The organism is Escherichia sp. TC-EC600-tetX4, from assembly GCF_019356055.1.
In the GTDB taxonomy this organism is placed as follows: domain Bacteria; phylum Pseudomonadota; class Gammaproteobacteria; order Enterobacterales; family Enterobacteriaceae.
Window position 1 is genome coordinate 4142919 of sequence record NZ_CP079924.1, and the last position, 230686, is coordinate 4373604.

Consider the following 230686-nt stretch of genomic DNA (forward strand, 5'->3'; position numbering starts at 1 on the left):
GAAAATCTGTTCCGCACCGACATGGGCATCGAACGAACTTCCCTCGGTTCTTTGCTTGACCATACTGGCGCATTTGGCGAAAGCGAAAAATATGCCGCACGCGTATTTGGTGCCGATCGCTCCTGGTCGGTAGTCGTCGGTACTTCCGGCTCTAACCGCACCATCATGCAGGCTTGCATGACCGATAACGATGTCGTGGTCGTTGACCGTAACTGCCATAAATCCATCGAACAAGGTTTGATGCTGACAGGCGCGAAACCGGTCTATATGGTGCCAAGCCGCAACCGCTACGGCATTATCGGGCCAATCTATCCGCAGGAAATGCAACCTGAAACCTTGCAGAAGAAAATCAGTGAAAGCCCGCTGACCAAAGACAAAGCCGGGCAAAAACCGTCTTACTGCGTGGTGACCAACTGCACCTATGACGGCGTGTGTTATAACGCTAAAGAAGCGCAGGATCTGCTGGAAAAAACCTCCGATCGTCTGCACTTTGACGAAGCCTGGTACGGCTATGCACGTTTCAACCCGATCTATGCCGATCACTATGCCATGCGCGGCGAACCTGGCGATCACAACGGTCCTACCGTTTTCGCCACCCACTCCACCCACAAACTGCTGAATGCGCTGTCACAGGCTTCTTATATTCATGTACGTGAAGGTCGTGGGGCGATTAACTTCTCCCGCTTCAACCAGGCCTACATGATGCATGCCACCACCTCCCCGCTGTATGCCATCTGCGCATCCAACGACGTGGCGGTGTCGATGATGGACGGCAACAGCGGCCTGTCACTGACACAGGAAGTGATTGACGAAGCGGTTGATTTCCGTCAGGCGATGGCGCGGCTATATAAAGAGTTCACCGCTGACGGTAGCTGGTTCTTCAAACCGTGGAACAAAGAAGTCGTCACCGACCCACAAACCGGCAAAACCTATGACTTTGCTGACGCACCAACCAAACTGCTGACCACCGTTCAGGACTGCTGGGTAATGCATCCGGGCGAAAGCTGGCACGGCTTCAAAGATATTCCGGATAACTGGAGTATGCTCGACCCGATTAAAGTCAGCATCCTTGCTCCGGGAATGGGTGAAGATGGTGAACTGGAAGAAACCGGTGTTCCGGCGGCGCTGGTCACTGCCTGGCTTGGTCGCCACGGCATTGTACCTACCCGCACCACTGACTTCCAAATTATGTTCCTGTTCTCTATGGGCGTAACCCGTGGGAAATGGGGAACTCTGGTTAACACCCTTTGCTCCTTCAAACGCCACTATGACGCCAACACACCGCTGGCGCAGGTGATGCCGGAACTTGTTGAACAATATCCTGACACTTACGCGAACATGGGGATTCACGATCTGGGTGACACCATGTTTGCCTGGCTGAAAGAAAACAACCCTGGCGCACGGTTGAACGAAGCCTATTCCGGCCTGCCGGTGGCGGAAGTCACCCCGCGTGAAGCGTACAACGCGATTGTCGACAACAATGTCGAACTGGTATCCATTGAAAATCTGCCAGGACGCATCGCGGCAAACTCAGTTATCCCGTATCCGCCAGGAATCCCGATGCTGCTGTCTGGTGAAAACTTCGGCGATAAAAACAGTCCGCAAGTAAGTTATTTACGCTCGCTGCAATCCTGGGACCACCATTTCCCTGGATTTGAACACGAAACTGAAGGGACTGAAATTATTGACGGTATTTACCACGTTATGTGCGTGAAAGCGTAACCACTATTCCGCTGAAGGCGTAATTGTTTAAATAACATTACGCCGCCTGGCCTTAGGCCTTTTGAGTATGGCAACGTTTTCATAAAAATTGCTGCAAACAAAAATGTCATACTTTTTGCGCGGCCCCACCCCGCGCTTTTTTTTGCCTGTTATTTATCCTGTAAAAAAATATGTACATGAGAAATTACTATAAAAATTTGTACTATTAGTAAAACTCGTTATTTTTATGCATGTTTATATTCATCATACAATTATATAACCATTTCCCGGTATCGCTTTGCTTTAGCGAGAACTGGTCTTTTATTCGCACTCAGGAGTACATGTATGAGGATTTGCAGCGACCAACCTTGTATTGTTTTATTGACTGAAAAAGATGTCTGGATAAGGGTGAATGGGAAAGAACCTATTAGCCTTAAAGCTAACCATATGGCGTTATTAAATTGTGAAAATAATATTATCGACGTCTCCTCTCTTAACAACACTTTGGTTGCTCATATTAGTCACGACATCATCAAAGATTACCTCCGGTTTCTGAATAAAGATCTCTCGCAAATACCAGTATGGCAACGTAGCGCTACGCCCATACTCACCCTGCCATGCCTGACGCCAGACGTCTTTCGCGTTGCCGCGCAACACAGCATGATGCCCGCAGAAACTGAGTCAGAAAAGGAACGAACACGCGCATTATTATTCACGGTGCTATCCCGTTTTCTCGACAGTAAAAAATTCGTTTCATTAATGATGTATATGTTACGTAATTGTGTAAGTGACAGCGTTTATCAAATTATTGAAAGCGATATTCACAAAGACTGGAATCTTAGTATGGTAGCCAGTTGTTTATGTCTTAGCCCAAGTCTGTTAAAGAAAAAGTTGAAAAGCGAAAACACCAGTTATAGCCAAATAATCACCACCTGCCGCATGCGTTATGCCGTAAATGAATTAATGATGGACGGTAAAAATATCTCTCAGGTATCACAGTCCTGCGGCTACAACAGTACGTCGTACTTTATTTCTGTCTTTAAAGACTTCTACGGTATGACGCCGCTGCATTATGTTAGTCAGCACAGAGAACGCACTGTCGCCTGATTTTTAACCTTAACGAAGAGCTATATTAATAACGGCATCAGCGATAACCCGGTCGATAATAATTCAACTATCGAATGCAGGCGTATGATATGACGTAATTTATTGTCACGAAGCTCGCCTTCGCAGGAGTTTAATTATGTCTTCGGATGCTGATGCTCACAAAGTGGGCTTAATCCCCGTCACCCTGATGGTGTCGGGGAATATTATGGGGTCAGGTGTTTTTCTGTTACCTGCAAACCTGGCCTCTACTGGCGGGATTGCCATTTATGGATGGTTGGTGACGATTATCGGTGCACTGGGGCTCTCGATGGTATACGCCAAAATGTCGTTCCTCGACCCAAGTCCTGGTGGTTCTTACGCTTACGCCCGCCGCTGCTTTGGCCCGTTTCTCGGTTATCAAACCAACGTCCTCTACTGGCTGGCCTGCTGGATCGGCAATATCGCCATGGTGGTCATTGGCGTAGGATATTTAAGTTACTTCTTCCCGATTCTGAAAGATCCATTGGTATTAACCATCACCTGCGTCGTGGTGCTGTGGATCTTCGTCCTGCTGAACATTGTCGGTCCGAAAATGATCACCCGTGTGCAGGCAGTTGCCACCGTGCTGGCGCTGATCCCCATCGTCGGGATTGCCGTATTTGGCTGGTTCTGGTTCCGTGGTGAAACCTATATGGCGGCATGGAACGTCAGCGGCCTGGGCACCTTCGGTGCAATTCAAAGTACCCTTAACGTTACGCTGTGGTCGTTCATCGGTGTGGAAAGTGCCTCCGTTGCCGCAGGTGTGGTGAAAAACCCGAAACGCAATGTCCCTATCGCCACCATTGGTGGGGTATTGATTGCCGCCGTTTGCTATGTACTTTCTACCACCGCGATTATGGGGATGATCCCTAATGCCGCACTGCGCGTTTCTGCTTCGCCATTCGGTGATGCCGCACGGATGGCGTTGGGTGACACCGCCGGGGCCATTGTTTCCTTCTGCGCAGCTGCGGGTTGCTTAGGTTCACTGGGCGGCTGGACGTTGCTGGCGGGTCAAACGGCGAAAGCCGCTGCCGATGACGGACTGTTCCCACCGATTTTTGCCCGTGTAAATAAAGCGGGTACGCCAGTGGCGGGGCTGATTATCGTCGGTATTTTGATGACCATCTTCCAGCTCAGCAGCATTTCACCAAACGCGACCAAAGAGTTCGGTCTGGTTTCTTCCGTCTCGGTCATCTTTACACTGGTGCCATATCTTTACACCTGTGCGGCGTTACTGCTGCTCGGACACGGTCACTTTGGTAAAGCACGCCCGGCATATCTGGCAGTTACTACCATTGCCTTCCTCTACTGCATCTGGGCCGTGGTGGGGTCCGGAGCGAAAGAGGTTATGTGGTCATTTGTCACCCTGATGGTCATCACCGCCATGTATGCGCTGAATTACAACCGGCTACATAAAAACCCGTATCCCTTAGATGCACCAATAAGCAAAGATTAATTCCCCTTAATCCAGCAAACATAAAAGCCAACCTTAAGAACTTAAGGTTGGCTTAATTTTGCTTTGCGAGCATATGCGCACTTTGTTCGATGGAAACACCGTGATGTTGAAGCGCCTACTAAAAAGACCCTCTTTGAATTTACTCGCCTGGCTATTGTTGGCCGCTTTTTATATCTCTATCTGCCTGAATATTGCCTTTTTTAAACAGGTGTTGCAGGCGCTGCCGCTGGATTCGCTGCATAACGTACTGGTTTTCTTGTCGATGCCGGTCGTCGCTTTCAGCGTGATTAATATTGTCCTGACACTAAGCTCTTTCTTATGGCTTAATCGACCACTGGCCTGCCTGTTTATTCTGGTTGGCGCGGCTGCACAATATTTCATAATGACTTACGGCATCGTCATCGACCGCTCGATGATTGCCAATATTATTGATACCACTCCGGCAGAAAGTTATGCGCTGATGACACCGCAAATGTTATTAACGCTGGGATTCAGCGGCGTGCTTGCTGCGCTGATTGCCTGCTGGATAAAAATCAAACCTGCCACCTCGCGTCTGCGCAGTGTTCTTTTCCGTGGAGCCAATATTCTGGTTTCTGTACTACTGATTTTGCTGGTCGCCGCACTGTTTTATAAAGACTACGCCTCGTTGTTCCGCAATAACAAAGAGCTGGTGAAATCCTTAAGCCCCTCTAACAGCATTGTTGCCAGCTGGTCATGGTACTCCCATCAGCGACTGGCAAATCTGCCGCTGGTGCGAATTGGTGAAGACGCGCACCGCAACCCGTTAATGCAGAACGAAAAACGTAAAAATTTGACCATCCTGATTGTCGGCGAAACCTCGCGGGCGGAGAACTTCTCCCTCAACGGCTACCCGCGTGAAACTAACCCGCGGCTGGCGAAAGATAACGTGGTCTATTTCCCTAATACCGCATCTTGCGGCACGGCAACGGCAGTTTCAGTACCGTGCATGTTCTCGGATATGCCGCGTGAGCACTACAAAGAAGAGCTGGCACAGCACCAGGAAGGCGTGCTGGATATCATTCAGCGAGCGGGCATCAACGTGCTGTGGAATGACAACGATGGCGGCTGTAAAGGTGCCTGCGACCGCGTGCCTCACCAGAACGTCACCGCGCTGAATCTACCTGATCAGTGCATCAACGGCGAATGCTATGACGAAGTGCTGTTCCACGGGCTTGAAGAGTACATCAATAACCTGCAAGGTGATGGCGTGATTGTCTTACACACCATCGGCAGCCACGGTCCGACCTATTACAACCGCTATCCGCCTCAGTTCAGGAAATTTACCCCAACCTGCGACACCAATGAGATCCAGACCTGTACCAAAGAGCAACTGGTGAACACTTACGACAACACGCTGGTTTACGTCGACTATATTGTTGATAAAGCGATTAATCTGCTGAAAGAACATCAGGATAAATTTACCACCAGCCTGGTTTATCTTTCTGACCACGGTGAATCGTTAGGTGAAAATGGCATCTATCTGCACGGTCTGCCTTATGCCATCGCCCCGGATAGCCAAAAACAGGTGCCGATGCTGCTGTGGCTGTCGGAGGATTATCAAAAACGGTATCAGGTTGACCAGAACTGCCTGCAAAAACAGGCGCAAACGCAACACTATTCACAAGACAATTTATTCTCCACGCTATTGGGATTAACTGGCGTTGAGACGAAGTATTACCAGGCTGCGGATGATATTCTGCAAACTTGCAGGAGAGTGAGTGAATGAAAATTCTGATTGTTGAAGACGATACGCTGTTATTGCAGGGACTGATTCTGGCGGCGCAAACCGAAGGCTACGCGTGCGATAGCGTGACAACCGCGCGGATGGCGGAACAAAGCCTTGAGGCAGGTCATTACAGCCTGGTGGTACTGGATTTAGGGTTACCCGACGAAGATGGACTGCATTTTCTCGCCCGTATCCGGCAGAAAAAATATACCCTGCCGGTACTGATCCTCACCGCTCGCGATACGCTGACCGACAAAATCGCCGGGCTGGATGTCGGTGCCGACGACTATCTGGTGAAGCCTTTTGCGCTGGAAGAGTTACATGCCCGTATCCGCGCCCTGCTACGACGCCATAATAATCAGGGCGAAAGTGAGCTGATTGTTGGCAATCTGACGCTGAACATGGGTCGCCGTCAGGTATGGATGGGCGGTGAAGAGTTGATTCTGACGCCCAAAGAATATGCTCTGCTGTCACGGTTAATGCTCAAAGCAGGCAGTCCGGTGCATCGGGAAATTCTCTACAACGACATCTATAACTGGGACAATGAACCCTCGACCAACACCCTGGAAGTGCATATCCACAATCTGCGCGACAAAGTGGGCAAAGCCCGTATCCGCACCGTGCGCGGCTTTGGCTATATGCTGGTCGCGAATGAGGAAAACTAATTGAATCTGATGCATTTTCTGCGCCGACCAATATCGCTGCGCCAACGGCTGATATTGACCATCGGGGCCATTTTGTTGGTGTTTGAGCTGATCAGCGTCTTCTGGCTATGGCATGAAAGTACCGAGCAGATTCAGCTGTTTGAGCAGGCGCTACGCGACAATCGCAACAACGATCGCCACATCATGCGTGAGATCCGCGAGGCGGTCGCCAGCCTGATTGTCCCCGGCGTCTTTATGGTCAGCCTGACGCTATTTATCTGCTATCAGGCGGTACGCCGCATCACCCGCCCGCTGGCGGAGCTGCAAAAAGAGCTGGAAGCGCGCACCGCCGACAACTTAACGCCCATTGCCATTCACAGCGCCACCCTCGAAATCGAAGCGGTGGTTTCGGCGTTAAACGATCTGGTCAGTCGCCTGACCAGCACGCTGGATAACGAAAGGTTGTTTACCGCTGACGTCGCGCACGAACTGCGAACGCCACTGGCGGGGGTGCGTTTGCATCTGGAACTGCTGGCGAAAACGCATCACATTGATGTAGCACCGTTAGTGGCACGGCTTGATCAGATGATGGAGAGCGTCTCCCAGCTGCTGCAACTGGCGCGTGCCGGACAGTCATTTTCTTCCGGTAATTATCAACATGTAAAACTGCTGGAAGATGTCATTCTCCCCTCGTATGACGAACTCAGTACCATGCTCGACCAGCGACAGCAAACCCTGCTATTGCCAGAGAGCGCCGCCGACATCACCGTTCAGGGTGATGCAACCCTGCTGCGGATGTTATTGCGAAACCTGGTAGAAAACGCCCATCGTTACAGCCCGCAAGGCAGCAACATTATGATTAAGCTGCAAGAAGATGACGGAGCGGTCATGGCAGTTGAAGATGAAGGACCAGGTATTGATGAGAGTAAATGCGGGGAGTTGAGTAAAGCGTTTGTACGTATGGACAGCCGTTATGGCGGGATTGGTCTGGGGTTAAGTATTGTCAGCCGCATTACACAGTTGCATCACGGGCAGTTTTTCCTGCAAAACCGGCAAGAGACTTCCGGCACGCGGGCCTGGGTACGGCTGAAGAAAGATCAGTACGTGGCAAACCAGATATAAAGAAAGCTGCTGACCACCAGCACGCTGAACACGGTAGTTAAACTTTCATAAACACGGTTTTTCATTGCACTCTCCTCCGTTAACCTGGAGGAGAGTATGCGCGTCAGAGATTAAGTGAACCTTAAGAGTTCAATTGGCCTGATAAGACAGCGTCACATCAGGCCATCCGTTTCAGCTTATTCATCAATTCGCGGATGTTGCTGCACCAGGCGGGTACGTTTCGCCTGCAAATCGGCAATCTCGTGGTCAATATCATCGATTTTCTGCTCGATATTATCGTAATGCTCGACAAGAATTTCCTTCGCTTCCTGTATATCTGACGCCGCCGGTGTCGCACCTTTCAACGGACGATTTGCCGTCTCTTTCATGGTTACGCCGGTGATTAAACCAACCACCGCCACTACCATCAGGTAATAGGCAGGCATCATCAGATTCTGCGAGCTTTCGACCAGCCAGGCCGCCAGCGTTGGCGTCAGACCGGCAACCAGCACCGAAATATTAAATGCCGCCGCCAGCGCGCTGTAACGGATATGCGTCGGGAACATCGCTGGCAAGGTAGAAGCCATAACGCCCGTAAAGCAGTTAAGGATCACCGCCAGCATCAGTAACCCGGCAAAAATCAGGCCGATGACGTTACTGTTAATCAGAATAAACGCCGGGATCGCCAACACAAACAGGGCAACACTACCAAGTAGCACAAACGGACGACGGCCAAAACGGTCACTCAGCAAGCCCATCACCGGCTGGACAAACAGCATACCGATCATAATGGCGATAATAATCAGCACCCCGTGGTCTTCGGAGTAATGCAGGTTATGCGACAAATAACTCGGCATATAGGTCAGCAACATGTAGTAAGTCACGTTGGTGGCAATTACCAGACCAATACATGTCAACAGGCTGCGCCAGTATTTAGTGGCAATCTCTTTAAACGAGACTTTCGGGCCATCCTGCAAACCTTCACGGTCGCCCTGTTCCAGTTTATCGACATGCTGCTGGAACGCCGGAGTCTCTTCCAGCGCATGGCGCAGGTAAAGCCCGATAATCCCTAACGGCAGAGCGATAAAGAACGGAATACGCCAGCCCCAATCGAGGAAGTTCGCTTCGCCGACAATGGTCGAAATTAACACCACCACGCCCGCACCCAGCACAAACCCGGCAATAGAACCGAAGTCCAGCCAGCTGCCCATAAAGCCACGTTTACGGTCAGGGGAGTATTCCGCAACAAATATCGACGCCCCGGTATATTCACCGCCGACCGAGAAACCTTGTGCCATCTTACAGATCAACAGCAGAATCGGTGCCCAAATACCAATCGTGTCGTAGGACGGTATTAAGCCAATACAGAACGTACTGATCGACATAATCACAATAGTGATAGCGAGGATCTTCTGGCGACCATATTTATCGCCCAACATACCAAAGAAGAGTCCGCCAAGCGGTCGAATCAGAAAGGGAACGGAGAAAGTGGCAAGTGCAGCAACCATCTGCACGCTGGGGTCAGCCCCCGGGAAAAAAACTTTACCTAATGCGTAAGCAACAAAACCATAAACACCAAAATCGAACCATTCCATTGCATTACCCAGTGATGCTGCGGTAATGGCTTTACGCAGTTTACCGTCATCAATAATGGTGACATCACGAAGGGTAATCGGTTTTACTTTTTTCCTTTTCAGCATAGCTTTCCTCGCAGAGTTGGCCCATTTCCGCAAACGCCAGAAAAATCAGCGCGACGGCCGCAAAAGGGGAGCGGGAATTGCAGGATGCAATCTCTGTAACAAGCGTAGCGGGTTTGCTTACACCCTCCGGTTAAGGAATGTACAATCAAACCAGTTGACGCCTGAATTGGGCAGTTAATGACCTTTTTACCCTACCAGTGTTTAAATTTGTGATCAACTTCACACATGGATTTCGTTTAGGACTCATTGATGTAACTGATTATTTACGCCAAATTTACAGAGAAGATTTCCTCGAGCATTGCCCCCGCCAGACGCTGCGCTGAACAGAGTCGTGGCATCCCCAGCGCGACAGTTTGCCAGCGTTGGGTCACTGACCAGCAAACGGGTTGTTTATCTGCCGTGGTCCACTTTCCCAGCCAACTTAAAAAATCAGCATGCTCCCCGCCCGTCGGAACGGTCGAAGAGGCAAACCACTGATGGTAATAGTGACGCGTGGTCGGTGCCGCATTGATACTCTCTGCCAGATGTTGTGTCGCTTTCTCGAGCAAATCACCCAGCAACAACGCCACCGCTTGCGGGCTTCCCAGACGGCAGGCATCGCCAAATGCCCCCCAGCGCAACTCCTCCAGAACGATAAAACAGCGCCCAGGCAACGACCAGGCGTTATACGCCCCAGCACGCCAGCGGGTAAAAATTTGCTCGCTCTGATCACCTGCCTGCACCAGTAGGCCTCGTTGCGTTAACGCCTTTTCCTTCCAGCGACAACGGGCTGAAAACCACTCATACAAGGCGGCAATTTGCTGGGGGAGCTCCGGGAAAGCAGAGTGCTGGCGGTGATCCATTTTTTGCAGCAGCGCCAGATGCTGCGCGATCTGCGTCAGTGCCAGATGACCGGGATCCAGCATCGACGCCAGTTTTTCCACCAATGTCAGACGCAGGCTAAGCGGCGCATTTAACATGCCGCCGTTCGTCCATGTCTGAAGCTGCACACGCGAAAGAAGTTCCTGCATCAGTCGTTCACGAAACTGCTGCTGATGGGCTTGTGGAAGGCGGGCATCATCACCCTGCGCCAGATCCACTAAAAAGCGGGGATAAACCGACTCCAGCACGCGACCGGGGCCGTCAAGTAACGTCTTGGTCAATATCGTTCTGCCGTGAAAAGTGTTTGAATATCATCGCGTAACAGCTGGGCGTCGGTGTAAATCCAGCCGTGAGTCATCACAGTCTGCTGCAATTGCTGCTGCATCAGCCTGACCACCGATTCATTTTGTTGACGCAGAGCCAGACTTTCGCGTAAACGCGTCTGTAATTCCGTCAAACATGAAGCGAACTCAGCGAAAAAAGTATTCATGCCTGCCGTAACAGATTCATCGACCTGCTCTGCCAGAACTTTAGCCATTTGTTGGCAATAGAGATCGACTTCTGCGCTTAATGCTCGTTGCAACACACTGTAATCAACCGTTTCTGTCGGTGATTTCTCATTTCCCCGTCCCCAGTCGGGCTGATTCAACCAGCGCGAAAAAGTCTCACGCACAACGCCTAAACGCGTGCTCTGCTCGTCCGTTGCTTCCTGGCGCGAAATGACTTCACTGAACAGCTGGCGAGTGTTGAAGTGGGGAACTACGCCGTGAAAAACAGGAAAATGAAACCCAGGACGAAACCCTGACTCGCTCAATTCCATTTTGACTTGTTGCTCAATGGGGCGAATAACATCGGTTAACACCCGGCAAAGGGTGGATTCAAGCTCGGCAAAACGCAGCGTAAAGTCGCGACTGATGGTGTTCTGCGCCGTCTGTAACAGTGTCTCACAGCGGGTACGAATCTCGCTTAACGGCTCCGAATCATCCTGAAACAAGGCGGCTAACTGCACCTTCAGCGCGTCTTGCTGTTGACGCAGAAAGTGGTTGGCGGAGGTCAGGGCCAGCTCGATTTCATGTTTAATCTCGCCGCTCACCTGCGCCTGATTGAGTTGCAATAGCTGCAAACTTTCTTCGATCTGGTGGATATTTTGCCGCAATTGTTCACAAGCGACGTTTAACCCGTGCGCACGAAAATCCAGGTATTCCCGCGCCTGCTGCGCGTAATTCAACAGTTTATGCGCGGCAGATCGCAGAGCATACAACGAGGCGTTAGCGTAAGCGGCATGAAGCAACGCCTGAATTGGCTGGGCGAACAGCGAATCTTCCCACAACTGATCGGCAGCATGACGAATATGTTCGAGGTCCGCCAGATCGGCATGACGCCAGCGCCTGCCAAGCGCGGCATGGGCAAAATCTTCCACCCAGCGTTGTTGCTCTGGCGGTGGTAACTTACCGTTGTTGGCTAACTCATAGCGCGCCCGATTCGCCAGGTAGCCCCACATCGACGACACCGGAAATATCTGCTGTGGCGTAATACAGCCTTTCATCAGCGTCCCGGAAATCAGTGCCCGCACCTGGTCGGCGTCGTCACTGTTACGATCCTGTTGATCGAACTTATTGACCAGCACGTACAGCGGCACCGATTGCCCCACCGCCAAAATCGCCTCACGGACCTCTTCATCGGAGATCGATTTCAGTTGCGTATAATCCAGCACCGCCAGTACCGCCGAGGCGCGTGCCAGCTGCTGGTTAAGCATTTTTTGCAGATGCGGTTGCCCGGCTTCATTTGGCCCGGGGGTATCCAGTAACGTCAACTGACCGGGATAACTCTCCAGCCCCGCTAGATGGACAAACTCCACTTCAATCACGGGAATATGCTCAATGGCGGCGTAAGCAGAAAAAGGAAAATCGACGTCCAGCGCCTTCGCCAGTCGCACTAAATCATTCAAACTTTTCAGACAATGAAAAATAGGCTGGGCACCCAGATAATATTTTTCGAAAGCGACGCCATTTTCGATCCGCTGCATAAGCGCACGCATATCTTTATCTATTTCCAGCACATCGGTCAGATGCTTAATATCGCAATCACGCAGGCGCTGTTGTAATTGTTGAATTAAACAATCGATTGGCGCGACATGTGAAAAATGCAGTACCGGTTCCTTTTGCCCGGGCGTATGGCGAATAAGCGTCGGCAGCGCAGTCATTGGGCGATTACGATTAGGCAGAACCTCCGTACCAACAATGGCATTAATGGTGGTTGATTTCCCTGCTTTCATGGTACCGACAATTGCAAGCACCATTTCCAGTCGGGAAATTTTACGCAACTCATTATTCAGCATCGCGTGACGTTCGGCGATATTAGGCTGACTCCAGGGTAAAGCCAGTTGTGGCGCGTCGTCTCCGGGTACAGAGAGAGGCATTTTTTCCAGTAACTGCAACTGTTGGCGAGAAAGCTGTAACAGGCGTTCAGCCTCCTGACTTAACTCATACAGGGTCTGTGTGTACATAGAAAATTCTTCCTTAAAGCAAATTTTGTTATTTTATTTAGCCAGATTGTTTTTGAGTTCTGTTTTCGGCTTTTATAATTACTGCAAGAAATAATTTTATATTTAGTGTGTTGTTTTTTATCAGAATAAATAACGTCTTCTGATACGTTTAAAACGTCAGAAAGATAAAAATATCATGTGAATTAAAAAAAGAACAAGTAGAGCATTAACATTATCTTAAATAATAAATAGAGGCAAAAAGATTATTTTCTTTTTGCGTTTCCTTTCAAATGAAAACGATCGTCGTCTAAAATCAGCAGTACCCCCGACAAACTCAGGGATTTTGTGTATAATTGCGGCCTTTTTCGGCAATCTGCCGTTTTTTGGCGCTTTTGCCCTGCTGACTTTTGAGGAAATCCACATGTCATTACCACACTGCCCAAAATGCAACTCCGAATACACCTACGAAGATAACGGCATGTACATCTGCCCGGAATGTGCCTACGAATGGAACGACGCAGAACCTGCACAGGAAAGCGACGAGCTGATCGTTAAAGATGCTAACGGCAATCTGCTGGCTGACGGCGACAGCGTTACCATCATTAAAGATCTGAAGGTGAAAGGTAGCTCTTCGATGCTGAAAATTGGCACCAAAGTGAAAAACATCCGCCTGGTTGAAGGCGACCATAACATCGATTGCAAAATCGACGGTTTTGGTCCGATGAAACTGAAATCTGAGTTTGTGAAAAAGAACTGATTGTATTGTGATCGGTAAGCCGGATAAGGCGCTCGCGCCGCATCCGGCAACGGTGCCAGATGCCTGATGCGACGCTTGCGCGTCTTATCAGGCCTACAAATTCCCGCACCCTCCGTAGGCCGGATAAGGCGTTTACGCCGCATCCGGCAACGGTGCCGACTGCCTGATGCGACGCTTGCGCGTCTTATCAGGCCTACAAATTCCCGCACCCTCCGTAGGCCGGATAAGGCGTTTACGCCGCATCCGGCAATGGTGCCGACTGCCTGATGCGACGCTTGCGCGTCTTATCAGGCCTACAAATTCCCGCACCCTCCGTAGGCCGGATAAGGCGTTTACGCCGCATCCGGCAACAGTGCCGACTGCCTGATGCGACGCTCGCGCGTCTTATCAGGCCGCCTCTCATCTGTATAAATTTCGAACTACACTTAACTGGCTTCTCTTAACTGAGGTCACCATCATGCCGTTAAGTCCCTACCTCTCTTTTGCCGGTAACTGTTCCGACGCGATTGCCTATTATCAACGTACGTTGGGCGCGGAACTGCTCTATAAAATCAACTTCGGCGAAATGCCAAAATCAGCGCAGGACAGCGCCGAGAACTGCCCTTCCGGAATGCAATTTCCCGATACCGCCATCGCCCACGCCAATGTGCGCATTGCCGGAAGCGACATCATGATGAGCGATGCCATGCCGTCAGGAAAAGCCAGCTACTCCGGCTTTACGCTGGTGCTCGATTCGCAACAGGTCGAAGAAGGAAAACGCTGGTTTGACAATCTTGCCGCTAACGGAAAAATCGAAATGGCCTGGCAGGAAACTTTCTGGGCGCATGGCTTTGGCAAAGTCACCGATAAATTTGGCGTACCGTGGATGATTAATGTCGTCAAACAACAACCAACGCAATAACCCGCCGGGAGGCCCGCCCTCCCGCACTGTCATCGAATTCCCGTTAACTCTTCATCTGTTAGTCACTTTTAATTAACCAAATCGTCACAATAATCCGCCACGATGGAGCCACTTTTTTAGGGAGGCTGCATCATGCAAACGATTATCCGTGTCGAGAAGCTCGCCAAAACCTTCAATCAGCATCAGGCGCTGCATGCGGTTGATCTGAACATTCATCACGGTGAAATGGTGGCTCTGCTTGGGCCGTCGGGTTCCGGAAAATCCACCCTTTTACGTCACTTAAGCGGTTTGATTACCGGCGATAAATCTGTCGGTAGCCATATCGAGCTGCTGGGCCGCACAGTCCAGCGCGAAGGCCGCCTGGCCCGCGATATCCGCAAAAGCCGCGCCCATACCGGCTACATATTCCAACAATTCAACCTGGTGAACCGCCTGAGCGTACTGGAGAACGTGCTGATTGGCGCGCTCGGCAGCACGCCGTTCTGGCGCACCTGTTTTAGCTGGTTCACCGGCGAGCAGAAACAGCGCGCGTTACAGGCGCTGACCCGCGTTGGCATGGTGCATTTTGCCCATCAGCGCGTTTCCACCCTCTCCGGCGGCCAGCAGCAACGTGTGGCGATTGCCCGTGCGCTGATGCAGCAGGCGAAAGTGATTCTGGCCGATGAACCCATCGCCTCGCTGGACCCAGAATCAGCGCGCATCGTGATGGACACCCTGCGCGACATCAACCAGAACGACGGCATCACCGTGGTCGTCACGCTGCATCAGGTGGATTACGCCCTGCGCTACTGCGAACGCATCGTCGCCCTGCGCCAGGGGCACGTCTTCTACGACGGCAGCAGCCAACAGTTTGATAACGAACGTTTTGACCATCTCTACCGCAGCATTAACCGCGTCGAAGAGAACGCGAAAGCTGCCTGACATCCCCATCATTGAGGAAAACGAATGAACGCTAAGATAATTGCCTCGCTGGCCTTCACCAGCATGTTCAGCCTCAGCACCCTGTTAAGCCCGGCGCACGCCGAAGAGCAGGAAAAGGCGTTGAATTTCGGCATTATTTCAACGGAATCACAGCAAAACCTGAAACCGCAATGGACGCCGTTCTTGCAGGATATGGAGAAGAAGCTGGGCGTGAAGGTCAACGCCTTCTTTGCCCCGGACTACGCGGGCATTATCCAGGGGATGCGCTTCAATAAAGTGGATATCGCCTGGTACGGCAATCTGTCGGCGATGGAAGCGGTGGATCGCGCCAATGGCCAGGTCTTCGCCCAGACGGTCGCGGCGGATGGATCGCCGGGTTACTGGAGCGTGTTGATCGTCAACAAAGACAGTCCGATCAACAACCTGAACGATCTGCTGGCGAAGCGGAAAGATCTCACCTTTGGCAATGGCGATCCTAACTCCACCTCTGGCTTCCTCGTCCCCGGCTACTACGTCTTCGCCAAAAACAATATCTCCGCCAGCGACTTCAAGCGCACCGTCAACGCCGGGCATGAAACCAACGCGCTGGCCGTCGCCAACAAGCAGGTGGATGTTGCCACCAACAACACCGAAAACCTCGACAAGCTGAAAACCTCCGCGCCAGAGAAGCTGAAAGAACTGAAGGTGATCTGGAAGTCGCCGCTGATCCCAGGCGATCCGATCGTCTGGCGCAAGAATCTTTCCGAAACCACCAAAGACAAGATCTACGACTTCTTTATGAACTACGGCAAAACGCCGGAAGAAAAAGCGGTGCTGGAACGCCTGGGCTGGGCGCCATTCCGCGCTTCCAGCGACCTGCAACTGGTGCCGATTCGCCAGCTCGCGCTGTTTAAAGAGATGCAGGGCGTGAAAAGCAATAAAGGACTGAATGAGCAGGACAAGCTGGCAAAAACCACCGAGATTCAGGCGCAGCTGGATGACCTGGACCGCCTGAACAACGCGCTAAGCGCGATGAGTTCGGTGAGTAAAGCGGTGCAGTAAATCGTAGGTCGGATAAGACGCCCCGGCGTCGCATCCGACAATGTGCAGGCGTTGATGCCGGATGCGGTGCAAGCACCTTATCCGGCCTACAGACCGGAGCCAAACATGCAAACCATCACCATCGCCCCACCCAAGCGCAGCTGGTTCTCGCTTCTGAGCTGGGCCGTTGTACTCGCCGTGTTGGTCGTCTCGTGGCAGGGCGCGGAAATGGCCCCGCTTACGCTGATCAAAGACGGCGGCAACATGGCGACGTTCGCCGCCGACTTCTTCCCGCCCGATTTCAGCCAGTGGCAGGATTACCTCACCGAAATGGCCGTCACGCTGCAAATCGCCGTCTGGGGCACCGCGCTGGCGGTGGTTCTCTCCATCCCCTTTGGCCTGATGAGCGCCGAAAACCTGGTGCCGTGGTGGGTTTACCAGCCCGTTCGCCGCCTGATGGACGCCTGCCGCGCCATTAACGAAATGGTCTTCGCCATGCTGTTCGTGGTCGCCGTCGGCCTCGGCCCGTTCGCTGGCGTGCTGGCGTGCTGGCGCTGTTTATCCACACCATCGGCGTGCTCTCCAAGCTGCTTTCCGAAGCGGTGGAAGCGATTGAGCCCGGCCCGGTGGAAGGCATTCGCGCCACCGGTGCCAACAAGCTCGAAGAGATCCTCTACGGCGTGCTGCCACAGGTGATGCCACTGCTGATCTCCTACTCCCTCTATCGCTTCGAATCCAACGTCCGCTCGGCGACCGTCGTCGGCATGGTCGGCGCAGGCGGGATCGGCGTCACCCTGTGGGAAGCGATTCGCGGTTTCCAGTTCCAACAAACCTGCGCCCTGATGGTGCTTATCATCGTCACGGTCAGCCTGCTGGATTTCCTCTCTCAACGGTTGCGTAAGCACTTTATCTGATAAGCGAGGCATTGATATCTATGCACTTGTCTACACATCCGACCAGCTACCCAACACGCTATCAAGAGATAGCCGCAAAACTTGAGCAGGAGCTTCGTCAACACTACCGCTGCGGCGACTATCTTCCCGCCGAGCAGCAACTGGCAGCGCGCTTTGAGGTGAATCGCCACACCCTGCGCCGCGCCATCGACCAACTGGTGGAAAAAGGCTGGGTACAGCGCCGTCAGGGCGTCGGCGTGCTGGTGCTGATGCGCCCGTTCGATTACCCGCTCAACGCCCAGGCGCGTTTTAGCCAGAATCTGCTGGATCAGGGCAGCCATCCCACCAGCGAAAAACTGCTTTCGGTATTGCGCCCCGCGTCCGGCCACGTCGCTGACGCACTGGGGATTACCGAGGGGGAGAACGTCATCCACCTGCGCACCCTGCGTCGTGTCAACGGCGTCGCGCTCTGTTTAATCGACCACTACTTCGCGGACCTCACCCTCTGGCCGACGCTGCAACGCTTCGACAGCGGCTCGCTGCACGATTTTCTGCGCGAGCAAACCGGAATTGCGCTGCGCCGCAGCCAGACGCGGATCAGCGCCCGCCGCGCCCAGGCCAAAGAGTGCCAGCGTCTTGAAATCCCGAATATGTCGCCGCTGCTGTGCGTGCGCACCCTTAACCACCGTGACGGTGAAAGCAGCCCGGCGGAGTACTCCGTCAGCCTGACGCGCGCCGACATGATTGAATTCACTATGGAGCACTGAATGCACGCAGATACCGCGACCCGCCAGCACTGGATGTCCGTGCTGGCGCACAGCCAACCGGCTGAACTGGCAGCACGCCTGAACGCGCTAAACGTCACCGCCGACTATGAGGTGATCCGCGCCGCTGAAACTGGCCTGGTACAGATTCAGGCGCGGATGGGCGGCACCGGCGAACGTTTTTTTGCCGGCGACGCCACGCTGACCCGCGTCGCCGTGCGCCTGACTGACGGCACGCTCGGCTACAGCTGGGTGCAGGGGCGTGATAAACAGCACGCCGAACGCTGCGCGCTGATTGACGCGCTGATGCAGCAATCTCGCCACTTTCAAAACTTATCAGAAACCCTTATTGCCCCGCTGGACGCTGACCGTATGGCACGCATTGCCGCACGCCAGGCCGAAGTGAACGCCAGCCGGGTCGACTTCTTTACGATGGTTCGCGGAGACAACGCATGACCCTGGAAACCGCTTTTATGCTTCCCGTGCAGGATGCCCAGCACAGTTTTCGTCGCCTGTTAAAGGCCATGAGCGAGCCGGGCGTGATTGTCGCCCTGCATCAGCTCAAACGCGGCTGGCAACCGCTGAATATCGCCACCACCAGCGTGCTGCTGACGCTGGCCGATAACGACACGCCGGTGTGGCTTTCTACCCCATTAAATAACGATATCGTCAACCAGAGCCTGCGTTTTCATACCAACGCGCCGCTGGTCAGCCAGCCGGAACAGGCGACCTTCGCGGTGACGGATGAGGCGATTTCCAGCGAACAGCTCAACGCCCTTTCCACCGGCACCGCCGTTGCGCCGGAAGCGGGTGCGACGCTGATTTTACAGGTCGCCAGCCTGAGCGGCGGACGCATGTTGCGCCTTACTGGTGCGGGTATTGCCGAAGAACGAATGATCGCTCCGCAGCTGCCGGAGTGCATTCTGCACGAACTCACCGAGCGCCCGCATCCGTTCCCGCTCGGCATCGACCTGATCCTGACCTGTGGCGAGCGCCTGCTGGCTATTCCGCGAACCACTCATGTGGAGGTGTGCTGATGTACGTTGCCGTGAAAGGGGGCGAGAAGGCGATCGACGCCGCCCACGCCCTGCAAGAGAGCCGACGCCGAGGCGATACCGATTTGCCCGAACTGAGCGTCGCCCAGATTGAACAGCAGTTTAACCTCGCGGTAGATCGCGTGATGACCGAAGGCGGCATTGCCGACCGCGAACTGGCGGCGCTGGCGCTGAAACAGGCCAGCGGCGATAACGTTGAAGCGATTTTCCTGCTGCGCGCCTACCGCATCACGTTGGCGAAGCTGGCGGTAAGCGAGCCGCTCGACACCACCGGGATGCGTCTCGAACGCCGTATCTCCGTCGTTTATAAAGACATTCCCGGCGGCCAGCTGCTTGGCCCAACCTACGACTACACCCATCGCCTGCTCGATTTTACCCTGCTGGCAAACGGCGAAGCGCCGACGCTGACCACCGCCGACAGCGAACAGCAGCCGTCGCCGCACGTTTTCAGCCTGCTGGCGCGTCAGGGGCTGGCGAAGTTTGAAGAGGATAGCGGCGCACAGCCGGATGACATCACCCGCACGCCGCCGGTTTACCCCTGCTCACGCTCCTCCCGTTTGCAGCAGTTGATGCGCGGCGACGAAGGCTATTTGCTGGCGCTGGCCTACTCCACCCAACGCGGTTACGGGCGCAATCATCCGTTCGCAGGCGAGATCCGCAGCGGCTATATCGACGTGTCGATTGTGCCGGAAGAGCTGGGATTTGCGGTGAACGTCGGCGAACTGCTGATGACTGAGTGTGAAATGGTTAACGGTTTTATCGACCCGCCGGGTGAGCCGCCGCACTTCACGCGCGGCTACGGGCTGGTGTTCGGCATGAGCGAGCGCAAAGCGATGGCGATGGCGCTGGTCGACCGCGCTCTGCAAGCCCCGGAGTACGGCGAGCACGCGACAGGCCCGGCGCAGGATGAAGAGTTCGTGCTGGCACATGCCGACAACGTCGAAGCCGCAGGCTTTGTCTCACACCTCAAACTCCCCCACTACGTCGATTTCCAGGCCGAACTGGAGCTACTCAAACGTCTGCAACAGGAGCAGAACCATGGCTAATCTGAGCGGCTACAACTTTGCCTACCTCGACGAGCAGACCAAACGCATGATCCGCCGCGCCATCTTAAAAGCGGTGGCGATCCCCGGTTATCAGGTGCCGTTTGGCGGGCGCGAGATGCCGATGCCGTACGGCTGGGGAACCGGCGGCATTCAGCTTACCGCCAGCGTGATTGGCGAAAGCGACGTGCTGAAGGTGATTGACCAGGGCGCGGATGACACCACCAACGCCGTGTCGATTCGCAACTTCTTCAAGCGCGTGACCGGGGTAAACACCACGGAACGTACGGACGATGCGACGGTTATCCAGACGCGTCACCGCATCCCCGAAACGCCGCTGACCGAAGATCAGATAATTATCTTCCAGGTGCCAATCCCCGAGCCGCTGCGCTTTATCGAGCCGCGCGAAACGGAAACCCGCACCATGCACGCGCTGGAAGAGTACGGCGTGATGCAGGTGAAACTGTATGAAGATATCGCCCGCTTCGGTCATATCGCCACCACCTACGCCTATCCGGTGAAGGTAAATGGGCGCTACGTGATGGACCCGTCGCCGATCCCGAAATTCGATAACCCAAAAATGGACATGATGCCCGCCCTGCAACTGTTCGGCGCGGGGCGCGAGAAGCGCATCTATGCGGTGCCGCCGTTTACCCGCGTGGAAAGTCTCGATTTCGACGATCACCCGTTCACCGTTCAGCAGTGGGATGAGCCATGCGCCATCTGCGGATCGACCCACAGCTATCTTGATGAAGTGGTGCTGGATGACGCCGGAAACCGCATGTTTGTCTGCTCCGATACCGATTATTGCCGCCAACAGAGCGAGGCAAAAAACCAATGAATCAACCGTTACTTTCGGTCAATAACCTGACCCACCTTTACGCGCCGGGCAAAGGCTTTAGCGATGTCTCTTTTGATTTATGGCCGGGGGAAGTGCTGGGCATTGTCGGGGAATCCGGCTCCGGGAAGACCACGCTGCTGAAGTCGATCTCCGCGCGCCTGACGCCGCAGCAGGGGGAAATTCACTACGAGAACCGTTCGCTGTATGCAATGAGCGAGGCCGACCGCCGTCGCCTGCTGCGTACCGAATGGGGCGTGGTGCATCAGCATCCACTCGACGGCCTGCGCCGCCAGGTGTCGGCAGGCGGCAATATCGGCGAGCGGCTGATGGCGACCGGGGCACGTCATTACGGCGATATTCGTGCCACCGCGCAGAAGTGGCTGGAAGAGGTGGAGATTCCCGCCAACCGGATCGACGACCTGCCGACCACCTTTTCCGGCGGTATGCAGCAGCGTTTGCAGATTGCCCGCAACCTGGTGACGCATCCGAAGCTGGTGTTTATGGATGAACCGACCGGCGGGCTGGATGTGTCGGTGCAGGCCCGCTTGCTCGACCTGCTGCGCGGCCTGGTGGTGGAGCTGAACCTCGCGGTGGTGATTGTCACCCATGATTTAGGCGTCGCCCGCCTGCTGGCGGACCGTTTGCTGGTGATGAAGCAGGGGCAAGTGGTGGAGAGTGGGTTAACCGACCGCGTGCTCGACGACCCGCATCATCCGTATACACAGCTGCTGGTGTCATCGGTTTTGCAGAATTGAGCCGGTGCCGGATGCGGCGTAAACGCCTTATCCGGCCTACAAATGCGCTCCCCGTAGGTCGGATAAGACGCGTCAGCGTCGCATCCGACACCCGAACCACGAGGCGAAAAATGATTAACGTACAAAACGTCAGTAAAACCTTCATCCTGCACCAGCAAAACGGCGTGCGCCTGCCCGTCCTCAATCGCGCCTCGCTCACCGTCAACGCGGGCGAATGCGTGGTGCTCCACGGCCATTCCGGCAGCGGCAAATCAACTCTGCTACGCTCGCTGTACGCCAACTATCTGCCCGACGAAGGTCAAATCCAGATCAAACACGGTGACGAGTGGGTAGACCTGGTCACCGCGCCAGCGCGCAAAGTGGTGGAAATCCGCAAAACCACCGTCGGCTGGGTGAGCCAGTTTCTGCGCGTCATCCCGCGTATCTCAGCACTGGAAGTGGTGATGCAGCCGCTGCTCGATACCGGCGTTCCGCGTGAAGCCTGCGCCGCTAAAGCCGCGCGTCTTCTCACCCGCCTGAACGTGCCGGAACGCCTGTGGCACCTGGCACCATCGACATTTTCCGGTGGCGAACAGCAGCGCGTCAACATCGCCCGCGGCTTTATCGTCGACTACCCCATTCTGCTGCTTGACGAACCTACCGCCTCGCTGGACGCCAAAAACAGCGCCGCGGTGGTGGAACTGATTCGCGAAGCCAAAACCCGTGGCGCAGCCATCGTAGGCATCTTCCATGACGAAGCTGTACGTAATGACGTCGCCGACCGCCTGCACCCAATGGGAGCCTCTTCATGATTATCAATAACGTTAAGCTGGTGCTGGAAAACGAGGTGGTAAGCGGTTCGCTGGAGGTGCAGAACGGCGAAATCCGCGCCTTTGCCGAAAGCCAGAGCCGCCTGCCGGAGGCGATGGACGGCGAAGGCGGCTGGCTGCTGCCGGGGCTGATTGAGCTGCATACCGATAATCTGGATAAATTCTTCACCCCGCGCCCGAAAGTTGACTGGCCTGCCCACTCGGCGATGAGCAGCCACGACGCGCTGATGGTGGCGAGCGGCATCACCACCGTACTGGATGCCGTGGCAATTGGCGACGTGCGCGACGGCGGCGATCGGCTGGAGAATCTGGAGAAGATGATCAACGCCATCGAAGAGACGCAGAAACGCGGCGTCAACCGCGCCGAGCACCGTCTGCATCTGCGCTGCGAACTGCCGCATCACACCACGCTGCCGCTGTTTGAAAAACTGGTGCAGCGCGAGCCGGTGACGCTGGTGTCGCTGATGGACCACTCGCCGGGCCAGCGCCAGTTCGCCAACCGCGAGAAGTATCGCGAATATTATCAGGGCAAATACTCCCTCACTGATGCGCAGATGCAGCAGTACGAAGAAGAGCAACTGGCGCTCGCCGCACGCTGGTCGCAGCCGAATCGCGAATCCATCGCCGCCCTGTGCCGCGCGCGAAAAATTGCGCTTGCCAGCCACGATGACGCCACCCACGCCCACGTTGCTGAATCTCACCAGCTTGGCAGCGTGATCGCCGAATTTCCCACCACGTTCGAAGCGGCGGAAGCCTCGCGCAAGCATGGCATGAACGTGCTGATGGGCGCGCCGAATATTGTGCGCGGCGGCTCGCACTCCGGCAACGTGGCGGCCAGTGAACTGGCGCAGCTTGGCCTGCTGGATATCCTCTCTTCCGACTACTACCCCGCCAGCCTGCTCGATGCGGCATTTCGCGTCGCCGATGACCAGAGCAACCGCTTTACGCTGCCGCAGGCGGTGAAGCTGGTGACTAAAAATCCAGCGCAGGCGCTTAATCTCCAGGATCGCGGGGTGATTGGCGAGGGCAAACGCGCCGACCTGGTGCTGGCGCATCGCAAGGACAATCATATTCATATCGACCACGTCTGGCGTCAGGGTAAAAGGGTGTTCTGATGATGGGAAAACTGATTTGGTTAATGGGGCCGTCCGGCTCCGGGAAAGACAGCCTGCTGGCGGAACTCCGCCTGCGGGAACAAACTCAGTTACTGGTGGCGCATCGCTACATCACGCGCGATGCCAGCGCCGGAAGTGAAAACCATATCGCCCTGAGCGAGCAGGAGTTTTTTACCCGCGCGGGGCAAAATCTGTTGGCCTTAAGCTGGCACGCTAACGGTCTGTATTATGGCGTCGGCGTCGAGATTGATCTCTGGCTGCACGCCGGATTCGACGTGCTGGTCAACGGCTCACGCGCCCATCTGCCGCAGGCGCGGGCGCGCTATCAATCGGCGCTGCTGCCCGTCTGTTTACAGGTTTCGCCGGAGATCCTCCGCCAGCGCCTGGAAAACCGTGGCCGTGAAAACGCCAGTGAAATTAACGCCCGCCTGGCGCGCGCCGCCCGCTATACTCCACAGGATTGCCATACGCTCAACAATGACGGCAGCCTGCGCCAGTCGGTCGACACGCTGCTGACGCTGATCCATCAGAAGGAGAAACACCATGCCTGCTTGTGAGCTTCGCCCGGCCACGCAGTACGACACCGACGCGGTTTACGCGCTGATTTGTGAGCTAAAACAGGCGGAGTTTGACCACCACGCGTTTCGCGTGGGTTTTAACGCCAATCTGCGCGACCCAAACATGCGCTACCATCTGGCGCTGCTTGATGGCGAAGTTGTCGGCATGATCGGCCTGCATTTGCAGTTTCATCTGCATCATGTCAACTGGATCGGCGAAATTCAGGAGTTGGTGGTAATGCCGCAGGCGCGCGGTCTGAACGTCGGCAGTAAGTTACTGGCGTGGGCAGAAGAAGAAGCCCGCCAGGCCGGGGCCGAAATGACCGAACTTTCGACCAACGTGAAGCGCCACGACGCGCACCGTTTCTATCTGCGCGAAGGCTACGAGCAGAGCCACTTCCGCTTCACCAAGGCGCTGTAACATGAGCCTGACCCTCACGCTCACCGGCACCGGCGGCGCACAGGGCGTTCCGGCATGGGGCTGCGAGTGTGCGGCCTGCGCCAGAGCGCGGCGCTCGCCGCAGTATCGCCGCCAACCGTGCAGCGGCGTAGTGAAGTTTAACGACGCAATCACCCTGATCGACGCCGGGCTGCACGATCTCGCCGATCGCTGGTCGCCCGGATCGTTCCAGCAGTTTTTGCTGACGCATTATCATATGGATCACGTCCAGGGGCTGTTTCCGCTGCGCTGGGGCGTTGGCGATCCGATCCCGGTTTACGGCCCGCCGGATGAACAGGGCTGCGACGATCTGTTTAAACATCCGGGCCTGCTTGATTTCAGCCACACGGTGGAACCGTTTGTGGTGTTTGATTTGCAGGGGTTACAGGTCACGCCCCTGCCGCTCAACCACTCAAAACTGACCTTCGGTTATCTGCTGGAAACGGCACACAGCCGGGTGGCGTGGCTGTCTGACACCGCAGGCTTGCCGGAAAAAACGCTGAAATTTTTACGCAATAATCAGCCGCAGGTAATGGTGATGGATTGCAGTCACCCGCCGCGCGCGGATGCACCGCGTAATCACTGTGATTTAAATACCGTGCTTGCGCTGAATCAGGTTATCCGCTCGCCACGGGTGATTCTGACCCATATCAGCCACCAGTTTGATGCGTGGCTGATGGAAAACGCACTACCGTCAGGGTTTGAGGTGGGGTTTGATGGGATGGAGATTGGGGTGGCGTGATGAGAGGGAATGTGCGCGCTGGCCCCCTCACCCTAACCCTCTCCCCAGAGGGGCGAGGGGACCGATTGTGCTCGATATTGAATATTGCGCTCGTTTTCTCCCTCTCCCCATTGGGGTGAGGGGCGATGCCTGCTCCATACCCAACCTCATCGCCCATACTCATCTTCCATTCTCCGCTCTTCATCCTCCAGTTGCCGACGCTCCTGATCAAGCTGGCGCTGGCGATCGTCCAGCTGCCTGCGGCGATCTTCAAACTGGCGGCGGCGGTCGTCATATTGTCTGCGCCGATCGTCGCTCACTTCACGCTGCCAGCCGTCGTCGCGCGAATCTTCATAGTCTCGCCCACGGTCAGGGTTATAAGCGTCATTAATCGCCTGCTGAATATTGCCAATGGTGTCGTCGATAATATCGGCCTGGGCCGGAACGGTGGACAGCGTGAGCAGGGTGAATAAAAGAAATAGCGGAAAGCGTTTCATTAGCCAACCTCAAAAAGAAACTCTATCCACATTAATCATTACTCATCCATGCAAGTAGTGGATGAATCTCAATTTCTCCGCTGCTCTATTGCCGTAATCGCCTCCACGCGTTGTTGATGACGACCGCCTTCGTACTGTGCGCCCAGCCACGCATCCACAATCATTTTTGCCAGTTCGAGGCCAACCACTCGTGAACCAAAAGCCAGCACGTTGGTGTCGTTATGCTGCCGCGAAAGTTGCGCGGAATAAGGTTCGCTACAGACGACCGCGCGAATTCCGGCAAACTTGTTCGCCGCTATCGAAATACCGACGCCAGTACCACAAATCAAAATCCCGCCATCAACCTCTCCGCCAGCAACAGCCAGTGCGACTTGACTGGCGTAATGTGGATAATCAGTACGCTCTGACGACCAGGTTCCTTTATCAATCACTTCAACGCCACGCTCAACTAAATGTGCCACTATTTCATGTTTTAAAATGAAACCGACATGATCACAGCCAAATGCAATCTTTTTCATTCATCTTCCCCGTCCGTGCAAAACTTCACAATCAAAAAACATTTGTGATGTTAATGAATTAAAAACACCCAAAATCGATGAATTACGCCTTCCTGATCTGTTTTACAGAGTTACATCTGACAGCGCAATAGCGTTAAAGACACTCACCATCCAGCAACATCTATCATCTAAAAAACCAGAAAAACAAATAACATCATGTTTTTAAACTAATTAAATGAAATAAAATTTTAAGCCACTCGCCATTGTTCACAATAAAATAAACTTTATAAATTTTATTTTTTTGTGAAGTCGCCAGCATCTTTTCTGTTCTTGCTGTGGTGATATAGTGGCGTCTTCAATTCAAGGACAAGAGAACGTGATGAGCCAGTCAGAGTTTGATTCAGCGCTTCCGAACGGTATAGGGTTAGCGCCTTACCTGCGAATGAAGCAGGAAGGAATGACAGAAAATGAAAGCCGCATCGTGGAGTGGTTACTCAAACCCGGTAACCTGAGTTGTGCACCCGCAATTAAAGATGTCGCAGAAGCTCTGGCGGTATCTGAAGCGATGATAGTTAAGGTATCAAAGCTGCTGGGGTTTAGCGGCTTTCGTAACTTACGCAGTGCGCTGGAAGATTATTTTTCTCAGTCAGAACAGGTATTGCCTTCCGAGTTGGCTTTTGATGAAGCGCCGCAGGATGTGGTGAATAAGGTATTTAACATCACTTTACGCACCATTATGGAAGGTCAGTCGATCGTCAACGTTGATGAGATCCACCGTGCCGCCCGCTTTTTCTATCAGGCCAGACAGCGGGATTTGTACGGTGCCGGAGGATCAAATGCTATCTGTGCTGATGTACAGCACAAGTTCTTGCGCATTGGCGTACGCTGTCAGGCCTATCCTGATGCTCACATCATGATGATGTCCGCTTCGTTGTTACAGGAAGGAGATGTTGTGCTGGTAGTGACCCATTCCGGGCGAACCAGTGATGTAAAAGCGGCCGTAGAACTGGCAAAAAAGAACGGGGCAAAGATTATTTGTATAACCCATAGCTACCATTCACCGATAGCGAAACTGGCCGATTATATTATTTGCTCACCAGCCCCGGAAACGCCGTTATTAGGTCGTAATGCCTCGGCAAGAATATTACAACTAACTTTGCTGGACGCTTTTTTTGTCTCTGTCGCCCAGCTCAACATTGAACAAGCTAATATTAATATGCAAAAAACCGGCGCAATTGTTGATTTCTTCTCACCAGGCGCGCTGAAATAAGAAAAAGGTAATTCCGCCATCGCGGAGTTACCTGTCCCCTTACCGTGAGAACATTATTATGAATAAATATCTGAAATATTTCAGCGGCACACTCGTGGGCTTAATGTTGTCAACCAGCGCTTTTGCTGCCGCCGAATATGCTGTCGTATTGAAAACCCTCTCCAACCCATTTTGGGTAGATATGAAAAAAGGCATTGAAGATGAAGCAAAAACACTGGGCGTCAGCGTTGATATTTTTGCCTCTCCTTCAGAAGGCGATTTTCAATCTCAATTGCAGTTATTTGAAGATCTCAGTAATAAAAATTACAAAGGTATCGCCTTCGCTCCATTATCCTCAGTGAATCTGGTCATGCCTGTCGCCCGCGCATGGAAAAAAGGCATTTATCTGGTTAATCTCGATGAAAAAATCGACATGGATAATCTGAAAAAAGCTGGCGGCAATGTGGAAGCTTTTGTCACCACCGATAACGTTGCTGTCGGGGCGAAAGGCGCGTCGTTCATTATTGACAAATTGGGCGCTGAAGGTGGTGAAGTCGCAATCATTGAGGGTAAAGCCGGTAACGCCTCCGGTGAAGCGCGTCGTAATGGTGCCACCGAAGCCTTCAAAAAAGCAAGCCAGATCAAGCTTGTCGCCAGCCAGCCTGCCGACTGGGACCGCATTAAAGCACTGGATGTCGCCACTAACGTGTTGCAACGTAATCCGAATATTAAAGCGATCTATTGCGCGAATGACACGATGGCAATGGGTGTTGCTCAGGCAGTCGCAAACGCCGGAAAAACGGGAAAAGTGCTGGTCGTCGGTACAGATGGCATTCCGGAAGCCCGCAAAATGGTGGAAGCCGGACAAATGACCGCGACGGTTGCCCAGAACCCGGCGGATATCGGCGCAACGGGTCTGAAGCTGATGGTTGACGCTGAGAAATCCGGCAAGGTTATCCCGCTGGATAAAGCACCGGAATTTAAACTGGTCGATTCAATCCTGGTCACTCAATAAAACTGAATGATGCCGGATGATGATGCTAATGAAGTGTCTTATCCGGCCAACAAAATAACCTGAACGTAGACCTGATAAATGTAGCCATCAGGCAATAATACGATATTTCGTGCAGAGAGGTTATTTATGGCCACGCCATATATATCGATGGCGGGGATCGGCAAGTCCTTTGGTCCGGTTCACGCATTAAAGTCGGTTAATTTAACGGTTTATCCTGGTGAAATACATGCATTACTAGGAGAAAATGGCGCGGGTAAATCCACGCTAATGAAAGTTTTATCCGGAATACATGAGCCGACCAAAGGCACCATTACCATTAATAACATTAGCTATAACAAGCTGGATCATAAATTAGCGGCACAACTCGGTATCGGGATTATTTATCAGGAACTCAGCGTTATTGATGAATTAACCGTACTGGAAAATTTATATATTGGTCGTCATCTGACGAAAAAAATCTGTGGCGTCAATATTATCGACTGGCGAGAAATGCGTGTCCGCGCCGCCATGATGTTATTACGCGTGGGCTTGAAAGTTGATCTAGATGAGAAAGTGGCGAATTTATCTATCAGCCACAAGCAGATGCTAGAAATTGCCAAAACGCTGATGCTCGATGCCAAAGTCATCATCATGGATGAACCCACCTCCTCACTCACCAATAAAGAGGTGGACTATCTGTTTCTGATCATGAATCAGTTGCGTAAAGAGGGTACGGCCATCGTCTATATCTCGCATAAGTTGGCGGAAATTCGCCGTATTTGCGACCGCTATACGGTGATGAAAGACGGCAGCAGCGTTTGCAGCGGCATAGTAAGCGATGTGTCAAATGACGATATCGTCCGTCTGATGGTAGGCCGCGAACTGCAAAACCGTTTTAACGCGATGAAGGAGAATGTCAGCAACCTTGCGCACGAAACGGTTTTTGAGGTGCGGAACGTCACCAGTCGTGACAGAAAAAAGGTCCGGGATATCTCATTTAGCGTCTGCCGGGGAGAAATATTAGGCTTTGCCGGACTGGTCGGTTCCGGACGTACTGAACTGATGAATTGTCTGTTTGGCGTGGATAAACGCGCTGGCGGAGAAATCCGTCTTAATGGCAAAGATATCTCTCCACGTTCACCCCTGGATGCCGTGAAAAAAGGGATGGCTTACATCACTGAAAGCCGCCGGGATAACGGTTTTTTCCCCAACTTTTCCATCGCTCAGAACATGGCGATCAGCCGCAGTCTGAAAGACGGCGGCTATAAAGGCGCGATGGGCTTGTTTCATGAAGTTGACGAGCAACGTACCGCTGAAAATCAACGCGAACTGCTGGCGCTGAAATGTCATTCGGTAAACCAGAATATCACCGAACTCTCCGGGGGAAATCAGCAGAAAGTCCTGATCTCCAAATGGCTGTGCTGTTGCCCGGAAGTGATTATTTTCGATGAACCTACCCGCGGCATCGACGTTGGCGCGAAAGCCGAAATTTACAAAGTGATGCGCCAACTGGCGGACGACGGAAAAGTCATCCTGATGGTGTCATCTGAACTACCTGAAATTATCACCGTCTGCGACCGCATCGCCGTGTTCTGCGAAGGACGACTGACGCAAATCCTGACGAATCGCGATGACATGAGCGAAGAGGAGATTATGGCATGGGCTTTACCACAAGAGTAAAAAGCGAAGCGAGCGAGAAGAAACCGTTCAACTTTGCGCTGTTCTGGGATAAATACGGCACCTTTTTTATCCTGGCGATCATCGTCGCCATCTTTGGTTCGCTGTCACCAGAATATTTTCTGACCACCAATAATATTACCCAGATTTTTGTTCAAAGCTCCGTGACGGTATTGATCGGCATGGGCGAGTTTTTCGCTATCCTGGTCGCTGGTATCGACCTCTCGGTTGGCGCGATTCTGGCGCTTTCCGGTATGGTGACCGCCAAACTGATGTTGGCAGGTGTTGACCCGTTTCTCGCAGCGATGATTGGCGGTGTACTGGTTGGCGGCGCACTGGGGGCGATCAACGGCTGCCTGGTCAACTGGACGGGGCTACACCCGTTCATCATCACCCTTGGCACCAACGCGATTTTCCGTGGGATCACGCTGGTGATCTCCGATGCCAACTCGGTATACGGCTTCTCATTTGACTTCGTGAACTTCTTTGCCGCCAGCGTAATTGGGATACCTGTCCCCGTTATCTTCTCACTAATTGTCGCGCTCATCCTTTGGTTTCTGACAACGCGTATGCGGCTCGGGCGCAACATCTACGCACTGGGCGGCAACAAAAATTCGGCGTTCTATTCCGGGATTGACGTGAAATTCCACATCCTGGTGGTGTTTATCATCTCCGGTGTTTGTGCAGGTCTGGCAGGCGTCGTCTCAACTGCACGACTCGGTGCCGCAGAACCGCTTGCCGGTATGGGTTTTGAAACCTATGCCATTGCCAGCGCCATCATTGGCGGCACCAGTTTCTTCGGCGGCAAGGGGCGCATTTTCTCTGTGGTGATTGGCGGGTTGATCATCGGCACCATCAACAACGGTCTGAATATTTTGCAGGTACAAACCTATTACCAACTGGTGGTGATGGGCGGATTAATTATCGCGGCTGTCGCCCTTGACCGTCTTATCAGTAAGTAAGGAATTGAACATGAAAATCTCCCCCTCGTTAATGTGTATGGATCTGCTGAAATTTAAAGAACAGATCGAATTTATCGACAGCCATGCCGATTACTTCCACATCGATATCATGGACGGTCACTTTGTCCCCAATCTGACACTCTCACCGTTCTTCGTAAGTCAGGTTAAAAAACTGGCAACTAAACCGCTCGACTGTCATCTGATGGTGACGCGGCCGCAGGATTACATTGCTCAACTGGCGCGTGCGGGAGCAGATTTCATCACTCTGCATCCGGAAACCATCAACGGCCAGGCGTTCCGCCTGATTGATGAAATCCGCCGTCATGACATGAAAGTGGGGCTGATCCTTAACCCGGAGACGCCAGTTGAGGCCATGAAATACTATATCCATAAGGCCGATAAAATTACGGTCATGACTGTCGATCCCGGCTTTGCCGGACAACCGTTCATTCCTGAAATGCTGGATAAACTTGCCGAACTGAAGGCATGGCGTGAACGAGAAGGTCTGGAGTACGAAATTGAGGTGGACGGTTCCTGCAACCAGGCAACTTACGAAAAACTGATGGCGGCAGGGGCGGATGTCTTTATCGTCGGCACTTCCGGCCTGTTTAATCATGCGGAAAATATCGACGAAGCATGGAGAATTATGACCGCGCAGATTCTGGCTGCAAAAAGCGAGGTACAGCCTCATGCAAAAACAGCATAACGTCGTAGCGGGCGTGGATATGGGGGCAACGCATATCCGCTTTTGTCTGCGGACAGCAGAAGGTGAAACGCTACACTGCGAAAAAAAGCGGACCGCAGAAGTCATTGCTCCCGGCCTGGTGTCGGGTATCGGCGAAATGATTGACGAGCAACTCAGGCGCTTTAACGCTCGCTGTCATGGTCTGGTGATGGGATTTCCGGCGCTGGTCAGTAAAGATAAACGCACCATTATTTCTACGCCTAACCTGCCGTTAACAGCGGCGGATTTATATGATCTCGCCGATAAGCTCGAAAATACGCTGAATTGTCCGGTTGAGTTTTCCCGCGACGTTAACCTGCAACTCTCCTGGGACGTAGTAGAAAACCGCCTTACGCAACAACTGGTTCTGGCGGCCTATCTCGGTACGGGGATGGGGTTCGCAGTGTGGATGAACGGTGCGCCGTGGACGGGTGCACACGGTGTGGCAGGCGAACTGGGTCATATCCCCCTGGGAGATATGACCCAACACTGCGCGTGTGGCAATCCTGGGTGCCTGGAAACCAATTGCTCTGGAATGGCGCTAAGACGCTGGTACGAACAACAGCCCCGAAATTACCCATTGCGCGATCTTTTCGTCCATGCGGAAAACGCCTCTTTCGTCCAGAGTCTGCTTGAAAACGCGGCACGGGCCATTGCCACCAGCATTAATCTGTTCGATCCCGATGCGGTGATCCTGGGCGGTGGCGTGATGGATATGCCCGCCTTCCCACGCGAGACTCTCGTTGCCATGACCCAAAAGTACCTGCGCCGTCCACTGCCGCATCAGGTCGTGCGCTTTATTGCTGCCTCATCTTCTGACTTTAATGGCGCTCAGGGTGCAGCAATATTGGCGCATCAACGTTTTTTGCCACAGTTCTGTGCTAAAGCCCCATGAGTAAAACGTTGGCACAGTAGCGCAATGTCCCGCTGTGCCAACGACAGGTACAATATATATAATAAACACATAAAACGACTCATATTATTTTCTGCAATGATAGTTTTACTGTAATTTTCCCTCTTCAGCACAAATGCCTAATAAAATGGCGCGTTCCGCTCACACTTCCACTTATTAAAGTCGCAATTTCCCAATTATGATAACGCCAGCTTTAAATGACGTATTTTGCATGGATTACATATTTACGACATAAATGATAAATGGAGATTTATATGAATAACTCTCGGTTATTCCGTTTGAGCAGGATTGTTATTGCGTTAACTGCCGCCAGCGGCATGATGGTAAATACCGCTAACGCGAAAGAGGAAGCGAAAGCCGCCACTCAATATACCCAACAGGTTAATCAGAATTACGCCAAATCATTACCGTTTAGCGATCGTCAGGATTTTGACGATGCCCAGCGTGGATTTATCGCCCCGCTGCTGGATGAAGGTATTCTGCGTGATGCGAACGGTAAAGTTTACTACCGCGCGGACGATTACAAATTTGATATTAATGCCGCAGCGCCGGAAACCGTAAACCCCAGCCTGTGGCGTCAGTCGCAAATCAACGGTATTTCTGGCCTGTTCAAAGTCACCGATAAAATGTATCAGGTGCGCGGCCAGGATATCTCTAACATTACGTTCGTTGAGGGCGAGAAAGGCATTATTGTTATCGACCCGCTGGTGACGCCGCCTGCCGCAAAAGCCGCACTTGACCTTTACTTCCAGCATCGTCCGCAAAAACCGATTGTTGCCGTTATCTACACTCACAGCCACACCGACCACTATGGTGACGTGAAAGGCATTATCTCTGAAGCCGATGTTAAATCCGGCAAAGTTCAGGTGATTGCCCCTGCAGGCTTTATGGACGAAGCCATCAGCGAAAACGTGCTGGCGGGTAACATCATGAGCCGCCGTGCGCTCTACTCTTACGGTCTGTTACTGCCGCACAACGCGCAAGGCAATGTGGGTAATGGCCTTGGCGTGACGCTGGCAACGGGCGACCCGAGCATTATTGCACCGACGAAAACTATCGTCAGAACTGGCGAGAAGATGATTATCGACGGCCTGGAGTTTGACTTCCTGATGACCCCAGGTAGCGAAGCGCCAGCCGAAATGCACTTCTATATTCCGGCCCTGAAAGCCCTGTGTACCGCCGAGAACGCCACGCATACCCTGCACAACTTCTACACTCTGCGCGGCGCGAAAACCCGCGACACCAGCAAGTGGACCGAGTATCTGAACGAAACGCTGGATATGTGGGGTAACGACGCGGAAGTGCTGTTTATGCCGCACACCTGGCCGGTCTGGGGCAATAAGCATATCAATGATTATATTGGTAAATACCGCGATACCATCAAGTACATTCACGACCAGACCCTGCACCTGGCGAACCAGGGCTACACCATGAATGAAATCGGCGACATGATTAAGCTGCCGCCTGCACTTGCCAATAACTGGGCCAGCCGCGGCTATTACGGTTCTGTCAGCCACAACGCCCGCGCGGTGTATAACTTCTATCTTGGCTATTACGACGGTAACCCGGCTAACCTGCATCCGTATGGTCAGGTGGAGATGGGTAAACGTTACGTGCAGGCGCTGGGCGGTTCTGCCCGTGTCATCAACCTGGCGCAAGAAGCGAACAAGCAAGGTGATTACCGCTGGTCGGCAGAACTGCTGAAACAGGTGATTGCCGCCAACCCGGGTGACCAGGTCGCGAAGAATCTGCAAGCGAATAACTTTGAACAGCTGGGCTATCAGGCCGAGTCCGCCACATGGCGCGGTTTCTACCTGACCGGCGCGAAAGAGCTGCGCGAAGGGGTGCATAAGTTCAGCCACGGCACCACCGGTTCCCCGGACACCATTCGCGGGATGTCGGTCGAAATGCTGTTCGACTTTATGGCCGTTCGCCTCGATAGCGCGAAAGCTGCGGGTAAAAATATCAGCCTGAACTTCAATATGAGCAACGGCGATAACCTCAACCTGACGCTGAACGATAGCGTGCTTAACTACCGGAAAACGCTGCAACCGCAAGCCGACGCCTCTTTCTACATCAGCCGTGAAGATCTGCACGCCGTGCTGACCGGACAAGCCAAAATGGCGGATCTGGTAAAAGCGAAGAAAGCCAAAATTATTGGCAATGGCGCGAAACTGGAAGAAATTATCGCCTGTCTGGATAATTTCGATTTGTGGGTGAATATCGTAACCCCAAATTAATGTCACTCGCTTTTGGGGGCGCTGAAGCCCCCAAAAGTATTTATTTTAAAAATATATACAGCCAATTAATAAATAAAATATATAAGTTATGAATGCGGTGGCTGAATAAAGCTATTTTTATTCATCAAGAAAATAGCCATACTGACGCCTTCAATGGATATTGATATTCACTACAGATATTGTTCGCAGCAGACAGGATGTATTTAATATGCCAACAGTTCTCTCTCGCATGGCGATGCAACTCAAAAAAACAGCCTGGATAATTCCCGTCTTCATGGTTTCGGGATGCTCATTATCTCCGGCAATCCCGGTGATCGGCGCTTATTATCCCAGCTGGTTTTTCTGCGCCATTGCCAGCCTTATTTTGACGCTCATCACGAGGCGAGTTATTCAGCGGGCAAATATCAATCTGGCATTTGTCGGAATTATTTATACCGCCCTTTTTGCTCTCTACGCCATGCTGTTCTGGCTGGCATTTTTCTAATCTATTTGAGACGCGCTCATGGAAAGTACGCCGAAAAAAGCTCCTCGCAGTAAATTCCCTGCTCTGTTAGTGGTTGCGTTGGCGCTGGTTGCCCTTGTTTTCGTTATCTGGCGCGTAGACAGTGCGCCATCAACTAATGACGCTTACGCGTCAGCAGATACCATTGATGTGGTACCGGAAGTCAGCGGCCGCATTGTAGAACTGGCGGTCACCGACAACCAGGCAGTCAAACAGGGCGATTTGCTGTTCCGCATCGACCCGCGCCCGTACGAAGCCAATCTGGCGAAAGCTGAAGCCTCCCTCGCGGCGCTGGATAAGCAAATTATGCTCACCCAGCGTAGCGTTGACGCGCAACAGTTTGGTGCCGACTCGGTTAATGCCACGGTAGAAAAAGCCCGTGCCGCCGCGAAACAGGCCACAGATACATTACGCCGCACCGAGCCATTACTGAAAGAAGGTTTTGTCTCAGCGGAAGATGTTGACCGTGCAAGAACGGCGCAGCGCGCCGCAGAAGCGGATCTTAATGCCGTATTGTTACAGGCGCAGTCAGCCGCCAGCGCCGTCAGCGGCGTGGATGCATTAGTTGCCCAGCGTGCGGCGGTCGAAGCGGATATTGCCCTGACCAAACTGCATCTGGAAATGGCGACCGTTCGCGCGCCGTTTGATGGCCGGGTCATTTCCCTCAAAACCTCCGTCGGGCAATTTGCTTCTGCCATGCGCCCTATTTTTACCCTAATCGACACTCGTCACTGGTATGTGATCGCCAACTTCCGCGAAACCGATCTGAAAAATATTCGCTCAGGTACACCCGCAACGATTCGCCTGATGAGTGACAGCGGCAAAACCTTCGAGGGTAAAGTGGATTCGATTGGCTACGGCGTGCTACCGGATGACGGCGGCCTGGTGCTGGGCGGCCTGCCGAAAGTGTCTCGTTCTATTAACTGGGTCCGCGTTGCCCAGCGTTTTCCGGTCAAAATCATGGTCGATAAACCTGACCCGGAAATGTTCCGCATCGGCGCTTCGGCAGTCGCTAATCTTGAGCCGCAATAATGAGCGCGCTCAACTCCCTGCCATTACCGGTGGTCAGGCTGCTGGCGTTCTTTCATGAAGAGTTAAGCGAGCGGCGACCAGGTCGCGTGCCGCAGACCGTGCAACTCTGGGTAGGCTGCCTGCTGGTGATTCTGATCTCGATGACCTTTGAGATCCCTTTTGTGGCGTTATCGCTGGCAGTGCTGTTTTACGGTATTCAGTCGAACGCGTTTTACACCAAATTTGTCGCGATCTTGTTTGTGGTTGCCACGGTGCTGGAGATCGGCAGCCTGTTTTTGATCTACAAATGGTCATACGGCGAACCGTTGATCCGATTGATCATCGCCGGACCGATCCTGATGGGCTGCATGTTTTTGATGCGCACCCATCGCTTGGGGCTGGTCTTTTTCGCCGTCGCCATTGTCGCTATTTACGGGCAAACCTTCCCCGCCATGCTCGACTATCCGGAAGTGGTCGTGCGCTTAACGCTGTGGTGTATCGTTGTTGGCCTCTATCCAACCTTGCTGATGACGTTAATCGGCGTGCTGTGGTTTCCCAGTCGTGCCATTTCGCAAATGCATCAGGCGCTTAATGATCGGCTTGATGATGCCATTAGTCACCTGACAGACAGCCTCGCACCGCTACCCGAAACGCGGATTGAAAGAGAGGCGCTGGCGCTACAAAAACTCAATGTCTTTTGCCTCGCGGACGATGCCAACTGGCGAACTCAAAACGCATGGTGGCAAAGCTGCGTGGCAACGGTAACCTACATTTACTCGACGCTGAATCGCTACGATCCCACCTCTTTTGCTGATTCTCAGGCAATTATTGAATTCCGACAAAAATTAGCTTCAGAAATCAACAAGCTGCAGCATGCCGTTGCTGAAGGTCAGTGCTGGCAAAGCGACTGGCGGATCAGTGAAAGTGAAGCGATGGCGGCACGGGAATGTAACCTGGAGAATATCTGCCAGACGTTGTTACAACTGGGTCAGATGGACCCGAATACGCCGCCAACGCCCGCAGCCAAACCGCCATCAATGGCCGCCGATGCTTTTACCAATCCAGACTATATGCGCTACGCGGTAAAAACGCTGCTCGCCTGTTTGATCTGTTACACCTTTTACAGCGGCGTGGACTGGGAAGGCATTCACACCTGTATGCTGACATGCGTGATCGTCGCTAACCCAAATGTCGGTTCGTCGTACCAGAAGATGGTGCTGCGTTTTGGCGGGGCCTTTTGCGGCGCGATTCTGGCGCTGTTATTCACGCTACTGGTCATGCCCTGGCTGGACAATATTGTCGAATTGCTGTTTGTGCTGGCACCGATTTTCCTGTTGGGCGCATGGATTGCCACCAGCTCTGAACGCTCTTCTTATATCGGCACACAGATGGTGGTCACCTTCGCGCTCGCCACGCTCGAAAACGTTTTTGGCCCAGTGTACGACCTGGTGGAAATTCGCGATCGCGCCCTGGGTATCATCATTGGTACCGTGGTGTCCGCGGTGATTTACACCTTTGTCTGGCCTGAAAGTGAAGCGCGCACACTGCCGCAAAAACTGGCTGGCACGCTGGGTATGTTAAGTAAAGTAATGCGGATCCCACGCCAGCAGGAAGTCACGGCTCTGCGCACTTATCTGCAAATTCGTATCGGTCTGCATGCGGCGTTTAATGCCTGTGAAGAGATGTGCCAACGCGTGGCGCTGGAGCGTCAACTGGACAGCGAAGAACGCGCATTACTGATTGAACGTTCGCAAACGGTTATTCGTCAGGGCCGCGATCTTCTTCACGCCTGGGATGCCACCTGGAACTCGGCGCAGGCGCTGGATAACGCACTACAGCCGGACAGAGCAGGTCAGTTTGCCGACGCCCTGGAGAAATACGCTGCCGGTCTGGCAACCGCACTCAGCCGTTCTCCTCAAATAACGCTTGAAGAGACACCCGCCTCTCAGGCCATCCTGCCCACCTTATTAAAACAGGAGCAACACGTCTGCCAGCTTTTCGCCCGCTTGCCAGACTGGACAGCCCCGGCATTAACGCCCGCCACGGAACAGGCACAAGGAGCCACGCAATGATCAATCGTCAACTTTCACGTCTGCTGTTGTGCAGCATTCTCGGCAGCACGACGCTGATTTCCGGCTGTGCCCTGGTACGTAAGGATTCTGCACCTCATCAACAGCTCAAACCGGAACAAATCAAACTGGCCGACGATATTCATCTTGCCAGCTCCGGCTGGCCGCAGGCGCAGTGGTGGAAACAACTCAATGACCCGCAGCTGGATGCGCTGATCCAACGGACGCTAAGTGGTTCACACACCCTCGCCGAAGCGAAACTGCGGGAAGAAAAAGCGCAGTCCCAGGCCGATTTGTTAGATGCCGGTTCACAATTACAGGTCGCAGCGTTAGGGATGCTCAACCGCCAACGTGTCTCGGCGAACGGCTTTTTAAGCCCTTATTCAATGGATGCGCCAGCACTGGGTATGGACGGGCCGTACTATACGGAAGCCACAGTAGGTTTGTTTGCCGGACTGGATCTTGATTTGTGGGGTGTGCATCGCTCAGCGGTTGCCGCCGCCATTGGCGCGCATAATGCCGCGCTGGCAGAAACCGCAGCAGTAGAGCTATCGCTGGCCACGGGCGTAGCGCAGCTTTATTACAGTATGCAGGCCAGCTATCAGATGCTCGATCTGTTAGAACAAACTCACGATGTGATTGATTACGCGGTGAAAGCGCACCAGAGTAAAGTGGCGCACGGTCTGGAAGCGCAAGTGCCTTTCCACGGCGCGCGGGCACAGATTCTGGCGGTCGATAAACAAATTGTTGCCGTCAAAGGGCAAATCACCGAAACGCGAGAATCTCTGCGTGCATTGATTGGCGCGGGAGCCAGCGATATGCCGGAGATCAGACCGGTGGCATTACCGCAAGTCCAGACCGGCATTCCGGCGACACTCTCTTATGAGTTGCTCGCCAGACGCCCGGATCTGCAAGCCATGCGCTGGTATGTTCAGGCGTCATTAGATCAGGTGGATTCCGCGCGGGCGTTGTTCTATCCGAGCTTTGATATCAAAGCGTTTTTCGGTCTGGACTCCATCCATCTGCATACCTTATTCAAAAAAACCAGTCGCCAGTTCAACTTCATCCCGGGTCTGAAATTGCCGCTGTTTGACGGTGGACGGTTGAATGCCAATCTCGAAGGCACGCGCGCCGCCAGCAACATGATGATTGAACGTTACAACCAGTCAGTACTGAACGCGGTGCGTGACGTTGCCGTCAACGGCACGCGTCTGCAAACGCTCAACGACGAGCGAGAAATGCAGGCTGAACGCGTGGAAGCCACGCGCTTTACCCAGCGCGCTGCCGAGGCCGCCTATCAGCGCGGCTTAACCAGCCGCTTACAGGCCACCGAAGCCCGGTTGCCAGTGCTTGCCGAAGAGATGTCATTACTGATGCTGGACAGCCGCCGGGTGATCCAAAGCATTCAGTTGATGAAATCGCTGGGCGGCGGGTATCAGGCAGGTCCCGTCGTCGAGAAAAAATAAAATGTCTGCCGCGTGATGGCTGTCACGCGGTATTTCGTTTCGTCACGTCAAAACTGACGACAGCCTGTTTTTCGTCAGAGTTTTGAATAAATAGTGCCCGTAATATCAGGGAATGACCCCACATAAAATGTGGCATAAAAGATGCATACTGTAGTCGAGAGCGCGTATGCGTGATTTGATTAACTGGAGCGAGACCGATGAAAAAAGTCGTCACGGTTTGCCCCTATTGCGCATCAGGTTGCAAAATCAACCTGGTCGTCGATAACGGCAAAATCGTCCGGGCGGAGGCAGCGCAGGGGAAAACCAACCAGGGTACCCTGTGTCTGAAGGGTTATTATGGCTGGGACTTCATTAACGATACCCAGATCCTGACCCCGCGCCTGAAAACCCCCATGATCCGTCGCCAGCGTGGCGGCAAACTCGAACCTGTTTCCTGGGATGAGGCACTGAATTACGTTGCCGAGCGCCTGAGCGCCATCAAAGAGAAGTACGGTCCGGATGCCATCCAGACGACCGGCTCCTCGCGTGGTACGGGTAACGAAACCAACTATGTAATGCAAAAATTTGCGCGCGCCGTTATTGGTACCAATAACGTTGACTGCTGCGCTCGTGTCTGACACGGCCCATCGGTTGCAGGTCTGCACCAATCGGTCGGTAATGGCGCAATGAGCAATGCTATTAACGAAATTGATAATACCGATTTAGTGTTCGTTTTCGGGTACAACCCGGCGGATTCCCACCCAATCGTGGCGAATCACGTAATTAACGCTAAACGTAACGGGGCGAAAATTATCGTCTGCGATCCGCGCAAAATTGAAACCGCGCGCATTGCTGACATGCACATTGCACTGAAAAACGGCTCGAACATCGCGCTGTTGAATGCGATGGGCCATGTCATTATTGAAGAAAATCTGTACGACAAAGCGTTCGTCGCTTCACGTACAGAAGGCTTTGAAGAGTATCGTAAAATCGTTGAAGGCTACACGCCGGAGTCGGTTGAAGATATCACCGGCGTCAGCGCCAGTGAGATTCGTCAGGCGGCACGGATGTATGCCCAGGCGAAAAGCGCCGCCATCCTGTGGGGCATGGGTGTAACCCAGTTCTACCAGGGCGTGGAAACCGTGCGTTCTCTGACCAGCCTCGCGATGCTGACCGGTAACCTTGGTAAGCCGCATGCGGGTGTTAACCCGGTTCGTGGTCAGAACAACGTTCAGGGTGCCTGCGATATGGGCGCGCTGCCGGATACGTATCCGGGATACCAGTACGTGAAAGATCCGGCTAACCGCGAGAAATTCGCCAAAGCCTGGGGCGTGGAAAGCCTGCCAGCGCATACCGGCTATCGCATCAGCGAGCTGCCGCACCGCGCAGCGCATGGCGAAGTGCGTGCCGCGTACATTATGGGCGAAGATCCGCTACAAACTGACGCGGAGCTGTCGGCAGTACGTAAAGCCTTTGAAGATCTGGAACTGGTTATCGTTCAGGACATCTTTATGACCAAAACCGCGTCGGCGGCGGATGTTATTTTACCGTCAACGTCGTGGGGCGAGCATGAAGGCGTGTTTACTGCGGCTGACCGTGGCTTCCAGCGTTTCTTCAAGGCGGTTGAACCGAAATGGGATCTGAAAACGGACTGGCAAATCATCAGTGAAATCGCCACCCGTATGGGTTATCCGATGCACTACAACAACACCCAGGAGATCTGGGATGAGTTGCGTCATCTGTGCCCGGATTTCTACGGTGCGACTTACGAGAAAATGGGCGAACTGGGCTTCATTCAGTGGTCTTGCCGCGATACTTCAGATGCCGATCAGGGGACTTCTTATCTGTTTAAAGAGAAGTTTGATACCCCGAACGGTCTGGCGCAGTTCTTCACCTGCGACTGGGTAGCGCCAATCGACAAACTCACCGACGAGTACCCGATGGTACTGTCAACGGTGCGTGAAGTTGGTCACTACTCTTGCCGTTCGATGACCGGTAACTGTGCGGCACTGGCGGCGCTGGCTGATGAACCTGGCTACGCACAAATCAATACCGAAGACGCCAAACGTCTGGGTATTGAAGATGAGGCATTGGTTTGGGTGCACTCGCGTAAAGGCAAAATTATCACCCGTGCGCAGGTCAGCGATCGTCCGAACAAAGGGGCGATTTACATGACCTACCAGTGGTGGATTGGTGCCTGTAACGAGCTGGTTACCGAAAACTTAAGCCCGATTACGAAAACGCCGGAGTACAAATACTGCGCCGTTCGCGTCGAGCCGATCGCCGATCAGCGCGCCGCCGAGCAGTACGTGATTGACGAGTACAACAAGTTGAAAACTCGCCTGCGCGAAGCGGCACTGGCGTAATACCGTCCTTTCTACAGCCTCCTTTCGGAGGCTGTTTTTTTATCCATTCGAACTCTTTATACTGGTTACTCCCTACCCAATCGTATTATCAAAATGAAAAAAATTATCGCATTGATGTTGTTTTTGACATTCTTTGCCCACGCCAACGACTCCGAGCCTGGCAGCCAGTATTTAAAGGCAGCAGAGGCCGGGGACCGACGCGCACAATATTTTCTTGCCGACAGCTGGTTTAGCTCCGGCGATTTGAGCAAAGCCGAATATTGGGCACAGAAAGCCGCCGACAGCGGTGATGCTGATGCCTGCGCGCTGCTGGCGCAGATCAAAATCACCAATCCGGTCAGTCTGGACTATCCACAAGCAAAAGTTCTTGCAGAGAAAGCGGCGCAAGCGGGCAGTAAAGAAGGTGAAGTAACGCTGGCGCATATTCTGGTAAATACTCAAGCGGGTAAACCGGATTATCCAAAGGCAATTTCGCTGTTAGAAAACGCCTCGGAAGATCTGGAGAACGACTCTGCCGTCGATGCCCAAATGCTGCTTGGTTTGATTTACGCCAACGGCGTGGGCATTAAGGCCGACGATGACAAGGCAACCTGGTATTTCAAACGCAGCTCTGCAATTTCCCGAACCGGTTATTCCGAGTACTGGGCGGGAATGATGTTCTTAAACGGTGAAGAAGGTTTTATCGAGAAGAACAAGCAAAAGGCGCTGCACTGGTTGAACCTGAGCTGTATGGAAGGGTTTGATACCGGGTGTGAAGAGTTTGAAAAATTAACCAACGGTTAAGATAGGCTTGATAAGACGCGGCAAGCGTCGCATCAGGCATTGATGTCGGATGCGGCGTAAACGCCTTATCCGACCTACAAAATCACGCTAAATCAGGCTATTGCGCTGTCTGGCGTAGGCCTGATAAGACGCGTTAAGCGTCGCATCAGGCGTTGATGTCGGATGCGGCATAAACGCCTTATCCGACCTACAAAATCACGCTAAATCAGGCTATTGCGCTGTCTGGCGTAGGCCTGATAAGACGCGGCAAGCGTCGCATCAGGCGTTGATGTCGGATGCGGCGTAAACGCCTTATCCGACCTACAAAATCACGCTAAATCAGGCTATTGCGCTGTCTGGCGTAGGCCTGATAAGACGCGTTAAGCGTCGCATCAGGCGTTGATGTCGGATGCGGCATAAACGCCTTATCCGACCTACAAAATCACGCTAAATCAGGCTATTGCGCTGTCTGGCGTAGGCCTGATAAGACGCGGCAAGCGTCGCATCAGGCATTCACACATTGCCGGGTGGATATCCCCGGCAATCTTCAATTATTGATCCGCAGTTTTATCAAATTTGCCCAGCACTTCACGCTCATAAGCCAGCGCTTTCTTACGGTCAAATTTGTGTTCCCACTTGGCAATCACCAGCACCGCCAGCGCATTACCCACCACGTTCAGCGCAGTACGCGCCATGTCGAGGATACGGTCAACACCAGCAATAAACGCCAGACCTTCCAGCGGAATACCTACGCTACCCAGCGTTGCCAGCAACACCACAAACGACACGCCAGGCACGCCAGCAATCCCTTTCGAGGTCACCATCAGCGTCAGCACCAGAATGATTTCCTGCCAGATGGACAGGTCAATGCCATACAACTGCGCGATGAAGATAGCGGCAATACTTTGATACAGCGTCGAACCATCAAGGTTAAAAGAGTAACCGGTCGGCACCACGAAACTGGTGATCGACACCGGTGCTCCGTAGGCTTCCATCTTCTCAATAATTCGCGGCAGCACGCTTTCAGAGCTGGCAGTGGAGTACGCCAGAATCAGCTCATCTTTCAGAATACGAATCAGGATCCAGACGCTTAACCCGCACAGGCGCGCCACAATTCCCAGCACTACCAGCGCGAAGAACAGAATGGCGAAATGCACCAGCAGCACCAGTTTCGCCAGTGGCCACAGAGACGAGAAACCAAAGTTAGCCACCGTCACCGCAATCAGCGCAAACACACCCACCGGTGCATAACGCATCACCATGTGAGTCACTTTAAACATGGTTTCAGAGATGGAGCGGAACACGGTCACCAGCGGTTCACGATGCGTCGCGGGCAGGGAAGAAAGCCCCAGACCAAACAGCACCGAGAAAAAGATGATCGGCAGCATTTCGCCTTTCGCCATCGACGCCACAATGTTCGTCGGCACCAGCGACAAAATCGTGCCCATAATGCCGTGGGAACTGCTTTGTACCGCTTCCGTAGTGCTCTGATATTTCGAGATATCGACGGTCGCCAACTGCGACATATCCACCCCGGCACCGGGCTGGAAGACGTTCGCCAGAGTGATCCCCAAAATGATGGCGACGGTGGTGATCACCTCGAAGTAGATAATGGTTTTCGCGCCAATACGCCCGAGCTGTTTGGCATCACCAACACCCGCGATACCCACCACCAGCGTGGAGATCACAATCGGCACAACAATCATTTTAATCAGATGGATGAAGATATCACCCGCCGGAGAGAGCAAATTGACGACCAGCCAGTCGCGGCTGTCGCTATGGTAGTGCAGGTAGCTTCCCAGGAGAATGCCCAGCACCATAGCAAACAGAATCTGCCAGGCCAGGCTGAATTTTATATTTTTCATATGAATGACTTCCTCAATGGAGCGCCGTTCCCCGTTCAGAAACGCGAGAACGTGACATACTGCCAGGGCATGAATTGTGTTGCGTTGGTTTGTAGATTTTTTTAACGCTTATGATCAGTATCATTTGCGCGGTATGTTGCGCAACCCTTTAACAACAGAGCTTTTCGCTGCATTAATGCATAATAACGCGAGTTTATGGCAGGATTAATGAATAACCATTTGTTATGGAAAGATTTTTATTTGTTTAATCTGCAATAATACTGATTAGTGATTATTTTTGGCATATGTTCATTCGATTATTTTTTATGCAGCTCAATGACATAATCTTCATCACCAGATGATTAATCCAATCTCCGCTGCAACAATTTCGCCATATTAATCGACTCAACCAGCTGTGTTCGGTTAACTCGCGGTGAGTTGAGATCCATCACTTTTTGCCATAGTTCGATGGCTTGCGCGTAGTTCGCCTGCATAAACGCATCGGAAGCCAGCAGCATCAGGGCGGTGATTTCATTACTGTCCAGCGCGAGGGCTTTGTCGATCATTGCGCGAGTCTGGGCGGTCATATGCTGGCTGGCCTGGTAATAAAGCACCGTCGCCAGCGCCGCATACAGTTCAGCGTTCTCACCACGTAGTTGCAACGCCTGACGGTACGCCAGCAACGAATTGCTGTAATCGTTTTGCCACAGATAGTACTCGCCCAGTAACGCCCACTGTTCGCTGTTTTGTGGATTAGCGCGGATTTTATCCTGCAATGCCTGAAGCTGCGCTTCCGGGGTTTGCTGGCTGGCAAACTGATGTAGCGGATCGCGCTGACGCTGATACTCCGCACGTACCGCCTGCCATTTTGGGCTTAACAGATAACTGCCGACACAGAGAAATACCATCAATATCGTGAGTGTTGTCAGCATTTTCACCGGTATTTTGGGCTGTTTCATCGCTTCGCCCTCACTCGCCAGAGGATCAGTGCCATCAGCAGTAACAACACCACTGGCAGCGCCCATAACACCAGCGTCTGACCCGTTAACGGTGGGTTATAGCGAACAAAATCTCCGTAGCGTTCGGTCATCCAGCCAATGATTTCGACTTCGTTCTTCCCCTCCGCCACCATGCTGTAAACCTGATGGCGCATACTGACAGCCACCGGCGCGTTGGATTCCAGTAAGTTTTGATTCTGGCACTGCGGACAACGTAACTGGCTGGCAATATTTAACGCCTGTTGCTGTTGTTGCGGATTGGCGAATTGCCAGGTGTCTACGACCTGAGCGTGCGCAAAACAGGTAAATAACAGCAGTAGCGTGAGAAGCCCTTTATTCATCGCGCTTCTTCCCCCGCCATCCGCTTAACAATGCGCCCGCAATCATCAACAATCCTCCCCCCCAGATCCAGCGCACACCGCTTTGTACATACAAACGAAAAGCGTAACGATCCGGCCCAGTTTTCTCCCCCATGACCGCATACCAGTCATGGATGCCGTTCCAGCGAATTGACGGTTCCATCATTTGTTGACGGCGTGCTTCATAAAAACGCCGCTCCGGCGTCAGTTCACCAATGCGTTGCTGATGGTCAAACAGTGCCACTATCGCTTTTTCGCTGGTGTAATTGCCTTTGGCTTGTAGATCGAGGCACTCAAAACGGAAGGTGTATCCTGCCAGCGTCACCTGCTGACCCGGCTGTAAATTCAGGCTGATCTCCTGACGGCTGACGCTGGAGACCACGACCCCAGCGGCAAATAACAGCACGCCCGCATGAGCTACCAGCGCCGGAAGCTGCACGCGTTTGCCAGAGACAAACGTCGCCAGCACAATCACCACCAGCATCAACAGACCAAACGGTAACGTCGCGCGGTTAAAATACGGCGCGCCAACGGAGAGGCGTCCCCAGCCCAGCAGGCCGTAAATCATCGGATAAAGCGTTCCCACCAGCACGATCAGTAGCACTGCGCAAAACAGCAACAGCGTAGCGAGGATTAACATTTCCCGCGATAACCCCGAAAAATGCACCGCCGGGCCACCGTCCCGCGCTCGCCAGCCATACAGAGCCAGAGACGCAAGGCTAATCAGTGCAAACAGGCTGAACAACGGCACGGCGCGGACGTTATCCAGCGCGAACGCATGAACCGAAACCAGAATGCCAGAACGGACAATTAAGGTGCCCAGCAGCGACAGCATCAGAGTAACTATCGCCAGCAACAGCGACCAGTGGCAAAAAATCCCCCGCTGGCGTGTCAGGGACAAACTGTGCAGCAGCGCAGTGGCAGAAAGCCAGGGTAATAAAGAGGCGTTTTCCACCGGATCCCAGAACCACCAGCCGCCCCAGCCGAGTTCGCAGTAGGCCCACCAGGAACCGAGGATGATCCCCGCCGTTAATGCACTCCAGCCAGGTAACGCCCAGCGCCAGCAAATTCGGGCGCAGGCACCATCAAACTCGCCGCGCAGTAGACTCGCCAGCGCCACGCTCGCCGCTACCATCAAACCGCCATAGCCAAGGTAAAGCAGCGGTGGATGAAAGATAAGACCGGGATGTTGCAGCATCGGATTGAGATCGCGGCCTTCGATTGCTGGTGGAAATATCCGCACGAAGGGATCGGACCACAGCACCACAAACAGTAGCAGTGCGGCGAGCATGAGAGATAAAACGGCTAACGTCAGCGGAAATAGCGGATCGGTTTGCTGCCGATAATGCCAGGCAAACAGCGCGCTCCAGGCGGAAAGCAGCAGCACCCAAAGCAGCAGCGAACCTTCATGGCCGCCCCACACCGCTGCCAGCTTGAGTTCCCACGACAGCAGGCTATAGCTATGTTGCGCGACATAAATGACCGAGAAATCGCTGATGAGAAAACAATACGTCAGTACGCCAAAGGCGAGCAGCAGGAGCGCGAACTGCGCCAGAATGCCGATGCAAGTGAGTCGCATCATGGCAGGCCAGCGCAACCGCACTCCCGCGAAGGCCGTCAACGGGGTCAACACGTTGACCCCGAGACTTAACAACAACGCCAGAAAACCGACTTCAGGAAGGAATACGTCCAGAAACCACCTCTTTTCTGGCTTACGCCACCGTCAACTGTCCGGCGTAGAGAATGAAAAAGCGCAGCATCAACACGCCGACCAGACTGGCCCCACACGCCGCCAGCACGGCAGGAATGCCGGAACTGCGATTGACCCACGGTTTGAGCAGCATTGGCACAATCAGCCCCAGCCCGGCGACACCAAGCCAGAACCACCACGTCCAGAAACCGCCACCTAATGCCGCCACCAGCGCACGAACTTTACCGTCATCGCCCAGCGCCAGACCGACAAAAAACGCCACCAGCAGGAAGATTTCACCCCATACCACAGGGATTTCCATACGGTGTACAAACTGCGCTTCCGTGGAATGCGGGTTACTGCGTTGGCGTATCGCCATGGCGATCAGCGCCACCGCCGCACCGGACGAGATGCCGGAGAAGAGGAACAGCACCGGCAGGATCGGGTTATTGAGGAACGGATACGATTTCAGCGCCGACAGCAGAAAGCCGGTATAAGCCCCCAACAACACCGCCAGCACCAGCATCAATGTTTCCAGTCCGCGATGAACGGGCGTCAGCAGGCTCAGAACCTTTTGCACGATCCCCAGCTTCGGCAACCAGCGTTGTTGCAGGGCAAGCAAATCATGTTCAAAGATTTTCGCCAGCCACAGCACCAGCACCACCATGTAGAGCTGAAACAGCATCACCCCCATCGACATCACCGAGGTAAAACTGTAGTGGAACATCAGCTTCCAGAAGGTCCACGGTCTTGTCAGGTGGAAGACGAGGATCAACAGACCGAGGATCACCGCGCCCGGCCCGACAATCAGCGTGGTGCGCAGCAACGTACTGTCTGCACCGCCCGCCTGCGGGTAGAAGCGACGTAACAGCACGGCCAGCGTCACCAGACCAGCAGAAATACCAATCAAAAACAGGTAGATGGCAATCGGCCAGTCCCACACCAGCGATTCAAAATGAAATGCGGAAGTCTGCGTCATTGGCTCACCTCCCCGTATTTAAACGGTACGCGGTACAGCTTCGGTTTGGTTCCCAGCGCCAGCTTGTAGCGGTAAGTGGGCTTCTGGCGCAGCAGTTGCGAAATCTCACTGTTGGGATCGTCCAGATTGCCAAACGTCAGCGCCTTGGTCGGGCAAGCTTCAACGCACGCGGGCAACTTACCGGCCTGCAAATTGGTCTTACGGCAGAAATCGCATTTGTCCGCCGTCTTCGTGACCGGATGGATAAAGCGCACGCGGTACGGACAGGCGGCGATGCAGTACTGACAACCGACGCAGAGATCCGGATTAACATCGACAATCCCACTGGCAGCATCGCGAAAAGACGCACCGGTCGGGCAGACGTCAACGCACGGCGCATGATCGCAGTGCTGGCAAGACTTACGGAAGAAGCGATATTTCACATCAGGAAATTCGCCCTGCGGCTCGCTACGAATAATCGTCAGGCGCGAGACGCCTTCCGGCACCTTGTTCACTTCCCGACAAGCATCCATACAGGCGGTACAGCCGATGCATAACGACTCGTCATGCACCATGCCGTAACGCACCCCATTGATATTCAACGTTTTCGCCACCACGCGCCCTGCGGTGCCGCTGACGGCTGCCAGCACGCCGACGCCGGTGAGAAACTGGCGACGAGACCAGGTCATGGCTGCTCCTTAAGCAACGGAACAGACGCCGGGTTAAAGTTCGGATTGGTGCGCTGATCGCTGTGGCAATCGACGCAAATCTTAATCCGTCCTTTGTCACTTAACGTCTGCATCGTATCTTGCTGTGGATGCAGGGAATGGCAGCTGGCGCACGCCACTTTGGTTACGTGGACATCGTGCGGCCAGAACGCTTTTTGCAACTGTTCCGGCAGATGACAGGACATACAGACGCTGTTCTGCTCTCCAACCTTGTACATCGGCTCGTTAAAGCGCATCACATCTTTCACCCCTTCGCGGTGTTGCGGTGATGGCTGGCCGTGACAGTTGGTGCAGGTGACCGGCAGTTTGTTATTCGGGTTGATAACGGAAGCATGTTTTCCATGCATACCTTCGGTATCTGGTTTATGACAGTCCAGACAGGCGGCATCCGGGTTACGCTGCTGGGTAACTTCGTAGCGATCATCAGATGCCTGCGCCGCAGGGGTAGCGGTAATTCCGTTCAGGCTCCACAACAGGCCCGACGCCAGCACCCCGGCAGTTAATAACGAACGTAATACGCTCATATTCACTCCATTGTGTTTTCCGCCCCTTGCGAGGCGGAACGGGGTTATTGGCTTAACAGACCGTTTTTACGTGCCTGTTCTTCCCACTGCGGGATCACCGTTTTGATGAAGTCCTGCTTCTCGGCCTTGATTTGTTCCATGTTCAGGCCAATGGCCTGCTGGGCTTTCTCTTTGGTTGAGATATCCGGGATCTGGATTTCATGGGTGATGCCTTTGGTCGCCAGCAGGCGCGCCAGTTTGGTGCGTGCATCCGCCGCTTTATCCATCGCCGTACCGAGCATCCGTAAACCTTCTTCCGGTGCGTGCATATGAATGCCGTGGGAAGCGATCGCCAGATCCCAGCGCCACTGGGCATGACGGATATCGTCCTGAATTGGCTTCATTTCAGCTTCCGTCGCGCCTGCATCCAGCGCTGCTTTCGCTTCGAAGTGAGCGTGAACCAGTTGATCTTCAACCTTGATTTTCAGGTCGTTAATCGACTGCTTACGTTCCGCGACCACTTTTTGCAAGGCAGCTTTGTCCTGGGTATGGCAGTTCGCACAAGTCTGGGCGAAGTTATCAAACGGATTACCAATTTTATGGTCGGTGTAGAGTTTGCCTTCGGCGTTCTGCACTTTTGGCATATGGCAGTCGATACAGGTCACGTTGTTTTTACCGTGAATGCCCGCTGTCCAGGTTTCATATTCCGGGTGCTGCGCTTTCAGCATTGGCGTTTTCGACAGGGAGTTAGTCCAGTCAGAGAAGGCAATTTTGTCGTAATACTGCTCCATATTTTCGACTTTCATGCCGTCATCCCACGGGAATTTAACCGCTTTGTTTTTGCCGTCGAAGTAATACTCCACATGGCACTGACCGCAAATCATCGATTGCTGGTCGAAACGTCCGGCTTTCTCAAAAGGTTTACCAATGGCTTCCATCGCGCGAGCCGCATACGGACGGGAAAGGGTTAACTCCGGTTTGCCTTTGGCGAACTCTGGAGAGGCGGTGTTATGGCAATCGGCACAACCTAAGTTGTTGACGATTTCCGGACCGCCGCGCGCCCATTTACCGTGGAAGTAGCCATCTTCGCCGTCTTTCTGGATCAGACGCGCCACATCCGGGCTTTTACAACTCCAGCATGCCATCGGTAGCGGACCATCTTCAGCGTTTTTCGGCGCACCGGTACGCAGGGTTTCACGCACATCGGTCACAGCAAAAGCATGTCCACGCGGCTTGTTGTAATCGCGCGAGAAGGGATACCCCGCCCACAGGATCACCAGCCGTGGATCTTCCGCCAGGGCGTCAACACGCTCTGACTGTTCCGAGGTGGCTTTCCAGGAGAGATATTGATCGGGATGCTGCGGGGCAAAGGTTTCATTCTTCGCTTCCACAGTTACAGGTTTTGCGGGAGCAGCCGTTTGTTCAGCGTGAACAGAAGTGAAAAAGAAAAAAGGAATCAATAAGCTGAAGATACGGCGTGCGTTTATTTTTATCCTTGTCATAGGGGCTTCATCCGAATTGCGCCATTGTTGCAATGGCGGTTTTTATTGTTTTTCACGACAGTAACCGCACCTACACTGTCATGACATTGCTCGCCCCTATGTGTAACAAATAACCACACTGTGAATGTTGTCTTTAATCAATTGTAAGTGCATGTAAAATACCACTTTAGAGTTAGTCAGTATCTTCCTCTTTTTCAACAGCATGCATAACTGCATGTTCCTCAAAGAATTAATCAACTTTTGTTGCTGACCTTCAAAAATTACCCTGCCGTTTATTTGCACAATTCTACTTTTGCGTGATCTGTCGCCCAAATACTAAACAAAACTGCCAATACCCCTACATTTAACGCTTATGCCACATATTATTAACATCCTACAAGGAGAACAAAAGCATGAGCCAAATTCACAAACACACCATTCCTGCCAACATCGCAGACCGTTGCCTGATAAACCCTCAGCAGTACGAGGCGATGTATCAACAATCTATTAACGTACCTGATACCTTCTGGGGCGAACAGGGAAAAATTCTTGACTGGATCAAACCTTACCAGAAGGTGAAAAACACCTCCTTTGCCCCCGGTAATGTGTCCATTAAATGGTACGAGGACGGCACGCTGAATCTGGCGGCAAACTGCCTTGACCGCCATCTGCAAGAAAACGGCGATCGTACCGCCATCATCTGGGAAGGCGACGACGCCAGCCAGAGCAAACATATCAGCTATAAAGAGCTGCACCGCGACGTCTGCCGCTTCGCCAATACCCTGCTCGAGCTGGGCATTAAAAAAGGTGATGTGGTGGCGATTTATATGCCGATGGTGCCGGAAGCCGCGGTTGCGATGCTGGCCTGCGCCCGCATTGGCGCGGTGCATTCGGTGATTTTCGGCGGCTTCTCGCCGGAAGCCGTTGCCGGGCGCATTATTGATTCCAACTCACGACTGGTGATCACTTCCGACGAAGGTGTGCGTGCCGGGCGCAGTATTCCGCTGAAGAAAAACGTTGATGACGCGCTGAAAAACCCGAACGTCACCAGCGTAGAGCATGTGGTGGTACTGAAGCGTACTGGCGGGAAAATTGACTGGCAGGAAGGGCGCGACCTGTGGTGGCACGACCTGGTTGAGCAAGCGAGCGATCAGCACCAGGCGGAAGAGATGAACGCCGAAGATCCGCTGTTTATTCTCTACACCTCCGGTTCTACCGGTAAGCCAAAAGGTGTGCTGCATACTACCGGCGGTTATCTGGTGTACGCGGCGCTGACCTTTAAATATGTCTTTGATTATCATCCGGGTGATATCTACTGGTGCACCGCCGATGTGGGCTGGGTGACCGGACACAGTTACTTGCTGTACGGCCCGCTGGCCTGCGGTGCGACCACGCTGATGTTTGAAGGCGTACCCAACTGGCCGACGCCTGCCCGTATGGCGCAGGTGGTGGACAAGCATCAGGTCAATATTCTCTATACCGCACCCACGGCGATCCGCGCGCTGATGGCGGAAGGCGATAAAGCGATCGAAGGCACCGACCGTTCGTCGCTGCGCATTCTCGGTTCCGTGGGCGAGCCAATTAACCCGGAAGCGTGGGAGTGGTACTGGAAAAAAATCGGCAACGAGAAATGTCCGGTGGTCGATACCTGGTGGCAGACCGAAACCGGCGGTTTCATGATCACCCCGCTGCCTGGCGCTACCGAGCTGAAAGCCGGTTCGGCAACACGTCCGTTCTTCGGCGTGCAACCGGCGCTGGTCGATAACGAAGGTAACCCGCTGGAGGGGGCCACCGAAGGTAGCCTGGTAATCACCGACTCCTGGCCGGGTCAGGCGCGTACGCTGTTTGGCGATCACGAACGTTTTGAACAGACCTACTTCTCCACCTTCAAAAATATGTATTTCAGCGGCGACGGCGCGCGTCGCGATGAAGATGGCTATTACTGGATAACCGGGCGTGTGGACGACGTGCTGAACGTCTCCGGTCACCGTCTGGGGACGGCAGAGATTGAGTCGGCGCTGGTGGCGCATCCGAAGATTGCCGAAGCCGCCGTAGTAGGTATTCCGCACAATATTAAAGGTCAGGCGATCTACGCCTACGTCACGCTTAATCACGGGGAGGAACCGTCACCAGAACTGTACGCAGAAGTCCGCAACTGGGTGCGTAAAGAGATTGGCCCGCTGGCGACGCCAGACGTGCTGCACTGGACCGACTCCCTGCCTAAAACCCGCTCCGGCAAAATTATGCGCCGTATTCTGCGCAAAATTGCGGCGGGCGATACCAGCAACCTGGGCGATACCTCGACGCTTGCCGATCCTGGCGTAGTCGAGAAGCTGCTTGAAGAGAAGCAGGCTATCGCGATGCCATCGTAACCCACAATTGCCCGATGCGAGTCGGTAACGGTTTGTAGGCCTGATAAGACGCGACAGCGTCGCATCAGGCATTGATTGCCGGATGCGGCGTAAACGCCTTATCCGGCCTACATTCGGCAAGGGTTACCCGAGCGTTAACCTTCTCCCATAAGGGAGCGGGAATTAAAACAATCCTTACATTACCTCTGGAGAATCTGTGATGAATGGCACTATTTATCAGCGGATAGAAGACAATGCGCATTTCAGGGAGTTAGTCGAAAAACGGCAACGGTTTGCCACCATCCTGTCGATTATTATGCTGGCAGTTTATATCGGCTTTATTTTACTGATCGCCTTCGCGCCCGGCTGGCTGGGCACGCCGCTGAATCCGAACACCAGCGTCACACGCGGTATTCCAATTGGTGTTGGAGTGATTGTGATCTCCTTTGTTCTCACCGGTATCTACATCTGGCGGGCGAACGGCGAATTCGACCGTCTTAATAATGAAGTCCTGCATGAGGTACAAGCATCATGAAAAGAGTTCTGACGGCGCTTGCCGCCACACTCCCTTTCGCAGCTAACGCCGCGGATGCTATTAGCGGGGCCGTAGAGCGCCAGCCAACGAACTGGCAGGCGATTATTATGTTCCTGATTTTCGTCGTGTTTACGCTCGGCATTACCTACTGGGCATCAAAACGCGTACGTTCTCGTAGCGACTACTACACCGCAGGCGGCAATATCACTGGCTTCCAGAACGGGCTGGCGATTGCCGGGGACTATATGTCCGTCGCCTCATTCTTGGGGATCTCCGCGCTGGTGTTTACCTCCGGCTATGACGGCTTAATTTACTCGCTGGGCTTCCTGGTGGGCTGGCCGATCATTTTGTTCCTGATTGCCGAACGTCTGCGTAACCTGGGGCGCTACACCTTTGCCGATGTGGCCTCTTACCGTCTGAAACAAGGGCCGATTCGTATTCTTTCGGCCTGTGGTTCTCTGGTGGTGGTGGCGCTTTACCTTATCGCCCAGATGGTGGGCGCAGGTAAACTGATCGAGCTGCTGTTTGGCCTTAACTATCACATTGCGGTGGTGCTGGTCGGCGTGCTGATGATGATGTACGTCCTGTTCGGCGGCATGCTGGCGACCACCTGGGTGCAAATTATCAAAGCCGTGCTGTTGCTGTTCGGTGCCAGCTTTATGGCCTTTATGGTGATGAAACACGTCGGCTTTAGCTTCAACAATCTGTTCAGTGAAGCGATGGCGGTACACCCGAAAGGTGTCGACATCATGAAGCCGGGCGGGCTGGTGAAAGATCCGATCTCCGCGCTCTCTCTGGGTCTGGGACTGATGTTTGGTACGGCGGGCTTGCCGCACATTCTGATGCGCTTCTTTACAGTCAGCGATGCCCGCGAAGCACGTAAGAGCGTGTTCTACGCCACCGGGTTTATGGGCTACTTCTATATTCTGACCTTTATTATCGGCTTCGGCGCGATCATGCTGGTTGGTGCGAATCCGGAATATAAAGACGCGGCGGGCCATCTGATTGGTGGTAACAACATGGCGGCCGTTCACCTGGCGAATGCAGTGGGCGGCAACCTGTTCCTCGGTTTTATTTCAGCGGTTGCTTTCGCCACTATCCTCGCGGTGGTTGCGGGTCTGACGCTGGCGGGCGCATCCGCGGTTTCGCATGACTTGTACGCTAACGTCTTCAAAAAAGGCGCGACCGAACGTGAAGAGCTGCGGGTATCAAAAATCACCGTACTGATCCTCGGCGTGATTGCGATTATCCTCGGCGTGCTGTTTGAGAATCAGAACATCGCCTTTATGGTGGGGCTGGCGTTTGCCATCGCGGCGAGCTGTAACTTCCCGATCATTCTGCTTTCTATGTACTGGTCGAAACTGACCACGCGTGGCGCGATGATGGGTGGCTGGCTGGGGCTGATTACCGCAGTAGTACTGATGATCCTCGGCTCGACGATTTGGGTACAGATCCTTGGTCACGAAAAAGCCATCTTCCCGTATGAATACCCGGCGCTGTTCTCTATCACCGTGGCATTCCTCGGCATCTGGTTCTTCTCGGCAACCGATAACTCAGCGGAAGGCGCGCGTGAGCGTGAACTGTTCCGCGCGCAGTTTATCCGCTCCCAGACCGGCTTTGGCGTTGAGCAAGGCCGCGCGCATTAATCTCTCCCCTTCCCCGGTCGTCTGACCGGGGAATACTCTTCCTCTCCCAAATGCATCACCTTTTCCCATAATATTAAACAAATAAACTCATTAAAAAATGAGCGATTTTTGACAGTCGTAGAAAATGATAATGCAGAGAATATGCCTTTTCTTTCTTGTTAATTATAAGGATATTTTATGCGCTATAATGGTTTAAATAATATGTTTTTTCCTCTTTGCCTGATTAACGATAACCACTCTGTCACAAGTCCATCACATACAAAGAAAACAAAATCAGATAATTACAGCAAACATCATAAAAACACGTTAATTGACAATAAAGCCCTCTCTCTTTTCAAAATGGATGATCATGAAAAAGTGATAGGCTTGATTCAGAAAATGAAAAGAATTTATGATAGTTTACCATCAGGAAAAATCACGAAAGAAACGGACAGGAAAATACATAAATATTTTATAGATATAGCTTCACATGCAAATAATAAATGTGACGATAGAATTACGAGAAGAGTTTACCTTAATAAAGATAAGGAAGTGTCAATTAAGGTGGTATATTTTATAAATAATGTCACCGTCCATAATAATACTATCGAAATCCCACAGACAGTAAATGGTGGTTACGATTTTTCACACCTTAGCCTGAAAGGTATCGTGATTAAAGATGAAGATTTATCCAATTCGAATTTTGCAGGTTGCAGACTACAAAACGCTATTTTTCAGGACTGTAATATGTATAAAACGAATTTTAATTTCGCCATAATGGAAAAAATACTTTTTGATAATTGTATTCTCGATGACTCAAATTTCGCTCAGATAAAAATGACTGACGGAACTCTAAATTCATGTTCCGCTATGCATGTTCAATTCTACAATGCAACAATGAATAGAGCCAATATTAAAAATACCTTCCTTGATTATTCAAATTTTTATATGGCATACATGGCTGAGGTAAATCTTTATAAAGTAATAGCGCCATATATTAATTTATTTAGAGCCGACCTTAGCTTCTCTAAACTTGATTTAATTAACTTTGAACATGCTGATCTGTCTCGTGTCAACCTGAATAAAGCAACCCTCCAGAATATAAACTTAATTGATAGCAAACTCTTTTTTACGCGGTTAACAAATACGTTCCTCGAAATGGTTATATGTACCGACTCTAATATGGCTAATGTTAATTTTAATAATGCCAATTTAAGCAATTGCCATTTCAACTGTTCTGTTTTAACAAAAGCCTGGATGTTTAATATCCGTCTCTATCGTGTTAATTTCGATGAGGCTAGCGTCCAGGGAATGGGTATTACCATTCTCCGTGGTGAGGAAAATATCTCCATTAATAGTGATATCCTGGTAACACTACAGAAATTCTTTGAAGAAGATTGTGCCACTCATACTGGCATGTCACAAACTGAGGATAATCTTCATGCAGTCGCTATGAAGATTACTGCAGATATTATGCAAGATGCAGATTGAGGTTAAGTCGAAGAACAGCCAATGAATTGACTTTAAAAGAGAGATAATTTATTTGTTTTAGAATCATGAATGTTAGCCCGAGCTAACCTGTTAAAGGTGCAAAAGATTGCACCTTTTTCAGATTACCTCGGGCCTGGTTACGTCGCTTTCGGCTTACTGATTTTCCTCAATTAGCAACGCTTCAAGCAAATCGAGATCGTGCAGTAATTTTTGCAGCGTTTCGTTGCTGATCTCCCGTGTGGCGCGCAGGTGGTAAAGTTCAGCACGTTCAGAACGCAATGCCGCCAGACGGAAGCGACGCTCAAGGTTCTCTTCCTGCACGGAACTTTCAACGTCGTTACGTCCATCGGCGCGACGACGCAGGTTACCAATGACGCGAGAACTGACCTCCGTAAGCAGCTGGTTATCGATATTCTCTTCGGTATCCGCCGCCAGACGCTCCTCCATTTTCTGGATCGCCACAATCGCCACTTCTGCCGTTGCCGCTCGCGCAATACGTTCCTCTTTCAATTGTTGCGAATGATCCGCGACTTCAATGTGTTGTAGCAGAATAGGCAACATCACCACGCCGACAAACAGCGAGAAGAGAATGACGCCAGCCGCCAGGAACACCAGCTCATAGCGCGCCGGGAAGACGTTACCATCCGGCAAGAGCAGCGGGATAGAGAGCACACCGGCCAGAGTGATCGTCCCACGCACCCCGGCGAAAGACGCGATCAGGATTTCTCGTGTGGTCCACGAACCAAACTCCATCGGCTTCTTCTTCAGGAAGCGGTTGCTGAACTTTTTCATCGTCCACAGCCAGCCGAAACGGACCAGCATCAGCGCCGCATATATCAGAATAATATTGGTAAACAGCATCCAGATTTCGACGTTAGGGTCGATTTCTGCTGCCATCAGCGACGTCTCCAGAATACCCGGCAGCTGCAGACCTAACAGCAGGAACACCATGCCGTTAAAGACAAATTCCAGCATCGCCCAGGTGCTGTTTGCACGCAGGCGCATTGCCAGCGGCGCACGGCGCATCACACCGGAGCGGGTGATGGTCATCCCGGCGGCAACCGCAGCGAGGATGCCGGAAACGCCAATATGTTCGGCAATCAGATAAGAAGCGAATGGCAGCAGGAACAGCAGGACGATCTGCGTCGCGGGTTCATCACCGCCCCAGCGGCTGAGGAATCGCAGCGAGCGACCGTACAGCCAGCTCACCACAAAACCGGCGAGAATACCGCCAATGGCTACTTTCATAAATTCGACCGTCGCACCGCCGACGGTGAAGATCATCGTCCCCATCGCCACTGCTACGGCAAACTTCAACGACACCAGACCGGAGGCGTCATTCATCAACGCTTCGCCCTGCAAAATGCCCATGATTTTTTTCGGGATGCGCCCTTCGCCAACAATCCCGGAGAGCGCCACAGCATCGGTCGGAGAAAGCACCGCCGCCAGCGCAAAGGCAGGGATCAGCGGAATGCCCGGCACCACCCAGTAAATAAGGAAGCCAATGCCGACCACGGTGACCACCACCAGCGCCAGCGCGAGGCCGAAAATCTCTCGACCATGTTCGAGAAATTCACGGGTCGGCGTTTTCCAGCCATCAGCGAACAGCAACGGCGGGATAAACAAGACTAAAAAGAGTTCAGGATCAAACTCCACATGCAAACCAAACGTCGGCCACGCCAGTAGCGCACCGATGGCGATTTGCATAAGCGGAAGCGGGATCTGAAAGGGCATGACACGAGTGACCACCCCGGACAGCGAGACCACGAGGGTCATTATCAGTATGGTGAAGAAGATTTCCATGCGTTCCCTGTTTGCGATGTTTTTTATGATCTGAGAAAGACGTTATGCCTGAATTCTCATTTTTTTCAGAATATCGCAAAAGCTCACACAATGTGCGGAGAAAATAAAAACGGGCAGCCATTGCCACCCGTTTTCAGAATCCGATGAAAGATTAGATAGCCCAGCCACCCGCATAGAAGGTCACCAGCGCCACGGCGATAACGACCGTACCGATGTTCAACTTGCGCCATTCGCCGGAAACCAGACGACCAATCACCAGAGTCGCGAAGCCGATCATGATGCCTGTTACGATGTTACAGGTCAGCACGATGAATACAGCCGTAACCAGACCCGCCATCGCATCAACAAAATCAGCAAAGTCGATTTTCGCCACGTTGCTCAGCATCAGCAGGCCAACGTACATCAGCGCCGGAGCCGTTGCATACCCCGGAACGAGGTAAGAGAGCGGAGAGAGGAACAGAATCAGGAGGAACAGCACGCCAACGGTGATAGCCGTCAAACCGGTTTTACCGCCCGCCGCCGTACCCGCCGCAGACTCGATGTATACCGCTGCCGGAGCCGCACCCACCAGGCCAGAGAAAACGCTGCTCATGGAGTCAGTGGTCAGTGCTTTCCCACCGTCGATGATCTGCCCATCTTTATCCAGCAGGTTCGCCTGGCCGGCGACGGCACGGATAGTTCCGGTGGCATCAAATACTGCCGTCATCACCAGCGCCAGAACGCTTGGCAGGACTACAGGATTCAGCGCGCCCATAATGTCCAGGCTGCCAATCAGTGAATTGCCGTTTTCATCGCTCAATGAAGGCATGGCGAAAACGCCGGAGAAATGGACGTTAGGATCGAAGATCAAACCGACAATTGAGATACCGATAATGGTCAGCAGAATGCCACCAGGGACTTTCAGTTTTTCCAGGCCGATGATCACCGCCAGACCTACCAGTGACATAATCACCGGGAAGGTCGCGAAATCACCCAGCGCAACGGGCAGACCATCAAGCGGGTTTTTAATCACCAGACCGACACCGTTAGCGGCAATGAGCAGCAGGAACAGACCGATACCAATCCCCGTGCCGTGCGCCACACCGTGAGGCAAGTTGCGCAAAATCCAGCTACGGATACCCGTGGCAGAAATTACCGTAAACAGCACACCCATCAGGAACACGGCACCCAGCGCGACAGGTACGCTAATATGTTGCCCCAGCACCAGGCTGAATGCGGTAAACGCTGTCAGGGAGATGGCGCAACCAATCGCCAACGGCAGATTAGCCCACAGACCCATCACGATAGAACCGAGTCCGGCAACCAGACAGGTTGCAACGAAAACTGCCGCAGGCGGGAAGCCTGCTTTACCCAACATACCTGGAACGACGATGACCGAGTAGACCATCGCCAGAAACGTTGTTAACCCGGCAACCACTTCCTGACGGACAGTGCTTCCACGTTGTGAAATTTTAAACCAGGCGTCGAGTGAACCGCCGGTACGCGCTGATGGCGTAGACATAAGAAAACATCCCCTGAGAGTTTAATTTTCGTCAAGATGCGTGGCGGACAATCCCCTGCCAGCGAAACGTTATCTTCCTGCTCCAGGTTTGCGACAATTTGCTGCGTCGCAAAAAAGCAAACGTTTAGCTCCGCGCATACAAAACGGGTGGTAAAAAAAGCAAACGATTATCCGGCGATCATAGCGGCTTTTTCAACCGAAGTTTGCTGCTTTTTTCTCTTTTATTGTCTTGACGATGAAAAACCAGGCAATTGATGCGCAAACGTTATCGTCGGTGCGCAAGATTGCAGCGTTATCGAGCCGTATACCGTTCAGGATTGCGATAAAAAATCGTCTGAGATGACAAAAATATTGCGGTTAAAAAGTATACTTTTACACTGGCGAAGAAACGTCGGTGACATACAATTAAAGCATCAACACCAACCGGAACCTCCACCACGTGCTCGAATGAGGTGTGTTGACGTCGGGGGAAACCCTCCTGTGTACCAGCGGGATAGAGAGAAAGACAAAGACCGGAAAACAAACTAAAGCGCCCTTGTGGCGCTTTAGTTTTGTTCATCTTCCAGCAAGCGTGCGCCGGTACCTTCTTCTCCTAAGCGGTCGCCCGGGTTACGCAACGGGCAATCACTGCGCGAAAGGCAGCCACAACCAATACATCCGTCCAGTTCGTCACGCAGCGCCACTAAGGTATGAATGCGCCGATCCAACTCTTCTCGCCATTGGGACGAAAGCTGTTTCCACTCTTTCGCACTTAACGTATGCCCTTCGGGCAACACGCCAAACGCTTCACCAATGGTCGCCAGCGGAATGCCAATACGCTGAGCAATTTTGATAATTGCAACATATCGCAACACATCACGTTTATATCGCCGCTGATTGCCGCTGTTACGGATACTGGTAATCAACCCTTTACTTTCATAGAAATGCAGCGCCGATACCGCCACACCGCTGCGTTTCGCCACTTCGCCGGGGGTTAGCAGCGCTTTAATGCGGGGTAATTTCTTTTCCATAAATCGCTTTACCTCAAGTTAACTTGAGGAATTATACTCCCCAACAGATGAATTAACGAACTGAACACTGAAAAGAGGCAGATTTATGTCCCATCAGAAAATTATTCAGGATCTTATCGCATGGATTGACGAGCATATTGACCAGCCGCTTAACATTGATGTAGTCGCAAAAAAATCAGGCTATTCAAAGTGGTACTTGCAACGAATGTTCCGCACGGTGACGCATCAGACGCTTGGCGATTACATTCGCCAACGCCGCCTGTTACTGGCCGCCGTTGAGTTGCGCACCACCGAGCGTCCGATTTTTGATATCGCAATGGACCTGGGTTATGTCTCGCAGCAGACCTTCTCCCGCGTTTTCCGTCGGCAGTTTGATCGCACTCCCAGCGATTATCGCCACCGCCTGTAATTTTATTGCCCGCGCGTTAACTCCCGCGCGGGTAATTGCTCCATCCATTGCATAAACACCTGCGGCGGCATCGCCTTCGCAAAGAACCATCCCTGGCAATAGCGCACGCCGCGTTTGCGCAGCCAGTTAACCTGCTCCTCAGTTTCGACGCCTTCAGCGATCGTTTTTAACCCCAGGCTGTGCGCCAGCTCGATGATGTGTTCCGCAATCAAATGACTGGTTTTGTGGGTGGTCAGCGTTTCAACAAACGATTTGTCGATTTTCAAAATATCGACATTCAATGATTTAAGGTTATGCAAGTTAGAGTAGCCAATACCAAAATCATCAATTGCCACTTCGTAACCTGCCTGGCGGAAAGCCAGAATAATCGGCGTCATTTTGTCAACATCAAGAAATGCATGCTCAGTCACTTCAAATTTAATTTGCTGCGGACGCACCGCGTATTGCTCTGTTTTCTGATTGATTCGCGCTATCAACCGTGACGTATGAAAATCGGAGGCCGACAGGTTAATAGAAACATAGCGATCTGCATGTGTTGCCAGGTAATCGCCCAGATCGCGGAAGACATTATCAATAACATAATCAGTTATCTGTTCTATCATCCCCTCCTTTTCTGCCAGCGGAATAAACTCTGCCGAATTCATTATTTGCCCCTGCTCACCAGGCCAACGTAACAACGCTTCAGCGCCGATACATTTTTCTGTTTTGATATCGATTATTGGCTGGTAATAAAGACAAAGTTGATGTTTTTCGAGGGCGCGTTGCAATTTACGTTTGGGAGATAAATAGTTTTGTCGAATACGTAGCCAGAGTAATAGCAGAACAAGACTCCCCAAAATACCGGCGGACAACGCAAAAATAAGATGATTATAAAAATGGGTTATAAGACGTTGATATGAAGTCGCAACAATGGCTGCAATTGGGCGTTTTGTCGAATAAACTGTCGCATATAAATAGCCATTTCTTTGTACGGTTAAATCCTTCAAATGAATCAGCGGAGAAAACGTTGCTGCCGAGGCCTCTTTGCTTAACGAGAAAAAGGTTTTCGTCACCGTATCATACACACCCCATTGCAATGTCGGGTCATCAGACATCACTTCACTCCAGAAGAGAGGGTTGATAACCGCCACATAATTTCCCCGCTGCATATAGGTCATTTTATAGCCAGAGAAAAAAGGCGTATCGCGGTAATAATAGATAGAAACGTTAGGTTCACGCTTATAATCGGCCGGTGCAATCGTATAGCCGTTTACAGGCGCTATCAGCGATGAGCATAAAAAATGGTTATCACGGGCATAGATCAATTCATTAATATAAAGATAGCCACGAATAATATTCAACATTCGCTTTTGATGGGCTGGAGTGCAAACTTGCCCCTGATAGCGTTCAGCTGCATCGCTCACTAAATCTGCCTGGCGAATGACCAGCTCGGATTTATCCAGTGCCAGTTGAGCAAAGGTTCGGAGCTGATTATTCACTTCTGATTTTGCCCAAAGGAAGGCAATCCATAGCGAAAGAATGATGGGAAAGAGAACTAAAAAGATAATGCCCGGCAACGCCAGTAATTGGTGTCGTGCACGATGACTCATTGCTATCAATTTCCTGCCTGTTTATACCCGGCCATTGCAAGGTGAAAACCCTGGGTACCGACGTCTTTAGATAAATCTTACGGTATAAATAGCACTTTTGCCTGATTTGAAATTGATACCTTTCTAATCGTCACCTGGATGAAAATAATTCATTGATATTCAAAATTAATTTCCTACAGGAATGCAGAGGCGGCGGGAAGATATGCCCTTAATGCCACTGAAAAACCACATAATCTGTACAGCAATAAAAGTCACGGCCTAATATGACTAACAAACAATCAATTGTGATATAGTTCACAAAATTAATGAAACAAACAGAGTGTTTCATTTTTGTGTTCTGCAAGCCCCGCGATAGCCAGAGTGTACCACGCCTCCCGTGAACAACGCCGCGCTGTCCAGGGCATCGGCTCTTTTCAGAGGAATTGTTTGATGGCTACCCTCACCACTGGCGTGGTTCTTCTTCGCTGGCAACTTCTTAGTGCCGTAATGATGTTTCTGGCCAGCACACTCAACATCCGTTTTCGTCGGTCTGATTATGTCGGGCTTGCGGTGATCAGCAGCGGTCTGGGCGTTGTTTCCGCCTGTTGGTTCGCAATGGGGTTGCTTGGCATCACAATGGCGGACATCACCGCTATCTGGCACAACATCGAGTCGGTGATGATAGAAGAGATGAATCAGACACCGCCACAATGGCCAATGATTTTGACCTGATACGTAGAAGCCTCCATAACGGAGGCTTCTTTTTTATGGCTGGCAGATGCTTTAATCATCCACCTTAAAACAATATAACCTATTGTTTTAATGACAAATCAGAACGGAATGTCATCATCAAAGTCCATCGGCGGCTCGTTAGACGGCGCTGCCGGAGCGGACTGCTGCGGGCGAGACTGCGCGCCGCCGCTGAACTGATTGCCACCCTGCGGCTGCTGAGGCTGACCCCAACCGCCCTGCGGCTGACCACCACCGATATTGCCACCTGCCGGAGCGCCACCACCCTGACGACCACCCAGCATCTGCATGGTGCCGCCAACGTTCACCACGACTTCTGTGGTGTAGCGATCCTGACCGGATTGATCGGTCCATTTACGGGTACGCAGCTGACCTTCGATATAAACCTGAGAACCTTTACGCAGATATTCGCTCGCCACTTCTGCCAGTTTGCCGAACAGCACAACGCGGTGCCATTCAGTCTGTTCTTTCATCTCGCCGGTCGCTTTATCACGCCAGGATTCGGAAGTAGCCAGCGTAATGTTGGCAACTGCGCCACCATTTGGCATGTAGCGTACTTCCGGGTCCTGACCCAGATTACCAACGAGAATAACCTTGTTTACGCCTCTGCTGGCCATGTTCGTGTCTCCTGAAAAAAATCGTTCTGAATAAGTGTAAACGCGCGATTGTACCATTACCAATAGCGCTTTTACTATGTTGTGACCTCGGTTCCGGGAAACAAACCTGGCCAGACATTGTTACACAACACTCCGGGTAATGCATTCCAATACTGTATATTCATTCAGGTCAATTTGTGTCATAATTAACCGTTTGTGATCGCCGGTAGCACCATGCCACCGGGCAAAAAAGCGTTTAATCCGGGAAAGGTGAATGGATAAGATCGAAGTTCGGGGCGCCCGCACCCATAATCTCAAAAACATCAACCTCGTTATCCCCCGCGACAAGCTCATTGTCGTGACCGGGCTTTCGGGTTCTGGCAAATCCTCGCTCGCTTTCGACACCTTATATGCCGAAGGGCAGCGCCGTTACGTTGAATCCCTTTCCGCCTACGCGCGGCAGTTTCTGTCACTGATGGAAAAGCCGGACGTCGATCATATTGAGGGGCTTTCTCCTGCCATCTCAATTGAGCAGAAATCGACGTCTCATAACCCGCGTTCTACGGTGGGGACAATCACCGAAATCCACGACTATTTGCGTTTGTTATTCGCCCGCGTTGGCGAGCCGCGCTGTCCGGACCACGACGTCCCGCTGGCGGCGCAAACCGTCAGCCAGATGGTGGATAACGTGCTGTCGCAGCCGGAAGGCAAGCGTCTGATGCTACTCGCGCCAATCATTAAAGAGCGCAAAGGCGAACACACCAAAACGCTGGAGAACCTGGCAAGCCAGGGCTACATCCGTGCTCGTATTGATGGCGAAGTCTGCGATCTTTCCGATCCGCCAAAACTGGAACTGCAAAAGAAACATACCATTGAAGTGGTGGTTGATCGCTTCAAGGTGCGTGACGATCTTACCCAACGTCTTGCCGAGTCATTTGAAACCGCGCTGGAGCTTTCCGGTGGTACCGCGGTAGTGGCGGATATGGACGACCCGAAAGCGGAAGAGCTGCTGTTCTCCGCCAACTTCGCCTGCCCAATTTGCGGCTACAGTATGCGTGAACTGGAGCCGCGACTGTTTTCGTTTAACAACCCGGCGGGGGCCTGCCCGACCTGCGACGGCCTTGGCGTACAGCAATATTTCGATCCTGATCGAGTGATCCAGAATCCGGAACTGTCGCTGGCTGGTGGTGCGATCCGTGGCTGGGATCGCCGCAACTTCTATTATTTCCAGATGCTGAAATCGCTGGCAGATCACTATAAGTTCGACGTCGAAGCGCCGTGGGGCAGCCTGAGCGCGAACGTGCATAAAGTGGTGTTGTACGGTTCTGGCAAAGAAAACATTGAATTCAAATACATGAACGATCGTGGCGATACCTCCATTCGTCGTCATCCGTTCGAAGGCGTGCTGCATAATATGGAGCGCCGCTATAAAGAAACGGAATCCAGCGCGGTACGCGAAGAATTAGCCAAGTTTATCAGTAATCGTCCGTGCGCCAGCTGCGAAGGGACGCGTCTGCGTCGGGAAGCGCGCCACGTGTATGTCGAGAATACGCCGCTGCCTGCTATCTCCGACATGAGCATTGGTCATGCGATGGAATTCTTCAACAATCTCAAACTCGCAGGTCAGCGGGCGAAGATTGCAGAAAAAATCCTTAAAGAGATCGGCGATCGTCTGAAATTCCTCGTTAACGTCGGCCTGAATTACCTGACGCTTTCCCGCTCGGCAGAAACGCTTTCTGGCGGTGAAGCACAGCGTATCCGTCTGGCGAGCCAGATTGGTGCGGGCCTGGTTGGCGTTATGTACGTGCTGGACGAGCCGTCTATCGGCCTGCACCAGCGTGATAACGAGCGCCTGTTGGGTACGCTTATCCATCTGCGCGATCTCGGTAATACCGTGATTGTGGTGGAGCACGACGAAGACGCAATTCGCGCCGCTGACCATGTGATCGACATTGGCCCGGGCGCAGGTGTTCACGGCGGTGAAGTGGTCGCAGAAGGTCCGCTGGAAGCGATTATGGCGGTGCCGGAGTCGTTGACCGGGCAGTACATGAGCGGCAAACGCAAGATTGAAGTGCCGAAGAAACGCGTTCCGGCGAATCCGGAAAAAGTGCTGAAGCTGACAGGCGCACGCGGCAACAACCTGAAGGACGTGACGCTGACGCTGCCGGTGGGTCTGTTTACCTGCATCACCGGGGTTTCAGGTTCCGGTAAATCGACGCTGATTAACGACACACTGTTCCCGATTGCCCAACGCCAGTTGAATGGGGCGACCATCGCCGAACCAGCACCGTATCGCGATATTCAGGGGCTGGAGCATTTCGATAAAGTGATCGATATCGACCAAAGCCCAATTGGTCGTACTCCACGTTCTAACCCGGCGACCTATACCGGCGTGTTTACGCCTGTGCGCGAACTGTTTGCGGGCGTACCGGAATCCCGTGCGCGCGGCTATACGCCGGGACGTTTCAGCTTTAACGTTCGTGGCGGACGCTGCGAGGCCTGTCAGGGCGATGGCGTGATCAAAGTGGAGATGCACTTCCTGCCGGATATCTACGTGCCGTGCGACCAGTGCAAAGGTAAACGCTATAACCGTGAAACGCTGGAGATTAAGTACAAAGGCAAAACCATCCACGAAGTGCTGGATATGACCATCGAAGAGGCGCGTGAGTTCTTTGATGCCGTACCTGCACTGGCGCGTAAGCTGCAAACGTTGATGGACGTTGGCCTGACGTACATTCGACTGGGGCAGTCCGCAACCACCCTTTCAGGCGGTGAAGCCCAGCGCGTGAAGCTGGCGCGTGAACTGTCAAAACGCGGCACCGGGCAGACGCTGTATATTCTCGACGAGCCGACCACCGGTCTGCACTTCGCCGATATTCAGCAACTGCTCGACGTACTGCATAAACTGCGCGATCAGGGCAACACCATTGTGGTGATTGAGCACAATCTCGACGTGATCAAAACCGCTGACTGGATTGTCGACCTGGGACCAGAAGGCGGCAGTGGTGGCGGCGAGATCCTCGTCTCCGGTACGCCAGAAACCGTCGCGGAGTGCGAAGCATCACACACGGCACGCTTCCTTAAGCCGATGCTGTAATCGTTAAGGCCGCTTTCTGAGCGGCCTTTTCCTTTCAGAGTTGCACCAGCAATTTACGTTTTTCTTCCGGCAGTAAATTCACCGCCTGCTGATAAGACGCATCCACCAGATAATAGATTTGCGAATCTGGCAGCGAACCGTCGAGATACACGGTGCTCCAGTGCGCTTTATTCAGATGGCGGCTTGGACGCACATCGCTGTGCTGCTGACGTAGCAGCTCCGCCAGCTCCGGGCTGGTTTTCAGCGAAACAGCTGGGCGATTTTCTACTTCTTTCACCATCGCAAACAGTACATCTTCCACTTTGATCTGCGTCGCTTTCCAGTCATTATGCACGCTCTGTTCTGCGCCTGGTTTTGCCATGCAATATTGTAGCAACTCCGAAATGGTCATTTTTTACTCCCCTTGTAGTGTCGCGATGATGCGACGCGATCCGCCGTGGATGCGATGTTCCCCCAGCCAAATGCCTTGCCAGGTGCCGGTCTGAATACGCCCTTTATGCACCGGCAATACAAGCGATGTTCCCAGCATTGAGGATTTGATATGAGAAGGCATATCGTCTGCTCCCTCATAGTCATGCTCATAATTTCCGTTGTCGGGAACGGTGCGGAGGAAAAAACGCTCCATGTCGTGGCGTACGGTGGGATCGCAGTTCTCATTAAGTGTCAGAGAGGCGGAGGTATGTTGCAGCAACAGATGCAGTAAGCCGATGTTAACGCGCGGCATATCAGCCAGCTGATTCAGAATTTCATCCGTTACCAGATGAAACCCACGAGATTTGGCGCTAAGCGTGAGCGTCTTTTGATACCACATGTGCTGCTCCTTGATAAAACTCTCTTAATCAGTTTGCAGCAAGACAGCGAAAGGATAAAGGTGTGATTAAAAAAACAGCATTCGGGAGAGCATCACGCTCTCCCGCTCTGTCAGTATTCTGAATTGACGATCACCTCTTCACCAAACGCACCCGCTTGTGGCAAGGGTTTGTAGGTAGAGTTGGAGGCGCGCAGAATGCGGATACCACGAGCGCCGACATCGCGTGCGGCGGTAATATCATTATCAGAATCGCCATAAAAAATTCGGATATTTTTATCCTGCAGCCATTGCGATTTTGTATTTTGCCCTGGTTTATCGCCCGCAAAGATCACCGGATTCATGTTGGTGGCAGGAATATGAAAATTATCCGCCAGCGTTTTTGAAACCGTTTCTGTTTTCGTCGGGCTACGACCAGTCACAAAGAAGATCGCGTCACCGCGGCGTACATGCATATCAATCAGCTGGCGAGCGACCTCTTTTGGAATGCTGAATTCATCCCAGCCATTGTTCATTTTTTCCCAGAACACAGGATTTTTCAGATAATCTTCGCTTTCTGGCGAGAAGGTTTTTTTGCCGCGCCAGAAGCCCGGACTGGAAAAAAGTACCGTGTCATCGATATCAAACCCCACCGCCATTGGCGGACGCCCTGCGAGGCTATTTTCAATTTGTGCGACCGAAACCCAATGAATGGGTGCCTGTTCAGCAAGCCTGGCAACGTTAGTCCCAGGGTTAAGCGGTGAAGGAGATGAGGCCAGGGCAACAGCGGAACTGTTTAGAGCGAACAATAAGCAAACGGCACTGATTGCCTGTGTGATCTTGCGCATATTTTTCCCTAAATAGTCAGTATGTTGAAACTTTTTATTGTGAGATTTGTTGCAAAAACCATCTGACCATAACGCCAGCTGCCGGGGAAAGGAAGGATTATCTGCGGTTTTTGTGATGAAAAGCAGGATGATTATATTTAACCCAGTAAATACGTTCCTGTCTTTTTTTGTATAAAAAATGTTTATTACTCGATGTAAGGATACATTAATTTTACGTTTATTATGATGAATCCTCGGCAAATGAGCGAAATTTGATAGAACATTTATCTGCTGTACGATTTAATGAACTTAATGATACAGCATTACAAAAACAATCGAAGTTTATAAAGATGATTTCTGATTGACCAGCCCCCTACCCTACAATGGTGATTAATTTTATTACTCGCGATGGAGATGATGATATGAATATATCATATGTGAATAGCAACAAAACGACATCTTTACCTGTTGAGCTAGATGCACTAAATAATAAAGATATCTCTTATGCCAAAGATTTCTTTTTATACATAGAAACACAGTTAAAAATTGCAAAAGATTTTTTAGACCTGGAGAAGAAGTATCAAGTTCTATTGCAAGTAAAGTTTTTCACGCATTTATTGATTTAGTTAACAAAATCAGGGGTAAGAAAGACTTTATGTATATTTGCACGCTTTGCTGTTTTGCCGAGGAGGTTAAAGGTGATTATTCTCATTACAGGACCTTTTTATTTGATATTGGTAATCAATATAAGGTTAAACTTACACAAAGCGGAAAAAAGAGTTCTCTTTAACATTAGAATTTAACGATACTATAATTGAATCTCAGAAAGTCACAGGCAATAAGGCAAAGCATATTCTTGAGGATATAGAAATATTCTATCGTAACAAACCCGATACTTATTATTAAATTTAATAATGGTTAGATGTGCAGAAATTATTACTCCACCCAAAAAAACAGGATAAGGAATTCCAGATAATTGGGATAAGCTTAACAATAAAAGAACTAACAACGTTTATTATCTCTCACGTAGAACGATGGCATCAAAAAAATCATCTATAAAGAAAGAGTGAAAGCGACGACAGTTTAATTTCACTGCAGGCTGGGTAGCTCCAGCCTGCTTTCCTGCATTACATCACCGCAGCAAACGCCTTTGCCACACGTTGTACATTTGCCGTATTTAACCCGGCGACACACATGCGACCGCTGGCGATGAGATAGACACCAAATTCTTCACGTAGTCGGTCAACCTGAGCGGCACTTAAACCGGTATAACTGAACATGCCGCGCTGATTAAGCAGATAATCGAAATTGCGTTCTGGCATCTCTGTGCTTAATACCTTCACCAATTCCTGACGCATTGCCAGAATGCGAGTACGCATCTCTTCTACTTCCGCCAGCCAGCTGGCTTTCAATGCCTCGTCATTCAGCACTGCAGCCACCACCTGCGCACCAAAATTCGGCGGGCTGGAGTAGTTGCGGCGAACTGTTGCTTTCAATTGCCCCAGTACGCGGCCAGCGGCTTCGGCATCTTCACACATAACAGAAAGTCCGCCGACGCGCTCGCCGTAAAGGGAGAAAATTTTCGAGAACGAATTGCTCACCAGAGCGGGTAATCCAGCGCTGGCAATGGCGCGAATAGCGTAGGCATCCTCTTCCATACCGGCACCAAATCCTTGATAGGCAATATCGAGGAATGGAATAAGCTCGCGGGCTTTGAGAATTTCAATCACCGCATCCCACTGATCATTAGTGAGATCGGCACCCGTTGGGTTGTGGCAACATGGATGCAGCAACACAATACTGCGGGCAGGTAATGTTTTCAGCGTCGCCAACAGGTCATTAAAGCGCACGCCGTTAGTCGCTTCGTCATACCAGGGGTAAGTACTCACTTCGAATCCAGCCCCGGCGAATATTGCTACGTGGTTTTCCCAGGTAGGATCGCTGACCCAGACGCCTGATTCCGGGAAGTAGCGTTTCAGGAAATCCGCGCCCACTTTCAATGCCCCGGAGCCGCCAAGGGTTTGAATGGTTGCTACGCGCTGTTGTTTCAGTACCGGATGGTCCGCACCAAACAGCAGCGGCGCAATGGCATGGCGATAGCAGTTAAGCCCTTCCATCGGTAAATAAAGCGAAGCGCCATGAGGCTGCGCATTCAGGCGCGCTTCCGCCTCCGCCACGGCTTGCAGTTGTGGAATAATTCCGTCTTCGTTGTAGTACAGACCGATACTTAAATTCACTTTGTCGCTGCGAGGGTCTTCTTTAAAACGCTCCATAAGCGTAAGAATCGGGTCGCCAGCGTAGGCGTCAACTTTTTGAAACACGCGATGGTTCTCCAGGTTTACGGGCAGGTGGTTAAAACACAATAAACCGGAAGAAGGCGAAGATCGAGTGGATGTTCAGGAGCGAACGGCAATTAGCAACAGAGTGAGACTCATGACAAACGTACATCCGCCAGAGGCACGACCTTTATAAGAGCATGAAAGAACATCAACTTATTGAATTTTTAGGATTTTATTGGCCGGATAAGGCATTCACGCCGCATCCGGCACAGACAATCAAATATTACAGAACGATTAATCCACGTATTTCATCGCGACCCTTGAAGTCAGGCGCGTAATAAGTTCGTAAGCGCTTACTTTCGTCATTTCAGCGATACGTTCTACGGGCAAACCTTCGCCCCATAAAATGACCGGATCCCCGGCTTTGTCCTGCGCCTGTGGACCTAAGTCTACGCAGATCATATCCATCGCCACGCGCCCGACAATCGGTACTTCGCGACCGTTCACCAGCACTGGCGTACCGGACGGCGCGGCGCGCGGATAACCATCGCCATAGCCCATCGCGACTACGCCAAGACGGGTATCACGTTCGCTTACCCAGGTTCCACCATAACCAACAGGCTCTCCGGCTTTATGCTCACGCACGGCAATCAGGCTGGAGGTTAGTGACATCACTGGCTGACAGCCAAAATCGGCACCGGTGGAGCGATCTTCCAGCGGCGAGACGCCATAAAGAATGATGCCCGGGCGCACCCAGTCAAAATGCGACTGTGGCCACAGCAGAATGCCACCCGACGCGGCAATGGAACGTTGACCAGGTTTGCCTTCGCAAAAGGTATTAAAGATAGCGAGTTGTTTCTCGGTTGCGCCACATTTTGGTTCATCCGCGCGCGCAAAATGGCTGACGATATTCACCGGCTGACGAACGTTTTTGCACTGGGTCAGGCGATGATAAAACGCCTCAGCCTGTTCCGGCCTTACGCCCAGACGGTGCATACCGGTATCGAGTTTCATCCAGACGGTAACCGGCTCGTCCAGGCTAGCCTCTTCCAGCGCAGCCAGCTGTTCTTCGTTATGCACGGCGGTATGAAAATGTTGCGCAGAAATCGTCGGCAGATCTCTGGCATCAAAAAAGCCTTCGAGTAACAGTACAGGTTTGGTGATTCCCCCCGCACGCAGTCGCAGAGCTTCTTCGAGACGGGCTACGCCAAAGGCGTCAGCATCGGGGAGCGTTCGCGCGGTCTCAAGAAGACCGTGACCATAAGCGTTCGCTTTCACCACCGCAACCATTTTACTGGCAGGGGCCAGTTCACGAAGACGTTGCAGGTTGTGTCGCAGAGCGCGGCGGTTAATCACAACAGTTGCCGCTTGCATTTGTGTTCCTTGATAAGTGTTTGCTTTAATTACCTAATTCATAAAATAATTATTATTCGTCGTCGTACTGCGGCCCCGCATAGTTGTCGAAGCGCGACCATTGACCGTTAAAGGTCAGGCGTACCGTCCCGATTGGGCCGTTACGTTGTTTACCGATAATAATTTCCGCGATGCCTTTTAAATCACTGTTTTCGTGATACACCTCATCACGATAGATAAACATGATCAAGTCCGCATCCTGCTCGATAGAGCCAGATTCACGCAGGTCGGAGTTGACCGGGCGTTTGTCGGCACGTTGTTCCAGAGAACGGTTCAACTGGGACAGCGCCACCACCGGCACGTTCAGTTCTTTCGCCAGTGCTTTCAGCGAGCGAGAGATTTCTGCAATTTCCAGCGTACGGTTATCGGAAAGCGCCGGTACGCGCATCAGTTGCAGGTAGTCGATCATGATAAGCCCGATGCCGCCGTGTTCACGGGCAATACGGCGTGCGCGGGAACGCACTTCCGTTGGCGTCAGGCCGGAGGAGTCATCGATATAGATATTGCGTTTTTCGAGCAAAATACCCATGGTGCCGGAAATGCGCGCCCAGTCTTCGTCATCGAGCTGCCCGGTACGGATTTTAGTCTGGTCAACGCGCGACAGCGACGCCAGAGAACGCATCATGATCTGTTCTGATGGCATCTCCAGCGAGAAGATAAGTACCGGTTTATCCTGCAACATCGCCGCGTTTTCGACGAGGTTCATCGCAAATGTTGTTTTACCCATCGACGGACGCGCGGCGACGATGATCAAATCCGACGGCTGCAAGCCAGCGGTTTTTTTGTTGAGATCGTCATAACCGGTGTTTACCCCGGTAACGCCATCGTGTGGCTGCTGAAACAACTGCTCAATACGCGCCACGGTTGCGTCGAGCACATCGGCGATGTTCTTCGGCCCTTCGTCTTTGTTCGCACGACTTTCGGCAATTTTAAAGACGCGGGATTCAGCCAGATCCAGCAGATCTTCGCTGGTACGCCCCTGCGGATCAAAACCAGCTTCGGCAATCTCATTCGCAACCGAGATCATCTCACGGACAACGGCACGTTCACGCACGATGTCCGCATAGGCACTGATGTTAGCCGCACTTGGCGTATTTTTTGACAGCTCTGCCAGATAAGCAAAACCACCGACGCTATCGAGTTGCCCCTGGCGTTCCAGCGATTCCGCAAGAGTAATCAGATCGATAGGGCTACCGCTTTCCTGCAAACGCGCCATTTCAGTAAAGATATGACGGTGTGGGCGGGTGTAAAAATCGTCTGCTACCACACGCTCGGCTACATCATCCCAGCGTTCGTTATCTAGCATTAAACCGCCCAACACCGACTGCTCCGCTTCGATCGAGTGCGGAGGCACTTTCAGCCCGGCAACTTGTGGATCGCGTTCGCGGGGTTCAGCCTGCTGTTTGTTGAAGGGTTTATTTCCTGCCATAGTGAATGGAGTTACCGAGATAAAGAATGGGTCGAAACTTTATCATATGAAGCAGACCCTGACGATACGTTCTGGAGGACACATGGCAACACGAATTGAATTTCACAAGCACGGTGGCCCGGAAGTACTTCAAGCCGTAGAGTTCACTCCTGCCGATCCGGCGGAGAATGAAATCCAGGTCGAAAATAAAGCCATCGGCATCAATTTTATCGACACATATATCCGCAGCGGCCTTTACCCGCCGCCATCGCTACCCAGCGGATTAGGCACCGAAGCAGCAGGCATCGTGAGTAAAGTCGGCAGTGGTGTAAAGCATATTAAGGCAGGCGATCGTGTAGTCTATGCGCAGTCGGCGTTAGGCGCTTACAGCTCTGTGCATAACATTATTGCGGATAAAGCGGCGATTCTGCCTGCGGCAATTTCTTTTGAGCAAGCTGCGGCATCCTTCCTGAAAGGCTTAACGGTTTATTATCTGCTGCGCAAAACCTATGAAATTAAACCCGATGAACAGTTCCTGTTCCACGCAGCGGCTGGCGGCGTTGGCTTAATTGCCTGCCAGTGGGCAAAAGCCCTGGGCGCGAAACTTATCGGCACCGTAGGAACCGCGCAAAAAGCGCAGAGCGCGCTAAAAGCGGGCGCGTGGCAGGTTATTAACTATCGTGAAGAGGATCTGGTCGAGCGGTTAAAAGAGATCACCGGCGGTAAGAAAGTGCGCGTGGTGTACGATTCCGTGGGCAGAGACACCTGGGAACGGTCGCTGGATTGCCTGCAACGCCGCGGCTTAATGGTCAGTTTTGGCAACTCATCAGGTGCGGTTACCGGTGTGAACTTAGGCATTCTCAATCAAAAAGGCTCGTTGTATGTGACACGCCCTTCCCTGCAAGGCTATATCACCACGCGGGAGGAATTAACCGAGGCCAGTAATGAACTGTTCTCTTTGATTGCCAGCGGTGTGATTAAGGTCGATGTCGCCGAGCAGCAGAAATATCCGCTGAAGGATGCGCAGCGTGCGCATGAGATTCTGGAAAGCCGGGCGACGCAAGGTTCCAGCCTGCTGATTCCATAAAAGAAATAGGGCTTCCACCTGGGAAGCCCTTTCTTTTTATAGTTCGGCTGTATGTAGGGTACAGCACGATGAATCTGTTAGAGGCGCAATAGTGACAGATTTGATTATCAATTCCTATTTTGTTCTAAGGATAAAACCTTAGGTTGTGATCATCCGCACAATCCCTTAGTAACGCCAGCGGTCATAACGCTGATATTTCGGCACTTTTGGTGCTTTAATCGCCTTAATAACCCACACCACCGCAATCGCCAGTAGTAACCACGGCAGCAACTTAATCATCAATGCCAGCATACCGCCGAGGAACATAATGGCCGTCGCCACAACCAGCGCGGCGATAATGCCCAGCAACGAAACGCCGGTGACCATCAGCATGACAAAAAAGCCAATCACAAAAAGTAGTTCCAGCATGATGCTCTCCCAAATATGAAATCTCTTGCTGGCATTACAAGAATCATGCCAAAAATAATCTATTGATTTAACAGCAAAACGCCCCGCGACGGTGCGCAGGGCGTGGTGAATTTGACTACTTTTTGGTGAAAAGTTAACGCTTATCCGCCACCAGTTTGAGCGCGTGTTCCAGCACATTAATGTCTGCACCCGCTTTATGGGCATTTTCACTTAAATAACGCCGCCACTGCCGCGCGCCAGGAATACCCTGGAACAAGCCCAACATATGCCGGGTAATATGGCCGAGATACGTCCCCTGGCTGAGTTCACGCTCAATGTACGGATACATGGCGCGCACTACCGCCACCGGATCGGCATCGGTATCCGAGGAACCAAAGATCTCCCGGTCTACCGCCGCCAGAATACCCGGATTCTGATACGCCTCGCGCCCGACCATCACGCCATCCATATGTTGCAGGTGTGCTTTGGCCTCTTCCAGCGACTTGATACCACCGTTAATCGACATTGTCAGATGCGGAAAGTCACGCTTCAGTTGATACACACGCGGATAATCGAGCGGCGGGATTTCACGGTTTTCTTTCGGGCTTAACCCCGAAAGCCAGGCTTTACGTGCGTGGATGATGAACATCTCACACTCGCCTTTGCCGGAAACGGTATTGATGAAATCGCAGAGAAATTCATAGCTGTCCTGGTCGTCGATGCCAATACGCGTTTTCACCGTCACCGGAATCGACACCACATCGCGCATCGCTTTCACGCAGTCGGCAACCAGCTGCGCATTACCCATCAGACACGCACCAAACATGCCGTTCTGCACCCGGTCAGACGGGCAGCCGACATTCAGGTTGATCTCATCATATCCGCGCGCTTCTGCCAGCTTTGCACACTGCGCCAGCGCCGCCGGATCGCTACCGCCCAGTTGCAACGCTACCGGATGTTCTTCTTCACTGTACGCCAGATAATCACCTTTACCGTGAATAATCGCCCCTGTGGTCACCATTTCGGTATACAGCAACGTATTGCGGGAAAGCAGACGCAAGAAATAGCGGCAATGTCTGTCCGTCCAGTCGAGCATTGGTGCAACGCTAAACCGACCACTCCAGTGAACGTCAGTTTTTTCAGGCATTGCGCTGGTTTGGTTGATTTTTTGCATTTCAGAATTACCGTGCATTTTCAAATGTAGAGATTATTTTATCGATATATCATGGGGTTATGTTATTCAGCATCACTATTCAGGAGGCTCAATAGCGGGGTACTATACCATAACAACAGGAAGCGCCTGTCTCATTGCAAAAGAAAATTGAGATCCTCTCAAGGCATGAAGCTCTCACGAAGTGATGGAAATAATCTTATTAGCCGTTAACTTTGTTAAGGCCAATGATAAACAATCCAGGTTCGACGATAAATAAAAAATCACACATTAAACTCTGGTGATATATCTCCCTGCTAATAGTATTGATAGAGAAAAAAGAACCCAATAAATATTGGGTCCTTTTATATAATGCCTTCCATACTATCGAAGAACTTCACATATTATTTCTCCGATTTAACCCCGAACAAATCATAAATTAATTTAGAAGTGTCTGTAAGTATTTTAATCTCTTCCTTTGAGGTTGGGTCAAACGACTTCGCGAAGCTAATTAATTGTGGTGCAGCATCTCGCATTTTGCTTAAAATATCAGGATCGAGCGTTCCTTCATTCACCAGATGTGACATCTTATCCAGATAGCCATCAAAATTCATTTCTCCCCCATCAGCCAGACGCTTCATCTCTCCCAGGTACTTCTTCATATCACGTTGAGATAATTTTTCAAACTGAGCTTTCAGGTAGCTCTCATTATTTTCATTAATATACACTGTTTCTGATAAATCTGCGTAGGCACTAGAATATGAAAGTGAAATTAACAGCGAAGCAAATAATTTTAAGCTGTTGTCATCATGTTCCTGGCAGGCATTAACAAACGTTAAAAAACCAGAACCTATTGCTTGAAAATGTATATTCGCTAAAGGTTCATTATCCTTAGATTCCTCATAAAATAGCTGAACCGTGGAGGGAAGGTCATTCTTAGTTTCTACATCAAAAGTACATTGTTCAATGGGCATTGCATCTTTATTATCCCCAGGATTACATATACTATTAATCGCGAAATGAAAAATAGCCCGGTCAACAACTGATGCAATAAAGTCACGATCGTTTAAATCCTCATCAGTGCAATCGTCAATATACTTATTGACCCACATTTTGAGATCATTTATTTGCACAATTAAAAACACATTTTTTTACGTGCATGCCATAAATTATGCGTGATTCGTTGAATAAACAAATCTATTTTTGCAATAATTATATCCCGATGACGCAGCGCTGCATAATCAATAGATTTACCATATATATTATTTAATTTACCTTTGATTGAACCTCTATTATCTAATTTATCTTTGATTGCATCTTCATTATCGAATTGATTTGAATTGAGTGTTTTATTAAAGTATCCAGTTGCACCGGGTATTATCTTCAACATGATTCATCTACCTTTTTTGTCGTACCGTGTCCTCCTTATAATTCTTTTGCCATCTGGTCACTATCAAAAATCGCTCATAATTTCTGAACTACAGGTATGCGTTTAAACCCAGTTAAATAAATAGCGAGTTAACTTGAAGCAATTTATTTAAAAATGAATTATTAATTATTATCGTGTTGATAATGGTACGACAAGGCAACATAACACCTTACCTACAAAACAGAAAATCAACATTACGGCAACAATAAGGGTTCTCGGTGTTTTTCCTGGAACATGGTAAAGTAAGGACATTCTTAACCCCCACTTTGAGGTGCCCGATGGAAAAGACCACAACGCAGGAGTTATTAGCGCAGGCTGAAAAAATCTGCGCGCAGCGTAATGTGCGCCTGACCCCACAGCGCCTGGAAGTGTTGCGCCTGATGAGTCTGCAGGATGGCGCTATCAGCGCTTATGATCTGCTTGATTTACTGCGCGAAGCTGAACCGCAAGCCAAGCCGCCAACGGTTTATCGCGCGCTGGATTTTCTGCTTGAGCAAGGTTTTGTGCATAAGGTGGAATCCACCAACAGTTATGTGCTCTGTCATCTGTTCGATCAGCCCACCCATACGTCAGCCATGTTTATTTGCGATCGCTGCGGCGCAGTGAAAGAAGAGTGTGCAGAAGGCGTGGAAGACATTATGCATACGCTGGCGGCAAAAATGGGGTTTGCCCTGCGGCATAATGTGATTGAAGCACATGGGCTCTGTGCGGCATGTGTAGAAGTGGAAGCGTGTCGTCATCCTGAACAGTGCCAGCATGATCACTCTGTGCAGGTGAAAAAGAAACCGCGTTAAGAGGGCGTACATCCTTGTACACGTCGGGCAGGAGGGATTAATTACCAGCGATATTCATTGCGGGTTTCCCAATCCACGACCTCTTTTTCTGCCTGATCTTTCTGATAACCATAACGTTCCTGGATTTTACCGACCAGTTGATCACGTTTACCTTCAATGATCGTCATATCATCATCGGTCAGTTTGCCCCATTGCTCTTTCACTTTACCTTTAAACTGTTTCCAGTTACCGCCGGCTTCATCTTTATTCATAATCAAGACCTCATCGTTAGGTTGTGAATGAGAGTACGTTCACTTTTCTTCTGAACGTGAGATTAAGTGTAGTCAGCAATTTGGCTTAGGATTATTTATTCAGAATTTTTAACCGTCACGTTGCGGCAAACCAGGTACCATTGCGCCAGTGACGCCGCCAGATAGCCGCCAGAGAAAGCCCGCGCAACGCCAGAAAGACGGTTAATGCCAGCCACAAAGCATGATTACCCAGCCACGGCAGCGTAAGGAGCGTCAGCGCAAAACCTGCGGCGGCCACCGCCATACTGTTACGCATTTCGGTGGCACGCGTTGCGCCTATAAACATGCCGTCCAGCAGATAACACCAGACGCCAACCACCGGCAAAATCACCTGCCAGATAAGATAGCGGTCAGCCAGCTGCTGAATCTGGGTTAACGACGTCAGTAACGCAATGATGTGTTCCCCAGCCAGCAAATAAACCACCGAAAACAGTAACGCTACGATCCCCGACTGGCGGCACGCTGCCCGCCAGACATCCAGCAACTGGCTACCGTCGCGCGCACCGTATGCCTGACCGGAGTGCGCTTCAACCGCGTAGGCAAAACCATCCAGCGCATAGGCGGTAAAGGTGAGTAGCGTCATCAGAACCGCGTTAACAGCGATAATGTCACTCCCCAGTCGCGCGCCAAGTACGGTGATCGCGCCGAAACAGAGTTGCAACAACAGCGAACGCAGCATGATATCGCGGTTAAGCGCCAGCAAGCGACGGAAGTTTCCTCGCCAGGCAGTTTTCAGCATTTCGCCGGAAATTCCGCGTAGTTTGAGGATTTTACGCACCATTAGCAGACCAATCAGCAATGTTGCATATTCCGCAATAACCGTCGCCAGCGCCGCGCCCTGCACGTTCATATGCAGCCCCATCACCAGCCAGACATCCAGCACAATGTTGAGGATATTGCCGACCACTAACAAAATTACTGGCGCACGGGCATATTGCACGCCGAGTAACCAACCGAGTAATACCAGATTCGCCAGCGACGCCGGTGCGCTTAACCAGCGGATTTCAAGAAAGCGCCGCGCCTGTTCCAGGACTGCCTCACTACCGCCAACAATATGCAGCGCCAGATCGATAATCGGCGTACGCAGCAGCGCAATTAACGCCCCAGCCCCCAACGCCAACAGCAACGGTTGCACCAGCGTACGGGCTAATGCCTGAGGATTTTTGGCACCATAAGCCTGCGCAGTCAGCCCGGTGGTGCTCATGCGTAAAAACAGCAACAGCATAAAGAGAAAGCTGGTCGCCGTTGCACCAACCGCCACGCCGCCCAAATAAACCGGGCTATCAAGATGACCAATTACCGCCGTATCGACCAGTCCCAGCAACGGAACGGTGATATTGGAGAAAATCATGGGTAAGGCGAGATGCCAGAGTGCTTTATCAGATGAAGTGAGGAATGCCATGCAGACAAGCCTGATGAAGAGAGATGAAAAACAAACCGCGACGCCAGGCGGCATCGCGGTCTCAGAGATATGTTACAGCCAGTCGCCGTTGCGAATAACCCCAACCGCCAGCCCTTCAATGGTGAAGCTCTGCTGACGAAGGTCAACGACAATTGGTTTAAACTCGCTATTTTCTGGCAACAGTTCGACTTTATTGCCCTGTTTTTTCAGGCGCTTAACGGTAACTTCGTCATCAATACGTGCGACAACGACCTGACCGTTACGTACATCCTGAGTTTTATGCACTGCCAGCAAGTCACCATCCATAATGCCGATATCTTTCATCGACATCCCGCTGACGCGCAGCAGGAAATCAGCATTCGGCTTGAATAAGGAAGGATCGACCTGATAATGACCTTCAATATGCTGTTGCGCCAGAAGTGGTTCACCGGCAGCCACACGACCTACCAGCGGCAACCCTTCTTCCTCTTCCTGCAACAGACGAATCCCGCGTGATGCGCCGGAAACAATTTCAATAACGCCTTTGCGTGCCAGCGCCTTCAGATGTTCTTCAGCCGCGTTTGGGGAACGGAACCCCAAACGCTGCGCGATTTCCGCACGCGTCGGCGGCATACCTGTCTGGCTGATGTGATCACGGATGAGATCAAACACCTCTTGTTGCCTGGCCGTTAACGCTTTCATTCCGCCCCCTGGGTGTATATACAGTTATGCTGTGAGTATATACAGCAAAAGGCGATTTTGGAACCATAAACTGCACAATAAACCAGAGATTTATCGAATTCTGGAAGGGTTATCCAAAATGCGACCATAACAGAATGCACCAGGTAATCACGGCGACGATAATGGCAATCAGCACCGCAGCGGATCCCATATCTTTTGCGCGTCCGGAAAGCTCATGGTATTCAGAGCCAATTCGGTCAACCACTGCTTCGATGGCGCTATTGAGGATTTCCACAATCATCACCAGCATCACGGAGCTGATAAGCAGCACGCGGGTAATCGCGTCCACATCCAGCCAGCAGGCGATGACCACCGCCAACAATACCGCTACGCCTTCCTGACGGAATGCCGCTTCGTTGATCCATGCAGCGCGTAAACCTTTCCAGGAATAGCCAGCAGCTTTGATAATTCGGGTGAATCCAGTGGTATTATTGGCCATTGAAAGAACCTTTTTACATTATGAGCGTCAATATCAGTGTACCGTTAAATCCGATGATTCGGGTTTGCGTAGCGCCGCGCGAAACATGAGCGGATACCACAGAATTTCCCATGACTTTCTGCTATCCTTGCCGCGCATTTGCATTATTAACCAGAGGCTTTACATCGTTTATGTCCGGCTGGCCACGAATTTACTACAAATTACTGAATTTACCATTAAGCATCCTGGTAAAAAGCAAGTCTATTCCGGCAGATCCTGCCCCGGAACTGGGGCTGGATACCTCTCGTCCAATTATGTACGTTTTACCGTACAACTCGAAAGCAGATTTGCTGACGTTGCGCGCCCAGTGTCTGGCACATGACTTGCCTGACCCGTTAGAGCCGCTGGAAATCGACGGCACGCTACTGCCGCGCTATGTGTTCATTCACGGCGGGCCGCGTGTGTTCACCTATTACACGCCGAAAGAAGAGTCTATTAAGCTGTTCCACGACTATCTCGATTTGCACCGTAGCAACCCAAATCTGGATGTGCAGATGGTGCCAGTGTCGGTGATGTTTGGTCGCGCGCCGGGGCGTGAAAAAGGCGAAGTGAACCCGCCGCTGCGTATGCTTAACGGCGTACAGAAATTTTTCGCTGTACTGTGGCTCGGTCGCGACAGTTTTGTGCGTTTCTCGCCGTCAGTTTCGCTGCGCCGTATGGCGGATGAACACGGCACGGATAAAACTATCGCTCAGAAACTGGCGCGCGTGGCGCGTATGCACTTTGCCCGTCAACGTCTGGCTGCCGTAGGCCCACGTTTGCCTGCTCGTCAGGATCTGTTTAATAAGCTGCTCGCCTCCCGCGCCATTGCCAAAGCGGTAGAAGATGAAGCGCGCAGCAAAAAAATCTCCCATGAAAAAGCGCAGCAGAACGCGATTGCACTGATGGAAGAGATTGCGGCGAATTTCTCTTACGAGATGATTCGCCTGACTGACCGTATTCTGGGCTTCACCTGGAACCGACTTTACCAGGGCATCAACGTCCATAACGCTGAGCGCGTTCGCCAGCTGGCCCACGACGGTCATGAGCTGGTATATGTGCCTTGCCACCGCAGTCACATGGACTACCTGCTGCTTTCTTACGTGCTGTATCACCAGGGGCTGGTGCCGCCGCATATCGCCGCCGGGATCAACCTGAATTTCTGGCCTGCCGGGCCGATTTTCCGCCGTCTGGGGGCGTTCTTTATTCGCCGTACGTTTAAAGGCAATAAACTTTATTCCACCGTTTTCCGGGAGTATCTCGGCGAACTGTTCAGCCGTGGTTATTCCGTCGAGTACTTCGTGGAAGGCGGTCGTTCCCGTACGGGGCGTTTGCTGGATCCGAAAACTGGTACGCTGTCGATGACCATTCAGGCGATGCTGCGTGGCGGCACGCGTCCGATTACGCTGATTCCGATCTATATCGGTTATGAGCACGTCATGGAAGTGGGTACTTACGCCAAAGAACTGCGCGGCGCGACGAAAGAGAAAGAGAGCCTGCCGCAGATGCTGCGCGGTTTAAGCAAGCTGCGTAATCTCGGTCAGGGTTACGTCAACTTCGGTGAACCAATGCCGTTGATGACCTACCTTAACCAGCATGTACCTGACTGGCGTGAATCTATCGATCCCATCGAAGCGGTGCGTCCGGCATGGTTAACGCCGACGGTCAATAATATTGCTGCCGATCTGATGGTACGCATTAACAACGCAGGCGCGGCAAACGCCATGAACCTGTGCTGTACTGCGCTACTGGCATCACGTCAGCGCTCACTCACCCGCGAGCAGTTAACCGAGCAACTCAACTGCTACCTGGATCTGATGCGCAACGTGCCCTACTCCACGGACTCTACCGTTCCTTCAGCCAGCGCCAGCGAGCTTATCGATCACGCGCTGCAAATGAACAAGTTTGAAGTCGAGAAAGACACAATCGGCGACATCATCATTCTGCCGCGCGAGCAAGCGGTGCTGATGACCTACTATCGCAACAACATTGCGCATATGTTGGTGCTGCCTTCGCTGATGGCGGCAATCGTCACCCAGCATCGCCACATCTCCCGCGACGTATTGATGGAGCACGTCAATGTGCTTTACCCAATGCTGAAAGCGGAGCTGTTCCTGCGCTGGGATCGCGACGAGTTGCCGGACGTTATTGATGCGCTGGCAAATGAGATGCAACGTCAGGGGCTGATTACCCTGCAAGATGATGAGTTGCATATCAACCCGGCGCATTCTCGCACGCTACAGCTGCTGGCCGCAGGCGCGCGCGAAACGCTGCAACGTTATGCCATCACCTTCTGGTTGTTGAGTGCCAACCCGTCGATCAACCGCGGTACGCTGGAGAAAGAGAGCCGCACCGTCGCGCAACGTCTCTCCGTGCTGCACGGCATCAACGCGCCGGAGTTCTTCGACAAGGCGGTGTTCAGTTCTCTGGTGCTGACACTGCGTGATGAAGGGTATATCAGCGATAGCGGCGATGCCGAACCGGCAGAAACGATGAAGGTTTATCAGTTGCTGGCGGAGTTGATTACATCAGACGTGCGTTTGACGATTGAGAGTGCGACGCAGGGCGAAGGGTAATCAGAGAGAATTGCCGGATGCGGCGAAAACGCCTTATCCGGCCTTCCATAATCTGCAAATTCAATAAATTGCGATGTGTTGTGTAGGCCTGAGAAGCGCCGCGCATCAGGCAACCCAGAAGAAAGCCGGATGATCATCCGGCTTTTTTACATCATCAGAAATGCCAGTAACTCATTGCCAGCCCTAAAAATAGTACCAGACCAACATAGTTATTATTCATAAATGCTTTAAAGCAGGCTTCACGCTCGCGGTTGGCAATCAGTTTTTGTTGATAAACAAACAGCGCGCCAGCCACCAGAATTGACCAGTAATATCCCCAGCCTAAGCCATTTAACTCACCGATGATCGCCATCAGTGCCAGTACGCCAATCTGCAAAATACCAATAATCAATTTATCGTATTGGCCGAACAGGATTGCCGTGGATTTAATGCCAATCTTCACATCATCATCGCGGTCAACCATCGCATACTGCGTGTCGTAAGCCACCGCCCAGAGAATATTGGCGAGGAACATTAACCAGCAACTCAATGGCACCGACTCACTCACAGCGGCAAAAGCCATTGGAATCGACCAGCCAAACGCCGCGCCCAGCACCACTTGCGGTAGATGGGTATACCGCTTCATAAACGGGTACACCCACGCCAGCGCTAGCGCGGCAATCGACAACAGAATGGTCATCGTATTCAGCGTCAGCACCAGTAAAAACGAAATCAGTACCAGCACGACAAACAGCGCGCGCGCCTCTTTCTCTGTTACCGCGCCGCTGGGAAGTGGTCGGTTCGCCGTGCGCTTAACATGACCATCAAACTTGCGGTCAGCATAATCATTCACCACACATCCGGCAGCGCGCATCAGCCAGACACCCGCGACAAACACCGCCAGGATCCAGAGCTGGGGAACGCCCGGTGTCGCCACCCACAACGCCCATAATGTTGGCCAGAGCAGCAGTAACGCGCCAATTGGCTTATCCGTACGCATTAAGCGATGAAACGCCAGCAGCTTATTCTGCGTCAGACTCCACTCCATATTTTTTTCCTCTTAGTACAACGGTGACGCCGGTAAAAACAGTTCTGTTAGCAACAGCGGTTTACCGCTTAATCGCAGGCGGGAACGTCGCCCCCACAGCCCGGCATCACGGCCTATCTCAATAAAGTCCCGGGTTAATGTCGATGATGTGAACAGATAGCGTCCTAACGGCGTTTTACCCAATTTTTGTAACGCCAGCTCCGGCCCGCTTAACGTTGACACAGGAACGACGGTACGACCGGCAAGCCACGGTTCACCATCGGCACATAACAAAATTTCACGTAACCAGTAACGAGACTCTTTCGGCAGCAGCGGCAGTTCTTCGGGGATTTCATTCTGCTCGACAAACCCTTCGCGGATCATCGTCACGCTTACCGTTTTTCCCTGCTGTTCAAAACGTTTTGTCATGGAATCCTCCAGCAACAGCCAGTCGAGCAGTTGCGGATCCAGGGCAGGGATCTCTTTACAATAGCGCAGCGCACGCAGTTGCGTTAACGCGGGGTGTGACATGCCGAACTCTCCGTTACATAACGTAAAGGCATTGTATCGCAGAAAAGTGTTTACGGGAGATGTAAAGCAAATTAAGTGATCTAATACGCAACAAAAACGCAACAATCGCATGAAGTGGTAAAACGATGTTGAACCTTACGCTTTACCGATGCCCGTGCTGGCGAGGGCAACCGTAGGGGCATCACCGTCCAGGATGCCAGGAACGGTGATGTTTTCCTTTACTTAAACACCCTTATTCATTATACGATGAGCTCGCCAACTCGCAGTAAAAATGGGGAAAAGCGCATATTTACCATGAGATTTGGAGCTGAAAAGTGTTTCCTGAGTAAGATTAACAGGCAACATCTCATGTCTGGATTTGTAGATATACGTGGAATTCCAATTGGTATCTTTTGTAGGATTCAACATATCATGTAAGCGCTGGGAGCTTACCACCATAACTGGCCCATCATCGACTGAGGAGAACAGGATAAAGATATTATCGTTTCGTGTTAATTCATTCGTGTTAAAGGTTCTTAAATTATCTTCAGTTTCTATAAATATAGGTGAAACATCATCACTACGAATCCACTCTTTATAAAGATGCCAAACATTTGCTTTGATCATATCATCCGTTGATCGTAAGGCCTGATCGATAAGTTGGATAAAAAAATTGTTATTTTTATCAATTAGCCATTTATTCGTATTAAATCTGTTAATAAAATCGATCATCTGTTGGGTATCGAAATTCACCTCACTGAATCGATGTTGACGCATAAAATCATCGAACTTGTTATCTTCATCAGAATGGATATAACTGCGTATAATGGGATCTTTTATATAAGGACAATGGCTAAATATTTTCTTCATATTCTCAATAAAGTTTTTATTAACAATATTAAGTATTTTTAATTGCATCACCAGTTTTACGGCCAGAACGGATTTCAATATCATTGCATTATCTGGCAATGTATCAATCATTTTTATAATGTTATTGATATAACCATCGAGATCTTCATTCCAAAATATATCTGAATAATCAATAGTTAATTCCAATTGTTCTGTAATGCAATCTTTAAAATTCCCTGTCGACATTCGCACATAATCAAACATAACAGCTGTCAAATTCGATTTAATAAATGATATTTCTTTGGCAGACAGAAACTCTGCTCTGGTGAAGTGCGAAGCGTAAAGATAACAATTATCGAAGTTTGAATTTCTAATCTGACATTCGCGAAAATTACTATGACCAAGTTGACTCTGCGAGAAGTCAACTGTATCAAGAATATTTTTGCTGAAATCGACACATTCACCACTCGCTTTGATAAAAATCACATTGTGTAAACGTCGACATCTAAATATGACATTATCAACTATTGCAGTAGTAAAATTGCAATCCCCAATTTCTTTACATTCGAATGTTACATGTTGTAGATTTGATGATAAAAAAGACACCTTCGATATAACGTCACCTTTAAAATGACAACTTGTTAAATCCAAATCAGACAGGTCGATATACCCCTGCGCATCTTTATCCATCAGAAAATTGCAAGCGCATTCAATTTTTTTCATTTCTGTAGAATTTTACACTTATAGTATCATTACTGATTGAGACTTCACGAAACATATTTATTGCATGATTTTTTCGTTCCGTTGTTTTATATTTGAAAAAATATTGCTGATATAAATAAAGTTATCTCTGTTTAAACCTGGCACCCCATTTAAATTACGTAGTAAATCAAGATCTACTATATTATTTCCTTGCACCACATCATGTTTCATCAAAGAGTTATTGCCGCCAGAATTTAGGATATGACTTATCATAAAACCTCTGCATAACAGAAATAAAATAACCTGGAAAAGTAGCCTGAATGTCCAGACACTACCGGCGAAAGGAAAAGAATCTCTGATAAGGCATTGAGATAATGGATATTCTTAGTGAAGAAGAAGTGAGTTACTATAAAAAATCGCTCATATCCCAGGAAGGAAGCATAAAAAAAGGTGCGCCAGGAGACGCACCAGTTGTTGCAAAATCAGCACTGTGGGGCGTAATTACCCCTTGCCTTTTACACTGCTGATAAAGGTGGAACGGGCAGATGTCGATCCCAGGCGTTCAGCTTCATCAAGCAGTTTTAACGCCTTATCAACATCACCTTTCGCGACAGCGTTTTTGATCGCGGTATTAAAATAACTTTCCGTGTCGTTGAGCATCGGCTCGCTTTTCTTCACCGGTGCCGGAGCGGGTGCAGCCACAGCTGGTGCCGCCGTGTTACCTACCGTAACCGGAGCTGGAGCGGAAGAACCAAATAAAGGTCCTACCAACACGCTGGAGCTGGAGTTCGTTTTCACTTTCAGTTTCAGTAAGCCATCGGTGGTATGACGAGCAACCGGATCGGGGATATCCGGGATCGAGTTACCGACGCCCTTGGCATAGGCTTTAGCCGGGTCGAGCAGTTGGGTCGTCTGCTGGAGATCTTTTTCCGTGGTAAAGACCAGAACATAAAGTTTTTGCTGCCCCAACGCCGGTGTCAGGCGCATAACGCCTTCCAGCCGATCTGCACTCATCACGCCTGGTTCCTGGTAGGTGAAATAACTGCTGGGGAAGAAGGCTGATGGGGTCATGTTCTGATCAAGAATCAGCACGTTCGGCGCAAAAACGCTGGTTTGTTTGTTCACTTCGCTGGTCAGCGTCAGGGTCAGTTCGCCAATGTTTGCCGGGACGCTGTACGCAGCAACCGGACCACTGATGCCGGGAACGTTCAGTTGTTGGCCGCCGGTCGCCAGTTGGGTGGTCTGGGTTTTAGATTGATCGACCGGTGTCCAGGTGAGTTGTTGCAGCGCAGCAGATGGAATGGCTGGCGCGTCGCTGGTGTTTTGCGGTACGTAGTTAACATCGGCAAGGCTAATTCCAGGCGCGCTTGCCAGTAACCCTGCTGATAAACAGAGGACGATGAGACTTTTATTCATTTTCATTGTTTTCACCTCAAAATCTGGAGCTCAGCGGTAGCCAGGCAATAGCGCGCTAAACCCGATAATCAGAGGGGCTTTCGCCCCTTTCAGATAATGACAACCTGTTTTTATGCCGGATGCGGCGTAAACGCCTTATCCGGCCTACATTTGACAGCCGTTGTAGGCCTGATAAGACGCGCAAGCGTCGCATCAGGCGTTGGTTGCCGAATGCGGCGTAAACGCCTTATCCGGCCCAGGTTTTGCTATTACCACCAGATTTCCATCTGGGCACCGAAGGTCCACTCGTCGCTGTCGCCACGACCGAAGCTGCCGCCGTTGAAATCAGCAGGAACGGCTTTGCCGAAGTTCGCGTTGTTATCAGCGTTACCGGTGTAGTCGTAACCCCATTTCTCATCCCACTTGGCGTAGGTTGCGAAGACACGAATAGCCGGGCGTGACCAGATGCTGTCGCCAGCCTGCCATTGTTGTGCGAGGGTAATTTTGTACTGATTGTTCTTGTCGCCGGTGCGCTGGGATTCGACGTTGTCGTAGCCGATTTCCATCACGGTGCTCATGATTGGCGTCCACTTGTACATCGGGCGAATACCGACGGTCCACCACTTGGTGCCGTTGTCGTTATCCCAGTTGATATCCTGGTACATACCCACGTACATCATGTCCCAGTTGTCGCCCATGGAGATCGCACCGTGGTCGAGGATACGCAGCATGTGACCGTTGTTGTTGATATTGTAGGCAAATTTTTCGTTATCAAATGCAACGCCAGAACCCTGCGACAGCCCTTTACCCTGCGAGGTCATCGAGTCAGTAGCGTACTGAACAACAAACTTGTTAAAGCCCTTCAGGACACTCTGAGTATGTTCAGCAGTGAATAACCAGCCGTCTTTCGATGCGCCATCAACCAGACGATAGTTATCACGCAAGTTGGCACGACCGTAGTCGACACCCAGTTCTAATGTGCCGCCCGGGTTGATTTCCATCTGCGCTAAACGCACATCGAAAACGTCGTTCGCGGTTTCGTTGGTATAGTCATAAATATTGTTGCTGGCGAAAGAGGAAGAACCACCAGCTTCAGAGGAGCGGGTTGCTGCCAGAGAGAGTTTACCGAAGCCAACATCGATGTTTTCCAGACCGGCACCAGGACCAGAAATATCCCAGTAGTAGAAGTCGATCATATGAACGTCATGACGTTGGTAGAAGCGCTTACCTGCCCAGATGGTGGAGCCTGGCAGCCATTCGATCAGGTTTTTACCCTGCACGTTTGCTTCACGGAAGGCCGGATCGGTAGCTTCCCAGTCATTCTGTTGTGCGACGGAATAGGCCACGTTAGTGTCGAAATAGAAGCTCTTATCGCCCTCTTTCCACACTTCCTGACCCAATTTTAATTCAGCATAAGTTTCACATTCGTTGCCAAGACGGTATTTACTTTGAGCACCGGTAGTCTGGAAACACTGTTGTTCACCGCCGCTACCTGTCCAACCAATACCGGAACGTGCATAGCCGTGGAAATCAACAGCCATTGCCTGAGCAGACATTACGCCCGCTGCGACGGCAACCGCCAGAGGAAGTTTGCGCAGAGTAATCATCATTCTATCTCCTGAGTCATTGCTTTTCTTTTTTCACATCACCTGTGACAGGCTTTGTGTGTTTTGTGGGGTGCTTAAACGCCCGGCTCCTTATGCAGTCGACGACATGCAGTGCCATCCTCACGGAACAGATGGCAACGCTCTGGCGGCAGGCCGATAGCGAATGTGGCACCTTCTTCTACCAACACCACGTCGTTCTGGCGGTACACCAGGTTTTGACGAATGGAAGGGATCTGGATATGGATTTGAGTTTCGTTGCCGAGTTGCTCGACGACCTGAACTTCACCCTCAAGGATGACGTCAGCGATATCACTCGGCAGTAGATGTTCCGGGCGAATACCCAGCGACATATTGGCTCCAACCTGGACATCACGGCTTTCAACTGGCAGCCAGACTTGCTGACGATTTGGCATCGGCAGCTCCACCTGCACTTGATCGATTGCGGTGGCGGTCACTTTTACCGGCAGGAAGTTCATCTTTGGCGAACCGATAAATCCGGCGACAAAACGGTCTGCCGGATAGTGGTACAGCTCCAGCGGTTTCCCAACCTGCGCCACGCGACCGGCGTCCAGCACCACGATTTTGTCGGCCAGCGTCATCGCTTCGACCTGATCGTGGGTGACGTAAATCATTGTGCGGCCCAGGCGTTTATGCAGACGGGAGATTTCGATACGCATTTGCACACGCAGTGCAGCATCGAGGTTGGAGAGCGGTTCATCGAGCAAAAATACGCTTGGCTCGGCCACCAGCGTACGGCCAATCGCCACACGCTGACGCTGACCACCGGAGAGCGCTTTCGGTTTGCGATCCAGCAAATGCGCCAGTTGTAGCACTTCCGCCACCTGGTTAACGCGTTGGTTAATCACCTCTTTTTTTGCGCCAGCCAGTTTCAGGCCAAATGACATGTTTTCTGCTACTGACAGGTGGGGATAGAGCGCGTAAGACTGAAACACCATACCAACGCCGCGTTCTGCTGGCGGAGTGTCATTCATCCGTTTCTCACCGATGAACAGGTCGCCGCTGGTGATCGTCTCAAGCCCGGCAATCATGCGCAGTAAAGTCGATTTACCGCAGCCAGACGGTCCGACAAACACCACGAATTCACCTTCATGGATATCGAGATTGATATCTTTCGATACCACGACCTCGCCCCAGGCTTTCGTTACATTTTGCAGCTGTACGCTCGCCATGCCCTTCTCCCTTTGTAACAACCTGTCATCGACAGCAACATTCATGATGGGCTGACTATGCGTCATCAGGAGATGGCTTAAATCCTCCACCCCCTGGCTTTTTTATGGGGGAGGAGGCGGGAGGATGAGAACACGGCTTCTGTGAACTAAACCGAGGTCATGTAAGGAATTTCGTGATGTTGCTTGCAAAAATCGTGGCGATTTTATGTGCGCATCTCCACATTACCGCCAATTCTGTAACAGAGATCACACAAAGCGACGGTGGGGCGTAGGGGCAAGGAGGATGGAAAGAGGTTGCCGTATAAAGAAACTAGAGTCCGTTTAGGTGTTTTCACGAGCACTTCACCAACAAGGACCATAGATTATGAAAATAAAAACAGGTGCACGCATCCTCGCATTATCCGCATTAACGACGATGATGTTTTCCGCCTCGGCTCTCGCCAAAATCGAAGAAGGTAAACTGGTAATCTGGATTAACGGCGATAAAGGCTATAACGGTCTCGCTGAAGTCGGTAAGAAATTCGAGAAAGATACCGGAATTAAAGTCACCGTTGAGCATCCGGATAAACTGGAAGAGAAATTCCCACAGGTTGCGGCAACTGGCGATGGCCCTGACATTATCTTCTGGGCACACGACCGCTTTGGTGGCTACGCTCAATCTGGCCTGTTGGCTGAAATCACCCCGGACAAAGCGTTCCAGGACAAGCTGTATCCGTTTACCTGGGATGCCGTACGTTACAACGGCAAGCTGATTGCTTACCCGATCGCTGTTGAAGCGTTATCGCTGATTTATAACAAAGATCTGCTGCCGAACCCGCCAAAAACCTGGGAAGAGATCCCGGCGCTGGATAAAGAACTGAAAGCGAAAGGTAAGAGCGCGCTGATGTTCAACCTGCAAGAACCGTACTTCACCTGGCCGCTGATTGCTGCTGACGGGGGTTATGCGTTCAAGTATGAAAACGGCAAGTACGACATTAAAGACGTGGGCGTGGATAACGCTGGCGCGAAAGCGGGTCTGACCTTCCTGGTTGACCTGATTAAAAACAAACACATGAATGCAGACACCGATTACTCCATCGCAGAAGCTGCCTTTAATAAAGGCGAAACAGCGATGACCATCAACGGCCCGTGGGCATGGTCCAACATCGACACCAGCAAAGTGAATTATGGTGTAACGGTACTGCCGACCTTCAAGGGTCAACCATCCAAACCGTTCGTTGGCGTGCTGAGCGCAGGTATTAACGCCGCCAGTCCGAACAAAGAGCTGGCGAAAGAGTTCCTCGAAAACTATCTGCTGACTGATGAAGGTCTGGAAGCGGTTAATAAAGACAAACCGCTGGGTGCCGTAGCGCTGAAGTCTTACGAGGAAGAGTTGGCGAAAGATCCACGTATTGCCGCCACCATGGAAAACGCCCAGAAAGGTGAAATCATGCCGAACATCCCGCAGATGTCCGCTTTCTGGTATGCCGTGCGTACTGCGGTGATCAACGCCGCCAGCGGTCGTCAGACTGTCGATGAAGCCCTGAAAGACGCGCAGACTCGTATCACCAAGTAATGCTGTGAAATGCCGGATGCGGCGTGAACGCCTTGTCCGGCCTACAAAACCGAAACGTATGTAGGCCTGATAAGACGCGTCAGCGTCGCATCAGGCAGTTGTTGTCGGATAAGGCGTGAAAGCCTTATCCGTCCTGGAATGAGGAAGAACCCCATGGATGTCATTAAAAAGAAACATTGGTGGCAAAGCGACGCGCTGAAATGGTCAGTGCTAGGTCTGCTCGGCCTGCTGGTGGGTTACCTTGTTGTTTTAATGTACGCACAAGGGGAATACCTGTTCGCCATTACCACGCTGATATTGAGTTCAGCGGGGCTGTATATTTTCGCCAATCGTAAAGCCTACGCCTGGCGCTATGTTTACCCGGGAATGGCTGGAATGGGATTATTCGTCCTCTTCCCTCTGGTCTGCACCATCGCCATTGCCTTCACCAACTACAGCAGCACTAACCAGCTGACTTTTGAACGTGCGCAGGAAGTGTTGTTAGATCGCTCCTGGCAAGCAGGCAAAACCTATAACTTTGGTCTTTACCCGGCGGGCGATGAGTGGCAACTGGCGCTCAGCGACGGCGAAACCGGCAAAAATTACCTCTCCGACGCTTTTAAATTTGGCGGCGAGCAAAAACTGCAACTGAAAGAAACGACCGCCCAGCCCGAAGGCGAACGCGCGAATCTGCGCGTGATTACCCAGAATCGTCAGGCGCTGAGTGACATTACCGCCATTCTGCCGGATGGCAACAAAGTGATGATGAGCTCCCTGCGCCAGTTTTCTGGCACGCAGCCGCTCTACACACTCGACGGTGACGGCACGTTGACGAATAATCAGAGCGGCGTGAAATATCGTCCGAATAACCAAATTGGCTTTTACCAGTCCATTACCGCCGACGGCAACTGGGGTGATGAAAAGCTAAGCCCCGGTTACACCGTGACCACCGGCTGGAAAAACTTTACCCGCGTCTTTACCGACGAAGGCATTCAGAAACCGTTCCTCGCCATTTTCGTCTGGACCGTGGTGTTCTCGCTGATCACTGTCTTTTTAACGGTGGCGGTCGGCATGGTTCTGGCGTGTCTGGTGCAGTGGGAAGCGTTGCGCGGCAAAGCGGTCTATCGCGTCCTGCTGATTCTGCCCTACGCGGTGCCATCGTTCATTTCAATCTTGATTTTCAAAGGGTTGTTTAACCAGAGCTTCGGTGAAATCAACATGATGTTGAGCGCGCTGTTTGGCGTGAAGCCCGCCTGGTTCAGCGATCCGACCACCGCCCGCACGATGCTAATTATCGTCAATACCTGGCTGGGTTATCCGTACATGATGATCCTCTGCATGGGCTTGCTGAAAGCGATTCCGGACGATTTGTATGAAGCCTCAGCAATGGATGGCGCAGGTCCGTTCCAGAACTTCTTTAAGATTACGCTGCCGCTGCTGATTAAACCGCTGACGCCGCTGATGATCGCCAGCTTCGCCTTTAACTTTAACAACTTCGTGCTGATTCAACTGTTAACCAACGGCGGCCCGGATCGTCTTGGCACGACCACGCCAGCCGGTTATACCGACCTGCTTGTTAACTACACCTACCGCATCGCTTTTGAAGGCGGCGGGGGTCAGGACTTCGGTCTGGCGGCAGCAATTGCCACGCTGATCTTCCTGCTGGTGGGTGCGCTGGCGATAGTGAACCTGAAAGCCACGCGAATGAAGTTTGATTAAGGGAGATAACAAAAATGGCAATGGTCCAACCGAAATCGCAAAAAGCTCGTTTATTTATTACTCACCTGCTACTGCTACTTTTTATCGCAGCGATTATGTTCCCGCTGCTGATGGTCGTCGCTATCTCGCTGCGTCAGGGAAACTTTGCGACCGGCAGCCTGATCCCGGAGCAAATCTCCTGGGATCACTGGAAACTGGCGTTAGGTTTTAGCGTTGAACAGGCTGATGGTCGCATTACGCCACCGCCATTCCCGGTACTGCTGTGGCTGTGGAACTCGGTAAAGGTCGCCGGGATTTCCGCGATTGGCATTGTGGCGCTCTCCACCACCTGCGCCTACGCTTTCGCCCGTATGCGCTTTCCAGGCAAAGCGACGCTGCTGAAAGGAATGCTGATTTTCCAGATGTTCCCGGCAGTACTTTCACTGGTCGCGTTGTATGCGTTGTTTGATCGTCTGGGTGAGTACATTCCATTCATTGGCCTGAATACTCACGGCGGCGTAATTTTCGCGTATCTGGGTGGGATTGCGCTGCATGTCTGGACCATCAAAGGCTATTTCGAAACCATCGACAGTTCGCTGGAAGAAGCTGCTGCGCTGGATGGTGCGACACCGTGGCAGGCCTTCCGCCTTGTCCTGTTGCCGCTGTCAGTACCGATTCTGGCGGTGGTATTCATCCTGTCGTTTATCGCTGCCATTACTGAAGTTCCGGTCGCGTCGCTGTTACTGCGTGACGTAAACAGCTACACCCTGGCCGTGGGGATGCAGCAATACCTCAACCCGCAAAACTACCTGTGGGGTGACTTTGCCGCCGCTGCCGTGATGTCTGCATTACCGATCACCATCGTCTTCTTGCTGGCTCAACGCTGGCTGGTCAACGGCCTGACGGCAGGTGGTGTGAAAGGTTAAAGATGTTGTTCTGCCAATGTTATGCCGCTGCACCCTCAACTTACGTTATCCCAACTTGTGACTGTTATTCGGCGCTCCACGGAGCGCCTTTTTTTCTTTCGTCTGCAATCTGAATCGTTCGCCGGTTAATATTTCCATCATAGAGCTTATTATTTTTACGTTATTTGTTTTCCCACTTACGATAATTCTCTTTCGTGCTCTGAGTCACGGCAATAGTATTGTTTTTATCAATTTTGGATAATTATCACAATTAAGATCACAGAAAAGACATTACGTAAACGCATTGTAAAAAATGATAATTGCCTTAACTGCCTGACAATTCCAACATCAATGCACTGATAAAAGATCAGAATGGTCTAAGGCAGGTCTGAATGAATACCCAGTATAATTCCAGTTATATATTTTCGATTACCTTAGTCGCTACATTAGGTGGTTTATTATTTGGCTACGACACCGCCGTTATTTCCGGTACTGTTGAGTCACTCAATACCGTCTTTGTTGCTCCACAAAACTTAAGTGAATCCGCTGCCAACTCCCTGTTAGGGTTTTGCGTGGCCAGCGCTCTGATTGGTTGCATCATCGGCGGTGCCCTCGGTGGTTATTGCAGTAACCGCTTCGGTCGTCGTGATTCACTTAAGATTGCTGCTGTCCTGTTTTTTATTTCTGGTGTAGGTTCTGCCTGGCCAGAACTTGGTTTTACCTCTATAAACCCGGACAACACTGTGCCTGTTTATCTGGCAGGTTATGTCCCGGAATTTGTTATTTATCGCATTATTGGCGGTATTGGCGTTGGTTTAGCCTCAATGCTCTCGCCAATGTATATTGCGGAACTGGCTCCAGCTCATATTCGCGGGAAACTGGTCTCTTTTAACCAGTTTGCGATTATTTTCGGGCAACTTTTAGTTTACTGCGTAAACTATTTTATTGCCCGTTCCGGTGATGCCAGCTGGCTGAATACTGACGGCTGGCGTTATATGTTTGCCTCGGAATGTATCCCTGCACTGCTGTTCTTAATGCTGCTGTATACCGTGCCAGAAAGTCCTCGCTGGCTGATGTCGCGCGGCAAGCAAGAACAGGCGGAAGGTATCCTGCGCAAAATTATGGGCAACACGCTTGCAACTCAGGCAGTACAGGAAATTAAACACTCCCTGGATCATGGCCGCAAAACCGGTGGTCGTCTGCTGATGTTTGGCGTGGGCGTGATTGTAATCGGCGTAATGCTCTCCATCTTCCAGCAATTTGTCGGCATCAATGTGGTGCTGTACTACGCGCCGGAAGTGTTCAAAACGCTGGGGGCCAGCACGGATATCGCGCTGTTGCAGACCATTATTGTCGGAGTTATCAACCTCACCTTCACCGTTCTGGCAATTATGACGGTGGATAAATTTGGTCGTAAGCCACTGCAAATTATCGGCGCACTCGGAATGGCAATCGGTATGTTTAGCCTCGGTACCGCGTTTTACACTCAGGCACCGGGTATTGTGGCGCTACTGTCGATGCTGTTCTATGTTGCCGCCTTTGCCATGTCCTGGGGTCCGGTATGCTGGGTACTGCTGTCGGAAATCTTCCCGAATGCTATTCGTGGTAAAGCGCTGGCAATCGCGGTGGCGGCCCAGTGGCTGGCGAACTACTTCGTCTCCTGGACCTTCCCGATGATGGACAAAAACTCCTGGCTGGTGGCCCATTTCCACAACGGTTTCTCCTACTGGATTTACGGTTGTATGGGCGTTCTGGCAGCACTGTTTATGTGGAAATTTGTCCCGGAAACCAAAGGTAAAACCCTTGAGGAGCTGGAAGCGCTCTGGGAACCGGAAACGAAGAAAACACAACAAACTGCTACGCTGTAATCTTCCTGTCCAGCACGCCGCGCCATTTCGGCGTGCTGACTTTTTACTCCCGCTTCAGCCGTTTCGAATTACACAGCCACAGGGTGATCACCAGTAACAGGATCGCAGCCGAGTAGATCAACACATCCAGTGGCGATTTATGATCGACGATGATCAAGCGCACAATGGCGGTGATCCCAATATAGACAAAGTAACGTAGCGGGAAGTGAAAACCGGACTGAAAGTACTTCACAATCAGCGCGATAAATTCGAAATAGAGAAAGTAAACCACCAGTCCTTCTACCAGCTCATATTTGCTGGTTTGTTCTGGCGCGAACAGCACATCAGCCAGATGCACCGTTTCTTTGCCGAGGAAGACAACCAAAATCAGGCCGAGGCACAGCAGGCCAAGATTGAGTACGGTCTGCAAAATGGTGGAGATAAACTCCACGCGCGGACGAGAGAGTGACGTCATAGCAGTACCTCCTTCACAGTGGCGAGCTTCCTGTATAACGCAAAAATGTGACGGAGATCTATATTTTTTGTGTATGTTTTGTTCAACCTGGATTTGGAGCGCGCCTCCACCAAAGCCGGATATACCTACCCGTAGGCCGGATAAGCCGCGCCTGGCGGCGCATCCGGCAAGACAAACCGCACCAAAGCCGGTAATTCAAAAATCACCCATTCAGGTGATTCCCAGCCACCAGCAATGCGCGAAAAATCGACAATGTTCCTCTGGAACAAATGAAACGTAACCTGATAAAGGTGGTAAAAATGAAGCCTTATTTTGCTGCTTTGATGTTATCAGTCTCTGTTCTTCCTGCTTATGCTGGTCCGCTCGGTACTGCTGATAAAGCCGACCTACCGCAAAGCAATGTCTCCAGCCCAATGATGGCCCAGTCGCTCAGGCAACCAGACCTGCAACCGATATCGACGGACAGGAAGACAGAATGTTTTCGCCTTTACACACCAGATCGCAAACCGGGAGTGAACTGCGTTCCTGATGGCTCGACAGGCCATTAAGAATGAAGGTGCCAGTGAGTGCGAAAACTGGCACCTTTCCCATGACTTAGCGGAAATTGACGCTACGGTCGCTGGTCATGTCATACAACTGGAACTTACGCCCAAGTTGCTGACCACCGTCACGCGTCAGCGGCGTCCAGCCAATCGCCGCACGGCTGCGTGTCGGGCCAGACGAGAAGAGATCCAACGGTACCGAGACATACACGCCTTTGGTGAAGTCCCCTTCGCCGTACTCCTCTTTCGAAACATTAGTGATCGTGGCATAGCCACCCACCACCACGCCGCTATCAAAGCGTTTGGCGATCTCCAGCGTGCCGCCTTTATCCCCTGCCAGATACTGCCCGACGCTGGCTTTAACTAACACATCCTGAGCGAAAGATGGCGTCCAGTAGGCGGTCAGATGTCCGGTTTTCACGCTGTAGTCGGTGAATTTCATCATATCTTTTGCACTACGCCAGTCGCGCTGTTTAACGTAGTTGGCATCCAGACCAAACGCCCAGTTGCTGTCCAGCGGGCGATACAACACTTCTGCCCCCGCACCGCCAAACATGGTTTCGAGATAACCACCGTAGACCTGACCGTAGAAGCCGTTGCCCAGATGCTGGAAGTAGTTGGCTTGCAGGTTATTCACATAGACATCGTTCTGCACATACTCGCGCACATGGGTACGCACGCGCGGTAAGTGCGAGTCCTGCGGAGGATTAGTGTAGTTAAACTTGTCGTAGTTGTTGGCAAGATTTGCAAACAGGCTGCCGGTGGTCAGCAGATGGTCCGTCAGCCACAAATCTGCCGTTCCCATCACGCCCAGCTGATACATGTAAAAGTTTTCCGGGCCACCGACCGACTGGTTCAGCACCGGATCGATATGGAAATCAAAGCGTGATTTGTCGATATACCAGCCCTGCTCGGTGGACTGCGGAACCACTGGCTCGACGCGTTTTTGCGCCAGCGTCGTTTCGTGGCCCAACGGCTCTCCGGCGAGATGATTTTTCAGGCTGGCGACATCGGTTTCCGTCGTCACCTGCGGCATGTTAAGGCGATTTTCCGTAATGCGGATCGTTTTGATCCCATCCGGCAGATCGTTCATCACGATCCGATTCGCACGGATGATCCCTTCGCGCGAATCACGATATTTCACCTGCTCGCCGGTAACATACAGCGTATCGCCTTTCGCCTGGATCTGTGGATCGGCAAGTCCGGCATTGTATTTCAACAGCGTTAACTGATTCGCCACCACCGAATGCTGCAAAATGGCATCCTGCGGCTGCGGTTGATATTGCGGGCGGGCGTTATCGTTGTAAGACGGGCGCAGATCGTTAAAGTTGGTGCGCAACGTAACGCCAAACATAAAGGTGTTGCCACGTTCATAGCTAAGGTTAACGTCGGCCCAATCGGTAACGCGATAAATCGCACCGACGTTAAACTTACTTTTTTGCTCCAGCTTCCCGGCAAAATCCTGCTGATAATTATTGCCTTCATACTCCAGTTTCAGGCGCAGCGGTTGCCAGGGCGTCTGGTATTCCACGCCGCCAAACAGTGAGGCAGGACCGTGGAACATCTGGCTACCGTCGATAGATCCCGCCTGTTTGTAGCTGTTATCGCGATAGCAATATTTATCACTGGCTGAACAGAGCGGATTTTTCACATTACCGCTGGTGCCCAAATACCCCCAGCCCAGGCCGAGCGTAAAATCGAACGGCCCCCAGGCTTTGCTGGCAACAAGATATTCCGCATCAAACAGCCCCGTACCGCCGATATCCCGCGCACCAACCGCCACTTGCGGCAGCCAGTAACTCTCTTCCCACAAACGCAGTTTGAGATCGAAGGCTTTATCTTTATACGTTTGATCGCCAGAGAACGCTTCGACGCTGCTGTACTGCCGGGTGCGCACGTCGGTGTAGCGCAGCGTTGTTTCCAGCCACGGGAAGAGTTGCACTGAAGCTGAGTAATAACGGTACTGATCGTTATCGCGATAGTTCAGACTCAACTCCCCTTCCCGTGCCATACGCGCGGTGGGCGTTTGTAATAATCCTACGCCACCGAAATCCGACTGCGACGGACCAATGGGCGCAGGATATGTTTCGCCGTAGCAAGCTGTGCTAATGCCCAGCGCCAGTAAGCTAAGCAGATGTCTTTTTTTCATTATTGAGGTATCCGCTGCGTCAGAGTCTGAAGAATGTCGGCGTTAAGGGCATCAGGCGTCTCACTCCAGACGGAGTCCGCGAGGCCAACATAAATAATGCTGCCGGGCATCGGCTCTACGTGACGCTTGTTCCAGTAAGCCACCGGCGCTTTTTGCGTGCGTCCGTCCGGGTAAACCACCCACGCGTAGCTGCGATCCGCACCGCTGAGCAGGCTCTGGTCAGAGAGATAGCTCGCCACGTCGCGACCTGGAGTGAATGGCTGCTTGCCAGGACGGCTGATAAGCCCGAACAACGTGACCGTGGACGGCGGTGGTCCGACCCACAGCGTGTAGTTGCCCTGCAACGGCGGGTTACCGCGTTCGGCAACGCGGACGATATCGGGATCAAGATTGATTTTTTGCCTGCCCGTCACTTTCAACGCCTGAATTTGCTGGCGTAAGGCGTTAATCGCAGCGGCATCGTCGGCGCTGGAATCTGCGCCCTGTTCTGCCAGCCGTGTCAGCAACGCCTGCTGCTGACGCAATGCTGCCGCCGTTGCCAGCTCTTCGCTAATCACCGCACCGGGCCACCAGCTGTTTGCCAGCCGCGGTTGGCCTACCAGATCGATTAAATGCTCTGCGCCCGTTAGCGTTTTGGCCTCACTGCTGCCATTGCTGAACACCTTGACGGTTCCTGCCGCGAAGACCGATGACGCTCCCACACTCAAAAGCAACGCGACAATAGTTTGTTTAATCATTGTTTTGCCGCCTTGATGAGAGTGGTTTTCACCGGAAAATAATCCGCGCCGAGATACTGTTCCGACTGGCGAATTTGCCCTTCGCTGTCGATCCAATAGCGGTTATGCCAGCGCGCCTGGTCGGTGGAGACTTCTTCGTCCAGCACGCGAACCGGGGTTTCATCGCTGCCGACTTTGACGGTATCGGTGCCATCCCATTTGAAGACTGAGCGTGCGGTGGCGTAGCGTACCTGCTGGTACTCGGTCCAGCCCATCGTGCGCGTCCAGCTTGCGCCATCAACGATTTGTGCGGGTTTAATCAGCGGGTCGGCAGCAAGGTTATTCACTTCAATCAGGTTGTCGCCGCCGAGCAGAGTCTTCACCAGACGGCCATGTTGGGTAACGAGAGTAGCCTGATCCTGAGTGACCCATTTTTGTTGTCCGTCTTCAGCGAAGGCCAGCACCACAAATAACTGCGGCCCGCCATTAAGCTGCATGTACTGGCTGGCGTAGGGCATATTTTGAATATCATCATCCGTCAGCTGTACGCCTGGCGTGCCGAACAGACTGTCCCACAGTGAATTGCCCAGCTCTTTAGTCGTGGCTGAACAGGCCTGTAATAACAGGCAGATAAGAATGAGTGCAGGTCGCTTCACGACTCTTCTCCAGAGGGGCAGAATAACCACACCGGAGTGTGGTTATGGTTAATCCCTTCATACTTCTAGCCACAGATGCAATGACTCGAATTATTTTGGGGATACATACTTTATTACTGGGTACTGGTGGTCGTGGTTGTGGTGGTCCCGGTATTAGAACCATCACCGCCACCGGTTGCCGCAAGCGCGACACCCACCGCCGAGCTTACGGTGCTGACGCTGGTCGCGGAGGAACTCCCCGCCGAAACCGACGTTGCTGCCGACCCTGCCGCTTCGCCCACCTGTACAGGTGCAGCCCACGCAGAAGTCGCCGCAAGCGCAGATATGGCAAAAATGCCATACAGAACTTTTTTCATAACAATTTCCCTTCATTGAATGAATGGAGATTTACCCAAAAACATTTCGGGCGGGATCGAGTATACACAACTAAAGCATGCGAATTACGGCGCGGGGAATTAGCGATGGCGTTTTAGGATAATTGGAATGAATATCAAATATAAGTTTCAACTTATATTTAAATAACAATAAAAATCATAAACTTAAAATAAAAACAAAAGCAATTAATCTGCGTATTTTCCGAAATAAACAACGATTAAAAATCTATTTTAGGATTAACCTCACGGTATGATTTCCGTTAAATTACAGACAAGGGGATTTATCTGATAAAAAAATGCCGACATAACGTCGGCATTGTTATTAAGGTTATTTAATCAATCGTGCTATGTATTAATTGCCGAATACGATGTACATATCGGCATCGACCTGTAGGCCTGATAAGACGCGACCGCGTCGCATCAGGCATCGGTTGCCGGATGCGGCGTGAACGCCTTATCCGGCCTACATATCGACGATGATTAACCGCGCCACGCTTTATAGCGGTTAATCAGACCATTGGTCGAGCTATCGTGGCTGCTGATTTCTTTATCATCTTTCAGCTCTGGCAGAATACGGTTCGCCAGCTGTTTACCCAGTTCCACGCCCCACTGGTCGAAGGTGAAGATGTTCAGGATCACGCCCTGAGTAAAGATTTTGTGCTCATACAGCGCAATCAACGCACCCAGGCTGAACGGAGTGATTTCACGCAGCAGGATGGAGTTGGTCGGGCGGTTACCTTCGAATACTTTGAACGGCACCACGTAGTCAAGCGTTGCCGGATCTTTACCCTGATCACGATATTCCTGCTCAACCACTTCGCGGGATTTACCAAACGCCAGCGCTTCGGTCTGGGCGAAGAAGTTAGACAGCAGTTTCTGGTGATGATCAGAGAGCGGGTTATGGGTGATAGCCGGAGCGATGAAATCGCACGGTACCATTTTGGTTCCCTGGTGGATCAGCTGGTAGAACGCGTGCTGACCGTTAGTGCCTGGTTCACCCCAGATAATCGGGCCAGTCTGGTAATCCACAACGTTACCGTTACGGTCAACATACTTACCGTTGGACTCCATATTGCCCTGCTGGAAGTACGCCGCGAAACGGTGCATATACTGGTCATACGGCAGAATCGCTTCAGTTTCCGCACCAAAGAAATTGTTGTACCAGATGCCAATCAGCGCCAGCAGTACAGGCAGGTTTTTCTCGGCAGGCGTGGTGGAGAAATGCTTGTCCATCGCGTGTGCGCCGGAAAGCAGTTCAACGAAGTTATCAAAGCCGATGGAGAGAACAATCGACAGGCCAATCGCTGACCACAAAGAGTAACGGCCGCCAACCCAGTCCCAGAACTCGAACATGTTGGCAGTATCAATACCAAACTCGCCAACGGCTTTGGCATTGGTGGAAAGCGCCGCAAAGTGTTTTGCAACGTGTTTTTCATCACCTGCCGCTTTCAGGAACCAGTCACGCGCGCTATGGGCGTTGGTCATAGTTTCCTGAGTGGTGAAGGTTTTAGATGCTACCAAGAACAGCGTGGTTTCCGGGTTTACTTTTTTCAGCACTTCCGCGATGTGAGTCCCATCGACGTTAGAAACAAAGTGCATGTTCAGGTGGTTTTTGTACGGACGCAGAGCTTCGGTCACCATGTATGGGCCGAGGTCAGAACCGCCGATCCCGATGTTCACTACGTCAGTGATTGCTTTGCCGGTATAACCTTTCCACTCACCGGAAATAATCGCTTCTGAGAAGGTTTTCATCTTCTCCAGCACCGCGTTGACTTCCGGCATTACGTCTTTGCCATCAACCAAAATCGGGGTATTGCTACGGTTACGCAGCGCTACGTGCAGCACGGCGCGGTTTTCAGTGCGGTTGATCTTCTCGCCAGAGAACATCGACTTAATCGCGCCCGCCAGATCGCACTCTTTCGCCAGATCCTGTAATTTCGCCAGCGTCTCTTCAGTGATGCGGTTTTTGGAGTAATCCACCAGCATCTGATCGTCGAAGGTTGCGGAGAACTTAGAAAAACGATCGCCGTCTTTAGCAAAAAGATCGGCGATCGTAACGTCTTTCATTTCATCGAAGTGTTTCTGTAGTGCCTGCCAGGCAGCGGTCTGCGTTGGATTGATGTTTTTCATTAGCAATACTCTTCTGATTTTGAGAATTGTGACTTTGGAAGATTGTAGCGCCAGTCACAGAAAAATGTGATGGTTTTAGTGCCGTTAGCGTAATGTTGAGTGTAAACCCTTAGCGCAGTGAAGCATTTATTAGCTGAACTACTGACCGCCAGGAGTGGATGAAAAATCCGCATGACCCCATCGTTGACAACCGCCCCGCTCACCCTTTATTTATAAATGTACTACCTGCGCTAGCGCAGGCCAGAAGAGGCGCGTTGCCCAAGTAACGGTGTTGGAGGAGCCAGTCCTGTGATAACACCTGAGGGGGTGCATCGCCGAGGTGATTGAACGGCTGGCCACGTTCATCATCGGCTACAGGGGCTGAATCCCCTGGGTTGTCACCAGAAGCGTTCGCAGTCGGGCGTTTCGCAAGTGGTGGAGCACTTCTGGGTGAAAATAGTAGCGAAGTATCGCTCTGCGCCCACCCGTCTTCCGCTCTTCCCTTGTGCCAAGGCTGAAAATGGATCCCCTGACACGAGGTAGTTATGTCTGAAATTGTTGTCTCCAAATTTGGCGGTACCAGCGTAGCTGATTTTGACGCCATGAACCGCAGCGCTGATATTGTGCTTTCTGATGCCAACGTGCGTTTAGTTGTCCTCTCGGCTTCTGCTGGTATCACTAATCTGCTGGTCGCTTTAGCTGAAGGACTGGAACCTGGCGAGCGATTCGAAAAACTCGACGCTATCCGCAACATCCAGTTTGCCATTCTGGAACGTCTGCGTTACCCGAACGTTATCCGTGAAGAGATTGAACGTCTGCTGGAGAACATTACTGTTCTGGCAGAAGCGGCGGCGCTGGCAACGTCTCCGGCGCTGACAGATGAGCTGGTCAGCCACGGCGAGCTGATGTCGACCCTGCTGTTTGTTGAGATCCTGCGCGAACGCGATGTTCAGGCACAGTGGTTTGATGTACGTAAAGTGATGCGTACCAACGACCGATTTGGTCGTGCAGAGCCAGATATAGCCGCGCTGGCGGAACTGGCCGCGCTGCAGCTGCTCCCACGTCTCAATGAAGGCTTAGTGATCACCCAGGGATTTATCGGTAGCGAAAATAAAGGTCGTACAACGACGCTTGGCCGTGGAGGCAGCGATTATACGGCAGCCTTGCTGGCGGAGGCTTTACACGCATCTCGTGTTGATATCTGGACCGACGTCCCGGGCATCTACACCACCGATCCACGCGTAGTTTCCGCAGCAAAACGCATTGATGAAATCGCGTTTGCCGAAGCGGCAGAGATGGCAACTTTTGGTGCAAAAGTACTGCATCCGGCAACGTTGCTACCCGCAGTACGCAGCGATATCCCGGTCTTTGTCGGCTCCAGCAAAGACCCACGCGCAGGTGGTACGCTGGTGTGCAATAAAACTGAAAATCCGCCGCTGTTCCGCGCTCTGGCGCTTCGTCGCAATCAGACTCTGCTCACTTTGCACAGCCTGAATATGCTGCATTCTCGCGGTTTCCTCGCGGAAGTTTTCGGCATCCTCGCGCGGCATAATATTTCGGTAGACTTAATCACCACGTCAGAAGTGAGCGTGGCATTAACCCTTGATACCACCGGTTCAACCTCCACTGGCGATACGTTGCTGACGCAATCTCTGCTGATGGAGCTTTCCGCACTGTGTCGGGTGGAGGTGGAAGAAGGTCTGGCGCTGGTCGCGTTGATTGGCAATGACCTGTCAAAAGCCTGCGGCGTTGGCAAAGAGGTATTCGGCGTACTGGAACCGTTCAACATTCGCATGATTTGTTATGGCGCATCCAGCCATAACCTGTGCTTCCTGGTGCCCGGCGAAGATGCCGAGCAGGTGGTGCAAAAACTGCATAGTAATTTGTTTGAGTAAATACTGTATGGCCTGGAAGCTATATTTCGGGCCGTATTGATTTTCTTGTCACTATGCTCATCAATAAACGAGCCTGTACTCTGTTAACCAGCGTCTTTATCGGAGAATAATTGCCTTTAATTTTTTTATCTGCATCTCTAATTAATTATCGAAAGAGATAAATAGTTAAGAGAAGGCAAAATGAATATTATCAGTTCTGCTCGCAAACGAATTCCCGTACACTGAACTCTCTGGCTCACTGAGGGCACCATCATGGCACTCCCCCGTATTACCCAAAAAGAGATGACTGAACGCGAGCAGCGTGAACTTAAAACACTGCTGGATCGGGCGCGGATTGCGCATGGTCGCGTATTGACCAACTCCGAAACCAACAGCATTAAGAAAGATTACATCGATAAATTAATGGTTGAGCGTGAGGCTGAAGCGAAAAAAGCCCGCCAGTTGAAGAAAAAGCAGGCTTATAAACCGGATCCTGAAGCGTCATTTAGCTGGTCAGCAAATACGTCGACGCGCGGCAGGCGCTAATCCACAATCAACGCCTGAGATTTTCACTCGTCAGTGTGAACACAATTTTCCCCTCACCCTAACCCTTTTCCCGAAGGGGCGAGGGGACTGTCCGGGCACTTTTGGGCCGTTTTCATCAGTCTGAGGCGTTAATCAGCGCCCCTTCTTTTTACGCCCCGGCGAGGTAAAACGCTTACCGTTGGACGCCGGGCGACCGCCTTTTTCCGCCGTTTTTTCCATCTTAACGACTGGACGTTTGATGCCCGCTGTTTTCGGTTTGGCCTTCGCTTTAGGTTTTACCTCGGAAGAGGAATTTTCAATGAGCTTAAAGAGGTCGATTAACTCATCGTCGGTTAAATCGCGCCATTCCCCCAGCGGAATGCCGCTTAAGCTAACGTTCATGATGCGCGTGCGTTCCAGCTTTTTCACTTCATAGCCGAAATGCTCGCACATGCGCCGGATCTGACGGTTCAGCCCCTGCACCAGGGTAATGCGGAAGACAAACGGCGCTTCTTTTTTAACTTTGCACTTTTTGGTCACTGTCCCGAGGATTGGCACCCCCGCACTCATGCCGCGAATAAACTCCTCGGTAATCGGTTTATCGACCGTCACCAGATACTCTTTCTCATGATCATTGCCAGCACGCAGGATCTTATTCACCAGATCGCCGTGATTGGTGAGGAAAATCAGCCCCTGGGAGTCTTTATCCAGGCGGCCAATCGGGAACACGCGTTTGCTGTGGTTAACGAAATCGACAATGTTATCGCGCTCGCCATCTTCGGTGGTGCTTACAATACCAACGGGCTTGTTCAGGGCGATAAGTACCAAATCTTCGGCTTCCCGAGGTTCAATCAACTGACCGTTTACTTTCACAACGTCGCCGGGTTTCACCTGATCGCCAATGGTGGCTCGCTTGCCATTAAGGAACACATTGCCTTGCTCGATATAGCGATCCGCTTCGCGGCGTGAGCAAATTCCGCTTTCGCTGATGTATTTATTTAAACGGACTGATGAGTCGGGCAGCATAAATTCTCCTGTAAAAAACGGAATATACCGTACCTTTGGGTTGATAAAAAATAGTCATGAGCGAACTATTTGTTATTTCCATTGGCTTGAATTCGTTACCTGCTCAAATCACTTTCCAGAAGCAATGTGCGACATCGTGAGCCATGTCAGTAAGTGGTTAAATTCGCAGTGGTAGCATGCCTCCCGTGATTTCTTACTAACCGGAGAAGTAATGGAACTGCTTTTATTGAGTAACTCGACGCTGCCGGGTAAAGCCTGGCTGGAACATGCACTGCCGCTAATTGCTGAACAGTTGCAGGGTCGCCGCTCAGCGGTGTTTATCCCTTTCGCTGGCGTAACGCAGACCTGGGATGATTACACAGCGAAAACGGCTGCGGTTCTCGCTCCGCTGGGTGTTTCTGTCACCGGTATTCATAGCGTTGTCGATCCCGTTGCCGCGATTGAAAATGCTGAGATCGTGATTGTCGGCGGCGGGAATACTTTCCAGTTGCTGAAACAGTGCCGCGAGCGCGGGCTGCTGGCACCAATTACTGACGTGGTTAAACGTGGCGCTCTGTATATTGGCTGGAGCGCAGGCGCTAACCTTGCTTGCCCAACTATTCGTACCACCAACGATATGCCGATTGTCGATCCGCAAGGTTTCGATGCGCTAAATCTGTTCCCGCTGCAAATCAACCCGCACTTCACCAACGCGCTGCCGGAAGGCCATAAAGGTGAAACCCGTGAGCAGCGTATTCGCGAACTGCTGGTCGTCGCGCCAGAACTGACGATTATTGGTCTACCGGAAGGTAACTGGATCACAGTGAGTAAAGGTCACGCTACGCTGGGTGGCCCGAACACCACTTATGTGTTTAAGGCTGGTGAAGAAGCGGTTCCGCTGGAAGCTGGTCACCGTTTTTAAGTGAATTGCCGGATGCATGATCCGGCATCTTGTTCATAGTGCCTGATGCGACGCTTGACGCGTCTTATCAGGCCTACAGGATTCACAATATTAATACTCGTCCCGTCCTTCATCTTCATCCGGCTGTTCCAGCACACTGTAAGCCACCGAACAAAACAGCGAGTTCAGGCGCTGCATATCTCCCAGTAAGCCTAAATGTAGCGAACTGGTTTCAATGCTCTGCACGTTTTGCTGATGCAGGCGATCGACGTGGGCGTGGGAATAGCGGCGATTAAGAATGCGAAAACGATGTTTGCTGCGACGCAAACGACGAGCGCTGGTGACATCGCCAGAGAAGAACACCGACATTGCCAGCTTTAAATTACTGAGCAATTGCTCATAGAGCGCATCCAGTTCCTTCAACCCATCAAGCGAAAATGCCCGCCGTGCTGCCAGTGATTTGTCAGCAATTTCGCTGCCCATGCGCTCGACGATATCGGAGGCCTGTTCAAGGTTGAGCGACATTTCGATGATCTCTGCCCAGCGGCGCGACTCTTCCTCCGCCAGCTCTTCTTTTGGCATCCGCGCCAGATACAGCTTAATGGCGGTGTAGAGAACGTTGATATCATCTGCCAGCTTACGCAGCTCTTTCTCCTGCCGTGGCTCACCGTGCATCACTTTATTCAACCCTTCCATCATCTGTTCCATGGCGTCGCCAATGCGCAGGGTTTCGCGCGCGGCGTTCGCCAGAGCAAGCGTGGGCGTATCCAGCGCGCTGACATCCAGATGTTTAGGCCGTAGCTGGGTATCCAGTTCCGGTTCATCGCGAATAATCGTTTTGCAAAACCGTGCCATCGGGTCAACAAATGGCAGCATGACCAGGCAACGTACAAGGTTGTAGAAGACGTGGAAATAGATCACCAGTTCCGCTTTTGGCAATGACAACTTCCCCATTGTCTCTGCCAGCAAATGGACAAACGGCAGGATAATCAGGCTACCCACCAGCTTAAACAGCAGACTACCCAGCGCGACACGGCGGGCTGCGGCATTGGCGGCACTGTTGTTGAGCATTGCCAGCAGACCGGAACCGAGGTTAGCACCAATCACCAGACAGAGCGCCACGGGGAAGGAGATAATGCCTGCGGCGGTCAGAGTCGCGGTCAGCAGTACAGCAGCAAGGCTGGAGTAGCTGATAATGGCGAACATCGCGCCAATCAGCGCATCCAGCAGAATATCGCCGGTCAGCGAGGCAAAGATCACCTGAACGCCGTTTGCCTGGGTGATCGGCGTTACGGCCTGCACAATCAACTCCAGCGCTAGCAAAATCAGCCCAAGACCAATACCGACGCGGCCCAGTTGCCCGGCGCGTGACTGTTTGCGTCCGAGGAAAAAAATCACGCCGATAAAAATAAGTAACGGTGACAGCCAGGATAAGTCGAAGGTGAGAATACGCGCCATTAGCGCCGTCCCGACATCTGCACCCAGCACAATGACCAGAGCCGGTGCGAGGGCTACCAGATCCTGAGCGACAAACGAGGTCACCAGCATGGTGGTGGCATTACTGCTCTGTACCAGTGCGGTAACGCCGATCCCCGCGCAAAAGGCGAGCGGCTTTTTTTCGACGCTCCGGCTAAGGACAGTACGCAAACGCGCGCCGAAGACGCGCATTACGCCGGTTCGAACAATATGAGTCCCCCAGACCAGCAGGGCGACGGCAGAAAGCAGGTGAAGCAGCGTTAACACGAGTTCAGGTTCTCCTTATCGTTATATGTTCCTGAAGCAATTGAATGACCAAAGGACCGGAAACACGCTGACTGGCATCTTTACTGTGCCTTTTGACATTCGTTTTTCCGGCTAAGATTATTCCAGCCTGTTTCCAGTATAAGTGTTTCATATTAATAAAGAGACAGGGCACTCATTGAGCGCCCTGTTTGTTGTAAGGAAAAGTGACAGATTTGTGAATCAGTCCGCGTCATACCCCAGATTCGGTGCCAGCCAGCGCTCAACTTCGGTAACGCTCATACCTTTACGGCGGGCATAATCTTCAACCTGATCGCGCTGAATTTGTGCTACAGCGTAGTACTTGCTGTCCGGGTGGCTGAAGTACCAACCCGAAACCGATGCACCGGGCCACATGGCGAAAGATTCTGTGAGTTTCATGCCAGTGTGTTTTTCCACTTCCAGCAGCTCCCAGATGGTGGCTTTTTCCGTATGTTCCGGGCAGGCCGGATAGCCCGGTGCCGGACGGATGCCCTGGTAGTTTTCGCGGATCAGCTCTTCGTTGCTGAGGTTCTCGTTCGGCGCATAGCCCCAGTAGACTTTACGCACACGCTCATGGAGATACTCCGCAAAGGCTTCGGCTAAACGGTCGGCAAGCGCTTTCACCATGATTTTGTTGTAATCATCGTGCTGCGCTTCAAAGGCATCAGCCAGTGCGTCCTCTTCCAGCCCGCCAGTCACGGCAAATGCGCCGATGTAATCTGCTTTACCAGAAAGCTTCGGCGCAACGAAGTCAGCGAGACAGTAGTTAGCGAAGCCTGTTTTTTCGGTCTGTTGACGCAGATGGTGGCTGACGTTGATCACATGGGTACGCGTTTCGTCACGGTAGATTTCAATGTCATCGCCCACACGGTTTGCCGGGAACAGGCCCACCACGCCACGCGGATTCAGCGTTTTCTCGGCGCTTAATTTATCCAGCATGTCGTTGGCGTCTTTAAACAGCCGCTGCGCCTCAACGCCCACCACTTCATCTTCCAGAATGCGCGGATACTTCCCGGCCAGCGACCAGGTCATAAAGAACGGTGTCCAGTCGATGTAATTACGCAGCGTTTCGATGCTGGCTTCGACTTCCTGCACGCCGAGACGGTGCGCCACCGGCGGCGTGTAAGCCTGCCAGTCAAAAGCGAAATCGTTATCGCGCGCCGCTTCCAGCGTGACCGGTGGTGTGCGCGGTTTCTTGCGCCCGTGCTGAATACGTACGGTTTCGTACTCCTTGCGGGTACGAGCGACAAAATCATCACGCTGGGTATCGGAAAGCAGCGCCGCCACCACACCAACGGTACGCGAGGCATTCTGCACATACACCGTCGGGCCGCTGTAGTTCTGCTCGATTTTCACCGCCGTGTGCGCTTTTGAGGTCGTCGCGCCGCCAATCAGTAACGGAATAGTGAAGCCCTGACGCTCCATCTCTTTCGCCACGTTAACCATCTCGTCCAGCGACGGCGTGATAAGCCCCGAAAGGCCAATCAGATCAGCATTCACTTCTTTAGCGGTACGGAGAATTTTTTCCGCAGGCACCATAACGCCGAGATCGACAATTTCGTAGTTGTTACATTGCAGCACCACACCAACGATATTTTTACCGATGTCGTGGACGTCGCCCTTCACGGTGGCGATCACCATCTTGCCGTTGGTTTTGCCCTGCTCTTTGCTGGCTTCAATAAACGGTTCGAGGTAGGCCACCGCCTGTTTCATGACGCGCGCCGATTTGACCACCTGTGGCAGGAACATTTTCCCTTCGCCAAACAGGTCGCCGACCACATTCATGCCGTCCATCAACGGGCCTTCAATCACTTCAATCGGGCGCGTAGCCTGCTGGCGGGCTTCTTCGGTATCCTGCTCGATAAACTCGGTAATGCCTTTGACCAGCGAGTATTCCAGACGTTTATTCACTTCCCACGAGCGCCACTCCGCCTGCTGGGCGTTGGCGGTGTCGTCGGTTTTGCTGCCGCGATATTTCTCGGCAAGCTCCAGTAAACGCTCGGTGCCATCGTCGCGACGATTAAGAATCACATCTTCCACCGCGTCGCGCAGTTCAGCGGGTAGGTCGTCGTAAATCGCCAGTTGCCCGGCGTTGACGATCCCCATATCCATGCCATTGCGAATAGCGTAGTAGAGGAACACTGCGTGAATGGCTTCGCGCACCGGATCGTTGCCACGGAACGAGAAAGAAACGTTAGATACGCCGCCGGAAATCAGCGCGTGCGGCAGTTCGCGTTTGATGTCTTCACACGCGCCGATAAAGTCCTGCGCGTAGTTGTTGTGCTCTTCAATGCCAGTTGCGACCGCGAAGATGTTTGGGTCGAAGATGATATCTTCTGGCGGGAAGCCAACCTCTTCGGTGAGGATTTTGTACGCCCGACGGCAAATCTCGATTTTCCGTGCGCGAGTATCGGCCTGTCCCTGTTCGTCAAAGGCCATTACCACCACTGCCGCACCGTAGCGACGCAACAATTTCGCGTGATGGATAAAGGCATCGACGCCCTCTTTCATCGAGATAGAGTTAACAATGCCTTTGCCCTGGATACACTTCAGACCTTTTTCAATGACGTCCCATTTTGAGGAGTCGATCATAATCGGCACGCGAGCGATATCCGGTTCACCGGCAATCAGATTGAGAAAACGCACCATCGCCGCTTCGGCATCGAGCATCCCTTCATCCATGTTGATATCGATAATCTGCGCGCCGTTTTCCACCTGTTGACGCGCGACATCCAGCGCCTCGCTGTATTTCTCTTCTTTGATCAGGCGCTTGAACTTAGCGGAACCGGTGACGTTGGTGCGTTCACCCACGTTCACAAACAGGCTATCTTCGCCAATGTTCAGCGGCTCCAGGCCGGACAAACGGCAGGCTACGGGAATTTCCGGCAGTTTGCGCGGCGCTAATCCTTCTACTGCACGACTCATCGCTGCAATATGTTGTGGCGTGGTGCCACAGCAGCCGCCGACGATATTGAGAAAACCCGCTTGCGCCCATTCACGTATCTGTTTTGCCATCGTGTCGGCGTCGAGATCGTACTCACCAAAGGCGTTGGGTAGCCCGGCGTTCGGGTGCGCGGTGACGTAGCATTCCGCAATCCGTGACAGCTCCTGCACGTACTGGCGCAGTTCATCGGGCCCCAGCGCACAGTTCAGGCCAAAGGTCAGAGCTTCGGCGTGGCGCAATGAGTTGTAAAATGCTTCGGTGGTCTGCCCGGAGAGCGTGCGCCCGGAGGCGTCGGTGATGGTGCCGGAGATCATAATCGGCAGCTCAACGCCCAGCGCTTCAAACTCCGTTTTCACCGCAAATACCGCCGCTTTGGCGTTAAGGGTGTCGAAAACGGTTTCAATCAGGATCAGATCCGCGCCACCTTCCACCAGCGCTTTGGTGGACTCTCGATAAGCCGCCACCAGCCCGTCAAAAGTGATATTACGAAATGCCGGATCGTTGACGTCCGGAGAAATAGACGCCGTGCGGTTGGTCGGGCCGAGAACACCGGCAACGTAGCGCGGTTTCTCTGGCGTGCGCGCGGTCCACTCGTCAGCACAAGCTCGCGCCAGTTTCGCCGCCGCAAAGTTGATTTCCGCCGACAGGGATTCCATCTGGTAATCCGCCATCGCAATGGTCGTGGAGTTGAAGGTGTTGGTTTCGATGATATCCGCGCCCGCTTCAAAGTAGGCGTTGTGGATAGCGGCGATCACTTCCGGTTTACTGAGTACCAGCAGGTCGTTGTTGCCTTTGAGGTCGCATGGCCAGTCGGCAAAGCGTTCACCACGAAAATCGGCTTCGTTCAGTCGATAACTCTGGATCATGGTGCCCATACCGCCGTCCAGCACCAGAATACGTTCATTTAACTGCGCACGCAGTTGTTCCACTTTGCTGCTCACACTTGCTCCCGACACGCTCAACCCAGATTTAATAAAAATTCAACAAACCATACTGGCATAAACGCATCTGTGGTAAAAGCGACCACCACGCAACATGAGATTTGTTCAACATTAACTCATCGGATCAGTTCAGTAACTATTGCATTAGCTAACAATAAAAATGAAAATGATTTCCACGATACAGAAAAAGGAGACTGTCATGGTCGCACCCATTCCCGCGAAACGCGGCAGAAAACCCGCCGTTGCCACCGCACCAGCGACTGGACAGGTTCAGTCTTTAACGCGTGGCCTGAAATTACTGGAGTGGATTGCCGAATCCAATGGCAGTGTGGCACTCACGGAACTGGCGCAACAAGCCGGGTTACCCAATTCCACGACCCACCGCCTGCTAACCACGATGCAACAGCAGGGTTTCGTGCGTCAGGTTGGCGAACTGGGACATTGGGCAATCGGCGCACATGCCTTTATGGTCGGCAGCAGCTTTCTCCAGAGCCGTAATTTGTTAGCGATTGTTCACCCTATCCTGCGCAATCTAATGGAAGAGTCTGGCGAAACGGTCAATATGGCGGTGCTTGATCAAAGCGATCACGAAGCGATTATTATCGACCAGGTACAGTGTACGCATCTGATGCGAATGTCCGCGCCTATCGGCGGTAAATTGCCGATGCACGCTTCCGGTGCGGGTAAAGCCTTTTTAGCCCAACTGAGCGAAGAACAGGTGACGAAGCTGCTGCACCGCAAAGGGTTACATGCCTATACCCACGCAACGCTGGTGTCTCCTGTGCATTTAAAAGAAGATCTCGCCCAAACGCGCAAACGGGGTTATTCATTTGACGATGAGGAACATGCACTGGGGCTACGTTGCCTTGCAGCGTGTATTTTCGATGAGCACCGTGAACCGTTTGCCGCAATTTCTATTTCCGGACCGATTTCACGTATTACCGATGACCGCGTGACCGAGTTTGGCGCGATGGTGATTAAAGCGGCGAAGGAAGTGACGCTGGCGTACGGTGGAATGCGCTGACTTTTTCTGGCGGGCAGAGGCAATATTCTGCCCATCATACCTGAGTGGCAATAGAATAAGGGTGTCTGTTAATCGCATTGACGCCAAAATAACTTAATGTCATACACTTCACACACTTTTATTAACTCAGCATTATTTTTAAACATCAAACCACTTAATTATTAACAAAATCGCAAGATCTCATTCCACCGAAACTTTTACGGCTGCATTATGAGATTGAGCGATTTATGATATTTCTTTAGTTGTAATCATATTAAATTTTTTCACTGTTCTGATAGTTAAAATTCAAGACATCAATAAACAATGAGATATTTAAATGATTACTCGTATTCCTCGTAGTTCTTTCTCTGCAAATATTAATAATACAGCCCAGACAAATGAACACCAAACCCTGAGTGAATTGTTTTATAAAGAACTCGAGGATAAATTTTCTGGCAAGGAGCTGGCGACGCCTCTATTAAAAAGCTTCTCAGAGAACTGTAGACAAAATGGTCGTCATATCTTTAGCAACAAGGATTTTGTCATTAAATTTTCCACGTCCGTCTTACAAGCTGATAAGAAAGAAATTACGATAATTAATAAAAACGAAAACACGACACTTACTCAAACCATTGCCCCAATATTTGAAAAATACCTAATGGAAATTTTACCTCAACGCTCAGACACTCTTGATAAACAAGAATTAAACCTAAAATCAGATAGAAAAGAAAAAGAATTCCCAAGAATTAAACTTAATGGTCAATGTTATTTTCCGGGGCGACCCCAAAACCGTATAGTATGCCGACACATTGCTGCACAATATATTAATGATATTTATCAGAATGTTGATTACAAACCCCATCAAGATGATTACTCTTCAGCTGAAAAATTTCTCACGCACTTCAACAAAAAATGCAAAAACCAGACTTTGGCGTTGGTTTCCAGCCGTCCTGAGGGGCGTTGCGTTGCTGCCTGCGGTGATTTCGGGCTAGTTATGAAAGCATATTTTGACAAGATGGAATCAAATGGCATCAGTGTTATGGCAGCCATATTACTGGTGGATAACCATGCTTTGACGGTCCGGCTAAGAATAAAGAACACAACTGAAGGATGTACCCATTACGTGGTTTCGGTTTATGATCCTAATGTAACTAACGATAAAATAAGAATTATGAGCGAAAGCAAAGAGAATATTAAACACTATTCTCTGATGGATTTTATGAATGTAGATTATAGCCTCCTGAAATGGTCAAATGATCATGTTATTAATCAATCTGTTGCAATAATTCCAGCACTTCCGAAAGAACAGCTATTGATGTTAAAAGGATCTGTGGATGAAATAACCCCTCCATTATCACCTGCAACGATGAATTTGCTAATGGCAATTGGTCAGAATCACCAACTTACGCAACTGATGATTCAACTCCAGAAAATGCCAGAACTACATAGAACAGAAATGTTGACTGCCTATAATAGTATTAACCTGCCAGGTTTATATTTGGCTATAAATTATGGTAATGCGGATATCGTTGAGACTATTTTCAATTCATTGTCAGAAACAGGATATGAAGGATTACTCTCGAAAAAAAATCTCATGCATATTCTGGAGGCAAAAGATAAAAATGGTTTTTCTGGATTATTTTTAGCGATATCACGTAAGGATAAAAATGTTGTAACCTCGATTCTGAACGCCTTACCTAAACTGGCCGCAACACATCATTTAGATAACGAACAAGTGTATAAATTCCTGAGTGCCAAAAATAGAACGTCCAGCCATGTTTTATACCATGTTATGGCGAATGGTGATGCCGACATGCTGAAAATTGTTTTGAACGCGTTACCTTTGTTAATTCGCACATGTCATTTGACTAAAGAACAGGTACTCGATCTCCTGAAGGCAAAGGATTTTTATGGTTGCCCAGGACTATATCTGGCGATGCAAAATGGACATAGCGATATCGTGAAAGTTATTCTTGAAGCATTGCCCAGCCTAGCCCAGGAAATTAACATTTCAGCTTCCGATATTGTAGATCTTCTGACCGCTAAAAGTCTTGCGCGCGACACGGGTTTGTTTATGGCCATGCAGCGCGGACACATGAACGTTATTAATACTATTTTTAACGCATTACCCACTCTGTTTAATACGTTTAAATTCGATAAAAAAAATATGAAGCCCCTCCTCCTGGCAAATAATTCTAATGAATATCCCGGTTTGTTTTCAGCGATACAGCATAAACAACAAAATGTTGTAGAGACGGTTTATCTTGCTTTATCTGACCATGCACGCCTGTTTGGATTTACCGCTGAAGATATTATGGATTTTTGGCAACACAAAGCCCCACAAAAATACTCTGCCTTTGAGTTGGCTTTTGAATTTGGTCACCGGGTTATTGCTGAATTAATCCTTAATACATTAAATAAGATGGCTGAAAGCTTTGGCTTTACGGATAACCCTCGATACATTGCGGAGAAAAATTATATGGAAGCTTTACTCAAAAAAGCATCTCCCCATACCGTACGCTAAATCTTTGCCTGCGCCGATACGCATAAACATCTTCCACATGCCCTTCACGTATGCGGTTTTGTAGTGCGCGCCAGTAATCAGCGCGGAACAGGTCGGCGTGCATCTCTTCAAACAGCGGACCAATACGCGGGTCGGCGCATAGCCAGTGGCGAAACTCTTCCGGGAAAACATCGCCCGGCGAGACGCTGTACCACGGTTCGCTGGCAAGTTCGTCTTCCGGATAGCGCGGCGGCGGGATGTCGCGGAAATTCACTTCCGTCATGTAGCAAATTTCATCGTAATCATAAAAAACCACACGCCCGTGACGGGTGACACCGAAGTTTTTAAACAGCATGTCGCCAGGGAAAATGTTAGCAGCGGCAAGCTGGCGAATAGCGTTACCGTATTCTTCAATGGCGTCGCGCAACTGCTGACCTTCCACTTGTTCCAGCCAGATATTGAGCGGCACCATCCGCCGCTCAATATAAAGATGGCGAATCACAATTTGTTCGCCGAGATCGGTGATTTTTTCCGCTGCTTCCTGAAGCAGTAATTCCATTAATGCCGGGGAAATATGCCGCTTCTCCAGCACAAAGTTTTCAAACTCCTGGGTGTCCGCCATTCGGCCCACGCGATCGTGCTCTTTCACCAGTTGATAGCAGGCACGAACGTGAGCGGCAGACATCTCTTTCTGCGGCGCGAACCTGTCTTTGATGACTTTGAATACCCGATCAAAGCCCGGCAGCGTAAACACCAACATCACCATTCCACGAATACCCGGCGCTTCAATGAACTGCTCATTACAGCCCTGTAGATAAACGAGATATTCGCGGTAGCTTTCGGTTTTGGCGTGCTTCTGGCAGCCGATAGCCATATACAATTCAGCGGTGGTTTTACCTGGCAGAATTTCCCGTAGCCACTCGACCAGCGCTGCGGGCAGCGGCGCATAAACCATAAAATAAGAACGCGCAAAGCCAAAAACAATGCTCGCTTCGGCGGTCGTCGTCAGGCAGGTATCAATAAATAACTCGCCGTCGTCCGTCTGGTGGATCGGCAGCAAAAATGGCAATGTGCCGGAAGGTGTGATCAGTTTGCCTACCAGCCAGGCGGCTTTATTGCGGTAAAACAGTTCGTTCGCCACCTGTAAATGACTTTCCGCGAGGTTGTCTGTCCCCAGCGTTTCCGTCAGATGGCGAATAATGTAATGGATGTCACGGCTTTTATTCTGCCAGCGCAGGCGCAGCGGTAGGTCGCTGATAACGCGCATCAGTAGAGATTCCCAGCCGTGATCGGGGTGAAAGTCTTTCGCCAGCGGGCGGGGAATGGTACGAAAGCGGCGCTCTGGCTGAGAGCTAAAGATAAAAAGCCGCTCGGGAGTAAGCGAGCGGTGGTCAAATAACCGACAGTACACGGAGTTAAAAAAGCTCTCCGCAATCTCGAAGCGCGGGTAATCCGGCAACAGCCGGGTGTAATGCTCTTTAACACGTAGTAAAAATGCCGCGTCCGTACTTTGGCCGTTAGTAATGCAGCGCAGTTGCTCCACGACCAGACCAACGTGATGATCGTAAAGATGGATACGGTTTTTCATCGCCTGCTGGACAGCATGCCAGTCGGCCTGTTCGAAACGCTGCTGCGCACCGGAGGTCACTTCGAGGAATCGACCATACTGAGCATCGAAGCCTTGCAAAATGGTTTGAGCAATCAATAATTCCAGGCCACGCGGCATTTAGCGCCCTCATCAGGAGCAGAGAATTGCCGGATGCGGCGTAAACGCCTTATCCAGCCTACGTTCGGCAACGGCTGTAGGCATGATAAGACGCGCAAGCGTCGCATCAGGCATCGTGCACCGATTGCCGGATGCGGCGTGAACGCCTTATCCGGCCTACAGTCAGCAACGGTTGTTGTTGCTTAGAACTGCGATTCTTCAGTGGAGCCGGTCAGCGCGGTGACTGAAGACGTGCCGCCCTGAATAATAGTCGTCACTTTATCGAAGTAACCTGTACCCACTTCCTGCTGGTGAGATACGAAGGTATAGCCATCTTTCGCGGCGGCAAATTCCGGCTGCTGCACTTTCTCAACGTAGTGCTTCATACCCTCGCCCTGGGCATAGGCGTTTGCCAGGTCAAACATGTTGAACCACATGCTGTGGATACCTGCCAGGGTGATGAACTGGAACTTGTAGCCCATATCCGACAGCTGCTGCTGGAAGCTGGCAATAGTTTTGTCGTCGAGGTTTTTCTGCCAGTTGAACGACGGCGAGCAGTTATAAGCCAGCAGTTTGCCCGGATATTTCGCGTGGATAGCTTGTGCAAAGCGACGCGCCAGTTCCAGATCCGGCGTGGAGGTTTCACACCAGACCAGGTCAGCATATGGCGCATACGCCAGGCCACGGCTGATCGCTTGCTCAATGCCCGCATGAGTACGGAAGAAGCCTTCACTGGTACGCTCGCCGGTAATAAATTCGCTGTCATACGGGTCGCAATCGGAGGTGATCAGATCCGCCGCATCAGCATCGGTACGGGCAACCAGCAGGGTTGGAACGCCCGTCACGTCAGCTGCCAGACGCGCCGCGACCAGTTTCTGAATAGCTTCCTGAGTTGGCACTAAAACTTTGCCGCCCATGTGACCGCATTTCTTCACTGACGCCAGCTGATCTTCGAAGTGAACTGCCGCTGCACCGGCTTCAATCATCGCTTTCATCAGTTCAAAGGCATTCAGGACACCGCCAAAACCGGCTTCCGCATCGGCAACGATCGGCAGGAAGTAATCGACATAGCGCGGATCGCCCGGCTCAATGCCCGCGGACCATTGGATCTGATCGGCACGACGGAAGGTGTTGTTGATCCGCTCCACCACAGCTGGCACCGAGTTTGCCGGATAGAGCGACTGATCCGGATACATGCTGGCCGCCAGGTTAGCGTCCGCCGCTACCTGCCATCCCGACAGATAGACTGCTTCAATACCCGCTTTCGCCTGTTGCAGCGCCTGACCGCCAGTCAGTGCGCCGAGGCTGTTGATGTAGCCTTTTTTCGACTCACCGTGCAGCAGACGCCACATTTTCGCTGCGCCCAGTTGCGCCAGCGTGCATTCAGGATTGACTGAACCGCGTAATTTCACCACATCTTCCGCACTGTATGGGCGAGTAATGCCTTCCCAACGCGGTTGAGTCCACTCTTTCTGTAATTCTTCAATTTGTTGTGTACGGGTTTTCATGTGCAGATGCTCCATAGTTATGTGGTGGTTTACGCTAACAGGCGGTAGCCTGGCAGGGTCAGGAAATCAATTAACTCATCGGAAGTGGTGATCTGTTCCATCAAGCGTGCGGCATCGTCAAAACGCCCCTGGGAGAAACGTTCTTCGCCCAGTTCGCTGGCAATGACTTTCATCTCTTCGCCCAGCATCTGGCGGAACAAGGCTTTGGTCACCGGTTTGCCATTGCTCAACGTTTTTTGATGATGGATCCACTGCCAGATCGAGGTACGGGAAATTTCAGCCGTCGCCGCATCTTCCATCAGGCCATAAATCGGCACACAGCCGTTGCCAGAGATCCACGCTTCGATGTACTGCACAGCCACGCGAATGTTGGCGCGCATACCTTCTTCGGTGCGTTCACCATCACAAGGTGCCAGCAGCTGATCGGCAGTAATCGGCGCGTCTTGTTCGCGCATCACTTCAAGCTGATTTTTACGGGAGCCGAGAATGTCGTTGAATACCGCCATTGCCGTGTCCGCAAGGCCTGGGTGAGCGATCCATGTGCCATCGTGACCGTTATTGGCTTCCAGCGATTTATCCGCTTTTACTTTGTTGAGCACCTGGTTATTGTGCTCTTCATCTTTGCTCGGAATAAACGCCGCCATGCCGCCCATCGCAAAAGCACCGCGTTTATGGCAGGTTTTAATCAACAGGCGTGAGTAAGCATTCAGGAATGGTTTATCCATCGTCACTGCCTGTCTGTCTGGCAGGACGCGATCGGGATAGTTTTTCAACGTTTTGATATAGCTGAAGATGTAATCCCAACGACCGCAGTTCAGACCAACAATATGGTCACGCAGCGCGTGAAGGATTTCATCCATCTGGAACACGGCGGGCAGCGTTTCAATCAGCAACGTCGCCTTGATGGTGCCGCGCGGCAGATTAAAGCGATCTTCTGCATAGCTGAAGACTTCGCTCCACCAGGCCGCTTCCTGCCAGGACTGGGTTTTCGGCAGATAGAAATAGGGACCACTGCCCTTTGCCAACAGTGCCTGATAGTTGTGGAAGAAATAGAGCGCAAAATCAAACAGGCTGCCGGGGATTGCCTCACCACGCCAGGTGACATGTTTTTCCGGCAAGTGCAGACCGCGTACCCGACAAATCAAAACCGCTGGATTGGGCTTGAGCTGGTAAATTTTGCCTGCTTCATTGGTGTAACTGATGGTGCCGTTAACCGCATCACGCAGGTTAATTTGCCCGTCGATCACTTTGTTCCAGTCTGGTGCCAGTGAATCTTCGAAATCGGCCATAAAGACTTTCACATTGGCGTTGAGCGCGTTGATCACCATCTTGCGCTCTACCGGGCCAGTTATCTCTACGCGGCGGTCTTCTAAGTCCGCAGGAATCCCGCGAATTTTCCAATCAGCATCGCGAATGGAAGCTGTTTCCGAAATAAAATCAGGCAACGTTCCGTTATCAATATCTTGCTGCTGCTGAATGCGCGCTGCCAGAAGTTTATTGCGTTGTGGCGTAAAATGCGTCACCAGCTCAGTCAGAAATTCTACCGCTTCGGCAGTAAGAATTTGCTTCTCCTGCTCGCCATACGGCCTTGTGAAAGCCAGTTCATCGGTTGTTGTTGCCTGTTCAGTCATCGTGCAGCTCCTCGTCATGGATCCGAAAACTTCCCCACTGTGAACGAAGGATCGTTGTGCTCTTTTCGTTCAGCACAACTAAGACTACTCATTTAAAATGCAAAATCAAAAACAATTTCCATTTTAATTAAAAATACTTGATAACTTGTTGATAACAATATGAATAAAATTTATTCACCTGCTGAGGTACGTTTCGGAAATAAAAAAGGCACCCGAAGGTGCCTGAGGTAAGGTGCTGAATCGCTTAACGATCGACTATCACAGAAGATTAATCCAGCGTTGGATTCATGTGCCGTAGATCGTATGGCGTGATCTGGTAGACGTAATAGTTGAGCCAGTTGGTAAACAGTAAATTACCGTGACTACGCCAGCTCGCTCGCGGTGTATTTTGCGGATCATTGTGCGGGAAATAGTTATACGGTACATCCGGGTCTAGTCCGGCTTCCACATCGCGGAAAAATTCCTGCGCCAGCGTTTGCGCATCATATTCGGGATGGCCCGTCACAAAGGCAATGCGCTTATCTTTACTGGCAAACAGATATGCATCCCCTTCTTCCGTCTCTGCCAGAATTTCCAGATCGGTGTAATCACGAATCAACGCTGCCGGAAAGTCAGCATAGCGCGAATGCGGTGCCAGGAATGAATCATCAAAGCCACGCGTCAGAAGCGCATGAGGATGGAGAATATGATGCTCGTAAACGCCAGAGAGTTTTTCGGTGCGAGTTTGCTTAGGAATGCCGTAGAGGATATTGAGCGCGGCCTGTACCGCCCAGCAGACAAACAGCGTCGAGGTGACGTGATCTTTCGACCACTCCAGCACCTGTTTGATCTGCGGCCAGTAAGCGACATCATTAAACTCCACCAGGCCCAGCGGCGCACCAGTTACAATCAAACCGTCAAAGTTCTGATCCTGAATATCTTCAAAGTTACAGTAGAAGTTGTTCAGATGCTCTGCGGGCGTGTTGCGCGATTCACGGGAATCGATGCGCAACAGCTGAATATCGACCTGCAAAGGTGAGTTTGAAAGCAGGCGCAGAAACTGATTTTCAGTTTCAATCTTCTTCGGCATCAGGTTAAGGATCAGAACCTTAAGTGGACGAATTTCCTGACCAGACGCACGAGAAGTTGTCATCACAAAGACGTTTTCTTCACGCAAGAAATTGACGGCGGGTAGCTCGTCCGGCACACGAATCGGCATAACCTGATTACCTCACTACATACGCTTATACGTTTAGACATCCAGATAGCTGAAGATAACCAGAAAATTTGCCAATGTCGAGCCTGCATGTTGAAGGTGAGAAAGTTTCAAGGAAAAGACTACGTTAGAATATAAGAATGACTAAAAGGAGAGAAAATGGTTATTAGTATTCGCCGCTCACGGCATGAGGAAGGGGAGGAACTCGTTGCGATTTGGTGTCGTTCTGTCGATGCCACTCACGATTTTCTATCAGCAGAGTATCGGACCGAGCTGGAGGACCTAGTTCGTTCCTTCCTGCCGGAAGCGCCGTTGTGGGTCGCGGTTAATGAGCGGGATCAGCCGGTTGGATTTATGTTGCTAAGTGGGCAGCATATGGATGCGCTGTTTATCGATCCTGATGTGCGCGGCTGCGGCGTAGGTCGGGTGCTGGTGGAGCATGCGCTCTCGATGGCACCGGAACTGACAACCAACGTTAATGAGCAAAATGAGCAGGCGGTTGGGTTCTATAAGAAGGTGGGTTTTAAGGTTACGGGACGCTCTGAGGTGGACGATTTGGGGAAACCGTATCCGTTGCTGAATCTGGCGTATGTGGGGGCGTAGGCGATTTTTTCTCATCCCGGTGGGCTGAACTTCAGGTTTAGTACCCACCAATGGTGACACGATTATTTCTGCTTAAGCATTGCCATGACCGCACTATCACTGAGTACCGCTGATTGCGCATGGATGTGGAACTGGCGATATTTCATTAACGTTGCCCCAGCGACCACTTCATGGAGAATGCGTTCCTCAACCTGTGACAAACCGCCCTCATTCATTTCCAGTGCGCTCACAACAATATCCATACGTTTTGCTGGCAAAAAAGAATGCCAGGTTGAACGTGGGTGGAGTTGCAGAACAAGATCTTGCAGAACTTTTTCTGCAACAAAGAAATTGGCGATTAACAGGCGCTGGTTACTGAAGGCAGCGTCTCCTGACACTTCACGTTTGCTTTCAAGATCGCGAACAGTAATTTGATTACGACGAATTTGGATATACAGAACTGACATGAGATTCCCTTCATCATGCAAATAATTGATATGCAAAAAACCCCGGCCTTATGGACCGGGGTTTTTCTAATTTGATGCCTGGCAGTTCCCTACTCTCGCATGAGGAGACCCCACACTACCATCGGCGCTACGGCGTTTCACTTCTGAGTTCGGCATGGGGTCAGGTGGGACCACCGCGCTACTGCCGCCAGGCAAATTCTGTTTTATCAGACCGCTTCTGCGTTCTGATTTAATCTGTATCAGGCTGAAAATCTTCTCTCATCCGCCAAAACAGCTTCGGCGTTGTAAGGTTAAGCCTCACGGTTCATTAGTACCGGTTAGCTCAACGCATCGCTGCGCTTACACACCCGGCCTATCAACGTCGTCGTCTTCAACGTTCCTTCAGGACCCTTAAAGGGTCAGGGAGAACTCATCTCGGGGCAAGTTTCGTGCTTAGATGCTTTCAGCACTTATCTCTTCCGCATTTAGCTACCGGGCAGTGCCATTGGCATGACAACCCGAACACCAGTGATGCGTCCACTCCGGTCCTCTCGTACTAGGAGCAGCCCCCCTCAGTTCTCCAGCGCCCACGGCAGATAGGGACCGAACTGTCTCACGACGTTCTAAACCCAGCTCGCGTACCACTTTAAATGGCGAACAGCCATACCCTTGGGACCTACTTCAGCCCCAGGATGTGATGAGCCGACATCGAGGTGCCAAACACCGCCGTCGATATGAACTCTTGGGCGGTATCAGCCTGTTATCCCCGGAGTACCTTTTATCCGTTGAGCGATGGCCCTTCCATTCAGAACCACCGGATCACTATGACCTGCTTTCGCACCTGCTCGCGCCGTCACGCTCGCAGTCAAGCTGGCTTATGCCATTGCACTAACCTCCTGATGTCCGACCAGGATTAGCCAACCTTCGTGCTCCTCCGTTACTCTTTAGGAGGAGACCGCCCCAGTCAAACTACCCACCAGACACTGTCCGCAACCCGGATTACGGGTCAACGTTAGAACATCAAACATTAAAGGGTGGTATTTCAAGGTCGGCTCCATGCAGACTGGCGTCCACACTTCAAAGCCTCCCACCTATCCTACACATCAAGGCTCAATGTTCAGTGTCAAGCTATAGTAAAGGTTCACGGGGTCTTTCCGTCTTGCCGCGGGTACACTGCATCTTCACAGCGAGTTCAATTTCACTGAGTCTCGGGTGGAGACAGCCTGGCCATCATTACGCCATTCGTGCAGGTCGGAACTTACCCGACAAGGAATTTCGCTACCTTAGGACCGTTATAGTTACGGCCGCCGTTTACCGGGGCTTCGATCAAGAGCTTCGCTTGCGCTAACCCCATCAATTAACCTTCCGGCACCGGGCAGGCGTCACACCGTATACGTCCACTTTCGTGTTTGCACAGTGCTGTGTTTTTAATAAACAGTTGCAGCCAGCTGGTATCTTCGACTGATTTCAGCTCCATCCGCGAGGGACCTCACCTACATATCAGCGTGCCTTCTCCCGAAGTTACGGCACCATTTTGCCTAGTTCCTTCACCCGAGTTCTCTCAAGCGCCTTGGTATTCTCTACCTGACCACCTGTGTCGGTTTGGGGTACGATTTGATGTTACCTGATGCTTAGAGGCTTTTCCTGGAAGCAGGGCATTTGTTGCTTCAGCACCGTAGTGCCTCGTCATCACGCCTCAGCCTTGATTTTCCGGATTTGCCTGGAAAACCAGCCTACACGCTTAAACCGGGACAACCGTCGCCCGGCCAACATAGCCTTCTCCGTCCCCCCTTCGCAGTAACACCAAGTACAGGAATATTAACCTGTTTCCCATCGACTACGCCTTTCGGCCTCGCCTTAGGGGTCGACTCACCCTGCCCCGATTAACGTTGGACAGGAACCCTTGGTCTTCCGGCGAGCGGGCTTTTCACCCGCTTTATCGTTACTTATGTCAGCATTCGCACTTCTGATACCTCCAGCATGCCTCACAGCACACCTTCGCAGGCTTACAGAACGCTCCCCTACCCAACAACGCATAAGCGTCGCTGCCGCAGCTTCGGTGCATGGTTTAGCCCCGTTACATCTTCCGCGCAGGCCGACTCGACCAGTGAGCTATTACGCTTTCTTTAAATGATGGCTGCTTCTAAGCCAACATCCTGGCTGTCTGGGCCTTCCCACATCGTTTCCCACTTAACCATGACTTTGGGACCTTAGCTGGCGGTCTGGGTTGTTTCCCTCTTCACGACGGACGTTAGCACCCGCCGTGTGTCTCCCGTGATAACATTCTCCGGTATTCGCAGTTTGCATCGGGTTGGTAAGTCGGGATGACCCCCTTGCCGAAACAGTGCTCTACCCCCGGAGATGAATTCACGAGGCGCTACCTAAATAGCTTTCGGGGAGAACCAGCTATCTCCCGGTTTGATTGGCCTTTCACCCCCAGCCACAAGTCATCCGCTAATTTTTCAACATTAGTCGGTTCGGTCCTCCAGTTAGTGTTACCCAACCTTCAACCTGCCCATGGCTAGATCACCGGGTTTCGGGTCTATACCCTGCAACTTAACGCCCAGTTAAGACTCGGTTTCCCTTCGGCTCCCCTATTCGGTTAACCTTGCTACAGAATATAAGTCGCTGACCCATTATACAAAAGGTACGCAGTCACACGCCTAAGCGTGCTCCCACTGCTTGTACGTACACGGTTTCAGGTTCTTTTTCACTCCCCTCGCCGGGGTTCTTTTCGCCTTTCCCTCACGGTACTGGTTCACTATCGGTCAGTCAGGAGTATTTAGCCTTGGAGGATGGTCCCCCCATATTCAGACAGGATACCACGTGTCCCGCCCTACTCATCGAGCTCACAGCATGTGCATTTTTGTGTACGGGGCTGTCACCCTGTATCGCGCGCCTTTCCAGACGCTTCCACTAACACACACACTGATTCAGGCTCTGGGCTGCTCCCCGTTCGCTCGCCGCTACTGGGGGAATCTCGGTTGATTTCTTTTCCTCGGGGTACTTAGATGTTTCAGTTCCCCCGGTTCGCCTCATTAACCTATGGATTCAGTTAATGATAGTGTGTCGAAACACACTGGGTTTCCCCATTCGGAAATCGCCGGTTATAACGGTTCATATCACCTTACCGACGCTTATCGCAGATTAGCACGTCCTTCATCGCCTCTGACTGCCAGGGCATCCACCGTGTACGCTTAGTCGCTTAACCTCACAACCCGAAGATGTTTCTTTCGATTCATCATCGTGTTGCGAAAATTTGAGAGACTCACGAACAACTTTCGTTGTTCAGTGTTTCAATTTTCAGCTTGATCCAGATTTTTAAAGAGCAAATATCTCAAACATCACCCGAAGATGAGTTTTGAGATATTAAGGCAGGTGACTTTCACTCACAAACCAGCAAGTGGCGTCCCCTAGGGGATTCGAACCCCTGTTACCGCCGTGAAAGGGCGGTGTCCTGGGCCTCTAGACGAAGGGGACGTATCAGTCTGCTTCGCAAGACGCCTTGCTTTTCACTTTCTATCAGACAATCTGTGTGAGCACTGCAAAGAACGCTTCTTTAAGGTAAGGAGGTGATCCAACCGCAGGTTCCCCTACGGTTACCTTGTTACGACTTCACCCCAGTCATGAATCACAAAGTGGTAAGCGCCCTCCCGAAGGTTAAGCTACCTACTTCTTTTGCAACCCACTCCCATGGTGTGACGGGCGGTGTGTACAAGGCCCGGGAACGTATTCACCGTGGCATTCTGATCCACGATTACTAGCGATTCCGACTTCATGGAGTCGAGTTGCAGACTCCAATCCGGACTACGACGCACTTTATGAGGTCCGCTTGCTCTCGCGAGGTCGCTTCTCTTTGTATGCGCCATTGTAGCACGTGTGTAGCCCTGGTCGTAAGGGCCATGATGACTTGACGTCATCCCCACCTTCCTCCAGTTTATCACTGGCAGTCTCCTTTGAGTTCCCGGCCGGACCGCTGGCAACAAAGGATAAGGGTTGCGCTCGTTGCGGGACTTAACCCAACATTTCACAACACGAGCTGACGACAGCCATGCAGCACCTGTCTCACGGTTCCCGAAGGCACATTCTCATCTCTGAAAACTTCCGTGGATGTCAAGACCAGGTAAGGTTCTTCGCGTTGCATCGAATTAAACCACATGCTCCACCGCTTGTGCGGGCCCCCGTCAATTCATTTGAGTTTTAACCTTGCGGCCGTACTCCCCAGGCGGTCGACTTAACGCGTTAGCTCCGGAAGCCACGCCTCAAGGGCACAACCTCCAAGTCGACATCGTTTACGGCGTGGACTACCAGGGTATCTAATCCTGTTTGCTCCCCACGCTTTCGCACCTGAGCGTCAGTCTTCGTCCAGGGGGCCGCCTTCGCCACCGGTATTCCTCCAGATCTCTACGCATTTCACCGCTACACCTGGAATTCTACCCCCCTCTACGAGACTCAAGCTTGCCAGTATCAGATGCAGTTCCCAGGTTGAGCCCGGGGATTTCACATCTGACTTAACAAACCGCCTGCGTGCGCTTTACGCCCAGTAATTCCGATTAACGCTTGCACCCTCCGTATTACCGCGGCTGCTGGCACGGAGTTAGCCGGTGCTTCTTCTGCGGGTAACGTCAATGAGCAAAGGTATTAACTTTACTCCCTTCCTCCCCGCTGAAAGTACTTTACAACCCGAAGGCCTTCTTCATACACGCGGCATGGCTGCATCAGGCTTGCGCCCATTGTGCAATATTCCCCACTGCTGCCTCCCGTAGGAGTCTGGACCGTGTCTCAGTTCCAGTGTGGCTGGTCATCCTCTCAGACCAGCTAGGGATCGTCGCCTAGGTGAGCCGTTACCCCACCTACTAGCTAATCCCATCTGGGCACATCCGATGGCAAGAGGCCCGAAGGTCCCCCTCTTTGGTCTTGCGACGTTATGCGGTATTAGCTACCGTTTCCAGTAGTTATCCCCCTCCATCAGGCAGTTTCCCAGACATTACTCACCCGTCCGCCACTCGTCAGCAAAGAAGCAAGCTTCTTCCTGTTACCGTTCGACTTGCATGTGTTAGGCCTGCCGCCAGCGTTCAATCTGAGCCATGATCAAACTCTTCAATTTAAAAGTTTGATGCTCAAAGAATTAAACTTCGTAATGAATTACGTGTTCACTCTTGAGACTTGGTATTCATTTTTCGTCTTGCGACGTTAAGAATCCGTATCTTCGAGTGCCCACACAGATTGTCTGATAAATTGTTAAAGAGCAGTTGCGACGCGCTTTAGCGCACTGTCGCGAGGTGGCGTATATTACGCTTTCCTCTTTCAGAGTCAACCCTGAATTTCAGGATTTTTCTCTTCAACCGAACCGGCTGTTTGTGTGAAGTGATTCACATCCGCCGTGTCGATGGAGGCGCATTATAGGGAGTTCTCCGCAGGCCGCAATAGAAAAATTGCAGAAAAATGACTGACTGCTGCATTCCCCAGCAAAAGCCCGCTTTATACCTTTTTACGCACAGAGTTATCCACAATCATCAATGTAATTTCTGTATTTTGCCCACGGTAACCACAGTCAAAATTGTGATCACCATTGAAAGAGAAAAATTCGCGAGCGTTGCGCAAACGTTTTCGTTACAATGCGGGCGAAAAATAAGGATGCCCCGTTAGGGGCGTTAGCTGAGTTTTTCGCGAAAAATTCAGCTAACGCTCTCTGTAATAGTCAAATCCAGGGGATTTACCATGCAACAACGTCGTCCAGTCCGCCGCGCTCTGCTCAGTGTTTCTGACAAAGCCGGTATCGTCGAATTCGCCCAGGCACTTTCCGCACGCGGTGTGGAGCTGCTGTCTACAGGGGGCACTGCCCGTCTGTTAGCAGAAAAAGGTCTGCCGGTAACCGAAGTTTCCGATTACACCGGTTTCCCGGAGATGATGGATGGACGCGTGAAGACCCTGCATCCGAAAGTACATGGTGGCATTCTGGGCCGTCGCGGCCAGGACGATGCCATTATGGAAGAACATCAGATCCAGCCTATCGATATGGTGGTTGTTAACCTGTATCCGTTCGCCCAGACCGTGGCCCGTGAAGGTTGCTCGCTGGAAGATGCGGTTGAGAACATCGATATCGGCGGCCCAACGATGGTGCGCTCCGCCGCCAAGAACCATAAAGATGTCGCAATCGTGGTGAAGAGCAGCGACTATGACGCCATTATTAAAGAGATGGATGACAACGAAGGATCGCTGACGCTTGCAACCCGTTTCGACCTCGCCATCAAAGCCTTCGAACACACTGCCGCCTACGACAGCATGATTGCCAACTACTTCGGCAGCATGGTTCCGGCTTACCACGGTGAAAGCAAAGAAGCCGCCGGTCGCTTCCCACGCACGCTGAACCTGAACTTCATTAAGAAGCTGGATATGCGTTACGGCGAGAACAGCCACCAGCAGGCTGCCTTCTATATAGAAGAGAATGTGAAAGAAGCCTCCGTTGCTACCGCAACCCAGGTTCAGGGTAAAGCCCTCTCTTATAACAACATCGCCGATACCGATGCGGCGCTGGAGTGCGTGAAAGAGTTCGCCGAGCCGGCATGTGTGATTGTGAAGCACGCCAACCCTTGCGGCGTGGCTATCGGCAATTCCATTCTTGATGCTTACGATCGCGCGTACAAAACCGACCCAACCTCCGCATTCGGCGGCATCATTGCCTTTAACCGCGAGCTGGATGCGGAAACCGCACAGGCCATCATTTCTCGTCAGTTTGTCGAAGTGATTATTGCGCCGTCCGCCAGCGAAGAAGCCCTGAAAATCACCGCCGCCAAACAGAACGTACGCGTTCTGACCTGCGGTCAGTGGGGCGAGCGTGTTCCGGGCCTCGATTTCAAACGCGTGAACGGCGGTCTGCTGGTTCAGGATCGTGACCTGGGGATGGTCGGTGCGGAAGAACTGCGCGTGGTGACCAAACGTCAGCCGAGCGAACAGGAACTGCGTGATGCGCTGTTCTGCTGGAAGGTGGCGAAGTTTGTGAAATCCAACGCTATCGTCTATGCCAAAAACAATATGACTATCGGCATTGGCGCGGGCCAGATGAGCCGCGTGTACTCCGCAAAAATCGCCGGTATTAAAGCGGCCGATGAAGGCCTGGAAGTGAAAGGTTCCTCGATGGCTTCTGACGCGTTCTTCCCGTTCCGCGACGGTATTGATGCCGCCGCCGCTGCGGGCGTGACCTGCGTAATCCAGCCTGGCGGTTCTATCCGTGATGACGAAGTGATTGCCGCCGCCGACGAGCACGGTATTGCGATGCTCTTCACCGACATGCGCCACTTCCGCCATTAATGGAGCAATAGATGAAAGTATTAGTGATTGGTAACGGCGGGCGCGAGCACGCGCTGGCCTGGAAAGCGGCCCAGTCGCCGCTGGTTGAGACTGTTTTTGTTGCTCCGGGTAATGCAGGCACTGCACTGGAACCCGCGCTGCAAAACGTTGCTATTGGCGTGACCGATATCCCGGCGCTGTTGGATTTCGCACAAAACGAAAAGATTGATCTGACCATCGTCGGCCCGGAAGCGCCGCTGGTGAAAGGCGTGGTCGATACCTTCCGCGCCGCCGGGCTGAAAATCTTCGGCCCAACCGCAGGTGCGGCCCAACTGGAAGGCTCAAAAGCGTTTACCAAAGATTTCCTGGCCCGCCATAAGATCCCTACGGCGGAATACCAGAACTTCACCGAGGTAGAACCTGCGCTGGCGTATCTGCGTGAGAAAGGCGCGCCAATCGTCATTAAAGCGGACGGTCTGGCTGCCGGGAAAGGCGTTATCGTGGCGATGACGCTGGAAGAAGCGGAAGCGGCTGTTCACGATATGCTGGCGGGCAACGCTTTTGGCGACGCGGGTCATCGCATCGTTATCGAAGAGTTCCTCGATGGCGAAGAAGCGAGCTTTATCGTGATGGTGGACGGCGAGCATGTGCTGCCGATGGCTACCAGCCAGGATCACAAACGCGTAGGCGATAAAGATACCGGACCAAACACCGGCGGGATGGGCGCTTACTCCCCCGCGCCGGTAGTAACCGATGACGTTCATCAGCGCACCATGGAACGTATTATCTGGCCAACCGTGAAAGGCATGGCGGCGGAAGGCAACACCTACACCGGTTTTCTCTACGCGGGCCTGATGATCGACAAACAGGGCAATCCGAAGGTTATTGAATTTAACTGCCGCTTTGGCGATCCGGAAACCCAGCCGATTATGCTGCGCATGAAGTCCGATCTGGTTGAGCTCTGCCTGGCGGCCTGTGAAAGCAAACTGGACGAGAAAACGTCCGAGTGGGATGAACGCGCTTCTCTCGGCGTGGTGATGGCTGCGGGTGGATATCCGGGTGATTACCGCACCGGTGACGTGATCCACGGCCTGCCGCTGGAAGAAGTGGCAGGCGGCAAAGTGTTCCACGCGGGCACAAAACTGGCGGATGACGAGCAGGTAGTGACCAACGGCGGGCGCGTACTGTGCGTCACCGCGCTGGGTCATACCGTGGCAGAAGCGCAGAAACGCGCCTATGCCTTAATGACCGATATCCACTGGGACGACTGCTTCTGCCGGAAAGATATCGGCTGGCGCGCTATCGAACGCGAGCAGAACTAACGCGACAGTTTTGCCAATAGCGTTTTGCGCGTGATCCCTAACTGACGGGCGGCTTCGGTTTTGTTGCCGCCCGTTTTCTCCAGCGCCGCCAGAATCACCTCTTTTTCCACTTCCACCAACGGCTGAATATCCTGACTTTGTCCCAGCGGGATCGGCGTACTGGCAATCGCCAGCGGCAGCTCGCGTTCGGAAATATATTCCCCGGTCAGCAGCACCACTGCCCGTTCCACCGCGTTTTCCAGCTCACGAATATTTCCCGGCCAGTCGTAATGAATCAACAGATCCATCGCCTGGGGCGTAAAACCTTTTACCGCCTTGCGATTACGCTCGGCAAAGCGCTGCAGAAAATGGCCAGCCAGCAGAGGGATATCTTCCCGCCGTTGCCGCAGCGATGGTACTTCAATCGCCACCACATTCAGGCGATAGTAGAGATCCTGGCGAAAACGCCCGGCATTCACCTCTGCGGCAAGATCGCGATGGGTCGCCGCAATCAGCCGGACATCAACCGAGATAATCTGGTTGCTACCGACACGCTGAACTTCGCGCTCCTGAATCGCACGCAGCAGACGCACCTGCATCATCGGCGAGATATCGCCAATTTCATCGAGAAACAGCGTGCCGCCGTCCGCCTCAACAAAGCGCCCTTCCCGGCGTTTATCGGCTCCAGTAAACGCCCCTTTTTCGTGACCGAACAATTCAGATTCCAGCAAGGATTCGTTGAGTGCCGCACAGTTGAGCGTTACCAGCGGTTTTTCGCTACGTGCGCTACTGGCGTGAATCGCCCTGGCGACCAGCTCTTTACCGGTGCCGGAATCGCCGTGGATCAGTACCGTGGCTTCCGATGGCGCGACGAGGGCGATTTCACTGAGCAGGTGTTGCATCGCCGGGCTTTTACCGACCATACCGAACTGGCTGGCAGTCACCGCAGGTGTTTCAGCATCAATACTGTGCGTATGCGCGAGCGCTTTTTCCAGCGTCGCCTGTAGGTTATCGAAATCCAGCGGCTTGATGAGATAATCCAGCGCCCCAGTTTTCAGTGCCTCTACCGCCGTCTCGACGCTGGAGTACGCAGTCATAATCAGCACCGGAATTGCCGGGTTTAACGCTTTGATCTCTTTCAGCGTGGCGATGCCGTCCATCTCCGCCATTCGCACATCGCAAAGCACAAGATCAAAAACCTGTTCCCGCACCTGCTCCAACGCCTGTCGCCCGCTGTTCGCCAGCGCGACGTTATAGCCCCAGCCGCGCAGTAAAGCCTGCAAAATAGTGCAGTGGCTAATGTCATCATCCACCACCAGAATATCGATATTATCGTGCGTCATCCTTGTGGGTCCTTACGCGTAATATTGACCGGAAGCCAGAGGGTGAACGTTGAGCCTTTTCCCTCCTGGCTTGCGACCTGAATTGTACCACCGTGTTGTTCAACAATATTATGCACGACCGCCAGCCCCAATCCGGTGCCTTCGGCTTTAGTGGTGAAGTACGGAGTGAAGATGGCATCAAGCTGATCTGCCGCAATTCCCTTACCGCTGTCGGTAACGCTGATTTTCACGCCCGCGCCGCTTTCGCTGGCCGTCACGCTAATCACGCCATGCTGACCAATCGCCTGAATAGCATTGAGATAGAGATTCAACAGGACCTGAGTCAGCCTGTCCGGGTCGGCCTGAATTTCCGGTAATGTGTCGTTGGCGGTAAAGCGTAACTGGATCTCCCGGCTGTTTGCATCCTGACTTACCAGCTGTAATGAGTGGTTAATCAGCGTGTTGAGATCCACCGCCTGCAAAGCCAGATGCGTTGGCTTAACCAGTTCCAGCAACTCGCTTACCACGCGGTTTAAACGGTCGGCCTCTTTCGCCATCACCTGCGCCAGTTGATGCGCTTCTCCCCCTGCAGGCGCGCGCTCGGCAAAGTATTTCGCCAGTCCTTTAATCGAGGAAAGTGGGTTACGGATTTCGTGGGCAACGCCTGCCGCAAGATGCCCCAGCGCCACCAGCTTCTCTTTGCGCTTCATTTCATCTTGTAGAAGCTGGCGCGAGCGCAGATAGCGGCGATACCAGAAGAATGACAATACGCTTGCCAGCAAGACCGTCGCCAGGGCGAAGAGGATAATCAGGGTATTGCGCTTTTCCCCACTCTGGGTTGCAACCAGATCACTGGCATCAACGGCGATAAAAATAGCCTGTTGTGCATCTACTTGTGGCACAGCTTTGCCGTTACAGCGCGGCATATTGTGCATTCCATGCCGCCAGGGCGCTGACATTGGCTGGAACAAACGATAGACCTCAAGTGCAGGCGTAGTTTCCGTTTTCCCAAGCAGCCGCCAGCGGGAGTTTTCCTCTGGCTTTAATTTCTGCATTTCATCCGGCGAATAGAGCGCACGCCCGACCTTATCGGGGTCGCTATGAAGAATAATGATGCCCTGCGCATCGGTGACTGCGAACCACAACACTCCCGGCTGTCCCGCCATCTCTTCCAGAAGCGCCTGTTGCTGTACATGGTGCATTCGCATCCCCATCCCTACGCGGCTTCCCGACTCCAGAGCGCGGATAAGCACATTACCTTTTTCCAGTAATGCCTGGCGGTCTGCCTCGCTTGCCCGCCCATAATCACGAATCACAGTTACCGCAAACAATCCCACCAGCCCAACAATGACCACGGGGAGGATCGCGCTTAACCATTTAGCTAAGGAGTCTTTAGAACGTTGCATAAAACGCATCTTCTTCTTTGCCTGCTCATCCCTTTCTGACAGCAGAAATCATGCCATCTTTTATCAGCGCTTACCCTGCGCTGTAACACAAAGGCTTAAGTTTCAATGAGTAAAAATGACTCGCTACCCGCAGCAGGCGAGTCATTTTTACTCGTTTATCATGCCAGATTACCCGTCATATCAGCGTTTCATCGTTGGCACGGAAGATGCAATACCCGAAGTAAGACAACCACTGGAGGATTAACCATGAAACGGAACACGAAAATTGCCCTGGTAATGATGGCGCTTTCAGCAATGGCGATGGGATCGACATCTGCATTTGCTCACGGCGGACACGGTATGTGGCAGCAAAATGCCGCGCCTTTGACCAGCGAACAACAGACAGCGTGGCAGAAAATCCATAATGACTTTTACGCTCAAAGCAGCGCACTGCAACAGCAACTGGTGACGAAGCGTTATGAATACAATGCCCTGTTAGCCGCGAACCCACCGGATAGCAGCAAAATTAACGCGGTCGCCAAAGAGATGGAGAATTTGCGTCAGTCGTTAGATGAGTTACGGGTGAAACGAGATATCGCGATGGCTGAAGCGGGTATTCCGCGCGGAGCCGGAATGGGCATGGGCTACGGCGGCTGCGGTGGTGGCGGTCATATGGGTATGGGCCACTGGTAAATCAGAACGTTTTCTCGTTGGGTTGCCAGCGACAGAAATCAGAGTTTGCCACTAACAGTAATTGCGAACCTTCGGGCGCTTCCAGCCATGCCACGCTGACATCAACAGAAGAGCGGCTCTGGCGGCGCTCGATATGCGCTATCGCCTGCGAATCTAAATCAGGTTTAATGGTTTGCCCTTCGCAGGTGGTCACGGTCTGTTCCATCGCATGCCAGCGCCCCTGGCGCAGCACGACTCTCCCCTGACGTAAGGCATCGCTAATCTGGCGGATCTGATCAGCACGATAACGGTATAAATCGATTTGGTCGTTAGAAAGCTGCTGCTTTTCCCCATCGGATTCACGTTGCATAAAGCTCAGATCACCGCGATCGTCAAAACGCGCGCGAATATTCACCGGCGGTTTGCTGTAAACATTGATATTGATGAGCGTGAGGTTATCGCCCTGCCAGCGATACTCTCGCGTCGTGGTATCGCCACTGCGCCACGGGCTAAACACGGCAAGCAGATGCACATTATCGCCGCTGTCTTTTCGCCAGATGCGTACCGCGCCCTGGTCTTCAGCAAATCCACTGGCGGTAAAGGGAGGAAGTGAAGAGTTATGACTACAGGCAGTGAGAAGCAGAGCGCCAGCCAGCATCAATGATCGACGCCAGAAAGACAAAAGGGGTGAAACCACCCCTTCGTTAAAACTGTTCACTGCCACGCAATCTTACTTAACTGCGTCTTTCAGTGCCTTGCCAGAAACAAATGCCGGTACGTTAGCTGCGGCAATTTTGATTTCTTTACCGGTCTGCGGGTTGCGGCCAGTACGCTCAGCGCGGTGGTTCACTTTGAAGGTACCGAAACCAACCAGTTGTACAGCATCGCCTTCTTTCAGAGACTCAGTAATTGCAGCCAGAGTGGACTCCAGAGCAGCTTTAGCCTGGGTTTTGGACAGTTCTGCTTTCTCTGCAATTACATCAATCAGTTGAGTCTTGTTCATAAGTTATCCTTACAATGTGTTTATCGCTTGCTAAGCATCGAGTGCGACGGAAATGCCAGAATAGCACTCTCCTGCATACACGCACCGATAGCCACTTTTTTTCGCCCCCCAAATGTAGACCAGACGGGGGGCGAAAGGGAAGACTCCAGGTACGACAAATCAGGCGTTAAATCACGTTTTCTGGTCTTATTGCTGAAAAATTATACCAATATTGCTCTCACCCGCCTCACGCAGGTCTGCCCTAAGGCCTTTTATCAGCTCGATATCGCGTTCTTCGCACTCAGCTAAAAGTCGGAATATTTCCCACTGAATGTCCCATTCTTGCTCTACAGCTGGGTTTTCTTTAAGCTCTTCATCGCTCATTTCGCGACCAGCCTGAGTCATTTCCAGCATCGCAACGGTCGTGATGGAGGTCTTACTCACTTCCACCGCGTGTTCGAGCGTTTCACCACTCAAACGCGAATGGACCAGTTCACTTAACGCCACGCAGGCATCGATTGCCGGATAAACGCCGTACAGATCGAAATCGTCGGCTGAAGGAATCGCTTCTTCAAATTTCTCCAGTTGGCTGTCGAAATTTACTTTTGCGTCTTTAACGGTCAGCGTTTCCCAGATGAGATCGAGAATGCGACGGTAAATTTGCCCATCACCAAAACCGGTTTGCTGGCAGAACATGGCGTAATTGGGGTACATGCGTTCGCATAAGCAAGCCATGAAAGTGACATGCTGCCAGCTTTCCAGGCGCTCCAGACGCAGATGAATTGGGTTTTGTAACATGTTGAGTTCTCAAATACGGAAATTATCCGCAGTTTACCTGAATTAGGGCTGATTTGCTGTATAGCGCACGAACGCCGGACGTTCCGAGGCCACCGCGTCCGCCCAGCGCGTTGGCTCCGGCAGACGATAGCCTTTCATGCAGCGTTGTACCCACGCCAGCGCGCTGTCCACGCTGACCCGATGGCCGGTAGCGATAAACAACGGGTTACAGCGCGCTTTGCTGCGCCAGACCCAGGCCAGCTGCTCGCCTTTATCCATCAGTGGGGCCAGCGCGCCCGGTTCGCTGGAGAGCGGTTCGAATTTACCGCAGAGCCGTTTTTTCGCCACGCCAATGGTCGGCACATCCACCAATAAGCCAAAATGGCTGGCGACGCCAAGACGGCGAGGATGCGAGATCCCATGACCATCGACAAACACTAAATCCGGCTTTTGCGACAGCATCTCCCACGCTGCCAGCAGCGCAGGATATTCGCGGAAGGAAAGAAAACCTGGAATGTAAGGCATGGTGGTGGCGATGCGGGCAACTTTATACTCGACCAGCTCAAGCGAGGGATATTTCAGCAGCACCATCGCCGCTCGCGTCACTTCTCCGCCCTGCTCAAACCCGACATCGGCTCCGGCGATCAGATCCGGTGGATCTTTATCGAGTCGATCCTCGCGGATCACAGAAGAAGCCAGTTCGATTTGTTGAGCGCGTAATGACGCGAGATCCATAATCACTCCTTAGCGGTGATACTGTTCAGACAGTCGATGCACTGCCTCCACGAACACGCCAGCATGTTCTGGCGGCACATCCTGATGAATGCCGTGACCAAGGTTAAAGACATGACCTTCGCCGTGACCGAAACCTGCAAGTATAGTCGCTACTTCTTCTTCAATGCGGGCAGGCGGCGCGTACAGCATCGACGGATCCATATTACCCTGCAACGCGACTTTATTGCCCACACGGCGGCGCGCATCGGCGATGTCCGTTGTCCAGTCGAGGCCCAGCGCATCGCAACCGGTTTCTGCCATGGCTTCCAGCCACTGTCCGCCGCCTTTGGTAAACAGCGTGACCGGTACGCGGCGACCGTCGTTTTCACGCAGTAAACCATCAACAATTTTATGCATGTAATAGAGCGAGAACTGTTGATAATCGCGCCCGGTAAGCACGCCGCCCCAGGTGTCGAAAATCATCACTGCCTGAGCACCGGCTTTAATCTGCGCATTCAGATACAAAGTGACGCTTTTCGCCAGTTTATCGAGCAGAGCGTGCAGCGCCTGCGGATCGGCATACATCATTTTTTTGATCACGGTGAAGGCTTTGCTGCTGCCGCCTTCCACCATGTAGGTCGCCAGCGTCCACGGGCTGCCGGAAAAACCAATCAGCGGCACTTCGCCTTTCAGTTCGCGACGAATGGTACGCACCGCGTTCATCACGTAACCCAGTTCATCTTCCGGGTCCGGAATTGGCAGTTTATCGACGTCAGCTTTGCAGGTGACTGGCGAGGTAAAACGCGGACCTTCTCCGGCTTCAAAATAGAGCCCTAACCCCATCGCGTCCGGCACGGTGAGGATATCGGAAAAGAGGATCGCCGCATCCAGCGGGTAGCGACGCAGCGGTTGCAAAGTCACTTCGCACGCCAGCTCGGCGTTTTTGCACAGCGACATAAAATCGCCTGCCTGGGCGCGCGTGGCTTTATATTCCGGTAGATAGCGACCCGCCTGGCGCATCATCCATACTGGAGTGACATCAACGGGCTGGCGCAGCAGCGCCCGCAGATAACGATCGTTTTTAAGTTCGGTCATTTTGGCTGTTCCTTAGTGCGTCAGGCGGTCAGTGTATCATCACTCATACTCTGCCCGACACATCGCCACCGTATCTTCTATCAGACGGCGCGCTACGGTGCCGGGCGGCGGGAGTAACGGCAAATCGTCATAGCGATACCAGTTCGCCTCGAGCAATTCTTTCGGGTCGATCACGATGTCGCCGCTGTCATATTCCGCCATAAACGCGGTCATTAAAGACTGAGGAAACGGCCACGGCTGAGAAGTCACGTAACGCAAGTTTTTAACTTTAATTCCGCTCTCTTCCATCACTTCCCGCGCGACTGCCTGCTCGAGGGTTTCGCCCACTTCGACGAATCCGGCAAGTACTGTATGGACACCGTTACGATGGCGGGTATGCTGGGCGAGGAGGATCGAATCATCGCGACGGATGGCAACAATAATGCAGGGGGCGATTTGCGGGTAGTAACGCTCACGGCAATGGCTGCACAGCATCGCCCATTCGGTTTTGCTCGGATACATTTCATGCCCGCAGTAACCACAGTATTTATGCGATCGGTAAAACTCCGCCAGTTGTACGCCTCGTCCGGCCAGTTGAAACAGCCCAACATCGAGATCAATGACCTGACGTACCGACCCCATATCGTGACGCCGCTGCTGTTGTACTAACCAAACAGGTTCCCCCTGCCATTCGCCGATTTGTAGTGCGCGCTGACCCACAAGATCGAAATTTGCCGCTTCGCCATATGGCAATTCTCCCTTCGGCAACCATAATTTTTGTTCATGGCTGACGACCCACCAGCCGTGATCTAATTTTTCAATTATACGATCCATAGCTCTTGCACTACCTTTGCATCACTGGCATGTTTAACATGGTTTTTACATTTCTCACTGAGCAGTTTTTGAATACAAACTTGCGGAGTCAATCATGCTTAACCAGCTCGATAACCTGACGGAGCGCGTCAGAGGAAGTAACAAACTGGTTGATCGCTGGCTACATGTACGTAAGCATCTGCTCGTGGCTTACTACAATCTGGTTGGCATTAAGCCTGGCAAAGAATCGTACATGAGGCTAAACGAAAAAGCCCTTGATGATTTTTGTCAGAGCCTGGTCGATTACTTGTCTGCCGGACATTTCAGTATTTATGAGCGCATTCTTCATAAGCTGGAAGGCAACGGGCAACTCGCGCGCGCCGCGAAGATTTGGCCGCAACTCGAAGCCAATACTCAACAGATTATGGATTACTACGATTCCAGTCTGGAAACCGCCATCGATCATGATAATTACCTTGAGTTTCAACAGGTTTTATCTGACATCGGCGAGGCGCTGGAAGCGCGCTTTGTGCTGGAAGATAAGCTGATTCTGCTGGTGCTTGACGCCGCCCGCGTCAAACATCCTGCTTGAGTTCTGCGCTGTTAACGCGTAATTTACATTCAATGCCCCATTTGCGGGGCTAATTTCTTGTCGGAGTGCCTTAACTGGCTGAGACCGTTTATTCGGGATCCGCGGAACCTGATCAGGCTAATACCTGCGAAGGGAACAAGAGTTAATCTGCTATCGCATCGCCCCTGCGGCGATCGTCTCTTGCTTCATCCGTCGTCTGACAAGCCACGTCCTTAACTTTTTGGAATGAGCTATGTCTGCAACAAAACTGACCCGCCGCGAACAACGCGCCCGGGCCCAACATTTTATCGACACCCTGGAAGGCACCGCCTTTCCCAACTCAAAACGCATTTATATCACTGGCACACACCCCGGCGTGCGCGTGCCGATGCGTGAGATCCAGCTTAGCCCGACGCTAATTGGCGGTAGCAAAGAACAGCCGCAGTACGAAGAAAACGAAGCGATTCCGGTCTACGACACCTCCGGCCCGTATGGTGATCCGCAGATTGCCATTAACGTGCAGCAAGGGCTGGCAAAACTACGCCAGCCGTGGATCGATGCGCGCGGCGATACCGAAGAACTTACCGTGCGCAGTTCCGATTACACTAAAGCGCGGCTGGCAGATGATGGCCTCGACGAACTGCGTTTTAGCGGCGTACTAACACCAAAACGCGCCAAAGCAGGACGCCGTGTCACCCAACTGCACTACGCCCGCCAGGGCATCATCACGCCGGAAATGGAATTCATCGCCATCCGCGAGAATATGGGCCGCGAGCGCATCCGTAGCGAGGTTTTACGCCACCAGCATCCGGGAATGAGCTTTGGCGCACATCTGCCGGAAAATATCACTGCGGAATTTGTCCGTGATGAAGTTGCTGCCGGACGTGCGATTATCCCGGCCAACATTAATCATCCGGAATCGGAGCCGATGATTATTGGTCGCAATTTCCTGGTAAAAGTTAACGCCAATATCGGCAACTCGGCGGTCACCTCTTCCATCGAAGAAGAAGTGGAAAAGCTGGTATGGTCCACGCGCTGGGGAGCGGATACGGTGATGGATCTCTCCACCGGTCGCTATATTCACGAAACCCGCGAGTGGATTTTGCGTAACAGCCCGGTGCCGATCGGTACAGTGCCGATCTACCAGGCGCTGGAGAAGGTTAACGGGATCGCCGAAGATCTTACCTGGGAAGCGTTCCGCGACACGCTGCTGGAACAGGCCGAGCAAGGTGTGGATTACTTCACTATCCATGCGGGCGTACTGCTGCGCTATGTGCCGATGACCGCGAAACGCCTGACCGGTATCGTCTCTCGCGGCGGTTCGATTATGGCGAAATGGTGCCTCTCCCATCATCAGGAAAATTTCCTCTATCAACACTTCCGCGAAATTTGTGAAATCTGTGCCGCTTATGACGTTTCGCTGTCGCTGGGCGACGGTCTGCGCCCCGGTTCTATTCAGGACGCCAACGATGAAGCGCAGTTTGCCGAGCTGCATACGCTGGGCGAACTGACCAAAATTGCCTGGGAATATGACGTGCAGGTGATGATTGAAGGCCCAGGCCACGTGCCGATGCAGATGATCCGCCGCAATATGACCGAGGAGTTAGAGCACTGCCACGAAGCGCCGTTTTACACTCTGGGGCCGCTAACTACCGATATTGCGCCGGGCTATGACCACTTCACGTCGGGGATTGGTGCGGCGATGATTGGCTGGTTTGGCTGCGCGATGCTCTGTTACGTAACGCCAAAAGAGCATCTGGGTCTGCCCAATAAAGAAGATGTTAAGCAGGGGCTTATCACCTATAAGATTGCTGCCCACGCCGCTGACCTGGCGAAAGGGCATCCGGGCGCGCAAATTCGCGATAACGCCATGTCGAAAGCCCGCTTCGAATTTCGCTGGGAAGACCAGTTTAATCTGGCCCTCGACCCGTTTACCGCCCGCGCTTATCACGATGAAACCCTGCCGCAAGAGTCAGGTAAAGTCGCCCATTTTTGCTCCATGTGTGGGCCGAAATTCTGCTCGATGAAAATCAGCCAGGAAGTGCGTGATTACGCCGCCACGCAAACTATTGAAATGGGAATGGCGGATATGTCGGAGAACTTCCGTGCCAGAGGCGGAGAAATCTACCTGCGTAAGGAGGAAGCGTGATGTATCAGCCTGATTTTCCTCCTGTACCTTTTCGTTCAGGACTGTACCCGGTGGTGGACAGCGTACAGTGGATCGAACGTCTGTTGGATGCAGGCGTACGTACTCTCCAGCTACGCATCAAAGATCGGCGCGATGAAGAGGTGGAAGCCGATGTCGTGGCGGCAATTGCGCTGGGCCGCCGCTATAACGCGCGATTGTTTATCAACGCTTACTGGCGGCTGGCGATCAAGCATCAGGCGTATGGCGTCCATTTGGGGCAGGAAGATTTGCAAGCCACCGATCTCAATGCCATCCGCGCGGCAGGCCTGCGGCTGGGCGTTTCGACACATGACGATATGGAAATCGACGTCGCGCTGGCAGCACGCCCCTCTTATATCGCGCTGGGACATGTGTTCCCGACGCAAACCAAACAGATGCCTTCTGCACCGCAGGGGCTGGAACAGCTGGCACGGCATGTTGAGCGACTGGCGGATTATCCCACCGTGGCGATTGGCGGTATCAGTCTGGCACGCGCGCCTGCGGTGATAGCAACGGGTGTCGGCAGTATCGCCGTCGTCAGCGCCATTACTCAAGCCGCAGACTGGCGTTTGGCAACGGCACAGTTGCTGGAAATTGCAGGAGTTGGCGATGAATGACCGTGACTTTATGCGTTATAGCCGCCAAATCCTGCTCGACGATATCGCTCTGGACGGGCAGCAAAAACTGCTCGACAGCCAGGTGCTGATTATCGGTCTGGGCGGGCTGGGTACACCTGCTGCGCTGTACCTGGCGGGCGCTGGCGTCGGGACGCTGGTACTGGCAGATGACGACGATGTGCATTTAAGCAATCTGCAACGACAAATCCTCTTTACCACTGAAGATATCGATCGCCCGAAATCGCAGGTCAGCCAACAGCGACTGACACAGTTGAATCCCGACATTCAACTGACAGCATTACAACAACGGTTAACGGGTGAGGCGTTAAAAGATGCGGTTGCACGGGCCGATGTGGTGCTCGACTGTACCGACAATATGGCGACTCGCCAGGAGATTAATGCCGCCTGCGTGGCACTCAACACGCCGCTTATCACCGCCAGCGCGGTCGGATTTGGCGGTCAGTTGATGGTACTGACGCCGCCCTGGGAGCAGGGGTGTTACCGCTGCCTGTGGCCAGATAACCAGGAGCCAGAACGCAACTGCCGCACGGCGGGCGTGGTTGGCCCGGTGGTCGGGGTTATGGGCACTTTGCAGGCACTGGAAGCCATTAAGTTATTAAGCGGTATAGAGACACCTGCGGGAGAACTCCGACTGTTCGACGGTAAATCGAGCCAGTGGCGCAGCCTGGCGTTGCGCCGCGCCAGTGGTTGCCCGGTATGCGGAGGAAGCAATGCAGATCCTGTTTAACGATCAAGCGATGCAGTGCGCCGCCGGGCAAACTGTTCACGAACTACTGGAGCAACTCGACCAACGACAAGCGGGCGCGGCTCTGGCGATTAATCAGCAAATCGTCCCGCGTGAGCAGTGGGCGCAACATATCGTGCAGGATGGCGACCAGATCCTGCTTTTTCAGGTTATTGCAGGGGGTTGAAATGTTACGTATTGCGGACAAAACGTTTGATTCACATCTGTTTACCGGCACAGGGAAATTCGCTTCTTCACAACTGATGGTGGAGGCGATCCGCGCTTCCGGCAGCCAGCTGGTGACACTGGCGATGAAACGTGTCGACTTGCGCCAGCACAACGACGCTATCCTCGAACCGCTTATCGCGGCGGGTGTGACCCTGCTGCCAAATACATCCGGGGCGAAAACAGCGGAAGAAGCCATTTTCGCCGCCCATCTGGCTCGTGAAGCGTTAGGCACAAACTGGTTAAAATTAGAGATTCACCCTGACGCCCGCTGGCTGTTGCCCGATCCCATCGAAACCCTGAAAGCCGCCGAAACGCTGGTACAACAGGGATTTGTCGTGCTGCCTTACTGCGGGGCCGATCCGGTATTGTGTAAACGTCTGGAAGAAGTCGGCTGTGCAGCGGTGATGCCGCTCGGCGCGCCGATTGGCTCGAATCAGGGACTGGAAACCCGCGCCATGCTGGAGATTATTATCCAGCAGGCCACAGTGCCGGTGGTTGTCGATGCTGGCATCGGCGTTCCCAGCCATGCCGCGCAGGCGCTGGAAATGGGGGCCGACGCGGTGTTAGTGAATACGGCGATTGCCGTCGCGGACGATCCCGTCAACATGGCGAAGGCATTTCGTCTGGCGGTAGAAGCAGGCCTACTGGCACGTCAGTCCGGACCGGGCAGCCGCAGTTATTTTGCTCATGCCACCAGCCCGCTGACCGGATTTCTGGAGGCATCGGCATGAAAACCTTCAGCGATCGCTGGCGACAACTGGACTGGGACGACATCCGCCTGCGTATCAACGGCAAAACGGCTGCTGACGTAGAGCGGGCGCTAAATGCCTCGCAACTCACCCGCGACGACATGATGGCGCTGTTATCGCCTGCCGCCAGTGGCTATCTGGAACAACTGGCCCAACGGGCGCAGCGTCTGACCCGTCAGCGATTTGGCAACACAGTTAGTTTCTACGTCCCGCTTTATCTTTCCAATCTTTGCGCTAACGACTGCACGTACTGTGGATTTTCCATGAGTAATCGCATCAAGCGCAAAACGCTGGATGAAGCGGATATTGCCAGGGAAAGTGCCGCTATACGGGAGATGGGCTTTGAACATCTGCTGTTAGTCACTGGTGAACATCAGGCGAAAGTGGGGATGGATTACTTTCGTCGTCATCTCCCTGCCCTTCGTGAACAGTTCTCTTCACTACAGATGGAAGTGCAACCGCTGGCGGAGACGGAATACGCCGAGTTAAAGCAACTTGGTCTGGATGGCGTGATGGTTTATCAGGAGACATATCACGAGGCGACTTATGCCCGCCATCATCTGAAAGGCAAAAAACAGGACTTCTTCTGGCGGCTGGAAACGCCGGATCGGCTGGGGCGTGCGGGGATTGATAAGATAGGCCTCGGCGCGCTAATTGGCCTTTCCGACAACTGGCGCGTTGACAGCTATATGGTTGCCGAACATTTGCTATGGCTGCAACAGCATTACTGGCAAAGCCGTTACTCTGTCTCCTTTCCGCGCCTGCGCCCGTGTACTGGCGGCATTGAGCCTGCGTCGATTATGGATGAACGCCAGTTAGTGCAAACCATCTGCGCCTTCCGACTGCTTGCACCGGAGATTGAACTGTCACTCTCCACGCGGGAATCACCGTGGTTTCGCGATCGCGTTATTCCGCTGGCGATCAATAACGTCAGCGCCTTCTCGAAAACGCAGCCAGGTGGCTATGCCGATAATCACCCCGAGTTGGAACAGTTCTCACCGCACGACGATCGCAGACCGGAAGCGGTTGCTGCCGCGTTAACCGCTCAGGGTTTGCAGCCGGTATGGAAAGACTGGGACAGCTATCTGGGACGCGCCTCGCAAAGACTATGAGACGGAATGTAAGAACGTAAATTTATTCCGAGCCGCTACGGAAGATGAAAAACGCAAGGTTGTTGAAAGCGTTGTGTTTTTTTATGGTAGTGCCGTCAGCAGGAATGTTGTCCAGGGCGAAAAGCTTCTTCCTCGTTTCGCCCTGCCTTTCTTAAAAATTCCGTAATGCAAAGTCTGAAGCCATCGCCTGTTGAGCAATGAAAGAGATCTGATTGTAAGAGAGTAAATACTCAACTATGATAGAGACGAAAATAAGAACACATGTTCTCATCTTCCAGGATGCAGCAGACTGAAGAAATTCAGACATCCCGCAACCTGCGATTATCGCAAGGTCAAGGCAAAGTCCGGTAATGGCGTTCTGAATACCAGAGATAATTCTCTGGCGAAACCCACCTTAAGGTGGGTTTTGTTATTTTGAGGGCTGAGGAAGCTGCTTATTTCTCAATAAGTTGTAGGCAATGGTGAAAAATTTCACTGATTTACCTTTCTGTTTTTCAGAAATGGAATAAGCGCTAGTTACATGCAAACGGAGTTTTTTCTTTTCCCTGAAAGCCCTGAACGCAACAAAGTAAAATGCCTTATCTCCTCCGTCTAAGTCCACCTCAATCACGGCATAGCTACCATACCCGGCATGAATAACGTTGCTTTCTGGCAGCGCCAAAATAGTTCTTTTTAAGTGTGTGCGCGCTAAGTTATAACGGTGCTGGCAGAAGGGACGAGATTCTTTAGGCGCGTGGTACATTAACGATTGTTTTTCTTCGTTCGTCTGATGTTCATAATCTTTTGTGAAGCAGTGAAGAGAGTAGGTAACCCAAAAGCGATACTCTAAAGGCTCTTTGCCCTCATGATGCTGAACGTAGACAGCCTGATGAGCATCAAGAAATGATAAATCACGAATATCACCATCCGGATGTCCAAAAGGTCGCCACTTTTCCACTTCCTGTTTCATTCTCGTTCCTTAAGAAAGTTACACAGGAATAGTATCGAATCCTTGCCGAGTTTGACTCAATTAGTTCAGTCAGTTTCAGGATATTAGTCATCTCTACATTGATTATGAGTATTCAGAAATTCCTTAAATATTCTGACAAATGCTCTTTCCCTAAACTCCCCCCATAAAAAAACCCGCCGAAGCGGGTTTTTACGTTATTTGCGGATTAACGATTACTCGTTATCAGAACCGCCCAGACCTGCGTTCAGCAGTTCTGCCAGGCTGGCAGATGCGTCTTCTGCAGTCACCTGCGGTGCAGCCGGAGCTTCACCCGCAGCACGGCGACGCATACGATCCTGGTGGTACGCGTAACCGGTACCTGCCGGGATCAGACGACCCACGATAACGTTCTCTTTCAGGCCGCGCAGTTCGTCGCGTTTGCCCGCAACGGCTGCTTCGGTCAGCACGCGAGTGGTCTCCTGGAACGATGCCGCGGAGATGAAGGACTCGGTTGCCAGAGACGCTTTGGTGATACCCAGCAGATCGCGGGAGTAAGTTGCACCCACTTTGCCGTTCGCTTCCAGTTCGCGGTTTGCGATCTTGACGCGAGAGTATTCAACCTGTTCGCCTTCCAGGAAGTCGGAGCTACCCGCGTTAACGATGGTAGCTTTACGCAGCATCTGACGAACGATAACTTCGATGTGTTTATCGTTAATCTTAACGCCCTGCAGACGGTATACGTCCTGTACTTCGTTAACGATGTAACGAGTAACAGCATGAACACCACGCAGACGCAGAATGTCGTGCGGCGCTTCCGGACCGTCGGAAATTACGTCACCACGTTCTACACGTTCACCTTCGAACACGTTGAGCTGACGCCATTTCGGAATCATCTCTTCGTACGGATCGCTACCGTCTACCGGGGTGATAACCAGACGACGTTTACCTTTGGTTTCTTTACCGAAGGAAACGATACCGCTGATTTCAGCCAGGATTGCCGGCTCTTTCGGACGACGTGCTTCGAACAGGTCCGCAACGCGCGGCAGACCACCGGTGATGTCCTTGGTACCGCCGGATTCCTGCGGAATACGCGCCAGGGTGTCACCAGAGCTGATCTGTACGCCATCTTCCAGCTGAACAATCGCTTTACCCGGCAGGAAGTACTGCGCTGGCATATCGGTACCTGGGATCAGAACGTCGTTACCCTGAGCATCAACGATTTTCAGTGCCGGACGCAGATCTTTACCACCTGCGGTACGTTCTGCGGAATCCAGAACCACCAGCGAAGACAGACCGGTCAGTTCGTCGGTCTGACGCGTAATGGTCTGGCCGTCGATCATGTCAGTAAAGCGTACAAAACCGCTTACTTCGGTGATAACCGGCATGGTGTGCGGGTCCCAGTTTGCAACGGTTTCGCCGCCAGCAACCTGTTCGCCATCGCCTTTCGCCAGTACCGCACCGTAAGGTACTTTGTAGCTTTCTTTAGTACGACCGAATTCGTCGATCAGTTTCAGTTCAGTATTACGGGAAGTGATAACCAGTTTACCGCTGGAGTTCACAACCGACTTCACGTTGCTGAGCTTGATGCTACCTTTGTTTTTCACTTGGATGCTGGATTCAGCAGCCGCACGAGATGCCGCACCACCGATGTGGAACGTACGCATGGTCAGCTGTGTACCCGGTTCACCGATGGACTGTGCCGCGATAACACCGATTGCTTCACCCTTGTTGATGATGTGGCCACGCGCCAGGTCACGACCGTAGCAGTGCGCACATACACCAAAGTCGGTGTCACAAGATACAACAGAACGTACTTTAACCGCGTCGACAGAGTTCTCTTCCAGCAGGTCACACCACTGTTCGTGCAGCAGCGTGTTGCGCGGAACGAGGATATCAGCAGTACCCGGCTTCAGAACGTCTTCAGCAGTTACACGACCCAGTACGCGATCGCGCAGCGGCTCTTTAACGTCACCACCCTCGATAACCGGAGTCATCATGATACCTTCATGGGTACCACAATCGTCTTCGGTAACCACCAGGTCCTGCGCCACGTCAACCAGACGACGAGTCAGGTAACCGGAGTTCGCAGTTTTCAGTGCGGTATCCGCCAGACCTTTACGAGCACCGTGGGTGGAGATGAAGTACTGGAGTACGTTCAGACCTTCACGGAAGTTCGCGGTGATTGGCGTTTCGATGATGGAGCCATCCGGCTTCGCCATCAGACCACGCATACCAGCAAGCTGACGAATCTGTGCCGCAGAACCACGCGCACCGGAGTCGGCCATCATGTAGATGCTGTTGAAGGAAACCTGCTTCTCTTCCTGACCGTCACGGTTAATCACGGTTTCAGTTTGCAGGTTATCCATCATCGCTTTGGATACACGATCGTTCGCCGCAGCCCAGATATCGATAACTTTGTTGTAGCGTTCGCCCGCAGTTACCAGACCAGACTGGAACTGCTCCTGAATTTCAGCAACTTCTGCTTCTGCCTCGGAGATGATTTCGTGTTTCTTCTCCGGGATGACCATGTCATCGATACCAACAGATGCACCAGAACGCGCTGCATAGGCGAAGCCGGTGTACATGATCTGGTCCGCAAAAATAACGGTCGGTTTCAGACCGAGAATGCGGTAGCAGGTGTTCAGCATTTTGGAGATTGCTTTTTTACCCAGCGCCTGGTTGACGATGGAGTAAGGCAGACCTTTCGGTACAATCATCCACAGAATGGCACGGCCAACAGTCGTGTCTTTCAGGCTGGTTTTCGCTACTAATTCACCGTTAGCATCTTTTTCATACTCGGTGATACGCACTTTAACGCGCGCATGCAGAGAAGCCAGACCAGAGCGATACAGACGTTCTGCTTCTTTCGGGCCAGTCAGCACCATGCCTTCGCCTTTGGCGTTAACACAGTCACGGGTCATGTAGTACAGACCCAGTACAACGTCCTGAGACGGAACGATGATTGGTTCGCCGTTCGCCGGGGACAGGATGTTGTTGGTAGACATCATCAGCGCACGCGCTTCCAGCTGGGCTTCCAGCGTCAGCGGTACGTGAACAGCCATCTGGTCACCATCGAAGTCGGCGTTATATGCCGCACAAACCAGCGGGTGCAGCTGGATAGCTTTACCTTCGATCAGTACCGGTTCAAATGCCTGGATACCCAGACGGTGCAGAGTCGGTGCACGGTTCAGCAGTACCGGGTGTTCGCGGATAACTTCGTCCAGGATATCCCAAACGACAGCTTCTTCGCGCTCAACCATTTTCTTCGCAGCTTTAATGGTGGTAGCAAGACCACGCAGTTCCAGCTTGCCGTAGATGAACGGTTTGAACAGCTCCAGTGCCATTTTCTTCGGCAGACCGCACTGATGCAGACGCAGGTATGGACCTACGGTGATTACAGAACGACCGGAGTAGTCAACACGCTTACCGAGCAGGTTCTGACGGAAACGACCCTGTTTACCTTTGATCATGTCGGCCAAAGATTTCAGAGGACGCTTGTTAGAACCGGTGATCGCACGACCGCGACGACCGTTATCCAGCAGGGCGTCTACCGCTTCCTGCAGCATACGTTTTTCGTTACGTACGATGATGTCCGGCGCAGCCAGATCCAGCAGACGTTTCAGACGGTTGTTACGGTTAATGACGCGACGATACAGATCGTTCAGGTCAGAAGTCGCGAAACGACCACCATCCAGCGGAACCAGCGGACGCAGATCTGGCGGCAGTACCGGCAGAACGGTCAGGATCATCCACTCTGGTTTGTTACCAGACTGAACGAACGCTTCCAGCAGTTTGATACGCTTGGTCAGCTTTTTACGCTTGGTTTCGGAGTTGGTTTCGTTCAGCTCTTCACGCAGCTGTTCGCACTCTTGCTCCAGATCCATGCTCTTCAGCAGAGCCTGGATTGCTTCCGCCCCCATCTTCGCGTCGAATTCGTCACCGAACTCTTCCAGCGCGTCCAGATACTGCTCTTCAGTCAGGATCTGCTGACGTTCCAGGTTGGTCATACCGCCTTCGATAACCACATAGGATTCAAAGTACAGTACGCGTTCGATATCGCGCAGCGGCATATCGAGCAGCAGACCGATACGGGACGGCAGCGATTTCAGGAACCAGATGTGCGCAGTCGGGGAAGCCAGTTCGATGTGGCCCATACGCTCACGGCGTACTTTAGTCTGGGTCACTTCAACGCCGCACTTCTCACAGATGACGCCACGGTGTTTCAGGCGCTTGTACTTACCGCACAGGCACTCGTAATCTTTTACCGGCCCAAAGATACGGGCGCAGAAAAGGCCGTCACGTTCTGGTTTGAACGTACGGTAGTTGATGGTTTCCGGCTTTTTAACTTCACCGAAAGACCATGAACGGATCATGTCTGGCGAAGCCAGAGCAATTTTGATCGCATCAAACTCTTCGGTTTTAGTCTGCGCTTTCAGAAACTTTAATAAATCTTTCACGGATTTGCTCCCGTCGGAGTTAGCACAATCCGCTGCCGGGTTTTAACCCGACAGCAGTGACCTGTTTGAGCGAGAATTACTCGTCTTCCAGTTCGATGTTGATACCCAGCGAACGAATCTCTTTCAACAATACGTTGAAGGATTCTGGCATGCCCGGCTCCATCTGATGGTTGCCGTCCACGATGTTTTTATACATCTTGGTACGACCGTTCACGTCATCAGACTTAACGGTGAGCATTTCCTGCAGGGTGTATGCTGCGCCGTATGCTTCCAGCGCCCACACTTCCATCTCCCCGAAACGCTGACCACCGAACTGTGCCTTACCACCCAGCGGCTGCTGAGTAACCAGGCTGTAAGAACCGGTGGAACGCGCGTGCATCTTGTCGTCGACCAGGTGGTTCAGTTTCAGCATGTACATGTAACCAACGGTTACCGGACGCTCGAACTGTTCACCAGTGCGACCATCGTACAGGCGGATCTGACCGGAAGTCGGCAGGTCGCCAAGTTTCAGCAGCTCTTTAATTTCTGCTTCTTTCGCACCGTCGAACACCGGCGTTGCGATTGGCATACCTTTGCGCAGGTTTTCAGCCAGACGCATAACTTCTTCATCGCTGAAGGTACTCAGGTCAACTTTCTGACGAACGTCAGCGCCCAGATCGTACGCACGCTGGATGAATTCGCGCAGTTTCGCGACTTCTTGCTGCTGTTTCAGCATGGCGTTGATCTTGTCGCCGATACCTTTCGCAGCCATACCCAGGTGGGTTTCGAGGATCTGACCGATGTTCATACGAGACGGTACGCCCAGCGGGTTCAGTACGATGTCTACCGGCGTACCGTTTTCATCGTAAGGCATATCTTCGATCGGGTTGATCTTAGAAATTACACCCTTGTTACCGTGACGACCTGCCATCTTGTCACCAGGCTGGATACGGCGTTTAACCGCCAGATATACCTTAACAATCTTCAGCACGCCCGGTGCCAGATCGTCGCCCTGGGTGATTTTGCGGCGTTTCGCTTCGAGTTTCTTCTCGAACTCGTGTTTCAGTTCGTCATACTGCTCAGCCAGCTGTTCCAGCTGATTTTGTTTCTCTTCGTCTGTCAGGCCCAGCTCCAGCCAGCGATCGCGCGGCAGTTTGTCGAGCTTCTCAGCTTCAACGCCACCGGCTACCAGCACAGCACGGATACGGCTGAACAGACCCGCTTCGAGGATCTGCAGTTCTTCAGACAGGTCTTTCTTCGCCTGTTTGAGCTGCATTTCTTCGATTTCCAGCGCACGTTTGTCTTTTTCTACGCCATCGCGAGTAAAGACCTGAACGTCGATAACCGTACCGGATACACCGTTTGGTACGCGCAGAGAAGAGTCTTTAACGTCAGAGGCTTTCTCACCGAAGATCGCACGCAGCAGTTTTTCTTCTGGGGTCAGCTGAGTTTCACCTTTCGGCGTTACCTTACCAACCAGAATGTCGCCACCGGTCACTTCCGCACCAATGTAAACGATACCGGATTCATCCAGTTTGGAGAGCGCAGCTTCACCCACGTTCGGGATGTCAGCGGTGATCTCTTCCGGACCCAGCTTGGTGTCACGGGACACACACGCCAGTTCCTGAATGTGGATGGTGGTGAAACGGTCTTCCTGAACAACACGCTCGGATACGAGGATGGAGTCTTCGAAGTTGTAACCATTCCACGGCATGAACGCTACGCGCATGTTCTGACCAAGCGCCAGTTCACCGAGGTCGGTGGACGGACCGTCTGCCAGCACGTCGCCACGTTCAACCGGTTCACCCAGAGACACACACGGCATCTGGTTGATACAGGTGTTCTGGTTAGAACGGGTGTATTTGGTCAGGTTGTAGATGTCGATACCTGCTTCACCCGGATACATCTCGTCTTCGTTAACTTTGATAACGATACGGGAAGCATCCACGTACTGAACGACACCACCACGTTTAGCTACCGCAGTTACACCGGAGTCAACGGCAACAGCACGTTCCATACCAGTACCAACCAGCGGCTTATCAGCGCGCAGAGTCGGAACGGCCTGACGTTGCATGTTCGCACCCATCAATGCACGGTTGGCGTCATCGTGTTCCAGGAACGGGATCAGGGACGCACCGACGGATACCACCTGCTGGGTGGATACGTCCATGTAGTCAACCTGGTCGCGGCTGAACAAGCTGGATTCGCCTTTGCTACGGCAAGTTACCAGGTCTTCTACGAAGTGGCCTTCTTCATCCAAGTTGGAGTTCGCCTGGGCGATAACGTAGTTGCCTTCTTCGATAGCAGACAGGTAGTGAATTTCGTCAGTTACAACACCGTCGGTCACTTTACGATACGGAGTCTCAAGGAAGCCGTATTCGTTAGTCTGTGCGTACACGGACAGAGAGTTGATCAGACCGATGTTCGGACCTTCAGGGGTTTCGATTGGACATACGCGACCGTAGTGAGTCGGGTGTACGTCTCGAACTTCGAAGCCTGCACGTTCACGGGTCAGACCGCCTGGGCCGAGTGCGTAGATACGACGTTTGTGCGTAATCTCAGACAGCGGGTTGTTCTGGTCCATAAACTGAGACAGCTGGCTGGAACCGAAGAACTCTTTCACTGCTGCGGAAATCGGCTTGGCGTTGATCATATCCTGTGGCATCAGGGTATCCAGATCGCCCAGAGACAGACGCTCTTTCACCGCACGCTCTACACGTACCAGGCCAACGCGGAACTGGTTTTCCGCCATTTCGCCAACGGAACGGATACGACGGTTGCCGAGGTGGTCGATATCATCGACTTCGCCTTTACCGTTACGGATATCGATGAGCTTTTTCATAACATCAATGATGTCGTCTTTGCTCAGGATACCGGAACCTTCGATTTCTTCGCGCAGCAGAGAACGGTTGAACTTCATACGACCAACCGCAGACAAGTCATAACGGTCTTCGGAGAAGAACAGGTTCTCGAACAGGCTTTCAGCTGCTTCACGAGTCGGCGGCTCGCCAGGGCGCATCATGCGGTAGATTTCTACCAGTGCGCTCAGACGGTCGTTAGTTGGGTCGACACGTAAGGTTTCAGAGATATATGGGCCGTGATCCAGATCGTTGGTGAACAGCGTTTCGATACGCTTGTGACCAGACTGGCTCAGCTTAGCCAGCAGATCCAGGCTCAGCTCCATGTTCGCTGCGCAGATCAGCTCGCCGGTAGACTCATCAATATAGTCTTTAGCAACCACTTTACCTGCGATGTACTCAACCGGGACTTCGATCAGTTTGACGTCGTCTTTTTCCAGCTGGCGAATGTGGCGCGCAGTGATACGGCGGCCTTTTTCTACGTACACTTTACCGTTAGCTTCGATGTCAAAAGATGCGGTTTCACCACGCAGGCGTTCCGGCACCAGTTCCATCTGCAGCTTGTTATCACGGATTTCAAAGATAACTTTTTCAAAGAACAGGTCGAGGATCTGCTCTGTGGTGTAGTTCAGGGCGCGCAGAATGATGGTCGCAGGCAGTTTACGGCGACGGTCGATACGTACGAACAGGTTGTCCTTCGGATCGAATTCGAAGTCCAGCCAGGAACCACGGTAAGGGATGATACGCGCGTTATACAGCACTTTACCCGAAGAGTGGGTTTTACCTTTGTCGGAGTCAAAGAAGACGCCCGGACTACGGTGCAGCTGGGAAACGATAACACGCTCAGTACCGTTGATAACAAAGGTACCGTTGTCTGTCATGAGCGGAATTTCGCCCATGTAGACTTCTTGTTCTTTAATGTCTTTTACGGTGCCTTCCGGCGCTTCGCGCTCATAGATCACCAGACGCAGTTTAACGCGCAGCGGTGCGGAATAGGTCACGCCACGGATTTGACATTCCTGGACGTCAAACACCGGTTCGCCAAGGCGGTAGCTGACGTATTGCAGCTCGGAATTACCGCTGTAGCTCTGAATCGGGAATACGGAACGGAAAGCAGCTTCCAGACCATACTGCCCTTCAGGATCTTGCTCGATAAATTTCTGAAACGAGTCAAGCTGGATAGAAAGGAGATAAGGTACATCCAGAACTTGTGGACGTTTACCAAAATCCTTACGAATACGTTTTTTCTCGGTATAGGAGTAAACCATAGGGTTCCTCAGCTCGCTGACAAGTCGACCCATCTGTCCATTGAGCGGACAGTTTGTGCAACACTATTTTGTTGACCGGAAAATGGAACACTTTCCGCAATGCCTGTTGCTATCACGCTTAAACCATTTCATTGCGATTTACACAGAACGGACGTCCTGTCGCAGTATATTAAGTCGTCGATAGAAACAAGCATTGAAAGGCACAGCAGTAGTCAAACAGTGTGAAACGCTACTGGCGCCTTACAGCGCAAAAAGGCTGGTGACTAAAAAGTCACCAGCCATCAGCCTGATTTCTCAGGCTGCAACCGGAAGGGTTGGCTTATTTAACTTCAACTTCAGCGCCAGCTTCTTCCAGAGCTTTTTTCAGTGCTTCTGCGTCGTCTTTGCTCACGCCTTCTTTCAGAGCAGCCGGTGCAGATTCTACCAGGTCTTTAGCTTCTTTCAGACCCAGGCCAGTTGCGCCACGTACTGCTTTGATAACAGCAACTTTGTTAGCGCCAGCAGCTTTCAGAATTACGTCGAATTCAGTTTTTTCTTCAGCAGCTTCAACCGGGCCAGCAGCTACAGCTACAGCAGCAGCAGCGGAAACACCGAATTTTTCTTCCATTGCAGAGATCAGTTCTACAACGTCCATTACAGACATAGCTGCAACTGCTTCAATGATTTGATCTTTAGTGATAGACATTTAAATTGTTCCTGAATATCAGAATAAGTTTATACGTAAGCGAATGCGTTAAAAAGATAACTGCGATTAAGCAGCTTCTTTCGCATCGCGTACAGCAGCCAGAGTACGAACCAGTTTGCCAGCCGAAGCTTCTTTCATGGTTGCCATCAGGCGTGCAATTGCTTCTTCGTAGGTCGGCAGAGTTGCCAGGCGGTCGATCTGAGACGCCGGGATCAGCTCACCTTCAAAGGCAGCGGCTTTGACCTCAAATTTTGCATTCGCTTTCGCGAACTCTTTGAACAGACGAGCAGCAGCGCCCGGGTGTTCCATAGAGTATGCAATCAGGGTCGGACCAACAAACGCGTCTTTCAGGCACTCGAACGGAGTACCTTCAACAGCACGGCGCAGCAGGGTGTTACGAACAACACGCATGTATACGCCAGCTTCGCGACCTGCTTTACGCAGTTCAGTCATTTTATCTACAGTTACGCCACGGGAATCCGCAACTACTGCAGACAGCGCGCCTTTGGCTACTTCGCTGACTTCAGCAACAATCGCTTGTTTGTCTTGAAGATTTAAAGCCATTAGCTTTGCTCCTGGATGTTTGCCAGAGAAAATCTCTGGAACTCACTTCACTCCTCCAAACGGAGAGAGCGTCTTAATTACGGTGAGCAGAAACAAGCCAGAATATAAAAGAATAATCTTAGCGTTCTGTCACCGTCTACGCAGGGGATTAAGTTTCTTGCGAAACTCCTGCGGTCTTCGACGGAGGCCTGGATAGGCCAGGCTCCAACGAACAAATCTTTTCTATCCGTCGCTATTCAGCTTGTGACGGCGTTGGCTTCCTTCATTCGCACCAGTCACATAGTTAGCTATGCTCCTGGCGACTCACTCAGTTGCCGCCTTGCCACAACCCGAATATCTCGGATATACGTCTGCATTAAGCATTATACGTGGGGGTAAGATTGTAGACAAAATCACCGCCCACGTAAAGGCATTAGTTTACAGAAGCGCTCAGGCCAGCCTGGTCAACTGCAACACCTGCACCCATGGTGGTGGAGATGCTAACTTTCTTGATGTACACGCCTTTCGCCTGAGTCGGTTTTGCTTTTTTCAGCGCAACCAGCAGAGCTTCCAGGTTTTCTTTCAGTTTGTCAGCGTCAAAGTCCACTTTACCGATGGTGGTGTGGATGATGCCGTTTTTGTCGTTACGGTAACGAACCTGGCCAGCTTTAGCGTTTTTAACCGCTTCAGCAACGTTCGGTGTTACAGTACCCACTTTCGGGTTTGGCATCAGGCCGCGCGGACCCAGAACCTGGCCCAGCTGGCCAACAACGCGCATTGCATCCGGAGAAGCAATAACAACGTCAAAGTTCATTTCGCCTTTCTTGATCTGGTCAGCCAGATCTTCCATACCTACCAGTTCTGCGCCTGCAGCTTTAGCAGCTTCAGCGTTTGCACCTTGGGTAAATACGGCTACGCGAACGGAACGGCCAGTACCGTGCGGCAGTACAGTTGCACCACGTACGTTCTGGTCAGATTTACGAGCGTCGATGCCGAGGTTAACAGCTACGTCCACGCTTTCTACGAATTTAGCAGTCGCCAGCTCTTTCAGCAGTGCGATAGCTTCGTTGATGTCGTACTGTTTGGTTGCATCAACTTTCTCGCGGATAACACGCATGCGCTTGGTCAGTTTAGCCATTTCTTAGTCCTCCACTACCAGGCCCATGGAACGTGCAGTACCTTCGATGGAGCGAGTCATCGCTTCAATGTCGGCACCAGTCATGTCGGCAGCTTTGGTCTGCGCGATTTCCTGCAGCTGAGCGCGGGAAATTTTACCCACTTTGTCTTTGTTCGGCTTACCGGAACCAGACTTGATACCAGCCGCTTTTTTCAGCAGAACTGCTGCCGGCGGGGTCTTGGTAACGAAAGTGAAAGAACGGTCAGCGTAAACGGTGATTACTACCGGAATCGGCAGACCTTTTTCGATGGAATCAGTTTTTGCGTTGAACGCTTTGCAGAATTCCATGATGTTTACGCCCTGCTGACCCAGAGCCGGACCTACTGGCGGACTCGGGTTAGCCATACCAGCTGCAACCTGCAGCTTGACATAGGCTTGTACTTTCTTAGCCATTATAAATTCCTCAAGTTGGGTAATAACGCCTCTGAGAGGCTCCCCGTGATATAAAAAATCGTTTTACGGGCAAGGCCCATAAAAACAAAAGGCGCGAAATTGTATTCCAATCTCACGCCTTGTGCAACGATTAAATCGCCGCTTTTTTGATCGCTGGGTTAGGCTTTTTCAACCTGGCTGAAGTCCAGCTCTACCGGGGTCGCACGACCGAAGATAGAAACAGACACTTTCAGACGAGATTTCTCGTAATCCACTTCTTCAACAACACCGTTGAAGTCAGCGAACGGACCATCATTAACACGGACCATTTCACCCGGTTCAAACAGCGTTTTCGGACGCGGCTTATCACCAACCTGCTGCAGGCGGTTCATAATCGCATCGACTTCTTTATCGCTGATTGGCGCAGGACGATCGGAAGTACCGCCGATGAAGCCCATCACACGCGGTACGCTGCGCACCAGGTGCCAGCTCGCGTCGTTCATCACCATCTGAACGAGGACGTAGCCAGGGAAGAATTTACGTTCGCTTTTGCGACGCTGACCGCCACGGATTTCAACCACTTCTTCGGTTGGTACCATGACTTCACCAAACAAATCTTCCATGTTGTGTAATTTGATATGCTCACGCAGCGACGTTGCTACGCGGCCTTCAAAACCGGAAAACGCCTGAACGACGTACCAGCGCTTTTTAGGAGCTTCAGACATCTCAGAACCTCAGGCCAGTGATAAAGGATACCAGGCGAACCAGAATACCATCCAGTCCCCACAGGATCAGTGACATTACTGCGGTAACCGCAGCCACAATCAGCGTGGTGTGCAATGTTTCCTGGCGAGTCGGCCAAATGACCTTACGGACTTCGGTACGCGCTTCACGGGCAAAAGCAACGGTAGCTTTACCTTTTGTCGTTAACAGCGCGACACCACCCGCTGCAGCAATCAGAATTACTACGGCCAGCGCACGCAGCGGCAGCATAATGTCGCGATAAAGATAGTTGCCGACAATCGCCACCAGGAGCAATGCCACCACAACGACCCACTTCATCGCTTCCAGGCCGCGCCCGCTTCCTTGAGCTTCGGTATTCGCACTCATAAACCAACCTGTCAGAAGTTTTCTACAAACATTTTCACCCCGCGATCGCGAGGCAAACCAAATCGAAACGCGTATTAGCTTTTCGGATTATACGCCCTCAACAGAGCCTGTCTCAGCAATGATTATGACAAAGAAAATCACTGATGAGCCAGGTTCTGGTACGAAAGCGTGCAAAAAGGGCATCAAATGATGCCCTTTTAGTGCGCATTGCGTCAAATGTTATCGGCAATTAGCTCAGAACTTTTGCTACAACGCCCGCGCCAACGGTACGGCCGCCTTCACGGATTGCGAAACGCAGACCGTCGTCCATCGCGATCGGGTGGATCAGGGTAACAACCATTTTGATGTTGTCGCCCGGCATTACCATCTCTACGCCTTCCGGCAGTTCGATGGTACCAGTCACGTCAGTAGTACGGAAGTAGAACTGCGGACGGTAGCCTTTGAAGAACGGAGTATGACGGCCGCCTTCATCTTTGGACAGAATGTACACTTCAGATTCGAACTTGGTGTGCGGCTTGATGGTGCCCGGCTTAGCCAGTACCTGACCACGTTCGATTTCTTCACGTTTGATACCACGCAGCAGAACACCTACGTTCTCACCAGCACGGCCTTCGTCCAGCAGTTTGCGGAACATTTCAACGCCAGTACAGGTAGACTTCTGAGTCTCTTTGATACCAACGATTTCAACTTCTTCACCAACTTTGATGATACCGCGTTCTACACGACCGGTAACAACGGTACCACGACCGGAGATGGAGAATACGTCTTCGATCGGCAGCAGGAACGGCTTGTCAATCGCACGCTCTGGTTCCGGAATATAAGAATCCAGGAAGCCAGCCAGTTCCAGGATTTTCGCTTCCCACTCTGCGTCGCCTTCCAGCGCTTTCAGAGCAGAACCACGAACGATCGGAGTGTCGTCGCCCGGGAAGTCGTACTGAGACAGAAGTTCACGAACTTCCATTTCAACCAGTTCCAGCAGCTCTTCGTCATCAACCATGTCGCATTTGTTCAGGAACACGATGATGTACGGAACGCCTACCTGACGACCCAGCAGGATGTGCTCACGAGTCTGCGGCATCGGGCCGTCAGTCGCAGCAACTACCAGGATCGCGCCGTCCATCTGCGCAGCACCGGTGATCATGTTTTTAACATAGTCGGCGTGCCCCGGGCAGTCTACGTGTGCGTAGTGACGGGTCGGGGTGTCGTATTCAACGTGAGAAGTGTTGATGGTGATACCACGAGCTTTTTCTTCCGGCGCGTTATCGATCTGGTCGAATGCGCGAGCAGCACCGCCGTAGGTTTTAGCCAGTACGGTAGTGATTGCAGCGGTCAGCGTTGTTTTACCATGGTCAACGTGGCCGATAGTACCGACGTTAACGTGCGGTTTTGTACGTTCAAACTTTTCTTTAGACATCGATTGTCCCTCTAAGACACGGATAAATCGGTGATATCACCACATCAACCAGGCAACATGCCCGACTTGTTGAATGCAATAAACAGAAGGAAAAAACAGGGAGGAGAAAAGAAGTGGTGCTGATAGGCAGATTCGAACTGCCGACCTCACCCTTACCAAGGGTGCGCTCTACCAACTGAGCTATATCAGCACATCTTGGAGCGGGCAGCGGGAATCGAACCCGCATCATCAGCTTGGAAGGCTGAGGTAATAGCCATTATACGATGCCCGCATCCTGGAACTCGGCTACCTGATTTTCATTCTGCACTGAATATCGAGAGAAGCTCTCTTTATTCGAGCCGGTAAGCGAACTTATCGTCTCGGGCTACGCCATCGCGTGGCCGAAATTGGTGGTGGGGGAAGGATTCGAACCTTCGAAGTCTGTGACGGCAGATTTACAGTCTGCTCCCTTTGGCCGCTCGGGAACCCCACCGGACTTGATGGTGCCGACTACCGGAATCGAACTGGTGACCTACTGATTACAAGTCAGTTGCTCTACCTACTGAGCTAAGTCGGCATCAAGTAGCGCGCATTCTATGGAGACATGCGAGTTCATGCAACTAAAAAATTGCATAATTTGTTTTATTGGTCACATTTTATGCGACACGATGAAGAAACAGCCGAACGGAGGGCAGATTAGCACACTTTTTCAACATCATTGTGCTCAACAATGCGCTCCTGCTAAACCATAATTCTTTTTATCAGATGGAATATCTGTCACATTGCTTTTCAACGATAGCTTCCTGGCAGAGATTTTTTCTTATTATTCCTCCCCATCTGGTGTTACCCTCCTGCCCATTAACCCATTCAACAGAACTGTGACGCGCCATGGCAAATATCGCTTTGCCGATAGAGCTATGACCGCCAGAAACATGCTTATGAGTATAAAAGAGCAAACGTTAATGACGCCTTACCTACAGTTTGACCGCAACCAGTGGGCAGCTCTGCGTGATTCCGTACCTATGACGTTATCGGAAGATGAGATCGCCCGTCTCAAAGGTATTAATGAAGATCTCTCGTTAGAAGAAGTTGCCGAGATCTATTTACCTTTGTCACGTTTGCTGAACTTCTATATAAGCTCGAATCTGCGCCGTCAGGCAGTTCTGGAACAGTTTCTTGGTACCAACGGGCAACGCATTCCTTACATTATCAGTATTGCTGGCAGTGTCGCGGTGGGGAAAAGTACAACCGCCCGTGTATTGCAGGCGCTATTAAGCCGTTGGCCGGAACATCGTCGTGTTGAACTGATCACTACAGATGGCTTCCTTCACCCTAATCAGGTTCTGAAAGAACGTGGTCTGATGAAGAAGAAAGGCTTCCCGGAATCGTATGATATGCATCGCCTGGTGAAGTTTGTTTCCGATCTCAAATCCGGCGTGCCAAACGTTACAGCACCTGTTTACTCACATCTTATTTATGATGTGATCCCGGATGGAGATAAAACGGTTGTTCAGCCTGATATTTTAATTCTTGAAGGGTTAAATGTCTTACAGAGCGGGATGGATTATCCACACGATCCACATCATGTATTTGTTTCTGATTTTGTCGATTTTTCGATATATGTTGATGCACCGGAAGACTTACTTCAGACATGGTATATCAACCGTTTTCTGAAATTCCGCGAAGGGGCTTTTACCGACCCGGATTCCTATTTTCATAACTACGCGAAATTAACTAAAGAAGAAGCGATTAAGACTGCCATGACATTGTGGAAAGAGATCAACTGGCTGAACTTAAAGCAAAATATTCTACCTACTCGTGAGCGCGCCAGTTTAATCCTGACGAAAAGTGCTAATCATGCGGTAGAAGAGGTCAGACTACGCAAATAATTTGCAGGGGAGCGAATACTCCCCTTTCTTATTTTTCTGCACTACGCAGGGATATTTCACCGCCCATCCAGGGTTTTATTATTCCATCCTGCTCAAGTAATAAAGCCCCCTGTTTGTCTATTCCGCGTGAAATGCCAAATATTTCTTTATCACCAATGATAAGTTTCACTGGGCGATTAATAAAATTATCCAGCTTTTCCCAGCGCGACAGATAAGGTGCCAATCCTTCTTGTTCGAAGAGTTCCAACGCAGCACGTAATTCACGTATTAGCATGGCCGCCAACGTATTACGATCGAGATTGATCCCCGCTTCCTGCAGCGTGATCCACCCCTGATTAACGACACTCTCTTCAACACGGCGCATTGCCATGTTGATCCCGGCTCCAATGACTATTTGCGCCGCATCGCCAGTTTTGCCAGTCAGCTCCACCAGAATGCCTGCCAGCTTGCGATCCTGCAGATAGAGGTCATTAGGCCATTTAACACGAACTTTATCTGCACCCAGCTTGCGTAATACTTCCGCCATCACGATACCGATAACCAGACTTAAACCAATCGCCGCCGCCGGGCCTTGTTCCAGACGCCAGAACATCGACAAATATAAGTTTGCGCCAAAAGGCGAAAACCATTTCCGACCCCGGCGACCACGGCCAGCCTGCTGGTATTCTGCAATGCAAGCATCGCCCGATTTAAGCTCTCCGATACGATCAAGAAGGTACTGATTCGTGGAGTCAATCACTGGCAGCACGGCTACACTACCGCCATCCAGCTGACCCAATATCTGTTTAGCATTAAGTAACTGGATAGGCTCAGGCAGGCTGTATCCTTTACCCGGAACGGTAAAGACATCAACGCCCCAGTCACGCAGTGTCTGAATGTGTTTATTAATAGCCGCCCGGCTCATTCCCAGCGTTTCACCCAACTGCTCGCCAGAGTGAAATTCACCGTTCGCTAACAGGGCAATCAATTTCAGTGGCACGGTGTTATCCTTCATGAAATTGTCTCCACTGCGCTCACTTCACCTGATGCACCAATAAAGCGGACTTCAGGCTCAAGCCAGACATTAAATTTTTCACCAACTTTCTGTCTTACATGATGCGCCAGCTGTACAACATCTTCGCTTTTTGCATTGTCTTCATTAATGAGAACTAACGCCTGTTGACGGTGCACCGCAGCCCCACCTATTTGCATCCCTTTTAGCTGGCACTGATCGATAAGCCAACCTGCTGCCAGTTTTACTGAACCATCCGCCTGGGGGTAATTTGGTGCTGTTGGAAATTGTGACAGTAATGCTTTAGCCGTTTCGGCAGATACAACAGGGTTTTTGAAGAAACTACCGGCATTGCCATTCACTTTTGGATCAGGGAGTTTGGTGGTGCGCATATGACACACCGCATTAAATACTTGCTGTGGCGTTACTGTTGTAGGATCCAGACGAGTTAAGTCACCATACGTTAGTACAGGTTGCCACTCTTTTGGCAGACGCAGACCTACGGCTACAATAGCGAAGCGGTCCTGGTATTCATGTTTAAAAATACTGTCGCGATAGCCAAAACGGCACTCTTTGGCAGTTAAGCGCACTTGCTTGCCTGTCGCCAGTTCAACAGAATCAACATAAGCGCAAACTCGCTGTAATTCTACGCCATAAGCACCAATATTCTGGATAGGTGATGAGCCGACACAACCAGGAATTAATGCCAGATTTTCCAGACCAGGCATACCTTCCTGCAAAGTGTATTTTACCAGACGATGCCAGTTTTCTCCGGCTCCTACATGTAAATACCACGCATCAGGTTCATCATGAATTTCGATACCTTTGATCCGGTTGATGATCACCGTGCCGCGATAGTCCTCCAGAAAAAGTACATTACTTCCTTCACCCAGAATAAGAACGGGTTGTCCTTCTGCGGTTGCATACTGCCAGGCATTGAGTAATTGTTGTTCGTCTTCGGCACATACAATGTGCTGAGCATTATGATCAATGCCAAATGTGTTCCAGGGTTTTAAGGAGTGGTTCATAGCTGCTTTCCTGATGCAAAAACGAGGCTAGTTTACCGTATCTGTGGGGGGATGGCTTGTAGATATGACGACAGGAAGAGTTTGTAGAAACGCAAAAAGGCCATCCGTCAGGATGGCCTTCTGCTTAATTTGATGCCTGGCAGTTTATGGCGGGCGTCCTGCCCGCCACCCTCCGGGCCGTTGCTTCGCAACGTTCAAATCCGCTCCCGGCGGATTTGTCCTACTCAGGAGAGCGTTCACCGACAAACAACAGATAAAACGAAAGGCCCAGTCTTTCGACTGAGCCTTTCGTTTTATTTAATGCCTGGCAGTTCCCTACTCTCGCATGGGGAGACCCCACACTACCATCGGCGCTACGGCGTTTCACTTCTGAGTTCGGCATGGGGTCAGGTGGGACCACCGCGCTACTGCCGCCAGGCAAATTCTGTTTTATCAGACCGCTTCTGCGTTCTGATTTAATCTGTATCAGGCTGAAAATCTTCTCTCATCCGCCAAAACAGCTTCGGCGTTGTAAGGTTAAGCCTCACGGTTCATTAGTACCGGTTAGCTCAACGCATCGCTGCGCTTACACACCCGGCCTATCAACGTCGTCGTCTTCAACGTTCCTTCAGGACCCTTAAAGGGTCAGGGAGAACTCATCTCGGGGCAAGTTTCGTGCTTAGATGCTTTCAGCACTTATCTCTTCCGCATTTAGCTACCGGGCAGTGCCATTGGCATGACAACCCGAACACCAGTGATGCGTCCACTCCGGTCCTCTCGTACTAGGAGCAGCCCCCCTCAGTTCTCCAGCGCCCACGGCAGATAGGGACCGAACTGTCTCACGACGTTCTAAACCCAGCTCGCGTACCACTTTAAATGGCGAACAGCCATACCCTTGGGACCTACTTCAGCCCCAGGATGTGATGAGCCGACATCGAGGTGCCAAACACCGCCGTCGATATGAACTCTTGGGCGGTATCAGCCTGTTATCCCCGGAGTACCTTTTATCCGTTGAGCGATGGCCCTTCCATTCAGAACCACCGGATCACTATGACCTGCTTTCGCACCTGCTCGCGCCGTCACGCTCGCAGTCAAGCTGGCTTATGCCATTGCACTAACCTCCTGATGTCCGACCAGGATTAGCCAACCTTCGTGCTCCTCCGTTACTCTTTAGGAGGAGACCGCCCCAGTCAAACTACCCACCAGACACTGTCCGCAACCCGGATTACGGGTCAACGTTAGAACATCAAACATTAAAGGGTGGTATTTCAAGGTCGGCTCCATGCAGACTGGCGTCCACACTTCAAAGCCTCCCACCTATCCTACACATCAAGGCTCAATGTTCAGTGTCAAGCTATAGTAAAGGTTCACGGGGTCTTTCCGTCTTGCCGCGGGTACACTGCATCTTCACAGCGAGTTCAATTTCACTGAGTCTCGGGTGGAGACAGCCTGGCCATCATTACGCCATTCGTGCAGGTCGGAACTTACCCGACAAGGAATTTCGCTACCTTAGGACCGTTATAGTTACGGCCGCCGTTTACCGGGGCTTCGATCAAGAGCTTCGCTTGCGCTAACCCCATCAATTAACCTTCCGGCACCGGGCAGGCGTCACACCGTATACGTCCACTTTCGTGTTTGCACAGTGCTGTGTTTTTAATAAACAGTTGCAGCCAGCTGGTATCTTCGACTGATTTCAGCTCCATCCGCGAGGGACCTCACCTACATATCAGCGTGCCTTCTCCCGAAGTTACGGCACCATTTTGCCTAGTTCCTTCACCCGAGTTCTCTCAAGCGCCTTGGTATTCTCTACCTGACCACCTGTGTCGGTTTGGGGTACGATTTGATGTTACCTGATGCTTAGAGGCTTTTCCTGGAAGCAGGGCATTTGTTGCTTCAGCACCGTAGTGCCTCGTCATCACGCCTCAGCCTTGATTTTCCGGATTTGCCTGGAAAACCAGCCTACACGCTTAAACCGGGACAACCGTCGCCCGGCCAACATAGCCTTCTCCGTCCCCCCTTCGCAGTAACACCAAGTACAGGAATATTAACCTGTTTCCCATCGACTACGCCTTTCGGCCTCGCCTTAGGGGTCGACTCACCCTGCCCCGATTAACGTTGGACAGGAACCCTTGGTCTTCCGGCGAGCGGGCTTTTCACCCGCTTTATCGTTACTTATGTCAGCATTCGCACTTCTGATACCTCCAGCATGCCTCACAGCACACCTTCGCAGGCTTACAGAACGCTCCCCTACCCAACAACGCATAAGCGTCGCTGCCGCAGCTTCGGTGCATGGTTTAGCCCCGTTACATCTTCCGCGCAGGCCGACTCGACCAGTGAGCTATTACGCTTTCTTTAAATGATGGCTGCTTCTAAGCCAACATCCTGGCTGTCTGGGCCTTCCCACATCGTTTCCCACTTAACCATGACTTTGGGACCTTAGCTGGCGGTCTGGGTTGTTTCCCTCTTCACGACGGACGTTAGCACCCGCCGTGTGTCTCCCGTGATAACATTCTCCGGTATTCGCAGTTTGCATCGGGTTGGTAAGTCGGGATGACCCCCTTGCCGAAACAGTGCTCTACCCCCGGAGATGAATTCACGAGGCGCTACCTAAATAGCTTTCGGGGAGAACCAGCTATCTCCCGGTTTGATTGGCCTTTCACCCCCAGCCACAAGTCATCCGCTAATTTTTCAACATTAGTCGGTTCGGTCCTCCAGTTAGTGTTACCCAACCTTCAACCTGCCCATGGCTAGATCACCGGGTTTCGGGTCTATACCCTGCAACTTAACGCCCAGTTAAGACTCGGTTTCCCTTCGGCTCCCCTATTCGGTTAACCTTGCTACAGAATATAAGTCGCTGACCCATTATACAAAAGGTACGCAGTCACACGCCTAAGCGTGCTCCCACTGCTTGTACGTACACGGTTTCAGGTTCTTTTTCACTCCCCTCGCCGGGGTTCTTTTCGCCTTTCCCTCACGGTACTGGTTCACTATCGGTCAGTCAGGAGTATTTAGCCTTGGAGGATGGTCCCCCCATATTCAGACAGGATACCACGTGTCCCGCCCTACTCATCGAGCTCACAGCATGTGCATTTTTGTGTACGGGGCTGTCACCCTGTATCGCGCGCCTTTCCAGACGCTTCCACTAACACACACACTGATTCAGGCTCTGGGCTGCTCCCCGTTCGCTCGCCGCTACTGGGGGAATCTCGGTTGATTTCTTTTCCTCGGGGTACTTAGATGTTTCAGTTCCCCCGGTTCGCCTCATTAACCTATGGATTCAGTTAATGATAGTGTGTCGAAACACACTGGGTTTCCCCATTCGGAAATCGCCGGTTATAACGGTTCATATCACCTTACCGACGCTTATCGCAGATTAGCACGTCCTTCATCGCCTCTGACTGCCAGGGCATCCACCGTGTACGCTTAGTCGCTTAACCTCACAACCCGAAGATGTTTCTTTCGATTCATCATCGTGTTGCGAAAATTTGAGAGACTCACGAACAACTCTCGTTGTTCAGTGTTTCAATTTTCAGCTTGATCCAGATTTTTAAAGAGCAAATATCTCAAACATCACCCGAAGATGAGTTTTGAGATATTAAGGTCGGCGACTTTCACTCACAAACCAGCAAGTGGCGTCCCCTAGGGGATTCGAACCCCTGTTACCGCCGTGAAAGGGCGGTGTCCTGGGCCTCTAGACGAAGGGGACACGAAAATTGCTTATCACGCGTTGCGTGATATTTTCGTGTAGGGTGAGCTTTCATTAATAGAAAGCGAACGGCCTTATTCTCTTCAGCCTCACTCCCAACGCGTAAACGCCTTGCTTTTCACTTTCTATCAGACAATCTGTGTGAGCACTACAAAGTACGCTTCTTTAAGGTAAGGAGGTGATCCAACCGCAGGTTCCCCTACGGTTACCTTGTTACGACTTCACCCCAGTCATGAATCACAAAGTGGTAAGCGCCCTCCCGAAGGTTAAGCTACCTACTTCTTTTGCAACCCACTCCCATGGTGTGACGGGCGGTGTGTACAAGGCCCGGGAACGTATTCACCGTGGCATTCTGATCCACGATTACTAGCGATTCCGACTTCATGGAGTCGAGTTGCAGACTCCAATCCGGACTACGACGCACTTTATGAGGTCCGCTTGCTCTCGCGAGGTCGCTTCTCTTTGTATGCGCCATTGTAGCACGTGTGTAGCCCTGGTCGTAAGGGCCATGATGACTTGACGTCATCCCCACCTTCCTCCAGTTTATCACTGGCAGTCTCCTTTGAGTTCCCGGCCGGACCGCTGGCAACAAAGGATAAGGGTTGCGCTCGTTGCGGGACTTAACCCAACATTTCACAACACGAGCTGACGACAGCCATGCAGCACCTGTCTCACGGTTCCCGAAGGCACATTCTCATCTCTGAAAACTTCCGTGGATGTCAAGACCAGGTAAGGTTCTTCGCGTTGCATCGAATTAAACCACATGCTCCACCGCTTGTGCGGGCCCCCGTCAATTCATTTGAGTTTTAACCTTGCGGCCGTACTCCCCAGGCGGTCGACTTAACGCGTTAGCTCCGGAAGCCACGCCTCAAGGGCACAACCTCCAAGTCGACATCGTTTACGGCGTGGACTACCAGGGTATCTAATCCTGTTTGCTCCCCACGCTTTCGCACCTGAGCGTCAGTCTTCGTCCAGGGGGCCGCCTTCGCCACCGGTATTCCTCCAGATCTCTACGCATTTCACCGCTACACCTGGAATTCTACCCCCCTCTACGAGACTCAAGCTTGCCAGTATCAGATGCAGTTCCCAGGTTGAGCCCGGGGATTTCACATCTGACTTAACAAACCGCCTGCGTGCGCTTTACGCCCAGTAATTCCGATTAACGCTTGCACCCTCCGTATTACCGCGGCTGCTGGCACGGAGTTAGCCGGTGCTTCTTCTGCGGGTAACGTCAATGAGCAAAGGTATTAACTTTACTCCCTTCCTCCCCGCTGAAAGTACTTTACAACCCGAAGGCCTTCTTCATACACGCGGCATGGCTGCATCAGGCTTGCGCCCATTGTGCAATATTCCCCACTGCTGCCTCCCGTAGGAGTCTGGACCGTGTCTCAGTTCCAGTGTGGCTGGTCATCCTCTCAGACCAGCTAGGGATCGTCGCCTAGGTGAGCCGTTACCCCACCTACTAGCTAATCCCATCTGGGCACATCCGATGGCAAGAGGCCCGAAGGTCCCCCTCTTTGGTCTTGCGACGTTATGCGGTATTAGCTACCGTTTCCAGTAGTTATCCCCCTCCATCAGGCAGTTTCCCAGACATTACTCACCCGTCCGCCACTCGTCAGCAAAGAAGCAAGCTTCTTCCTGTTACCGTTCGACTTGCATGTGTTAGGCCTGCCGCCAGCGTTCAATCTGAGCCATGATCAAACTCTTCAATTTAAAAGTTTGATGCTCAAAGAATTAAACTTCGTAATGAATTACGTGTTCACTCTTGAGACTTGGTATTCATTTTTCGTCTTGCGACGTTAAGAATCCGTATCTTCGAGTGCCCACACAGATTGTCTGATAAATTGTTAAAGAGCAGTGCCGCTTCGCTTTTTCTCAGCGGCGCGGGGTGTGCATAATACGCCTTCCCGCTACAGAGTCAAGCATTTATTTTTGCTTTCTCTGCCGGAGTTCTCAGGAGAACCCCGCTGACCCGGCGGCGTGTTTGCCGTTGTTCCGTGTCAGTGGTGGCGCATTATAGGGAGTTATTCCGGCCTGACAAGAGGAAATTTAAAATAATTTTCTGACCGCGCAACATTCAACCAAATCAGCCTAAAACTGCCAGTTTTTCGAGCGTTTCGAAGCCGTAACGCTGTAAAACGGGCAATAATTGTTCAGCTCCTGGCGTCATTGCCATACAAAAGGCAATATTCGCATCGGCAGATTTTGCATCCGGGGCTTCATGTTCTAACAACCAGGCCGTTCGGCGAGCAATCGCTGCGCCAGAATCCACCAGCCGGGTTCCCTCTGGCAGCACTTGTAACAGTTCTTCTTGTAGTAGAGGGAAATGGGTGCAACCCAATACAACGGTATCTGGCGGCTCTTTCATTCTTAACCACGGGCGTAGGATACGTTTTAGTGCATCCAGAGAAACATCTTCGCCATGTAGCTTCGCTTCAGCCAACTCAACCATCTCTGCCGAGCCCAGCATTTCTATCTGGCATTCATTAGCGAAACGCGCGATCAGCTCATGAGTATAAGAACGTTTAACTGTTCCGCGGGTTGCCAGTAATCCGACAATGCCATTTGCCGTCAGACGTGCAGCAGGTTTAATCGCCGGCACGACACCAACAACCGGGAAGTCGAACTTTTCGCGTAATGCAGGAAGTGAAACGGTACTGGCAGTGTTGCAAGCGACCACAGCCAGCGCAAGGGGATAACGTTCTTGCACCGCGGTGACAATTGCCACCACTCGCTCAACAATAAACGCTTCGCTTTTTTCGCCATACGGGAAAGCGACGTTATCGAAAGCATAAATGTAATGGAGATCCGGTAAGAGATGCCGGATCTCGTCATAGACCGACAACCCACCGACGCCGGAGTCAAACACCAGCACGGTGGGACGTGGTTCAGAAGGTGTAGCTGCCAGACAAGGTGTATTCCCGTCCTGCAGTTTGGTAGCCATAGACTGTCTCATAATCTTTGTCGAACAGGTTGGCTATTTTACCACGAACTGTCAGGTGAGAGGTGACCGGATACGCAACCGCAAGATCCCACAAGCTCACACCGCCCATTTTAACGGTTTGATAAGGATAAGATGAGTAATCCTTATCATAGCGAGTGCCTAAATACTGATAAGTAATACCCCAGTCGAAGTCATACAACTGCCAGTCGAGCTGGTATTTCACCTGCTGTTTAGCACGGCGTAACAACGGCGTGTCGGTAATCGCATTGCGCGCATCGACATAATCATAACTCACAGTATGCGTCAGTGGTCCGGTATCAAAATTGGCGGTCGCCTCGACGCCCTTAATCCGCGCTTTCCCTTCGTTGTAATATTTCAGGGTGTGATCATCATAATCGATCAAGTCACTGACATCGTTACGATATCCGGAAATACGCCAGTTCACCCCAGCGGTTAAGCCTTCAAACGCGCCTTCCCACTGTTTGCTTTTCTCCGGGTCCAGATTCGGATTTCCGTAGAAGCCATACAGTTGCCCCAGATTTGGTGCCTTATAAGATGTCCCGTAGGAAGCAATGAAGCGATAACCTTCGATGAATTCCCAACCGGCGCTGGTTTGCCAGGTTCCATGACGACCAAACTGTGAGTTATCGTCACTGCGTGCTGCGCCTTCAAAGGTAAAATCGCCGACTTGTTGCAGCCCGGTCAGATAGATGCCGGTATTACGTTGATCATATCCATCCTCAACATAACCTGTACCCGGCGTCGTAGTCTGTTTCTGCCAGTCGACACCCGCACCAATACTACCGTGACCAACGATGACATTGTTTGCCCACTGGACGGTGTATTGCTTCATCTCATCGAGCGTCGCCGACGAATCATAACGACCATAATGGGGATCGTAGTTGTAATCTTTGCTATGGCTATAGCTGGTAATGAGTTGTGATTTAATCAGTTCGCCGTTATAGCGCAGCCCGGCGTCCCAACTTTGGCTATAGAGTTTACGGGTATCGAGCAACGGTGAACCGGGAGAATAATACGCGTCATAATTGGTACGGTTATCATAGCCATAGCCGCGCACAAAGCCGCTCCAGGCATCAGTAAAGTTATGCTCCAGCGCGCCATAAAGCGTTTTACTTAAAAAACCATCGTTATCTGTCTGCGCTTGCGTTCCGGTATTACCATAGGCAACAACATCATAACCATGAGTATGGGCATAATCGCCCAACAGCGTTACCCGTGTCTTATCCCCCAGTTGTTGCTGCGTAGAGACATCATAGTTCTGATAACTATTGCTTCCCCACCCTGCTGAAATTTCCGTTCCGGGTTCATCGCGCGTCGTGATGATATTCACCACCCCGCCTATTGCATCGGAACCATAAACAGCGGAGCGCGGCCCACGGATATATTCAACACGCTGGACAAGCGCAATAGGGAACTGGCTAAGGTCGGCAGAACCACTCACCCCCGCCAGATTCAGGCGTACGCCATCAATTAACACCAACACATGACTGGCATTTGTACCGCGAATAAAAATAGATGAGAGCTGACCTGAACCGCCGTTTTGGGTGATATCGACGCCCGGAAGACGGCGCAGCACATCATTGACCGAGGTCGACTGCCAGCGGTCGATATCCTGACGGGTCACAACGGTGGTTGGTGCAAGCACAGTGCTGCGCGTCTGTTCAAAACGGTTAGCAGTAACGACGAGAGTATCCGGGCTGGTATCCTGTGCCCAAGCGGAAAATGCCGTGACGGAACACGCCGTCAGCAGCGAAGCTTTTTTAATCATTGTAAAGCATCCACAATAGAAGAAGGATGCCGCAGGTTTCATCAATATTACGCGATGATGAGAACCAGATGCGACGTTGGCCGGCAGGTCTTCGGGCTTGGAGGGGTATCTAAGATACTAAGAGATGATGACTTCCCACCGAATGGCAGTGTCCGCATAACGCAATCATCGCACCTTTCCTTACCGCTGCGCGTCAGCTCCAGATTCGCACTGGATTCCCTATTAACTCACAGGACCGGCAAGTGGATGCTACAGGTTGTAACAAGTTACTGTCCAGACGTAGCTCACAAATAGGAATTCATCAAGATCTGGACATCTGATGAGCAATCCCTACAATCGCCGCGTACTTTAATTTTTCAGGATACATCATGACCCCCGAACACCTTCCAACAGAACAGTATGAAGCGCAGTTAGCCGAAAAAGTGGTACGTTTGCAAAGTATGATGGCACCGTTTTCTGACCTGGTTCCGGAAGTGTTTCGCTCGCCGGTCAGTCATTACCGGATGCGCGCGGAGTTCCGCATCTGGCACGATGGCGATGACCTGTATCACATCATTTTCGATCAACAAACCAAAAGCCGCATCCGCGTGGATAGCTTCCCCGCCGCCAGTGAACTTATCAACCAGTTGATGACGGCGATGATTGCGGGTGTGCGTAATAATCCCGTTCTGCGCCACAAGTTGTTCCAGATTGATTACCTCACTACACTGAGTAATCAGGCGGTGGTTTCCCTGCTATACCATAAGAAGCTGGATGATGAGTGGCGTCAGGAAGCGGAGGCCCTGCGCGATGCACTGCGCGCGCAGAATCTGAATGTGCATCTGATTGGTCGGGCAACGAAAACCAAAATCGAGCTGGATCAGGATTACATCGATGAACGTCTGCCGGTCGCAGGGAAAGAGATGATCTACCGTCAGGTAGAAAACAGCTTTACCCAGCCGAACGCGGCGATGAATATTCAGATGCTGGAATGGGCGCTGGACGTAACCAAAGGCTCAAAAGGCGATTTACTGGAGCTGTACTGCGGCAACGGTAACTTTTCATTAGCGCTGGCGCGTAATTTTGATCGGGTATTAGCCACCGAAATCGCTAAGCCGTCGGTTGCTGCTGCGCAATACAACATCGCAGCTAACCATATTGATAACGTACAAATTATTCGTATGGCGGCAGAAGAATTTACTCAGGCGATGAATGGTGTGCGCGAGTTTAACCGCCTGCAAGGGATCGACTTAAAGAGTTATCAGTGCGAAACCATTTTTGTCGACCCTCCGCGCAGCGGTCTGGACAGTGAAACCGAGAAAATGGTGCAGGCGTATCCGCGTATTTTGTACATCTCCTGTAACCCGGAAACGTTATGCAAGAATCTGGAAACATTAAGCCAGACGCACAAGGTCGAACGTCTGGCTCTGTTTGATCAGTTCCCCTACACGCACCATATGGAGTGCGGCGTATTACTGACCGCGAAGTAAAACCCATGCCGGATGCGCCAGCATCCGGCATAATACCGATTACTCAGCAACTTCCTGCTTACGGTTACGCATCTTCGCGCCAATCCAGAACACCATAATGACGGAGAGTACTGCCGGGAAGAAGTTAGAGCCGATATCCGGATATTCCGCACGAACTACCGTGCTGTACAGCAGTACGCCGAGAATAAAACAGGCAGCTGCCAGACCCGGCAAGCCTACCGGCATAGTGCGATTAAGATAACGTTGATGCAGGCAGTAAACCGTCAGCACCAGGGAAATAATCGGGAATACAGAAAATGGCACAATGGAGCTAAACAGCGCTGCGAAAGTACCATTAATCGATAAGCCAGCAACTAACGCCAGCAGCAGCGTACCTCTATCTTGATTTGCTTGTTTCATTACTCGTCCTTCACATTTCCCGGAATAATTGCGGTTTTCTCTTGTTCACGGCGATACCAGTAATAAGCCCCTTTCGAAATCATTCGCAGTTGCAGTACCAGTCGCTCTTCTAATTGCCGACGTTGTTCGACGCCGACGTCCAACGCCTCGGCACCCGCACTGAAGACAATTGTCACCATTGCTTCGGCTTGCGCTTCAGTAAACGCACGCGGCATATGGTTTTCGAGTTCCAGATAGTCCGCAAGTTCCGCAATGAAGTGCTGAATTTCACGCGCAACGGCGGCACGAAACGCAGCGGAGGTGCCGGAGCGTTCCCGCAATAATAACCGGAAGGCGTTAGGATTATTACCGATGAACTCCATAAATGTGGAGACCGAGGTGCGGATCACACTCCCGCCTTTGGCGATACGCTGACGCGCCTGGCGCATGAGTTGGCGTAGCATTAAACCGCTCTCATCAACCATGGTCAGACCCAGTTCGTCTACGTCGCGGAAATGCCGATAAAAAGAGGTGGGAGCAATGCCCGCTTCACGCGCCACTTCACGCAAACTCAGGCTGGCGAAGCTGCGTTCAGCACTTAATTGGCTAAATGCGGCTTCCACCAGCGAACGGCGGGTTTTTTCTTTTTGTTGCGCTCTTACGCCCATCACGATGTCTGAATCCTTGCCAAAAGTACTGCTGGCACTATACCAGAGAATGAACATACTGGATTGCTCCAGTATTGTGAATGAACGGTAACGCAATAAAACATATTTACTGCAATTCTTTGGCCGGTTCTTTTACGTACAGCGGAAACCTGCCGCTTAAACGGAGAGTATCGTCGATAAAAATCCAATAAAACGTCAGGGCAAAAGTAAGAAACAGACAAAGCAAAGGCCGCTCAGGATATAGCCAGATAAATGACGGGGATCAATTGGCTTACCCGCGATAAAATGTTACCATTCTGTTGCTTTTATGTATAAGAACAGGTAAGCCCTACCATGCCACATTCCTACGATTACGATGCCATAGTAATAGGTTCCGGCCCCGGCGGCGAAGGCGCTGCAATGGGCCTGGTTAAGCAAGGTGCGCGCGTCGCAGTTATCGAGCGTTATCAAAATGTTGGCGGCGGTTGCACCCACTGGGGCACCATCCCGTCGAAAGCTCTCCGTCACGCCGTCAGCCGCATTATAGAATTCAATCAAAACCCACTTTACAGCGACCATTCCCGACTGCTCCGCTCTTCTTTTGCCGATATCCTTAACCATGCCGATAACGTGATTAATCAACAAACGCGCATGCGTCAGGGATTTTACGAACGTAATCACTGTGAAATATTGCAGGGAAACGCTCGCTTTGTTGACGAGCATACGTTGGCGCTGGATTGCCCGGACGGCAGCGTTGAAACACTAACCGCTGAAAAATTTGTTATTGCCTGCGGCTCTCGTCCATATCATCCAACAGATGTTGATTTCACCCATCCACGCATTTACGACAGCGACTCAATTCTCAGCATGCACCACGAACCGCGCCATGTACTTATCTATGGTGCTGGAGTGATCGGCTGTGAATATGCGTCGATCTTCCGCGGTATGGATGTAAAAGTGGATCTGATCAACACCCGCGATCGCCTGCTGGCATTTCTCGATCAAGAGATGTCAGATTCTCTCTCCTATCACTTCTGGAACAGTGGCGTAGTGATTCGTCACAACGAAGAGTACGAGAAGATCGAAGGCTGTGACGATGGTGTGATCATGCATCTGAAGTCGGGTAAAAAACTGAAAGCTGACTGCCAGCTCTATGCCAACGGTCGCACCGGTAATACCGATTCGCTGGCGTTACAGAACATTGGGCTAGAAACTGACAGCCGCGGACAGCTGAAGGTCAACAGCATGTATCAGACCGCACAGCCACACGTTTACGCGGTGGGCGACGTGATTGGTTATCCGAGCCTGGCGTCGGCGGCCTATGACCAGGGGCGCATTGCCGCGCAGGCGCTGGTAAAAGGCGAAGCCACCGCACATCTGATTGAAGATATCCCTACCGGTATTTACACCATCCCGGAAATCAGCTCTGTGGGCAAAACCGAACAGCAGCTGACCGCAATGAAAGTGCCATATGAAGTGGGCCGCGCCCAGTTTAAACATCTGGCACGCGCACAAATCGTCGGCATGAACGTGGGCACGCTGAAAATTTTGTTCCATCGGGAAACAAAAGAGATTCTGGGTATTCACTGCTTTGGCGAGCGCGCTGCCGAAATTATTCATATCGGTCAGGCGATTATGGAACAGAAAGGTGGCGGCAACACTATTGAGTACTTCGTCAACACCACCTTTAACTACCCGACGATGGCGGAAGCCTATCGGGTAGCTGCGTTAAACGGTTTAAACCGCCTGTTTTAAAACTTTATCGAAATGGCCATCCATTCTTGCGCGGATGGCCTCTGCCAGCTGCTCATAGCGGCTGCGCAGCGGTGAGCCAGGACGATAAACCAGGCCAATAGTGCGGCGTGGTTCCGGCTTAATGCACGGCAGATAAACAACCCCATCGCGTTTGCGCTCCGGCGGCACAGCCAGCGCTGGCAGTAAAGTGATCCCGCTACCTGCCGCCACCATGTTGCGCAGAGTTTCCAGGCTGGTCGCGCGGAAGTGTGTATCTTCATCCGCCCCGGCTTCAAAACAGAAACCCATTGCCTGATCGCGCAAACAGTGACCATCTTCCAGCATCAGCAGTTTTTCCCCTGCCAGATCGGCCATCGGTACGCATTCGCGGTTCGCCCACGGGTGATCTTCATAGATAGCCAGCAACATTGGCTCATCAAACAACGGCACTTCAATGAATGCTTCGCTCTCTTTCACCAGCGCGAGGATCACGCAATCGAGTTTGCCGCTGTCCAGTTGCGCCAGTAACTGGTGGGTCTGTGCTTCATGCAGATACATTTCCAGCTTTGGAAAGGTCTGGTGCAGCATAGGGATAATATGCGGTAGCAGGTACGGTCCAACTGTGGGAATCAAACCAATGTGCAGCGGTCCGGACATCGTCTCGCCCTGCTGGCTTGCCATCTCTTTAAGGACTTTCACCTCACGCAGCACGGTACGCGCCTGATCCACCAGCAGCATTCCCGCCTGGGTGAACAACACTTTACGGCTGGTCCGCTCCAGCAACATCACGCCCAGCTCATCTTCCAGCTTACGAATTTGCCCGCTAAGCGTCGGCTGGCTAACGTGGCAGGAATCTGCCGCACGCCGAAAATGGCGGTGTTCAGCCAATGCCACCAGGTACTCAAGATCACGAATATTCATTATCCATCCTCCATCGCCACGATAGTTCATGGCGATAGGTAGAATAGCAATGAACGATTATCCCTATCAAGCATTCTGACTGATAATTGCTCACAGAAACGGAGCGGCACCTCTTTTAACCCTTGAAGTCACTGCCCGTTTCGAGAGTTTCTCAACTCGAATAACTAAAGCCAACGTGAACTTTTGCGGATCTCCAGGATCCGCTTTTTTTTGCCATAAAAAAGCCCGGCGATAAGCCAGGCTCAAATTTATACATATAAATGTTCTTACCCTAACCGAGCCTGCGCAAAAGCAATCGCCTGCGCCACCTGCTGCGGTGAGACGCCGCCTTTTGCCGCACGCTTGTCGAGGCACGATTGCAGCGACAGAATCGGATAGACATCTTCGTCAATCACCTGACTGAATTTCTGCAACTCACTGAGCGGCAGATCTTCCAGCGGTTTGCCCTGACGAATGGCTTCCACCACCGCTTCACCAACAATATGGTGCGCCTCGCGGAACGGTACGCCTTTCGCCACCAGATAATCCGCCAGTTCGGTGGCGTTGGCGTAACCCTGCTGAGCCGCTTCCTGGCAACGTGGACGTTTCACCTGAATGCCGTCCAGCACCAGCGCCGCCATATGCAGGCAGTCCAGCCAGGTATCGAGCGCGTCGAACAGACCTTCTTTGTCTTCCTGCATATCTTTGTTGTAAGCCAGCGGCAAACCTTTCAGCGTCATCATCATGCCGGTTAACGCCCCCTGCACCCGGCCGCATTTACCGCGAATCAGCTCCAGCGCATCCGGGTTTTTCTTCTGCGGCATTAATGATGAACCGGAAGTCACGCGGTCAGAAAGCTCCACAAACCCCGCTTCGCCGGTGTTAAAGAAAATCAGATCTTCAGCAAAACGCGACAGATGCACCATGCCGATAGCGGCAGCAGAAAGCAGTTCCAACACATGGTCACGGTCAGAAACGCTGTCGAGACTGTTACGGGTCGCCGAAGCAAAGCCCAGCCAGCCTGCTAACTGTTCACGGTCGATTTCATAGGCCGTTCCCGCCAGCGCGCCACAGCCTAGCGGGCTGACATCCAGACGCTTAAGCGCATCCTGCAAACGGCTTTCATCACGCGCCAGCATCTCAACATAGGCCAGGCACCAGTGCGCGAACGTCACCGGCTGGGCGCGTTGCAGGTGAGTGTAACCTGGCATTACCGCGTCCTGATTGTTTTGTGCGGTTTCCACCAGCGCCGATTGCAGCTGCCGGTTAGCCGTCAGTAACTCGCTAACGGTATCTTTGCACCACAGTTTCAGGTCAGTCGCTACCTGATCATTACGGCTACGCCCGGTATGCAGCTTTTTGCCTAACTGGCCCACTTTGTCGATCAGTTTGCCTTCCACCCAGCTATGGATATCTTCGGCGTCGCTTTCAAGGATTTGTTGTGGCCTGGCGCGAACATCTTCCAGCAACACGTTCAGCGCCTCTTCCAGTTGCGCCTGCTCTTCTGCGGTTAACACGCCTACCGTGACCAGGGCTTTGGACCAGGCCACAGAGCCAACAATATCCTGCTCCGCCAGACGGTAATCAAAGCGCAGTGAGTCGTTGAATTGTTTGAACCGTTGATCTGCTGCCTGGGTAAAACGCCCGCCCCAAAGTGCCATAACTCTGTTTCCTTATTTTGAAATTCAATGCCGGAAAGCTGCGCCTCCGGCCAACAAAACTTAAGCTAAAATCCGCGTACCCATCGGCATACCGTTAAACAGTGCCGGAAGCTGCTCCGCATGACGCCAGGAGGCGATATCTACCGGACGGCCCAGCGTGCGGGCCGCATCCAGCGCCGCGTTCACTTTCACTATCATGCCGTCAGTAATAATGCCCTGCTCAATCAGTTGTTCTGCTTTCGCGGCGGTCATTTCGGCAATGCGTTGCCCTTTGCCGTCGAGAATGCCGCTGACGTCGGAGAGCAAAATCAGATCCGCGCCCAGCGTTGCCGCCAGCGCCGTTGCCGCCTGGTCGGCATTGACGTTCATCAGTTGCCCTTCGTCTGTTACGCCAATGGAGCTGACCACCGGCAGATAACCGTTCTCCAGCAAGGAGTTGATAAGCTTAGGCGAACCTGGCTGCGCCAGTCCAACATGACCTAACTCTTCATCAAGCTGGGTCACTTTGACGCTGTCGCCGTCACCGAGAAACAAACCTACGGCCGCAATCTGATGTTTCTTCGCCCATGCCAACAGGGTTTTATTTGCCGTTCCCGCCAGTGCTCCGGTGATAATGTCTATCTGATCAGCAGGCGTCACCCGCAGGCCGTTTTTCTTTTTCACCGGCAGATTCAGCCCTTTCATCAGCTCATCCACCACGCAACCGCCGCCGTGCACAATCACCAGCGGACGCTGATGTGACTCACGATAATTCACCAGTGCGCTAAACAGACGTTCCAGCGCCTCTTCACTATCCAGCAGTACGCCGCCCAGTTTGATAATTAATGGATTCATCATTGCACCCTTAAATAAGAGACTGCGTTTCCGCATAGCCGAAACGAATATTGGCGCACTGTACCGCTTGTGCCGCCGCGCCTTTCAGTAAGTTGTCTTCGGTCGCCACAATAATCAGATGCTCGCCCTGAACGGCAAACCCGATATCGCAAAATGGCAGCCCAACGACATTTTTCAGCGCCGGAACGCCTTTGTCATACAGCCGCACCAGCGGTTTATGGGCATACGCCTGCTGTAACACTTGCGCGACTTGCGCCTGGGTCACACCCGATTTCAGGCGGCAGGTAATGGTTTCGAGAATGCCGCGCGGGAAATTGCCCAGATGTGGGGTGAAGATAACGTCAGCACCGAGGTGTGTGGCGATCTCTGGTTGATGGCGATGAGTAAAGACGCCATACGGTTGCAGGCTAACTTCACAAAAGCTGTTTGAAATGGCCGCTTTACGCCCTGCACCGCTCACGCCGCTGGTGGCGTTGATCACCGGCCACTGATTGAGGTCAAGAAGATCGGCATCAATCAACGGTTTCAGCGCCAGCTGTGCCGCCGTCGGATAACAGCCCGGCACCGCAATCAAATTCGCTTCTTTTAATTTATTACCGCACCACTCCGCCAGACCGTAGGCTGCCTGTTCCAACAGTTCCGGGTATTGATGGGTAAAGCCGTAATATTTTTCATAGAAGGTGGCGTCGTTAACACGAAACGCGCCGGAAAGGTCGAACACCACGCAGCCCGCTTCAAGAAACTGCGGCGCTAAATCGTGGCTAACTTCATGGGCGGTGGCGAGAAACACTACGTCCACCCCTGGGCTAAACTCGCTGATATCCGACATCGGCTGCAACGGCAGATCAACGATGCCTTTTAGCTGCGGATGCAAATCGGAGATTAACTTTCCCGCATCATTGCTTTGCGCTGAAACAGTCAAAGCGGTTATGTTCATATGCGGATGGCGATTTACATAGGTCACTAGCTCTGCGCCAGCGTAGCCGCTGGCACCCACAATCAGCGTATTCAACATCGGGGCTATTCACCTTCTTATGTCTGGTTGCCAGGTTAAACGTAAAACATTCACCTTACGGCTGGTGGGTTTTATTACGCTCAACGTTAGTGTATTTTTATTCATAAATACTGCATGAATATTGATACTATCATGACCAGAGGTGTGTCAACAATGAAAAACAAATTACCGCCATTTATCGAGATTTACCGCGCTCTGATTGCCACACCTTCAATAAGCGCCACGGAAGAGGCACTCGATCAAAGCAATGCAGATTTAATCACTCTGCTGGCGGACTGGTTTAAAGATTTGGGCTTCAATGTGGAAGTGCAGCCTGTTCCAGGAACTCGCAACAAATTCAATATGCTGGCAAGTATCGGACAGGGGGCTGGCGGCTTGTTGCTGGCGGGGCATACCGATACGGTGCCATTTGATGACGGTCGCTGGACGCGCGATCCGTTTACACTGACGGAGCATGACGGCAAGCTTTACGGCTTAGGCACCGCCGACATGAAAGGCTTTTTTGCGTTTATCCTTGATGCGCTACGCGATGTCGACGTCACGAAACTGAAAAAACCGCTCTACATTCTGGCGACTGCTGATGAAGAAACCAGTATGGCCGGAGCGCGTTATTTTGCCGAAACTACCGCCCTGCGCCCGGATTGCGCCATCATTGGCGAACCGACGTCACTACAACCGGTACGCGCACATAAAGGTCATATCTCTAACGCCATCCGTATTCAGGGCCAGTCGGGGCACTCCAGCGATCCAGCACGCGGAGTTAACGCTATCGAACTAATGCACGACGCCATCGGGCATATTTTGCAATTGCGCGATAACCTGAAAGAACGTTATCACTACGAAGCGTTTACCGTGCCATACCCTACGCTCAACCTCGGGCATATTCACGGTGGCGACGCTTCTAACCGTATTTGCGCTTGCTGTGAGTTGCATATGGATATTCGTCCGCTGCCTGGCATGACACTCAATGAACTTAATGGTTTGCTCAACGATGCATTGGCTCCGGTGAGCGAACGCTGGCCGGGTCGTCTGACGGTCGACGAGCTGCATCCGCCGATCCCTGGCTATGAATGCCCACCGAATCATCAACTGGTTGAAGTGGTTGAGAAATTGCTCGGAGCAAAAACCGAAGTGGTGAACTACTGTACCGAAGCGCCGTTTATTCAAACGTTATGCCCGACGCTGGTGTTGGGGCCTGGCTCAATTAATCAGGCTCATCAACCTGATGAATATCTGGAAACACGGTTTATCAAGCCCACCCGCGAACTGATAACCCAGGTAATTCACCATTTTTGCTGGCATTAAAACGTAGGCCGGATAAGGCGCTCGCGCCGCATCCGGCGCTGTTGCCAAACTCCAGTGCCGCAATAATGTCGGATGCGATGCTTGCGCATCTTATCCGACCTACAGTGACTCAAACGATGCCCAACCGTAGGCCGGATAAGGCGCTCGCGCCGCATCCGGCACTGTTGCCAAACTCCAGTGCCGCAATAATGTCGGATGCGATACTTGCGCATCTTATCCGACCGACAGTGACTCAAACGATGCCCAACTGTAGGCCGGATAAGGCGCTCGCGCCGCATCCGGCACTGTTGCCAAACTCCAGTGCCGCAATAATGTCGGATGCGATACTTGCGCATCTTATCCGACCTACACCTTTGGTGTTACTTGGGGCGATTTTTTAACATTTCCATAAGTTACGCTTATTTAAAGCGTCGTGAATTTAATGACGTAAATTCCTGCTATTTATTCGTTTGCTGAAGCGATTTCGCAGCATTTGACGTCACCGCTTTTACGTGGCTTTATAAAAGACGACGAAAAGCAAAGCCCGAGCATATTCGCGCCAATGCGACGTGAAGGATACAGGGCTATCAAACGATAAGATGGGGTGTCTGGGGTAATATGAACGAACAATATTCCGCATTGCGTAGTAATGTCAGTATGCTCGGCAAAGTGCTGGGAGAAACCATCAAGGATGCGTTGGGAGAACACATTCTTGAACGCGTAGAAACTATCCGTAAGTTGTCGAAATCTTCACGCGCTGGCAATGATGCTAACCGCCAGGAGTTGCTCACCACCTTACAAAATTTGTCGAACGACGAGCTGCTGCCCGTTGCGCGTGCGTTTAGTCAGTTCCTGAACCTGGCCAACACCGCCGAGCAATACCACAGCATTTCGCCGAAAGGCGAAGCTGCCAGCAACCCGGAAGTGATCGCCCGCACCCTGCGTAAACTGAAAAACCAGCCGGAACTGAGCGAAGACACCATCAAAAAAGCAGTGGAATCGCTGTCGCTGGAACTGGTCCTCACGGCTCACCCAACCGAAATTACCCGTCGTACACTGATCCACAAAATGGTGGAAGTGAACGCCTGTTTAAAACAGCTCGATAACAAAGATATCGCTGACTACGAACACAACCAGCTGATGCGTCGCCTGCGCCAGTTGATCGCCCAGTCATGGCATACCGATGAAATCCGTAAGCTGCGTCCAAGCCCGGTAGATGAAGCCAAATGGGGCTTTGCCGTAGTGGAAAACAGCCTGTGGCAAGGCGTACCAAATTACCTGCGCGAACTGAACGAACAACTGGAAGAGAACCTCGGCTACAAACTGCCCGTCGAATTTGTTCCGGTCCGTTTTACTTCGTGGATGGGCGGCGACCGCGACGGCAACCCGAACGTCACTGCCGATATCACCCGCCACGTCCTGCTACTCAGCCGCTGGAAAGCCACCGATTTGTTCCTGAAAGATATTCAGGTGCTGGTTTCTGAACTGTCGATGGTTGAAGCGACCCCTGAACTGCTGGCGCTGGTTGGCGAAGAAGGTGCCGCAGAACCGTATCGCTATCTGATGAAAAACCTGCGTTCTCGCCTGATGGCGACACAGGCATGGCTGGAAGCGCGCCTGAAAGGCGAAGAACTGCCAAAACCAGAAGGCCTGCTGACACAAAACGAAGAACTGTGGGAACCGCTCTACGCTTGCTACCAGTCACTTCAGGCGTGTGGCATGGGTATTATCGCCAACGGCGATCTGCTCGACACCCTGCGCCGCGTGAAATGTTTCGGCGTACCGCTGGTCCGTATTGATATCCGTCAGGAGAGCACGCGTCATACCGAAGCGCTGGGCGAGCTGACCCGCTACCTCGGTATCGGCGACTACGAAAGCTGGTCAGAGGCCGACAAACAGGCGTTCCTGATCCGCGAACTGAACTCCAAACGTCCGCTTCTGCCGCGCAACTGGCAACCAAGCGCCGAAACGCGCGAAGTGCTCGATACCTGCCAGGTGATTGCCGAAGCACCGCAAGGCTCCATTGCCGCCTACGTGATCTCGATGGCGAAAACGCCGTCCGACGTACTGGCTGTCCACCTGCTGCTGAAAGAAGCGGGTATCGGGTTTGCGATGCCGGTTGCTCCGCTGTTTGAAACCCTCGATGATCTGAACAACGCCAACGATGTCATGACCCAGCTGCTCAATATTGACTGGTATCGTGGCCTGATTCAGGGCAAACAGATGGTGATGATTGGCTATTCCGACTCAGCAAAAGATGCGGGAGTGATGGCAGCTTCCTGGGCGCAATATCAGGCACAGGATGCATTAATCAAAACCTGCGAAAAAGCGGGTATTGAGCTGACGTTGTTCCACGGTCGCGGCGGTTCCATTGGTCGCGGCGGCGCACCTGCTCATGCGGCGCTGCTGTCACAACCGCCAGGAAGCCTGAAAGGCGGCCTGCGCGTAACCGAACAGGGCGAGATGATCCGCTTTAAATATGGTCTGCCAGAAATCACCGTCAGCAGCCTGTCGCTTTATACCGGGGCGATTCTGGAAGCCAACCTGCTGCCACCGCCGGAGCCGAAAGAGAGCTGGCGTCGCATTATGGATGAACTGTCAGTCATCTCCTGCGATGTCTACCGCGGCTACGTACGTGAAAACAAAGATTTTGTGCCTTACTTCCGCTCCGCTACGCCGGAACAAGAACTGGGCAAACTGCCGTTGGGTTCACGTCCGGCGAAACGTCGCCCAACCGGCGGCGTCGAGTCACTACGCGCCATTCCGTGGATCTTCGCCTGGACGCAAAACCGTCTGATGCTCCCCGCCTGGCTGGGTGCAGGTACGGCGCTGCAAAAAGTGGTCGAAGACGGCAAACAGAGCGAGCTGGAGGCTATGTGCCGCGATTGGCCATTCTTCTCGACGCGTCTCGGCATGCTGGAGATGGTCTTCGCCAAAGCAGACCTGTGGCTGGCGGAATACTATGACCAACGCCTGGTAGACAAAGCACTGTGGCCGTTAGGTAAAGAGTTACGCAACCTGCAAGAAGAAGACATCAAAGTGGTGCTGGCGATTGCCAACGATTCCCATCTGATGGCCGATCTGCCGTGGATTGCAGAGTCTATTCAGCTACGGAATATTTACACCGACCCGCTGAACGTATTGCAGGCCGAGTTGCTGCACCGCTCCCGCCAGGCAGAAAAAGAAGGCCAGGAACCGGATCCTCGCGTCGAACAAGCGTTAATGGTCACTATTGCCGGGATTGCGGCAGGTATGCGTAATACCGGCTAATCTTCCTCTTCTGCAAACCCTCGTGCTTTTGCGCGAGGGTTTTCTGAAATACTTCTGTTCTAACACCCTCGTTTTCAATATATTTCTGTCTGCATTTTATTCAAATTCTGAATATACCTTCAGATATCCTTAAGGAATTGTCGTTACATTCGGCGATATTTTTTCAAGACAGGTTCTTACTATGCATTCCACAGAAGTCCAGGCTAAACCTCTTTTTAGCTGGAAAGCCCTGGGTTGGGCACTGCTCTACTTTTGGTTTTTCTCTACTCTGCTACAGGCCATTATTTACATCAGTGGTTATAGTGGCACTAACGGCATTCGCGACTCGCTGTTATTCAGTTCGCTGTGGTTGATCCCGGTATTCCTCTTTCCGAAGCGGATTAAAATTATTGCCGCAGTAATCGGCGTGGTGCTATGGGCGGCCTCTCTGGCGGCGCTGTGCTACTACGTCATCTACGGTCAGGAGTTCTCGCAGAGCGTTCTGTTTGTGATGTTCGAAACCAACACCAACGAAGCCAGCGAGTATTTAAGCCAGTATTTCAGCCTGAAAATTGTGCTTATCGCGCTGGCCTATACGGCGGTGGCAGTTCTGCTGTGGACACGCCTGCGCCCGGTCTATATTCCAAAGCCGTGGCGTTATGTTGTCTCTTTTGCCCTGCTTTATGGCTTGATTCTGCATCCGATCGCCATGAATACGTTTATCAAAAACAAGCCGTTTGAGAAAACGTTGGATAACCTGGCCTCGCGTATGGAGCCTGCCGCACCGTGGCAATTCCTGACCGGCTATTATCAGTATCGTCAGCAACTAAACTCGCTAACAAAGTTACTGAATGAAAATAATGCCTTGCCGCCACTGGCTAATTTCAAAGATGAATCGGGTAACGAACCGCGCACTTTAGTGCTGGTGATTGGCGAGTCGACCCAGCGCGGACGCATGAGTCTGTACGGTTATCCGCGTGAAACCACGCCGGAGCTGGATGCGCTGCATAAAACCGATCCGAATCTGACCGTGTTTAATAACGTAGTTACGTCTCGTCCGTACACCATTGAAATCCTGCAACAGGCGCTGACCTTTGCCAATGAAAAGAACCCGGATCTGTATCTGACGCAGCCGTCGCTGATGAACATGATGAAACAGGCGGGTTATAAAACCTTCTGGATCACCAACCAGCAGACGATGACCGCCCGCAATACCATGCTGACGGTATTTTCGCGCCAGACCGACAAGCAGTACTACATGAACCAGCAACGTACGCAGAGTGCGCGTGAATACGACACCAACGTGCTGAAGCCGTTCCAGGAAGTGCTGAATGACCCTGCGCCGAAGAAACTGATCATTGTTCATCTGCTGGGTACGCATATCAAATACAAATACCGCTACCCGGAAAATCAGGGCAAGTTTGATGGCAATACCGATCATGTTCCGCCGGGATTAAACGCGGAAGAGCTGGAGTCATATAACGATTATGACAACGCTAACCTGTATAACGATCATGTGGTTGCCAGCCTGATTAAAGACTTTAAAGCAGCAAACCCGAACGGTTTCCTGGTTTATTTCTCTGACCACGGTGAAGAGGTTTACGACACGCCGCCGCACAAAACTCAGGGGCGTAATGAGGACAACCCGACGCGTCATATGTACACCATTCCGTTCCTGCTGTGGACGTCAGAAAAATGGCAAGCGACTCATCCCCGTGATTTCTCGCAGGATGTTGATCGTAAATACAGCCTGGCGGAACTGATCCACACCTGGTCAGATTTGGCGGGCTTATCTTACGACGGTTACGATCCAACCCGTTCAGTGGTGAATCCGCAGTTCAAAGAAACTACCCGCTGGATTGGTAACCCGTATAAGAAAAACGCACTGATCGATTACGACACACTGCCCTATGGCGATCAGGTGGGTAATCAGTAATTATCAGCCAGGCGCTATTTGCCGGATGCGACGCTTGACGCGTCTTATCCGGCCTACAGATCGCGGCGGTAGGCTGGATAAGGCGTTTACGCCACATCCGGCAATACAACTGCCGCAATGTTTACATCGAACTCCCCTCAGGCCACACTTTTCAGGTGGCCTTTTTTAATAATGCCAGTTACTGTTTTCCCGTCTACATACCTAAGGGAATAACATGTATCACGACGTCAGCTATCTGCTCTCCCGCCTGATCAACGGCCCGCTGTCCCTGCGCCAGATTTACTTTGCCAGCAGTAACGGCCCGGTGCCCGATCTTGCGTATCAGGTCGATTTTCCACGGCTGGAAATTGTGCTGGAAGGTGAGTTTGTTGATACCGGCGCTGGAGCAACGTTAGTTCCCGGCGATGTGCTGTACGTTCCTGCTGGTGGCTGGAATTTTCCACAATGGCAAGCCCCCGCTACTACCTTTAGCGTGCTGTTTGGCAAACAGCAACTCGGCTTCAGCGTCGTGCAATGGGATGGCAAACAATATCAAAATCTGGCGAAGCAACACGTCGCCCGACGCGGCCCACGCATAGGTTCTTTTCTGCTACAAACGCTCAATGAAATGCAAATGCAGCCGCAGGAGCAGCAAACGGCAAGGCTTATCGTCGCCAGCCTGCTTAGCCACTGCCGCGATTTGCTTGGCAGCCAAATCCAGACCGCCTCACGCAGCCAGGCACTATTTGAAGCTATTCGCGATTATATCGACGAACGCTATGCCTCCGCGCTTACCCGCGAATCTGTTGCACAGGCGTTTTATATTTCGCCAAATTACCTCTCGCACCTGTTTCAAAAAACGGGGGCCATTGGTTTTAACGAATACCTGAATCACACGCGACTGGAGCACGCTAAGACGTTATTGAAAGGCTATGACCTGAAGGTAAAAGAAGTGGCGCACGCCTGCGGCTTTGTCGACAGCAACTACTTCTGCCGTCTGTTTCGTAAAAACACCGAACGCTCGCCGTCGGAATATCGCCGGCAGTACCACAGCCAACTGACAGAAAAACCGACTACTCCAGAATAAGATGGGTTTGCTGCGGCGCAGAAAGCACTTTGCGCACCGCGCTCATTACCCGCTGCGGCTCACGCAGGAATGCGTAGATGCTGCATTGCACATAGCGGCAATGTTCAAATCGCTCGGCACCGGCAAGCTCGATATCCGTAATCAACAGAGCAACATCCGCCCGGCGGATATCCTCATCCGCTAAACGATTCTCCGTTCCCAGCGCGCCCTGAGTTTCAATGCTGACTCCCCACTTCTCTAACAGGCACAACTTTTCCAGCCGTTCCGCCGCCATATAAGTATGCGCCACGCCGCTTACGCAGGCGGTTACTGCCACCAGGTATGCCATTTTAACCTCCCACGGTAACCTGAAGTCCGGCCCGTTCTGCCATTTCGCGCATCGTTGCCACATCAGCTGACGACGGCGCAGGCACCTCTTTCATCGACCATGTTTTCCCCAGCAGGCGGTATTTCGGTTCGCCGTACTGATGAAACGGTAACAGATGGATCTGCCTGATATTCAGCGGGATCAGTACATCCAGCGCCTGCTGCATATTCTCCCGGCTGAGCGTGAAACCAGGGATCAGCGGTAAACGCGGGATCACGTTGACGCCCTCACTCACCAGCAAACGCAGATTCTCCAGCACGCGTGGCAGGTTCATCTTCACCACATCCCGCGCCTGAGTCGCGTCCATAATTTTTAAATCGAACAACACTTCATCGCACAATTTCGCCAGCGGTAATAGCTTGCTGGCTGGTGCGTCTCCGGCAGTTTCAATGGCGCATGACACACCCCACAGCCGCAGTCGCTGTAAAAAACGGGTAGCAAACTCCGCCTGCATTAACACTTCGCCGCCAGAAAGCGTGACGCCGCCGCCGGACGTGCGAAAGAAAATGTCATCTTTCATCACTTCCCGTTCCAGAGCGTCAAGGCTGATATCGCGACCAATCCGTTCAAACGCCCCGGAGGGGCATTCATCCGCATCACGCAAACATTTCGCACAGTGCAGACATTTCGCCTCTCTGCGTACCGTCTGGATTTTGCCGGAGATCGACTCCGGATTAGCACACCACGGGCAAAGATGCGGACAGCCTTTAAAAAAGACCACCGTACGAATGCCCTCGCCGTCATTCAGTGAATAACGCTGAATGTTGAAAATGCGCGCCACATCATCGCGGCGCGTTTCCACAACGTTACAGCTGATGCGCTGTCCGGCGGATGATGTCATCCTGGATCTCCTTCGACAGTTCGACAAAGAAGGCGCTGTATCCGGCAACGCGCACCACCAGCCCGGCATAATCTTGTGGGCGCTGTTGCGCTTCCCGCAACGTGTCGGCGTTCACCACGTTAAACTGAATATGTTGTAACTTAAGCTGGGTAAACGCCCGTAAGAAGTCGGCCAGTTTGCGTAATCCTGCTTCACCTTCCAGGGTCGCCGGAGTGAATTTCACGTTCAGCAACGTACCGTTAGACAGCAGCGTGTTATCGAGCTTACTGACTGACTTCAGTACCGCTGTTGGCCCTTGTGCGTCCTGGCCCAGCATGGGTGACAAGCCGCCGTCTGCCAGCTGTTCTCCGGCAAAACGACCGTCTGGCGTCGCGCCAACCACCGATCCCAACGGGACGTGAGCAGAAACGGTATACGATCCCGGCGTGAAGTAGCCGCCGCGCGGGTTCTGGTATTTTTCCACTTCTTTGCAGTAGTGGCGCAACAGTTCGGCGCTGATGTTATCCACCTCGTCGATATCGTTACCGTATTTCTCGAAGCGGTTAATTAAGCGAGCGCGGACTTTTTCGCCTTCTGGCGTTGCGAAGTTGGCTTTTAATACCGACAGCAATTCGTCAAAACTTAAACGCTGTTGCTCAAAAACCATCCCTTTCAACGCATGGAGAGAATCGCTCAGGTTGGCGATACCGATCCCCTGTACGCCGGAGAAGTTATAACGCGCGCCGCCATCGGTAATATCGCGGCCTTTTTCCAGACAATCGCTGATAAACGATGAGAGCAGCGGTACAGGTGCCCAGTCGCGATGGCCGATATCACAAATATTGCTGCCCTCAACCATCAGGGTGATGTAGTGGCTGATCTTGGCGCGGATCTGCTCCAGTAAACCTTCATAAGTCAGCGCAGCATTGCCTTCATTTTCATGCAGGCAGATTTCCATCACTTTCAGCAGATTAAACATCGCGATGTCATGCAAGCCGTAGGTTCTGCCGGGAATAGATAATTCCACACAGCCCACTACGGAATAGTCGCGCGCATCTTCCAGCGAAACGCCACGGTTGAGGAACGCTGGCACCACCACTTCATCGTTAAAGATTTGCGGAATACCGGTACCGAAGCGAATGGTTTCGGCGGTTTTCATCAGGAACGGCGTGTCGATCAAGGCGTTAGTGCGCACGCCGAGGTTCGGTTGCGGTAATTGCACGCTTTGATAGGCGTCAAGGCAAAGGAACGAAAGCACGTTCACCGCGCTACGTCCGTTCTCGGTTAACCCGCCGAGCAGTGCGGTATAGCCGGTCGGGAAACCGGCGAAATAACGCGCGCTACTGGTGGAGCGCAACAGCACGATGTCGTTGCATTTCACCCATAAAGATTCGAGCAGTTCTTTCAGGAACGCCGCATCTTCGCCCTGGGTTAATGATGTCTGATAGAACGGCAACATATACTGGTCGAAGCGCCCCAACGATAGCGAACTGGCGTTGGATTCGTATTGCAGAATGATGTTCATGTACCAGAATAACTGGCACGCCTGCCAGAACGTCTGCGGCTTATGTTGCGCGTTATGGCGGGAGATCTCTGCAATAGTCAGCAGCTCTTCGCGACGCTGGGCATCTGTGCAGTTTGCCGCCATCGTTTCCGCCAGTTCGGCGTAACGCAAAATGTGTTTCTGCGAGGCTTCCAGCAGTAACAACGCGGCCTGATAAAAGTGATTCTCCGGCTGTTGCTGACAATGTTGCTGCATCTGTGCCACCAGCTCACCCAGCCCGTGATTCAACAGGCGTGGGTAATCAATAATAATGTGCCCCTGGCCTTTATCCGTCTGGTTGATGCTGAAAATCTGCGTGTTGGTCGCGGCTTTTACTTCATCTGTCATCTGCCCGTTGATGAAATCTTTCATCGAACGTTTTTCCCAGTACGGGAACAACTCTTCACGGTAGATACGTTTATCTTCTTCGCTGATAGCAAAGCGGTCCTGCGGACGCGTCGGGAATTGATCCAGCTCTTTCAGCAGCCAGTAAGGGTCCATTTCCGGCGACATAATCCCGGCGCGCGGTTTTACGGTGCGGTTACCGGCAATCAGTTCTTCATCACGAATCGAAATTTCAACATGTTCAAGGATATACGCTGTTGCTTTCGCCCGGCGCAATATCACCGGTTCGCCTTCGGTTTGCCGATGGCTGGCGGTATAAAGCAGCGCCCGCTCCAGCGAGATTTCACGGGTATTGGCAAACAGTGCAGTTTTGAGGCGAGAGATACGATTCGTCATGAGGAACTCCTGTGGGAAAGCGAACCCGCCCTTGCGAGCGGGAGAAGAACTTAAGCGGTTTGCGCCAGGTGAGCTTCAATTTTGCTCATAATGGCGTCAGCACGTTTTACTGCATCGCTGATGTTGACGCGCACGATGGTCTTGCCAGCAAAACGCTCTTCAAACTTGATGCCGATATCTTTGGTCAGAATCACCATATCAGCGCTCGCCACATCTTCCGCAGTCAGTTCATTTTCCAGACCAATTGACCCCTGGGTTTCTACTTTCACTTCCCAGCCTTTCGCTTTCGCGGCACTTTCCAGCGCCTCTGCTGCCATATAGGTATGGGCAACACCTGAAGGACATGCGGTTACTGCAATAATTTTCGTCATGGCTCGTTCCTCAATTAATTAATTTCAAAATCCAAATCCAGGTCGTCTTCTTTTTCATCAGTCGAAGACCCATTTTTACGCGCCAGACTTTTCAGCACGTTCACACAAACAGCCGTCACCACTGCTCCGACAGCCACTGCTGCGATATAACCCAGCTTGCCTTCAACCACCGGCAGCACAATCAGACCACCCCAGCCTGCATAGCACTGCGCACCGACCAGCGCCGCAGTTACTGCACCACAAACTGAACCGACCATGATGGAAGGAATGACACGCAGCGGATCGGCAGCGGCGAAAGGAATCGCCCCTTCAGTAACGCCAACACAGCCCATCACCAGTGCCGCTTTGCCGGTTTCGCGCTCTTCTGCGGAGAAATTTTTACGACCAATCAGCGTCGCCAGCCCCATCCCCAGCGGCGGGATACAAATACCCACGGCAGCGATGGCCACCACGGTATAAACACCCTGAGCAACGCAAATCAGCATGAAGGCATAGGCCACTTTGTTAACCGGACCGCCCATATCGAACGCCAGCATCAGACCCATGATCACCGCCAGCATAACAATGCTGCCCTGCTGCATCCCCTGAAGCCACTGAGTCAGGCTGTTGGTCAACGCCCCTACAGGCTCGCCCAAGCCCCACATCATGATGCCTGCGGTAATCAGTGTGCCGACGATAGGAATAATGAAGATAGGCATCACCGAGCGCAGAACTTTATGCACCGGAATTTTCTTCAGGTAATGCACCACGATGCCGCCGATAATCCCGGCGATCAGTGCACCAAAGAAGCCCGCACCAAAGCTGTTACCAACCCAGGCACCGATAGCGCACGGAGCCAGCGCAGAACGCTCTGCAATGGAATAACCGATGTACGCTGCGAGGAAAGGCACCATCAGCGTCAAGCCCGCAACGCCGATATCAAACAGTTTTTTCAGATTTGGATCGGCTACGGCATCCGGCACTGCGCCTTTGCCATACAACATGACGGAAACCGCCAGCAAAATACCGCCCGATACCACGAAGGGAATCATGTGTGAAACGCCCGTCATTAAATGCTGACGGGTATTTTTCAGGATCTGCACCAACTCATTCATAAGCTGCTCCCGGGCTTGCGAAAGCCCATGTCCATATTTTTGATGGAGGAAACAATAGGCAATCGCAGGCGGAGCAAACAGTGGATAAAAAGGCCATTTACTGGACTTTTGTAATATCAGTACAAAAATGCGATCCGCCTCATAACTTGCGATAAACCGGAAGCATGCCGCAAAACAGCGTCTTGTGAGACGCGTCGCAAATTGACGGTTACATTACATTTGTCCAGCTTTTGGCAGATTTGTCACATGGCAGGCCGTTGCCGTGCGCTCTTATCCTGTAAACAGAAAACCGTACCGGGAGAGAGGCAATGGCCCTGATTGTGGAATTTATTTGTGAGCTACCTAACGGCGTACATGCGCGTCCGGCAAGCCACGTTGAAACGCTGTGTAATACTTTTTCATCACAAATTGAGTGGCATAACCTGCGCACTGACCGCAAGGGCAACGCCAAAAGCGCCCTTGCGCTGATTGGCACCGATACGCTGGCGGGCGATAACTGCCAGTTACTGATTTCCGGGGCCGACGAACAGGAAGCGCACCAGCGTTTAAGCCAATGGCTGCGCGATGAATTCCCCCACTGCGATGCGCCGCTGGCGGAAGTTAAATCTGACGAACTGGAACCACTGCCGGTTTCACTGACCAATCTGAATCCGCAAATTATCCGCGCCCGCACCGTGTGCAGCGGTAGTGCAGGCGGCATTCTGACGCCGATCTCTTCTTTAGATCTCAATGCGCTGGGTAATCTTCCCGCAGCCAAAGGCGTTGACGCCGAGCAATCCGCACTGGAAAACGGCCTGACGCTGGTACTGAAAAACATTGAGTTTCGTCTGCTGGATAGCGACGGTGCTACCAGCGCGATTCTGGAAGCTCACCGATCCCTGGCTGGCGATACTTCCCTGCGCGAACATTTACTGGCAGGCGTCAGCGCCGGATTAAGCTGCGCCGAAGCAATTGTTGCCAGCGCGAATCACTTTTGCGAAGAGTTTTCCCGTTCCAGCAGCAGCTACCTGCAAGAACGTGCCCTGGACGTACGCGACGTCTGCTTCCAGTTACTCCAGCAAATCTACGGTGAGCAACGCTTCCCGGCACCGGGCAAACTGACGCAGCCCGCCATTTGTATGGCTGATGAACTGACCCCCAGCCAGTTCCTCGAACTGGATAAAAATCACCTCAAAGGATTGTTGCTCAAAAGCGGCGGCACCACCTCACATACGGTGATCCTTGCCCGTTCGTTCAACATTCCAACGCTGGTTGGTGTGGATATTGATGCCCTTACTCCGTGGCAGCAACAAACGATTTATATCGACGGCAACGCCGGGGCGATTGTGGTTGAGCCAGGGGAAGCCGTAGCTCGTTATTATCAGCAAGAAGCCCGCGTACAGGACGCCCTGCGTGAGCAACAGCGTGTCTGGCTGACCCAACAAGCCCGTACCGCTGACGGTATCCGCATTGAAATTGCCGCTAACATCGCTCACTCCGTGGAAGCGCAGGCCGCATTCGGCAATGGTGCGGAAGGCGTTGGTTTGTTCCGCACTGAAATGCTCTATATGGATCGCACCAGCGCACCGGGCGAAAGCGAGTTGTACAACATTTTTTGTCAGGCGCTGGAATCCGCCAACGGACGCAGCATTATTGTGCGCACTATGGACATTGGCGGCGACAAACCCGTTGATTATCTGAACATTCCCGCAGAGGCAAACCCGTTCCTCGGTTATCGCGCCGTGCGTATTTATGAAGAGTACGCGTCGTTGTTTACCACGCAGCTACGGTCGATCCTCCGCGCCTCCGCTCACGGCAGCCTGAAAATCATGATCCCGATGATCTCCTCAATGGAAGAGATCTTATGGGTGAAAGAAAAACTGGCGGAAGCCAAACAGCAACTACGTAACGAACACATTCCGTTTGATGAGAAAATCCAGCTCGGCATCATGCTGGAAGTGCCGTCGGTGATGTTCATCATCGATCAATGCTGCGAAGAGATTGATTTCTTTAGTATTGGTAGTAATGACCTGACGCAGTATCTGCTGGCGGTGGATCGCGATAACGCTAAGGTTACTCGTCACTACAACAGCCTGAATCCGGCATTCTTGCGGGCGCTCGATTACGCCGTGCAAGCGGTGCATCGCCAGGGCAAATGGATTGGTCTGTGCGGTGAGCTGGGAGCGAAAGGTTCCGTGCTGCCGTTGCTGGTCGGCTTAGGGCTGGATGAACTCAGCATGAGCGCACCATCAATTCCGGCGGCGAAAGCTCGGATGGCGCAACTTGATAGCCGTGAGTGCCGCAAGTTGCTCAACCAGGCAATGGCCTGCCGTACTTCGCTGGAAGTAGAACACCTGCTGGCGCAATTCCGCATGACCCAACAAGACGCACCGCTGGTCACCGCCGAGTGCATCACACTGGAAAGCGACTGGCGCAGCAAAGAAGAAGTGCTCAAAGGCATGACCGATAACCTGCTGCTGGCGGGCCGCTGCCGCTATCCGCGTAAACTGGAAGCCGACTTGTGGGCGCGCGAGGCCGTTTTCTCTACCGGTCTGGGCTTTAGTTTTGCCATTCCACACAGCAAATCAGAACACATTGAGCAATCCACCATCAGCGTGGCGCGTCTGCAAGCGCCGGTGCGCTGGGGCGATGATGAAGCGCAATTCATCATTATGTTAACCCTGAACAAACACGCTGCGGGCGATCAGCATATGCGCATTTTCTCGCGCCTCGCTCGCCGCATCATGCACGAAGAATTCCGTAACGCGCTGGTTAACGCCGCCTCTGCCGACGCTATCGCCAGCCTGCTGCAACATGAACTGGAACTGTAAAAGGAAACATCATGGAACTGTATCTGGACACCGCTAACGTCGCAGAAGTCGAACGTCTGGCACGCATATTCCCCATTGCCGGGGTGACAACTAACCCGAGCATTATCGCTGCCAGCAAGGAGTCCATATGGGAAGTGCTGCCGCGTCTGCAAAAAGCGATTGGTGATGAGGGCATTCTGTTTGCTCAGACCATGAGCCGCGACGCGCAGGGGATGGTGGAAGAAGCGAAGCGCCTGCGCGACGCTATTCCGGGTATTGTGGTGAAAATCCCGGTGACTTCCGAAGGTCTGGCAGCAATTAAAATACTGAAAAAAGAGGGTATTACTACACTTGGCACTGCTGTATATAGCGCCGCACAAGGGTTATTAGCCGCACTGGCAGGGGCAAAATACGTTGCTCCGTATGTTAACCGCGTAGATGCCCAGGGCGGAGACGGCATTCGTACGGTTCAGGAGCTGCAAACGCTGTTAGAAATGCACGCGCCAGAAAGCATGGTGCTGGCAGCCAGCTTTAAAACGCCGCGTCAGGCGCTGGACTGTTTACTGGCAGGATGTGAATCCATCACCCTGCCCTTAGATGTAGCGCAACAAATGCTCAACACCCCTGCGGTAGAGTCAGCTATAGAGAAGTTCGAACACGACTGGAATGCCGCATTTGGCACTACTCATCTCTAAAGGAGCAATTATGGACCGCATTATTCAATCACCGGGTAAATACATCCAGGGCGCTGATGTGATTAATCGTCTGGGCGAATACCTGAAGCCGCTGGCAGAACGCTGGTTAGTGGTGGGTGACAAATTTGTTTTAGGTTTTGCTCAATCCACTGTCGAGAAAAGCTTTAAAGATGCTGGACTGGTAGTAGAAATTGCGCCGTTTGGCGGTGAATGTTCGCAAAATGAGATCGACCGTCTGCGTGGCATCGCGGAGACTGCGCAGTGTGGCGCAATTCTCGGTATCGGTGGCGGAAAAACCCTCGATACTGCCAAAGCACTGGCACATTTCATGGGTGTTCCGGTAGCGATCGCACCGACTATCGCCTCTACCGATGCACCGTGCAGCGCATTGTCTGTTATCTACACCGATGAGGGTGAGTTTGACCGCTATCTGCTGTTGCCAAATAACCCGAATATGGTCATTGTCGACACCAAAATCGTCGCTGGCGCACCTGCACGTCTGTTAGCGGCGGGTATCGGCGATGCGCTGGCAACCTGGTTTGAAGCGCGTGCCTGCTCTCGTAGCGGCGCGACCACCATGGCGGGCGGCAAGTGCACCCAGGCTGCGCTGGCACTGGCTGAACTGTGCTACAACACCCTGCTGGAAGAAGGCGAAAAAGCGATGCTTGCTGCCGAACAGCATGTAGTGACTCCGGCGCTGGAGCGCGTGATTGAAGCGAACACCTATTTGAGCGGTGTTGGTTTTGAAAGTGGTGGTCTGGCTGCGGCGCACGCAGTGCATAACGGCCTGACCGCTATCCCGGACGCGCATCACTATTATCACGGTGAAAAAGTGGCATTCGGTACGCTGACGCAGCTGGTTCTGGAAAATGCGCCGGTGGAGGAAATCGAAACCGTAGCTGCCCTTAGCCATGCGGTAGGTTTGCCAATAACTCTCGCTCAACTGGATATTAAAGAAGATGTCCCGGCGAAAATGCGAATTGTGGCAGAAGCGGCATGTGCAGAAGGTGAAACCATTCACAACATGCCTGGCGGCGCGACGCCAGATCAGGTTTACGCCGCTCTGCTGGTAGCCGACCAGTACGGTCAGCGTTTCCTGCAAGAGTGGGAATAACCTACTCCAAACTCCCGGCTTGTCCGGGAGTTTGAACGCAAAATTGCCTGATGCGCTACGCTTATCAGGCCTACGCAATCTCTGCAATATATTGAATTTGCGTGCTTTTGTAGGCCGGATAAGGCGTTCACTCCGCATCCGGCACTCTGTGCCAGTAATCTGAAACTCCCACGTTGTTCAGGAATTTTTTATCCGCTTCTGGACATTTTCTCTACAGAACAATCGTTAGCCCGGAAGGTCGAATCTGTGACTCTTATTTTCACGGACGAACCAGATGAAAGCTTCACTGGCGCTGCTCAGCCTGCTAACGGCATTTACCAGCCACTCCTTAAAATCTCCCGCCGTTCCACCAACCGTGGTACAAATCCAGGCCAATACCAACCTTGCCATCGCAGACGGTGCCAGACAGCAAATTGGCAGCACGCTATTTTACGATCCGGCGTATGTGCAGCTTACTTATCCTGGCGGTGATGTTCCGCAAGAACGCGGTGTATGTTCCGATGTGGTGATCCGCGCATTGCGCAGCCAGAAGGTCGATTTGCAGAAACTGGTTCACGAAGATATGGCGAAGAATTTTGCTGAGTACCCGCAAAAATGGAAGTTAAAGCGCCCGGACAGCAACATCGATCACCGTCGGGTGCCTAATCTGGAAACCTGGTTTAGCCGCCATGATAAAACACGCCCCACCAGCAAGAACCCCAGTGACTATCAAGCGGGCGATATTGTCTCCTGGCGACTGGATAACGGGCTGGCACATATTGGGGTGGTTTCAGATGGCTTCGCCCGCGACGGTACGCCGCTGGTGATACATAACATTGGCGCAGGCGCGCAGGAAGAAGATGTGCTGTTTAACTGGCGGATGGTGGGGCATTATCGTTATTTTGTTAAATAAGAGATCGCCCCACATGAAGAAAAAATTCAGATCCTTTTTACACTGACGGCTTCTTTTTTCTTACGGCTCACCAGCGCCAGTGCCAGCACAATCAGCACAATACCGCTACCTTCAACGGCCCCCGGATTCTCGCCGAGCAGCCACCAGGAAAAGAGTACGCCGCAAACGGGAACGGCCAGTGTGCTTAAGCTGGCAATACTGGCAGGCAAGTTTTTCAATACAAACAACCATAAGCTCCACGCCAGTGCCGTCGCCAGAATCGCACTGTAGGCCAGCGCCCAGAACACGGTGGGCTGCCAGTCAATTTCACGTTGCGGCACCAGTAAAGCGACCACACTCATCACCAGCGCCGCATACAGCATCTGCCAGGATGTTAACGACAATAAATCCACGCGCGGATGACGGGCATACAGACGTTTAGCAACAATCGCGCTCGCCCCCCAACTGACGCCGGAGAGGATTGCCAGCATGGCACTTTTCATCGAAGAGAAATCGAGTTGCCACGGCTGCAACACCAAAAATAAGCCGAAAGCGGCAATCAGAATCGCGAAATATTGCCCACGTCGCAGGCGTTCACCGAGAAACAACGCGGCGAAAATCACCACCCAGAACGGCATGGTATAGCTCAGGATCGCCACCTTCCCCGCACCTCCGCTGACCAACGCCCACTGCGCCAGACCAACCATCCCGCAGGTTTGTAACAGGGCAATGGCTAAGGTGTATTTAAACGGTGTCGGGCGCATTCCGCGACCACGTAATAAAAGGACGATGAATAAAACGAGAGCGCCGAAAATGCAGCGTAAGGCGGTAAAGTCGAAGGCACCGATGTAACTGGTGACTTGCTTCATGAAAATCCAGCTATAACTCCAGATAAGTGTGAGCACAACCAGGCCACTGATTGCCAGTGGGTTGCTCTTTCCTGCGGCAGACATGAGAGATCCAGTGTGTAGTTTTCGTTCGCCCACTATACGCTGGTAAAGAACGTTCAGCGACTGCCAGCAAGCAGCCGCTGAACGGGGTCAGATTACAGCAGGTCGAAACGGTCGAGGTTCATCACTTTCACCCATGCCGCCACGAAGTCTTTAACAAACTTCTCGTGGGCATCGCTACTGGCGTAAACTTCCGCCACCGCACGCAGGACGGAGTTAGAACCAAACACCAGATCCGCACGGCTGGCCGTAAATTTCACTTCGCCGGTTTCACGGTCACGGCCTTCGAACAGCTCTTTCGATTCGTCGGTCGCTTTCCACTCGTAACGCATATCCAGCAAGTTCACGAAGAAGTCATTGCTCAATACGCCAACGCGGTCAGTGAAGACGCCGTTTTTGCTGCCATCGAAGTTGGCACCCAGTACACGCATGCCGCCCACCAGCGCAGTCATTTCCGGCGCGGTCAGCGTCAGTTGCTGTGCTTTGTCGATCAGCAGTGACTCGGTGGTGGAAACGTCCAGACGAGCGCGATAGTTACGGAAACCGTCAGCAATTGGCTCCAGCAGCTCAAACATCTCAATGTCAGTCTGATCCTGACGCGCATCAACGCGACCCGGCGCAAACGGTACATGAATGCTCAAACCTGCGGCGCTTGCGGCTTTCTCAACACCAACCACACCAGCCAGCACTATGATATCCGCCAGCGAGGCTTTACCAGACTCTTTCTGGATTTTCTCCAGAACAGGCAGAGCACGAACGGCTGCGGCGTTCACATCCCAGTCGCGCTGCGGCATTAATGCCAGACGCGCACCGTTGGCACCACCGCGTTTGTCGCCACCACGGAAGGTAGAAGCAGATGCCCAGGCCACCGATACCAGCTCACTAACAGACAGACCAGAATCCGCAATCGCGAATTTCAGATCGATAATGTCCTGCTCGGTCGGGTTGTAGATCGGCTGCGGCAGCGGATCTTGCCAGATCAGATCTTCTTTCGGCACTTCCGGCCCGATGTAGCGAGATTTCGGCCCCATATCCCTGTGCGTCAGTTTGAACCAGGCACGGGCAAAGGCTTCGTTGAACGCCTGCGGATCGTTGAGGAAACGACGAGAGATCTTCTCGAACTCAGGATCAAAACGCAGCGTCAGGTCGGTCACCAGCATTGTCGGTTTACGTTTCTTCGACGGATCAAACGGATCCGGGATAATTTCCGGTGCGTCTACCGCTTCGAACTGGATTGCGCCAGCCGGGCTGCGGGTCTGTACCCACTCATACTTGAACAGGTTCTCGAAGAAATAGTTGCTCCACTGGGTCGGCGTCTGGGTCCAGACTACTTCCAGACCAGAGGTAATGGCATCTGCGCCAACGCCGCTGCCGTAAGTGCTCGCCCAACCTAAACCTTGTTCTTCAATCGGTGCAGCTTCTGGATCAGGACCTACATTTGATGTCGGACCGGCACCGTGGGTTTTACCCAGCGTATGACCACCCGCAATCAGCGCCACGGTTTCTTCGTCGTTCATGCCCATGTTGCCGAAGGTCGCGCGGATAGCTGCTGCCGCAGAAAGCGGTTCGCCGCTGTGATCCGGGCCTTCCGGGTTAACGTAAATCAGACCCATCTCGGTTGCACCCAGCGGTGCTTTCGCCAGCGCTTCCGGATGACGGTGAGTCAGCCAGGCTTTTTCATCACCCCAGTTAACATCCAGATCCGGTTCCCAGACGTCTTCACGACCGGCACCAAAACCGAAGGTACGGAAGCCGGAGTTTTCTAGCGCCACGTTACCCGCGAGGATAAACAGGTCGGCCCAGGAGATTTTCTGACCATATTTCTGTTTGATTGGCCACAACAGGCGACGCGCTTTATCGAGGCTTACGTTATCCGGCCAGGAGTTCAGCGGTGCAAAACGTTGCTGACCACGACCCGCGCCACCGCGTCCATCGATTGAACGGTAAGTCCCCGCGCCGTGCCAGGCCATACGAATAAACAGACCGGCGTAACTGCCCCAGTCGGCTGGCCACCACGGTTGAGATTCTGTCAACAGGGCTTTCAGATCTTTTTTCAGGCCGTAGTAATCTAATTTGCTGAATTCTTTGCGGTAGTCAAAGTCCTCACCCAGTGGGTTAGAACGATTAGAATGTTGGTTTAACAGGTCAACACGAAGTTGATTTGGCCACCAGTCGCGAGTGGTTGTGCCCGCCCCCGCACTCTGGTCGTGACCGCCCTGATGGAACGGGCATTTGCCAGTGGCTGTGGTGTTATGGATATCGTCTGACGTGCTCATCAATGTGCTCCCCTCTACAGTGTTACCGTTACGATACACAGCGTTAGAGAGAAGTTATAATTGAATTAATCCACGGATGCGATAGTTGAGATCTTACATATTGTTGGTTAAAGAGATGTAGATCAAATTGATCTTAATTAAGCTTTTTTGATTATGTCCGAATTCGGACAAATGCTTTATAAAAAAGGGTTTTAGCTTCATATCCTTCAAGTAATGAGGGAGAAAACAAGGCTGATAACCTTATTTTCCCGCCCTCATTTCGAGGCAGCATTTTGTGCTCTGTTTAAAATTTGTGATCACTGTGTGATTTTCACAAAAGCCACACTATTTATAAACCAGGTCGAACCCCCAGCGTATGGCAAATCGCGTAACTCATTTCAGCACGGTTAAGCGTATAGAAGTGGAAATCTTTCACTCCTTCACGGCTTAAAATCTTCACCATATCCATGGCAATATTCGCGCCAACCAGTTTGCGGGTTTCGGCATCATCATCCAGACCGTCGAACATTTGCGCCATCCACGCCGGAATACGCACGTTGGTCATATCGGCAAATTTCTTCGCCTGTTTAAAGTTAGATACCGGCAAAATTCCCGGAATAATTTCCACATCAATGCCCGCCGATACACAGCGGTCACGAAAACGCAGGTAGCTTTCGACATCGAAGAAGAACTGAGTAATCGCGCGGTTGGCTCCGGCATCCACTTTGCGTTTCAGATTAAGCAAATCCGCCTGAGCGCTTTTTGCTTCCGGGTGAACTTCCGGATACGCCGCCACGGAGATATCGAAATCTGCCACTTCTTTTAACAGCGTCACCAGGTCAGAAGCATACATTTCTGGCTTACCACTTCCCGGCGGCAGATCGCCACGCAGCGCCACGATATGACGAATACCGTTATTCCAGTAGTCGCGTGCAATGGTGCGCAGCTCGTCGGGCGTCGCATCAATGCAAGTAAGATGCGGTGCCGCTTCCAGACCAGTGCGATCTTTAATGCCTTTAATAATGCTGTGCGTACGGTCGCGCTCGCCGGAGTTCGCGCCATAGGTCACCGATACAAACTTCGGTTTCAGGCTGCTAAGGCGATCGATGGAGTTCCACAGGGTCTGCTCCATTTCACTGGTACGCGGCGGGAAAAACTCGAACGAAACGTTAATCTGCCCCTGGACTTCTGCCAGGCTCTGATTCAGGGCATCCCGCTGGCTGGCGTGAAAAAAGCTCATACCTTACCTCATCAATCGCTTGTAGTTATATGTTGTGTTGTGCACATCTATCCGTTTAGACGTCCAGATGTAAAGATGAAGGAAAAGCCGAAGGGCGTCAACCGAAAAATGACCAATGATGGTGAGGAAAAATCAGGGAAGATGAAAAAACTTCAGGATGGTAAGAAAAAGAAAATCCGGTATGCAAAGCAAACCGGACTGCAAATATAAACTAACCATGTACTTATTGCTTCTTGCCGGATTCGTCGTAAACGCTTAATCCGGCCTAATCCTATGATAATTCAATATATTTCATTAGAAACCATAAACCCGAAAACATGAGTACCGGGCATTATTAAATTTCTGAAATTACAACAACTGTGCCAGCCGGTTGATATCCGACTGAATCGCCCCGGCGGTGACGTCGCGCCCAGCGCCAGGTCCGCGGATCACCAGAGGGTTATCGCGATACCAGCGGCTTTCGATGGCAAAGACGTTATCGCACGGCAGCAGTGATGCCAACGGATGATCTTCACGCACCGCTTCCACGCCTACACGCGCTTTACCGTTGGCATCGAAACGCGCCACGTAGCGCAGCACCAGCCCCATTTCGCGGGCCGCTTCCAGCCGTTGCACCATCTGCTCGTTCAGTTCATCGCCATTTTCAAAGAAATGGTCGATGCTGCCGCCTTCGCAATGAGCAGGCACCAGCGATTCCACACGTACCTGATCCGGTTCGATGTTGTAACCTGCTTCACGCGCCAGAATCACCAGCTTGCGCATCACGTCTTTGCCAGAGAGATCGTCACGCGGGTCAGGTTCGGTTAAGCCCTGCTGCCACGCCTGATCCACCAGCTCGGTAAACGGCACGCTACCGTCGAATTGCAGGAACAGCCAGGAGAGCGTGCCGGAGAAGATCCCGCTGATCGACAAAATAGTATCGCCGCTGTCGATCAGATCGCGCACGGTGTGGTTGATCGGCAAGCCCGCACCGACGGTGGCATTGTACAGCCAGTGACGCCCGGTTTTTTCGAAGGCGTCGTGGATCTGGCGATATTTATTGCTGTCGCTGGCTCCCGCCAGTTTGTTGGCGCTGATAACGTGGAAACCGTGGCTGGCGAAATCAAGATACTGATCAGCAAGCTGCTGGCTGGCGGTAACGTCCAGCACCACTAAATCATCATACGGATGGGCGCGCATCCACAGGAACAACGACTCTTCATCCTGCTCAACCGCTTCATCGTTGAAGAAGGCTAACGCGCGGCTGGCGTCCAGCCCGTCATAGCTCAACAGGCTGCGGCGGCTGTCCACCACACCTGCCAGCACAAACTCAAAGCCGGTACGTGCCGAAAGCGTGCTCTGCTCACGGGCGAACAGTTCCAGCCAACGGGAACCGATATTGCCCTTACCGAACAATACCAGGCCGATGCGTTTTTCTGCGCGGAAGACGGACTGATGCAGCCCCTGAATCAGGCTTTCGGTCGGGCCGGTGCGCAGTACTGCCACCAGGCTGATGCCGTCATCGGACTGCCAGGTAAATTCGACCGGCTGGCCTTTCAGTTGCTGCCAGAAGCGGTGGCAATGCAGCGGGTTACGGGTGACGCCTGCACCGACCATCGCCACCAGCGCCAGCCCCTGACGCAGGCGCAGTTCGCCAGGTAATCCCGCTTCGTCGAGGATTTTCAGCGCACTGTCGGCCACTTCTGAGGTGTAGCAAAATTGCAGCAACTGGCGATCGTTATGTACGCCAACCGCCAGCGGGCGTACCTGCGCGCGTTTCAGGATTTGGTCGATCTCTTTATGCGCCAGTTTGAAATCCTGACTGGCGGGCACCTGAAACTCAATCAAACAGACATCATCGTGGCTGGTGACAATACGCGCACCAGTACCGGAGGCCAGCACGCGTTCAATGCGCGTGGAACCTTGATCCGGCGTGTAGCTACAGCGCAGTTGCAGGTCGATTTCGCTGCCAGAAACCGGCTGTAAAGTACGGGCGTGAAGAACGGGAGCCGCCAGGCGCGCCAGTTCGCTGGCCTCATCCAGACGCAGCAACGGCAGCAGGCAGGCATCTTTCACTTTACGCGGGTCGGCACTGTATACCCCGGCGACGTCGCTCCAGATGGTTACGCGAGAAACACCCGCCAGCGCACCGATTTGTGTCGCGGAATAGTCGGAACCGTTACGCCCCAGCAGCACCGTTTCACCGGCGTTGTTGCGGCTGATAAATCCGGTCACCACCAGACGTTTGCCCGGATGTTGCACCAGCAGCTGTTGCAGCAACGGGTAAGAAAGCCCTTCATCAACCTGCGGTTGTGCGGCGCGTTCAGCGCGTAAAAACTCGCGGGCATCAAGCCAGGCCGCTGGCAGCCCTTGTTGATTAAGTACCGCAGACATCAGACGTGCCGACCATACTTCCCCGTGGCCCACCACTTCCGCATACACTGCGTCGTTAATACCGCTGTCGAGCAGCGCCGCCAGGCGCTCAAGGTCGCTGACAAAAGCGCTAATGAGGCTATCGGCTTCTTCAGCGGGTAGCAGACCGCTAATCAGATCGCACTGATAGCGACGCAGCGTTTGTTGAACCTGATGCGCAGAGAGACGATCGGTCTGGCTTAGTTTCAACCAGTTAATCAACTGGTTAGTGGTGCTACCGGCGGCGGAAACCACCATCATATCGTCAGGCTGAGAGTACTCCGCCATAATGCCCGCGACACGCAAATAACACTTCACATCAGCCAGACTACTGCCACCAAATTTATGCAGCTGACGACCTTTCGCCCCTGCCTGCGCAATCACACTCATTTTTACCCCTTGTTTGCAGCCCGGAAGCCATTTTCCAGGTCGGCAATTAAATCTTCGCCATCTTCAATACCGGTGGAGATACGCAGCAGCGTCTCGGAGATCCCGGCGGCAGCACGCGCTTCTGGTGCCATGCCTGCATGTGTCATGGTTGCGGCGTGAGAGATTAAACTTTCCACTCCCCCTAATGATTCCGCCAGCGTAAACAACGACAGCCCGCCCAGGAAACGACGCAGCGTCTGCTCATCGCCATCCAGTTCAAAACTCAACATTGCGCCAAAGCCTTTTTGCTGGCGCGCGGCAATTTCATGCCCCTGATTTTCCGGCAACGACGGGTGATACAGTTTTTTCACCAACGGCTGGGTTTGCAGGTATTTCACAATCGCCTGCGCGTTGCGCTGCGCCAGCTCCATACGCGGCACCAGCGTTCGCAACCCACGTAGCAGCAGATAGCTGTCAAACGCGCCGCCCGTCACGCCAATATTGTTTGCCCACCAGGCCAGTTCAGTGACAACGTCCGGGTCTTTAGCAATCACCACGCCGGCCACTACGTCTGAGTGACCGTTCAGATATTTCGTGCATGAATGCAACACCAGATCGGCACCTAATGCCAGCGGATTTTGTAATGCCGGGCTTAAGAAGGTGTTATCCACCACGCTCACCGCCCCGACTTCCCTTGCCAGATGGCAGATTTTCGCAATATCCACGACGCGTAACAATGGATTACTTGGGCTTTCTACCAGTACCAGTTTGGGTTTTTCTGCCAGCGCTGCCCGTAATGCCTGTTCATCGCCTTGATCAACAAACAACACGCGATAGCAACCGCGTTTCGCCAGACTGTCGAACAGGCGATAGCTACCGCCGTAGCAGTCGTGCGGCGCAACCAGCAGATCGCCAGGTTTCAAAAAGACGGTCGTTACCAGGTGAATCGCGGACATGCCGGTATTAGTAAGTACTGCACCAGCACCACCTTCCAGTTCTGCCAGCGCACGCTGAACCACATCGCGCGTTGGGTTGCCGCGACGCGAGTAATCATGCGCGCGCGGTTCATTAAATCCGGTAAAGTTATAGGTGCTGGAAAGATGGATCGGTGGGACAACGCAACCATACTGTTCGTCGTCATTTAACCCGCTACGCACTGCGATGGTGGCCTGTTTACGCGTCATGTGATGAAGTTCCCTGGGCTTTGTCGGTGAAATGTCAGGCACCAGAGTAAACATTGTGTTAATGGACGTCAATACATCTGGACATCTAAACTTCTTTGCGTATAGATTGAGCAAATCCCAAATAGCCGTTAAAATTATATGCATTATCACGCCGACAGGTGCATTACACGATGTCACGGTAACGCCTGTACGGTAAACTATGCGGGTTTACGGTCAGTACCCACATCAACTGTGTGGTCTGGTCTCAATTTATTGACGAAGAGGATTAAGTATCTCATGGCTGAATGGAGCGGCGAATATATCAGCCCATACGCTGAGCACGGCAAGAAGAGTGAACAAGTCAAAAAGATTACGGTTTCCATTCCTCTTAAGGTGTTAAAAATCCTCACCGATGAACGCACGCGTCGTCAGGTGAACAACCTGCGTCACGCTACCAACAGCGAGCTGCTGTGCGAAGCGTTTCTGCATGCCTTTACCGGGCAACCTTTGCCGGATGATGCCGATCTGCGTAAAGAGCGCAGCGACGAAATCCCGGAAGCGGCAAAAGAGATCATGCGTGAGATGGGGATTAACCCGGAGACGTGGGAATACTAAAGCAAAAAAGAGCGGCGCGGAGTGGAATCGCCTGATGCGCTACGCTTATCAGGCCTACGTCATATTGCAATTTATTGAATTTGCACGAACTTGTAGGCCGGATAAGGCGTTCACGCCGCATCCGGCATAAACAACGAGCACGTTGTCTGCGACCCACCGCTTTTTATACATGGACGTTTAACTATGAAAAACAGGCTGCTGATCCTCAGCCTGCTGGTTTCTGTACCTGCCTTTGCCTGGCAGCCACAAACCGGCGACATCATCTTTCAGATCTCTCGCTCATCGCAAAGTAAAGCGATCCAACTGGCGACCCATACCGATTATAGCCACACCGGTATGCTGGTGATACGCAACAAAAAGCCCTACGTTTTTGAAGCAGTCGGCCCGGTGAAATACACCCCGCTCAAGCAGTGGATCGCCCATGGTGAAAAGGGCAAATACGTTGTTCGCCGCGTTGAAGGCGGACTGAGTGTTGAACAACAGCAAAAACTGGCGCAAACGGCAAAACGTTATCTCGGTAAACCGTATGATTTCAGCTTCTCATGGAGCGACGATCGCCAGTACTGTTCGGAAGTGGTGTGGAAGGTTTACCAGAACGCGCTGGGAATGCGCGTGGGCGAGCAGCAGAAGTTGAAAGAGTTCGACCTGAGCAGCCCACAAGTTCAGGCAAAGCTCAAAGAACGTTACGGCAAGAATATTCCGCTTGAGGAAACGGTGGTCTCGCCACAAGCCGTTTTCGATGCGCCACAACTCACCACGGTCGCCAAAGAATGGCCGCTGTTTTCGTGGTAATACGACCAAAATTCAGGCACAAAAAAAGCGCCGTGCGGCGCTTTTTTCGGAAATCCGGTCTTATTTGCTGCCCGGGATGTTGAAACGCTTGTTGAAGCGGTCAACACGGCCACCGGTAGCAACATCACGCTGTTTGCCAGTGAAGAACGGGTGGCACTTGCTGCACACGTCGAGGTTCAGGTCATGACCAACGGTGGAGCGGATTTTCATTACGTTACCGCAAGAGCAGCTAGCAGTAATTTCTTCGTATTTCGGGTGAATATCTTTTTTCATGGGAAAACCTCGGTTTAAGGCCGCGTCGCTCTTCCAGCCCTAACGCCAGACACCACGCGATGTTAAAAGTATAGCTTCAATACGATCATTTCGTACGAAGGCGCGAAATCATACAGAAATTAACCAGCGTATGCAAACTGATCCGCACTCTTCTACGGCAATGTGTATACTAACCCACCGAATTTCAAGTCAGGATGATGCTATGCCCGTTGCCCACGTTGCCTTGCCCGTTCCGCTTCCTCGTACCTTTGACTATCTGCTGCCAGAAGGCATGACGGTTAAAGCTGGGTGTCGCGTGCGCGTGCCGTTTGGCAAACAGCAGGAGCGCATCGGGATTGTGGTATCAGTTAGCGATGCCAGCGAACTGCCGCTCAATGAGCTAAAAGCGGTAGTCGAAGTGCTGGATAGTGAGCCGGTGTTTACTCACTCCGTCTGGCGATTGCTGCTATGGGCGGCAGATTACTATCATCATCCGATTGGCGATGTGCTGTTTCATGCCTTGCCGATTTTACTACGCCAGGGGCGGCCTGCGGCGAACGCGCCGATGTGGTACTGGTTTGCCACTGAACAAGGCCAGGCGGTGGATCTGAACAGCCTGAAACGCTCCCCCAAGCAACAACAGGCGCTGGCGGCGTTACGGCAAGGCAAAATCTGGCGCGACCAGGTCGCCACGCTCGAATTTAATGATGCCGCGTTGCAGGCGCTACGCAAAAAAGGTCTGTGTGATTTAGCAAGTGAAACACCAGAGTTTAGCGACTGGCGAACGAACTATGCCGTTTCTGGTGAGCGGTTGCGATTGAATACCGAACAGGCCACCGCCGTTGGCGCAATTCATAGCGCGGCAGATACTTTTTCTGCCTGGCTGCTGGCGGGCGTTACCGGTTCCGGTAAAACGGAGGTTTATCTCAGCGTACTGGAAAACGTGCTCGCTCAGGGCAAACAGGCGCTGGTGATGGTGCCGGAAATCGGCCTGACACCGCAAACTATCGCCCGTTTTCGTGAACGTTTTAATGCCCCCGTGGAAGTTCTGCATTCCGGCCTGAACGACAGCGAGCGTCTTTCGGCGTGGCTGAAAGCGAAAAATGGTGAGGCGGCGATTGTGATCGGCACCCGCTCCGCGCTGTTTACGCCGTTTAAAAATCTCGGCGTGATTGTCATTGATGAAGAGCACGACAGCTCCTACAAGCAGCAGGAAGGCTGGCGCTATCATGCCCGCGACCTGGCGGTGTATCGTGCGCACAGCGAGCAAATCCCGATTATTCTTGGCTCCGCAACGCCCGCGCTGGAAACGTTATGCAACGTCCAGCAGAAAAAATACCGCCTGCTGCGCCTGACCCGTCGGGCAGGGAATGCGCGTCCGGCAATTCAACATGTGCTGGATTTAAAAGGTCAGAAGGTGCAGGCAGGTCTGGCTCCGGCGTTAATCACTCGTATGCGCCAGCATTTACAGGCTGATAACCAGGTCATTCTCTTTCTTAACCGCCGTGGCTTTGCGCCTGCACTGCTGTGCCACGACTGTGGCTGGATTGCCGAATGCCCACGTTGCGATCACTACTACACGCTGCATCAGGCGCAGCACCATCTGCGCTGCCACCACTGTGACAGTCAGCGTCCGGTGCCGCGCCAGTGCCCTTCCTGCGGTTCCACGCACCTGGTCCCCGTGGGGCTGGGCACCGAACAGCTTGAACAGACGCTCGCGCCGTTGTTCCCCGGCGTGCCCATTTCTCGTATCGACCGCGATACCACCAGCCGCAAAGGGGCGCTGGAACAGCAACTGGCAGAAGTACATCGCGGCGGCGCGCGGATTTTGATTGGTACACAAATGCTGGCGAAAGGTCACCATTTCCCGGATGTGACGCTGGTTGCATTACTGGACGTGGACGGCGCGCTGTTTTCTGCCGATTTTCGCTCGGCAGAGCGTTTCGCTCAGCTTTACACCCAGGTCGCCGGTCGTGCCGGGCGTGCGGGTAAACAGGGCGAAGTGGTGCTGCAAACGCACCATCCGGAACATCCTCTGTTGCAAACGTTGCTCTATAAAGGCTACGACGCCTTTGCCGAACAGGCGCTGGCTGAGCGGCGAATGATGCAGCTACCGCCGTGGACCAGCCATGTGATTGTGCGTGCGGAAGATCATAACAATCAGCACGCGCCATTGTTCCTGCAACAACTGCGTAATCTGATCCTCTCCAGCCCACTGGCAGACGAGAAACTGTGGGTTCTCGGTCCGGTTCCGGCTCTGGCACCTAAACGTGGCGGTCGCTGGCGCTGGCAGATATTGTTGCAGCACCCTTCCCGCGTGCGCTTGCAACACATCATTAACGGTACGCTGGCGCTCATCAATACAATACCGGATTCCCGTAAGGTGAAATGGGTGCTGGATGTTGATCCGATTGAGGGTTAAACCGCTCACGATGCGAGGCGGATCGAAAAATTCAATATTCATCACACTTTTCATGAAAATTCTGTAACCGTTTTCACGCGCTATCTGCTAAAAATGTTGCCGATGTGAAGTAAACATGGATGTAGTACGCCTGACGTGCCAGGCGAGGAGTGAGTGTGAAAGCGAAGAAGCAGGAAACTGCCGCGACCATGAAAGACGTTGCCCTCAAGGCAAAAGTCTCTACAGCGACCGTCTCCCGAGCATTAATGAATCCCGATAAAGTCTCCCAGGCCACCCGTAATCGGGTTGAAAAAGCGGCCCGGGAAGTGGGTTATTTACCGCAGCCTATGGGGCGCAACGTCAAGCGTAATGAATCCCGCACCATTCTGGTGATTGTCCCGGATATCTGCGATCCCTTCTTTAGCGAAATTATTCGCGGTATCGAAGTTACGGCGGCAAATCACGGATATCTGGTGCTGATTGGCGACTGTGCGCATCAAAATCAGCAGGAAAAAACCTTTATCGATTTGATCATCACCAAGCAAATTGATGGCATGTTGTTGCTGGGTTCAAGGCTGCCGTTTGATGCCAGCATTGAGGAACAGCGTAATCTGCCGCCGATGGTGATGGCGAACGAATTTGCACCGGAGCTGGAGCTGCCTACAGTTCATATCGACAATCTGACCGCCGCATTTGATGCAGTAAATTATTTATATGAGCAAGGGCATAAACGGATTGGCTGTATAGCCGGTCCCGAAGAGATGCCGCTGTGTCACTACCGCCTGCAAGGCTATGTTCAGGCGCTGCGTCGCTGCGGCATTATGGTTGATCCGCAATACATCGCCCGTGGCGACTTCACCTTCGAAGCCGGAAGCAAAGCGATGCAGCAGCTGCTTGATCTTCCACAACCGCCTACTGCTGTCTTCTGCCATAGCGATGTGATGGCGCTCGGCGCACTTTCTCAGGCAAAACGCCAGGGGCTGAAAGTCCCGGAAGACCTTTCCATAATCGGTTTTGATAACATCGACCTGACGCAATTTTGTGATCCGCCGCTGACAACCATCGCGCAGCCGCGTTACGAAATCGGTCGGGAAGCTATGCTGTTATTGCTTGATCAAATGCAGGGGCAACACGTTGGCAGTGGCTCTCGTTTAATGGACTGCGAACTTATCATCCGGGGATCAACACGCGCGTTACCTTAAAGTAAACCTTTAAGACTGCCGTGACTGGTCAAAGGCCCGCCGCTTAAGTAACATGGCGGGCTGACGAACGAATAAATACAGCGAAACGATAGTGGCACAACGAGATTATGTACGCCGCAGCCAACCGGCACCTTCGCGGCGAAAAAAGAGCACCTCACGGAAAAAGCAACGAAATCTGCCTGCGGTTTCTCCCGCTATGGTCGCTATTGCTGCCGCCGTTCTTGTGACCTTTATCGGTGGTCTGTACTTCATTACGCATCACAAGAAAGAAGAGTCCGAGACGCTGCAAAGCCAGAAAGTGACCGGAAACGGACTACCACCAAAACCAGAAGAACGCTGGCGCTACATTAAAGAGCTGGAAAGTCGCCAGCCGGGAGTGCGTGCGCCCACAGAACCTTCTGCCGGTGGTGAAGTGAAAACGCCGGAGCAACTGACACCAGAACAACGTCAGCTTCTTGAACAAATGCAGGCTGATATGCGCCAGCAGCCAACGCAGCTGGTTGAAGTTCCGTGGAATGAACAGACGCCGGAACAGCGTCAGCAAACGCTACAGCGCCAACGTCAGGCGCAGCAATTAGCGGAACAGCAACGCCTGGCTCAGCAGTCGCGTACGACTGAACAAAGCTGGCAGCAGCAGACGCGTACGTCGCAAGCCGCACCGGTACAGGCGCAACCGCGCCAGTCTAAACCGGCTTCTTCTCAGCAGCCGTACCAGGATCTGCTGCAAACTCCTGCGCACACGACTGCGCAGTCGAAGCCGCAGCAAGCTGCGCCAGTTGCTCGTGCCGCTGACGCGCCAAAACCGACGGCGGAGAAAAAAGACGAACGCCGCTGGATGGTGCAGTGCGGTTCGTTCAGAGGCGCGGAACAGGCAGAGACGGTACGTGCTCAGCTGGCGTTCGAAGGCTTTGACTCGAAAATCACCACCAACAATGGCTGGAATCGTGTGGTCATTGGCCCGGTGAAAGGCAAAGAGAACGCAGACAGCACCCTCAATCGGTTGAAGATGGCGGGTCATACAAACTGCATTCGGCTCGCCGCCGGGGGTTGAAACCCTCAAAATCCCCCCCATCTATAATTGCATTATGCCCCGTACTTTTGTACGGGGTTTGTACTCTGTATTCGTAACCAAGGGGTCAGCTCGTGACAACTATAGTAAGCGTACGCCGTAACGGCCATGTGGTCATCGCTGGTGATGGTCAGGCCACGTTGGGCAATACCGTAATGAAAGGCAACGTGAAAAAGGTCCGCCGTCTGTACAACGACAAAGTCATCGCGGGCTTTGCGGGCGGTACTGCGGATGCTTTTACGCTGTTCGAACTGTTTGAACGTAAACTGGAAATGCATCAGGGCCATCTGGTCAAAGCCGCCGTTGAGCTGGCAAAAGACTGGCGTACCGATCGCATGCTGCGCAAACTTGAAGCACTGCTGGCAGTCGCGGATGAAACTGCATCGCTTATCATCACCGGTAACGGTGACGTGGTGCAGCCAGAAAACGATCTTATTGCTATCGGCTCCGGCGGCCCTTACGCCCAGGCTGCGGCGCGCGCGCTGTTAGAAAACACTGAACTTAGCGCCCGTGAAATTGCTGAAAAGGCGTTGGATATTGCAGGCGACATTTGCATCTATACCAACCATTTCCACACCATCGAAGAATTAAGCTACAAAGCGTAAGGATCTCCCATGTCTGAAATGACCCCACGCGAAATCGTCAGCGAACTGGATAAGCACATCATCGGCCAGGACAACGCCAAGCGTTCTGTGGCGATTGCTCTGCGTAACCGCTGGCGTCGCATGCAGCTCAACGAAGAGCTGCGCCATGAAGTGACCCCGAAAAATATCCTGATGATCGGCCCGACCGGTGTCGGTAAAACTGAAATCGCCCGTCGTCTGGCTAAGCTGGCGAATGCGCCGTTCATCAAAGTTGAAGCGACCAAATTCACCGAAGTGGGCTACGTCGGTAAGGAAGTGGATTCTATTATTCGCGATCTGACCGATGCCGCCGTGAAAATGGTACGCGTCCAGGCTATCGAGAAAAACCGTTATCGCGCTGAAGAACTGGCAGAAGAACGTATTCTCGACGTGCTGATCCCACCTGCTAAAAACAACTGGGGACAGACCGAACAGCAGCAGGAACCGTCCGCTGCTCGTCAGGCATTCCGCAAAAAACTGCGTGAAGGCCAGCTTGATGACAAAGAAATCGAGATCGATCTTGCCGCAGCACCGATGGGCGTTGAAATTATGGCTCCTCCGGGCATGGAAGAGATGACCAGCCAGCTGCAGTCCATGTTCCAGAACCTGGGCGGCCAGAAGCAAAAAGCGCGTAAGCTGAAAATCAAAGACGCCATGAAGCTGCTGATTGAAGAAGAAGCGGCGAAACTGGTGAACCCGGAAGAGCTGAAGCAAGACGCTATCGACGCTGTTGAGCAGCACGGGATCGTGTTTATCGACGAAATCGACAAAATCTGTAAGCGCGGCGAGTCTTCCGGTCCGGATGTTTCTCGTGAAGGCGTTCAGCGTGACCTGCTGCCGCTGGTAGAAGGTTGCACCGTTTCCACCAAACACGGGATGGTCAAAACTGACCACATTCTGTTTATCGCTTCTGGCGCGTTCCAGATTGCGAAACCGTCTGACCTGATCCCGGAACTGCAAGGTCGTCTGCCAATCCGCGTTGAACTGCAGGCGCTGACCACCAGCGACTTCGAGCGTATTCTGACCGAGCCGAATGCCTCTATCACCGTGCAGTACAAAGCACTGATGGCGACTGAAGGCGTAAATATCGAGTTTACCGACTCCGGTATTAAACGCATCGCGGAAGCGGCATGGCAGGTGAACGAATCTACCGAAAACATCGGTGCTCGTCGTTTACACACTGTTCTGGAGCGTTTAATGGAAGAGATTTCCTACGACGCCAGCGATTTAAGCGGTCAAAATATCACTATTGACGCAGATTATGTGAGCAAACATCTGGATGCGTTGGTGGCAGATGAAGATCTGAGCCGTTTTATCCTATAATCGCGTTCAATCATTTTCATCATTGTTTGATGGGGCTGAAAGGCCCCATTTTTATTGGCGCGTATTATGACTGAACAACAAATTAGCCGAACTCAGGCGTGGCTGGAAAGTTTACGACCTAAAACCCTCCCCCTCGCCTTTGCTGCAATTATCGTCGGGACAGCGCTGGCATGGTGGCAAGGTCACTTCGATCCGCTGGTCGCCCTGCTGGCACTAATTACCGCCGGGCTATTACAGATCCTTTCTAACCTCGCCAATGATTACGGCGATGCGGTAAAAGGCAGCGATAAACCTGACCGCATTGGGCCGCTACGCGGCATGCAAAAAGGGGTCATTACCCAGCAAGAGATGAAACGGGCGCTCATTATTACCGTCGTGCTCATCTGTCTCTCCGGGCTGGCACTGGTTGCAGTGGCATGCCATACGCTGGCCGATTTTGTCGGTTTCCTGATTCTTGGCGGGTTGTCGATCATTGCCGCTATCACCTACACCGTGGGCAATCGTCCTTATGGTTATATCGGTCTGGGTGATATTTCCGTACTGGTTTTCTTTGGCTGGTTGAGTGTCATGGGGAGCTGGTATTTACAGGCTCATACATTGATTCCGGCACTGATCCTTCCGGCGACCGCATGCGGCCTGCTGGCAACGGCAGTACTGAATATTAATAACCTGCGTGATATCAATAGCGACCGCGAAAATGGCAAAAACACGCTGGTGGTGCGCTTAGGTGAAGTGAACGCGCGTCGTTATCATGCCTGCCTGCTGATGGGCTCGCTGGTGTGTCTGGCGCTGTTTAATCTCTTTTCGCTGCATAGCCTGTGGGGCTGGCTGTTCCTGCTGGCGGCACCATTACTGGTGAAGCAAGCCCGTTATGTGATGCGGGAAATGGACCCGGTGGCGATGCGACCAATGCTGGAACGTACTGTCAAGGGAGCGTTACTGACTAACCTGCTGTTTGTTTTAGGGATATTCCTAAGCCAGTGGGCAGCATAACTGACAAATATCAATTAACAATTGATGATTTTGCCAACAGCCCACATAGCGCGATATACTGAAAATTCTCGCAGCAACTGAATGTTAAGCCTATGAAATACGATACTTCCGAGCTTTGTGACATCTATCAAGAAGATGTTAACGTCGTGGAACCGCTGTTCTCCAACTTTGGCGGACGGGCGTCGTTTGGCGGACAAATAATCACGGTAAAATGTTTCGAGGACAACGGGTTGCTGTACGATCTGCTCGAACAGAATGGCCGTGGTCGTGTTCTTGTCGTCGATGGCGGTGGTTCTGTTCGTCGCGCACTGGTCGATGCTGAACTGGCGCGTCTGGCAGTACAAAATGAATGGGAAGGTCTGGTCATTTACGGCGCGGTGCGTCAGGTAGATGACCTGGAAGAGTTGGATATCGGCATCCAGGCGATGGCGGCAATTCCGGTTGGTGCCGCTGGCGAAGGCATTGGCGAAAGCGATGTCCGCGTCAATTTTGGCGGTGTCACCTTCTTCTCCGGCGACCATCTTTATGCCGACAATACCGGGATTATTCTTTCAGAAGATCCGCTGGATATTGAATGATAAGAAAGGCACCGCAAGGTGCCTTTTTTCTGCGTTACCTGTTGGCCTACACAGTAAAGAAATTACGCGGAAGATGAAGCGTAATCAGACCTCTTCCATGCGACCCAGCAGGGCCTGCAGACGTTCCTGCCAGCCGTTCTGCTGTTCTTTCAGATGGTTGTTCTCACGCTCCAGCTCTTCGCGCTGATGCTGGGCATTTTGAACTTCCTGCGACAGTGAGTTGTTTTTTTCTTTCAGCTCTTCGATTTCCATCTGCAACAGAGTGATGGTATCAATCGCCTGCTGTACTTTTGCTTCCAGTTTCTCAAACACTTCTAATGACATTGTCATACCTCTCCTGAATTGCAAGGCGTTGATGGATAAAAATCCTCGTCCCGATTACCGGTGACGCCTTAATAAATACGAGCGCACTTTAGTTAGCTCCGATTGTATGAAGCCGCGCCATCGCTGTCCAGCGGCACGCCTTGCAGATTACGGTTTGCCACACTTTTCATCCTTCTCCTGGTGACATAATCCACATCAATCGAAAATGTTAATAAATTTGTTGCGCGAATGATCTAACAAACATGCATCATGTACAATCAGATGGAATAAATGGCGCGATAACGCTCATTTTATGACGAGGCACACACATTTTAAGTTCGATATTTCTCGTTTTTGCTCGTTAACGATAAGTTTACAGCATGCCTACAAGCATCGTGGAGGTCCGTGACTTTCACGCATACAACAAACATTAACTCTTCAGGATCCGATTATGAGTCAAACATCAACCTTGAAAGGCCAGTGCATTGCTGAATTCCTCGGTACCGGGTTGTTGATTTTCTTCGGTGTGGGTTGCGTTGCAGCACTAAAAGTCGCTGGTGCGTCTTTTGGTCAGTGGGAAATCAGTGTCATTTGGGGACTGGGGGTGGCAATGGCCATCTACCTGACCGCAGGGGTTTCCGGCGCGCATCTTAATCCCGCTGTTACCATTGCATTGTGGCTGTTTGCCTGTTTCGACAAGCGCAAAGTTATTCCTTTTATCGTTTCACAAGTTGCCGGCGCTTTCTGTGCTGCGGCTTTAGTTTACGGGCTTTACTACAATTTATTTTTCGACTTCGAGCAGACTCATCACATTGTTCGCGGCAGCGTTGAAAGTGTTGATCTGGCTGGCACTTTCTCTACTTACCCTAATCCTCATATCAATTTTGTGCAGGCTTTCGCAGTTGAGATGGTGATTACCGCTATTCTGATGGGGCTGATCCTGGCGTTAACGGACGATGGCAACGGTGTACCACGCGGCCCTTTGGCTCCCTTGCTGATTGGTCTACTGATTGCGGTCATTGGCGCATCTATGGGCCCATTGACAGGTTTTGCCATGAACCCAGCGCGTGACTTCGGTCCGAAAGTCTTTGCCTGGCTGGCGGGCTGGGGCAATGTCGCCTTTACCGGCGGCAGAGACATTCCTTACTTCCTGGTGCCGCTTTTCGGCCCTATCGTTGGCGCGATTGTAGGTGCATTTGCCTACCGCAAACTGATTGGTCGCCATTTGCCTTGCGATATCTGTGTTGTGGAAGAAAAGGAAACCACAACTCCTTCAGAACAAAAAGCTTCGCTGTAATATGACTACGGGACAATTAAACATGACTGAAAAAAAATATATCGTTGCGCTCGACCAGGGCACCACCAGCTCCCGCGCGGTCGTAATGGATCACGATGCCAATATCATTAGCGTGTCGCAGCGCGAATTTGAGCAAATCTACCCAAAACCAGGTTGGGTAGAACACGACCCAATGGAAATCTGGGCCACCCAAAGCTCCACGCTGGTAGAAGTGCTGGCGAAAGCCGATATCAGTTCCGATCAAATTGCAGCTATCGGTATTACGAACCAGCGTGAAACCACTATTGTCTGGGAAAAAGAAACCGGCAAGCCTATCTATAACGCCATTGTCTGGCAGTGCCGTCGTACCGCAGAAATCTGCGAGCATTTAAAACGTGACGGTTTAGAAGATTATATCCGCAGCAATACCGGTCTGGTGATTGACCCGTACTTTTCTGGCACCAAAGTGAAGTGGATCCTCGACCATGTGGAAGGCTCTCGCGAGCGTGCACGTCGTGGTGAATTGCTGTTTGGTACGGTTGATACGTGGCTTATCTGGAAAATGACTCAGGGCCGTGTCCATGTGACCGATTACACCAACGCCTCTCGTACCATGTTGTTCAACATCCATACCCTGGACTGGGACGACAAAATGCTGGAAGTGCTGGATATTCCGCGCGAGATGCTGCCAGAAGTGCGTCGTTCTTCCGAAGTATACGGTCAGACTAACATTGGCGGCAAAGGCGGCACGCGTATTCCAATCTCCGGGATCGCCGGTGACCAGCAGGCCGCGCTGTTTGGTCAGTTGTGCGTGAAAGAAGGGATGGCGAAGAACACCTATGGCACTGGCTGCTTTATGCTGATGAACACTGGCGAGAAAGCGGTGAAATCAGAAAACGGCCTGCTGACCACCATCGCCTGCGGCCCGACTGGCGAAGTGAACTATGCGTTGGAAGGTGCGGTGTTTATGGCAGGCGCATCCATTCAGTGGCTGCGCGATGAAATGAAGTTGATTAACGACGCCTACGATTCCGAATATTTCGCCACCAAAGTGCAAAACACCAATGGTGTGTATGTGGTTCCGGCATTTACCGGGCTGGGTGCGCCGTACTGGGACCCGTATGCGCGCGGGGCGATTTTCGGTCTGACTCGTGGGGTGAACGCTAACCACATTATACGCGCGACGCTGGAGTCTATTGCTTATCAGACGCGTGACGTGCTGGAAGCGATGCAGGCCGACTCTGGTATCCGTCTGCACGCCCTGCGCGTGGATGGTGGCGCAGTAGCAAACAATTTCCTGATGCAGTTCCAGTCCGATATTCTCGGCACCCGCGTTGAGCGCCCGGAAGTGCGCGAAGTCACCGCATTGGGTGCGGCCTATCTCGCAGGCCTGGCGGTTGGCTTCTGGCAGAACCTCGACGAGCTGCAAGAGAAAGCGGTGATTGAGCGCGAGTTCCGTCCAGGCATCGAAACCACTGAGCGTAATTACCGTTACGCAGGCTGGAAAAAAGCGGTTAAACGCGCGATGGCGTGGGAAGAACACGACGAATAATGTAAATGCCGAATGAAGCGTTTATGCCGCATCCGGTAGTCCCGAAACGTGCGGGGGCAACCCCGCACACATCAATAATCCCTCCCTTCCCCTGTGCTACACTTCGCGCCATTCCTTACTGCTTAGAGTTTGCTATGAGACGAGAACTTGCCATCGAATTTTCCCGCGTCACCGAATCAGCGGCGCTGGCTGGCTACAAATGGTTAGGACGCGGCGATAAAAACACCGCGGACGGCGCGGCGGTAAACGCCATGCGTATTATGCTCAACCAGGTCAACATTGACGGCACCATCGTCATTGGTGAAGGTGAAATCGACGAAGCACCGATGCTCTACATTGGTGAAAAAGTCGGTACTGGTCGCGGCGACGCGGTAGATATTGCTGTTGATCCGATTGAAGGCACGCGCATGACGGCGATGGGCCAGGCTAACGCGCTGGCGGTGCTGGCAGTAGGCGATAAAGGCTGCTTCCTCAATGCGCCGGATATGTATATGGAGAAGCTGATTGTCGGGCCGGGAGCCAAAGGCACCATTGATCTGAACCTGCCGCTGGCGGATAACCTGCGCAATGTAGCGGCGGCGCTCGGCAAACCGTTGAGCGAACTGACGGTAACGATTCTGGCTAAACCACGCCACGATGCCGTTATCGCTGAAATGCAGCAACTCGGCGTACGCGTATTTGCTATTCCGGACGGCGACGTTGCGGCCTCAATTCTCACCTGTATGCCAGACAGCGAAGTTGACGTGCTGTACGGTATTGGTGGCGCGCCGGAAGGCGTAGTTTCTGCGGCGGTGATCCGCGCATTAGATGGCGACATGAACGGTCGTCTGCTGGCGCGTCATGACGTCAAAGGCGACAACGAAGAGAATCGTCGCATTGGCGAGCAGGAGCTGGCACGCTGCAAAGCGATGGGCATCGAAGCCGGTAAAGTATTGCGCCTGGGCGATATGGCGCGCAGCGATAACGTCATCTTCTCTGCCACCGGTATTACCAAAGGCGATCTGCTGGAAGGCATTAGCCGCAAAGGCAATATCGCGACTACCGAAACGCTGCTGATCCGCGGCAAGTCACGCACCATTCGCCGCATTCAGTCCATCCACTATCTGGATCGCAAAGACCCGGAAATGCAGGTGCACATCCTCTGATTGATTTGATCGATTGAGCCTTCCAGTCCTTCGGGACTGGAATTTTTTTGTTCGGAGAACGAAGATAAGGCAAGTCAATCAAAACAGGAGAAAAACATGGCTGATTGGGTAACAGGCAAAGTCACTAAAGTGCAGAACTGGACCGACGCCCTGTTTAGTCTCACCGTTCACGCCCCCGTGCTTCCGTTTACCGCCGGGCAATTTACCAAGCTTGGCCTTGAAATCGACGGCGAACGCGTCCAGCGCGCCTACTCCTATGTAAACTCGCCCGATAATCCCGATCTGGAGTTTTACCTGGTCACCGTCCCCGATGGCAAATTAAGCCCACGACTGGCGGCACTGAAACCAGGCGATGAAGTGCAGGTGGTTAGCGAAGCGGCAGGATTCTTTGTGCTCGATGAAGTGCCGCACTGCGAAACGCTATGGATGCTGGCAACCGGTACAGCGATTGGCCCTTATTTATCGATTCTGCAACTAGGTAAAGATTTAGATCGCTTCAAAAATCTGGTCCTGGTGCACGCCGCACGTTATGCCGCCGACTTAAGCTATTTGCCACTGATGCAGGAACTGGAAAAACGCTACGAAGGAAAACTGCGCATTCAGACGGTGGTCAGTCGGGAAACGGCAGCGGGGTCGCTCACCGGACGGATACCGGCATTAATTGAAAGTGGGGAACTGGAAAGCACGATTGGCCTGCCGATGAATAAAGAAACCAGCCATGTGATGCTGTGCGGCAATCCACAGATGGTGCGCGATACACAACAGTTGCTGAAAGAGACCCGGCAGATGACGAAACATTTACGTCGCCGACCGGGCCATATGACAGCGGAGCATTACTGGTAAGCGGTTACTTATCGATAAACGGCACGATGAGCAAATCCGCACTCATCTTATTGATCATCCCGCGATATGCCGGCATCAAACGGTTGATAAATGAGTGATGATGACCACAGACAAGGAGGTCGCACTGCTCTTTTTGCATAATTTCCAGCAGTGTTTCCGGCATTTCTCCGCGTTCAATACGCAGTTTTGTCTTCGGCCATTGAATATTTTTCGTCAGTTTATACAGCTTGTTATCCGACTTATTCTTCAACAATTGAAGAATATCTTCTGTTGCAGGGAAGTAGATACCCGGATACAACTCGCTTAAGCCATCATCAATATGAATTAACGTCAGGTGAGCGTCATTATGTCTGGCGAGCTCCAGGGCTTTATTCACCAGTAAGGCATCTTCTTCATTCCCGGAAATTGCCACGCCAATGTGTTTATAAGCCATGTTTAACTCCTTCTAAAGCAACTCCATCAAGCTAACGAACGCAGTGATAACTCAAAAATAATCATCTCGGCCTGGCATGAGAAAGTGAAGGCCGCATCAAGCTCAACTTGCCCCTCCAGATCCTTAATCTTATAGGCCACGCTGGCCCCTTCATCTGCAGAGGATGTAGCGGCGGCAAGCTCTTTCAGTTTGGTCATAAAAGACTCTGCTTCTTCGCGGGTGGCAAAAAAGCGCGAAAACTTACTGGTACAGTTGTCGTTATCAATCACCGTACCGATATCAATCGCACATCCTTTAGTACTGCATTTATCTACGACATCTTTCATAGGGCACCTCTGTATATTCGCCTCTCTGTCGATTACGACTTAAGAATAATGCGCCGTTAAGGGAAGAACAAACAAGTAATGATCTTATGGATTACCATTTTTTTTGATATTGCTTAAGGTGAAGAGTTCAGAAGGATTTTCCGGGTATTGTCATTTGCATCGTGGAAATAACAATCCCGGAAAAAAATAGCAGTAAGAGATATATTAAAGGTTAATTACTTGATTTATTGTCGGCTTTATACTTCACATCCTGAGTATCTTTACCATATTTATTTTCGCCTTGTGTGCCAACAAACGCACCAAGATCGATAAGCATCATCACCAGAATCAACGTCGGGACAAAACGCCCCACCGCCCATTGCCAGACACCCGGTAAAATCGCCCAGTTACCCGCCAGCAGCATCCACGCCACAATCATCAGAAATGCCCATGCGCCGGAACGCCCGCGATCATGCAAGCGCTTAACAGTTACTGCCGCTGTTGGCCAGAGCAAGCACACAAGGCAAAACGCCGCGGTCTGAATATCGAGTAGATTCTTACCCGCCAGTGAGAAAAGCACCAGCATGCCTGCGAACCACAGGCCTATCCAAATCCAGAAATCACGGCGTCCAATACGCCCTTTAAATGAGAATAACCATTGCTGTATGGTCATGTAAGTTCCTTGATGGTTGTCTTTTCCAGGATTCTACCCTTTTGACAAGGGCGACAGATATCGTTTTAATCGGAGCCAGTCATAACAAAAGGTACTGTCAATGAAGCCAGGGTGTACGCTGTTTTTTCTCTTATGTTCTGCATTAACCGTTACAACAGAGGCGCATGCACAAACACCAGATACGGCAACGACCGCGCCTTATCTGCTGGCTGGAGCCCCTACTTTCGATCTCTCCATCAGCCAGTTTCGAGAAGACTTTAACAGCCAGAATCCCAGCCTGCCACTGAACGAATTTCGTGCCATCGACAGCAGTCCCGACAAAGCCAATCTCACTCGTGCTGCAAGTAAAATTAATGAGAACTTGTATGCTTCTACAGCGCTGGAGCGCGGTACCTTAAAAATCAAAAGCATTCAAATGACCTGGCTACCCATCCAGGGGCCAGAGCAAAAAGCCGCGAAAGCGAAAGCTCAGGAATACATGGCAGCGGTGATCCGCACACTCACCCCATTAATGACCAAAACACAAAGCCAGAAAAAACTGCAGTCGCTACTAACGGCGGGGAAAAACAAACGTTATTACACCGAGACAGAAGGTGCACTGCGTTATGTTGTCGCGGACAACGGCGAAAAGGGGCTGACCTTCGCTGTTGAACCGATTAAGCTGGCGCTATCTGAATCGCTTGAAGGTTTGAATAAATGACAAAAAGCAAAGCCTTTGTGCCGATGAATCTCTATACTGTTTCACAGACCTGCTGCCCTGCGGGGCGGCCATCTTCCTTTATTCGCTTATAAGCGTGGAGAATTAAAATGCGACATCCTTTAGTGATGGGTAACTGGAAACTGAACGGCAGCCGCCACATGGTTCACGAGCTGGTTTCTAACCTGCGTAAAGAGCTGGCAGGTGTTGCTGGCTGTGCGGTTGCAATCGCACCACCGGAAATGTATATCGATATGGCGAAGCGCGAAGCTGAAGGCAGCCACATCATGCTGGGTGCGCAAAACGTGGACCTGAACCTGTCCGGCGCATTCACCGGTGAAACCTCTGCTGCTATGCTGAAAGACATCGGCGCACAGTACATCATCATCGGTCACTCTGAACGTCGTACTTACCACAAAGAATCTGACGAACTGATCGCGAAAAAATTCGCGGTGCTGAAAGAGCAGGGCCTGACTCCGGTTCTGTGCATCGGTGAAACCGAAGCTGAAAATGAAGCGGGCAAAACTGAAGAAGTTTGCGCACGTCAGATCGACGCGGTACTGAAAACTCAGGGTGCTGCGGCATTCGAAGGTGCGGTTATCGCTTACGAACCTGTATGGGCAATCGGTACTGGCAAATCTGCAACTCCGGCTCAGGCACAGGCTGTTCACAAATTCATCCGTGACCACATCGCTAAAGTTGACGCTAACATCGCTGAACAAGTGATCATTCAGTACGGCGGCTCTGTAAACGCGTCTAACGCTGCAGAACTGTTTGCTCAGCCGGATATCGACGGCGCGCTGGTTGGTGGTGCTTCTCTGAAAGCTGACGCCTTCGCAGTAATCGTTAAAGCTGCAGAAGCGGCTAAACAGGCTTAAGTCTGACAGGTGCCGGATTTCATATCCGGCACTTACTTTCCTTAACTCTTCGCCTTAACGCAAAATCTCACACTGATGATCCTGAATTTCCTCGGCTGAAGCACGGTTAAGCGTCAGTAGATTTCGTTGTGTCGCCAGCAATACAAATGAGTTATCACTCTGCCGTACCATCGCCAGCCCGTAGCGTCCCATATGTTCCCGCGCCTCAGGTACTTCTTCTGCCAGCATCATAAATGGGCTGCGTTGTACCAGTTCGCTTTCCGTTACCCGACGCGCCAGGTATTCATGCCCGCGCAAACCACCTGGCAGTGGCAACCAGCGGCTGCTGATGTTCGCCAGATTGTTATCCAGCTGTTTGCGCACATCAGGACGAATACAAGAGATATGAATATGAAAATGGTTTTGCGTACGCCCGGTGCGGGAGTTGATCGCCAAAGAAACCGCGCGATCGGGAACCGGCTGGCCGTATTTTTTGCTCATAAAATCACGCGCCTGCCAAGCCAACCAAAAGAAGTTCGGCGTTGAAGGATCGGTCAACAAAGGACTTTCAGTACCGTTAATACGATACGTTGGCATCAACAGATATTGCAGTGGGCCATTAAGATCTTTTAAAACCACGTATCCGGCATTGGGTTTGACTTCCGCACATGGCGAAGGATTTTGATTTTGCTGCTGATTGGGCAAACATTCCTCAAGGACAATCTTACGTAATGTATCCGACTCTTCACCGGTTAATTTCCAGTAACCAATACCGGCAGCCACAACGGCGATAACTATCATCACCAAAAAAAGAAGACCCGCTTTTTTCATCTTTTTTTCCCTGTACCTCAAAGAGATGCAAGGGTAACGCAAAATCGTGACAAATAAAAAACCCGGTCGCGAGAAACCACCGGGTTTGATAATTATCCTGGGGAAATCAGCGTTTGCTGATCTGATCGAACGTACCGCCGTTAGCAAAATGCTCTTTTTGCGCTTTCGTCCAGCCGCCGAACTCTTCATCAATGGTGAATAACTTCAGCTTTGGAAACGCATTTTCGTACTTTTTCGCCACCTCAGCGTCGCGCGGACGGTAGTAGTTTTTCGCGGCAATTTCCTGACCTTCTGGCGAGTAGAGATATTTCAGGTAGGCTTCCGCCACCTCTTTAGTACCTTTTTTCTCGACCACTTTATCGACCACCGACACGGTTGGCTCTGCGAGGATAGACTCACTCGGCGTGACGATTTCGAATTTATCTTTCCCCAGTTCATTCGCTGCCAGCAGAGCTTCGTTTTCCCAGGCAATCAGTACATCGCCAATTCCGCGCTCGACAAAAGTGTTAGTGGAGCCACGCGCGCCAGAATCCAGAACTTCGACGTTTTTATACAGTGCCCGAACAAAATCCTGTGCTTTTGCCTGATCGTTGTTGTTGTGATGCAGCGCGTAGCCCCAGGCTGCCAGGTAGTTCCAGCGCGCGCCACCAGAGCTTTTCGGATTAGGCGTGATCACCGAAACACCCGGTTTAATCAGATCGTTCCAGTCATGGATCTGCTTCGGATTTCCCTTACGTACCAGGAAAACAATGGTGGAAGTGTACGGTGCGGAGTTATCCGGCAGACGTTTGATCCACTCTTTATCAATCCGCCCGCGTTCCGCAATTGCGTCCACGTCATAGGCCAGAGCCAGCGTGACAACATCAGCTTCAATACCGTTGATTACCGACGTCGCTTGTTTACCTGAGCCACCGTGTGACTGACGAATCACCACGTTATCACCAGTTTGCTG

General features: G+C 52.0%; 189 protein-coding genes, 6 tRNA genes, 6 rRNA genes, 4 pseudogenes and 3 riboswitches (2 of these 208 only partly in view). Of the genes and pseudogenes, 95 read left to right on the forward strand and 110 right to left on the reverse strand.

The window, feature by feature from the left end:
* The 6 genes from adiA to pmrB form a co-directional block, all read left to right on the forward strand.
* Window positions 1–1722, forward strand: the 3' portion of a protein-coding gene (adiA, locus tag KXD89_RS20170; protein WP_001381593.1) for an arginine decarboxylase. The gene continues 546 nt to the left of window position 1, outside the view; 1722 of the gene's 2268 nt are visible here — the last part of the coding sequence; the start codon falls outside the window, past its left edge; the stop codon is at window positions 1720–1722.
* A gap of 324 nt (window positions 1723–2046) precedes the next feature.
* Complete coding sequence (adiY, locus tag KXD89_RS20175) at window positions 2047–2808, forward strand: DNA-binding transcriptional activator AdiY (RefSeq protein ID WP_001217060.1); 762 nt, start codon at window positions 2047–2049, stop codon at window positions 2806–2808.
* Window positions 2809–2944: 136 nt separating this feature from the next.
* Entirely contained in the window at window positions 2945–4282 is a 1338-nt protein-coding gene (adiC, locus tag KXD89_RS20180; RefSeq protein ID WP_000093154.1) for an arginine/agmatine antiporter, read from the forward strand.
* Window positions 4283–4385: 103 nt separating this feature from the next.
* Complete coding sequence (gene eptA, locus KXD89_RS20185) at window positions 4386–6029, forward strand: phosphoethanolamine transferase EptA (protein WP_000919792.1); 1644 nt, start codon at window positions 4386–4388, stop codon at window positions 6027–6029.
* Window positions 6026–6694 (forward strand): two-component system response regulator BasR, encoded by a 669-nt coding sequence (gene basR, locus KXD89_RS20190; RefSeq protein WP_000697926.1) that lies wholly within the window; start codon window positions 6026–6028, stop codon window positions 6692–6694. The genes eptA and basR overlap by 4 nt, the downstream gene beginning before the upstream one ends.
* On the forward strand, window positions 6695–7795 hold the full coding sequence (gene pmrB, locus KXD89_RS20195) for a two-component system sensor histidine kinase PmrB (protein WP_001051092.1): 1101 nt from the start codon (window positions 6695–6697) through the stop codon (window positions 7793–7795). It begins immediately after the preceding gene.
* Here the strand turns inward: pmrB and pmrR are convergent.
* From pmrR to crfC, 4 genes are all read right to left on the reverse strand, one after another.
* Window positions 7771–7860: an LpxT activity modulator PmrR gene (pmrR, locus tag KXD89_RS20200; protein WP_000797657.1), complete on the reverse strand. Its 90-nt coding sequence runs from the start codon at window positions 7858–7860 to the stop codon at window positions 7771–7773. The two genes, pmrB and pmrR, sit on opposite strands and share 25 nt — an antisense overlap.
* 111 nt (window positions 7861–7971) lie before the next feature.
* Window positions 7972–9474 carry a glycine betaine/L-proline transporter ProP gene (gene proP, locus KXD89_RS20205; protein ID WP_001298520.1) on the reverse strand — a complete coding sequence of 501 codons (1503 nt, stop codon included), beginning with the start codon at window positions 9472–9474 and terminating at the stop codon, window positions 7972–7974.
* A 263-nt stretch (window positions 9475–9737) separates the two neighbouring features.
* Window positions 9738–10616 (reverse strand): YjcZ-like family protein, encoded by an 879-nt coding sequence (locus KXD89_RS20210; RefSeq protein ID WP_000169188.1) that lies wholly within the window; start codon window positions 10614–10616, stop codon window positions 9738–9740.
* Window positions 10613–12841 carry a clamp-binding protein CrfC gene (gene crfC, locus KXD89_RS20215; protein WP_000288603.1) on the reverse strand — a complete coding sequence of 743 codons (2229 nt, stop codon included), beginning with the start codon at window positions 12839–12841 and terminating at the stop codon, window positions 10613–10615. Before crfC ends, KXD89_RS20210 begins: the two co-directional genes overlap by 4 nt.
* A gap of 400 nt (window positions 12842–13241) precedes the next feature.
* Here crfC and KXD89_RS20220 point away from each other — a divergent pair, with 400 nt between their 5' ends.
* The 16 genes and pseudogenes from KXD89_RS20220 (at window position 13242) to phnP (ending at window position 25432) form a co-directional block, all read left to right on the forward strand.
* On the forward strand, window positions 13242–13577 hold the full coding sequence (locus tag KXD89_RS20220; RefSeq protein ID WP_001300891.1) for a zinc ribbon domain-containing protein YjdM: 336 nt from the start codon (window positions 13242–13244) through the stop codon (window positions 13575–13577).
* A gap of 457 nt (window positions 13578–14034) precedes the next feature.
* The gene (yjdN, locus tag KXD89_RS20225) at window positions 14035–14478 is read left to right on the forward strand and encodes a VOC family metalloprotein YjdN (protein WP_001131329.1); all 444 of its coding nucleotides are present in this window, start codon (window positions 14035–14037) and stop codon (window positions 14476–14478) included.
* Between the two features lie 132 nt (window positions 14479–14610).
* Window positions 14611–15399: a phosphonate ABC transporter ATP-binding protein gene (phnC, locus tag KXD89_RS20230; protein ID WP_001193409.1), complete on the forward strand. Its 789-nt coding sequence runs from the start codon at window positions 14611–14613 to the stop codon at window positions 15397–15399.
* Between the two features lie 24 nt (window positions 15400–15423).
* The gene (gene phnD, locus KXD89_RS20235; protein WP_000992002.1) at window positions 15424–16440 is read left to right on the forward strand and encodes a phosphonate ABC transporter substrate-binding protein; all 1017 of its coding nucleotides are present in this window, start codon (window positions 15424–15426) and stop codon (window positions 16438–16440) included.
* A gap of 105 nt (window positions 16441–16545) precedes the next feature.
* A pseudogene (gene phnE / locus KXD89_RS20240) lies at window positions 16546–17333 on the forward strand (phosphonate ABC transporter, permease protein PhnE).
* A gap of 20 nt (window positions 17334–17353) precedes the next feature.
* A complete protein-coding gene (gene phnF, locus KXD89_RS20245; RefSeq protein WP_001295387.1) occupies window positions 17354–18079 on the forward strand; it encodes a phosphonate metabolism transcriptional regulator PhnF in 726 nt (241 codons plus the stop codon).
* Window positions 18080–18532, forward strand: a complete 453-nt coding sequence (phnG, locus tag KXD89_RS20250; RefSeq protein ID WP_001698775.1) for a phosphonate C-P lyase system protein PhnG — start codon at window positions 18080–18082, stop codon at window positions 18530–18532. It begins immediately after the preceding gene.
* Window positions 18529–19113, forward strand: coding sequence for a phosphonate C-P lyase system protein PhnH (gene phnH, locus KXD89_RS20255; protein ID WP_000171628.1), 585 nt, complete (start codon window positions 18529–18531; stop codon window positions 19111–19113). Before phnG ends, phnH begins: the two co-directional genes overlap by 4 nt.
* Entirely contained in the window at window positions 19113–20177 is a 1065-nt protein-coding gene (gene phnI, locus KXD89_RS20260) for an alpha-D-ribose 1-methylphosphonate 5-triphosphate synthase subunit PhnI (protein WP_001698773.1), read from the forward strand. Before phnH ends, phnI begins: the two co-directional genes overlap by 1 nt.
* The gene (phnJ, locus tag KXD89_RS20265; RefSeq protein ID WP_000002303.1) at window positions 20170–21015 is read left to right on the forward strand and encodes an alpha-D-ribose 1-methylphosphonate 5-phosphate C-P-lyase PhnJ; all 846 of its coding nucleotides are present in this window, start codon (window positions 20170–20172) and stop codon (window positions 21013–21015) included. Before phnI ends, phnJ begins: the two co-directional genes overlap by 8 nt.
* A complete protein-coding gene (phnK, locus tag KXD89_RS20270) occupies window positions 21012–21770 on the forward strand; it encodes a phosphonate C-P lyase system protein PhnK (RefSeq protein WP_001075514.1) in 759 nt (252 codons plus the stop codon). The genes phnJ and phnK overlap by 4 nt, the downstream gene beginning before the upstream one ends.
* Window positions 21771–21880: 110 nt before the next feature.
* Window positions 21881–22561, forward strand: coding sequence for a phosphonate C-P lyase system protein PhnL (phnL, locus tag KXD89_RS20275; protein WP_000611405.1), 681 nt, complete (start codon window positions 21881–21883; stop codon window positions 22559–22561).
* A complete protein-coding gene (phnM, locus tag KXD89_RS20280) occupies window positions 22558–23694 on the forward strand; it encodes an alpha-D-ribose 1-methylphosphonate 5-triphosphate diphosphatase (RefSeq protein WP_000586325.1) in 1137 nt (378 codons plus the stop codon). Before phnL ends, phnM begins: the two co-directional genes overlap by 4 nt.
* A complete protein-coding gene (gene phnN / locus KXD89_RS20285; protein WP_000971886.1) occupies window positions 23694–24251 on the forward strand; it encodes a ribose 1,5-bisphosphokinase in 558 nt (185 codons plus the stop codon). Before phnM ends, phnN begins: the two co-directional genes overlap by 1 nt.
* Window positions 24238–24672, forward strand: a complete 435-nt coding sequence (phnO, locus tag KXD89_RS20290) for an aminoalkylphosphonate N-acetyltransferase (RefSeq protein WP_001110490.1) — start codon at window positions 24238–24240, stop codon at window positions 24670–24672. The genes phnN and phnO overlap by 14 nt, the downstream gene beginning before the upstream one ends.
* A 1-nt stretch (window position 24673) precedes the next feature.
* A complete protein-coding gene (gene phnP / locus KXD89_RS20295; RefSeq protein ID WP_000059908.1) occupies window positions 24674–25432 on the forward strand; it encodes a phosphonate metabolism protein PhnP in 759 nt (252 codons plus the stop codon).
* A 146-nt stretch (window positions 25433–25578) separates the two neighbouring features.
* On the opposite strand, the gene yjdP is transcribed toward phnP, so the two are convergent.
* The gene (yjdP, locus tag KXD89_RS20300; RefSeq protein ID WP_000819746.1) at window positions 25579–25908 is read right to left on the reverse strand and encodes a DDRRRQL repeat protein YjdP; all 330 of its coding nucleotides are present in this window, start codon (window positions 25906–25908) and stop codon (window positions 25579–25581) included.
* 68 nt (window positions 25909–25976) lie between these two features.
* On the reverse strand, window positions 25977–26426 hold the full coding sequence (rpiB, locus tag KXD89_RS20305; protein ID WP_000716794.1) for a bifunctional allose-6-phosphate isomerase/ribose-5-phosphate isomerase RpiB: 450 nt from the start codon (window positions 26424–26426) through the stop codon (window positions 25977–25979).
* A gap of 358 nt (window positions 26427–26784) precedes the next feature.
* Between rpiB and alsR the strand changes: the two genes are divergently transcribed.
* The 13 genes from alsR to yjcO all read left to right on the forward strand — a co-directional run bounded on the left by alsR (window position 26785) and on the right by yjcO (window position 43340).
* A complete protein-coding gene (gene alsR / locus KXD89_RS20310) occupies window positions 26785–27675 on the forward strand; it encodes a D-allose utilization transcriptional regulator AlsR (RefSeq protein ID WP_000083216.1) in 891 nt (296 codons plus the stop codon).
* 58 nt (window positions 27676–27733) lie between these two features.
* On the forward strand, window positions 27734–28669 hold the full coding sequence (gene alsB / locus KXD89_RS20315) for a D-allose transporter substrate-binding protein (RefSeq protein ID WP_001046187.1): 936 nt from the start codon (window positions 27734–27736) through the stop codon (window positions 28667–28669).
* A 126-nt stretch (window positions 28670–28795) separates the two neighbouring features.
* On the forward strand, window positions 28796–30328 hold the full coding sequence (gene alsA / locus KXD89_RS20320) for a D-allose ABC transporter ATP-binding protein AlsA (RefSeq protein ID WP_000235257.1): 1533 nt from the start codon (window positions 28796–28798) through the stop codon (window positions 30326–30328).
* On the forward strand, window positions 30307–31287 hold the full coding sequence (alsC, locus tag KXD89_RS20325) for a D-allose ABC transporter permease (protein WP_000507106.1): 981 nt from the start codon (window positions 30307–30309) through the stop codon (window positions 31285–31287). Before alsA ends, alsC begins: the two co-directional genes overlap by 22 nt.
* A 10-nt stretch (window positions 31288–31297) precedes the next feature.
* Window positions 31298–31993: a D-allulose-6-phosphate 3-epimerase gene (alsE, locus tag KXD89_RS20330; RefSeq protein ID WP_001311314.1), complete on the forward strand. Its 696-nt coding sequence runs from the start codon at window positions 31298–31300 to the stop codon at window positions 31991–31993.
* Window positions 31977–32906: an allose kinase gene (gene alsK / locus KXD89_RS20335; protein ID WP_001698770.1), complete on the forward strand. Its 930-nt coding sequence runs from the start codon at window positions 31977–31979 to the stop codon at window positions 32904–32906. Before alsE ends, alsK begins: the two co-directional genes overlap by 17 nt.
* A gap of 272 nt (window positions 32907–33178) precedes the next feature.
* Entirely contained in the window at window positions 33179–35164 is a 1986-nt protein-coding gene (gene yjcS, locus KXD89_RS20340; protein WP_001698769.1) for an alkyl sulfatase YjcS, read from the forward strand.
* 208 nt (window positions 35165–35372) lie between these two features.
* Window positions 35373–35648, forward strand: a complete 276-nt coding sequence (locus KXD89_RS20345; RefSeq protein WP_001295389.1) for a YtcA family lipoprotein — start codon at window positions 35373–35375, stop codon at window positions 35646–35648.
* An 18-nt stretch (window positions 35649–35666) separates the two neighbouring features.
* The gene (mdtN, locus tag KXD89_RS20350) at window positions 35667–36698 is read left to right on the forward strand and encodes a multidrug efflux transporter periplasmic adaptor subunit MdtN (RefSeq protein WP_000446378.1); all 1032 of its coding nucleotides are present in this window, start codon (window positions 35667–35669) and stop codon (window positions 36696–36698) included.
* A complete protein-coding gene (mdtO, locus tag KXD89_RS20355; RefSeq protein WP_001275207.1) occupies window positions 36698–38749 on the forward strand; it encodes a multidrug efflux transporter permease subunit MdtO in 2052 nt (683 codons plus the stop codon). Before mdtN ends, mdtO begins: the two co-directional genes overlap by 1 nt.
* Entirely contained in the window at window positions 38746–40212 is a 1467-nt protein-coding gene (gene mdtP, locus KXD89_RS20360; protein WP_000610601.1) for a multidrug efflux transporter outer membrane subunit MdtP, read from the forward strand. The genes mdtO and mdtP overlap by 4 nt, the downstream gene beginning before the upstream one ends.
* A 197-nt stretch (window positions 40213–40409) precedes the next feature.
* On the forward strand, window positions 40410–42557 hold the full coding sequence (gene fdhF, locus KXD89_RS20365) for a formate dehydrogenase subunit alpha (RefSeq protein WP_077634049.1): 2148 nt from the start codon (window positions 40410–40412) through the stop codon (window positions 42555–42557).
* Window positions 42558–42650: 93 nt separating this feature from the next.
* The gene (gene yjcO, locus KXD89_RS20370; protein ID WP_000719886.1) at window positions 42651–43340 is read left to right on the forward strand and encodes a Sel1 family TPR-like repeat protein YjcO; all 690 of its coding nucleotides are present in this window, start codon (window positions 42651–42653) and stop codon (window positions 43338–43340) included.
* Window positions 43341–43870: 530 nt separating this feature from the next.
* Here yjcO and gltP read toward each other — a convergent pair.
* From gltP to nrfA, 8 genes are all read right to left on the reverse strand, one after another.
* Window positions 43871–45184 (reverse strand): glutamate/aspartate:proton symporter GltP, encoded by a 1314-nt coding sequence (gene gltP / locus KXD89_RS20375; protein WP_000789592.1) that lies wholly within the window; start codon window positions 45182–45184, stop codon window positions 43871–43873.
* Between the two features lie 341 nt (window positions 45185–45525).
* Complete coding sequence (nrfG, locus tag KXD89_RS20380) at window positions 45526–46122, reverse strand: heme lyase NrfEFG subunit NrfG (RefSeq protein WP_000812896.1); 597 nt, start codon at window positions 46120–46122, stop codon at window positions 45526–45528.
* Complete coding sequence (gene nrfF, locus KXD89_RS20385; RefSeq protein ID WP_001032531.1) at window positions 46119–46502, reverse strand: heme lyase NrfEFG subunit NrfF; 384 nt, start codon at window positions 46500–46502, stop codon at window positions 46119–46121. The genes nrfG and nrfF overlap by 4 nt, the downstream gene beginning before the upstream one ends.
* Window positions 46495–48213: a heme lyase CcmF/NrfE family subunit gene (locus KXD89_RS20390; protein ID WP_071524917.1), complete on the reverse strand. Its 1719-nt coding sequence runs from the start codon at window positions 48211–48213 to the stop codon at window positions 46495–46497. The genes nrfF and KXD89_RS20390 overlap by 8 nt, the downstream gene beginning before the upstream one ends.
* Before the next feature lie 19 nt (window positions 48214–48232).
* Complete coding sequence (nrfD, locus tag KXD89_RS20395) at window positions 48233–49189, reverse strand: cytochrome c nitrite reductase subunit NrfD (protein ID WP_000195171.1); 957 nt, start codon at window positions 49187–49189, stop codon at window positions 48233–48235.
* The gene (gene nrfC / locus KXD89_RS20400) at window positions 49186–49857 is read right to left on the reverse strand and encodes a cytochrome c nitrite reductase Fe-S protein (protein ID WP_000220281.1); all 672 of its coding nucleotides are present in this window, start codon (window positions 49855–49857) and stop codon (window positions 49186–49188) included. Before nrfC ends, nrfD begins: the two co-directional genes overlap by 4 nt.
* A complete protein-coding gene (gene nrfB, locus KXD89_RS20405; protein WP_001295391.1) occupies window positions 49854–50420 on the reverse strand; it encodes a cytochrome c nitrite reductase pentaheme subunit in 567 nt (188 codons plus the stop codon). The genes nrfC and nrfB overlap by 4 nt, the downstream gene beginning before the upstream one ends.
* Window positions 50421–50464: 44 nt before the next feature.
* Window positions 50465–51901 (reverse strand): ammonia-forming nitrite reductase cytochrome c552 subunit, encoded by a 1437-nt coding sequence (gene nrfA, locus KXD89_RS20410; RefSeq protein WP_001776060.1) that lies wholly within the window; start codon window positions 51899–51901, stop codon window positions 50465–50467.
* 392 nt (window positions 51902–52293) lie between these two features.
* Between nrfA and acs the strand changes: the two genes are divergently transcribed.
* The 4 genes from acs (at window position 52294) to espX5 (ending at window position 57882) form a co-directional block, all read left to right on the forward strand.
* On the forward strand, window positions 52294–54252 hold the full coding sequence (gene acs, locus KXD89_RS20415; RefSeq protein ID WP_000078239.1) for an acetate--CoA ligase: 1959 nt from the start codon (window positions 52294–52296) through the stop codon (window positions 54250–54252).
* A gap of 199 nt (window positions 54253–54451) precedes the next feature.
* Window positions 54452–54766: a DUF485 domain-containing protein gene (locus tag KXD89_RS20420; RefSeq protein ID WP_001014565.1), complete on the forward strand. Its 315-nt coding sequence runs from the start codon at window positions 54452–54454 to the stop codon at window positions 54764–54766.
* The gene (gene actP, locus KXD89_RS20425; RefSeq protein ID WP_001698765.1) at window positions 54763–56412 is read left to right on the forward strand and encodes a cation/acetate symporter ActP; all 1650 of its coding nucleotides are present in this window, start codon (window positions 54763–54765) and stop codon (window positions 56410–56412) included. The genes KXD89_RS20420 and actP overlap by 4 nt, the downstream gene beginning before the upstream one ends.
* Before the next feature lie 177 nt (window positions 56413–56589).
* Window positions 56590–57882: a T3SS effector pentapeptide repeat protein EspX5 gene (gene espX5 / locus KXD89_RS20430; RefSeq protein ID WP_001270094.1), complete on the forward strand. Its 1293-nt coding sequence runs from the start codon at window positions 56590–56592 to the stop codon at window positions 57880–57882.
* A 153-nt stretch (window positions 57883–58035) separates the two neighbouring features.
* On the opposite strand, the gene KXD89_RS20435 is transcribed toward espX5, so the two are convergent.
* The 3 genes from KXD89_RS20435 to soxR form a co-directional block, all read right to left on the reverse strand.
* Entirely contained in the window at window positions 58036–59685 is a 1650-nt protein-coding gene (locus KXD89_RS20435) for a Na+/H+ antiporter (RefSeq protein ID WP_001698763.1), read from the reverse strand.
* Between the two features lie 151 nt (window positions 59686–59836).
* Window positions 59837–61186 (reverse strand): guanine/hypoxanthine transporter GhxP, encoded by a 1350-nt coding sequence (gene ghxP / locus KXD89_RS20440; protein WP_000106882.1) that lies wholly within the window; start codon window positions 61184–61186, stop codon window positions 59837–59839.
* 545 nt (window positions 61187–61731) lie between these two features.
* Complete coding sequence (soxR, locus tag KXD89_RS20445; RefSeq protein WP_000412428.1) at window positions 61732–62196, reverse strand: redox-sensitive transcriptional activator SoxR; 465 nt, start codon at window positions 62194–62196, stop codon at window positions 61732–61734.
* 85 nt (window positions 62197–62281) lie between these two features.
* Between soxR and soxS the strand changes: the two genes are divergently transcribed.
* Window positions 62282–62605, forward strand: a complete 324-nt coding sequence (gene soxS / locus KXD89_RS20450; protein WP_000019358.1) for a superoxide response transcriptional regulator SoxS — start codon at window positions 62282–62284, stop codon at window positions 62603–62605.
* Window positions 62606–62607: 2 nt separating this feature from the next.
* On the opposite strand, the gene pdeC is transcribed toward soxS, so the two are convergent.
* On the reverse strand, window positions 62608–64194 hold the full coding sequence (gene pdeC, locus KXD89_RS20455; RefSeq protein WP_001698761.1) for a c-di-GMP phosphodiesterase PdeC: 1587 nt from the start codon (window positions 64192–64194) through the stop codon (window positions 62608–62610).
* 429 nt (window positions 64195–64623) lie between these two features.
* On the opposite strand from pdeC, the gene KXD89_RS20460 reads away from it, so the two are divergent.
* Complete coding sequence (locus KXD89_RS20460) at window positions 64624–64905, forward strand: YjcB family protein (protein WP_001295689.1); 282 nt, start codon at window positions 64624–64626, stop codon at window positions 64903–64905.
* A 98-nt stretch (window positions 64906–65003) separates the two neighbouring features.
* Here the strand turns inward: KXD89_RS20460 and ssb1 are convergent, their stop codons facing one another.
* Window positions 65004–65540: a single-stranded DNA-binding protein SSB1 gene (gene ssb1, locus KXD89_RS20465; RefSeq protein WP_000168305.1), complete on the reverse strand. Its 537-nt coding sequence runs from the start codon at window positions 65538–65540 to the stop codon at window positions 65004–65006.
* Window positions 65541–65793: 253 nt separating this feature from the next.
* Between ssb1 and uvrA the strand changes: the two genes are divergently transcribed.
* Window positions 65794–68616: an excinuclease ABC subunit UvrA gene (gene uvrA / locus KXD89_RS20470; RefSeq protein WP_000357740.1), complete on the forward strand. Its 2823-nt coding sequence runs from the start codon at window positions 65794–65796 to the stop codon at window positions 68614–68616.
* Between the two features lie 34 nt (window positions 68617–68650).
* On the opposite strand, the gene KXD89_RS20475 is transcribed toward uvrA, so the two are convergent.
* The 3 genes from KXD89_RS20475 to aphA form a co-directional block, all read right to left on the reverse strand.
* Window positions 68651–69007, reverse strand: a complete 357-nt coding sequence (locus tag KXD89_RS20475; RefSeq protein WP_000155657.1) for an MmcQ/YjbR family DNA-binding protein — start codon at window positions 69005–69007, stop codon at window positions 68651–68653.
* A 3-nt stretch (window positions 69008–69010) separates the two neighbouring features.
* On the reverse strand, window positions 69011–69427 hold the full coding sequence (locus KXD89_RS20480) for a secondary thiamine-phosphate synthase enzyme YjbQ (protein WP_000270375.1): 417 nt from the start codon (window positions 69425–69427) through the stop codon (window positions 69011–69013).
* Between the two features lie 110 nt (window positions 69428–69537).
* Window positions 69538–70251 carry an acid phosphatase AphA gene (gene aphA / locus KXD89_RS20485; protein ID WP_001226928.1) on the reverse strand — a complete coding sequence of 238 codons (714 nt, stop codon included), beginning with the start codon at window positions 70249–70251 and terminating at the stop codon, window positions 69538–69540.
* A gap of 401 nt (window positions 70252–70652) precedes the next feature.
* Here aphA and KXD89_RS20490 point away from each other — a divergent pair, with 401 nt between their 5' ends.
* The gene (locus KXD89_RS20490) at window positions 70653–70856 is read left to right on the forward strand and encodes a protein YjbS (protein ID WP_001321562.1); all 204 of its coding nucleotides are present in this window, start codon (window positions 70653–70655) and stop codon (window positions 70854–70856) included.
* 501 nt (window positions 70857–71357) lie between these two features.
* Here KXD89_RS20490 and tyrB read toward each other — a convergent pair.
* The 3 genes from tyrB to dnaB form a co-directional block, all read right to left on the reverse strand.
* A complete protein-coding gene (gene tyrB, locus KXD89_RS20495; protein ID WP_000486985.1) occupies window positions 71358–72551 on the reverse strand; it encodes an aromatic amino acid transaminase in 1194 nt (397 codons plus the stop codon).
* Between the two features lie 252 nt (window positions 72552–72803).
* Window positions 72804–73883 carry an alanine racemase gene (gene alr / locus KXD89_RS20500; protein ID WP_001147328.1) on the reverse strand — a complete coding sequence of 360 codons (1080 nt, stop codon included), beginning with the start codon at window positions 73881–73883 and terminating at the stop codon, window positions 72804–72806.
* Between the two features lie 52 nt (window positions 73884–73935).
* Complete coding sequence (dnaB, locus tag KXD89_RS20505) at window positions 73936–75351, reverse strand: replicative DNA helicase (protein ID WP_000918363.1); 1416 nt, start codon at window positions 75349–75351, stop codon at window positions 73936–73938.
* Between the two features lie 82 nt (window positions 75352–75433).
* Between dnaB and KXD89_RS20510 the strand changes: the two genes are divergently transcribed.
* The gene (locus KXD89_RS20510) at window positions 75434–76417 is read left to right on the forward strand and encodes a quinone oxidoreductase (RefSeq protein WP_000235508.1); all 984 of its coding nucleotides are present in this window, start codon (window positions 75434–75436) and stop codon (window positions 76415–76417) included.
* A gap of 165 nt (window positions 76418–76582) precedes the next feature.
* On the opposite strand, the gene pspG is transcribed toward KXD89_RS20510, so the two are convergent.
* The 3 genes and pseudogenes from pspG to KXD89_RS20525 all read right to left on the reverse strand — a co-directional run bounded on the left by pspG (window position 76583) and on the right by KXD89_RS20525 (window position 79344).
* Entirely contained in the window at window positions 76583–76825 is a 243-nt protein-coding gene (gene pspG, locus KXD89_RS20515; protein ID WP_000891404.1) for an envelope stress response protein PspG, read from the reverse strand.
* A 133-nt stretch (window positions 76826–76958) separates the two neighbouring features.
* A complete protein-coding gene (gene dusA, locus KXD89_RS20520; RefSeq protein ID WP_001298868.1) occupies window positions 76959–77996 on the reverse strand; it encodes a tRNA dihydrouridine(20/20a) synthase DusA in 1038 nt (345 codons plus the stop codon).
* Window positions 77997–78358: 362 nt separating this feature from the next.
* Window positions 78359–79344, reverse strand: a pseudogene (locus tag KXD89_RS20525) (DUF2713 domain-containing protein).
* Between the two features lie 317 nt (window positions 79345–79661).
* On the opposite strand from KXD89_RS20525, the gene zur reads away from it, so the two are divergent.
* Window positions 79662–80177: a zinc uptake transcriptional repressor Zur gene (gene zur, locus KXD89_RS20530; RefSeq protein ID WP_001295691.1), complete on the forward strand. Its 516-nt coding sequence runs from the start codon at window positions 79662–79664 to the stop codon at window positions 80175–80177.
* A gap of 41 nt (window positions 80178–80218) precedes the next feature.
* Here zur and KXD89_RS20535 read toward each other — a convergent pair whose 3' ends face one another.
* From KXD89_RS20535 to dgkA, 4 genes are all read right to left on the reverse strand, one after another.
* Complete coding sequence (locus KXD89_RS20535; protein ID WP_001030593.1) at window positions 80219–80428, reverse strand: CsbD family protein; 210 nt, start codon at window positions 80426–80428, stop codon at window positions 80219–80221.
* A 115-nt stretch (window positions 80429–80543) separates the two neighbouring features.
* Window positions 80544–81869: an MATE family efflux transporter DinF gene (gene dinF, locus KXD89_RS20540; protein WP_001326646.1), complete on the reverse strand. Its 1326-nt coding sequence runs from the start codon at window positions 81867–81869 to the stop codon at window positions 80544–80546.
* A gap of 72 nt (window positions 81870–81941) precedes the next feature.
* Window positions 81942–82550, reverse strand: coding sequence for a transcriptional repressor LexA (gene lexA / locus KXD89_RS20545; RefSeq protein WP_000646078.1), 609 nt, complete (start codon window positions 82548–82550; stop codon window positions 81942–81944).
* A 109-nt stretch (window positions 82551–82659) separates the two neighbouring features.
* On the reverse strand, window positions 82660–83028 hold the full coding sequence (gene dgkA / locus KXD89_RS20550) for a diacylglycerol kinase (protein WP_000002907.1): 369 nt from the start codon (window positions 83026–83028) through the stop codon (window positions 82660–82662).
* A gap of 170 nt (window positions 83029–83198) precedes the next feature.
* Between dgkA and plsB the strand changes: the two genes are divergently transcribed.
* Complete coding sequence (gene plsB, locus KXD89_RS20555; protein ID WP_000017354.1) at window positions 83199–85622, forward strand: glycerol-3-phosphate 1-O-acyltransferase PlsB; 2424 nt, start codon at window positions 83199–83201, stop codon at window positions 85620–85622.
* A gap of 154 nt (window positions 85623–85776) precedes the next feature.
* Here plsB and ubiA read toward each other — a convergent pair whose 3' ends face one another.
* From ubiA to malM, 4 genes and pseudogenes are all read right to left on the reverse strand, one after another.
* The gene (gene ubiA / locus KXD89_RS20560) at window positions 85777–86649 is read right to left on the reverse strand and encodes a 4-hydroxybenzoate octaprenyltransferase (protein WP_000455227.1); all 873 of its coding nucleotides are present in this window, start codon (window positions 86647–86649) and stop codon (window positions 85777–85779) included.
* Between the two features lie 12 nt (window positions 86650–86661).
* Window positions 86662–87159, reverse strand: coding sequence for a chorismate lyase (gene ubiC, locus KXD89_RS20565; RefSeq protein ID WP_001326644.1), 498 nt, complete (start codon window positions 87157–87159; stop codon window positions 86662–86664).
* Window positions 87160–87381: 222 nt separating this feature from the next.
* Window positions 87382–88962 (reverse strand): annotated as a pseudogene (locus tag KXD89_RS20570) (SopA family protein).
* 228 nt (window positions 88963–89190) lie between these two features.
* On the reverse strand, window positions 89191–90111 hold the full coding sequence (gene malM / locus KXD89_RS20575) for a maltose operon protein MalM (protein WP_001326641.1): 921 nt from the start codon (window positions 90109–90111) through the stop codon (window positions 89191–89193).
* Window positions 90112–90219: 108 nt separating this feature from the next.
* Between malM and KXD89_RS22615 the strand changes: the two are divergent.
* A pseudogene (locus KXD89_RS22615) lies at window positions 90220–90340 on the forward strand (hypothetical protein); the annotation flags it as partial.
* A 13-nt stretch (window positions 90341–90353) separates the two neighbouring features.
* Here KXD89_RS22615 and lamB read toward each other — a convergent pair.
* Complete coding sequence (lamB, locus tag KXD89_RS20580) at window positions 90354–91694, reverse strand: maltoporin LamB (protein ID WP_000973663.1); 1341 nt, start codon at window positions 91692–91694, stop codon at window positions 90354–90356.
* Window positions 91695–91765: 71 nt separating this feature from the next.
* Complete coding sequence (gene malK / locus KXD89_RS20585; protein WP_000179165.1) at window positions 91766–92881, reverse strand: maltose/maltodextrin ABC transporter ATP-binding protein MalK; 1116 nt, start codon at window positions 92879–92881, stop codon at window positions 91766–91768.
* Window positions 92882–93245: 364 nt separating this feature from the next.
* On the opposite strand from malK, the gene malE reads away from it, so the two are divergent.
* From malE to xylE, 4 genes are all read left to right on the forward strand, one after another.
* Window positions 93246–94436 (forward strand): maltose/maltodextrin ABC transporter substrate-binding protein MalE, encoded by a 1191-nt coding sequence (malE, locus tag KXD89_RS20590; RefSeq protein ID WP_000695387.1) that lies wholly within the window; start codon window positions 93246–93248, stop codon window positions 94434–94436.
* 153 nt (window positions 94437–94589) lie between these two features.
* Window positions 94590–96134, forward strand: a complete 1545-nt coding sequence (gene malF, locus KXD89_RS20595) for a maltose ABC transporter permease MalF (RefSeq protein WP_001297290.1) — start codon at window positions 94590–94592, stop codon at window positions 96132–96134.
* 14 nt (window positions 96135–96148) lie between these two features.
* Window positions 96149–97039, forward strand: coding sequence for a maltose ABC transporter permease MalG (malG, locus tag KXD89_RS20600; protein WP_001252058.1), 891 nt, complete (start codon window positions 96149–96151; stop codon window positions 97037–97039).
* A 371-nt stretch (window positions 97040–97410) separates the two neighbouring features.
* Window positions 97411–98886, forward strand: coding sequence for a D-xylose transporter XylE (xylE, locus tag KXD89_RS20605; protein WP_001097274.1), 1476 nt, complete (start codon window positions 97411–97413; stop codon window positions 98884–98886).
* A 43-nt stretch (window positions 98887–98929) separates the two neighbouring features.
* On the opposite strand, the gene psiE is transcribed toward xylE, so the two are convergent.
* Together psiE and KXD89_RS20615 are read right to left on the reverse strand one after the other, a co-directional pair.
* Entirely contained in the window at window positions 98930–99340 is a 411-nt protein-coding gene (gene psiE / locus KXD89_RS20610) for a phosphate-starvation-inducible protein PsiE (protein WP_000202902.1), read from the reverse strand.
* 125 nt (window positions 99341–99465) lie between these two features.
* Window positions 99466–99609, reverse strand: a complete 144-nt coding sequence (locus tag KXD89_RS20615; RefSeq protein WP_000487766.1) for a hypothetical protein — start codon at window positions 99607–99609, stop codon at window positions 99466–99468.
* Here KXD89_RS20615 and KXD89_RS20620 point away from each other — a divergent pair, their 5' ends adjacent.
* Window positions 99610–99888 carry a periplasmic protein gene (locus tag KXD89_RS20620; RefSeq protein ID WP_001295279.1) on the forward strand — a complete coding sequence of 93 codons (279 nt, stop codon included), beginning with the start codon at window positions 99610–99612 and terminating at the stop codon, window positions 99886–99888.
* 46 nt (window positions 99889–99934) lie between these two features.
* Here KXD89_RS20620 and KXD89_RS20625 read toward each other — a convergent pair whose 3' ends face one another.
* The 5 genes from KXD89_RS20625 to pgi form a co-directional block, all read right to left on the reverse strand.
* Window positions 99935–102031: a YjbH domain-containing protein gene (locus tag KXD89_RS20625; RefSeq protein WP_000745776.1), complete on the reverse strand. Its 2097-nt coding sequence runs from the start codon at window positions 102029–102031 to the stop codon at window positions 99935–99937.
* The gene (locus KXD89_RS20630; RefSeq protein ID WP_000595558.1) at window positions 102031–102768 is read right to left on the reverse strand and encodes a capsule biosynthesis GfcC family protein; all 738 of its coding nucleotides are present in this window, start codon (window positions 102766–102768) and stop codon (window positions 102031–102033) included. Before KXD89_RS20630 ends, KXD89_RS20625 begins: the two co-directional genes overlap by 1 nt.
* A complete protein-coding gene (locus KXD89_RS20635; protein ID WP_001295278.1) occupies window positions 102765–103403 on the reverse strand; it encodes a YjbF family lipoprotein in 639 nt (212 codons plus the stop codon). Before KXD89_RS20635 ends, KXD89_RS20630 begins: the two co-directional genes overlap by 4 nt.
* Window positions 103404–103516: 113 nt before the next feature.
* Window positions 103517–103759 carry an exopolysaccharide production protein YjbE gene (gene yjbE, locus KXD89_RS20640; RefSeq protein ID WP_000757333.1) on the reverse strand — a complete coding sequence of 81 codons (243 nt, stop codon included), beginning with the start codon at window positions 103757–103759 and terminating at the stop codon, window positions 103517–103519.
* A gap of 498 nt (window positions 103760–104257) precedes the next feature.
* Window positions 104258–105907, reverse strand: a complete 1650-nt coding sequence (pgi, locus tag KXD89_RS20645; protein WP_000789986.1) for a glucose-6-phosphate isomerase — start codon at window positions 105905–105907, stop codon at window positions 104258–104260.
* Window positions 105908–106143: 236 nt separating this feature from the next.
* A riboswitch (Lysine riboswitch) is annotated at window positions 106144–106340 on the forward strand.
* Between the two features lie 91 nt (window positions 106341–106431).
* Here pgi and lysC point away from each other — a divergent pair.
* Together lysC and KXD89_RS20655 are read left to right on the forward strand one after the other, a co-directional pair.
* Entirely contained in the window at window positions 106432–107781 is a 1350-nt protein-coding gene (lysC, locus tag KXD89_RS20650) for a lysine-sensitive aspartokinase 3 (RefSeq protein WP_001290310.1), read from the forward strand.
* Window positions 107782–108033: 252 nt separating this feature from the next.
* On the forward strand, window positions 108034–108306 hold the full coding sequence (locus KXD89_RS20655; protein WP_001207634.1) for a DUF3811 domain-containing protein: 273 nt from the start codon (window positions 108034–108036) through the stop codon (window positions 108304–108306).
* A 132-nt stretch (window positions 108307–108438) separates the two neighbouring features.
* Here the strand turns inward: KXD89_RS20655 and rluF are convergent, their stop codons facing one another.
* Window positions 108439–109311 carry a 23S rRNA pseudouridine(2604) synthase RluF gene (rluF, locus tag KXD89_RS20660; protein ID WP_000936377.1) on the reverse strand — a complete coding sequence of 291 codons (873 nt, stop codon included), beginning with the start codon at window positions 109309–109311 and terminating at the stop codon, window positions 108439–108441.
* 211 nt (window positions 109312–109522) lie between these two features.
* Between rluF and pepE the strand changes: the two genes are divergently transcribed.
* Window positions 109523–110212 (forward strand): dipeptidase PepE, encoded by a 690-nt coding sequence (gene pepE / locus KXD89_RS20665; protein ID WP_000421763.1) that lies wholly within the window; start codon window positions 109523–109525, stop codon window positions 110210–110212.
* Between the two features lie 90 nt (window positions 110213–110302).
* On the opposite strand, the gene KXD89_RS20670 is transcribed toward pepE, so the two are convergent.
* Both KXD89_RS20670 and metH read right to left on the reverse strand, forming a co-directional pair.
* Window positions 110303–111934 (reverse strand): Na/Pi cotransporter family protein, encoded by a 1632-nt coding sequence (locus tag KXD89_RS20670; protein ID WP_000956830.1) that lies wholly within the window; start codon window positions 111932–111934, stop codon window positions 110303–110305.
* 219 nt (window positions 111935–112153) lie between these two features.
* On the reverse strand, window positions 112154–115837 hold the full coding sequence (gene metH / locus KXD89_RS20675) for a methionine synthase (protein ID WP_000096011.1): 3684 nt from the start codon (window positions 115835–115837) through the stop codon (window positions 112154–112156).
* A gap of 199 nt (window positions 115838–116036) precedes the next feature.
* Here metH and iclR point away from each other — a divergent pair, with 199 nt between their 5' ends.
* A complete protein-coding gene (iclR, locus tag KXD89_RS20680; RefSeq protein ID WP_000226403.1) occupies window positions 116037–116861 on the forward strand; it encodes a glyoxylate bypass operon transcriptional repressor IclR in 825 nt (274 codons plus the stop codon).
* Between the two features lie 316 nt (window positions 116862–117177).
* Window positions 117178–119364 (forward strand): type III secretion system effector EspL4, encoded by a 2187-nt coding sequence (gene espL4 / locus KXD89_RS20685; RefSeq protein ID WP_000632913.1) that lies wholly within the window; start codon window positions 117178–117180, stop codon window positions 119362–119364.
* On the opposite strand, the gene aceK is transcribed toward espL4, so the two are convergent.
* The 4 genes from aceK to metA form a co-directional block, all read right to left on the reverse strand.
* A complete protein-coding gene (gene aceK, locus KXD89_RS20690) occupies window positions 119333–121069 on the reverse strand; it encodes a bifunctional isocitrate dehydrogenase kinase/phosphatase (protein ID WP_001137220.1) in 1737 nt (578 codons plus the stop codon). The genes espL4 and aceK overlap by 32 nt on opposite strands.
* A 182-nt stretch (window positions 121070–121251) precedes the next feature.
* Window positions 121252–122556, reverse strand: coding sequence for an isocitrate lyase (aceA, locus tag KXD89_RS20695; protein WP_000857856.1), 1305 nt, complete (start codon window positions 122554–122556; stop codon window positions 121252–121254).
* 29 nt (window positions 122557–122585) lie between these two features.
* Window positions 122586–124187 (reverse strand): malate synthase A, encoded by a 1602-nt coding sequence (gene aceB, locus KXD89_RS20700; protein ID WP_000138905.1) that lies wholly within the window; start codon window positions 124185–124187, stop codon window positions 122586–122588.
* A gap of 268 nt (window positions 124188–124455) precedes the next feature.
* A complete protein-coding gene (gene metA, locus KXD89_RS20705) occupies window positions 124456–125385 on the reverse strand; it encodes a homoserine O-succinyltransferase (protein WP_001122779.1) in 930 nt (309 codons plus the stop codon).
* Window positions 125386–125541: 156 nt separating this feature from the next.
* Here metA and KXD89_RS20710 point away from each other — a divergent pair, with 156 nt between their 5' ends.
* Window positions 125542–125985 carry an acetyltransferase gene (locus tag KXD89_RS20710; protein ID WP_000237004.1) on the forward strand — a complete coding sequence of 148 codons (444 nt, stop codon included), beginning with the start codon at window positions 125542–125544 and terminating at the stop codon, window positions 125983–125985.
* 62 nt (window positions 125986–126047) lie between these two features.
* Here the strand turns inward: KXD89_RS20710 and KXD89_RS20715 are convergent, their stop codons facing one another.
* The 5 genes from KXD89_RS20715 to KXD89_RS20735 all read right to left on the reverse strand — a co-directional run bounded on the left by KXD89_RS20715 (window position 126048) and on the right by KXD89_RS20735 (window position 131517).
* Entirely contained in the window at window positions 126048–126431 is a 384-nt protein-coding gene (locus KXD89_RS20715; RefSeq protein WP_001326558.1) for a YjaA family stress response protein, read from the reverse strand.
* Between the two features lie 76 nt (window positions 126432–126507).
* Window positions 126508–126623, reverse strand: a 5S ribosomal RNA gene (rrf, locus tag KXD89_RS20720).
* Between the two features lie 94 nt (window positions 126624–126717).
* Window positions 126718–129621: ribosomal RNA gene (locus KXD89_RS20725) — 23S ribosomal RNA — on the reverse strand.
* Between the two features lie 193 nt (window positions 129622–129814).
* Window positions 129815–129890 (reverse strand) — tRNA-Glu (locus KXD89_RS20730).
* Window positions 129891–129975: 85 nt separating this feature from the next.
* Window positions 129976–131517: ribosomal RNA gene (locus KXD89_RS20735) — 16S ribosomal RNA — on the reverse strand.
* The 16S, 23S and 5S rRNA genes sit together here with 1 tRNA gene alongside, the layout of an rRNA operon.
* Before the next feature lie 614 nt (window positions 131518–132131).
* On the opposite strand from KXD89_RS20735, the gene purH reads away from it, so the two are divergent.
* Together purH and purD are read left to right on the forward strand one after the other, a co-directional pair.
* Window positions 132132–133721 (forward strand): bifunctional phosphoribosylaminoimidazolecarboxamide formyltransferase/IMP cyclohydrolase, encoded by a 1590-nt coding sequence (gene purH, locus KXD89_RS20740; protein ID WP_001187559.1) that lies wholly within the window; start codon window positions 132132–132134, stop codon window positions 133719–133721.
* Between the two features lie 11 nt (window positions 133722–133732).
* A complete protein-coding gene (gene purD / locus KXD89_RS20745) occupies window positions 133733–135022 on the forward strand; it encodes a phosphoribosylamine--glycine ligase (RefSeq protein WP_000866800.1) in 1290 nt (429 codons plus the stop codon).
* Here purD and zraR read toward each other — a convergent pair.
* Entirely contained in the window at window positions 135019–136344 is a 1326-nt protein-coding gene (zraR, locus tag KXD89_RS20750) for a sigma-54-dependent response regulator transcription factor ZraR (protein WP_000148503.1), read from the reverse strand. The genes purD and zraR overlap by 4 nt on opposite strands.
* A complete protein-coding gene (gene zraS / locus KXD89_RS20755) occupies window positions 136341–137738 on the reverse strand; it encodes a two-component system sensor histidine kinase ZraS (RefSeq protein ID WP_001211892.1) in 1398 nt (465 codons plus the stop codon). The genes zraR and zraS overlap by 4 nt, the downstream gene beginning before the upstream one ends.
* 237 nt (window positions 137739–137975) lie before the next feature.
* Between zraS and zraP the strand changes: the two genes are divergently transcribed.
* The gene (gene zraP / locus KXD89_RS20760; RefSeq protein ID WP_000828222.1) at window positions 137976–138401 is read left to right on the forward strand and encodes a zinc resistance sensor/chaperone ZraP; all 426 of its coding nucleotides are present in this window, start codon (window positions 137976–137978) and stop codon (window positions 138399–138401) included.
* Between the two features lies 1 nt (window position 138402).
* Here the strand turns inward: zraP and KXD89_RS20765 are convergent, their stop codons facing one another.
* The 6 genes from KXD89_RS20765 to nudC form a co-directional block, all read right to left on the reverse strand.
* Complete coding sequence (locus KXD89_RS20765) at window positions 138403–139098, reverse strand: DUF1481 domain-containing protein (RefSeq protein ID WP_001084037.1); 696 nt, start codon at window positions 139096–139098, stop codon at window positions 138403–138405.
* 12 nt (window positions 139099–139110) lie between these two features.
* The gene (gene hupA, locus KXD89_RS20770) at window positions 139111–139383 is read right to left on the reverse strand and encodes a nucleoid-associated protein HU-alpha (RefSeq protein ID WP_001044513.1); all 273 of its coding nucleotides are present in this window, start codon (window positions 139381–139383) and stop codon (window positions 139111–139113) included.
* A 186-nt stretch (window positions 139384–139569) separates the two neighbouring features.
* Window positions 139570–140160 (reverse strand): YjaG family protein, encoded by a 591-nt coding sequence (locus KXD89_RS20775; RefSeq protein WP_000940106.1) that lies wholly within the window; start codon window positions 140158–140160, stop codon window positions 139570–139572.
* A 42-nt stretch (window positions 140161–140202) separates the two neighbouring features.
* Entirely contained in the window at window positions 140203–140874 is a 672-nt protein-coding gene (nfi, locus tag KXD89_RS20780) for a deoxyribonuclease V (protein WP_000362388.1), read from the reverse strand.
* Window positions 140875–140883: 9 nt separating this feature from the next.
* Entirely contained in the window at window positions 140884–141948 is a 1065-nt protein-coding gene (gene hemE, locus KXD89_RS20785) for a uroporphyrinogen decarboxylase (RefSeq protein ID WP_000137657.1), read from the reverse strand.
* A 39-nt stretch (window positions 141949–141987) separates the two neighbouring features.
* Window positions 141988–142761: an NAD(+) diphosphatase gene (gene nudC, locus KXD89_RS20790; protein ID WP_000373940.1), complete on the reverse strand. Its 774-nt coding sequence runs from the start codon at window positions 142759–142761 to the stop codon at window positions 141988–141990.
* A 94-nt stretch (window positions 142762–142855) separates the two neighbouring features.
* Between nudC and rsd the strand changes: the two genes are divergently transcribed.
* The 7 genes from rsd to thiH all read left to right on the forward strand — a co-directional run bounded on the left by rsd (window position 142856) and on the right by thiH (window position 148929).
* On the forward strand, window positions 142856–143332 hold the full coding sequence (gene rsd / locus KXD89_RS20795) for a sigma D regulator (RefSeq protein WP_000934302.1): 477 nt from the start codon (window positions 142856–142858) through the stop codon (window positions 143330–143332).
* A gap of 51 nt (window positions 143333–143383) precedes the next feature.
* Window positions 143384–143484: riboswitch (TPP riboswitch) on the forward strand.
* Window positions 143485–143564: 80 nt separating this feature from the next.
* Entirely contained in the window at window positions 143565–145460 is a 1896-nt protein-coding gene (thiC, locus tag KXD89_RS20800; RefSeq protein ID WP_001276926.1) for a phosphomethylpyrimidine synthase ThiC, read from the forward strand.
* A complete protein-coding gene (thiE, locus tag KXD89_RS20805) occupies window positions 145460–146095 on the forward strand; it encodes a thiamine phosphate synthase (RefSeq protein ID WP_001698736.1) in 636 nt (211 codons plus the stop codon). Before thiC ends, thiE begins: the two co-directional genes overlap by 1 nt.
* On the forward strand, window positions 146088–146843 hold the full coding sequence (gene thiF / locus KXD89_RS20810) for a thiazole biosynthesis adenylyltransferase ThiF (RefSeq protein ID WP_000999737.1): 756 nt from the start codon (window positions 146088–146090) through the stop codon (window positions 146841–146843). Before thiE ends, thiF begins: the two co-directional genes overlap by 8 nt.
* Window positions 146827–147027: a sulfur carrier protein ThiS gene (gene thiS / locus KXD89_RS20815; RefSeq protein WP_001166226.1), complete on the forward strand. Its 201-nt coding sequence runs from the start codon at window positions 146827–146829 to the stop codon at window positions 147025–147027. Before thiF ends, thiS begins: the two co-directional genes overlap by 17 nt.
* A gap of 1 nt (window position 147028) precedes the next feature.
* Complete coding sequence (gene thiG, locus KXD89_RS20820) at window positions 147029–147799, forward strand: thiazole synthase (protein WP_000944104.1); 771 nt, start codon at window positions 147029–147031, stop codon at window positions 147797–147799.
* On the forward strand, window positions 147796–148929 hold the full coding sequence (gene thiH, locus KXD89_RS20825; protein ID WP_000847447.1) for a 2-iminoacetate synthase ThiH: 1134 nt from the start codon (window positions 147796–147798) through the stop codon (window positions 148927–148929). Before thiG ends, thiH begins: the two co-directional genes overlap by 4 nt.
* A gap of 409 nt (window positions 148930–149338) precedes the next feature.
* Here thiH and KXD89_RS20830 read toward each other — a convergent pair whose 3' ends face one another.
* The 14 genes from KXD89_RS20830 to KXD89_RS20895 all read right to left on the reverse strand — a co-directional run bounded on the left by KXD89_RS20830 (window position 149339) and on the right by KXD89_RS20895 (window position 164276).
* Window positions 149339–149878 (reverse strand): stationary phase growth adaptation protein, encoded by a 540-nt coding sequence (locus KXD89_RS20830; RefSeq protein ID WP_072647364.1) that lies wholly within the window; start codon window positions 149876–149878, stop codon window positions 149339–149341.
* A gap of 212 nt (window positions 149879–150090) precedes the next feature.
* Window positions 150091–154314 carry a DNA-directed RNA polymerase subunit beta' gene (gene rpoC, locus KXD89_RS20835; RefSeq protein ID WP_000653944.1) on the reverse strand — a complete coding sequence of 1408 codons (4224 nt, stop codon included), beginning with the start codon at window positions 154312–154314 and terminating at the stop codon, window positions 150091–150093.
* 76 nt (window positions 154315–154390) lie between these two features.
* Entirely contained in the window at window positions 154391–158419 is a 4029-nt protein-coding gene (rpoB, locus tag KXD89_RS20840; protein ID WP_072647363.1) for a DNA-directed RNA polymerase subunit beta, read from the reverse strand.
* Window positions 158420–158738: 319 nt separating this feature from the next.
* The gene (gene rplL / locus KXD89_RS20845; RefSeq protein ID WP_000028878.1) at window positions 158739–159104 is read right to left on the reverse strand and encodes a 50S ribosomal protein L7/L12; all 366 of its coding nucleotides are present in this window, start codon (window positions 159102–159104) and stop codon (window positions 158739–158741) included.
* Between the two features lie 66 nt (window positions 159105–159170).
* On the reverse strand, window positions 159171–159668 hold the full coding sequence (rplJ, locus tag KXD89_RS20850) for a 50S ribosomal protein L10 (protein WP_001207201.1): 498 nt from the start codon (window positions 159666–159668) through the stop codon (window positions 159171–159173).
* Window positions 159669–160080: 412 nt separating this feature from the next.
* Window positions 160081–160785 (reverse strand): 50S ribosomal protein L1, encoded by a 705-nt coding sequence (rplA, locus tag KXD89_RS20855; RefSeq protein ID WP_001096684.1) that lies wholly within the window; start codon window positions 160783–160785, stop codon window positions 160081–160083.
* Window positions 160786–160788: 3 nt separating this feature from the next.
* Window positions 160789–161217, reverse strand: coding sequence for a 50S ribosomal protein L11 (gene rplK / locus KXD89_RS20860; protein WP_001085926.1), 429 nt, complete (start codon window positions 161215–161217; stop codon window positions 160789–160791).
* 158 nt (window positions 161218–161375) lie between these two features.
* Window positions 161376–161921 (reverse strand): transcription termination/antitermination protein NusG, encoded by a 546-nt coding sequence (gene nusG / locus KXD89_RS20865; protein WP_001287516.1) that lies wholly within the window; start codon window positions 161919–161921, stop codon window positions 161376–161378.
* A gap of 1 nt (window position 161922) precedes the next feature.
* Window positions 161923–162306: a preprotein translocase subunit SecE gene (gene secE, locus KXD89_RS20870; protein WP_001275702.1), complete on the reverse strand. Its 384-nt coding sequence runs from the start codon at window positions 162304–162306 to the stop codon at window positions 161923–161925.
* Between the two features lie 229 nt (window positions 162307–162535).
* Complete coding sequence (tuf, locus tag KXD89_RS20875; RefSeq protein WP_000031784.1) at window positions 162536–163720, reverse strand: elongation factor Tu; 1185 nt, start codon at window positions 163718–163720, stop codon at window positions 162536–162538.
* A gap of 114 nt (window positions 163721–163834) precedes the next feature.
* Window positions 163835–163910, reverse strand: a tRNA-Thr gene (locus tag KXD89_RS20880).
* Between the two features lie 6 nt (window positions 163911–163916).
* A tRNA-Gly gene (locus KXD89_RS20885) sits at window positions 163917–163991 on the reverse strand.
* 116 nt (window positions 163992–164107) lie between these two features.
* Window positions 164108–164192 (reverse strand) — tRNA-Tyr (locus KXD89_RS20890).
* A gap of 8 nt (window positions 164193–164200) precedes the next feature.
* Window positions 164201–164276 (reverse strand) — tRNA-Thr (locus tag KXD89_RS20895).
* Between the two features lie 361 nt (window positions 164277–164637).
* Here KXD89_RS20895 and coaA point away from each other — a divergent pair.
* Window positions 164638–165588 carry a type I pantothenate kinase gene (coaA, locus tag KXD89_RS20900; protein ID WP_000023081.1) on the forward strand — a complete coding sequence of 317 codons (951 nt, stop codon included), beginning with the start codon at window positions 164638–164640 and terminating at the stop codon, window positions 165586–165588.
* 28 nt (window positions 165589–165616) lie between these two features.
* Here coaA and birA read toward each other — a convergent pair whose 3' ends face one another.
* The 8 genes from birA to btuB form a co-directional block, all read right to left on the reverse strand.
* The gene (gene birA / locus KXD89_RS20905; RefSeq protein ID WP_000654630.1) at window positions 165617–166582 is read right to left on the reverse strand and encodes a bifunctional biotin--[acetyl-CoA-carboxylase] ligase/biotin operon repressor BirA; all 966 of its coding nucleotides are present in this window, start codon (window positions 166580–166582) and stop codon (window positions 165617–165619) included.
* The gene (gene murB, locus KXD89_RS20910) at window positions 166579–167607 is read right to left on the reverse strand and encodes a UDP-N-acetylmuramate dehydrogenase (RefSeq protein ID WP_001016699.1); all 1029 of its coding nucleotides are present in this window, start codon (window positions 167605–167607) and stop codon (window positions 166579–166581) included. Before murB ends, birA begins: the two co-directional genes overlap by 4 nt.
* 302 nt (window positions 167608–167909) lie before the next feature.
* Window positions 167910–168025 (reverse strand): 5S ribosomal RNA (gene rrf, locus KXD89_RS20915).
* Window positions 168026–168119: 94 nt separating this feature from the next.
* Window positions 168120–171023 (reverse strand): 23S ribosomal RNA (locus tag KXD89_RS20920).
* Between the two features lie 193 nt (window positions 171024–171216).
* Window positions 171217–171292, reverse strand: a tRNA-Glu gene (locus KXD89_RS20925).
* A gap of 171 nt (window positions 171293–171463) precedes the next feature.
* Window positions 171464–173005: ribosomal RNA gene (locus KXD89_RS20930) — 16S ribosomal RNA — on the reverse strand.
* A 373-nt stretch (window positions 173006–173378) separates the two neighbouring features.
* Window positions 173379–174236, reverse strand: coding sequence for a glutamate racemase (gene murI, locus KXD89_RS20935; protein ID WP_000201820.1), 858 nt, complete (start codon window positions 174234–174236; stop codon window positions 173379–173381).
* A complete protein-coding gene (btuB, locus tag KXD89_RS20940; protein ID WP_072647349.1) occupies window positions 174181–176025 on the reverse strand; it encodes a TonB-dependent vitamin B12 receptor BtuB in 1845 nt (614 codons plus the stop codon). Before btuB ends, murI begins: the two co-directional genes overlap by 56 nt.
* Before the next feature lie 64 nt (window positions 176026–176089).
* Window positions 176090–176280: riboswitch (cobalamin riboswitch) on the reverse strand.
* A 113-nt stretch (window positions 176281–176393) separates the two neighbouring features.
* Here btuB and trmA point away from each other — a divergent pair.
* A complete protein-coding gene (gene trmA, locus KXD89_RS20945) occupies window positions 176394–177494 on the forward strand; it encodes a tRNA (uridine(54)-C5)-methyltransferase TrmA (RefSeq protein WP_000187022.1) in 1101 nt (366 codons plus the stop codon).
* A gap of 39 nt (window positions 177495–177533) precedes the next feature.
* Here trmA and KXD89_RS20950 read toward each other — a convergent pair whose 3' ends face one another.
* Window positions 177534–177893 carry a YijD family membrane protein gene (locus KXD89_RS20950; RefSeq protein WP_000806411.1) on the reverse strand — a complete coding sequence of 120 codons (360 nt, stop codon included), beginning with the start codon at window positions 177891–177893 and terminating at the stop codon, window positions 177534–177536.
* Window positions 177893–178543: an HTH-type transcriptional repressor FabR gene (gene fabR / locus KXD89_RS20955; protein ID WP_001309117.1), complete on the reverse strand. Its 651-nt coding sequence runs from the start codon at window positions 178541–178543 to the stop codon at window positions 177893–177895. The genes KXD89_RS20950 and fabR overlap by 1 nt, the downstream gene beginning before the upstream one ends.
* A gap of 330 nt (window positions 178544–178873) precedes the next feature.
* Between fabR and sthA the strand changes: the two genes are divergently transcribed.
* Window positions 178874–180274 (forward strand): Si-specific NAD(P)(+) transhydrogenase, encoded by a 1401-nt coding sequence (gene sthA, locus KXD89_RS20960; protein ID WP_072647348.1) that lies wholly within the window; start codon window positions 178874–178876, stop codon window positions 180272–180274.
* Here sthA and oxyR read toward each other — a convergent pair.
* From oxyR to argC, 4 genes are all read right to left on the reverse strand, one after another.
* A complete protein-coding gene (gene oxyR / locus KXD89_RS20965) occupies window positions 180257–181174 on the reverse strand; it encodes a DNA-binding transcriptional regulator OxyR (protein WP_001025939.1) in 918 nt (305 codons plus the stop codon). The genes sthA and oxyR overlap by 18 nt on opposite strands.
* 266 nt (window positions 181175–181440) lie before the next feature.
* Window positions 181441–182814, reverse strand: coding sequence for an argininosuccinate lyase (gene argH, locus KXD89_RS20970; RefSeq protein ID WP_001230087.1), 1374 nt, complete (start codon window positions 182812–182814; stop codon window positions 181441–181443).
* Window positions 182815–182874: 60 nt separating this feature from the next.
* Complete coding sequence (argB, locus tag KXD89_RS20975; RefSeq protein WP_001302318.1) at window positions 182875–183651, reverse strand: acetylglutamate kinase; 777 nt, start codon at window positions 183649–183651, stop codon at window positions 182875–182877.
* A 7-nt stretch (window positions 183652–183658) separates the two neighbouring features.
* On the reverse strand, window positions 183659–184663 hold the full coding sequence (argC, locus tag KXD89_RS20980; protein ID WP_000935370.1) for an N-acetyl-gamma-glutamyl-phosphate reductase: 1005 nt from the start codon (window positions 184661–184663) through the stop codon (window positions 183659–183661).
* A 153-nt stretch (window positions 184664–184816) separates the two neighbouring features.
* Here argC and argE point away from each other — a divergent pair, with 153 nt between their 5' ends.
* From argE to KXD89_RS21000, 4 genes are all read left to right on the forward strand, one after another.
* Window positions 184817–185968: an acetylornithine deacetylase gene (gene argE / locus KXD89_RS20985; RefSeq protein WP_001298964.1), complete on the forward strand. Its 1152-nt coding sequence runs from the start codon at window positions 184817–184819 to the stop codon at window positions 185966–185968.
* 597 nt (window positions 185969–186565) lie between these two features.
* A complete protein-coding gene (ppc, locus tag KXD89_RS20990; protein WP_001005586.1) occupies window positions 186566–189217 on the forward strand; it encodes a phosphoenolpyruvate carboxylase in 2652 nt (883 codons plus the stop codon).
* Window positions 189218–189398: 181 nt separating this feature from the next.
* The gene (locus KXD89_RS20995) at window positions 189399–191132 is read left to right on the forward strand and encodes a phosphoethanolamine transferase CptA (protein WP_000556306.1); all 1734 of its coding nucleotides are present in this window, start codon (window positions 189399–189401) and stop codon (window positions 191130–191132) included.
* A gap of 214 nt (window positions 191133–191346) precedes the next feature.
* Window positions 191347–192198: an AraC family transcriptional regulator gene (locus tag KXD89_RS21000; RefSeq protein ID WP_000274636.1), complete on the forward strand. Its 852-nt coding sequence runs from the start codon at window positions 191347–191349 to the stop codon at window positions 192196–192198.
* On the opposite strand, the gene KXD89_RS21005 is transcribed toward KXD89_RS21000, so the two are convergent.
* The 5 genes from KXD89_RS21005 to KXD89_RS21025 are packed head-to-tail and all read right to left on the reverse strand — an operon-like array spanning window position 192185 to window position 197134.
* Window positions 192185–192526, reverse strand: a complete 342-nt coding sequence (locus KXD89_RS21005) for a PTS fructose-like transporter subunit IIB (RefSeq protein ID WP_000323846.1) — start codon at window positions 192524–192526, stop codon at window positions 192185–192187. The genes KXD89_RS21000 and KXD89_RS21005 overlap by 14 nt on opposite strands.
* A gap of 1 nt (window position 192527) precedes the next feature.
* Window positions 192528–193406 carry a [formate-C-acetyltransferase]-activating enzyme gene (locus tag KXD89_RS21010; RefSeq protein ID WP_000204105.1) on the reverse strand — a complete coding sequence of 293 codons (879 nt, stop codon included), beginning with the start codon at window positions 193404–193406 and terminating at the stop codon, window positions 192528–192530.
* On the reverse strand, window positions 193372–195669 hold the full coding sequence (locus KXD89_RS21015; protein WP_000184811.1) for a formate C-acetyltransferase: 2298 nt from the start codon (window positions 195667–195669) through the stop codon (window positions 193372–193374). The genes KXD89_RS21010 and KXD89_RS21015 overlap by 35 nt, the downstream gene beginning before the upstream one ends.
* Window positions 195670–195719: 50 nt before the next feature.
* The gene (locus KXD89_RS21020) at window positions 195720–196040 is read right to left on the reverse strand and encodes a PTS fructose-like transporter subunit IIB (RefSeq protein ID WP_000161265.1); all 321 of its coding nucleotides are present in this window, start codon (window positions 196038–196040) and stop codon (window positions 195720–195722) included.
* Between the two features lie 14 nt (window positions 196041–196054).
* Window positions 196055–197134, reverse strand: coding sequence for a PTS fructose transporter subunit EIIC (locus KXD89_RS21025; RefSeq protein ID WP_001004446.1), 1080 nt, complete (start codon window positions 197132–197134; stop codon window positions 196055–196057).
* A 308-nt stretch (window positions 197135–197442) separates the two neighbouring features.
* On the opposite strand from KXD89_RS21025, the gene ptsP reads away from it, so the two are divergent.
* From ptsP to KXD89_RS21045, 4 genes are all read left to right on the forward strand, one after another.
* Window positions 197443–199944, forward strand: a complete 2502-nt coding sequence (gene ptsP / locus KXD89_RS21030) for a phosphoenolpyruvate--protein phosphotransferase (protein WP_001174077.1) — start codon at window positions 197443–197445, stop codon at window positions 199942–199944.
* Between the two features lie 11 nt (window positions 199945–199955).
* Entirely contained in the window at window positions 199956–200618 is a 663-nt protein-coding gene (gene fsa, locus KXD89_RS21035) for a fructose-6-phosphate aldolase (RefSeq protein WP_000424840.1), read from the forward strand.
* 10 nt (window positions 200619–200628) lie between these two features.
* Window positions 200629–201732, forward strand: a complete 1104-nt coding sequence (gene gldA, locus KXD89_RS21040; protein WP_000374004.1) for a bifunctional L-1,2-propanediol dehydrogenase/glycerol dehydrogenase — start codon at window positions 200629–200631, stop codon at window positions 201730–201732.
* Window positions 201733–202006: 274 nt separating this feature from the next.
* A complete protein-coding gene (locus tag KXD89_RS21045; protein WP_000647891.1) occupies window positions 202007–202624 on the forward strand; it encodes a DUF1287 domain-containing protein in 618 nt (205 codons plus the stop codon).
* A 26-nt stretch (window positions 202625–202650) separates the two neighbouring features.
* On the opposite strand, the gene yijE is transcribed toward KXD89_RS21045, so the two are convergent.
* The 3 genes from yijE to metF form a co-directional block, all read right to left on the reverse strand.
* Window positions 202651–203556: a cystine transporter YijE gene (yijE, locus tag KXD89_RS21050; RefSeq protein ID WP_001271242.1), complete on the reverse strand. Its 906-nt coding sequence runs from the start codon at window positions 203554–203556 to the stop codon at window positions 202651–202653.
* A 92-nt stretch (window positions 203557–203648) separates the two neighbouring features.
* Complete coding sequence (katG, locus tag KXD89_RS21055; RefSeq protein ID WP_001295695.1) at window positions 203649–205829, reverse strand: catalase/peroxidase HPI; 2181 nt, start codon at window positions 205827–205829, stop codon at window positions 203649–203651.
* A 328-nt stretch (window positions 205830–206157) separates the two neighbouring features.
* Complete coding sequence (gene metF, locus KXD89_RS21060; RefSeq protein ID WP_000007523.1) at window positions 206158–207048, reverse strand: methylenetetrahydrofolate reductase; 891 nt, start codon at window positions 207046–207048, stop codon at window positions 206158–206160.
* Window positions 207049–207123: 75 nt separating this feature from the next.
* On the opposite strand from metF, the gene KXD89_RS22360 reads away from it, so the two are divergent.
* On the forward strand, window positions 207124–207258 hold the full coding sequence (locus KXD89_RS22360; protein WP_000660586.1) for a hypothetical protein: 135 nt from the start codon (window positions 207124–207126) through the stop codon (window positions 207256–207258).
* Between the two features lie 138 nt (window positions 207259–207396).
* Here the strand turns inward: KXD89_RS22360 and metL are convergent, their stop codons facing one another.
* Both metL and metB read right to left on the reverse strand, forming a co-directional pair.
* Window positions 207397–209829, reverse strand: coding sequence for a bifunctional aspartate kinase/homoserine dehydrogenase II (metL, locus tag KXD89_RS21065; RefSeq protein WP_000110772.1), 2433 nt, complete (start codon window positions 209827–209829; stop codon window positions 207397–207399).
* A 2-nt stretch (window positions 209830–209831) separates the two neighbouring features.
* The gene (metB, locus tag KXD89_RS21070; protein WP_001295694.1) at window positions 209832–210992 is read right to left on the reverse strand and encodes a cystathionine gamma-synthase; all 1161 of its coding nucleotides are present in this window, start codon (window positions 210990–210992) and stop codon (window positions 209832–209834) included.
* A gap of 276 nt (window positions 210993–211268) precedes the next feature.
* Between metB and metJ the strand changes: the two genes are divergently transcribed.
* On the forward strand, window positions 211269–211586 hold the full coding sequence (gene metJ, locus KXD89_RS21075) for a met regulon transcriptional regulator MetJ (RefSeq protein WP_000852812.1): 318 nt from the start codon (window positions 211269–211271) through the stop codon (window positions 211584–211586).
* 183 nt (window positions 211587–211769) lie between these two features.
* A complete protein-coding gene (locus KXD89_RS21080) occupies window positions 211770–212378 on the forward strand; it encodes a YiiX family permuted papain-like enzyme (RefSeq protein ID WP_000797353.1) in 609 nt (202 codons plus the stop codon).
* A 60-nt stretch (window positions 212379–212438) separates the two neighbouring features.
* Here the strand turns inward: KXD89_RS21080 and rpmE are convergent, their stop codons facing one another.
* A complete protein-coding gene (gene rpmE, locus KXD89_RS21085; RefSeq protein WP_000710769.1) occupies window positions 212439–212651 on the reverse strand; it encodes a 50S ribosomal protein L31 in 213 nt (70 codons plus the stop codon).
* 202 nt (window positions 212652–212853) lie between these two features.
* Between rpmE and priA the strand changes: the two genes are divergently transcribed.
* From priA to rraA, 7 genes are all read left to right on the forward strand, one after another.
* On the forward strand, window positions 212854–215052 hold the full coding sequence (gene priA, locus KXD89_RS21090) for a primosomal protein N' (protein ID WP_001301269.1): 2199 nt from the start codon (window positions 212854–212856) through the stop codon (window positions 215050–215052).
* Window positions 215053–215207: 155 nt separating this feature from the next.
* Window positions 215208–216233: a DNA-binding transcriptional regulator CytR gene (gene cytR / locus KXD89_RS21095; protein ID WP_000644904.1), complete on the forward strand. Its 1026-nt coding sequence runs from the start codon at window positions 215208–215210 to the stop codon at window positions 216231–216233.
* 91 nt (window positions 216234–216324) lie between these two features.
* Entirely contained in the window at window positions 216325–217284 is a 960-nt protein-coding gene (gene ftsN / locus KXD89_RS21100) for a cell division protein FtsN (protein ID WP_000068828.1), read from the forward strand.
* A gap of 92 nt (window positions 217285–217376) precedes the next feature.
* Complete coding sequence (gene hslV / locus KXD89_RS21105) at window positions 217377–217907, forward strand: ATP-dependent protease subunit HslV (RefSeq protein WP_000208242.1); 531 nt, start codon at window positions 217377–217379, stop codon at window positions 217905–217907.
* A gap of 9 nt (window positions 217908–217916) precedes the next feature.
* Window positions 217917–219248, forward strand: a complete 1332-nt coding sequence (gene hslU / locus KXD89_RS21110) for an HslU--HslV peptidase ATPase subunit (RefSeq protein ID WP_001293341.1) — start codon at window positions 217917–217919, stop codon at window positions 219246–219248.
* 66 nt (window positions 219249–219314) lie between these two features.
* Window positions 219315–220241, forward strand: a complete 927-nt coding sequence (gene menA, locus KXD89_RS21115) for a 1,4-dihydroxy-2-naphthoate polyprenyltransferase (protein ID WP_000139496.1) — start codon at window positions 219315–219317, stop codon at window positions 220239–220241.
* A gap of 92 nt (window positions 220242–220333) precedes the next feature.
* Window positions 220334–220819, forward strand: a complete 486-nt coding sequence (gene rraA, locus KXD89_RS21120) for a ribonuclease E activity regulator RraA (RefSeq protein ID WP_000872908.1) — start codon at window positions 220334–220336, stop codon at window positions 220817–220819.
* An 84-nt stretch (window positions 220820–220903) separates the two neighbouring features.
* Here rraA and zapB read toward each other — a convergent pair whose 3' ends face one another.
* The gene (zapB, locus tag KXD89_RS21125) at window positions 220904–221149 is read right to left on the reverse strand and encodes a septal ring assembly protein ZapB (protein WP_001296623.1); all 246 of its coding nucleotides are present in this window, start codon (window positions 221147–221149) and stop codon (window positions 220904–220906) included.
* A 424-nt stretch (window positions 221150–221573) separates the two neighbouring features.
* Here zapB and glpF point away from each other — a divergent pair, with 424 nt between their 5' ends.
* The 4 genes from glpF to fpr all read left to right on the forward strand — a co-directional run bounded on the left by glpF (window position 221574) and on the right by fpr (window position 225938).
* Window positions 221574–222419 (forward strand): glycerol uptake facilitator protein GlpF, encoded by an 846-nt coding sequence (glpF, locus tag KXD89_RS21130; RefSeq protein WP_000084268.1) that lies wholly within the window; start codon window positions 221574–221576, stop codon window positions 222417–222419.
* Window positions 222420–222441: 22 nt separating this feature from the next.
* Window positions 222442–223950 (forward strand): glycerol kinase GlpK, encoded by a 1509-nt coding sequence (glpK, locus tag KXD89_RS21135; RefSeq protein WP_000136788.1) that lies wholly within the window; start codon window positions 222442–222444, stop codon window positions 223948–223950.
* 134 nt (window positions 223951–224084) lie between these two features.
* Window positions 224085–225095, forward strand: coding sequence for a class II fructose-bisphosphatase (gene glpX, locus KXD89_RS21140; protein ID WP_001250644.1), 1011 nt, complete (start codon window positions 224085–224087; stop codon window positions 225093–225095).
* 96 nt (window positions 225096–225191) lie between these two features.
* Window positions 225192–225938 (forward strand): ferredoxin--NADP(+) reductase, encoded by a 747-nt coding sequence (fpr, locus tag KXD89_RS21145; RefSeq protein WP_000796332.1) that lies wholly within the window; start codon window positions 225192–225194, stop codon window positions 225936–225938.
* A gap of 4 nt (window positions 225939–225942) precedes the next feature.
* On the opposite strand, the gene uspD is transcribed toward fpr, so the two are convergent.
* From uspD to KXD89_RS21160, 3 genes are all read right to left on the reverse strand, one after another.
* Window positions 225943–226371, reverse strand: a complete 429-nt coding sequence (uspD, locus tag KXD89_RS21150; protein ID WP_000323556.1) for a universal stress protein UspD — start codon at window positions 226369–226371, stop codon at window positions 225943–225945.
* Window positions 226372–226397: 26 nt separating this feature from the next.
* Window positions 226398–226697, reverse strand: a complete 300-nt coding sequence (locus tag KXD89_RS21155; protein WP_000655989.1) for a DUF406 domain-containing protein — start codon at window positions 226695–226697, stop codon at window positions 226398–226400.
* 211 nt (window positions 226698–226908) lie between these two features.
* The gene (locus KXD89_RS21160; RefSeq protein WP_000155257.1) at window positions 226909–227349 is read right to left on the reverse strand and encodes a DUF805 domain-containing protein; all 441 of its coding nucleotides are present in this window, start codon (window positions 227347–227349) and stop codon (window positions 226909–226911) included.
* 100 nt (window positions 227350–227449) lie between these two features.
* On the opposite strand from KXD89_RS21160, the gene KXD89_RS21165 reads away from it, so the two are divergent.
* Both KXD89_RS21165 and tpiA read left to right on the forward strand, forming a co-directional pair.
* Window positions 227450–228049 carry a YiiQ family protein gene (locus KXD89_RS21165; protein ID WP_000802216.1) on the forward strand — a complete coding sequence of 200 codons (600 nt, stop codon included), beginning with the start codon at window positions 227450–227452 and terminating at the stop codon, window positions 228047–228049.
* 107 nt (window positions 228050–228156) lie between these two features.
* Window positions 228157–228924, forward strand: a complete 768-nt coding sequence (gene tpiA / locus KXD89_RS21170) for a triose-phosphate isomerase (protein ID WP_001216325.1) — start codon at window positions 228157–228159, stop codon at window positions 228922–228924.
* 54 nt (window positions 228925–228978) lie between these two features.
* On the opposite strand, the gene cdh is transcribed toward tpiA, so the two are convergent.
* Together cdh and sbp are read right to left on the reverse strand one after the other, a co-directional pair.
* Window positions 228979–229734, reverse strand: a complete 756-nt coding sequence (cdh, locus tag KXD89_RS21175; protein ID WP_001326656.1) for a CDP-diacylglycerol diphosphatase — start codon at window positions 229732–229734, stop codon at window positions 228979–228981.
* Window positions 229735–229840: 106 nt separating this feature from the next.
* Window positions 229841–230686, reverse strand: the 3' portion of a protein-coding gene (gene sbp / locus KXD89_RS21180; protein WP_001045689.1) for a sulfate/thiosulfate ABC transporter substrate-binding protein Sbp. 144 nt of this gene lie beyond the right edge of the window; 846 of the gene's 990 nt are visible here — the last part of the coding sequence; its start codon lies off the right edge, out of view; the stop codon is at window positions 229841–229843.

What these genes read in the sequence shown, in the direction of transcription:
- xylE (WP_001097274.1), top strand. Translation starts at nt 97,411, where the DNA reads ATGAATACCCAGTATAATTCCAGTTATATATTTTCGATTACCTTAGTC.
- iclR (WP_000226403.1), top strand. Translation starts at nt 116,037, where the DNA reads ATGGTCGCACCCATTCCCGCGAAACGCGGCAGAAAACCCGCCGTTGCC.
- adiY (WP_001217060.1), top strand. Translation starts at nt 2,047, where the DNA reads ATGAGGATTTGCAGCGACCAACCTTGTATTGTTTTATTGACTGAAAAA.
- fpr (WP_000796332.1), top strand. Translation starts at nt 225,192, where the DNA reads ATGGCTGATTGGGTAACAGGCAAAGTCACTAAAGTGCAGAACTGGACC.
- phnN (WP_000971886.1), top strand. Translation starts at nt 23,694, where the DNA reads ATGATGGGAAAACTGATTTGGTTAATGGGGCCGTCCGGCTCCGGGAAA.
- malK (WP_000179165.1), bottom strand. Translation starts at nt 92,881, where the DNA reads ATGGCGAGCGTACAGCTGCAAAATGTAACGAAAGCCTGGGGCGAGGTC.
- alsC (WP_000507106.1), top strand. Translation starts at nt 30,307, where the DNA reads ATGGGCTTTACCACAAGAGTAAAAAGCGAAGCGAGCGAGAAGAAACCG.
- gltP (WP_000789592.1), bottom strand. Translation starts at nt 45,184, where the DNA reads ATGAAAAATATAAAATTCAGCCTGGCCTGGCAGATTCTGTTTGCTATG.
- KXD89_RS21155 (WP_000655989.1), bottom strand. Translation starts at nt 226,697, where the DNA reads ATGAAAGATGTCGTAGATAAATGCAGTACTAAAGGATGTGCGATTGAT.
- zraP (WP_000828222.1), top strand. Translation starts at nt 137,976, where the DNA reads ATGAAACGGAACACGAAAATTGCCCTGGTAATGATGGCGCTTTCAGCA.
- adiC (WP_000093154.1), top strand. Translation starts at nt 2,945, where the DNA reads ATGTCTTCGGATGCTGATGCTCACAAAGTGGGCTTAATCCCCGTCACC.
- birA (WP_000654630.1), bottom strand. Translation starts at nt 166,582, where the DNA reads ATGAAGGATAACACCGTGCCACTGAAATTGATTGCCCTGTTAGCGAAC.
- nrfF (WP_001032531.1), bottom strand. Translation starts at nt 46,502, where the DNA reads ATGAATAAAGGGCTTCTCACGCTACTGCTGTTATTTACCTGTTTTGCG.
- fsa (WP_000424840.1), top strand. Translation starts at nt 199,956, where the DNA reads ATGGAACTGTATCTGGACACCGCTAACGTCGCAGAAGTCGAACGTCTG.
- argB (WP_001302318.1), bottom strand. Translation starts at nt 183,651, where the DNA reads ATGATGAATCCATTAATTATCAAACTGGGCGGCGTACTGCTGGATAGT.
- menA (WP_000139496.1), top strand. Translation starts at nt 219,315, where the DNA reads ATGACTGAACAACAAATTAGCCGAACTCAGGCGTGGCTGGAAAGTTTA.
- lexA (WP_000646078.1), bottom strand. Translation starts at nt 82,550, where the DNA reads ATGAAAGCGTTAACGGCCAGGCAACAAGAGGTGTTTGATCTCATCCGT.
- KXD89_RS21005 (WP_000323846.1), bottom strand. Translation starts at nt 192,526, where the DNA reads ATGGCATACCTGGTGGCAGTAACCGCCTGCGTAAGCGGCGTGGCGCAT.
- thiS (WP_001166226.1), top strand. Translation starts at nt 146,827, where the DNA reads ATGCAGATCCTGTTTAACGATCAAGCGATGCAGTGCGCCGCCGGGCAA.
- phnI (WP_001698773.1), top strand. Translation starts at nt 19,113, where the DNA reads ATGTACGTTGCCGTGAAAGGGGGCGAGAAGGCGATCGACGCCGCCCAC.
- KXD89_RS20620 (WP_001295279.1), top strand. Translation starts at nt 99,610, where the DNA reads ATGAAACGTAACCTGATAAAGGTGGTAAAAATGAAGCCTTATTTTGCT.
- phnM (WP_000586325.1), top strand. Translation starts at nt 22,558, where the DNA reads ATGATTATCAATAACGTTAAGCTGGTGCTGGAAAACGAGGTGGTAAGC.
- glpX (WP_001250644.1), top strand. Translation starts at nt 224,085, where the DNA reads ATGAGACGAGAACTTGCCATCGAATTTTCCCGCGTCACCGAATCAGCG.
- nrfG (WP_000812896.1), bottom strand. Translation starts at nt 46,122, where the DNA reads ATGAAACAGCCCAAAATACCGGTGAAAATGCTGACAACACTCACGATA.
- nudC (WP_000373940.1), bottom strand. Translation starts at nt 142,761, where the DNA reads ATGGATCGTATAATTGAAAAATTAGATCACGGCTGGTGGGTCGTCAGC.
- KXD89_RS20715 (WP_001326558.1), bottom strand. Translation starts at nt 126,431, where the DNA reads ATGTCAGTTCTGTATATCCAAATTCGTCGTAATCAAATTACTGTTCGC.
- yjdP (WP_000819746.1), bottom strand. Translation starts at nt 25,908, where the DNA reads ATGAAACGCTTTCCGCTATTTCTTTTATTCACCCTGCTCACGCTGTCC.
- rpiB (WP_000716794.1), bottom strand. Translation starts at nt 26,426, where the DNA reads ATGAAAAAGATTGCATTTGGCTGTGATCATGTCGGTTTCATTTTAAAA.
- dgkA (WP_000002907.1), bottom strand. Translation starts at nt 83,028, where the DNA reads ATGGCCAATAATACCACTGGATTCACCCGAATTATCAAAGCTGCTGGC.
- KXD89_RS20830 (WP_072647364.1), bottom strand. Translation starts at nt 149,878, where the DNA reads ATGAAACAGGAAGTGGAAAAGTGGCGACCTTTTGGACATCCGGATGGT.
- ssb1 (WP_000168305.1), bottom strand. Translation starts at nt 65,540, where the DNA reads ATGGCCAGCAGAGGCGTAAACAAGGTTATTCTCGTTGGTAATCTGGGT.
- ubiA (WP_000455227.1), bottom strand. Translation starts at nt 86,649, where the DNA reads ATGGAGTGGAGTCTGACGCAGAATAAGCTGCTGGCGTTTCATCGCTTA.
- espL4 (WP_000632913.1), top strand. Translation starts at nt 117,178, where the DNA reads ATGATTACTCGTATTCCTCGTAGTTCTTTCTCTGCAAATATTAATAAT.
- KXD89_RS21000 (WP_000274636.1), top strand. Translation starts at nt 191,347, where the DNA reads ATGTATCACGACGTCAGCTATCTGCTCTCCCGCCTGATCAACGGCCCG.
- thiE (WP_001698736.1), top strand. Translation starts at nt 145,460, where the DNA reads ATGTATCAGCCTGATTTTCCTCCTGTACCTTTTCGTTCAGGACTGTAC.
- acs (WP_000078239.1), top strand. Translation starts at nt 52,294, where the DNA reads ATGAGCCAAATTCACAAACACACCATTCCTGCCAACATCGCAGACCGT.
- zraS (WP_001211892.1), bottom strand. Translation starts at nt 137,738, where the DNA reads ATGCGTTTTATGCAACGTTCTAAAGACTCCTTAGCTAAATGGTTAAGC.
- malF (WP_001297290.1), top strand. Translation starts at nt 94,590, where the DNA reads ATGGATGTCATTAAAAAGAAACATTGGTGGCAAAGCGACGCGCTGAAA.
- aphA (WP_001226928.1), bottom strand. Translation starts at nt 70,251, where the DNA reads ATGCGCAAGATCACACAGGCAATCAGTGCCGTTTGCTTATTGTTCGCT.
- rraA (WP_000872908.1), top strand. Translation starts at nt 220,334, where the DNA reads ATGAAATACGATACTTCCGAGCTTTGTGACATCTATCAAGAAGATGTT.
- metA (WP_001122779.1), bottom strand. Translation starts at nt 125,385, where the DNA reads ATGCCGATTCGTGTGCCGGACGAGCTACCCGCCGTCAATTTCTTGCGT.
- zur (WP_001295691.1), top strand. Translation starts at nt 79,662, where the DNA reads ATGGAAAAGACCACAACGCAGGAGTTATTAGCGCAGGCTGAAAAAATC.
- katG (WP_001295695.1), bottom strand. Translation starts at nt 205,829, where the DNA reads ATGAGCACGTCAGACGATATCCATAACACCACAGCCACTGGCAAATGC.
- argE (WP_001298964.1), top strand. Translation starts at nt 184,817, where the DNA reads ATGAAAAACAAATTACCGCCATTTATCGAGATTTACCGCGCTCTGATT.
- mdtP (WP_000610601.1), top strand. Translation starts at nt 38,746, where the DNA reads ATGATCAATCGTCAACTTTCACGTCTGCTGTTGTGCAGCATTCTCGGC.
- coaA (WP_000023081.1), top strand. Translation starts at nt 164,638, where the DNA reads ATGAGTATAAAAGAGCAAACGTTAATGACGCCTTACCTACAGTTTGAC.
- rpoB (WP_072647363.1), bottom strand. Translation starts at nt 158,419, where the DNA reads ATGGTTTACTCCTATACCGAGAAAAAACGTATTCGTAAGGATTTTGGT.
- lamB (WP_000973663.1), bottom strand. Translation starts at nt 91,694, where the DNA reads ATGATGATTACTCTGCGCAAACTTCCTCTGGCGGTTGCCGTCGCAGCG.
- dusA (WP_001298868.1), bottom strand. Translation starts at nt 77,996, where the DNA reads ATGCACGGTAATTCTGAAATGCAAAAAATCAACCAAACCAGCGCAATG.
- rplA (WP_001096684.1), bottom strand. Translation starts at nt 160,785, where the DNA reads ATGGCTAAACTGACCAAGCGCATGCGTGTTATCCGCGAGAAAGTTGAT.
- KXD89_RS21015 (WP_000184811.1), bottom strand. Translation starts at nt 195,669, where the DNA reads ATGACGAATCGTATCTCTCGCCTCAAAACTGCACTGTTTGCCAATACC.
- metB (WP_001295694.1), bottom strand. Translation starts at nt 210,992, where the DNA reads ATGACGCGTAAACAGGCCACCATCGCAGTGCGTAGCGGGTTAAATGAC.
- argC (WP_000935370.1), bottom strand. Translation starts at nt 184,663, where the DNA reads ATGTTGAATACGCTGATTGTGGGTGCCAGCGGCTACGCTGGCGCAGAG.
- phnH (WP_000171628.1), top strand. Translation starts at nt 18,529, where the DNA reads ATGACCCTGGAAACCGCTTTTATGCTTCCCGTGCAGGATGCCCAGCAC.
- phnG (WP_001698775.1), top strand. Translation starts at nt 18,080, where the DNA reads ATGCACGCAGATACCGCGACCCGCCAGCACTGGATGTCCGTGCTGGCG.
- gldA (WP_000374004.1), top strand. Translation starts at nt 200,629, where the DNA reads ATGGACCGCATTATTCAATCACCGGGTAAATACATCCAGGGCGCTGAT.
- purD (WP_000866800.1), top strand. Translation starts at nt 133,733, where the DNA reads ATGAAAGTATTAGTGATTGGTAACGGCGGGCGCGAGCACGCGCTGGCC.
- phnD (WP_000992002.1), top strand. Translation starts at nt 15,424, where the DNA reads ATGAACGCTAAGATAATTGCCTCGCTGGCCTTCACCAGCATGTTCAGC.
- KXD89_RS20435 (WP_001698763.1), bottom strand. Translation starts at nt 59,685, where the DNA reads ATGGAAATCTTCTTCACCATACTGATAATGACCCTCGTGGTCTCGCTG.
- mdtN (WP_000446378.1), top strand. Translation starts at nt 35,667, where the DNA reads ATGGAAAGTACGCCGAAAAAAGCTCCTCGCAGTAAATTCCCTGCTCTG.
- nfi (WP_000362388.1), bottom strand. Translation starts at nt 140,874, where the DNA reads ATGGATCTCGCGTCATTACGCGCTCAACAAATCGAACTGGCTTCTTCT.
- KXD89_RS20775 (WP_000940106.1), bottom strand. Translation starts at nt 140,160, where the DNA reads ATGTTACAAAACCCAATTCATCTGCGTCTGGAGCGCCTGGAAAGCTGG.
- phnP (WP_000059908.1), top strand. Translation starts at nt 24,674, where the DNA reads ATGAGCCTGACCCTCACGCTCACCGGCACCGGCGGCGCACAGGGCGTT.
- sthA (WP_072647348.1), top strand. Translation starts at nt 178,874, where the DNA reads ATGCCACATTCCTACGATTACGATGCCATAGTAATAGGTTCCGGCCCC.
- nrfD (WP_000195171.1), bottom strand. Translation starts at nt 49,189, where the DNA reads ATGACGCAGACTTCCGCATTTCATTTTGAATCGCTGGTGTGGGACTGG.
- thiH (WP_000847447.1), top strand. Translation starts at nt 147,796, where the DNA reads ATGAAAACCTTCAGCGATCGCTGGCGACAACTGGACTGGGACGACATC.
- zraR (WP_000148503.1), bottom strand. Translation starts at nt 136,344, where the DNA reads ATGACGCACGATAATATCGATATTCTGGTGGTGGATGATGACATTAGC.
- KXD89_RS21010 (WP_000204105.1), bottom strand. Translation starts at nt 193,406, where the DNA reads ATGACATCATCCGCCGGACAGCGCATCAGCTGTAACGTTGTGGAAACG.
- malM (WP_001326641.1), bottom strand. Translation starts at nt 90,111, where the DNA reads ATGAAAATGAATAAAAGTCTCATCGTCCTCTGTTTATCAGCAGGGTTA.
- rplL (WP_000028878.1), bottom strand. Translation starts at nt 159,104, where the DNA reads ATGTCTATCACTAAAGATCAAATCATTGAAGCAGTTGCAGCTATGTCT.
- murI (WP_000201820.1), bottom strand. Translation starts at nt 174,236, where the DNA reads ATGGCTACCAAACTGCAGGACGGGAATACACCTTGTCTGGCAGCTACA.
- glpF (WP_000084268.1), top strand. Translation starts at nt 221,574, where the DNA reads ATGAGTCAAACATCAACCTTGAAAGGCCAGTGCATTGCTGAATTCCTC.
- priA (WP_001301269.1), top strand. Translation starts at nt 212,854, where the DNA reads ATGCCCGTTGCCCACGTTGCCTTGCCCGTTCCGCTTCCTCGTACCTTT.
- trmA (WP_000187022.1), top strand. Translation starts at nt 176,394, where the DNA reads ATGACCCCCGAACACCTTCCAACAGAACAGTATGAAGCGCAGTTAGCC.
- tpiA (WP_001216325.1), top strand. Translation starts at nt 228,157, where the DNA reads ATGCGACATCCTTTAGTGATGGGTAACTGGAAACTGAACGGCAGCCGC.
- hemE (WP_000137657.1), bottom strand. Translation starts at nt 141,948, where the DNA reads ATGACCGAACTTAAAAACGATCGTTATCTGCGGGCGCTGCTGCGCCAG.
- rluF (WP_000936377.1), bottom strand. Translation starts at nt 109,311, where the DNA reads ATGCTGCCCGACTCATCAGTCCGTTTAAATAAATACATCAGCGAAAGC.
- KXD89_RS20490 (WP_001321562.1), top strand. Translation starts at nt 70,653, where the DNA reads ATGAATATATCATATGTGAATAGCAACAAAACGACATCTTTACCTGTT.
- alr (WP_001147328.1), bottom strand. Translation starts at nt 73,883, where the DNA reads ATGCAAGCGGCAACTGTTGTGATTAACCGCCGCGCTCTGCGACACAAC.
- phnL (WP_000611405.1), top strand. Translation starts at nt 21,881, where the DNA reads ATGATTAACGTACAAAACGTCAGTAAAACCTTCATCCTGCACCAGCAA.
- KXD89_RS20655 (WP_001207634.1), top strand. Translation starts at nt 108,034, where the DNA reads ATGGCACTCCCCCGTATTACCCAAAAAGAGATGACTGAACGCGAGCAG.
- KXD89_RS21025 (WP_001004446.1), bottom strand. Translation starts at nt 197,134, where the DNA reads ATGAATGAGTTGGTGCAGATCCTGAAAAATACCCGTCAGCATTTAATG.
- pepE (WP_000421763.1), top strand. Translation starts at nt 109,523, where the DNA reads ATGGAACTGCTTTTATTGAGTAACTCGACGCTGCCGGGTAAAGCCTGG.
- espX5 (WP_001270094.1), top strand. Translation starts at nt 56,590, where the DNA reads ATGCGCTATAATGGTTTAAATAATATGTTTTTTCCTCTTTGCCTGATT.
- rplJ (WP_001207201.1), bottom strand. Translation starts at nt 159,668, where the DNA reads ATGGCTTTAAATCTTCAAGACAAACAAGCGATTGTTGCTGAAGTCAGC.
- mdtO (WP_001275207.1), top strand. Translation starts at nt 36,698, where the DNA reads ATGAGCGCGCTCAACTCCCTGCCATTACCGGTGGTCAGGCTGCTGGCG.
- KXD89_RS20475 (WP_000155657.1), bottom strand. Translation starts at nt 69,007, where the DNA reads ATGACCATTTCGGAGTTGCTACAATATTGCATGGCAAAACCAGGCGCA.
- KXD89_RS20420 (WP_001014565.1), top strand. Translation starts at nt 54,452, where the DNA reads ATGAATGGCACTATTTATCAGCGGATAGAAGACAATGCGCATTTCAGG.
- soxR (WP_000412428.1), bottom strand. Translation starts at nt 62,196, where the DNA reads ATGGAAAAGAAATTACCCCGCATTAAAGCGCTGCTAACCCCCGGCGAA.
- KXD89_RS21160 (WP_000155257.1), bottom strand. Translation starts at nt 227,349, where the DNA reads ATGACCATACAGCAATGGTTATTCTCATTTAAAGGGCGTATTGGACGC.
- aceA (WP_000857856.1), bottom strand. Translation starts at nt 122,556, where the DNA reads ATGAAAACCCGTACACAACAAATTGAAGAATTACAGAAAGAGTGGACT.
- KXD89_RS20710 (WP_000237004.1), top strand. Translation starts at nt 125,542, where the DNA reads ATGGTTATTAGTATTCGCCGCTCACGGCATGAGGAAGGGGAGGAACTC.
- cdh (WP_001326656.1), bottom strand. Translation starts at nt 229,734, where the DNA reads ATGAAAAAAGCGGGTCTTCTTTTTTTGGTGATGATAGTTATCGCCGTT.
- KXD89_RS20625 (WP_000745776.1), bottom strand. Translation starts at nt 102,031, where the DNA reads ATGAAAAAAAGACATCTGCTTAGCTTACTGGCGCTGGGCATTAGCACA.
- phnF (WP_001295387.1), top strand. Translation starts at nt 17,354, where the DNA reads ATGCACTTGTCTACACATCCGACCAGCTACCCAACACGCTATCAAGAG.
- nrfA (WP_001776060.1), bottom strand. Translation starts at nt 51,901, where the DNA reads ATGACAAGGATAAAAATAAACGCACGCCGTATCTTCAGCTTATTGATT.
- malE (WP_000695387.1), top strand. Translation starts at nt 93,246, where the DNA reads ATGAAAATAAAAACAGGTGCACGCATCCTCGCATTATCCGCATTAACG.
- btuB (WP_072647349.1), bottom strand. Translation starts at nt 176,025, where the DNA reads ATGATTAAAAAAGCTTCGCTGCTGACGGCGTGTTCCGTCACGGCATTT.
- rplK (WP_001085926.1), bottom strand. Translation starts at nt 161,217, where the DNA reads ATGGCTAAGAAAGTACAAGCCTATGTCAAGCTGCAGGTTGCAGCTGGT.
- dnaB (WP_000918363.1), bottom strand. Translation starts at nt 75,351, where the DNA reads ATGGCAGGAAATAAACCCTTCAACAAACAGCAGGCTGAACCCCGCGAA.
- KXD89_RS20220 (WP_001300891.1), top strand. Translation starts at nt 13,242, where the DNA reads ATGTCATTACCACACTGCCCAAAATGCAACTCCGAATACACCTACGAA.
- oxyR (WP_001025939.1), bottom strand. Translation starts at nt 181,174, where the DNA reads ATGAATATTCGTGATCTTGAGTACCTGGTGGCATTGGCTGAACACCGC.
- actP (WP_001698765.1), top strand. Translation starts at nt 54,763, where the DNA reads ATGAAAAGAGTTCTGACGGCGCTTGCCGCCACACTCCCTTTCGCAGCT.
- ghxP (WP_000106882.1), bottom strand. Translation starts at nt 61,186, where the DNA reads ATGTCTACGCCATCAGCGCGTACCGGCGGTTCACTCGACGCCTGGTTT.
- uspD (WP_000323556.1), bottom strand. Translation starts at nt 226,371, where the DNA reads ATGGCTTATAAACACATTGGCGTGGCAATTTCCGGGAATGAAGAAGAT.
- pmrR (WP_000797657.1), bottom strand. Translation starts at nt 7,860, where the DNA reads ATGAAAAACCGTGTTTATGAAAGTTTAACTACCGTGTTCAGCGTGCTG.
- nrfB (WP_001295391.1), bottom strand. Translation starts at nt 50,420, where the DNA reads ATGAGCGTATTACGTTCGTTATTAACTGCCGGGGTGCTGGCGTCGGGC.
- murB (WP_001016699.1), bottom strand. Translation starts at nt 167,607, where the DNA reads ATGAACCACTCCTTAAAACCCTGGAACACATTTGGCATTGATCATAAT.
- hslU (WP_001293341.1), top strand. Translation starts at nt 217,917, where the DNA reads ATGTCTGAAATGACCCCACGCGAAATCGTCAGCGAACTGGATAAGCAC.
- pgi (WP_000789986.1), bottom strand. Translation starts at nt 105,907, where the DNA reads ATGAAAAACATCAATCCAACGCAGACCGCTGCCTGGCAGGCACTACAG.
- KXD89_RS21165 (WP_000802216.1), top strand. Translation starts at nt 227,450, where the DNA reads ATGAAGCCAGGGTGTACGCTGTTTTTTCTCTTATGTTCTGCATTAACC.
- KXD89_RS20950 (WP_000806411.1), bottom strand. Translation starts at nt 177,893, where the DNA reads ATGAAACAAGCAAATCAAGATAGAGGTACGCTGCTGCTGGCGTTAGTT.
- KXD89_RS20480 (WP_000270375.1), bottom strand. Translation starts at nt 69,427, where the DNA reads ATGTGGTATCAAAAGACGCTCACGCTTAGCGCCAAATCTCGTGGGTTT.
- yjcS (WP_001698769.1), top strand. Translation starts at nt 33,179, where the DNA reads ATGAATAACTCTCGGTTATTCCGTTTGAGCAGGATTGTTATTGCGTTA.
- secE (WP_001275702.1), bottom strand. Translation starts at nt 162,306, where the DNA reads ATGAGTGCGAATACCGAAGCTCAAGGAAGCGGGCGCGGCCTGGAAGCG.
- basR (WP_000697926.1), top strand. Translation starts at nt 6,026, where the DNA reads ATGAAAATTCTGATTGTTGAAGACGATACGCTGTTATTGCAGGGACTG.
- uvrA (WP_000357740.1), top strand. Translation starts at nt 65,794, where the DNA reads ATGGATAAGATCGAAGTTCGGGGCGCCCGCACCCATAATCTCAAAAAC.
- ubiC (WP_001326644.1), bottom strand. Translation starts at nt 87,159, where the DNA reads ATGTCACACCCCGCGTTAACGCAACTGCGTGCGCTGCGCTATTGTAAA.
- yjbE (WP_000757333.1), bottom strand. Translation starts at nt 103,759, where the DNA reads ATGAAAAAAGTTCTGTATGGCATTTTTGCCATATCTGCGCTTGCGGCG.
- glpK (WP_000136788.1), top strand. Translation starts at nt 222,442, where the DNA reads ATGACTGAAAAAAAATATATCGTTGCGCTCGACCAGGGCACCACCAGC.
- phnC (WP_001193409.1), top strand. Translation starts at nt 14,611, where the DNA reads ATGCAAACGATTATCCGTGTCGAGAAGCTCGCCAAAACCTTCAATCAG.
- aceK (WP_001137220.1), bottom strand. Translation starts at nt 121,069, where the DNA reads ATGCCGCGTGGCCTGGAATTATTGATTGCTCAAACCATTTTGCAAGGC.
- KXD89_RS21020 (WP_000161265.1), bottom strand. Translation starts at nt 196,040, where the DNA reads ATGACGAAAATTATTGCAGTAACCGCATGTCCTTCAGGTGTTGCCCAT.
- thiF (WP_000999737.1), top strand. Translation starts at nt 146,088, where the DNA reads ATGAATGACCGTGACTTTATGCGTTATAGCCGCCAAATCCTGCTCGAC.
- argH (WP_001230087.1), bottom strand. Translation starts at nt 182,814, where the DNA reads ATGGCACTTTGGGGCGGGCGTTTTACCCAGGCAGCAGATCAACGGTTC.
- KXD89_RS21080 (WP_000797353.1), top strand. Translation starts at nt 211,770, where the DNA reads ATGAAAAACAGGCTGCTGATCCTCAGCCTGCTGGTTTCTGTACCTGCC.
- KXD89_RS20630 (WP_000595558.1), bottom strand. Translation starts at nt 102,768, where the DNA reads ATGATTAAACAAACTATTGTCGCGTTGCTTTTGAGTGTGGGAGCGTCA.
- soxS (WP_000019358.1), top strand. Translation starts at nt 62,282, where the DNA reads ATGTCCCATCAGAAAATTATTCAGGATCTTATCGCATGGATTGACGAG.
- KXD89_RS20535 (WP_001030593.1), bottom strand. Translation starts at nt 80,428, where the DNA reads ATGAATAAAGATGAAGCCGGCGGTAACTGGAAACAGTTTAAAGGTAAA.
- ppc (WP_001005586.1), top strand. Translation starts at nt 186,566, where the DNA reads ATGAACGAACAATATTCCGCATTGCGTAGTAATGTCAGTATGCTCGGC.
- purH (WP_001187559.1), top strand. Translation starts at nt 132,132, where the DNA reads ATGCAACAACGTCGTCCAGTCCGCCGCGCTCTGCTCAGTGTTTCTGAC.
- lysC (WP_001290310.1), top strand. Translation starts at nt 106,432, where the DNA reads ATGTCTGAAATTGTTGTCTCCAAATTTGGCGGTACCAGCGTAGCTGAT.
- phnJ (WP_000002303.1), top strand. Translation starts at nt 20,170, where the DNA reads ATGGCTAATCTGAGCGGCTACAACTTTGCCTACCTCGACGAGCAGACC.
- nrfC (WP_000220281.1), bottom strand. Translation starts at nt 49,857, where the DNA reads ATGACCTGGTCTCGTCGCCAGTTTCTCACCGGCGTCGGCGTGCTGGCA.
- pdeC (WP_001698761.1), bottom strand. Translation starts at nt 64,194, where the DNA reads ATGAGTCATCGTGCACGACACCAATTACTGGCGTTGCCGGGCATTATC.
- KXD89_RS20995 (WP_000556306.1), top strand. Translation starts at nt 189,399, where the DNA reads ATGCATTCCACAGAAGTCCAGGCTAAACCTCTTTTTAGCTGGAAAGCC.
- KXD89_RS22360 (WP_000660586.1), top strand. Translation starts at nt 207,124, where the DNA reads ATGAAGGAAAAGCCGAAGGGCGTCAACCGAAAAATGACCAATGATGGT.
- rpmE (WP_000710769.1), bottom strand. Translation starts at nt 212,651, where the DNA reads ATGAAAAAAGATATTCACCCGAAATACGAAGAAATTACTGCTAGCTGC.
- ptsP (WP_001174077.1), top strand. Translation starts at nt 197,443, where the DNA reads ATGGCCCTGATTGTGGAATTTATTTGTGAGCTACCTAACGGCGTACAT.
- psiE (WP_000202902.1), bottom strand. Translation starts at nt 99,340, where the DNA reads ATGACGTCACTCTCTCGTCCGCGCGTGGAGTTTATCTCCACCATTTTG.
- KXD89_RS20460 (WP_001295689.1), top strand. Translation starts at nt 64,624, where the DNA reads ATGGCTACCCTCACCACTGGCGTGGTTCTTCTTCGCTGGCAACTTCTT.
- hupA (WP_001044513.1), bottom strand. Translation starts at nt 139,383, where the DNA reads ATGAACAAGACTCAACTGATTGATGTAATTGCAGAGAAAGCAGAACTG.
- phnK (WP_001075514.1), top strand. Translation starts at nt 21,012, where the DNA reads ATGAATCAACCGTTACTTTCGGTCAATAACCTGACCCACCTTTACGCG.
- malG (WP_001252058.1), top strand. Translation starts at nt 96,149, where the DNA reads ATGGCAATGGTCCAACCGAAATCGCAAAAAGCTCGTTTATTTATTACT.
- pspG (WP_000891404.1), bottom strand. Translation starts at nt 76,825, where the DNA reads ATGCTGGAACTACTTTTTGTGATTGGCTTTTTTGTCATGCTGATGGTC.
- crfC (WP_000288603.1), bottom strand. Translation starts at nt 12,841, where the DNA reads ATGTACACACAGACCCTGTATGAGTTAAGTCAGGAGGCTGAACGCCTG.
- alsE (WP_001311314.1), top strand. Translation starts at nt 31,298, where the DNA reads ATGAAAATCTCCCCCTCGTTAATGTGTATGGATCTGCTGAAATTTAAA.
- alsK (WP_001698770.1), top strand. Translation starts at nt 31,977, where the DNA reads ATGCAAAAACAGCATAACGTCGTAGCGGGCGTGGATATGGGGGCAACG.
- proP (WP_001298520.1), bottom strand. Translation starts at nt 9,474, where the DNA reads ATGCTGAAAAGGAAAAAAGTAAAACCGATTACCCTTCGTGATGTCACC.
- yjdN (WP_001131329.1), top strand. Translation starts at nt 14,035, where the DNA reads ATGCCGTTAAGTCCCTACCTCTCTTTTGCCGGTAACTGTTCCGACGCG.
- phnO (WP_001110490.1), top strand. Translation starts at nt 24,238, where the DNA reads ATGCCTGCTTGTGAGCTTCGCCCGGCCACGCAGTACGACACCGACGCG.
- yijE (WP_001271242.1), bottom strand. Translation starts at nt 203,556, where the DNA reads ATGTCTGCCGCAGGAAAGAGCAACCCACTGGCAATCAGTGGCCTGGTT.
- yjcO (WP_000719886.1), top strand. Translation starts at nt 42,651, where the DNA reads ATGAAAAAAATTATCGCATTGATGTTGTTTTTGACATTCTTTGCCCAC.
- zapB (WP_001296623.1), bottom strand. Translation starts at nt 221,149, where the DNA reads ATGACAATGTCATTAGAAGTGTTTGAGAAACTGGAAGCAAAAGTACAG.
- aceB (WP_000138905.1), bottom strand. Translation starts at nt 124,187, where the DNA reads ATGACTGAACAGGCAACAACAACCGATGAACTGGCTTTCACAAGGCCG.
- thiC (WP_001276926.1), top strand. Translation starts at nt 143,565, where the DNA reads ATGTCTGCAACAAAACTGACCCGCCGCGAACAACGCGCCCGGGCCCAA.
- dinF (WP_001326646.1), bottom strand. Translation starts at nt 81,869, where the DNA reads ATGGCATTCCTCACTTCATCTGATAAAGCACTCTGGCATCTCGCCTTA.
- tuf (WP_000031784.1), bottom strand. Translation starts at nt 163,720, where the DNA reads ATGTCTAAAGAAAAGTTTGAACGTACAAAACCGCACGTTAACGTCGGT.
- metF (WP_000007523.1), bottom strand. Translation starts at nt 207,048, where the DNA reads ATGAGCTTTTTTCACGCCAGCCAGCGGGATGCCCTGAATCAGAGCCTG.
- rsd (WP_000934302.1), top strand. Translation starts at nt 142,856, where the DNA reads ATGCTTAACCAGCTCGATAACCTGACGGAGCGCGTCAGAGGAAGTAAC.
- nusG (WP_001287516.1), bottom strand. Translation starts at nt 161,921, where the DNA reads ATGTCTGAAGCTCCTAAAAAGCGCTGGTACGTCGTTCAGGCGTTTTCC.
- thiG (WP_000944104.1), top strand. Translation starts at nt 147,029, where the DNA reads ATGTTACGTATTGCGGACAAAACGTTTGATTCACATCTGTTTACCGGC.
- eptA (WP_000919792.1), top strand. Translation starts at nt 4,386, where the DNA reads ATGTTGAAGCGCCTACTAAAAAGACCCTCTTTGAATTTACTCGCCTGG.
- metJ (WP_000852812.1), top strand. Translation starts at nt 211,269, where the DNA reads ATGGCTGAATGGAGCGGCGAATATATCAGCCCATACGCTGAGCACGGC.
- alsA (WP_000235257.1), top strand. Translation starts at nt 28,796, where the DNA reads ATGGCCACGCCATATATATCGATGGCGGGGATCGGCAAGTCCTTTGGT.
- KXD89_RS21045 (WP_000647891.1), top strand. Translation starts at nt 202,007, where the DNA reads ATGAAAGCTTCACTGGCGCTGCTCAGCCTGCTAACGGCATTTACCAGC.
- KXD89_RS20510 (WP_000235508.1), top strand. Translation starts at nt 75,434, where the DNA reads ATGGCAACACGAATTGAATTTCACAAGCACGGTGGCCCGGAAGTACTT.
- alsR (WP_000083216.1), top strand. Translation starts at nt 26,785, where the DNA reads ATGAGCCAGTCAGAGTTTGATTCAGCGCTTCCGAACGGTATAGGGTTA.
- KXD89_RS20345 (WP_001295389.1), top strand. Translation starts at nt 35,373, where the DNA reads ATGCCAACAGTTCTCTCTCGCATGGCGATGCAACTCAAAAAAACAGCC.
- plsB (WP_000017354.1), top strand. Translation starts at nt 83,199, where the DNA reads ATGTCCGGCTGGCCACGAATTTACTACAAATTACTGAATTTACCATTA.
- metL (WP_000110772.1), bottom strand. Translation starts at nt 209,829, where the DNA reads ATGAGTGTGATTGCGCAGGCAGGGGCGAAAGGTCGTCAGCTGCATAAA.
- alsB (WP_001046187.1), top strand. Translation starts at nt 27,734, where the DNA reads ATGAATAAATATCTGAAATATTTCAGCGGCACACTCGTGGGCTTAATG.